This window comes from Stanieria cyanosphaera PCC 7437 (assembly GCF_000317575.1).
In the GTDB taxonomy this organism is placed as follows: domain Bacteria; phylum Cyanobacteriota; class Cyanobacteriia; order Cyanobacteriales; family Xenococcaceae; genus Stanieria; species Stanieria cyanosphaera.
Genome location: NC_019748.1, coordinates 3,831,269 through 4,061,954 on the forward strand (window position 1 = coordinate 3,831,269; position 230,686 = coordinate 4,061,954).

Sequence of the window (230,686 nt, forward strand, 5' to 3'; positions counted from 1 at the left end):
CTCGAAAAAACTGTCAATTTTAGGCTCGATCAACTGTCGAACTTGACTAGGTAAATAACTTTTTTCCTGAAATACTTTTTCTTCAACTAATTCAGTTTCATTATTATTTTCTATGTTTAAATTAAGGCTTTTTTCTGGAATTGACCCAACTGGATTATATAATTCTGATAAAAATAATTCATGATTTTCAAAATTACTTTGAAGTAATTTTTCATGGGCCGCTTGAGAAAAAAGATGTGAAGAGTTTGCCTTGATTTTAACATCAATAACAATGCTACCATAATCAGTAAATTTTACGGCATTACCAACAATATTAATCAAAATTTGTTTTAGTTTTGCAGGGTCTGCATTGACAAAAATTTCTTCTTGCCATTTTGGAGTTTTAAACTTCAATCCTTTTTTTTGAATCGGAACTGTTTGCAGATCTATTACTTCATTAATAATTTTTGCCAAATCTACTTTTTCTAAAGTTACTGATAATTTACCTGCTTCAATTTTAGAAATATCTAAAACATCATTAATAATTCCTAATAAATGTATAGCAGCATCATCAGCTTGTTGTAAAAAATCAATTTCTTCTTCTTGGCTATCACAATAACCCTCTTTAACCAAACGAATACAGTTAATAATTCCATTGAGAGGTGTTCTTAATTCGTGAGAGGTCGTAGCTAAAAATTCACTTTTTAATTGATTAGCATTTTGGGCTTCTTTCCAAGCAGAAACTATTTCTTCTCCCCAAGTTTTTAATCGCGCTACCATTTCATTGAGAGCTAAAGATAATTGATTAAATTCTCTAATTTGAAAGTTTTCAGGAAGGCGATCGCGAGAATGTAAATGTTCTTTATTCAAAGCATAATCTCGCAATTGTTCTAACGGACGAGCTAATTCTCTAGATACATAAAGAGTAGCCAAAGAACTAGCTAAAATTAGACAAAAAGTCATAATAAATAAAACTTGACGAATATCTTTAAGCGGTAATAAAGCAGCGTCTAAAGGAGTAACCGCTAAAATAATCCATTTTTGTTCAAGATCGTGAGTAATCGGACTAGGAATAGAACTATAACCTGCAACTAACTCCACACCGTCTTTTTCTAAATAAAACAAATGAAGAAAATCTGGCTTACCTGCGATCGCATTTCTTAATAAACTTTGGAGGCGATGAGCATCAGGCATTTGTTGAATATTCCGCCCTACTCGTTGAATAAAAGGATGTGCCAAAATAACACCATTTTGATCGATCACTACAGGATAACCATCAAGAGAACCAGGTTCGACTCGTTCTTGATTGAGGATAGCTGCTTTAACACTTAAGGCATAACGCAAATTACCCTGACGATTATAAACTGGCGCAGTTAACCAAAGTTTGAGTTGACTTTGAGGTGGATCTTCAGTAACGCTTTGTGCTTCTCTCCATAAAGAAGTTGAAGGTAGTAAAAGTTTAATATTAATTTGATCGGAAGTGGTTAAAAGTTGTTTTTTTTGTGGTGACCAAGAATTAGGAGCTACTTTCATCCTTTCCGAACAAGTAGTAGCAGTAATTTTATTAGTCTGTAAATCTGTTAGTTGAACGCATAAAATGTTAGTTGGTAAAATTTCGCCTAGTTGAGTAATAAAATCTTGATGATTGGTAGAAAAATTGGATTTGAGAATATCGGTATCACTAGCACTAGCTAGATTAGTTTTTAAAGCATCAATTGATTGTTTAATTATCTCTCCTTTTCTAATGGCGCTTTCAGTTAAATTTTGACGGGCAGTTTCCAAAAAAGCCGAACGAGCTTTTCGATAGGTAACGTATACTCCCATCAATAACACGGGTACACTCAACAGCAAGAGCCTTGAGAGTAAAATTCGACGAAAAGAAGATTGACCGAGTCTCATAAAAGCTGGAGCTTTTGCTGGAGCTACCTTGATTGTTTCTGTTCTTGTTCAATGATATCTATTGCTGCTTCATTTGCCAGCTTATGATTAGATTTAATTTTAATGTGAATTACAATTATAGACCTGAAACCACTGTTATTTTGGCCATGAGCGCTGATGGCAAAATTTCTGATTATCAGCGATCGCCTGCTCGGTTTGGTTCACCACAAGATAAAGTTCATCTAGAAGAACAAGTTGCTTTAGTTGATGCAGTATTATTTGGTGCAGGAACTTTACGCGCTTACGGTACAACTTTACCCGTCACTAATCCTCAATTATTACAACAAAGACAACAACAACATCTTCGGGATCAACCGATCCAAATCGTTGTTTCTGCTTCGGGAAACTTTAGTTCCCAACTGCGTTTTTTTTCTCAACCTATACCTCGTTGGTTGATTACTACTGCTGAAGCAGCAAAATTATGGCAGCAACGGCAACAATTTGAACAGATTTTGGTTACCGATTTGATTCAACTCAATCCGTGGCAAACTATCTTCAAACAATTAAAAAAATTAGGAATCAACCGATTAGCTATTCTAGGTGGAGGAGAATTAGTTGCTTCTTTATTAAAAGAAAATTTAATCGATCAATTGTGGTTGACTGTTTGTCCAGTTATTTTTGGTGGTAAAGACGCACCTACTCCAGTCGAAGGAAAAGGATTTTTAGCTGCACAAGCAACTAACCTAGAATTAATCAGTGTTAAACAAATCGAACAAGAAGTTTTTTTACATTATCGAGTCAAGCGATCGCCTGTAGATTAATCAGTTTAACGAAGCTTAATTTAAAGTAACAATCTGCTACAGCTTCAGAAATAACGTTCCAGAAATTACCTAAAATGAAGTAATCGGTATTAGAGCGTGATTCTTCTGTCCCTTAGCAGATTCAGAATTCAGAACCGATGTTTACGATGACCACCAAAAGTGGTAAAAAACAATCCTAAGTCACGCGCTACACTGCCGTTTAACGGACGGGGCGTACAAGGTGCTGAACTTATTCAGCACACAGCCCCTTCAGTGCCTGCGCTAACTCGTCATTCCACCAGTTAACTTTATTTTCAACTTCAGCATGACCAAAACTGTTGCCGATGTCATGACCTCAAGTCCGATTGTGATAACGCCTCAAACTGCGTTAAAAGAAGCAATCAAAATTCTAGCAGAACACAAAATTAGCGGATTACCAGTAGTCGATGAAGCAGGAAAACTAGTCGGAGTACTCTCTGAAACCGATTTAATGTGGCAAGAAACAGGAGTCGATCCACCACCGTATATTATGCTGCTTGATAGTGTAATTTATTTACAAAATCCTGCTCGTTATGAAAAAGAAATTCATAAAGCTTTAGGACAAACCGTCGCTGAAGTTATGAGCGATCGCCCTATCACAATTAAACCCCATCAATCAGTCAAAGAAGCAGCCCATCTCATGCACGAAAAAAGAATTCGTCGTCTGCCTGTGATTGATGAACACAACCATATCGTAGGTATTATTACTCAAGGCGACATTATTCGGATGATGGCAACTGAATCTTAATTAAAAATTCTACTGAATAATTAACCACAAATAACAAATAAAAATAATAATGAGCATTACACCAGAATCTGTAGGGGAGTTACTCAATTCTGAGGATTTCGGCGATCGCATTCGGGGGATTAATTTATTAAGGCAAATTGAACCAGAGATAGCTTTTGAATTGGTTAAACCAATCGTCAAAGATCAAAATACTCGGGTTCGTTATGCAGCCATTAGTCAATTAGATACAGTCGGGATTCATAATCCTACTGGTGCTTTGGAAATTTTACGCGATCGCTTATTTAATGACCCTGAAGCGGATGTTCAAGCTGCTGCTGCCGATGCTATTGCTGGTTTAAAACTCACAGAAGCTTATGACGATTTAGCCTTACTTTATCACCAAACTTCAGACTGGCTAATTCAGTTTAGTATTGTAGCTGCTTTGGGTGAATTAGGTGAACCTCGTGGTTTTGAGTTATTACAAGAAGCTCTCACCTCCGATAATAATTTATTACAAACTGCTGCTATTGGTGCTTTGGGAGAATTAGGCAATCCTCGTGCTGTGCCATTGTTAATTCCTTTTGTTAATCATGAAGATTGGCAAATTCGTTATCGTTTAGCACAAGCTTTGGGTAGATTAGGAGGTGAAGAAGCTCAACAAGCGATCGCACAATTAAGTCAAGATTCAGTTGAACAAGTTGCTCACGAAGCCAGAATTAATTTAAATCAATAAATATAGCCTTTTTCGCTCTTGGTGAGGTACACGATTACCAGTTACTAATTACTAATTACTAATTACTAATTACTAATTACTAATTACTAATTACTAATTATGAGGGATGAATAATCAACCATTAACATAAGCGAAGCGCACTACCGTAAGTCTCAACTATCAACGCTTAACCAGGAAAATGAACTGTATCTCATTAATCTGAGAACCGCTATATCACTAGGGATAATTCATGAATTATCCCTACTGTCCCAAAAATAATTTATAGACAGGATTTTGACTCTCATCCCAATAACGATAACCAATCGTCTCTAAAAAAGCTTGCCACTCTAACATTTCTTCAGGAGGAACTTGAATACCCATCGCAATCTTGCCGTAATCTGCACCATTGTTGCGATAGTGAAACAAACTAATATTCCAATTAGGATTCATAGAATTGAGAAATCGAATCAATGCGCCTGGACGTTCGGGAAACTCAAACTGATAAAGTAATTCATGCTTGGCTAAAGGCGATCGCCCTCCCACCATGTGGCGCAAGTGTAATTTAGTCAATTCATCGTCAGTTAAATCAATTGTACTAAAGTCAGATTTTTCCAAAGTTGCCTTAATCAGATCTGCATCAGCACGGTTTTGAATTTGAATTCCGACAAAAAAATGAGCTTGCTTGGCATCAGCAATGCGATAGTTAAATTCGGTTAAATTATGTTGCCCCAAACACTGACAAAATCTCCGAAAACTGCCTCTTTCTTCAGGAATAGTTACTGCAAAGATCGCTTCTCTTCTTTCTCCTAATTCTGCTCTTTCTGCCACAAAACGAAGGCGATCAAAGTTCATATTGGCTCCGCAAGCAACCGCAACCAAAGTTTTGTCGACAATTCCTTCTCTTTCTACATAAGCTTTTGCTCCTGCGATCGCTAATGCTCCAGCAGGTTCTAAAATCGATCTAGTATCCTCAAAGACATCCTTAATGGCAGCACAAGTATCATCAGTATTTACCAGAATAATTTCATCAACATATTTTTGACAGAGACGAAAAGTTTCTGCTCCTACTTCCCTTACTGCTACTCCATCAGCAAATAATCCTACTTGTGACAAACGTACTCTTTGACCTGCTTTTAAAGATTGATACATTGCATCAGCATCAACTGGTTCGACACCAATAATCTTGATTTCGGGGCGTAATCTTTTAATATAAGCTGCAATTCCCGAAATTAAACCACCGCCTCCAATCGCTACCAAAATTGCATCAATTGGCTGTTGATATTGTCGTAAAATCTCCATGCCAATTGTTCCCTGTCCCGCAATTACATCAGGATCGTCAAAGGGATGAATAAAAGTTAAGTTTTTTTCTGCTTCTAATTGACGAGCGTAGGCACAAGCATCATCATAAGTATCCCCATGTAAAACTACTTGTCCGCCTCTAGCTGCTACTGCATCGACTTTTACTTGAGGTGTAGTTACAGGCATGACAATAATTGCCGTAGTTCCCAGCTTACTAGCAGCTAAAGCTACTCCTTGAGCATGATTTCCTGCCGAAGCTGCAATTACTCCCTGTGCCAAAATATCTGGAGATAATTGCGCCATTTTATTGTAAGCTCCCCGCAGTTTGAAGGAAAACACCGATTGCATATCTTCCCTTTTAAGTAGAAGTTTGTTTTGCAATCTTGCGGAAAGATTGGGTGCATATTCTAGTGGAGATTCCTGAGCGACATCATAAACGCGAGCAGTTAAAATTTTCTCCAAGTAGTCGGAGTTCATTGGTAGAGCAGGTGAGGATTACAAAATATTAATAGACTGTTATTTTACTATAGATTAATATAATTTTTTACTACTTTTTATTGAATCAAAGCGATCGCGCGCTAAAAAAAACTAAACCCCAATAATAAATATTGAGGTCTACAAATTCAAAGTGAAGGCAAGCTTTCTTTTTTTATTTTTGTCTTAATTATTTTTAGAGCCAAACTTTATACGCCAAAGGATTTCCCACAACCACAAGTTTGTGCTGCATTAGGATTAGTAAATTGAAAACCACCGCCAATCATCGCGTTACTGTAATCAAGTACCAAACCGTAGAGATACAATAAACTTTTAGGATCGCAGACAATTTTAAAGCCTTCGTAGTCAAATACTTCATCATTATCGCGAACTTGATTTGGTTCTTCAAAGTCCATCATGTAAGACATTCCCGAACAACCACCCTGACGTACTCCAACTCGCAAGTAAAGTTCTTTATTGCCTTGTTGTTCCCGCAGCATTTTGATGTGTTTTAGGGCTGTATCGGTTAATTGAATTCCTGTTTGAGGGTTTTGAGTTGCTTGTGTCATTGATGTTGATGTCCTTCTTTAAATCTATGGGTTTTAGAGTCAATTGAGCTAATAAAGTATTGAAGTCTAGTTATTATATTCGCTTAAGTTTTAAGTTTCTTAAAGTATTAAAACAGCGATTTACTTTTTTATTGTAGTTTAAATATCTTAATATCTGTATTCTATAATCTCTTCTTGAGTATTATCATTAATCGAATTAATTTGTAAGATAAATATATTTAGATAACTATTGTCTTCATAAATTCTTGCTGACGATTTAGGGTATGAAGGATATCCTATGTTAGTAAAATAATTATGATATTAAGTAGCAATTTCTTCGTAGATCAATCTAGTTTTAAATGTAACTAATGAAAGATATATTTCAATTAAATTTCTTGAAAAACATTTATATTTAACTTGATGCTCGATAGGATTTAATAGAAAAATATTAAATTCAATAGGTTAAAGAATATTTTTTAAAATTAATCGATACACCACTACCAATTATCGATAAATGGGCAAATTCCAGAAATTAAATTAAACCTGAAATGCAAAATAAATAATAGCTTTTTTCCAGAATCCATTAATGAAAAAATCTAAAAAACGAATTAGTCTATAGGGAGATCGAGATGTTTAAGGGGAAATTCTCAACCTCCCTTGATAAAAATGCTATTGCTCTAAACTATCTATACTCAAAGGTACTAAATCGCCATAAATAGTAAAGCCTAAAAACATTGGTTCTTTTTCTTGAATTAACTTGCCAGTCAAGGCACAACTTTCATCCTTACGTGCAGTGGCTTCTACAGTAGCGCGAATATCGGAACGAACAAATTGTGGTCGATAATCTCCAGATTTTTGATGAACATAGTTCCACAGAATATCTCTGATCAAAGCTTGATAGCCTTGATTTCCAGATAGTTCTTTGAGTTTGTCTTTGAGGGTTTTTTCTAAACGGATGCTGGTAACTTCCATTTCAGTAGTAGATGTACGAGTTAGGGTGCGCATAATTTTTTTCCTCTAAGTACTAGACAGACGGGTAATACAAGTGTAGTATTAAAAAGACCCTTTGAACACTACTGAAAAAAATCTTCGATGTTACTGATGACACTCTCTACTTTAGCACTAACAAATTCTTGCCAGGGCGATCGCTCTGAGGCAGGCAATGGTAGAGTGTGTCAATTTACGATTTTCCATGACAATCAAGCATATTTGCCGAGATTTAGCCCTATAGAAAATTGGGAAGATCATTTTCAGACCAATTATAGTAACAACAAAAGCAATCTAGAGTCACGACTAATTCCAATTAGGGGGAGGTACAGTAATCAGAACACTGTACCAGAATAAGCCAAACAGCTTAATCTTAATGTCATACCCCCGCCCCGATCTAGGAAGCGGGTTTTTTTTTAGATTTAGCTTACTGGGGTCATTTAAATTAAGCATGACTTAACGTCATCTAGGACAATGGAAACTTTAACGCCATCGGTAATAGTCTTCTCCAAAAACTATTTACCTTTAAATCAAATTAATTTAAAAAGAGCTATTACATTATTAGTCACTGGTGGCAGGTACTCGGCTGTTAAACAGCCGAGCCTGCTGCCACTGGTGTTCCCCAGTAAAGCTGAACCTATCGATCTGGTAACGGATGTAATTTGGGAAATCCGTTCTCCCAACTTAATTGTGCAAGTACCAGCCTACATTCGTTTATATAATGCACCAGAAAGAGCGTGGCGAGTACCGAGTGTTTCACGAAAAGAAATCTTCCGACGTGATAGATATCAATGCCAATATTGCTCAAATAAGAAAGATTTAACTATAGACCATATTATTCCTCGTTCTAAAGGAGGAAGAAATACTTGGGACAACTTAGTAACAGCTTGCACAGCTTGTAACTCTCGTAAGGGAGATTGCACTCCTGAACAGGTAGGAATGAAGTTGAAAACCAAGCCTAAACCACCGATGTATCCTTTGCTCACTTTTACAGATAATTTCTGGAAAGAAACAGGATTTGGACTAGGTGCATAAATACTCTTACTGAATTTTTACAGGGAGATAGAAAGCTGATGTTAAAACTTACATATACAGAAAAAGGCTTCTATTTAGAATTATTAACTGATTTATTAGAAGAATGGCTGGCTAACAGAGTGTTGCTTTGTCTGCGTGCAGCTACTAGCATTTATGTTGAACCTAGTACTGCTTCTTTTTTGTTACCTACCAATTCAACTTGTATCAAGGAGTTAAAAGCATTACAACAAGACAACGACGAAATTCTAGAGTTGATTGATAGCGACCGCGATTGTTTAGAAATCAGTCTGCAAGGAACTTGGTTGACTTCTACTGAAGATAGTGAAGAGGGGATTTTTGTCTGTCAACTTACTCCTCGTGCGGAATTATTACTTTCTCAACTTTGGCAAGCAGCTAATTTAGAAGCTTCGGTGTAACTTGGTTCTTCAGTAAGCAATAGCAACCATTGATAAGTGTTTTGTTTGTGTCGGCATCATGAGAGAATATAATCAACTTGTACTTATATAAAGGAAAAATTATTTAGAGGGAATAACAAAATGACCTTTTTGTTTCAGTTAGTATTAACTCTTTTTGTCTTATTTTCCTTCGTGATGGTGATCGGAGTTCCTGTAGCTTATGCTTCTCCCCAAAATTGGGACCAGTCCAAATCCTTGATTTTTCTAGGTTCTGGTCTTTGGGTGATTTTAGTTGTCTTAGTTGCTGTTTTGAACTTTTTCGTTATATAACTCTGGGACAAAACACTTTAATAAGAGCGGTCTTGCTGCGCGAGATCGCCTTTAATTTCAATGTGCGACTATAAATAAAATTTTTTTAAGGATCAATCTCAATCGATCATGGCTGTTTTTGAGGGAACTTTTACACAAGATGCGTCTGCTTGGCAATTTGCGATCGTGATTGGTCGTTTTAATGATTTAATTACCGATAAATTGCTATCTGGTTGTCAAGATTGTCTAAAACGCCACGGAGTTGATGTGAACCCTCACGGTTCTCAAGTTGATTATGTTTGGGTTCCTGGTAGTTTTGAAATCCCGATGATGGCTCGTCAATTGGCTATTTCTGGTCGCTATGACGCGATAATTTGCCTTGGCGCAGTAATTCGCGGACAAACTCCTCATTTTGATTATGTTTCTGCTGAAGCTGCTAAAGGTGTTGCTGCTGCTAGTTTTCAAACGGGTGTGCCTGTTGTCTTTGGTGTTTTAACAGTCGATACGATGCAGCAAGCTTTAGAAAGGGCCGGTGTTAAAAGTAATCTTGGTTGGAATTATGCTTTAAGCGCGTTAGAAATGGCTAGTCTGATGCAGCAAATTCAGGGAATACAACCATCATTAAATAAACAATCTCGTTTAACTCCTAATTCATCGGGGTCTAGTCCTGCTTTACCTGATGTTGCTAATAAGAATGTGGTGGATAATTTGCAGTAAAAAATCAGCGTTAGATTAACATCGCTATTTGATTTTGATCAGATCAATTTCTAGGGCGAACCGCCGTTCGCCCCTATGTTTATGTTTATGCCTCGTTCAGCATTTTTTGAATATAGGTAGGCAAACAAAAGGCAGCTTGATGAATATCGGCATTGTAATAGGTTAGGTTTTGTTCTTGAGCAAAGGTAATAGCGCGATCGCGCTGGAAGTTCTTGAGGGGATGCGCGCCTTGTTTGGAACAATAAGTTAAACTCCACATTCCACTAGGATACATGGGAATAAAAACTAAGTAACAATGTACCTGGTCATTACCAAAAACTTGTTTGAGACATTGATTGAGTTCGACAAAAGCTTTGGGATTGAAAGAAGGCGATTCACTTTGTACTGTGATTAAACCACCAGGACGTAAACAGCGATAGACATCTTGATAAAATGATTTAGTAAATAGTCCTTCTGAAGGCCCAACAGGATCTGAAGAATCGATAATAATTAAATCGTAAGCATGATCAGCAGCTTCTTTAACAAATTTAATGCCATCATCGATTAGTAATTTTAATTTAGGATGATCGAAAGCTGAGGAAATAGTAGGTAAAAATTGTTTAGCAGCGCGTACAACTACTTCATCTATTTCTACCATTGTAATTGTTTCTATATTTTGATAACGAACTAATTCTCGAATTGTGCCACCATCACCAGCACCAATTACCAACACATCTTTGATCTTGAAGTCGGTTAACATTGGGACATGAACTAGCATTTCATGATAGGATGCTTCATCCGCTTCGGTACACATCACCATGCGATCGATAGTCAGCATTTTACCGCGGTCGCAAGTGTCAAAGACTTCTACAGTTTGATAAGGAGATTGTTCACAAAAAAGGCGATCGCCTTTGATCCGAATTGATAATGCAGTGCGATCGTTGTGATCGATTACCCATTCAGCAGGATTAAATTGTTCAGAAGTAGTCATGGTAAATGTCTAGCAGCTTGCCAATGGAACGCCGATTTAGTATACGACTTTCACGTTCTTAGCTCAATAGTTGAGCCAAAATTATCCTAATTATTTTCTCTATGAACTACTAGCTGCTCAACGTAGCGAAGCGAAGTAGCAGCTAGTTTCTGACGCTTCACTTGAGCTAGTTGCTGAAAACCTCCGCAGTGTTTAACTTTGGGATTTTAGTAGAGCTAGACTCATCAGCAGTCTGAAACGAGGACAGTTCCTGCCTTATCACACCCATAACGCCTATAAAGCTTGCTGATTATAAGCTTTAGTGTTGTGAATATTTTATGCAAAGCTAGAGTAGTTAGTCAAATTATATAACGCTAACCATTCTAGCTTGTATAGTCACAAAAAGCTCCGACTGATGGGTCGAATAAAACCTTACAAGTCCCAGTAGCACCATTGCGATTCTTCCCTACAATTACTTCCATCACTCCATTATCCTCAGTGTCCGACTTGTAATATTCATCTCGATAAAGCATTAAAAGAAGATCGCCGTCTTGTTCAATATCTCCACTGTCTTTCAAGGAAGCCATAGCAGGACGCTTATTACTTTGAGATTCAACACCTCGGTTAATTTGAGCTAAGACAACAAATGGTACGTTAAACTGTTTGGCAATATCCTTACAAGCCCCACTATATTTGCCGATAACTTGCGCTCTATTCCCTGCTGCTCTGTCTCCTAGTTTCTGAATGTAGTCCAGTACAACTAATCCTAGTTCTCCTCTTTTCGATTGGATTTTCCTCAACTCAGAACGAATTTTAGCAGGGGTTAATTGTTCGGCTGGAGTGTCATTAATCTCGATGGGTAATTCAGCTAAATTACTCAAACCATTAACTAAAGAATCCATCTCATCTTCATAGATGACATTGTTCATTAATCTTTGAGAGTCAATGCCCGTGTGCATCGCTAGAAATCTCTTAGTCAACTGTTTTCTGGACATTTCAGCAGAAAAGAAGACTACTGGCTTTTTCTCTTTAATAGCAATGTGATTAGCCAGGTAACAAGCAAACCAAGACTTCCCCATACTCGGACGTGCTGCAACAATAATTAAATCCTGTTTAGTTAAACCACCAATTAAAGAATCCAAGTCGGTTAAACCAGTAGAAAAAAGAGGTAATGAACCTTGTTCTAATTCATTGAAGATATCAGCTAGACAGTCATTAATTGGTTCAGTAGTAAACTTATCTTTCTTATCAGTAGTTAGAGCGAAGAGCTTGGATTCAGCGAAGTCAAAGACTGTTTCTAATTCTATTGCTGTATCGTATCCTAAATCGACTATTTCATGACCAGCAGCAATTAAACGACGACGCTGATACTTATCTAAAACCAAGAGACTGTAGCGGTCAATATTAACGGCTGATACAGTACGATTTAACAGTTGTGCTAATTTAGTTGTACCTCCAACTTTTTCCAGTAATTTATGGTCTGATAGCCAAGTAGAAACAGTCATCAAATCTACTTGCTTATCTTTGTGATGTAACAAGAGTGCTGCTTTGTATATCTGTTGATGAGTAGAAATAGAAAAAGCTTCTACTGGTAGAATATCAGCAACAATGGTAATTGCCTTTGGGTCGAGTAATATTCCTCCTAAGATAGCTTCTTCAGCTTCAATGTTAGTGGGAGGTAAATGATTATCATTCATCTTTGTTAAAAATACTGCTTAGTTTCTTAAGTTGAGTCAAACTAACTTGTTCTTTTTGTGGTTTGTCGCCAGCCTTAACTATCTTTTGTTCGGGTTGATTTGGTTGTTGATGAATAGTTTCAGATTTAGTCCAACCTTCTTGAATTGCCTTATTCAACCAACCACCAGCATTAGGAATATCTTGTTTAGTAAGTTGGTCTTTTAAAGCTTCAATCGCATCTAATACTATTTCATCTGAAGCTGTATGAATAGTCTTAGTCAGGGTAGGATTTAACTTAACTCCTACCACTTGTAATTGAGTCAGAATATTGGAGCTAATATCACTCTGTTTTTTCTGATTAATTGGCGTGACTTTGGCATTAGTTAAAGATTGTTCTAACTCTTTTATTCTTGCCTTTAGGCGATTATTTTCTGCTTCTACTTGACGCAGTTCGATAACTTTACCTTGAGCTATTTCAATATGTTTTTTCAAGTCTTCGTTTTCATTACGTAACCGACGATTTTCTTGTCGTAATTTACTAATAATTACCGCTTTAGACTTGTCTGTAGCTGGTTGAAACTGAGGAGTTTTATTTACTATTCCTCCAATAGCTGCTTTTTGTTGGTTGCGTAGTTCGGCAAGACGATTTTTAATCTCAGGATATTTATAGAGGTAGCTAACAGATAATCCTGCTGCTTCTGCTATGGCGTTAAAAGTAATAGTTTCTCCAGAATCTAAGACTTGTTGAATCGCTTTTTCCAGTCTTTCTTCTGCATCTTTTTTCTTAGCTGCTGCTGCTTTGACTAATAGCTCTGGATTGCCTTTAGAGTTGTTACTAGGGCGAGACATTATTCTTTCTCCTCCCATTCATTATGACCAAGACCTCTCATGGTTTTGTGTTTTTCCATTCCAGAGATAATTCTCTTGAGTCTTTCCGCTCTGGGAACGTTCTTTTCTATCTGTCTTTGATAGCCTTTTTGACGAGCATTTTCGATAATTTTTTCTGTCTCTTTTAATTCCTGTTTATGGCTATCTAAGAAGTCTAAAGTTGTTACCCAACTACCACAGCTTTTACAAGGTAAATCTTGATGGGGACAAGTCTGTGTCCAGAGTAAAGTACAGTAACCATTATCTGTAGTTTGTACTCCCATTCCTTTCTTTATCCATTGCATTTCTGCTGTGTCTAAATCAGGATTAACAGGTGCTACTATTTCACCTTCCATGTTGAAGTGGGTATTGTCCCACACTTCTTTCATTTTCTTTTTCTGGTCGTCATTAGTCAGGTGAATATAGTGCATAGACATCGAAGGAGAAGCATGACCGCCACGCTGCATAATGTGAGCGATGCCCATACCTTTTCTAGCTAAATCTGTTAGATGAGTATGACGAAATCTGTGGCACTTCCAAACAGGATATATTTCACCAGAAATATCAGTAATGTTATGTTCGTGAGCCAATTGATGAAGATATCCTCTTATTAAAGGTTGTTTGATAAGTTTTTTAACAGGAATAAAATGAGAAAGTTCTCTTTTTACACTTGCCCTTCTTTTTGGGGTATTAGTATAGGATGCAAACCATCCACTACCTTCTGTGCTGCAAAACAAATAGCTAAAATCTCTTCCTAAGTTATTTTTAATAAACTCTTGCTGTTGTAAAATACTTTGAGCTAATTCTTTACTAATAAATAATCTGTCTTCTTTTTTAAGCTTTATTCTATATAAACTAACCCACCAATCTCCATCTGAATCTTGGCTAATACAATTTAGCTTTAAACTACATACTTCTGATATTCTCATTCCCGTTTCAATAAGAATACTAATTGCTATTTTTATTGGTTTTGGAAGAGAATCAAGATGTTGACGTATCTGTTTAATGACATCAGAAGGAATTTCTTTAATTATTTTTCTTTCAGCTTTAGGATAATCAGATTCAAAAATTAATTGTTTACTGCTAATCTCTATGAGATTGTTAGAATTACAAAATTCAAAAAAATACTTTAATGTAGTGATAAAGATAGATAATGATTTAGATACTTTTAAGTCTTGAGAAGCATAATTAATTGCTTCAATCACTAATAATCTATCTATATCCTGCGGTTTTACTGTCGCTCTTTTTTCGGTTAAATATCGTGAAAAACGTCTAAACTCTGTTAATTTTCTTAAAAGCTCGCTGGTGCTATATTGCGAAGAATTATACCAGATATAATCTTTCACAGTTTTTTTAAACCATTCAGGATTAATCATTGAGAAATTAGCTGTATATAAACCTCCAGTAGTTGCTTCTTTCCCAAAAACTCTTAAGTCCCATATATCATATATTCGCATTTCTTTGGGAGTAATATCCGAAGGTAATATATCTTTAGCAGACTGTAATTTTGGATTTTTATAGAAGAAACGACCACAATCATCACATTTATATTGTTGTCTTGCTTTCGATTTTGCCCAAGTTTTTACTTTTATACTGCAACATCTAGGACAAACTATTTCTTTGTCTTTAGACTTTGATATCGATATTTTTTGCATTTAATCTTCCTCGCACTTAGCTAAATACTGTTTGTAAGCAGCTTTTTGGTCTTTGTTTAACAAATGCACATAAGTATCAATTGTGGTTTGGATACTGGCATGACCTAAGCGTTCTTGAACATAAATTAAATCCATTCCTGCTCTAATTAATTCTGTAGCGTGGGTATGTCTTAATAAATAGTGCTGTGGCTTCAATTCCTGTTTTTCTACTCAACCTTCTAAATAAACTTTGAGCAGTAGAATATCTCATGGGCGAACCGATTTCATTACGCCACATATTGATAAAGACATAATCAGAATCTACATCAGGAAAATCATCATCTAAAACGTAATTTTCATAAGCTTGAATTGTTTGTCTTGGTACGCTAATAATTCTTGTTTCACCATCTTTGACTCTGGCATCATTGAGATTATCATCACGGGGAATTACATGGATTTCATTCAATCCCATTTCACTGTGAATATCACTATGGCGTAACCCCAAAGCTTCCCCAATTCTCATACCTGAGTGATAGAGAAGTACAATTAAAAACTTGTCCCGAAGATTGGCACAATTATCAACTAAAGTTTGGACTTCTTCTTTAGTTAAACACCCAGGAAAAGTTCTAGGTTCTTTGACTTTTAATCTCTTAGTTTTTACCCTCTTATCTTTCTTCATCTCATAGAGAAGTGACTTATACCTTCTCTGGACTGGGTAGCTAGTTTGATACAGTTCTCGGCTTTCTATCCTCTGATTTCGGGCGTGAAACTCGTAAAACTGATAAATCACACTCATCATGATATTGACTGTCTTTTCCGTCCTTTTTGCCGTTTGTGGGGCAATAGAAGGAACACCAGGAATAGAATCGGGTAATTGTAGCCAGAGCATAAATTCCGCTAACTCTTTCTCCCAACATTGTGTCCAGTCGAGACTGTAAGCTTCCAAGTACTCAAAGAATAATTTCAAGTGGTGGGCGTAGTTCTTCAGCGTGTTTGGTGCTTTGCCTAACGCCATCAGGTGTTGCAGATAATCTGTGACTGGTTCGATAGGAAGATAGTCATCACTAAGTAAAACCCAACTGGTTTGACCTCGAATATTGACCTTCTGAACTCTCATTATATGCTTTGTGTAATTATCAAGATTTATATTTACACAAAACGTTAAAAAAGGCAATTATCTTGCCTTTGTTGTTGTTGTTTAATATATTAAATTAATGTTGTATAACCTGCCCCCGCGCCCAAGAGAGACATACTTGGGCTGAGTTAATATCTCGATCTTCGGTATGCCGACAACTTTGATTAGAACAAATATGAAGCCTATCGCTCAAGCTTTTTTTGGTTAATTCCCAACATTTAACGCATCGCTGTGTTGGTTTTAAACTTTGAGTAGGAGCTTCGAGAAATACTCCACCAGCTTCTTTGACTTTATATGCGATGGCATCTCTAAGCATACCTATTCCGATATCAAGCATAGAACGATTAAGACCCGTCTTCTGTCTTTTTCTTTTGCTGCCAGAGGATGCTTTTCTGGTCATATTTTTGATTTGAAGTTTTTCGGTGGCAATGAGGGAATTACTCCGAACAATATCTACTGCCACTTGATGCACCCAGTTTTGACGGCGATTGGCTACTTTTTTCTTGAGTTTAGAAATTTTAGCCTGTATTTTTTTCCATCTGCGAGAGGCTTTATGTTTTTTCTTTTCTGGTTTACGTTTTCTCCTTAGCTGTTTAGATAATCGGTTTACTTGACTTTGGGTACTGGTCAAAAACTTGGGTGGTTCAATCATACTGCCGTTACTCATCGCAACAGCAGTATGACACCCAAAATCCAATCCGATACTACCTTTGCCCGTTTCTCTAACTGGTAAGCATTTAACTGTGATACTGGCGTACCATTTACTATTGCGGTAGACAACCGTACAAGTGGTTGGCTGCCCCCAGGTACGAGCCTGTCCTCTCATTTGAATTTTAAAACCTAAGTCTCTTAATTCCAGATAACCATTCTTGCCACTGCTATGTACTTTAAAACCTTGACGAGCATCAGGGTATGTCCATCCAGAATAAGTTTTAAATGGCTTAAACTTCGGATATTTGCCTAATCCTTGAAAAAAACGAGTAAAGGCAAAGTCTACACGCTTCAACGTCGCTTGCAAAGAACCAGCATTTAACTCTTTATACTCAATCCAAGTTTCTTTGAAACCAGGTAATGATGCCTGTTGCTCAAAGTAATCTACTGAATGAGCAAATTTTTGATATTGAGTTTTGCGGTTAGCTACTGCTGCATTATACAAGTAGGCGTGCATTCTTCTTGCCCAGAACATTTTTTGTTCTTGAGCAGTAGAAGGATAAAGCCTAAATGTAATGCGCCGTGTTAACATATTTACCTAACTGACCTGTAGCTAGTATAACATGAAGCCTAACAAGGGTTCGCATTCGGTTTATTCAATTCACTTACACTTAGTTCTAGTTACTAAATATCGTCGTAAGGTAATTACTTCTGCGATGATTGCTCGAATGACTGAAGTGTTTCAAAACATCTGCAAGAAGAAAAAAAGCTTGATGCTTCAGTTCGATGGAGAGTCAGACCACGTACATCTTTTAATCGATCTTCATCCAGACAATAATATCTCTCAACTGGTAGCTAGCCTAAAAAGTGCATCTAGTAGAATAATCAGAAAAGAATTTGAAAGTGAAGTAAATAAAGCTTATTCCAAACCCGTATTTTGGTCTGGCTCGTACTATATTACTTCCTGTGGTGGCGTAACGATAGAAAGACTGAGGAAATATATCGAGGAGCAAGATACACCATTAGACTAATTCTCAGGCATCGAGCCATCGAATTAGTTCGCTATCCCGAGGGGCTGTGGGCTGAATTCACTTCAGCCCGATAGCAACGCCCTGTTCCCTACCCTACTTCGTTGAGGGTAGGGACCGGGGCGAGAATGTTGTATTTTAGGTTTTTAAATTTATGTAAGGGTTTGGCATTGCTAAACACCTAGATTGTGATGTCATAAATTGACGCGCGATCGCATTATCAAAGTTCGCCTCTACCACTTAATATTACTTGTCTGTATTTGAGCATGACTATGTTTGTGTAAAGGTAATTCATAAATTACCCTTACTGAGAACTATTCCCTACTTATTCTCGATCGCTTTCTAGATTGAAACTGAAATAAATGTGCAGATTAAATTGTCAATACATTAAATTAACCGCTTGAATATAAAGATTTTTTTCCAGAAGAGTTACTAAAATTAAAACTTTTTTAACTGCTCTTGCACTTCTATCCACCACATAACATCTGTATGCTGATGACTAATTTATCAAGAGAAAATTTAGGTGCAAATCCTAGCTTAGAACCACATATAGAAATAGAAGAAGCATTATTGCTTGCTGATAGTTTAGTATTTGCAAAAATTGGTAGACATTTAACTACCCTTCAAGCAGCTATCTTTCGAGGAGCTTGGTTAAGTCAAAAATATGAGCAAGTTGCTCAAGAAAATTTCTGTTCTGATATTCATGTCAAAAGAGTTGGTGCAGAGTTATGGGAATTGTTATCTTTAGGCTTGGAAGAAAGAGTCAGTAAAAAAACTTTTCGGGCTGCTTTAGAACGTCGTTGTCAATTACAATCGCCAAAAAAAATCTTATCGGTCGTTAAAGAACAAAAAGTAACTAATAATTCTGGTAATGTCATTGAATTTCCGAGTGGTTCAGTCTCGCTTCATTCTGCTTTATATATCGAGCGTACTCCTGTAGAAACAAGGACTTATGCTGAAATTGAACAACCAGGCAGTTTAATTCGCATCAAAGCTCCTCATCAAATGGGTAAAACTTCTTTAATGCTGAGAATTCTTGCCCATGCCCAAGAGATAGGAATAAAAACTGTTACTTTAAACCTTCAGCAAGCAGACCGCAAAGTATTTAGTTGTTTGGATAAGTTTTTACGCTGGTTATGCACTAATATCACGCGTCAATTACAATTAGAGCCAAAATTGACTGATTATTGGGATGAAGATCTTGGTAGTAAGGTTAGCTGTACTGCTTATTTGCAAGGCTATTTATTATCGAAAATAGATAATCCTTTAGTGCTGGCATTGGATGAAGTTAATCGAATTTTTGAATATCCTGAAATTGCTAGTGAATTTTTAGCTTTACTTCGTTCTTGGCATGAAGAAGCCAAAGTGATTAATGTCTGGCAGAAGTTACGCTTAATAGTGGTTCATTCCACAGAGGTTTATATTCCTTTAAATATTAATCAATCTCCTTTTAATATTGGCTTGCCAATTGAGTTAACTAACTTTACTAAACAACAGGTACAAGATTTAGCCAAACGTCATCAACTTAATTGGCATGGAGATTCTGAAGTCGAGCAATTGATGGCAATGCTTGATGGACATCCCTATTTAGTTAGAGTTGCGCTTTATCATCTGAGTCGTGGAGAAATTAGCTTACCACAAATGCTAGCAGAAGCTCCTTCTCTCAAAGGTATCTATAGCAATCATCTCCGCCGTCATTTAGTAACTTTACAACAGCACTCTGAACTAAGACTGGCACTGCAACAAGTAATTGAGTCTCAAGAAAGTATCAGATTAAAAGCGACGACAGCTTACAAGTTAGAAAGTATGGGTTTAGTAAAGCTCAAACAAGACTGCGTGACGGTGAGTTGTCAGTTGTATCGGCTTTATTTTCGTTCCCAGCAATGGGAAAACTGTTACCAGTAGAGACGTAACAGGTTACTTCTCTACACCAGTTATCGGTTACTTTTGATTTTTGACTTTTTAAAGATGAACAATTACCACTATCAAGTAGGCGGTTGTCTTACCAGTAATGCTTCTTGTTATGCGATTCGTCAAGCAGACAGAGAATTATATCGAGCTTTAATTAGGGGTCAGTTTTGTTATGTGCTGAACTCTCGGCAGATGGGCAAGTCTAGCTTGCGGGTACAAACTATGTATCGGCTGCAAAGAAAGGGAATGATTTGTGCAGCCATTGATATGACGAGAATTGGCAGTAATAACTTGACTCCGCAACAGTGGTATAAGGGAGTAGTTTTTGAGTTGTTAAGGTGTTTTAATCTTTTAAATAAGGTTAATTTTAAAGCCTGGTGGCAAGAAAAAGAGCATTTGTCTAATAATCAGCGCTTGGTCGAGTTTATTGAAGAAATTATTTTATTTGAGCTTAACGCAGCCAAAATTTTTATTTTTATTGATGAAATTGATAGTGTTTTGGGTTTAAATTTTCCTGTAGATGATTTTTTTGCTTTAATTCGCTATTGTTACAATCAACGAGCAGAAAATCCCAATTATGAGCGTCTTGTCTTTGCTTTATTTGGGGTAGCAACTCCATCAGACTTGATTCAAAACCGCGATCGCACTCCGTTTAATATCGGTCAGGCAATTGAATTACAAGGCTTTCAAATCAATGAAGTTGAGCCGTTAGTAGAGGGTTTAACAGCAACAGTTAGCAATCCCCAAGCAGTGATCAAGGAAATTTTGGTTTGGACTTCGGGACAACCTTTTTTGACACAAAAGCTTTGCGATTTAGTCAGGAAATCTAGTCAAGAAGCGATCAACCAGATTGTGAATATTCCGCCTGGTACGGAAGCATTTTGGATTGAACAGTTAGTTGAAAAACAAATTATTAATAATTGGGAAACACAAGACGAACCAGAACATTTGCGAACAATCCGCGATCGCATCCTTAATAATGAAGAAAAAGCAGGAAGGTTATTAGGTATTTATCAACAAATTCTTCAGGGTGAGACGGTAACCGCAGATGAGAGTCGAGCAAAAATTGAATTATTACTTAGTGGTTTAGTTGTTAAACAAAATGGTAATTTAGTAGTCCGCAATCGGATCTATCAACAGGTTTTCGATCTTGATTGGGTAGATCGAGAGTTATCTGCTTTACGTCCCTATTCCGAGAGTTTTAACATTTGGATTCAGTCTAATTGCCAGGATGAATCGCGTTTATTAAGAGGAAAAGCTTTAATTGATGCTAAAACTTGGTCACAAGGCAAAAGTTTGAGTGACTGGGATTATAAGTTTTTAGCTGCTAGTCAAGAATTAGAACAAAAAGCAGAACGAGAAGCTACTCAAATTTTAACTGAAGCGAATCGAACTCTCGAACAAGCGCAACAACAAGCGAAAAGAACGATTAAAAAAGGATTAGTAGTATTAGGTACTATTTCTACTGTTGCCACAGGACTGTTATTATTATCGGGATTTTTATGGTTACAAATAGAAACTCGTCGTAAGTCCCTTGTTTTGGAAGAAATTAGTAATCTTAGTATCTCTTCTGAATTACAGTTTGCTTCCGAACAGAAATTTGATGCCTTACTTACTGCCTTAAAAGCTAGTCATCAACTCAAACAAGCTGATTGGGCAAAAAATAATCCTCAAATTAAACAACAAGTTACGACTGCCCTGCAACAAGCAGTTTACTGGATTTCTGAAAAAAATACTTTGGTTGGACACAGCGATCGCATTTGGAGTGTAGCATGGTCACCTGATGGTCAAATTATAGCTTCTCCTAGCGAAGATGAAACTGTTAGACTATGGCGCAGAGATGGTAAATTACTTAACATTTTAACTGCTCATCACGATAAGATATCAGGAGCGAGTTTTAGTCCTGATGGTAAGTTTTTGGCTACTTCTAGCGAAGACGGAACTGCCAAACTTTGGACTCGTGACGGTCAATTAATTAAAACTCTAACTGGACATAAAGGACGTTTGTGGGGTGTCGCTTTTAGTCCTGATAGTAAGACTTTAGCTACTGCTAGTGATGATTTTACTATTAAATTATGGACTCTTGAGGGTACAGAAATTCGTACTCTGACTGGACACACTAACGAAGTCAGAAATGTTACTTTCAGTCCCGATGGTAAGACTTTAGCTACTGCTAGTGAAGATAGTACCGTTAAATTATGGCACAGAAATGGTAAATTACTTCATACTTTGATTGGGCATAGCGATCGCGTTTTAAATGTTAAATTTAGTCCCGATAATCAATTGATCGCTACTTCTAGTGGCGATAAAACCATCAAACTTTGGAACAGAAATGGTAAATTACTTCGTACTTTTGTTGGTCATGGAGATGAAGTTAATGCCGTAGCTTTCAGTAAAGAGGGTCAAACCCTTGCCTCGGGGAGTGAAGATGGTACGGTTAAACTCTGGACTCTCGAAGGTATGCTAATTCATACAATTACAGGACATCAAGGAAGAGTTTGGGGAGTTAGTTTTAGTCCTGACGGTCAAATTTTGGCTACTTCTAGCGATGATGGCACAATTAAACTTTGGCAGTGGAATTTTGAACTAACTAAAATCTTGACTGGTCATCAAAATCTTGTTCATACTGTGAGTGTGCGTCCTCAAGGTGATGTAATAGCCACTACTAGCGCAGATAAAACTATCAAACTCTGGAATTTAGCAGGAAAAGAATTAAAAACTCTTTCTGGAGATCACTCTCCTATCTGGGGAGTTGCTTGGTCGCCTGATGGTCAAGTTCTTGTTACTGGTTGTGAACGAGGTATTATTAAACTGTGGGATTTTAACACTAAACAAAATATCCTTACCTGGAAAGGACATCCTCATAAAGTAGCTAGTATTAGTTTTAGTCCTGATGGTCAAAAGATTGCTACTGCTTCCGAAGATGGCACTGTTAAACTTTGGAATCTTCAAGGTCATGAGTTAGCCACTCTTAAAGGACATGACGAAAAAGTAACCAGTGTAAGTTGGTCGCCTGATGGTCAGATTATTGCTGCTGGTAGTGAAAATAAAACGATTAAATTTTGGAATTTAGCAGGTCAAGAATTAGCTACTTTAACTGGTCATAATAGTTCTGTTTTAAGTGTGGCATGGTCACCCGATGGTAAAATGCTGGCTTCTGCTAGTGCCGATAAAACTGTTAAACTTTGGAATCGCCAAGGTGAAGAATTAAAAACTTTTCAAGGTCATCAAGGTCATGTTTGGAGTGTGGCATGGTCACCCGATGGTAAAATGCTAGCTTCTGCTAGTGCTGATAAAACTGTTAAACTCTGGAATCGCCAAGGTAAGCAATTAGCTACTTTTACTGGTTATAATCCTGCCAAACTATTTAGTATTAATTTTACTCCAGACGGTCAAAAGATAGTTGCTGCTAGTGAAGATCATACTGCGATCGCGTGGGATTTAAAAGCGACCAATAATTTAAATGATTTAGAACAAAAAGGCTGTGATTGGATTCAAGATTATCTGGAAAATAATCCTAATTTAAAAACAAGTGATCGGTATATTTGTAATGATATTTAGAACAGTTTTTTGTTCAAATTGAAAATAGTCAAAGCGATCGATAGAAAGGGAATTAAAATTAAATAAGAATGCGTTTTTTTTGCTACAAACTAAATCCTGTTTAGATATAACACTTATAAGCAAGATCAAGGCAGAAGGCAAAAGGATTTAAGCCTGTTTAAAAGTCATAATTTGACCTAATCCAACGGCTAAAGCACGTTGGATTCAAGGCTCAAACAGAGATAGCTGTCTGAGACAGGCTTACATCTCCTAACCTCAGAGTTGAAGTCCCAACTCTTAAAATATTAACCGAGCTATTAGAATCACGTCCGTGTTCTGTCGAGCAACCAGGACAGAGCCAATATCTAGTATCTAACGGCAATTCACCTAAAATGTAGTCGCAAACCGAACAAGTTTTAGTGCTTGGATACCACTGATCGATATAGCTAACAATTTTCCCTTTTTTGTCGGCTACAAATTCTAGTATTTTGAGAAATTCACCCAAGGCCAGATCATTTATTTTTCTTCCCCATAACCGCTGCATCCGTTTAAGATTGAGAGTTTCAAAATAAAGATAATCAAATTTATCTGTTAATTCATGAGCTAACTTCCAAAACCAATCTGTGCGTCGATTGACTATTTTTTCGTGAACTCTAACTAAGTTTTTTCTTGCTTTTTCTCTGTTGTTAGGCTCTTGAAGTTATGTCCGATCATGTCCACGCTTTTCTAAATTGTCCTCCAACAATTGCTCCATACCAAGTCATGCACAAAGTTAAAGGATATACTGCTAAATATTTGAGAGAAGAATTTTCTGAACTATTGAAACTTCCTTCTCTCTGGACTAGAAGCTATTTTTGTTCTACTGCTGGCAATGTCTCATCTGAAACTATCAAAAAATATATTGCCCAACAAAAAACTCGTGGCTAGTCGATATTTTCATCCCACGGAGTCGCGCGCGTGGGCTTTCCTCTGTTGTAAATCGGATTTGGTATCACACAAACAGACGACTAATGACTCAAATAAGCTTATTAATTAAGTTAATTTTTGCGAGAGGTTCACTCACTTTGTTCGCGATCGCAACTAGTTTAATAATTATTATTTCAACACAATTAAATGTAACCGCAACCTTTCCGCCAGAATCTCAATCTTTTGCTCAAAACCAATTACCACCATTAAAAACTCATCCTTTACCTTCTGTTTTAGCAAGTTGGGAAGATCGAGAGCATCAAGGAGATTATTTCAAACAAATCAAAACTACACCTTTAGGATATTTAATTTGGTCAGAATTCCCCATCAAAGTTTTTCTAGAAAAACCTCTTAGAAATCAACATCATACTGCTGATCAAATTCGTTTTGCTCAATGGGTAGAAGCTGTGAGAAAAGCCATTGCAGAATGGAATCTTTATCTTCCTTTATGGGAAGTAGAAAATCCTCAACTAGCAGATATTATCATAAAGCGATCGCAAACAAACAGAGAATTTAAATTAAATCAAGCTACAGGACAATATAATATTCCTCGTGCTAGTACTGCCCAAACTAACTACGAATTTTACTTAAAACCAGCAAATCCAGCTATTGTATCTCATCGTATGACAATTGAAATTAGTCCCAATCTAAGTCAATTATCCACCTTAGCAGCAACTCGTCATGAATTAGGTCATGCTTTAGGAATTTGGGGACATAGCAATCAAGAAACCGACGCATTATATTTTTCTCAAGTCAGAAACTATACTGGCATTTCTGCAAGAGATCTCAACACTTTAAAAAAAATTTATCAACAACCAACAAAATTGGGCTGGTCAATCATTTTAAACCCACAATCTTAACTATTTAAAATCAACCAAATGTAAATTATAAGGATTTTCTCCAATTGCATGGATAAATTCAGGGCTTAAAAAATGTTGATATTTTTCCTCGTTAGTAAGATGAGTTTTAAAAAAGATTAAACTTAACGCCCGATGATAAGCTTCTGCTACCTTTCTTATTTTAATTGCTGATTTGTCTTGCTGTTTGGAACGGGTGATATAAGTGTGAGGCATTCCTGTCGCAATAACTAAATATTGATTAGTTGTTTTTAACTTACTGAAAGATGGAAGTTGTTCTAATAATAAAGGTGTAATAATATCTTGATCGCTTGCTTCCCACAGCACAGGAATATTAATTTGCTTCATTTGAGCTTTACCAAACAAACTATTACTAAAAGGTACAAATAAATAAACTGCTTTGACACGTTTATCTCTTAAAGAAACTTGTTTTCTTGACAGTTCTAAAGCACGACATTGATACAGTAGAGAGATATTAAGCAAGTTAGTTGACGAACTACAATTTTTGGTTAATTGTTCAAAATTAATTTCTGCTCCAGCTAAAGATAAAGCAGTTGCACCACCAAAAGAATATCCAAAAATTCCTACCTGTTTTAAATTAAGTAAATGATTGAATTGGAACTGATTACTTCGCTCTAATTGATCCAAAATAAAACTAATATCTAAAGGTCGGTTAATAAATTCAGCAGCATCAAAATTTTCTCGATATAATCCTTGGAAAAAAGCTAATTGTCTTTCGCGATCGCTTCCTGGATGATCGGGTATAATTACTGCAAAACCATAAGATGTTAAATGTTGAGCTAATTCTTCAAATCGATCTCTTCTCGCTCCTAAACCGTTAGAAATAATAATTACAGGAATTGAAGTTGAAGTTAGTTTGGGTAAATATAAATCTAAGGTAATTGAACGATTTCTTTGCCGATCTTCTAAATAAATAGTTTGCTGTTCAACTTTAAATTTACCTGCTTTCTTTAACTGATAAATTTGATTAGTTTGATGAGCATCTTCTCTAATATTTGTTTCGTCGAGATGAGCCACGAATTGTTCCGTTTGTTGTAGGAGATGATTAACTTGTTTAGCTAGTTTGATCAGTTTAACTAAATTGATTTCGATATCAGTAGGCAAATGATTTAATAATGCGATCGGTGTAATACCTTCTGGATTAGCAGCAGCAAGAATTACGGCAGAACGAAGACTATAAAAACCATTTTCTTTTTGAGGAGTTTGAATTATTTCTCCTAAATTTTGTAGTAATTTAGTTCCGACAGAAGTATAAGCTAAACGAGCAACTGTGACTGGTTTTACTTCATATTTTGCTTGTAAAAAGTTTTGAATTTTTTGTTTTTGTTCAGGTTTGATTTTAGTGAGGAAGAAGTTTAATTCTGGTTCGACTTTACCCGATCGCGCAAAAGTTTCTAAGCTTTTTACTGATAAAGAGAATTTTAGTAATCCCCACGATAAAGTGATCTTTTCTGCTGCTATTGTGGGGGTAGCTGTGAAAAAGTTAAAGGCAATTCCTGGAATTAAAAATAATAAACTAAATAGATAAAATTTCTTTAAGACAGACCAGAATTGGTTTTGTCTATTTTTCAGCATAGATATTTAATCAATAAGTTCAGGAAATTCTATTTTAAGGGATGAATTGTTACACAGCTAAAAATATTGATAAGTAAAATTTGTGTTAAAGCTGTGATTGTATTAAAAATTTATGTCTAAATCTAAATAAAACCTTAAAATTATTATTGAGAATGAAGTTTTTTAATTACGTATTTACGCCATTTCAATAACGTGGTAAATTAGGATAGTTCAAAATCCAAAACCTCATGATATATTGGGTTTTTGTATTAAATTTTTGAAACTTTATATTTTTTTACATTCTTAAACGCAGTCAAATCAAGCTTTCCTAAATTATTAAAAAATTTTGTGTAACATTTCTTGATTATGGCTTATTGACTAAGTATTTATCTAGGCTTGACAAAAAATCTTTTTCTGTTCAATAGCCATCAAATCGATGGAAGCAGAAGGCAGAAGAAAAGAATTAAGGATAGAAAGTTATCACAAATAATTGAAAGATTTAATCTAACTTCAATCAACAATCGACAATTAACTATCAACAAAAACCATCTTTTTTGCTCTCAAATCATTAAGGCTAAAACTTCTATAAATTATATTTTTGCCTTTTATTCGTTACTAAAGAAATAAATCCTGCTTGTTTTCTATATTTGTCCCAAACTGGTTCTGATAAAGCCAATTCCAAAAACTTACGTGGATAAAGATTGATCGCTTTCTCTAAACAATAAATTGCCCAATTATTATTCCAACGAGTATTTTTTAATAAAGAATAACATTCACCTTGATGATACCAAGCCCAATCAAATTCGGGGTCGATTTCCACTGCTCGACTAAAACAAGCGATCGCGTCTTGCCAAAGTTTCAATTGTTGAAAAATAAGGCCTTTTTGATACCAAGTCCAACGGTCTTGAGGTTTAAGTTCTAAAGCTTGCTCATAACTAGCCAAAGCTTCATCTAACTTACCCCACAGTTGTAAAGCTTCACCACGACGATAATAAGCCCAAAAATCGTGGGGGCGTAACTCTAAAGCACGGTTGTAAAATGCTACTGAACGTTCGTATTGAGCCAGTTTACACCAAGCCTCTGCTAATCGATAAACCGACCAATAATCTTGAGGATGAACAATTAACGCTTGTTCAAAAGCTGCGATCGCTTTTTCGTACTCTGCCAATTGTTCTAAATAAAGACAACCACAATCGTACCAAGCCCAATAGTTGTAAGAATTTAATTCGGTTGCCCGTTGATAATCAGCTACAGCTTCAGCATAACGACCCATTTCTTCCAAGACGGAAGCTTTACGATAAGTAGCCCAATAATCATGAGGATGATATTCTAAAGCTTTTTCATAGCAAAATAAAGCTTCTTGATAACAATGCTTTTCTCGTAAAACATTACCTTGTTTGTACCATGCCTGATAGGTATCAGGACGACATTCTAGAGTTTTGTAGATCATTTTCGCGCTCTAATTAATTCCCTATTATGAATTATCAGATAAATTCCTAGATTCTGCGCTTGAAGATTAGTGTTTTAGTTACTTATGTTACCTTCAGAACTCTTAATTTACCGTCAAAATGGGGAAACAGTAGTCCCCAAAAAATTAGCAATTGATGACAGAACTTGTGGATTAGCCACAGAACAAATTGATTGTTTTACAGAATGTCTTGGTAAAACCCAAGGAGAACTTAATCAACAATTATTAGAATTAGAAGGAAATAGTCCCGAATATCGAGTTAAACGAGGATTAGCGCAACTTTTACGCAATCATTTCTCTACTTTTGAAATTATTAGTCCGATTGAACCTCAAATCCTCAGACAAAAAGTATTTGCTCAAGCAGCCAAAAATCATCCCATTCCCCGCCAACGTAACCAAACCTTGGAAGCGATCGCACATCATTTAAGTCAGGAATTAAAACGAAGAGTTACCCTTGAAGAAATTGAAACGGGTTTATATGCTGATTTGCAAGAAAATCGGATCTTAACCCAATTCGATCCACCTATTCCCGAAGCCTTAATTCATCGCTACAATTTAGCTCAAGTGCAAGGGATATTTTATCGCGCCAGTAACATTGTGATTAATGCTCATCGCAACGATCCAGGAGAATATAAACTGCTGTTTCGCTATCTCAAATTGTTTCAGTTGATGGCATATATTGAAGGAGATGCCGATACTGGTTTTACTATAACGATTGATGGCCCCGCTAGTTTATTCAAAGCTAGTACTCGTTATGGATTAGCTCTCGCCAAAATGATACCTGCTTTACTCCACGTCAGTAAATGGAGTTTGCAAGCAAAGCTACAACAACGCGATCCTTATTCAGGTAATACTAGAACAGGCAGATTTAGTTTAAATAGCGATCGCGATCAATTAGTTACCCATTATCCTCCTGGTAAACCCTACGACAGTATGTTAGAGACTTCTTTTGCCAACAGTTGGGCAAAAATGAAAACTGAATGGAGACTAGAAAGGGAAGTAGATTTAGTTCCTTTGCCTGGTAGCGTAATGATTCCTGATTTTCGTTTAGTTCATCCTGATGGTAGAGATTTTTTATTAGAAATAGTTGGTTATTGGCGACCAGAATATTTAAAGAAAAAGTTTTTTCAAGTTCGTCGTGCTGATGCTAATAATTTGATTTTAGCTGTTTCTGAAAGATTGAATTTGGAAAAAGCAGGAGTTAAATTTACTGAATTACCAAATCGATTAATTTGGTTTAAAGATAAGTTATCTCCTAAAGTTGTTTTAGAAATATTGGAGTAAAAAATATAGCGGTTTTCAGATTAATGAGATATATTCAAGACCCTGGTTGAGCGTTAATTGTTAATAGTTGATTGTTAATTGTTTGTCCACAGATGAACACAGATGGAGTTGTTGGTTGGTATGATTTTTTTGTTGATTATTGATGGTTAATTGAAAACTGATAACTGATAACTGGTAACTGAAATGAACGTTTTCCCTATCGAAGAATCTGAATCAATCATTCTTGCAAGTCAGGTTGAAAAATGGTATGACAATAACTTTCACGTGCTGCGAGGAGTCAGTCTGGAAGTTAAAAAGCAAGAAGTAGTAGTGATTATGGGCCCTTCCGGTTCGGGAAAATCAACCTTTATTCGCACCTTTAACGCTCTTGAAACTTATCAAAAAGGTAGTATTATTATTGATGGCATCAAACTTTCCCACGACCTTAAAAATATTGAAGCAATTCGTCGTGAAGTGGGAATGGTATTTCAACAATTTAATCTCTTTCCTCATTTAACCGTCCTGCAAAACGTTACTCTTGCACCAGTTTGGGTACGAAGACGGTCAAAATCTCAAGCCGAAGAAATCGGGATGCAACTACTAGAAAAAGTAGGAATTCTCGAACAAGCACACAAATATCCAGGTCAACTTTCTGGAGGACAACAACAACGTGTTGCGATCGCTCGTGCTTTAGCTATGCAACCTAAAATTATGTTATTTGATGAACCTACTTCGGCACTCGATCCCGAAATGGTTAGGGAAGTATTAGATACGATGCGTAGTTTAGCAAGTTCGGGAATGACGATGGTTTGTGTAACTCATGAAGTAGGATTTGCCAGAGAAGTAGCAGATCGAGTAGTGTTTATGGACGAAGGATTCATTGTTGAGATTGCTACACCCGAAGAATTTTTCAATCATCCTCAACAAGAACGCACTCAAAAGTTTTTAGCTCAGATTCTTTAAACTCAGTAAGCTCAAAGTGCATTTACTTTACTAATATTTTTTCAATCTTTTCTATTCAACAGGACATAATATATATAATTTTTATTTCATGTCATAACCAAATAAATTTGCATCCACTTCTGTTAGACAAATATCTCCTAAACCATATTCAACCCAACGTCTTTCTACCATTGCAGCGACATCAGGATCAGATTCTAAAGGTTCGCCCCATTCGTGATTAGTTTCAGGAGGAATTTTGGTGGTTGCATCAATGCCCATTCTGCCTCCTAAACCAATTTTTTCACTAGCAAAATCTAAAGTATCAAATGGTGTTTCAGGAAGAATAAAAACATCACGGACAGGATCGACTTTAGAACTAATTGCCCAAACTACCTGACGAGGATCGCGGATATTAATATTTTTATCCACCACAATCACAAATTTGGTATAAGTAAACTGAGGTAAAGCACTCCAAAACGCTAAAGCTGCCCTTCTAGCTTGACCAGGATAGGCTTTATCAATCGAAATAATGGCTGCTTTATAACTTAAAGCTTCCATCGGTAAAAAGAAATCGGTAATTTCTGAAACTTGCTGACGTAGAATTGGAGTATAAATCCGATTAAGTGCGATCGCCATCATCGCTTCTTCTTTGGGAGGACGACCACTAAAAGTAGTCAGATAAACAGGATTTTTACGATGAGTTAAGCAGTGAAAACGAATCAAAGGAGAATCTTCAACACCACCGTAGTAGCCCATGTGATCGCCAAAAGGACCATCGGGTAAAACTTCTCCAGGGGTAATCGTTCCTTCCAAAACAAATTCAGAATCAGCGGGGACTTCCAAATCAACTGTTTTACATTTAGCCAGTTTTACGCCACTTCCTCCATACAAACCTGCAAATAACCATTCTGATAAATCGACAGGAATAGGTGTAGCTGCTGCCATAATAATCAGAGGATCGACCCCAAGAGCGATCGCAATTTCTAATTTTTTGCCCGCTTCGGCTGCTTTCCTGAGATGTCTCGCCCCTCCTCTAACCGATAACCAATGCACAGTCATAGTATTTTTAGACTGCAATTGAAGACGATACACCCCTACATTAGGTGTTCCTGTTTCACAATCTTTAGTAATTACCAATCCCAGAGTAATAATTTTTCCTGCATCTCCAGCATAAGGACGAATCATTGGGATAGTATTTAAATCTAAATCTGATTCTTCGATTACTACTTGCTGACAAGGAGGAAACCAATCTTTTCCTGGTTTGGCTTTAACCACATCAAAGAGAACTTTACCAAAATCCACTGCTTGGGCAATTTTCTTTGGCGGTTTGGGTTGTTGTAGCATAGCGAGTTTACGCCCCAAATCTTCCAACTCTTCGGGTTGCTGCATATTCATCGCCCAACAGATTCTTTCTACTGTTCCCATCAAATTTACCGCTACGGGAAAAGGCGAACCTTTAACATTTTCAAACAGTAATCCGGGACCCGCTGCTTGTAGCATCCGATTGGAAATTTCTGCTATTTCTAAATCTGGATCGACTAAAGCTTTAATCCGTCGTAGTTGTCCTCTTTCTTCTAACAGTTTGATAAATCCCCGTAAGTCCCTAGCCATGTTAAATCAAGATTGTGTTTAGAATCAAAACCGAGCGTGCAAAAGTTCCACGCACTCGACTTAAGCAATATCACTCCTTCTGGTAGTGTACCTTGTGATGAGAGAATTGGTGTAGCCAAATTAGATTTTTAACCTGATCTTTTCCACCTTTGCACCTGGAAATTAGGTTATATAGCAGTACAAAGAAAGATTAGGACATTATTGTAAATCGTAGGGGCGATTTGCCAATCGCCCTGACAAGATTTGCGTGTCCTAACCTAAATACGTAGTGTTATAGTTATTCGTTTGTAAAATTACAATTTTCGTCTGTCCAAGGTAACGGGCAAGAGGTAAAAAGAAACTCACGTTTTGTAAATTACTTGGCGATTAACTATTATTTTGCTAAGTTGTATCTTGAGAAGTTATAGCAGTACAAAGAAAGATTAGGACATTATTGTAAATCGTAGGGGCGATTGGCAAATCGCCCTGACAAGATTTGTGTGTCCTAACCTAAATACGTAGTGCCATAGTTGAAAGATTAAGTAAGCAAATACCCTTTGGTTCGACCCCCCCTATTGTCGATTGTTTAATTAACCAAAATATACGGGGTTGTTTACGTCATCAGAAATTTCCCAAAAAAAATAAGGTAGACAACAAATGTCCACCTACTATATTTTTGACGCTCCCGTCACTAAAAGTGAGGGATTCCTGGACTCACCATAGCCCGTTCAAGTTTCCTTTACTATTGGTCTTAGGCGGTGATACCTAGTCTTTCAACTAGCTTCTCAGGCGTTAATTTCCGTCCGCCCGACGGTATGTAGTTAATTATAGCACAAGTTCGCTATCATCTCGTCACGCCTAGGTGAGAGTCTTCCCGCTCACGTAGATAAATTAAATTTTCTGACGTTGGTATTAATCTTTGTCTTCAATCACTTTATCAATGATGCCGTATTCTTTTGCTTCTTCAGCAGACATAAAGTAATCGCGGTCAGTATCTTTCTCAATCTTGGCAAGAGGCTGTCCTGTATTATCTGCCATCATTTGATTAAGTTGGTCGCGGATGCGTAAGATTTCTTTAGCTTCAATTTCGATATCTGTAGCTTGACGACGACCTTGAATACCACCAAGAGGTTGGTGGATCATAATCCGAGAATGAGGTAAAGCTAAACGTTTTCCTTTAGTTCCTCCTGCTAATAAAAATGCTCCCATGGAAGCAGCTAAACCAACACAGATTGTCACGACATCAGACTTAATATGTTTCATCGTGTCGTAAATTGCCAAACCTGCTGTTACTGAGCCACCAGGAGAATTAATGTAGAGATAAATTGGTTTACCAGGATCGTCTGAATCAAGATAAAGCATGATGGCAATAATTTGATTGGCTATACCATCGTTAATACCTCTTCCCAGAAAAATAATCCGTTCGCGGTAAAGACGATCATAAATACTAATCCAGTCGCTATAAGGCTGACCGGGCATTTGATAGGGAACTTTAGGAATACCAATGGGCATGAGATTTTTTCTACCTGATAAAGGTTAACAAAATTTAAGTGAGTGCAGAAACAGGAGTTGGTAATTGTTTAGAGCTTTCTAAGACTTTATCAATAATGCCGTAATTCTTAGCTTCTTCAGGAGTCATATAGAACATACGGTCAGTATCTTTGGTAACTTTTTCGACTGTTTGACCAGTATTTTTAGCAAACAATTCCATCATCATGTGCTTGTTGTGTAGCACTTCTTTAGCACGAATTTGAATGTCTGTAGCCTGACCTTGAGCGCCTTGACGAGCTTGATGCAGAATAATAGTAGCGTGAGGTAAACTAGCACGACAACCTTTTGTTCCTGAGGCAAGAATCATCGCAGCAGTTCCCATTGCCTGACCAATACAAATAGTATGTACTGGAGGTTTAATGTAATTCATCGTATCGCAAATCGCAAAGGCTTCAGTTTCAAAACCAATCGATTCGCCACCATACCAAGACGTACCCGTAGAGTTAATATACATATAAATGGGTTTGTCAGGGTCATCAAATTGCAGAAAGAGTAACTGAGCAATAATTAATTCAGTAACATCAATCCCAATTTGGTCTTTGTATTCGTCAGGAGATACTAAAGGCAATCCCAGATAAATAATCCGTTCTTTAAGTAATAAAGAAGGTAAATCTGGTGGTGGAGTTCGATAATAGGCATCTCCTCGATAGGGAGCTTGAACTGCTTGAATTGGTGAATTCATAGTATTTTTTAGTTATTGGTCTCTAGTTATTATTGTCACTTACTCTCTTAACTAGAGAAAAGTAACCAATAAACTTTAATTATGCGCTGAAACAGGGTTAGTAATGTTGATTTTAACGCATCCAACTTGAGTAAGTGAGTAGATTATAATTAACCAATTAAACTAAGTAATTATATATCTTGTAGTTATTTTCTTATTATTGTTGAAATGTTATGGCGAGAAAGATTGCTTTAATTGCCCACGATCGCAAAAAAGATGATATTGTTGCTTTTGTTAGTCGTCATGCTCCTGTGTTGTCACGTTATCATTTAATCGCTACAGGAACAACTGGAGAAAGGATCGAAACTTCAAGTAATTTAAGTATAGAACGAATGGAATCAGGGCCGATTGGAGGAGATACGCAAATTGCTGCTCAAATCGTTGCTGGTGAAGTAGTAGGTGTCATTTTTTTAATCGATCCTCTTTATGCTCAACCCCATGAACCCGATATTCAAGCTTTATTAAGAGTTTGCAATGTTCATAATGTCGCTTTAGCCACTAATTTAGCAACAGCAGAGGCGTTTGTTGCTAGTTTAGCTAATAGTGTTGTTGCTCATCTTATTTATAATCCTGTTTCGGGACAAGGTGATGGTCAACAAGAGTTAGACTTGATTAAAGAGTTGCTTGAACCTCATTTACATTTAGAAGTTCACTTAACTACTCCAGATCTAAGTCCTCAGCAACTGGCTGAAAATGCCCTTACAGACCGACCTGATTTAATTATTGCTTCTGGTGGTGATGGTACAGTTTCTGCTGTGGCAGGTGCGGTTATTGGTACAGATATTCCTTTAGGCGTTATTCCTAGGGGTACAGCTAATGCTTTCGCAATGGCTTTAGGAATTACTCAGCAACTTAATCAAATTAGAAGAGCTTGTGAAATAATCTTAGCAGGATATACCAGAATCATTGATGCTGCTTTTTGTAATGATTTACCTCTGATTTTATTGGCTGGTGTGGGTTACGAAGCTGAAATTATCGAAAAAGCTGACCGAGAGGCTAAAAATCGCTGGGGTTCTTTAGCTTATATCATGGCAGGTTGGCAGCAGTTGAACGAACATATGTTATTTGATGCAGAAATAGAACTTGAAGGCGAAATTAGACAGTTTCAAGCAGGAGCAATTACTGTGGCTAATGTAGCACCTCCTACTTCAGTTTTAGCTCAAGGAATTGGGGAAGTAATTGTTGATGATGGTTTATTAGATGTGACTATTACTACCGCAGCTACTAAATTACAAGCAGTAACAACTATGTTAGGAATGCTTGGCGGTGCTTTAATTAAAACCAATACAGAATTAGAAAACGTAGTGCATCTTAAAGCCAAAAAACTTAGACTTGCAGCACAGCCTCCTCAAAAAGTGGTGCTTGATGGTGAAATTATTGGGACTACTCCTTTAGAGATTAGATGTATTCCTCAAGGATTAAAAGTATTTGTTCCTAAACCAATTTAATGATCTAGCTAATGCGATCTGCTCCGCAGCCAGCGAAGCTGACCGCGATAAAAATCTTATAATTGAGAAATTAATTGATCAGACTCGGTGTGTAAACCAATCCCAAAACCAAATAACTGTATCTTTGTTTAATTATTTGACTTGAAAGCAATAAATATTCACATAAAAGATAATATCTGACTATATTTTAGAAGTTTGAATTAAATACTTATTCTTTTGTACTGAGCATTTTAATAATATGTTTGGCAAGCTGTTCTTTAATTTCTCGATGCCTTGGAATGGGTTGAGATACTTTTGTATTGGGGTTTTGATACCAGTCATGTTTTCCACCATGACGAATCAAGATACAGCCCATTTCTTCAAGACGCTTAATTAAATCTCGTCTTTTCACAATACCTCAAGTTCTGCTACTCTTCTAACATTAGGAATTTGTCCACTTGTTAATTCTTTGTAGAGATCGACTAAATTTTCTTTTAATTCTGCTTCTGTTTCTGCTTGAGTCCAATAATCAGAAAATTCCTCTAGATAACCAAGCCACATTTCTTCGTCTTGCCAATAAACGTATTTTTTACTTTCCATAGCTAAAAACATTTATAAAATGATCTTTCATCACAATCAGGCTTTAAACCTAAATCAAAGATAATGCTAAACTGATCGCGATTTTGAGAATAGCGTAGGTTAATAGAACACAGACGAAATACAATTGCTGAGAATATTACCAAAGCACATCAAGAATATCAATCTGGAGAGATTTTTCGTGGTTCTGTTGAAGATGTAATTGCAGAGTTAAACAATTGAAAATTAAGGTAAGGTTTTAAATAATGCGATCGCTTTTGAATAATAATAAACTTTTTTAAATAGCGATCGCATTAAAAAATTATTATACCCAATTAGTCGCACCACCTACAGCACCAGTTAGACCAGTAATATTTTGTTCTAATGTAGCCAATCCTGTTTGTTCATTAATTAGTATTTGTTGTCCTTTGGAAGTATAACCAAAAAGATTTCCATCATCGTTAAGAGATAAACCAAATACCTCTTTATAACCTATGTTACCTACTTTGACTGCTGTGCCATCTAAATTAATTTTGTATAAAACATCGCTTGTTGAGCCTTTTGAAGTTGCCCAAAAATATTCATTATCAGGATCAAAAACAAGATCTCCATGACTTAAAAAACTAGAACCCAAATCAGATACTAGATTAGCCTTACCAGTTTTTGTATCAACTTTATAAAATTTAGAACCTCCAGCAGCATACAAAATATTATCAGAAGTAAAACCGAGAGCATTAAAACTACTGCCACCTAAATTGCCGATTAAAGAAAATTGTCCACTAACAGGGTCTATTTTGTACAATTGAGAGAAAGTAATGCCGAAAATTTCGTCTCTGTCTGATGAAGCAATATCAGTCAAATTGACTCCTTCTAAAAATGAAGTAAAAGCACCTGTTAAAGGATCAAACGAACCTACTTTACTATCTCTTGTTGATAACAAAATATTAGCAGTAGAAGAAGGAGTATAGCTTACACTGAGATTGTCGTAAAATACCGAATTAGGAAATTTATCAGTTCCTCCAATAAATTTAAGTGAGTGAATCAGTTTTTCATCAGTAGTAAGGGTCAGTGTTTTAGAAGTAAATTTTATTCCATCAGTAAGTAAAGTTCCTTCAACTTCTCCTATTAATACACCTTGTTCATCAAATGCTTGAATGATGAGATTATCCGAAAAATCGTCTCCGTAATCACCCATCGTAATTGAAACAGTATTTACAGAGAGATTATCATTTAATTCAAGAGTAAAAGGAGTATTACTTGTTGCAAATGCAAATGGATCCAGGCTATGCTGTTCAAATTCTAGTGGTTTTGCTTGCTTCTCTGTATTATTAATAATATCAAAACCAGTTGTTCCACGTTTTAAAACACCAATATCTAACTTTAACTCTGTTAATTTTCCTGTACGAGTAGTGGTGACGGTAGACTCTATATTTTCAAAGTCAACAACGGTAAGTCCAAACATAATTGAAATTTTCCCAGATAAATTTTACTTTACCTTTTTCACAATAATTCTTTATTGATTTATTGATTTATCATATTTTTACATTTGCTTATTATTTAGTTTTCTATTTTCTAGAGTTTTTTTATTGTAATAATTTGTGAATTATTCAAGACTCACTTTGTTGCCTTGTTAACCTTTTTACTCAAAGGTGAAATTAAGGAAATATATCTCAAAAAAATATCCTAATTTCGGAACTATTTCAAAAGCAAATAATATAGTTTTCCTGTACCATTAAGTAAGCCAGCGCGATCGCCTGCCTGTTGACCACTACCTAAAAAGATATCTACTCTGCCTGCACCTTTGATCGCACTACCCGTATCTTGATCTAAGACATAGCGATTGACATTCTGAATGGTTAATGAACCGTTTTGGTTAGGATAGGGAATAGGAGCAACGATCAATCCTAAAGCACCAGGAGGCATAATTGATTTATCCGTAGCAATAGAGCGATCGCCTGTCACAGGTACATTTAAACTTCCTGTTGGTAGTTGTCCATTTGTTTCTCGAAAAAAGATAAAACGATTATTTCTAGGAATATATTTATCTAAAGCTTCGGGATGAGTCTTAAAATAATCAATTAATTTGGGTAAAGTTAATTCTTCTAAAGTAAAAATACCTTCTTTAACTAATTCACCACCAAGACTTTTATAAGGATAATCGGTACTACCATCGTACCCAACTGTGATAGTTCTACCATCAGTAAGTTTTAATTTAGCTGAACCTTGTACTTGAACTAAAAAAGCTTCCATGCGATCGCGTAACCAAACTATTTCTGAACCAGCTAAAATACTTTTATTTCCTAACAAACCATCTTTTCCTTCTAATTGCAAACGACTAGGATGAGGTTGTGACCAATTAGAAAAGTTAGTAGGTTTGCGATAGAGAGGATAACGATATTCTTCTGTAGGAACAGCACTAGCTTGATAAACTGGCTCAAAGTAACCTGTAAAAGCTACTGTACCTTGATTATCATTACCAACAGATTGATAAAAATTAAATTCTGCCATTACTGCTTGTTGTAGTTCGTATGGAGATTTAGCAGTCAGTAGCAGTTGACGAAAACGAGTTAAAGAACGACGAACTCGGTCTACACTAAATTCAGCAACAGAATAATTTTGGTAAGCTTTGACTGCTGCTGGAGTATTAAGATAAGAAAGACTATGGTCAATCGCTTGAAGAAGTGCTTGTAAATCTCCTGGTTTTTCTACACTACTCCATAATTGCTCGTCTATTCCCACAGAAGAAGAATTAATTTCTATTTTTTGTAAAGGTGCTGCTGTGGCAACTAAACTATCCGCAATCAAAACAGAAAGCCCTATAGTTAAAGTGAGGGCTGCAAGTGAGTTTTTCATTTACCAGTTCAATTTATAAATTTCCCAAGCCTAGTGTCTCCTTTTTGAGAGTTTTTGTTTCCAGATCAATTAATAGGATCAGAAATAGTTTTTATTCCCGATCCCTGAAAGTTTTTAGGCTACTTCATGTCCAGTTGCTACGATGATTTGTTTAATTGATTCTTCTGAAGCTTCAGTGTTGACTGTCACTTTTTTGCTAGTAAGATCGATATCGACTTCAGCTTCTGGTTCATGAGTCTTAATTGCTTTAGTAACTGTCTCAACACAGCCTTCACAAACCATACTAGGTACTTTGAGTTCTATCGCCATAAATATAATTTTTCAAGTAATTAAGGTCTATTTCTATCCTAAGAAATTATTGATTCTAAATTCAAATTTTTGCTACCATTTCAACACCGCAGCCTCAATACCTTGTTCGCGACGAATTTTGCCGTCTTTTTCAAACCAGGCAACAATTTGAGTATGGGTTAATTGATCGAGACTAACCCCAGTCTCTTGAGCAATAATTTGTAATAATCTGAAAGAAGAAATAGTTAGACGAGTTAAAAACTTTTCTGAAGAAGAAAGCAATGCCTTATCGACATCGGCTGACTCTTCTGGAGATAAAAAAGCAATCGGAGATGGTTGCGCTTGATTCATGATTTAATGCTCGATCAATTGGATCATCTATTTAGAGATTAGCGATTGAGCAACAAAGATTCAACTTTTTCCAATAACTCTTGTGGTTGAATAGGTTTACCAAGATAACCCGTTGCACCTAAATCCATTGCTTGTTGACGATGGCGATCGCCTGTACGAGAAGTTGCCATAACTACAGGTATTTCTTCCCAAACTGGATGAGAACGGATCTTTTGAAGTAATTCAAATCCATTAACTCTAGGCATTTCAATGTCTGATAAAACTAAATCAATTCTGGTTTGATGCTGATCTAAAACATCCAACGCTTCTTGTCCATCTCGGCAAACGATTACTTGATAGCCAACGGCTGATAAGATTTTTTCTAACATCCTTCTGGTAGCTACCGAATCTTCTGCAATTAAAATTGTACTGCTTTGACTGCTTAAAGTTGGTGATGGAATAGAAACAGGAATATTTGCTACAGCCGATTTAATTTCTAACCCTTGAGGTAAGATCACGGGAATAACTTCTCCTGTACCCAGAATAGTACAACCAGCTAAATAAGCAGGGATCGGAATAGTATCATCAAAAGGTTTAACAATTAATTGATCTTCTCCGAGTAAACTATCTACTAAAATAGCTAATTCTCCCAAAGCAGTCTCTAAGACAATGGCAACTTTAGCTTGTACGGAAACTAAAAGCGATCGCGGACAAGGTAGTAAACTGGCTAATGAAACAATTGAAACTGTTTTTTGATGCCAATTGATCGCTGTTTTTTCTGAAGTAGTCCAATCAAGTTCGGAGTAAAGTAGGGTTTCTTTGACGCTGTTACTAGGAATAGCAAGAATACGATTTTGTACTTGTGTCAGTAACAAAGACATTAAACTCAAGTTGAGGGGTAACTTGATTGTAAAAGTAGTACCTTGACCAAATTGAGTCTGAACTTGCAGATTTCCTCTTAATTTACGGATTTGGGTACGAACAATATCTAAACCCATTCCTCGTCCAGATAAATCGGTGACTTGGGATGCAGTAGAGAAATCTGGTAAAAAAATCCAGTTAATAATTTCTTCTGAACTAAATTGATTAAATTCTCGGTCTGAAGGACAAATTCCTCTTTCTTTGGCTCGTTGATAAACTTTCTCTAAATCAATTCCTCGACCATCATCTTGAATTTTAATAACTAATTGATTGTTATTAACTTTAGCATCTAAAGCAATTGCGGATGTTTCTGATTTATGATGTTTTTGACGTTCTTCTGGTGATTCAATCCCATGATCAAAAGCGTTATTGAGTAAATGAGTCAAGGGTGTCTGTAACTGTTCTAATAATACTTGGTCAACTAAAGTATCTTGTCCTTGAATTTCTAAATGAACTGATTTTTGATAACGTCGATTCAGAGTTTGAATTTGGGGAATAAATCTCTGTGCCAAAATCCGAAAAGGAACTAGACGAGATTCCGTAACTTTGGTATAAAGAGTGCCGAGGTTTTTTTCAACTTGTTCTAAATCTTCCGTAACTTCTTGATTAACTAAGTCTAAGTCAGTACGAGTTTCTTGAATTTGCAGCATCAATTCTTGGAAAGTTTGTAGACTACTATGAAGTTCGGTATAACGGTCTAACTCTAAAGAATCGAATTCAAGATTATTATTACCAAAAGTAGAATTACCACCAGCAATAGATTCAATTGCCAGTTGATTGTAAAGATTTTGAATTTGTTCTCGTAATGGTTCAAACTGACGAGTAAGCGATCGCAAACGTTGATTGGCTTGTTTGAGTTGTGTCTGTTGTAAGAATAATCTTCCTTGAATTAAAATTAATTCTTCAACATTATTGGTAACTCCTTCAAGATTTTGCAGAGGAATCCTAATTTGAGCAAGAGCAGTTTTTTCGACTTGAGGAGTAAGAGTTTCAGTAGCAGCTTGAGGATTGAGATATTGTTCTCGTTTAGTTCTTAATTGCTTAATTACTTCTTGAGCAAAAGATAAAGCTTCTTGAGCTTCTAAATCAACAATTGCCATCGTTAAAGGAGCAACCATTTCGATTAACCAAACTAAATTAAGAGTTTCTCCTAAAAAAGTGCATTCCTCAACAAAATTTTCTAAACACTGTTGAATTAGGATTTCTGGTGCATCTTCAGGTATTTCTTCCACAGTAGTTAAACTACTTTCTAAATCATTAGTTAAAGCGTTAATAACTAAAGTATTTGGTACTGAAGTTGCTACCGCTACTTCACCCTCTGGTTCAAGTTTCTCCGCAACTCTATTTCCTTGTTCTAGAAGATAGCTGTCTCTTTGATTTCTTAAAAGAGAGATTATTTCTTTAGTGAAAAGTAAAGATTCTAAGATCGCTGACTCAGCAAGCACCGAAGATAAAGGTGCAACGTTTTCGACTAACCAAGTTAAATTAAGAGTTTCTCCTAAAAAAGTACATTCATCAATAAAACTTTCCAAACATTGCTTAATTAAAATTTCTGGTGCATCTTCAGGTAGTTCTTCTACATTGACAAAACAAGCTTCTAAATCCTGAGTTAAAGCCTTCTCAAGAAAATTATTATTATCCTGTGATTGTGATGTAATTTGATTAGTCGCAACAGAATTTCCTAAAACCTCTAAAGCAGCAATTAGATTACCATCAGCAACAACATCATCAACTGTCCGCGCTTGAGTCAAAACAAAAGCAATTTCATTAATCGCACTTTCAACTAACGTCCAAGCAGAGTCAATTTCTTCGATCTGATTTTGTTGAATGCCTTGCAGCACATCTTCTAATTTATGTGCCAATTCTTGCAGACTAGGTAAAGCAGCTAGCCCTGCTCCACCTTTAAGAGAATGAGCAGCCCGCAAAATAGAAGTAAAATCAGGAGAGCCGTAACGATTGTCAAATCCTTCGGTTAAAGCTTGCAGATATTCAGGCGCGTCTTCATCGAGAAAGCATTGACGGGCTTCTTGAGTAATAGCTGCGAGAATAGCTGGATCTAGCTGAGAACTCATAACTGGTAACTGGTAATTGGTAACTGGTAACTGAAAATACTAAGACTGCAAGCGGAACTGAGCAACTGAAGACTGTAGAGTTTCAGCTTCTTTTACAAGATTGCGGAGAGATTCCACTACTTCTTTGGCTTCTTGTGAAGTACTCTTAGCAATAGTTGCCACCCCTGCCATTTTTTCGTTAATTAGTTGAGATGTACTAGTTTGAGCTTGGGTATTGGTAGAGATCGATTGAAGATATTGGTCAATTTGTTCGCTAATCTGTGCTAAGACTTGAAGCGTTTGTTTAGTTTTGCGGACTAATTCTGTTCCTGTGACTACTTCGGTCGTACCTACTTCCATTGCTTGAAGTACTTCGGCAGTTTCTTGTTGGATATTACCGACTAACTGTTGAATATCTTTGGTCGCTTCCGTAACTCGGTCAGCTAAACGACGAACTTCATCTGCTACAATTCGGAAACCTTCACCGTGTTCTCCTGCACGAGCAGCCTCGATTGAAGCATTAAACGCCAAAAGGTTGGTTTTTTCGGAAATACTTGAAATAATTTCGACGATTTGAGAAATTTCTTGAGAAGATTCAGCTAATTGTTTGACTTTTTTAGCTGTATTAGCTACCGTATTCCGTATTTTTTCAATACTTTCTACGGTTTTATCCATTGTGGTATCACCTTTGTGAGCTTTATTCAAAGCAACTTTAGCAACTTTAGCTGCTTCTTGAGCCGAATTTGCTACGTCTTGAATGGAGTTGTTAATCTCGGTAATATTCTGTAATGCCTGATTAATTTCATCAGCTTGATTGACAGCAGCCGAAGATAATTGGTTTACCGAACTTTCTCCTGTTTGAGATAGTTCACTAACTTCATTGGATACTTGTTGTACTTGTAATACGAGTCCTCTTAATTTACGAATCGTGGCGTTAAAAGCGTCGGCAATTGATCCTACTGCACCTTCTGTTAATTTAGCCTCAATAGTTAAGTCCCCTTTTTGCGCACCTTCAATATCTAAGAGAAGGTTAATTACTTCTTGTTGTAAGCGTTCTTTTTCTTGCTTTTGTTTCTTGGCTTCAATTTCTTGTTGAGTTAAAAAAGTCTCAAGCTGTTGAGCCATTGTGTTAATATTTGACCCTAATTGAGCTAATTCATCAGTTCCTTGAGTTTCTAGACGAGTATCTAATTTTCCTTCACCCAGTTTTTGAACAGCAGTAGTAAATTTGAGAATCGGAAGAGTACCTTGATAAGCAAGCCAAGTAGAAATCGCTGCTACTAGTAAAACTGTCATACCCGTTCCAATCGTCAAGGCTATAAGTAATTGTCTTTGAGGTGCAAAGGCAACTGCTTCATCAATTCCAATCACAGAACTCCAATTTAGCTCTGGTAATCCTTCCATTGCAGGGAAAGGCGCATAGGAAACCAATTGCTTTGCATTATCTATTTGATCTGTAGCAAAAATAGTACCTACTTGTTTGGAATTAACTAGAGTGTCAATTCCAGGGAAGTCTTCTACTAGCTTACGTCCTACCTGTTCTGATTCTGAAGCAGCAAAAAAAGTACCATTGGCATCAACCAAGTGATATTCTTCTTCATTTGTACCAAAGTTTTTAATGACTTCTTCTACGTTTTCAATCGGCATTCTTGCTCGCACTACGCCAATCATTTCTTTGCTTTCTTTGTCAATAATTGGTGCAGCAACGTGAATTACTGCTTTTCCTGAAGATTGAGAGATGTTCGGTTGGCTAATATAGGGTTTTTTAGTTTTAACTACTTCTTGAAAATAGTCTCGGTCTTTGTGGTTGTCTAGTTTTGGACCTTTAGATTGTACTAGTAGATTGCCATTAAGATCGAAAGCAGCAATGCTGTCATAGTTGGTATAACTAGCTAAATAGTTATTAACAATTGATTCTTTTTCCTGTTGGCTAGTTGAGTTTCTAATAAGTGGATTGATTAAAATACCCTGTTTAGCAATAATCTGAATATCGGTATGTCGCTCTTTCATAAAACGATTAAGTTTATCAGCTATTGCTATAGCAGTAGTTTGTTCTGTTTGAGTAATTTGTTTGTTAAGAGATTGCCATCCTAAATAATATGCAATTGCTCCAACCCCAATTACAGGAACGGTACTAATCGTCAAAGCAAATAAAGTAACTTTCCATCTTAAAGTTAGTTTGTTCCAGAAAAAACTATCCTTGGAAACTTCTGATTTAACTGTTTCTTCTGTAATAGTTGAAGTTTGAGTTTGGGTAAGATTAGCTAAAGCTTTTTGAGCAACCGCACCATAAGTACCATTAGCATCAAGTTCTAATACTTCTTGATATATTGCGATCGCTTTATTGATTTCACCTGCTTTTTCTAAATTATTAGCTTCAAGAATTTTGCCTACTAAATTACTAGAATTATCTACAATAGATTGATTTTGTTGTTGCTCAGACATTCACATTTCCTCTCAAATAATTGATAGTTTAATTAGACTGGAAGCAGTTCGGATTTTTGGGATAATTCTTTAAATAACTGTTGAACATCTAATAAATAAAATAAAATATCGTTTTCTTGAAATTGACTAACAAATGAATTACTAAATTGGGATTTAGTTTGAGTTGATAAGATAGACAAACTATCTAATTTAATTGAAATGACTCCTTCCAATCCTTTTGCTGTAAAAGCTACTTTTTTAGTGATTCCTTCGATTTTAGTGGTTAAGACTACTGCAGTTAATTTTTCTAGAGAATTAACTTGAAAGGAATTTATTTTAAAAAATTCTTCTGTATCTAAAACCCAAAGTAAATTCCCTCGATAATTAGTTACTCCATACCAAAACTGAGCGATTCCAGGAATAATAGCAATTTCTGTAGGTTCAAGCTTAATTACCGTTTCAACATCGGTTAATGGCAAAGCAACTTTCCAAGGTGTTGAAAGACTAACACTGAAATAATTTTGAATCATTAAATTTTGGCTGAAATTTTATAAACAGCAGGACGCATCTTAAATGATTAGTTAATTAAAACCAATCAACATTAAGAATTAACGCCCTACTAAGATAAACAACTGAAATTTTAATGAGCGTGTTGTGTTACCATTTCAATTAGTTGTTGAGGAACATATGGTTTAGTAATGTACTCATTTCCTCCTTGACGTAAAGCCCAGAAACGGTCAAAATCTTCGGACTTAGAACTACAAAATAAAATGGGAATTTGTGCTAACTTTTCTTCAGACCGAATTTTACGACACAAATCTAAACCACTCTCTCCAGGCATAATAATATCGAGCAAAATTAAATTAGGAGGAGCATTACTAGTTAACCAATTCCATCCAGCTTCAGCGTTTTCGGTAACAACTACATTAAATCCTGCGTGAGACAATAAAGCTGAAATCATTTGTCTTTCAGACTGAGTATCTTCTACCACTAATATCGTTTTCATCAAAATCTCTTCCCGAAAATAACTTTACTTTTTCTCAGATATATAGTTCCCTAAACTTGACTTAAAATAACAATAAGCAACTCAATTAAATAGAAGTTGTGGGTAAAGATAATTCTTGAACTAGTGCGATTAACTGATCTGGTTGGAAAGGCTTGGTTAAATAATTAGTTGCACCAACGAATTTTGCTCTCATGCGATCAATAATACCGTCTCTTCCTGTCAACATAATGATAGGAATTTCTTGAAACTTCTGAGAACGACGCAACATACTGCACAAATCATAGCCATTAATATCGGGCATATTAATATCCATTAAGATCAAGACCGGCTGTTGACGAGATAAACCTCTAAGAGCATTAGCAGATTCCGTGATTCCAATTACGTCATAACCTACCGACTCAAGAATCATTTTTACTTGTTTTTGGACAGTGTTACTATCATCAATACAAGCAATTAGTTGACGTTGCGAAGTAGCAACTTCTGATGGTTGTTTTTGATTGATTTGAGGTTCGATTTTTATACTATTTAACTGAGAAGAATTATTGGCATTGTCAGGAGCAACTTTTTCTACTGTTTTAGTTGTTTGCTCTTGCCAGGGTAAGATTTCAATTAATTTCTCTTTAATAAAGGGTTGTAAAAGCTTGATTAAATGTAACGGTTCTATCTCAAGTTTTAAGGACAATTGATAAAGAGAATTCTTCTGTAATAATAAATCAACAATAGTAGATAATTTACCAAAATTAATTAAATGATTTTGTTCGCTATTTTCAGCATTTTTTTTCCAAATTTTATAAAAATTAAATGTACTTTTGTGGTCTAAATAAATACGATTAAAGGGTGAATCACAATAATCAAGTACTTCTTGCCAGCCGAGAATAAATTGTTTAGCTTTGGTCGCTAAGTCTAGCCAAGAAAAATTAGTAATAGCATCGTTAATTAGTTGATTAGCGATAAGTTCAACTTCTGCTTGTTTAAAACTTAAAACGTGAACTAAAGCTTCTTGACTACAATTGAGTAAGAATTGTTGTAATTCTGATTGAGGTAAGTTTTGTTGAGCTAAGTAATTACATACTTGTTGATATTCCGAATTTTTGAGCGTTAATTCAGGTAGATTTAAATTAGGTTGAAATTGCTGCCATAGATAACTTAATCTTTCTGCTTGCCCAGTTGCACTTGTAGCATATTGTAATTCTCCATTATTTAAATAAAGCTGCCAATTAACTGAATGGTCTTTAGGTTGAGAAACTACTAGACAACCAGACCATTGTCTTTCAGAAGCTTTTTTTAAGATCTGAAAAGTATTCGCAAGATTAGAAGTCATGGATGCTTATCAAAATTACTGATTCGATTTATATAATTCCCAAAAACCCGATCAAATTACCTTGAACAAGAAAGTTTTATGACTGTAGTGATAGCTGGCGATCGCTCTGGCGTAGGTAAAACCACAATTACTTTGGCTATGCTTGCTTATTTATCGCAACCAGGAAAAAAAATTCAAGCGTTTAAAGTTGGACCAGATTATATAGATCCAATGTTTCATCAAGCAGTAACAGGTAAACCTTCGCGCAATCTCGATCCGATTTTAACTTCAGAAACCTATGTTCAATCTTGTTTTACTCGTCACTGTCAGGATGCAGATTATGTTGTCGTTGAAGGGGTGATGGGTTTATTTGATGGTATTGCAAGGAAGCAGAGGGGAAATGGGGCAGAGGAGAAATGGAGATTTAATGATTATGGTAGTACTGCACATATCGCGAGATTATTAGATTTACCTATACTATTAGTTTTAGATTGTTCTCGCTTATCAACTTCGATCGCAGCAATTGTGCATGGTTATCGCACTCTCGATCCAAAACTCAAAATTGCAGGAGTAATCTTAAATCGAGTTGCAAGCGATCGCCATTTAGAATTATTGAAACAAGCTTTAACTGCGATCTCCATACCAATTTTAGGAGTTGTCAGAAGACAAGACCAAATTACTATTCCTGATCGACATTTAGGCTTAATTCCCACTGAGGAATTGCAACAACTCAATCAAATCTTTGATCGATTAGCCCATCTTGCTAAAACCAGCTTTAACTGGCATCATTTATTACTTTTACTCTCCCCCTCTGCCTCTGTTCCCCTCCCCTCTTCTCCCCTTCCTCTCTCTCCTAAAGCTAAAATTGCCGTAGCACGCGATCGCGCTTTTAATTTTTATTACCAAGACAATTTTGATATTCTGAGTCAATTAGGTGCAGAATTAATCTTTTGGAGTCCACTAGAAGATGAAAACTTACCGAAAGATATTCAAGGTTTTTATTTTGGTGGAGGTTTTCCTGAAGTCTTTGCCGAACAACTATCAGCCAATCAAATAATTATTCAACAAGTACACCAAGCAATTAAATCTGGACTTCCCACCTATGCTGAATGTGGTGGTTTAATGTATTTATGCCAGCAATTGATTGATTTTGAGCAAAAAGCTTGGCAAATGGTTGGGATAATTCCTAGTCATACAATTATGAGCGATCGCCTTATTCTAGGATATCGTCAAGCTACAGCTTTACAAGATAGTCCTTTAATCTTCAAAAACCAGACTATTGAAGGACATGAATTTCATCGTTCTCAAATTACTTCTTCTGCTGCTGAACCTCTTTGGCATCTTCGAGGCTATCATTCTCAAAACCAAAGAGTAATGGAAGGCTTCAAAATCTTTCAACTTCATGCTTCCTACCTTCATCTACATTTTGGTGAAAATAAATTTTTGGCACAAAATTTTATTCAATGTTGCTCAAATCAAAAGAATTAGCTACGATAAACATCAGTAAGTCATTCATCAACAATTACCGTTTAGGGACAAAAGGAGGTGATGCCCATGATCGATAGTAGTAAGATGATGGGTCTCCTAGTTGAAGATAGCCGGCTGTGTGCCGGGGCTGTTCTCTAGCAGTCGCTTAAATCCTCTACGGAGGTTAATTTATAGCAATGCTGCTGGAGTTCCTTCCGGCAGTCTGGTTTCAACTAGAAGATCCTAGCTAGACCGCTCTCACAATTAGGCATAAAAAGTAATTCAGTTCATTGCTGTTTACTTAAAACTGTCTTCCGTGGGGGCGGATAGTTTTTTTTAGTGACCAGTTATTCAGTTATCAGTAACTAGACGTAACATATTACTTCTGTACACTAGTCATCATTTATTTAATAGGGAATAGCTTTGATCAACCCAATGAAATAGCTTTTTATAGTTAACCTTTTTCAAAAAAGCTGTGATTTGTTCCAGGCTGAAACCAGAAAAATTATTGGCATACAACTACGCTACATAGATTTTTTGTATCTTACAATATAGATAAATAGAACGTTATATGGTAATGAACAACGCTCTATTTAAACATCGACACGAGGTGTGAGAAATAAATGTTAAAACTAAGCGCGTGGTCTTGGTTGGTTAATCCAGCCTATCTTGCTGTTGCTATTTTAATTCCAGCTACTGCGAATGCAACAGAAATTCCTTCAGATCAAGAAAATAAAGTATTAAATCAATTAGAAATCTATTCCCAAGAAGGACAAAGAGACTCTCTTAAACAAGTTACTAACGTCAATCAACTGCGAGATGTTTCTCCTACAGATTGGGCTTATGAAGCACTTCGTTCTTTAGTAGATCGTTATGGCTGTATTGCTGGATATCCTAATCAAACTTTTAGAGGGAATCAAGCCTTATCTCGTTACGAATTTGCTGCCGGTTTAAATAGCTGTTTAAATCAAATTGAACGTTTGATTGCTTCATCTGAATCTGTAGCCAGAGAAGATATTGAAACTCTTTCAAGATTAACCGAAGAATTCCAAACTGAACTCGCTACTTTAGGCGGAAGAGTAGACGATTTAGAAAGTCGCACTGCTTTCTTAGAAGATAATCAATTCTCTACTACTACTAAATTATCAGGAGAAGTAATTTTCGCTATAACTGACTCTTTTGGAGACAATGATGATAATCAAACAGTTTTAGGCGATCGCTTTCGTTTAAACTTTAATACTAGTTTTACTGGTAAAGATAAATTAGTCACTCGTTTAGCTGGAGGTAATTTAGATACTTTATTAGGCCCTACTAGCACTCAGACATTTAACCTTAACAACGACGAAGAGAATTCTAATAATGTCAGTGTTGATTGGTTGGCTTACTACTTCCCAATTGAATTAGGCGAAAAAACTCAATTAGATGTTTATACTGCTGCTTTTGGTGGTATTCACAGCGATTACGTTCCAACCCTCAATCCTTACTTTGAAGACTACGATGGTGGTAATGGTGCTTTATCGACCTTTGCTTCCGAAAGTCCAATTTATAGAATCGGTGCGGGTTCTGGTGCTGGCGTAAGTTTCAAATTTGGTTTGTTAGATAATCTTGTCGGCCCTAGTACCATAACCCTAGGTTACTTAGCAGGAGAAGCAGGAAATCCTTCAGAAGGGGCTGGTTTATTTAACGGTGATTTTGGTGCTTTAGCCCAACTTAATGTTGCTTTGAGTGATTCTATTAACCTTGGTGCTACTTATGTCAGAGGTTATAACGATGGTACACCTACCTTTGGCAATATTGTTGGTACTACCTTAGCTAATTTAGATGGAGTTCAAAAAACTACTAATACCTTTGGCGCACAAGCTACCTGGAAAGTTTCCGATGGAATTAATCTTAGTAGTTACTTTGCCTATCAAGATGTCAACGTTCAGGATGCTGATCTCGATGATGGTGAAGTTTGGACTTGGGGTGCTGGTATTGCTTTACCTGATTTTGGGAAAGAAGGTAATGTTTTGGGACTCTTTGCAGGTACACCACCTTATTTAGGAGATGCTGCTAGTAATAAAACTCCAATTCATGTAGAAGCTTTCTACAAATATCAAATCAACGATAACATCTCGATTACTCCTGGTGTAATTTGGTTACAAAATGCTGACCAAGGAATTAACGATGAAGATGATAGATTTATCGGTACTTTGAGAACTACGTTTACTTTCTAAATTTAAATTTAATTAATTCCTAACCTCGCCTTCTAGGTGGGGTTTTTTTTTTGATTAGGAAACAGAAAACAAATATTGCGATCAAGATAAAGTGAAATTAACAAGTTATTGAGATCTGGTTGTGGAACAATCTTTACTTCAACAAGGCAAAGAAAAAGCTCGTCAACAGAACTATCAAGGTGCGATCGCAGATTTTGATCAAGTGATTCGACTTAATCCCTATTTAGCAGAGGCTTATTTTCGTCGAGGATTGGCTTATGATCGTCTAACTAATTTTCATCAGGCGGTTTTTGATTATACTGAAGCTATTTCACGGGGTTACCGACTGGCAGATGTTTATTATGCTCGTGCTTTAGTTCGTTTTCAGTTACAGAATTTTATAGGGGCAAAAGAGGACGTTGAAGCAGCGATTTTAGCTAATCCTAAGTATGCTTCTGCTTATTTTCTTAAAGGTAAGATTGAGCAGAAAATGGCGATGAAAGAACTGGCAATTACTAGTTTTAAACAAGCTGCTAATTTATATCTGGAAGCTAAGGATGTTAATAATTGTCGGATTTGTTTGGACAAAATTAAGCAATTACAGTCTTCTTCAATTGAACTTTCTGCTTCTCAATCTTCATCGTTGAATGTTTTCCCTTCTCAGGAAGAAATGTTTACTCAGATTTTGCAAAAAGCAGAAGGAAATCCGATGGGTGCGATTGAAGATTTAAATTGGGTGATTAAAGCAGATGCTCAAGATGCTAGAGCTTATTGTTGTCGAGGCATGATCAAAAGTAAAATTGGTGACCGCCAAGGAGCGATCGCTGATCTTAATCAAGCTTTACAAATTGAGCCTCAACAATTAATTGCTCGTCGTCATCGTGGACAATTACGGTATCAATTAGGAGATATTGTTGGTGCGTTAGCTGATTTTGAGCAAGCATTAACAATCAATCCCCAAGATGAAGTTAGTTGTATCGGGCGAGGTAATGTCCGTAGCGCAATGGGTAATTATGAAGCTGCGATCGCAGATTTTGATCGAGCAATCGCAATTAATCCAGACAATCCTCACGTCTATGTGAGTCGCGCTCAAGCTTATGCTCATCAAGAAGAAATAGCCAAAGCGATCGCAGATTGGCAAACAGCAGCTAGTAAATTTGTCCTGAAGGCTGATTGGCAAAATTATCAAAAAACATTAGCTAGTTTGCAGAAATTCAACTCAGGTAGTTCTCAACCTCAGGAAGCAAATTCTTGCAATTTTGCTTTTTTAGAAACTATTGCACCAGAATTACTGACTTTAGCGATTTTAGCCGAACAATACTATCTCAGCGATCCAGTTACTTGTATAATTACTGTCAAACAATTTGCACAATTGCTCGCTCAATCTGTAGTCAGTAAAGTTCAACTGTATTCTCTGGTTAGTGAGTCTCAATTAGAATTACTTAGTCGTTTAGTTTATTCTGGTGTTCTCTCTCAAAAAATCTACTATCTTTTTAGTGAAATTGAACGTACGGGACAACAAACAACTCATCATTACTTGGGCGCTCGCGACCATCGGGAGCGAACCTCTCGCCATAAAGCATTAAAACAACTCCAAGCTGCGCGAGAAATAAGTGTCTGGTTTTATCGTAATTTTGGTGGCGAGCCGCATTTTCAACCAGAACCTTTTATCCCTCCAGATCGTTTCTGATGAGCCTAAAATTAGGATTTTTTATTGGTTAAAGTGACACATCAGGTAATAATGAGAACAGGTTGATTAATAAAGATCAAAGACATGGTACAGACGGACGAAAAATTAGTAGAACAGGAACAAACACCTGTATTTGATGAAGTCGAAGCAGACTCGCGGAGTACCTTCGACCTAAATAGTTATCTGAAACAACAAAAAATTTTGGTTGAACAAGCTTTAGATAGTTCTCTCCCTATTAATCAACCAGCAAAGATTTATGAAGCGATGCGCTATTCCCTTCTAGCTGGCGGTAAGCGGTTGCGTCCTATTCTTTGTTTAGCTACTTGCGAGCTTACTGGAGGTAGTAATGAAATGGCGATTCCTACCGCTTGTGCTTTAGAGATGATTCACACCATGTCTTTGATTCATGATGATTTACCTGCTATGGATAATGACGATTATCGTCGAGGTAAATTGACTAATCATAAAGTTTATGGCGAAGATATTGCGATTCTCGCTGGAGATGGACTGCTTGCTTATGCTTTTGAATACGTAGCTACTCAGACTAAAAACGTACCAGCAGAACGCATTGTCAAAGTAATCGCTCGTTTGGGTAGAACTGTTGGTGCAGAAGGTTTAGTAGGTGGTCAGGTTTTAGACTTAGAATCTGAAGGCAAAAGCGATATTTCCGCCGAGACACTTACCTTTATTCACACTCATAAAACTGGTGCTTTGTTAGAAGCTTCAGTTGTATCTGGAGCAATTTTATCAGGAGCATCAGAAGAAGATTTAGCAAGATTATCTAAGTATGCTCAAAATATTGGGTTAGCCTTTCAAATTATTGATGATATTCTTGATATTACAGCTACAGATGAGCAATTAGGCAAAACTGCTGGTAAAGATTTACAAGCACAAAAAGCAACTTATCCTAGTTTGTGGGGTATCGAAAAATCTCAACATCAAGCTGAAAAATTAATTAATGAAGCCATCGCCCAATTAAAACCTTACGGAAACAAAGCCAAACCTTTAGAAGCGATCGCACGATTTATTGTTACCCGCAACAATTAAAATTACTATTGATTAAGATTACTACTAATGTTGTTGAGGCAATAAGAAACAAATCATGCAGGAAGTGACTGACATTTTTCATAATCAGATTCTTTTGGTTGCTATCCTGGCTTGTTTTACGGCTCAAGGATTTAAACTGATTATTGAATTAATTAGAAATCGTAAAGTCAATTTTCGTTATTTGGTAACGACAGGAGGAATGCCAAGCGCGCATTCTGCTTTGGTCGGGGCTTTGGCAACCAGCATTGGCAAAACAATGGGATGGTCTTCTCCAGAATTTGCGATCGCTTGTCTGTTTGCGGTGATTGTGATGTATGATGCAGCAGGAGTTCGCCAAGCAGCAGGGAAACAAGCAAAACTTCTTAATCAAATTGTGGATGAAATTTTTCAAGAAGGTCACAATGTCAATGAAGAACGGTTAAAAGAACTGCTCGGACATACACCTTTTCAAGTTTTAGTAGGTTTAATTTTAGGAATTAGTATTTCTATACTATCTTTTCGAGGAATGTGATGAAGTTTGAGGATTTTAAAACTGCTTAGAATGAATGATTGAGCCAAATTGAGCTAAATTGTACGAGCAACTTGACAGGCAGAAAGATAGAAAAGTTGCAGATTATCACCGCAATTATTGATTATTTTTTCTTTCAATCCTGTAAATAAATCATTTTTAATCTGGGGTTCTAAATTTAAATAAGGTGACATCGTATTTAGAAGAGTTAAATAATGATCAATGCTGTAATTAGCTTCGCAAGGAAACTGTTGGGTTACTAATTCGCCAAATTTGCCTGAATTAAGGACATGATCGGCAAATATATTTAAATATTTTTGATTTTCTTTGCCTTCATATTTAAACAATAATGGTGCATATTGTTGATAAACTTCTGCTAATAACTGAGAGATTTCCTCAGAAGGTTCAGGATTCATATTCCATAACAAAATTAAATGACCACGATCTTTTAAAGATTGGCTTGCTTTATCGTAGCTAATTTCTGGAGGAAGCCAATGCCAAGAATTAGCTGCTAAAACTGCATCGAATTTTTCAGGTATAAGTTGCCATTCTTCAAGGGAAGTGTTGATAATTTCTACCTGGGGATAATTGTGACAATTTTGTCTTGCTAACTGACAAAAATCTTGATTGGGTTCGAGACATATCATTGAAAAACCTAGTTTAGCAAAGGCTACAGTTGCATTACCAGGTCCACATCCTATTTCTAAAATCTTAGTTGTTTCAGGATTGAGATGAGCTAATTTTATGGCACTAGCAATTATTTCCTGACTATAACCAGGTCTAACTTGATTGTAAGCTTCTGCTACTGATGAATACCAACTTTTTCTTTGTTTAAGGTTTTCTTTGGTAAATTCTAAAAACCAAGGATTTAAATGATTTTCAGTCATTTATTGTTTTTTAAGTATAAATTTTCAAATTTTTTTTACCAGACTAGTAAAAGAGCTTTCAATCTTTAGAAAAAAGGCTCAATCCAGCAAAACAAATTACAATATGGAATGATCTGTAAGAACAGAAAAATATTTCTAGTTTAAGATAGCTTTTTGTTCTCCTGCTTTACAATCCTTATCCTCTACTTAGATAATAGTCAGGCTGCAATAATTAATCTAATTGTAAATCAGTCATGTCTGCTTCAGTTTCAGAGTCAAATTTTGAATGGTTATCGCGGGGGACAAGTGAAATTTTTCCTAATCAACCAAATTCTGAGGATGCGGATGAAAATTTGATTCAACGCATTCTCAAAAGCGATCGCCATTTACGGATTAAACTAGGAATAGATCCGACGGGTACAGATATCCATCTTGGTCACAGTATCCCATTTCGTAAGTTACGCGCGTTTCAAGATGCAGGACATACGGCGGTGGTAATTATTGGGGATTTTACCGCTCAAATTGGCGATCCAACAGGAAAATCTGAGGTACGTCGTCAGCTTACTACGGAAGAAGTGAAACAAAATGCCCAAACTTATTTAGAACAACTACGTCCGATTTTAGATTTTGATACGCCTGATAGATTGGAAATTCGCTACAACTCAGAATGGTTGGGTAAGTTAAATCTTGTTCAAATTCAGGAATTACTAGCTACAATGACTGTAGGACAAATGTTGGCTAAAGAAGGTTTTGCCGAACGTTATAGCCAAGAAAAACCGATTTTCCTGCACGAATTTCTCTATCCTCTGATGCAAGGTTACGACTCTGTAGCGGTAGAAGCAGATGTGGAGTTAGGAGGAACTGATCAAAAGTTTAATATTGCAGTAGGGCGAGATTTACAGAGACATTTTGGTAAAAGAACTCAATTCGGTTTGTTATTGCCAATTTTACTGGGAACTGATGGAACGCAAAAGATGTCCAAGTCTCTGAATAACTATGTGGGATTAAGGGAAGATGCGCTTTCGATGTATTCTAAGTTAGAAAAAACGCCTGATAATCTTTTAAAAGATTACTTTGAATTACTGACCAATTTAGACTTAAATCAATTACCAGACAATCCTAGAGAATGCCAAAAGCTGTTAGCAATTGAAGTAGTATCTCAATTTCATGGGTTAGAAGCAGCTAAAGATGCCCAAAAAACTGCTGAACAGATTGTTTTACAAGGTAATACCACAATAGGCGACAGCGTACCCGAATATTCTCTCTCTCAAGTAGAATTTCCTGCCAAATTGTTTTATATTTTGGGTGCAAGTGGTTTGTGTCAAAGTAGTGGCGAAGGCAGAAGACAAATACAAGGTGGTGCAGTTCGCTTAGAAGGCGATCGCATTTCGGATGTTAATCTGACTTTCAATGCTGCTGAAGAATTAACAGGAAAAGTTTTACAAGTAGGTAAGAAGAAATTTATTCGCTTAATTGATTAACTAATGACTAAAAATAAAATTATTGTTCCTTTAGATGTCTCTAATTTAGCGGACGCGATCGCTCTTGTGGAAAAATTACCCCAGGTTAGCTTTTGGAAAGTTGGCTTAGAACTATTTGTCGCAACGGGTAGTGATATTTTAAAGTTTTTAAAATATCAACAAAAACAAATTTTCCTCGATCTCAAATTCCATGATATTCCCAATACAGTAGCAGGTGCTTGTCGTTCGGCAAGTCAATACGAAGTAGATTTATTAACTCTTCATGCGACTGCTGGCAAAAAAGCTTTACAAGCTGCGGTTGAAGCAATTAATACTGCGGAAAAACCACCGAAATTATTAGCAATTACAGTCTTAACTAGTTTTAGTTCTAGAGAATTAGCTTTTGACCTCAAAATACCTTTAGAATTACCAGAATACGCCTTACAAATGGCGATTTTAGCTCAAGAATCAGGGATTGATGGGGCAGTATGTTCTCCTCAAGAAGTTTCCCAATTGCGAGAAGTTTGTGGCAAGGACTTTTTATTAGTATGTCCTGGAGTACGTCCCAGTTGGGCAAAAGCAGGGGATCAAAGTCGGGTAATGACTCCTTTAGAAGCAATTAAAGCTGGTGCAGATTATTTAGTTATTGGTCGTCCAATTACGGCTGCTGAAAACCCAGTGGAAGCTTGGGAAAGAATTTGCACTGAAATAGAGACGTAATATGTTACTTCTATCCAAAAATTAATCAAACAACCTAGTATTTTAATGCTAAATAATCGATGTTTGGCTATATTTACGCTTGTTTTTACACTATTAATTCCTCATAAATTGGTAAGTAGTCAGTCAATAATAAATACCAATAATAGTTGTCCTGCTGACATTAAAACTCTAACCTCTTTATTATTAAAAGATTTACCTAATTATGCTAATCGGGTTATTCAAACTACTCAAAATTTAAATCAAGCAGCAGGAATTGAAACTTATATTATTACCGCAGGAAAAGCGGAATATGAACCACTAAATTTACCTCAGCTTCAATACGATCCGATTACTTCAGAGTCACCTGAACAAGTCTTTTTTACTGTTTTAGAAAGACAATATTCAAACAATCAAAAATTAGAAAGACAAACATTTCATTGGTTGTTTTTAACTTCTAGTGATGATGGTTGGTATCTAGTGACAATGTATTCTCGTTTTGGTAAATCTGGGCAAGAAAATATTCCCACACCACCCCAAGAAAGTAGTAATGGAATTATTGGTCAAGCGGTAAGTAGGTGGTTACGCGATTGTCGTGCAGGTTTAATTTCTTAGCTAATAAAATTTTTGAATTTTGTACAAACCTAATATATTACGTTTCTACTTTTCATCCTAGGTAGCTTGTTGAAAAACCCACTGAGTCAAACCTGGAAATAAACGATACAATGTTGCAGGAAATTTAGCTGAACCGACAATAATTTCTGCTTGAGGATGTTTAACCGCCTGCCAAATTGCTTTAGCCACATCTTCTGATGAACTTGCCAAAGGACTATTCATGAATTTTTCCATTTGTTCGGCTTGTTGATTGTCTGTATTGCCTTCTTTGTTCTTAAAAACTGCCCGTTCGAGAAAACTAGTTTTAGTAACACTAGGATGAACTCCACAGACATGAATTCCTGAAGGTTCTAATTCTAAACGAAGAGTTTCCGATAATCCCGCGATCGCGTGTTTAGTAGTACAATAGGCACTCATGTTAGGAAGGGGAACTTTACTTCCAAATGAACCTACGTTGATAATTGTTCCTTGTTGACGTGAGAGAAAATGAGGCAGTAAGGTTTTGATAGTATAGATATAACTCCAAAGATTAACATTAATAATTTGTTGCCATTCTTCAATTGTGGTTTGCACCATTGGCGCAGACATACAAATTCCTGCATTATTAACTAAGACATCAATATGATAAAAATTTGCCAAAGCTTGATTCACTAAATTAGTTACTGCATCACGGTCACTAACATCGGTGGGAATAGCTAACACTTTGCGATTTAGTAGACGAATTTCTTCTGCTACTTGAGCTAGTTTTTCCGAATTACGAGCAGCAATAACCACATCGTAGCCTTTTTGAGCAAATAACAAAGCAGTTGCTTTACCAATTCCTTGAGATGCACCAGTAATTAGGACAGTAGAAACCATAGTTGTAATTAAAATTAGTTGATGATTAAAATGTTGGTCAATTTGAGCAGAACTTAGTCAAAAAAAAGCCAAAATTAAACGAAAAAATGCTTATTTTTTCAGCTTTTCATCTATTTTAAATAGATAATTTATTTATGCCATGTTGTACTAGAATTAAAAACTCAATTTTGACAAGATTTTTTCCAGTATCTTGTCAGCCTAAAAAACCTAGATGCTTAATAATTTGATCGAACTAAATAAGTTTAACAAAGTTTATTTTTTTTTCCTATCTCTGGCGATGCCTTAACAAATAATTAAAAGCACAAAACTAAATTTATTATTTTATTTAAAGCTAAAGCGATCGCGTTATAACTATTTTTCTATCTTAATTATTATAAAAATTTAATTCTAAAGCGATCGCTCTTGCTCAACATTGCTAACGTTTATCTTCGATTACATAAACATCAGGGCGACTATAACCAGTTTGATTAGGTTTGTGGATTGAAACAGAAAGGACAGCTATGCGAAATTTTTTGGCGAGCAAAAGACGGTAAGCATTGACACAAGCCGTATCTACGCCAGCTACAAGAGAAGACATTCCCAATATTAAACTGAAAGTTTCGCACTGCTCAATTAATTGCTCAAAGGCTGTGGCTGATTTGGCTGCTGCTAATTTAACATAACAACTTTCTTTAGCTGCTTCTGAACCTGTTCCGTAATGACAAATAGCAAATCCAATTAATCCCGTATCATCCCAGATCAATAATGTATCTCCAAGGAAGCGTTGTTGTACGAGAAGAATTTCCGAACGCCAATCTAATCCTTCATAAATCTGATCTGTTAATTGATACGCAGCATTTAAACTCTCTGCTTGTTGCTCACTAGAAAGTTGAGAATATCTTATGGCTTTTAGTGGTTGTGATTGAATCAATAAAACAGATTTAGTACATAAAGCAATTAAAAATCGAGGTTCAGCACCAAATTTTCCGTAAAAATAGATATGTTTAGGGCTGTTGGCATGGGTACAAAAGATAATCTGCTGGCTTTTCCATTCGTCAAACTTTGACCAAGAGGCAGTGATTAATTGAGAACCAATACCTTGATCCCAATAATCAGGATGGGTAACAATCGGACCAAAGCCTGCACAACTTCCCCAATTAGCCAGCATACAGAAACCAATTAGTTGGTCATCTGCTTTGGCAGCAAATGCTCCTAAAGGCTCTCGATACCAACGAGATGTATATTCTGCTCCATTGCCAAAGTTCATCGGCTCTGAAAGTCCTAAAAAAGTGCCAAAGGAAAGTCGCAAGAGTTTTTCTGCTTTCGGTAACTCGCTTTCTTGCAATAAACTAATTTTGATAGAATTCATCATGAGGCTCTGTTTAAAAGGCTTTTTTTATTATCAAGCTTTGACAAGGCTTAATGGTTTTAGAGTATTTTTAATTGATTTAAAAACAATTATTCTAAAAATAGTTTAGCAATGGAATTTTTTAAATATTTATTGATAATTAGTTGAATAATTATGATCATTATCTTGGGTGGAGCGTTTACTAAAACTAACACTATTCATATAAGCAATGCCACGATAAATAAAATATTTTAGATTAGTTACTGATTTTACTTCTACTTCTGCACAACGTTTAGTTTGATATTCTTGTCCACGATATTTAACTGTGGTTTCAGTTGTAGTGGTTGCCACATTATGATTAGATTGATACCGAATACCACGATAAGTAAGGTGCATAATTTACTCCTCATTGATTGCAAAATTTCTAATTAATATATAGGCAGTAAAACCGAGCGATATGCATTTAAACGGTTTTCAGTTCCATGAATTAAAGCAAACCTCTAGATTTTTATTGGTCGCTCCGCGCGTCATCATCGAGGTTGATTATTCATCCCCCATAATTAGTAACTGGTAACTGCTCCAAGGTGAAGCAACAATCAACTTGTTACAATCAAAACAGTCTTGCCTTGCTCAGATTATGCTCGAATTTACATCTTGTTTGAGGTTACGCGAATGCGGTTTAATAAATGAGTTAGCTGATTCTGTCAAACCCAGATATAGTATCGGTGAGCATTTTGCCTAAAATAGTTGAGCAATATCTGCTATTAGTTATTTAGAGAACTATAAATAATACTATGGATAAAACTAGCGATCTCCACGTTGTTGAAACTAGACCTTTATTAAGCCCTGCATTTATTAAAAGTGAATTTCCTTTGACTGAAAAAGCAGCTAGCTTAGTTACTAAAACTCGCGATCGCATTCGTGATATTTTAACAGGTAAGGATCAAAGAGTATTGGTAGTAGTAGGTCCTTGCTCAATTCATGATATCAAAGCAGCCGAAGAATACGGTGAAAGATTAACTCGCTTGCGAGATGAATTAGAAAATGAACTTGAAATTGTGATGCGGGTTTATTTTGAAAAACCTCGTACTACAGTCGGCTGGAAAGGACTAATCAACGATCCTCATCTTGATAATAGTTACGATATTAATACAGGATTAAGACTGGCTAGACAATTACTACTAGATTTAGCTCATCTGGATTTACCCGCAGCGACAGAATTACTGGATCCTATTACACCTCAGTATATTGCTGATTTAATTTGTTGGACAGCGATCGGTGCCAGAACAACGGAAAGTCAAATTCATCGTCAAATGGCTTCTGGTTTATCGATGCCTGTGGGTTATAAAAATGGTACTGATGGCAGTCTTAATGCAGCAGTTAATGCCATGCTGGCTGCTACTACTCCTCATCATTTCCTAGGAATTAATATGGATGGATTGGCTAGTATTGTTACAACTACTGGTAATCCCGATGGACATTTAGTCTTAAGGGGTGGTGGCAATCGCCCTAATTACTATGTAGAAGATCTAAAATCAGCAGCCCATTCGCTTGAGAAAAAAGGTTTGAATCATCGTCTGATGATTGATTGTAGTCATGGCAATAGTAGTAAAGATTATAGTCGTCAACCTTTAGTCTTAGATGAGATCGCTCAACAAATAGAAGCAGGTTGTTTAGATATTATGGGTGTAATGATTGAAAGTCATTTAGTGGCAGGCAATCAATCTCTGTCTAATAACACTCAGTCTCTGGTTTATGGTCAAAGTATTACTGATGCTTGTGTTGATTGGGAAACTACCAAAAAGATGTTACGTTCTTTCGCAACCTCTATAGCTAAAGGTAGACCGACAATTGCCAAAAATCAAGCGTTTATGACAGTAAAATAACTATTTTAGGATTATTAAACAAATTTTAGTTGTGATTAGGCAGCTTTTAACTGTTTAACTAAATGAATCAACCTGAAGCTCTGAAAATCTTACTAGAAGCAGTTGCATCTGGTCAAATCGAGCCGACTACCGCTTTAGAAAAACTCAAACATTTCAGCTTTGAACCTGTAGGCGAATTTGCTAAAATCGACCACCATCGTCAGTTAAGAACAGGTTTTCCTGAAGTAATTTGGGGTTCGGGCAAAACTACCGAACAAATTGCTGCAATTATTCAAGCGATGCGACAAAAAGCATCTGTGGTTATGGCAACTAGAATTGAACAAGATGTTGCCGAACAATTACAAGCAGAAATTGACGGTTTGGTTTACTATCCTTTGGCTCGAATTTGTGCTTTATCTACCTCAGAAACAATCGTAACCCATCCTGGAATAATTTCTATTCTCACTGCGGGTACGGCAGATCTGCCTGTAGCAGAAGAGGCAGCTATCACAGCACAGCTTTGTGGTTTTAAAGTAAAAAGACTGTGGGATATTGGAGTAGCAGGAATTCATCGTCTGTTGAGTCATCGTCAAGTAATTTATGAAGCTAATGTTTTGATTGTGGTAGCTGGAATGGAGGGCGCATTACCTAGTGTAGTAGCTGGCATGGCAGATTGCCCCGTGATTGGAGTTCCAACTAGCATTGGTTATGGAACAAGTTTTGGCGGTGTTGCGCCTTTATTAACTATGTTGAATTCTTGTGCGACAGGTATTGGGGTAGTCAATATTGATAATGGTTTTGGTGCAGCTATGTTAGCTGGGCAAATTTTACGAACAGCAAGTAAATTAAGTAAGAATTAAATAGTTAATTAATTACTTGAAAGCTTATGGAATCAATTCTGGCTAACACTTTAGATATCTTTAATAAACATAGCGGTTGGATTGTTTGGAACTTATTTTTGGCTTTTATTCCCTTGGTTTTGAGTGTTTGGTTATTTCGTTGGCATAGACATATCAGATCTCGTTCTTTGATTTGGTGGTTGGGTTTTATTTGCTACTTTGCCTTTTTACCTAATGCTCCTTATTTATTAACAGATATTATTCATTTAATTGGAGCAATTCGTGCCAATTATTCGATTTGGATTATTACCCTGGTTTTCTTTCCTCTTCATTTATCTGCGATCGCTTTAGGTGGAGAAGCTTATGTAATTTCTTTAATTAATCAAAGTTATTATCTCAAAAGAATAGGATATAAAAAATACATTTTTTGGACAGAGTTACTAACTCATTTTTTATCTGCGATCGGAATTTATTTAGGAAGATTTTTACGTTTTAATAGTTGGGATATTATCACTCAACCTAATGTTTTATTTACTTCCAGTATCGACAATTTAACTCAACGAGTACCCGTGTTAGTTATCTTTGTCACCTTTGCAATTTTAACTGTATTTTATTTGTTAATGAAACAAGTTACTCTGGGTATAATGTTACGTTTACGTCAAATTATCATTGAAAATGATCATTTTAGATTGAAGGATTAAACGTCGATTTTTAATCTTTAATAAAAATAATAATGAGTGCAATTTTTGCACTCTTTTTACCTAAAATCAGAACTACAAATTATTAATTTTTAATAGATTGTTCTTGATTAACCTGCTGAAATAACTTAGCAACTTCTGCGACTTCAAAAGTATAGTTTCTACGATAAAGACCTTGTTGATGTCGAATTTTAGTTAAATGTTTTTCAATATTATCAACTGTAATTAAATCACCAAAATCTTCAGGTGCATCATCTACTGATTCAGGATAACGTACCACAATATCTAGCAATAAATTACCCAATCTCCGATTGTAATGAGAAGATTCTAAATACCATTGCATTTTGGTTTTATCTCCCCGAGGAGGAATAGCTTCAGTAGTAATATTGTTATAACCACTAAAATCCCAAAACGTAGGTGAAGTCTGATTGAAACGTTCTGCTTCCTCTTTAACTATAGTTACTAAATCTCGTTTCCATTGTTCAAAAGTAGGAAACAGTTCCATAATAGCCATAGCTTCTAAATGTCGTGCATGAACAGGTGAAATAAATAAACGCAGTTCAATCCCATTAGCTAAACAATCAGCCACAATTTCCCGAAACAATTTTAATCGCTGTTGGCTATCAGTATATCCAGCATAAGTTTCTTGATTGGAAAAAAAATTATTTTTTAAAATATTGTCAAAGGCTTGGCGATGCTCTAAATCTTCGCTTTCTTGTTCTATAAAACCACCTATTTCATTTAAAACTTTTCCTTGTTTGTTACTCTGAATTGTTTCAATACTATACTCCAATTTATACAGTGAAATAAACTCTGTTACTTTACTAAATAAATTATTTTTAGACGAAAATCTAGATTTATAAAAATCTCCAGAAACAGTTCTCTTGTTGGAAAAAGCTAAAAAATCAAGTGAAAAAATTACTACATCTAGGTCTTGATTTTGACGGGTATATTGATAAGCTTGGTAAATTTCGTACATATTTGTCCCAGTTAATCCCAAATTGTAAACTTTTCGTTCAGAAAATACTGAATGTTGGGGATTGAGGGCATAAACTGCACGAGATGTACCTAAAATAATCGTGTCATAACTATTATGTCGAATATCATTAGCCTTTTTTCTACGACCACCTTGCCTATAAGCGACCACTTTTTCACTATTAATCCCTTTAATTTCTGCTAGACGGAAATCGCCATAGGGATCGATCGCTAAATTAAAAGTTAATATGGCTATTAATAGTAAACTTGAACAGCCAAAAAATTTGATTAGATAGCTCTTGAATTTTTGGTTAACTCCCATGCTAAATTGATTTTCACAACAGTTATTACTATAAATTGTTTACGGTTAAAGATTGGGTATAATCTTCATTTACGCTTATCTAAATTATTGATGACCGATGAACAAATTAATGATTATTTAACTTGAAAGAATATCAGAGAGAAAGTATGAAATCAGGTTTGCTTAAACAGTTGAATGTAATGATTGATCAGGGGACGCGGAGAGAATTTATGTTAGGTGATTATCAACTATTGAGATGAAAAGTCAAAACTCTTGATTACTATTTTTCACATTAAACTTTAAAATAGCAAAAATAAATTCTCACCTAACTTATAAGAAATAATGACTGAAACTTGCTGGTGTTGTTACTATAAGGCGTGTCATTAGATTTTTCCATGCCATGACCACAACCAGAATTAGATTGTCTCGTCGTTTTCGTCCTAATTTGTCGCTAATTTTAACTTTTGTAGGTTTAATTATTAGCATCGGCTTTATTCTCATCGCTTTGCTTGCCCCGACTTTACAAACTTGGGGCTGGATCCAAGATCCAACAGCATCTCTAATTAATCCGATTCATCAACCACCAGGATCGTCTTATTGGTTTGGGACAACTCGTCAAGGCTATGATGTTTTTGCTAGGACTTTATTTGGTACGCAAGCAGCTTTAAAAGTCGTAATTCTGGCGACTACGATTAGTTTGATTTTGGGTGTTCCTGTAGGTTTAGTTAGTGGTTATTTAGGCGGAAAAGTCGATAAAATCCTGTTATTTTTGATGGATACGATTTATACCCTACCAGGATTGCTTTTATCAGTTACTCTTGCTTTCGTGGTTGGTCAGGGAGTATTTAATGCAGCGATCGCTCTTAGTATTGCTTATATTCCTCAATATTATCGTCTTGTTCGTAATCATACTACTAGCGTTAAGACAGAATTATTTATTGAAGCAGCGCAAGCAATGGGTGCTTCTACCAGTCGAGTTTTATCGCGTTATCTGTTTTGGAATGTAATTCAAAGTGTTCCTGTTTTATTTACCCTCAATGCAGCCGATGCCATTTTAATTTTAGGTGGTTTGGGATTTTTGGGTTTGGGGTTACCTCCAGAAGTACCAGAATGGGGTCACGATCTCAGATTGGCCTTAGATGCTTTACCTACAGGGATTTGGTGGTCAGCTACTTTTCCTGGTTTAGCCATGACTTTGATGGTAACAGGATTGTCTTTAGTAGGAGAAGGTTTGAGTGAGTTTTTGAATCCTAAATCGCGTTAACAGTTATCAGTGACCAGTTAGCAGTTGCTAATTACTAACGAATAAACATTGTTTTTTAGATAGTAAACTTTTAAGATAGCGAATATGTCACATTTGACATAAAATAAATGAATATCAATAAACAAAATCCACCAAACAATCAACCAGTTATCTGGTTTTCAGGTGAGATTAAAACCCCTCCTTTTTCCAGTGAGGCTCGTATTGAAGGGGTTATTTACTGCGATTACTCCAAAAGGGTGAATCCCCGTCATTACCTCAATCTCGTCCGATGCCTAGCATTGGTGCGAGATGCCATGAACTGAGAATTAATGATGAGGATAAGACTTGGCGAATTATTTATCGTATTGATGAAGATGCCATAGTTATTGTAGAGGTGTTTGCTAAGAAGACGAATAAAACTCCTGACGCAGTTATTAAACGATGTCAGAAAAGACTGAAGCATTACGACGCGATTTAGGAATAATAGAGGAAAAGTTAATGGACGCTGAAAAACAAAAACGGCTAGAGGCTGCTGGTTATAAAGTTGGAAATACCAGCGATTTTTTGGGCTTAACTGATGCTGAAACCGAATTGGTGGAAATTAAAACAAGACTGGCTTTATTTGCCAAAGAACAAAGAAAAATAAACAATCTCTCTCAAGAAACCCTAGCTAAGAAAATGGGTTCTTCACAATCGCGGGTGGCTAAAATAGAATCTGGAGATCCATCTGTATCATTAGATTTGATATTTCGTGCGCTTTTAAACACTGGAGTTACTCGTCAAGAATTAGCAAGCATAATCTTGAATTCTGATGATAATGAGACACAAAAACTAATGAGCAATTAATCGCAACAAAATTAAAGCTCAAGCATTTGAGATTATGAAATCATTCATCTCAGTTATTTTGGCTAAAATCTTGTAAGCTATGGAAAAAATCGCTACAGATGTTTTGGTGGTTGGTGGTGGTACAGGAGGAACGGTTGCAGCGATTCAAGCAGCCCGTTGTGGTGTTCAAACTGTTTTGGTTAGTGAGTTTGTTTGGTTGGGTGGAATGCTTACGGCTGCGGGAGTTGCAGCCCCTGATGGTAATGAATTAGCAGCGTGGCAAACGGGAATTTGGGGGGCATTTATAAGAGAGTTACAGCAAAAACAATCAGGAGGTTTGGATCATGCTTGGGTAAGTTTATTTACTTACGATCCTAGAGTTGGGGCAGCAATATTTGCTGATTGGGTGCAACAATTACCCAATTTAACTTGGATTCAGGGACAAACTCCCAAACAAATATTGAAACATCAAAATGCTGTTAAGGGCGTTAGATTTGAGGATTATTTAATTGAAGCAAAAATTACTATAGATGGAACAGAATTAGGGGATTTATTAGCATTAGGGGATCTTCCCCATCGTTGGGGTTGGGAATTACAAGCAGAATTTGATGAACCAAGCGCGCCTGTTGATTTTAATCAATTAACTAATAAATATCCTGTTCAATCTCCTACTTGGGTGTTTTTACTTCAAGACTATGGTGAAGATAATTTAGCCTCTGAAATTATTCCTAATTCTCAACCCACAAATACTTCTTTTCAAGGTGCTTGGGATAACTATGGTACAGAAGAGTTTCTCAACTACGGTAGATTACCCAATAATCTCTTTATGATCAACTGGCCCATTGGTGGCAATGATTATGGACGAGGATTAAATCGATTGATTGAATCTGAAACTGAAGCACAATTTTTACGAGAAGCTTATGATCACAGTTTAGATTTTGCCCATTACATTCAATCTCAATTAGGTAAACGCTACGGTTTAGCTAGTAGTATTTTTCCTGGAAATAATGCTTTTGCACTTCATCCTTACTATCGGGAAAGTAGAAGATTAAGAGGACAGATAACTATTACAGAACACGATATTTTATCAATTGAAAATAGTTCTGTCGCACCCTTACCAAAAACAACTACAGGAGAAATAAACGCGACTACCGAAGGTAGCAGCGAAGCGATCGCAATAGGTAACTATCCTAACGATCATCATTATCCAGGGGAAGAATTTACTTTACAACCTAAATCTATTCATTGGGGTGGAAGATGGACGGGTACACCTTTTACTATTCCTTATGGTGCGCTATTTTCAGAACAGGTAGAGGGTTTTTTAGTCTGTGAAAAAAATATTTCTGTTTCTCACATTGCTAATGGTAGTACCCGTTTACAACCAGTAGTAATGAATATTGGACAAGCTGCGGGAATGGCTGCTGCGCTGTGTGTTCAAACTAATTGTCAACCTTGGGAATTATCAATTAGAAGTCTTCAAGAGGCTTTAATTACGGATCGAGATGCCCCTGCTGCGGTTATTCCTTTATTTAATTTACCGCCAGAACATCCTGAATGGCTCAAGTGGCAAAGATATTATTTAGATCATCCAGAAGATTATCCTGGAGACGGAAATTGTTTTTGTCAAAACTTTTCTGTGGTTAAACCAAGAGGAAATTATTACCAAGGTATTTTTAGTTGTCAGGGCAATAATTATCAGATCAGTTTAATTGAACCGAATCAAATTTGGCAATTAATTACCATTTATCCTGATGTAGAGCAAAAATTACGAGAATATCCCACAGGAAAACTCATTTCTGTAGTAGGAAGAATTAATGCTTCAGGTAACTGGTTACTAATCGAAGCAATTTTGTAGCCCAATAATTAAAAAACTGATAACTGGTAATTGTTACTTGTTACTTTTTACTTAATCTTTGGTAACTGGTAACTGGTAACTGATCACTGATTACTATGGTGTAGTATCAAAGGGAAATTTTGATGGCGGTAGATTCATGGCAAGAACAAAAATTGGGTTGTTATTCGGCGGTTGTTCAGGAGAACATGAAGTTTCTATTAATTCGGCAAAAGCGATCGCATCAGCTTTGGCTCAAGGGGATAATCTTTATCATTACGAAGTGATACCTGTTTACATTGCTAAAAACGGAATTTGGTATGCTGGCGATATCGCTCACAATATCCTCAAGACTAAGCAGCCTTTAGAAGTAGAAACGAATCAAAGTAGATGGCAATTTCCACCTTTAGTTTCGGAAATAGAGGTATGGTTTCCGATTCTGCATGGCCCTAATGGTGAAGATGGCACAGTACAGGGTTTGTTACAACTGATGCAAGTTCCTTACGTTGGCAGTGGTGTATTGGGTTCGGCGATGGGAATAGATAAAATTGCCATGAAAACTGCTTTTGCTGAGGCGGGATTACCTCAAGTAAAATACATGGCAGTAACAAGACCGCAAATTTGGTCTAATCCCTGTGTTTTTCCGAAACTCTGCGATGAAATCGAAGCCACTCTAGATTATCCTTGCTTTGTCAAACCTGCTAACTTGGGTTCTTCGGTTGGCATTGCTAAAGTAAGAAATCGCCAAGAATTAGAAACTGCCCTCGATAATGCTGCTAGTTACGACCGACGTATTATTGTTGAAGCTGGTGTGGTTGCTAGAGAAGTAGAATGTGCCGTTTTGGGTAACGATGATCCTAAAGCTTCTGTAGTAGGAGAAATTAGTTTTAATAGTGATTTTTACGACTACGAAACCAAATATACCGAAGGATTAGCCCAATTACACATTCCTGCCCAGATTCCCGATGCGATCGCAGCGAAAATTCAAGCAATGTCTCTGCAAGCTTTTGCTGCGGTTGATGCTGCTGGTTTAGCAAGGGTAGATTTCTTCTATATCGAAGCAACTGGTGAAGTTTTAATTAACGAAATTAATACTCTACCTGGTTTTACTGCTACCAGTATGTATCCTCAGATGTGGGCAGCTACTAATGTTCCTTTTCCTGAATTGGTTAATCGTTTAATTCAATTTGCCATTGAACGTCATTAAGGTAGTTAAAACCTAACAATAGCGATCGCTTTAGCTTTTAATCTCTTCTAAACATTTCAAAAAAAGAGGCAAAATCTGAGTTAATCTGAAGTTTGTGACAAATTGTAAATTCTCAAGGAGGGTATGATGGAACGCACATTTCTCATGATCAAACCTGATGGGGTACAGCGTAATCTGGTTGGCGAGGTAGTTCGTCGTTTTGAAACGAAGGGCTTTACTTTAGTCGGCTTGAAATTAATGAAAGTCTCCCGTGAATTGGCTGAAAAACATTATGATGTCCACAAAGAAAGACCATTTTTTGGTAGTTTAGTAGATTTTATTACTTCTGCTCCTGTGGTAGCAATGGTTTGGGAAGGAGACGGGGTAGTCGCTGCTGCTAGAAAAATTATTGGTGCTACTAATCCTCTGACTGCTGAACCTGGTACAATTCGGGGTGATTATGGGGTTAGTATCGGTCGAAATTTAATTCATGGTTCCGATGCGATCGAAACTGCCCAAAGAGAGATTAGTTTGTGGTTTAGTGACGAGGAATTAGTTAGTTGGGAACCAACGATGAAGTCTTGGTTATATGAATAATAGCTAGTTCTTTTAATTCTGATTCAATACCTACCTGCTGATGCTGAGGTAGGTTTTTTTAGAAATGTGAGCGAAAATCCCCGTCTCCATTTATGGGACGGGATGGAGCGCGAACTAAACACTAACTGGTTTTCTGCTACAATAATTTATAGCAAATTTAATTTACTCTAATGCTCAAGGTAGTCAAAGTAAGATTATATCCAGATACTCAACAGAAACAGCAGCTAGCAAAAGCTTTTGGTTCTTGTCGTTGGGTGTGGAATTATTTTCTTAACTTGATGAACGAAACCTATCAAGATACAGGTAAAGGTCTTTCTGGTTATGATATCAAAAAGATGTTACCCACTCTTAAGAAGCAAGAAGAAGAGGACAAGCCGTCTGAACTTGGTTCAGACGCTTGATATGTCCGCACAGCTTGGCTGTCTGAGACTTACTCAATGTGCTTACAACAAGTATGTTTGAACTTGGGCATAGCTTTCAATAATTTCTTTGAAAGACGTGCTATGTATCCTAGATTCAAATCTAAACACGGCAAGCAGTCTTTACAATATCCAAGCAACGTCAAGCTTCAAGAAGAGTATCTAATAGTTCCGAAAATAGGTTCGATTGTAGCTAGAGTACATAGACCAATCGAAGGGAAAATTAAAACTGTCACAATCAGTAAAAATCCTTCTGGTCAGTATTATGCTTCTATTTTGTTTGAGGACGGGTTAGAAAAACCTGCTCAATCTTCTGAAGGTAAAGCGATAGGGTTAGACCTTGGTTTAACACATTTTTGCATTACCAGCGAAGGAAGTAAGTTTAATCATCCTGGTTGGTTGAAAAAGCATGAGTTAAATCTTAAACGAAAACAACAACAACTATCTAGAAAACAAAAGGGTTCTAATAACCGCAATAAAGCTAGAATTAAAGTCGCGCGCATTCATAATAAAATATCTCGTTGTAGAGAAGACTTTCACCACAAGCTATCACGCAGGATAGTTAACGAAAATCAAGTTATTGGAGTAGAAAGTCTGGCAGTTAGTAACATGGTAAGAAACCGCAGCTTAGCAAAAGCTATCAGCCAAGTAGGTTGGGGTCAATTTTGTACCATATTGAAGTATAAAGCCGAAAACGAGGGCAAAGTGTATATAGAGGTTGACCGTTTCTTTGCCTCTAGTAAAACTTGCAATAATTGTCTATTTCAAGTAAGCGAGCTGAGTCTTGAAATAAGGTTTTGGGACTGTCCTAGCTGTAATAATAAAAACATAGATAGAGATGTAAATGCAGCTAGAAACATCAGAGATGAAGCACTGCGGATATTAAAGACCTCGGGAAGCGGGGATCAAGCCTGTCGCCAAACAGTAAGACGTAGTAATAGAGGACGAAAGAAATCTACTACTGCGCTTGTTTCTGGGTAGGAAGCCCTTTTGCCTTTAGGCTCAGGGTACTTCACTAGCAGTAAACAGCAAAAACCTCGGCGCACTTACCGAGGTTAAGAGGAGAAATCCATTGTCGATGAGAAATTTTTTAAGAACTAGGCAGATAAGTCAACAATTTGACGACTAACTAACCGCTAGAGAAATCCAAACTACAGCAGTAAGCAATAAACCAGCAGCTATACCTTGAAGCGCATAATTACGTTTTTGTGCTGAAGAAGGTTTTTCTGCTAAATACATTTTTGGTTCTTTGGGAAAGTTATTAATAATTCCGTTTTCGTCAGTTGTTGAATACATAAGGTTTTTTGTTATTTACTTTCTTTTTATGTAAATAAATGTAACAGATATTTAACAGAATGTAAACAGTGCTTGACAAAAAAAATAATTATTTCTGTCGAAAGATAGAGACAAGTCGATAGTTAAGATAATTGTCTCAAAGATAACCCAGATCGGGGGGTAAATTAGACTCCCCAGCAGCAGCTACCGCCAAGCGATCGCATAATTCGTTTTCTGGTATTCCTGCATGACCTTTTACCCAGACAAAATCTACTTGGTGATATTGACATAAATCAAGTAATTGTTGCCAAAGATCGGGGTTTTTGGCTTTTTCTTTTTTATTTCTCATCCAGCCGTTAGCTTGCCATTTTTTAGCCCAACCTAGTTTCATCGCATCGACTAAATATTTAGAATCACTGTGAAGAGTAACAGCACATTTATGTTTGAGAGAAGTCAAAGCTGCGATCGCAGCCATCATTTCCATGCGATTGTTGGTAGTTAAACGATAGCCACCAGAAATTTCTTTACGATGTTGGTTATAAATTAGTATTGCGCCATAACCGCCTGCACCAGGATTTCCTGTACAAGCACCATCGGTGTAAATTATTACTTGCTTTAATTGTTCTGACACTATATCATCGGTCGATAATTTTGTAGCCAATCATGTTAGCAAAAAAAGTGCGTCAAAAAACTATTGGGGTTCAAATTGGGTTGTTGGGATTATCGATGTTGGTGGGATTTGCCTTACGTTTTACCAATCTTGATGCTAAACCGCCTTGGGCTGATGAATGGGCTACTTTAGTTTTTAGTTTGGGTAATAGTTTTCGTACTATTCCTTTAGATCGTTTGATTGACTTGAATACTTTGTTGTTACCTCTGCAACAACATGAAACGATTCAGCCACAGGCAGTTATTAATCATTTGATGGAAGAAAGTACCCATCCTCCTGTTTATTTTGTTTTGACTAATTTATGGTTAGGTTTGTTTTCAGATCAAACTGGTTTGGTTTCTCTCTGGTGGGCGCGGGCTTTAAGTGCTTTACTAGGAGTTGCTGCTATTCCTGCTATGTTTGGTTTGGGTTGGTTACTTAGTCGTTCGCTATTAGTTGCCCAACTTGCAGCAGCTTTAATGGCAGTTTCTCCTTATGGAATTTATTTGGCACAAGAAGCCCGTCACTATACTTTAGTCATCTTGTTGATTATTGCTTCGTTGGCTTGTTTAATTGTGGCGGTTAGAAATATAGAACAAAAAAAATCTCTTAATATTGCTACAGTTTTAACTTGGATTGTAATTAATAGCCTGGGTGTTGCTACCCATTACTTTTTTGGATTAGCTTTAGTATCAGAAATTGTGGTGTTGTTTACTCTTTGGATTCAAGAAGTTAAATTACATTGGCGAAAAAGACTAAATTCCAATACTACTACCAATCTTTCTCCCCCTCTCCCCCTCTCCCCCTCTCTCTTACCTCATTGGTGGCACAGAATAATAATTGCGATCGCAGGTACGATAGTTGGTTGTTCGGGATGGTTGTTTACTTGGCGCGATATTCCCGATCATGAATTAACTGCATGGATTGAACATGGTAATATTTGGGGCGGTGAATTTTTTGAACCAATTGGCAGGTTATTTGGTTGGTTGATAACAATGCTTTACTTACTACCAATTGAAAATACTCCTTTAGTAGTAACAATAATTTCCATTGTAATTGTATTAGGAGTTATTCTTTGGTTGATTGGGCAAATTATTCAATATTTACAATCTCGCCAGCAGTTAAAATTAAAAATTTTTGTTGCTCAAACCGTAGGCAATTTTTGGTTAACATCAATTATTTTAGTACTTATTTTTGCCTATTTTTGGGGTAAAGATTTAACCTTAGCAGCTAGATTCCAATTTTTTTATTTTCCAGCAACTATTTTATTAGTAGCTATTATTTTTACTTTATCTTGGTCACAAATACTAAGTAAAAAATTAAATATTTTATCTGGTAGAAACTTAGCAATTACAACAATAATAATCGGCTTTTTGGGAGGAATAACAGTTATTAATAACTATGGTTATCAAAAACCAGACCGTCCCGATCTCATTCCACCTGTAATGCTTGAAGCGCAACAAATTGCTTATCCCAATGTTCCTGTTTTAGTGGCTACCGTCCATAAAACTCATGAACAAACAGGAGAAATGATGGGTATTGCTTGGGAATGGCACAAACTAACTAAAAATAAATCTATTAAATCACCTCAGTTTTTATTATTACATAAAGACCAAGACGCTAATTTAGTTACACAAAAATTACATCAAATTGTTAATCAATTTTCTCGTCCTCTCAATATTTGGATCGTCAACTTTTCTGCTTCAGCAGGTCTAGAAAGTCAAGGCTGTTATATTGATGAAAAATTTAAACACAAACCGCCTGGATATAGTTATCGTCTTTATCACTGTTTACCTAAGCAAGATTCTTGAATGTCAACCCTTGGATTTAAAGCGATCGCATATAAACAGTGAGAGTCAATCTGGTTTAGCTTGATGTTCTAAATATTCATTGAGGCTGAGGATTGCATAAAAATTAAATTTATTACCTATATTTTATTAGGTAAAATACTAATTCGTCTTTTTAATCAAATTTTTAATCTTATTTTCTCAACCTTTCGACTTTTTACCCAAAAAGTTTAGGCTTGAAATTTCTTAAATTTTTTTTTCTGATTGATTAATTCAATATTGATAGTTCTGCGAACAAATCTATTAACTTAAACAATTTCGTCAACAATGAAAACATTATCTCTAAAATTTGCAGCAGTTTTATCTGTACTTTCTCTTTCTACTGTCAATTACTATCTTAAAGCCAGTGCTGAAGTTTACGATTTTGCAACCCTTAGAACGGCTAGAGTCTGCAATACCATTATGAATATGCAGAATGCTGACCCTCACAATCTTGATCTAATAATGGCACGTAAAGAATGTAACTTACGAAATTATTATGTTCAGGTTTGTGAATCTTCAGGTAAGAGCTTAAAGTTGTGCCAAAGAGATAACTATAATGACTCTAACGAGTATGGTCAACCCCCCAAGTTTACCACTGCACAACTAGAAGACATTATAGAAAAGAATCTGTAAGGGTGATTTTTACACACAAACAGCCATAATTATGAATTAAATATTTTTAAAGTCTTGGTAAAGTTAAATCAAAATATTTTAGTAAATATTTAACAAAAGTAGATGATCGCTTCATTGTAGAAGCATTCATAAAAGCATTTAGTATATTTATTCAGAAGAACAATTTTTAATCGTAATTTAATAATTAATTTTATTTTTGATTTATTAAAATTGACTTGATTTGCCAAACTAAAGTTATTAACTAGTAATTGAAAAAAAATTTGGTGGAACTAATCAGCTAAAATGAAGCCTATTATATTGTTGGTCTTAGAAATAAACAACATATTTAATGAAAAAGTCTTCAATTCATTTATTACTATTGCTAGGTTGGATCGCACTAGGAACAGCACTACGTTTTACTAATTTGGAATCAAAGCCTCCTTGGTCAGATGAATGGGCTACTTTAGTATTTAGTTTAGGTAATAGTTTTCGTACTGTACCTTTAGACCAAGTTATCGAGCTTGAGACTTTATTATCACCTTTACAATTAAATCCTGCTCAACAAACTCAAGATGTTATTCATCATTTACTAACAGAAAGTACTCATCCACCTTTTTATTTTGTAGTTAATCATTGGTGGTTAAAGTTATTTTCACCTGATGTTGGTCTAGTTTCAATTTGGTTAGGTAGAGCTTTAAGTTCTTGCTTAGGAATTGTAGCAATTCCTGTAATGTTTGGTTGTAGTTGGTTATTATTTCGTTCTTTAATAATTTGCCAACTAGCAGCAGCATTAATGGCTATTTCTCCCTACGGAGTTTATTTATCACAAGAAGCACGTCACTATACTTTAGTTATTATCTGGGTTATTTTTTCTTTAACTTTTTTAACCATAGCAGTTCGCCATTTAGGTCAACAGAAATCTATTTCTCTATCCCTAGTTTTGTCTTGGATTGTAGTTAATGGATTAGGAGTTGCAACTCATTATTTTTTTTGCTTAACTTTAGTTACAGAAATTGTAGTTTTATTCGGTTTTTGGTGGCGAGACTTTAGGAAAAATCCTAAAAATATTCTCAACAATTATTGGTCAAAAATTTATTTAGCGATTATAGGAACAATTATTAGTTGTTCGGTTTGGATTCATACTTGGCGTAGTATTCCAGATAATCAACTAACTAGCTGGGTTTTCAATGAAAATCCTTTAGCCCAATTTTTTGAACCAATTTTAAGATTATTAGTCTGGCTCATCACTATGGTATTTCTTTTACCGATAGAAGGTGTTGCAGATTGGGTAAGTATTGCTTCTGGAGCTATAATTTTAGCTTTGTTAATTTGGTTAGTTCCTACTTGGATTAGAAATTTCAAACAGAATCAAAAATTACAATCAATTAATTTATCAACTAGAGTATTATGGCGATTTGTTTTAAGTGCGATCGCTTTAATTTTAGTTATTACTTTTGTTTTCAAAGCAGATTTAACTTTGTCTGCTCGCTTTCAGTTTTTTTATTATCCTGTTATTTTACTTTTATTCAGTGTAATTCTGAGTATTTATTGGCAACAACCTAATCAAAAAAATTATTGGTTTAAACCACAAGGAAAAAAAGTAATTGGCATAACTATTTTGATGGGAATTCTTGGCTCTCTTACTATTACAAATAACTATGCCTTTCAAAAAGTCGAACGTCCTGATTTAGTTGTTCCTGTAATGATTGAAGCTTATCAACAAGTAGCTCCTCAAACACCCGTTATCATTGCTACTCTACATCAAACTCACGGACAAACAGGAGAAATGATGAGTATTGCTTGGCAATTTCAAGAACTAATCAAACAAAATCGATTGGACTTTCAACCCCAGTTTTTATTAATTCATCAACCAGAAAAAGATTTAACCATAGCCAGTTCAATTTTACAACAAGCGATCTCGGCTACGCCGAGCCGCGGAGCGACCGCGGCCATTCCTCGTCCTTTTCAACTTTGGCTAGTTAATGTTTCTGAGCTAAACAACTTAGAACAATTTCAATGTAATGCCGAAACCAATTTCAAACGTAAAACCACAGGATATCGTTATCAGCTATACAATTGTAGGGAGTAACAGTGATCAGTTATCAGTAGGGGCAAGGCAGTGCGAAAGCCCGTACACCAGTTATTAGTTGCTTTTCATTTTCTTTGTTAATTATGTTGTTCTACTTTATGTATAACCTCGATACAAATTGGAAATCTTTTCAAGAATTACATAATTAAAGCCACCTTTACCATTACAATAAGCTACTGCACTGGCAAGTTACCAATCTGGCTAACAAAACCTCCACTTTCTCAAGGTAGAGCCTGGGTAAGAGGATTGAATATCGTTAGTGTTTGCCTATAAATTAAGTTAACTAAGATTTTTAAGTTACACCAAGCGCAAAACCAAGACGAATTACAGACACAAGGAAACAAAAAGATTTCATGACTATGGCAAAGGTTCTTGTATCCGATCCCATCGACCAAGTTGGAATAGACATCCTCTCTCAGGTTGCTCAAGTAGATGTCAAAACTGGTTTACCAGTAGAAGAATTGGTCAAAATCATCGGCGAATATGACGCTTTAATGCTTCGTTCTGGAACAAAAGTTACCCAAGAAGTAATTGAAGCCGGTACTCATTTAAAAATTATTGGACGGGCAGGAGTAGGAGTAGACAATATTGATGTTCCTGCTGCTACTCGTCAAGGTATTGTTGTTGTCAACTCTCCAGAGGGTAATACTATTGCTGCTGCTGAACACGCTCTAGCAATGATGTTATCTTTATCCCGTCAAATTCCTGATGCTAACCAATCTGTGAAGGCTGGGAAATGGGAACGTAAGCGTTTTGTGGGGGCAGAAGTCTACAAAAAAACTTTAGGTGTAGTTGGCTTAGGAAAAATTGGGGCGCACGTAGCTACCGTTGCTAGAGCAATGGGCATGAAAATTTTAGCTTATGACCCCTTTATTTCTACTGAAAGAGCAGAACAGCTTGGTTGTCGTTTAGTCGACTTAGATTTATTGTTCCGAGAAGCAGATTATATTACTCTTCACGTTCCTAAAACTCCAGAGACTGCTAATTTAATCAATTCTGAAACGTTGGCTAAAATGAAGCCTACAGTTCGGATTGTTAATTGCGCTCGTGGTGGCATCATTGATGAAGCAGCGATCGCAGAAGCTGTCAAAGCAGGAAAAATTGCTGGTGCAGCTTTAGACGTATTTGCTAATGAGCCTTTAGGAGAATCTCCTTTAACCGAGTTGGGTACTAATGTCGTACTTACTCCTCATTTAGGAGCATCTACGGCTGAAGCTCAAGTTAATGTTGCGATTGATGTGGCTGAACAAATTCGGGATGTTTTATTAGGGTTACCTGCTCGCTCGGCGGTTAATATTCCTGGACTCAACCCCGATGTGATGGAAAAACTCCGACCCTATCTACAGTTAGCAGAAACTTTGGGTAATATGGTTGGACAACTTGCAGGAGGTAGAATCGAACAATTAAATATCTCTCTCCAAGGCGAACTAGCAACCAAAGATAGTCAACCTCTCATTGTAGGCGCACTTAAAGGTCTTTTATCTCAAGCTCTAAGAGAAAGAGTTAATTACGTCAATGCTAGTATCGAAGCCAAAGAAAGAGGAATCAGAGTTATTGAAACTAGAGACAGTTCTGTAAAAGACTATTCTGGTGGTTCAATTCATTTAGAAGCTCAAGGTTCTAATGGTAAACATTCTGTAACAGGAGCGTTACTCGGAGACGGAGAAATTCGCATTACTGATTTAGATGAATTTCCTATTAATGTTCCTCCTAGTGGATATATGCTATTTACTTTGCACCAAGATATGCCTGGCATTATTGGAAAAATTGGGTCATTATTAGGTAGTTACAATGTCAACATTGCCAGTATGCAAGTTGGTCGAAAGATTGTGCGTGGTGATGCCGTAATGGTTTTAAGCCTCGACGATCCTTTACCAGAAGGAATTTTGGGAGAAGTTATTAAAATAGCTGGCATCACCGATGCTTACACAGTCAAGCTTTCATAGTTGACAGTAAGCAAAAATTCAGGGGTTAATCAACCCCTCAGCCTCCCAAATTGTTCAGTTACACTATTGCAAAAATAATCGATGTCTAATCGCTGGTGGGAAATAAACGTACTCTGTGAGCCAGTTTTAGAAGAATCTGTCTTCTGGCGACTCGAAAATTTTGGCTGTTCGGGAACAGCTACCCAAGTAAAAGAAGACCTTTACTTAATTAGAGCTTATATTCCCGAAATTTCAGCCCAATTAATGGATTTAGCTGCTTTATCTTTATGGTTAAAGCAAGATGCTACTTTAATTGAATCTTCTCTTCCCCAGATCAATTGGAATTTGATTGATGAGGAAGATTGGGCAAGCAGTTGGAAAGAACATTGGCATCCGGCCGAAATTGGCGATCGCATTTTAATCTATCCTGCTTGGTTAGAACTTCCTTCAGAAACTGATCGACTTGTTCTCCGTCTAGATCCAGGGGCAGCTTTTGGTACAGGTACGCATCCCACCACCCAACTGTGTTTAGAATCTTTGGAAATGCGTTTGTCTCAAGGAGCGGAAAATTTAACCATTGCTGATATTGGTTGTGGTTCGGGAATTCTTTCGATTGGGGCAGTTTTGTTGGGAGCAAAACAAGTTTATGCCGTTGACACTGATGCTTTAGCAATTAAAACTTGTCGCAGTAATTGTCAACTCAACAATATTGATCGACAACGTTTACTCGTTCATCACGGTAGTATTGAAAAACTTTTAGAATTAAACCAAACCTTTGATGGGATTGTCTGCAATATTTTAGCAGATACCATCGTAGAACTTTTTCCTCAGTTTGATGCTTTGACCACTAAAAGCAGTTGGGCGATTTTAAGTGGTATTTTAGTCGAACAGGCAGACCGAATTGCCGATGCAGTAGAAGGACAAGGTTGGACTATTGCCGCTTTATGGAAGCGACAAGAGTGGTGTTGTTTTAACGTACGTCGTTCGGAATATTAATCTCTCAGTGTCAGGATTTCTACTCCATCTTCCGTAACTGCGATCGTATGTTCAAACTGGGCAGACAATTTACCATCTTTAGTAATAGCTGTCCAACCATCATCCAGAACTACTGCTTCCCAAGTCCCTTCATTAATCATTGGTTCAATAGTAAATACCATTCCTGGTTTGAGTTTTTTTCCTTTTCCTCTAGTACCGTAGTGAGGAATTTGCGGAGCAGTATGAAAAATATGGCTAATGCCATGTCCAACAAAATCTCTAACTACAGAAAAACCATTAGCTTCGGCGTATTCTTGAATAGCTGCTCCAATATCACCAATTCTCGCCCCTGGTTTAACTGCTTCAATTCCTAATTTCAAACATTTTTCTGTTACTTCTACGAGTCTTTGCGCTTCAGGAGAGGGAGTACCAACCAAAAAAGTTCTGGAACTATCACCATGATAACCATCGAGAATCGGAGTCACATCGATATTGATAATGTCTCCTTCTTGAAGAATTTGTTTGGCATTGGGAATACCGTGACAAATCACTTCATTAATACTGGTACAAATAGATTTGGGAAATCCATGATAACCTAGAGGTGCGCTTTTAGCTCCATGAGCTTGTGTCCATTTTTCGGCTTCATCATTAATTTCTAAGGTGCTTACTCCTGGTTTAACCATTGACGCAAGATGATCTAGAAGTTCGGCAGCTAAACGCCCTGCTTGACGCATTTTCTCAATTTCTCTTTGAGAGAGTAGTGTAATTCTTTCGTTTCCCATAGATTGTTATGTCTGATTGATTGCAATCATTTAAAGTTTTTAGGTGTTAGTACTTGATGAGTTTAACAGTTTTCTCTTAGTTTCTATTTAGTAAATTTTTGGCTTAATTTGTCAAATAATATTTTAATCTTCTTAAATAAGTTTTTTTCTTGATTGTTATATTTTTGAGGAATACGTATTTTTTAGATAGAAGTCAAAGAAAAAATGATTACTTTAATGTCTTTATTTTATGCCGAGATGTAGAGCAGAGTGTTTGTTTGGATGAGTTTGCCGACTTCGTAGTACAAATAGAGTTGAATATCTAGAGCCATGTCTCAATCTATTATGGCATTGAAAATGTTAAGGATTTGGTGCAAAAAATAATAAACTTACAGCAGCTAAACATATTCCCACAATTACTGCACCAATTATGCCAGTTAATGACCAGTTCTGTGTTTTTTGAGGCAATTTAACCTGATTGATTTGAGATTCTAAATTAGCTGTTCTGATTTCTAGTTCTTCTACTTTTATTTTAATAACTTCTAAATCAATTTTTAATTTAATTATTTCTTCTAAAATTTTATCGAGTTTTGTGTCTATTTTTTTGAGTATTTTTTGATTTTCTTTTTTGGTCATTATAGCTAGAGTAATTAATTCAGGAAAATTATACTCTATATCAAATTAATTCTTTTTAAGATTTATAATCTGGTATTTGCCTGATATTTGACATTGAGAATTAGAATCGCCCAAATCACCATCAATAACTAAATAAGCTTGGTCATTCACAATAGCTAATCCCTCAGCAAAAGAAGGAAGAGATTGAATTGTTTTGGGTTCGATCATGGCATTAGCCTGTAGTGATTTAACAGGAAATTGCCACAAGAAAAAATTATCTAAATCATCTTCTGGACCTCCAGCAATTCCCCAAATAAAATTATTTTTGAAAGTTAAGTCTCTAATACCTCTGCCTTGTAAATCTAAGAGAGCTACTGAATCAAATTGAAATTGATTTAAATTAGTTAAATGTAAAAGAATTGTCCAGTTTTTTCCTTGATAATTAACTAAAGGCGATCGCAATCCTAACCAGACATTATTCGTGTTAGGAACAGTTACTGCTCCTTCAAAATTAAAACTATTAATTTGTTGACATTGTTCAAAGTTTCCTTCTGCTAAATCAGCAGCTTGTTCAGCACGATCAATTGCCTGACTCACAGCTTGAATTATTTGATTTTGATTAATTGTTGCTTCAGTAAATAATTGATGAGAATTAATTGGAAAATTGGCTTCAACTTGTTTTATCCGTTTGAGACGATCTCCAACAATTTCAGCTACGACAAAACGTTTCCTTGATTTTTTAACAGAACATTTAGTATTACGACTATGAGAACCAAACAAAATTAATTGATGATTATCTAAAAACGCGATCGCTTCTAAATCTTTGATTTTAAAATGATCAAAAGCTAAAATTTGTTGCGATTCAGAATTAAATTTTTCTGCGTTGATTGGATAAACAAATACAGAATCATCTATCTCATTATCTCCTACAAGCAAACAATTACCATCTTGATTAGGACAATTAATTTCTATCAAGGCCGAAGGTTCACAGAGAGGATAAGTTCCTAATTCTTCTGCTAAAGTTGGATTAAAAAAATTACTACTAAGTCCAAAAATTAAACTGAAACAAAATAAAATTAGACTACCAAGGATTTTTTTCACAATAATTAAGCTGTAGTGTTGAGCTATTTCAATCCTTTTTTATTAAACCAGAACTAAAACCGAACAAGGTAAATAATAAGTTACATAATTACTTACACCACTCAAACCTATTTTATGTAATGAAGAATAACTGTCAGAACCAATCATAATTAAATCAGCTTGCCAGATTTGAGCTAACGTACAAATAATCTGACAAGGACTACCCATCACTTGACTAAATTCAGTTTTTATTCCTGCAATTGTAGCTTTTCGAGTCAGCGATCGCAAAAAATCTAATCCTTCCTGACGATAAATTTGCTGTTTTTTGAGAAATAATTCAAAGTTAAAATCCTCTTCTGACTGACATCTGGCAACAGATAATAACCATTGATAATTGTTTTGTTGAGCAGAAATAACCTGAAGCAACATCAAATGAGCTTGCCTAACTTTAGCTACACATAAAGCTTGCTCAAATAACTTCTTTCCTTGGCAAGAACAATCTATAGCTACCAAAATTTTCCTAAACATTATTCAGAAGTAGATTGAGGAGGTAAAAGCTCTGTATCCCTAACAATTAATACCGAGCAAGGAGCATGATGAGTCACATAATTGCTGACGCTACCCAAAACCATTTCTTTGATTCCAGTTAAACCTCTATTTCCAACAATAATTAAATCTGCATTCCATGTGTAAGCTATCTGGCAGATAGAACGTTCTGGACTTCCAGACATTTGAGTAAATTCGGTAGCAATTCCTGCCTCAGTAGCTTGTTGAGCTAGATTATTCAGTATTTCTATACCTTGTTTTTTATACTCTTCCCATTGTTGTTGATAAATTCTGACAGTTTGATCGTCCCACATCGGATAGTAAGAGTAAGCAGGAAGTTGAGGATAATCTTCTTCGCGGTCTGATAAAACTTGTACTAACATTAAATTTGCACCTGTAGCAGTAGCAAAAGACAGTGCAACTTCAAATACTTTCTTGCTAATCAAAGAGCGATCGATTCCTACTAAAATTTTATTAAACATAAATAGTTCTCCTACTTATAATTTAATGTGATAGTTAGGTAGAAAATTAGTTTTTGTTGGTTGATGTCGATTAATCAAAAAGAATTAAGATCTTTATTTTATAAATTAATAGTTTGAGGAACTTGTGAAGAGTAGTTTTTCATAAAATTCAAGTTCATTATGGTAAAGGTGGAATAAAAGAATTAGTTGAACCATTAACTACATTGGCGACTAAAGCTGCGTCTAAAGCAGAAATAACTCCATCTCCATTGATATCGGCAACTAACAAAGGGTCTACTCCCGAATATGCCGATAGAGAACTATCTAATCCTGCTGCTAAACGAGAAATTGCGACTACATCTGCCGAACTATACTTGCGGTCGCGATTAGCATCACCTAAATAAGCAACTAGATGAGTAGTCTTATCACCAATAACATTAAAACTTCCGCCATTAAGTTGCATTGATTCTATCTTGATCTCGCCAGTTGCACCATAAGTAGCTGTACTAGGAACTTTAGCATTAAGATAAGCTAGATTAGCTACTCCTTGAGCTAAAGCATCTCCTGTTAAATGTACTTTCAATTGACCAGTAATATCTTTGCTCACTGAAACTTTCCAGTCGCCAGTAGGTAAATTACTATCTAAACTCAATCCAGTGATATCAAGTAATTGAGGATTATAAGAAATTGTAAAATCAACTTTAGTAACTCCTTCCCCATTGTTAAGCTGGATCAGAATTTTTTCTGCAACACCAGAACTATTTACATTTTGACCAGGGCCACGAGTAAAATCGGCTATAGTCAAAGAACGTTGATCTTGACCAAAGACGACATAGCTTTCACCAGCATCACGGATTGAATTAGGGTTAGCTTGAGGTGCGCCGACAATTAAATCGTCAATGCCATCACCATTGACATCCCCTGCACTACTAACAGAATTACCAGCTAAATCTCCTGCATTAATACCTTTGAGAATAAAACCTTGACTAGCTTTTAAATTAGCAAGATTGATCCTGGAAGGAAAAGCATTGCTACTGCCAAATAAAACATAGCTTTCTCCTTGAGCAGCATCCGCATTTCTAGAACCGATAATTACATCATTGATCCCATCACCATTGACATCGCCTGCACTACTTACAGAAGTATTAGATAAATTATCAACTTTTAATCCGTTGATGACGAACCCATTTTTACCATTGAGAGTCGATAAATCAAAATTTGATTTAAATTCTGTTTTACTACCAAACAGAAGATATACTTCACCAGTATTAGTTTGTCCATTAGGATCAGCTTGCGGTGCAGCAATAATTAAATCGTCAATGCCATCGCCGTTAAAATCTCCTGCGTGACTAACCGCACTACCAGAACTATCTCCGCTATTAATACCTTTAATCACAAAGCCATTGCTACCATTAAGATTAGCTAGATTTAAAGTTGCGCCAAATCCTTCCTTTTTACCAAAAACAACGTAAGTTTCGCCAGAATTACTGCGACCATGAGCATCAGCGCGGTTTGCACCAATAATCAAGTCCTTAATGCCATCACCATTAAAATCTCCTGCTCCACTTACAGAAATACCGGAGTAATCATCTTGATTAATACCAGCGATCGCAAAACCATTACTACCATTGAGACTAGAAAGATTAAAATTCGCTCCCAATCCTGTCTTTTTACCAAAAACAACGTAACTTCTTCCTGTATTACTAATGCCGTTTGTATCGGCGAAATTAGCACCAATCACTAAATCATCAATGCCATCACCATTAAGATCACCAGCATTACTAACCGCACTACCAGAAAAATCTCCCGAACTAACGCCATTGATCACAAAACCATTAGTACCATTGAGAGTTGATAAATTGAAGCTACTGCTGTAACCAATAGTGTTACCAAAAACTACGTAAGTTTTTCCTGTATTACTAATGCCATTAGCATCTGCGCCATTAGCTCCGATAATTAAATCACTTAAACCATCATTATTGACATCTGCTGACGCGATCGCACTACCAATTTTATCCCCTGCATTAATTCCATTAATGACAAAACCATTTGTACCATTGAGATTAGCTAAAGAAAAACCAGAAAAGCTAGTATTTTTACCGAAGATCACGTAAACTTTTCCAGCATTTTGTTTGCTATTGGGATCGGCATCTTTAGCACCAATAATCAAATCCGATAAACCATCACCATTTAAATCTACTGCGCTACTGACTACATCTGCAAAACGACTATCTTGTTCTAAACCTTTAAGAATAAAGCCATTAATACCATTTAAGCTGGATAAATTGATAATCGAACTAGCCATAGATTTTTATTTACAAATTAATTTAATTAGTTTTTCAGTAATAACATTTATTATTAGTATTTATTACTAAGTAAATTAACGTAAAAATCTTATCTAGGCAGTGATTAAAATCATTTACTTTTCAATGATTTTGCAGTAAAGATAGTAGCCCTTAATTTTGCTCGCACTTAGTTTTTTTGGTTAAAACATCATATTTGTAGTAAGAACAATTCAGGAATTGTCCCTACTTTGGTTGGTTTTTTGTTAATTAAAGTACCTGATGAGTATATTTATGCTGTTTAACATTGTCTTCAGCACGCACGACATTAACTGCATTAAGTACTCTTTTTCGATCTAAAGAAAAGTTTAAATCTTGTTTAATTGTTCCTAAAGGAATATGTTGTTGCGCTTGGGGACGACTTTTGTAAGTACGCGTGGCAGCTATCAATCTTTCGGCAAAGTTTACACAAAATTGAGCTTCTTTGGGAAATTCAGCAGGTATTTGAAAAGTATCTTCAGCCACAATTTCATTTAGAGTTTTAGCGCAAGCTAGTTGATAGGAAGTAGGAATTCCTTGAATAATTGCTTCTAAGGCAGCAGAAGGAATTGGTTCAATGATTTTGACTTCTTGTATTTCTCCTTCTTCTCTAACAAAGCAAGTGGCTAAACCCAAAACACAGTAATCTTCTTTGGCTAAATCCGATGCTTCAGTCCATAAAGTCGCAGTTTTCATAAGTACACCAAAAATGTATCAATTAACTAAGAAATTTTGTCCCTGTTTGAGGAATGTAACTTTAAATATTACTCATGAGCGCAATTGAATAAAGAATTGTTATAAAAACATATATTTTGCATAAAACAAAAGTCAAAAACCTGAGTAGTATTCAAAACATAATCCTAAAGCGAGATTTCTGATTGGTAAGAATTCTCATAAAATCAACCCTAGTTAGTTTTGAATAAATTTCGGGAACTCTACATTATGTATAAGTTCCAAAATAATCGCAAAACAAAGTATCCAAAGTAAATTTAACTAAATCTTTCTTTAGAAAGAAAACAGACCGTGAGACAGTTGAATCAGTGACACACTTGAGTGAGTCAAAACTTTAGACCGAATAGTAAGCTAAGTTTTAAGAAAGGTTTAATTAAAGCCATGAAGACTAACTTTTATGATAAGGACGAATGTAAACTAACTTGGGGTGAATCAGCTTGGTTTTCCTCCTCTGGCTCGGTGGAACAAGTTTTTAATTCCTCTACATCTTTCTCTGCGCCTAATTCGCCAAAATCAGAATATCAATTGCGTGCATCAGTAGAAGAAAAAGTTGCTCAAGGTCATTATGCAGTGGCGATCGCAATTATCAATCAATTAATAGCTCTTCGTCCTAATAGTGCTATTGACTACAATAACCGAGGGCTAATGCATTTTCGCAACAATCAAATCGCAGAAGCCATAGCCGATCTCAGTCAAGCTTTAAAACTCGATCCCAAACTAGATAGAGCCTATAATAATCGGGCAAATTGCTATGCTGCTCAAGGTAATTTGGCAGAAGCGATCGCTGATTATCGAAAAAAATTGGGTTTAAGACCTCGTGCTTCAGCACGGCTTTACAGAATTTGTGATAATATGTAAGCATGACCGAACGTGCTTTCAAATACCGATTTTACCCAACTGCCGAGCAAGAAAATCTCCTGCGACGGACAATGGGTTGTGTTCGTTTGGTCTATAACAAAGCTCTGGCTGCAAGAACCGAAGCTTGGTATAGCAAACAAGAAAGGGTTGACTATAAGCAAACCTCTGGCTTGCTGACTAACTGGAAGAAAACCGAAGACTTGCAGTTTCTTAATGAAGTTAGCAGTGTACCTTTGCAGCAATGTTTGAGACATTTGCAAAAAGCTTTTTCTAACTTTTGGAGTAAAAGAGCTAATTACCCTCGGTTCAAGAAAAAACGTAACGGTGGTTCGGCAGAGTTTACCAAAGCAGCTTTTCGCTACAAGGAAGGTAAGCTTTGGTTAGCTAAATGCGAAGAACCATTGAATATAGTTTGGTCGAGGTATATTCCTCAAGGATGTGAACCTTCGACTGTTACTGTTAAACTCGAACCCTCTGGTAGATGGTTCGTATCTTTGTTGGTTGATGACTATACCGTAGAGGTACTTCCACCAACAGACAAAAAGATTGGGTTGGATGCTGGAGTTACCAGTCTTGTCAGTACCAGCGATGGTGAGAAGATAGTTAACCCAAAACATTTTAATCGGCTGTATAAAAAGCTCAAAGCAGCGCAAAAGGAACTGAGTCGGAAAACCAAAGGCTCTAGAAACCGAGAAAAAGCGCGACTTAAAGTAGCTCGAATACACGCCAAAATAAAAGATGCTCGTACTGATTTTCTGCACAAATTGACTACTCGCTTGGTTCAGTCTAATAGCCTGATAGCTATTGAAGACTTGGCAGTTAGAAACATGGTCAAAAACCGTAAGCTGGCTCGTTCGATTAGCGATGCAGCTTGGGGTGAGATGCGAGCGCAACTGGAATATAAGTGCGAGTGGTACGGACGAAAACTGGTCAAGATTGACCGCTTTTTTCCAAGCAGCAAACGATGTCAATGCGGTTTCGTAATTGAAAAATTGCCTTTGAATGTTCGCAGTTGGGACTGCCCTAGCTGTATGACAATAGGCATTGACAGGGACATCAACGCTGCAAAAAACATACTCGCTGCGGGACTCGCAGTGATCGTCTGTGGAGCGGACATAAGACCTGATAACCATAGTGTTAAAGGAGCGAGTGCGGTCTTGGGGGTTTCCCCCACTCGCCTTTCGCGTGGGCAGTTGCGGAAAACTCGAAAGAGAAAGAAACAGAAACCCAAATAGTGATGTTTGGGAATCACCGCACTTCTAGGGCGGTGAGGATGTCAAGATGTTGCTTTGGATTTAAATCCTGCCAATGTTCGTGCTTGGATCAATCAAGGTGTAACTTTCCGAGAAATGGGTTTATACGATTTAGCCGTAGAAAATTTTGATATTGCTGGGATCATTGGCAACAGTTTACACGAAAGGATTTATGCCGAACGGGGTAGAGCTTATCACCTAAGAGGAGATTGGAATTGTGCGGTAGCAGATTATCAAAATGCTTTAGAGTTGTTAGCTTTACAGCCTAATTTAATTAACTATCAACAAAAAGTACAAAGTTGGCTCGATGAGCTACTTGATCCGTCCAAAAACTTTCTTGATTAAGTAACACATTAATTTTTTTGTGGTTGTTTGGGATCAAGCCAAAAGATTCTGCTTTGATTAGGAGCTAGTTGAGAACTGTATTGCTCCATTAAGCTTCGGGTTTGTTCTGGAGCAAAATTATAATTGAGTTGTTTTCTTAAAGTTGCGACTCTAGCTTCTGTTTCTTCAACTTCAGCACGTAATTCTTTTAATTTAGTTTGTTGAGCAAAATTATAGGGTAACAATTTTCCCAAAGAAGCGATCGCAATCAGAGCTAGAACGCAATTAAAAATCAGCTTGATTCCAGTTTCAATTGTTAATTCTGTGTAAAATTTTTGTCGAGCAGCCGATTTAGGTTGTGGAGAAATCATAGTTAAGCGTGAACAAAACAGGAGTTGGGTCTTTAGACTAGCAATTTTTTTTAACGATCACCAGAGCTTAAATCCACAACTCCCTAGAAAACTCCTGTTGTCCTAAGAAAAAATTACAATTATCGCTACAAATTAAGATTTATAAAGTTCAGTAGAAAGTCGGAGAGCTAGGATTCCGGGAATTAGAGCGATAACTAAAGCAATTAAAACTTGAGTATCTGATAAAGGCATATTGAATTTAACTCCTTACAATCAAAAGATTTATCAACTACTTTGCGTCAAAACTGCCCCCTTACGAAACATCTTGTAACAAGATGCAACATAAATCGCTAGTTCTCAAGTAAACCACAAGTAAAGACTAAGAAGGGTTTAAAATCTTTCTATACCTTAAAATCCTGTGATTTAACTCATATTCCTATTTAGAGAAAAGCTGTTAATGCTAGAACAATTGATCGATTCTTTAGTATCTTCTGGAGCTAAAATTCCTCTAGTACTGTTAATTTTAGTCGCGTTAGAAGCCGTGTTATCAGCCGACAATGCGATCGCCTTGGCTGCCATTGCTCAAAGTTTGGAAAAAGGCGAACAACAACAAAAAGCTCTCAATATTGGCTTATTATTGGCTTATGTTTTAAGAATATCTTTGATTTTGACAGCAACTTGGGTGGTCAAGTTTTGGCAGTTTGAATTATTAGGAGCAGTTTATTTACTATGGTTAGTGTTTAATTATTTTACAACTCCTGAAACTCAAAACGAGCAACATCATCATTTAAGTTTTTCTTCTCTTTGGCAAATTATTCCGCTCATTGCCGTAACAGATTTAGCTTTTTCTCTCGATAGTGTTACTACCGCCATTGCTGTAGCTGAAGATACCTGGTTGATTGTGGTTGGCGGTACTATTGGTGTGATTACTTTAAGATTTTTAGCTGGGTTATTTATTCGTTGGCTAGAAGAATATACTTATTTAGAAGATGCAGGCTTTATTACTGTTGGTTTTGTGGGTTTGCGTTTATTGTTAAAAGTTATTGCACCTGAATTAGTACCGCCAGAATGGGTGATGCTCGCACTGATCTTTGTTTTGTTTGTGTGGGGTTTTTCTAAACGTAATCCCTTAGAAACTTCTGAAGATCAGCAAGAAATTAATTCTTAAATTTTTTGGGTTTCAGCCCAACGATTAGAACCTAAATCGTTACAATAAAGTTAATTAACCCTGATTCAGACCAAGCCTATCGATACTATCTACGGAAACCTCAAAGGACTTAAACCTAGTCAACTCAAGCAGCTACAAAGACTGTATCATCAGAAGCTGCCTGGCGATCGCTTGACAACGGTCGAATTTGCTCAAAGACTAGCAGCAATCAGTACAGAGATTAATCAAGTTGTCTGTGCTTATGTGAACCGTCGTGGACAAGTAATTCGAGTAGGAGTGGGAACTCCCCATCAAACCCAAATTCCTCCTTTAGAATTACCTCGTTACGGTGCAGAACGTCTCTGTGGCATTCGTTGTCTTGCCACCAAACTCAAACAAGAACCACCTAAAGAAGCTAGTCTTACGGCTATGGTACGTCAGAGATTAGATGCATTAGTTATTCTGACCTTGACAGGAACAGGAATGACCAGAAGAGGTGGTGGAGCGACTGGTTACGTCAAAGAAACGTATTTAGCTCATTTAGTGCCTCAATCAGAGTTAAATCTGGACAATCAAAATTATTGGTCAGTATCACCACCCTTAAGTTTAGACCTGCTCAGTAAACAAGACTTTCTTAGTTTGGTTGAAGGCTTAGAAACCGAATTTGAGCGAGAATATTTAGGGCAAGAAGTAGATGCAAATCGCGACCGCGTCGTCATTGTCGGTCTACAAACTGACCGCATTAGTCAAGAACAATTTGAAAATTCTTTACAAGAATTAACTCGTTTGGTGGATACCGCAGGCGGAGAAGTTATCTACACCATTCAGCAAAAACGCCCTCAATCTCATCCTCAAACTGTAGTAGGTGCAGGCAAAGTTGAAGAAATCGCCCTCAAAGTTCAAACTCTAGGAGCTAGTTTAGTCGTATTTGACCGAGATCTTTCTCCTGCTCAAGTACGAAATTTAGAAACCCAATTTGGAGTAAGAGTAGTAGATCGAACTGAGGTAATTTTAGATATTTTTGCTCAACGCGCCCAATCTCGTGCAGGAAAATTACAAGTAGAACTAGCTCAATTGGAATATATGCTACCTCGTCTGATTGGCAGAGGGGAAGCAATGTCTCGTTTAGGAGGTGGAATTGGAACTAGAGGTCCCGGTGAAACTAAACTCGAAACTGAACGCCGTGGGATTCAAAAACGAATTGCTCGTTTACAACAGGATGTCAATCAACTCCAAGCGCATCGTTCGCGTTTACGTCAACAACGTCAAAAACAAGAAATTCCCACAGTCGCGATCGCGGGTTATACTAATGCAGGGAAATCTACCTTAATTAACGCTTTAACCAGTGCTGATGTTTATACAGCAGATCAGTTGTTTGCTACTCTCGATCCGACTACTCGGCGTTTAGTTGTTCCTGATGCTGTTACAGGGGAAGCACGGACGATTTTATTAACCGATACGGTTGGTTTTATTGAAGAATTACCACCTTCTTTAGTTGATGCTTTCCGAGCTACTTTAGAAGAAGTTATCGAAGCAGATGCTTTACTCCACGTAGTCGATTTATCCCATCCTGCTTGGGAAAATCAAATTCGTTCAGTCATGAAAATTTTACAAGAGATGCCCATCGCTCCTGGTCCAATTTTAATTGCTTTTAATAAGTTAGACCAAGTTGATAGTGAGACTTTAGCAAGGGCAAGAGAAGAGTTTCCTCTAGCGGTATTTATTTCTGCTAGTCAGCGATTTGGTTTAGAAACCCTACGGCAAAAATTAGGGGAATTGGTTCATTATGCTGGTGATGGCAGTCGAGCAGCTAAAGAAGAATAAATAAAGTCACAAAGCGATCGCTCTACAACTAATAAGTTACTGATTAAGAAAAGGCGAGACAAGCAAGGCAGCACAGGCAGAAGCTTTAAAAGAATATGCAGCTTTCTATGCACATCAGCTTATACCCAGAGACAAAAATAAATCCGGCTTAAATTCAAGTTGATTTAATTGAGAGCAGATTATCTTAAAGAAGAGATATGTTGTTGAGAAAGATCTTTGAATCAATATGAAAAATTTATCTTTGGACTATACTTCAATTCAATCTCTTCCCGAAATTTGGGCGATCGCAGCAAGCAAGTTTGGTAATACAATTGCTTTAGACGATCCTCATGCTCAACCTGAAGTAAAAATAACCTATCAAGAGTTATCGGTAAAAATTAATCAATTTGCTGCTGGTTTACAAGCATTAGGAGTTCAACCGTTTGCCAAAGTTGCACTATTTGCTGATAATAGTCCTCGTTGGTTTATTGCCGATCAAGGAATTATGATGGCAGGAGCAGCTAATGTAGTACGTTCTGCTAATGCCGAACAACAAGAATTACTGTACATTCTTGAACATAGTGATAGTAGTGCTTTAGTCGTAGAAAATCTTAAAACTTTAAATAAATTAGGTTCTTCTGTTGCAGATTTACCTATCGAATTAATTGTTTTACTTAGTGATGAAACCCCTCAAAGTGAGCTATCGATTCAGATCGTTAACTTTGAGCAATTAATGGAAACAGGGAAAAATCATTCTCTTCAACCAGTACAACAAACCAAAGAAAACTTAGCTACTCTCATTTATACTTCTGGAACAACGGGCAAACCCAAAGGTGCAATGCTTTCCCACGGCAACTTATTGCATCAAGTCAATAATCTCACTTCAATTATTAAAGCAGATGTAGGCGATCGCGTTTTAAGTATTCTTCCTAGTTGGCACGCTTACGAACGTAGCGCAGAATATTTTCTGTTTGCTCAAGGTTGTACTCTTTATTATACTAACCTGCGATCGCTAAAAAGTGATCTGCAAAAATATCAACCTCATTATATGGTTGCCGTTCCCCGTTTATGGGAATCAATTTATGAAGGAGTGCAAAAACAATTTCGCGAACAACCACCCAGCAAACAAAAACTAATCAACTACTTCTTTGAAATTGCTGAAGAATACATTGAAGCAAGGCGAATTGCTGAGGGAATGAGTTTAGAACATCTTAATCTTTCTGTTGGTGCAAGATTATTAGCTAAAACTAAAGCAAGCTTATTATTACCTCTCTACAATTTAGGCGACCGGATCGTCTTTAAAAAAGTTCGTCAAGCAGTAGGCAGTAACGTCAAAACTCTAGTTAACGGTGGTGGTTCTTTAGCAAAACATTTAGATGATTTTTATGAAATAGTTAAAATACCCCTTTTAGTTGGTTATGGACTGACAGAAACCTCTCCTGTGACTAACGCCCGTACTTTAAAACATAATTTTCGAGGTACAGCAGGAAAACCCATTCCTGAAACAGAAATTAAAATAGTTGATCCGCAAACCCGACAGACTCTTCCTCAAGGGCAACAAGGATTAGTTTTAATTCGGGGGCCTCAAGTAATGCAAGGATACTATAAAAATCCTGAAGCAACAGCAAAAGCGATCGATCCTGAAGGTTGGTTTGACAGTGGTGATCTTGGTTGGGTCACACCAGATAACGATCTAATTTTAACAGGAAGAGCAAAAGATACGATTGTCTTAAGTAATGGTGAAAATATTGAACCACAACCGATTGAAGATGCTTGTGTTCGTAGTCCTTATATTGATCAAATCATGTTAGTTGGACAGGATCAGCGTGCATTAGGAGCTTTAATTGTTCCTAATTTAGATGCGCTACAACAATGGGCAACAAATCAAAAACTCAATCTTAATTTACCTGCTCCTAATACTTCTTTAGCAGAAATTAGCCAAAGTGACTTATACAGCAAACCAGTTCAAAACTTATTTCGCCAAGAATTAAATTCCCAAGTTCAAAATCGTCCTGGTTATCGTGCTGATGACCGAATAGGAACATTTCGGTTAATTTTAGAGCCTTTTTCTCAAGAAAACGGGACGATGACCCAAACTCTTAAAATTAAACGTCCTGTAGTGCAACAACGTTATCAACAACTGATAGATAGTATGTTTGCCGATAAATAAGTACCTAGGCACAATTAATAATACTTTCCTATTTTCCCCAACTTTCTCTCAACCATGTAAATTATTTTCCACGACTAGCTAAAAATCAGCAAATCGAAAAATTGAGGTTATAACGTATAAGGTATTGAGGAGGAAAAATCATGGATTATGTAAGCTCTAGTTTGATGCTTAAAAGACCTGTTACGGTCAAAGCAATTGTTACTACCCGTTGGAAAGAAGAAGTACAAGTTCAACTGCAAGGTCAAATTCAACAGCTTGACGAACAGATGCAGCAGATAGATATGCAGGGACAAAGAACTATCGAGGAAATCCAGAAAAAAGGAGCTAGTAACCCGCAAATCGATAATATTAAGTCTCAAGTTAATCAGAAAAAAAGTGAATTGCTCAATAAAAAAAATCAATTGCTACAACAACTTCAACAAGTACAGTTACTAGAATTAGACCAAGAAGTAGTTCAAGCGCAGATGGAAAGTTTCTTCAGAATTGAAAAAGGTGACAATCTTGTTAGAAAACTTAATGTTGAAGTAGTGTTAAGAGATGGCGTAGTTGAAGAAATTCGCGGAGAACTCTAGACTACTAAAATAAATACATTTTAAGAGAAGGAATAATTTGCCTTCTTTTTTTATGTTTGTGGTTTGCCCTAAACTGTAATCTAAAAAAAGTAAGTAAGATGCAACAACTACCGTGACCAATCATCGCCATACTCGCGTTATCTGTTTGGGAGAAATCTTGTTTGATTGTCTAGCTGACCAAATTGGACTTTCTTTACCAGAAGTTACTTCTTGGACAGCTTATCCAGGAGGCGCACCTGCCAATGTCGCTTGTGCTTTAGTTAAATTAGGTATTCCTGCTGCTTTTATTGGTTGTGTGGGGAAAGACTCAGCAGGAGAAGAATTAATTCAGCTTTTAGATGCAGTTGGGGTAAATAGGACAGGCGTACAACGTCATGAAACCGAACCAACTAGACAAGTTTATGTGTTACGTTCTACTACAGGAGATCGTCAATTTGCTGGATTTGGAGACAACCCAGTAGATGGTTTTGCAGATGCTTATCTTCAAGCTGACGAATTACCGATAGAACTTTTTGTTGAAGCAGAATATTTAGTGATTGGGACTTTAGAGTTGGCTTATCCAGAAACTAGAGTTGCTGTTTTTCGAGCTTTAGAATTAGCCGATCAATATCATCTCAAAATAGTTTTAGATGTCAATTGGCGACCAATGTTTTGGGAAGATGAAACAGAAGCTTTACCTTTGATTCAACAGCTTTGGCAATACGTGGATTTTGTTAAATTAGCAGAAGAAGAAGCTCAATGGTTGTTTCAAACAACTGATGCAGCAGCGATCGCACATAAACTTAATTCAGTAGAAGGAGTTTTGGTGAGTGGAGGCGATGCCCAAGTGAGTTATTGCCTCAGCGATAATGCAGGTAGAGTAACTCCTTTTTCGGTTGAGGTTATAGATACGACTGGCGCAGGAGATGCGTTTTTAGCTGGATTTATTGCTCAATTGTGTCAACACAAACTGAGTAGTCTAAGCGAGCCTGAGATTGCCCGCGAAATTGTTACTTATGCTTGTGCGGTTGGAGGTTTAACTACCACTAAACCAGGTGCGATCGCTGCTCAACCGACAACTATGGAAGTAGAAGCTTTTCTTCAGAAACAAAAAAATTCTTCGTAGTCGATGAAAACAGAAAGAGAGCCGACGACTTGCCGTGTTTCGTCTCGACTCTCTAACTGGTTCGCTCCTCACACGCTTGCTATAGTAAATAAGCTTGGTTGATTTGTCAACAGGATTTAAGTTTTTTTATGTAAAGATTTTTTTTGCTTTAAGTAAAGATTAACTAAGTTAATTTACAAGCTGGCTATAGTTCACTCAAGGGGATCACGCCTAATTGTTGTAGTAGTAAAGCTAAAAAATACTGTACTAATGCTACTAATCCCAACCTTGCTTGGGCTAATTGAGGGTTAATTCTGCCAAAAATACGGCAATTAGCTTCAAAATCGAGCATTGTTTGACTTAGATTTTCTGCTAATTTGAAACAATTAAAAGATTGAGAACTAGCAAAAACATCAACCAGATTGACTAGTTCAAGAATCAAAGTGCGATCGCTTTCATCATTGAGGAAAAAATTTCCTTGGCTATTTAACCCAGAAAAAGAACAGGAAGCAAGCAGATTCCAACTACCAACAGCAAAATTACTAGCTTTCAGTTTAATTAAACCTTCTCGTTCTCCTAAACGTAACAAAGAACAACAACGTGCATGAACGTATTGTAAGGAAAACAAATTATTATGATTACATAAATGGTTATTTTCATTGACTGTGGTGGTTGTCTCTAGAAATGCAATCAGTTGACCTAACCAATTGATCAAACTTGATTCTTTTAAAGACAAATCAATCCAACCTGAAGCTATTAATTCAAGCTCAAACTCCAGACTGGTTTCTTGAGAACAATTTTGAATGCTTGTAAAAATTTGAATTAGCTCTTTTGCCAACATAAGAGGTGACAATTGCCACTGACTAGCTAGAGGAAAACAAATGGCGCAACGATACTTAACCTTGTTTGAATTAGTTTTATGGGAACGAGATAAAATAATTTTTTCTGGTATTAAGGTAACTAAAGATTGTGATAGGACATAAAAATTATGTTGTTGTTGATATGAATTAATTGCGTACTCTAGCTGCTGTTGCAGAGAATATTTAATAGCAATGGAATCAAACTTGAGATGTAGTTTAAAAAACTTATCTAAAAAGGTATTTTTTGATACATTGTTATCCATGTAAAATCAAATATGCATCGATATAATCAATTTGCCTCCTCACTATGCACTTCTCCGAAAATTCCGCAGAGGCATCTCGCCCATTTTTAACTTGGCAGAGGATCATCGATTGGGGTCATACCCATTATCGCGATCGCATTTTCAGAAAAGATGAACGTGTTCCGGCTCGTCCTGGATTACTATATTTAGTAAACAAGGGTGCTATTCGTCTAGTAGGTGCTGCTCAAAGTAGCATAGTTAACTTTGATGATGGCGAATCCTCCGAACCTCCATCTGATTTACCAGAAGAGGCTTTTTTAGGATTTGTTGATGCCGGTCAACCCTTTGAAATTGTGGCACAATCTCCTTTTAATCTTCAAGCTTATGCCCATGTAGACCGAACTGAAGTAGTTTGGATGTACTGGCATGACTTAGATAATTGGCCTCATTTTCGTAAAGAGGTTTATGAATCATTTCGTTATCAGCATCAGCGTAAATTGTTATGGCTTAGTGCTTTAGGGCAAAGACGAACCATTGAACGACTGATGAATTTTCTGACTTTATTGATAGAAGAATATGGAGAACCTTGTGAGAACGGCTATTGTCTACCTTATCTTTTGACTCATGCTCAAATTGGTAGTGCGATCGGTTCAACCAGGGTAACTGTTACCCGTTTAATGGGAAAACTACGTCGCCAAGGTTTGATTTCAATTCAAGAGGATAACCTGATTTGTATGCCTCATTGGGAAACAGCCAAAAATTACAAAGAAAAGTAGAATTTTGCCCCACTATCGGGACTTGCTTGCGCCCAAACTTTACCCCCGTGACGATAAATTATCCGTCCCACAGTAGCTAAACCAATACCCGTACCTGGAAATTGGGTTTCTGAATGAAGTCTTTGAAAAGGAATAAACAGCTGATCAACTAGATGAGATTCAAAACCAGCCCCGTTATCTTGGATACAGTAGGCTAAATTACCGTCATTTTGAGGAATAGCTTTAAACTCAATTTTGGCTTTAGCTTGATGAGCAGTATATTTCCAGGCATTATCTAACAGGTTATTTAAGACAATTCGTAATAATCGGGGGTCACCTTTTACTACTAAATTTGGTTCAACGATCGCTTCTAAGTGACGATGAGATTGACGAGCTTTTAATTCGGCAATAATTTCTGTCGCGATCGCACTGAGATCGACACTGACACATTGCATTTGAAAACGAGTAACGCGAGACAATTGTAATAGAGCTTCAATTAATTCAGCCATTCGGTAACTATTGGCTCTAATTCGTTGCAAATAATGTTTACCTTGATCGTCTAGTTGTTCTTGATAACGTTCCCACATTACTTGACTAAACCCATTAATAGCTCTTAAAGGTGCTTGTAAGTCGTGAGATACAGAGTAAGAAAAAGATTCTAATTCTCGGTTAGCAGCTTCGAGTTGAATGGTACGTTTTGATAAAGCTTGTTTGACAGCAATTAAATCTGGTAAGTCACAAGCAAGATAGAGAATGGCATAGATTTCTCCTGTTGGTTTAGTTAAAGGAATTTTATAAGTATCAAATTGATAGAATTCTTCACATAAAATTCTACTTTCTAGTTGATGGATAATTTTACCTGTCCGAAAAACTTGCTCGCTTTCTTGAAGAAATTGTTCTCGATATTCTGAAGAAAAACACTCTTCAATCTTTTTACCTAGTAATTGTTCAGAAGAATCAAAACCAAGACTGGCAGCAAAACTTTGATTGCAATAAGATATCCTTAAATTATCTCGTTTCATCACCAGCAGATAATAAGGTAAAGCATTAAAAATAGTTTTTAATTCATCGAGAGATTGAACTAAATCTTGTTCAAGATAGCGGTCTAATTTTTGGATTTGAGTTTCATTTTGTTTGGCTTGAGTAATATCAATTACGACGCCAATCATTGCCACTACTCGATTGGCAAGATCATTTATGGGTTTGGCAATCGTTTTTACCCAACGAATATTATGATAATTGTCTACTATACGATATTCTATTTCTAAATCCCGTTGAGCTTTAACAGCTTTAATAGCAGCTAAATCAATTGATTGTCTTTCTTCATGATGAATAGTTTGCAAAAAACTAGCATAACTGCCATCAAAATTATGCTCAGATAAAGACAAAATAGTTAAGGCGCGCGAGTCTAGTTTGACTAAGTTAGTTTGAAGATTCCAATGCCAAATTCCACTTTGGCTAGCTCCTAAAACTAATTCTAATCGTCTATTTGTTTCCAACAGTTCGGTTTCGGTAACGATTAAATTAGTAATATCTTTTGCCATAGAAATCATTAATTCAGTGCCATCATTGAGTTGGGCTACAGGAGTAGAAAATAGCTCCCAAAAGCGTTTTTCTCCGTGGCGAGTAGTTACCGTAACTTCGCTACGAGTAGTTACAGTCGTTTCTTCTAATTCAGAATTGAGATCGATTTTGTTGGGTAAATTAAGTAAAGAATTAACGACTCGTTGAAAAGTAGCTTCATGATCGAGATTAGAATTAAGCGATCGCACTATTTCTTGATGTTTGAGATCTGCTCTTCTAATCCATTCGGTAAGAGTAGGAATTTCTTCTAATCCATAACCAGTTGTTTCTTGCCAACTTTTGTTAAGATGCAAAATCTTACCATCAGAGCGATGAATCATCATCGGAAACGGTGCATTAGTAAAGCAGAGACGAAATCTTTCTTGACAAAGATTAGTATGAACGGGAGATTCTTTAAGAAAATTAGAATTTAGCTGACTTTTTTCAAGAGTATTGATAGAAAAAGCTTGGTTTGCCTGAAAATATTCTGCCAATTCAATCTCTTCTAATAATAAGGGAGCTAAATGTAATTGGGCGCGTCGATCCGTTTCATAGGAAACTTGGGGATAGGATTCTACCCACTGATGAATGAAGCTAATATAACTAAGTAACGTAATTAAATAATTATACATTTCCAAGCCCAAAAATTGACGTACGGTTTGACGACAAGTTTTTGCTTGAGATGATTGAACAAACAGTAAAACAGCACAACGCAATAAACTGTGTTCGATTTCCGAGTTAGTTTGCCAAGTGCAATCTTGATTAGCTGGTTGATTTAAATATTCAAAATCTTCGGTTAAGTCGGCTTCGCTTTCAGGCAAAACAGAACGATTTAGTGTTAAGATTTCTCGGGCTGTCATACCCAAACAACGCAAACTACAACTATGACAAATGACAAAATAAGGAACAGAACAATAACGCCCCAGATAAACAAAAAGTTTTTCTTTAAATAAAGTTGGTAAAGGATTTTGATAATAGGCTAACGAAGTTTGCTGCCACAAGCTAGCTAGTATTGATGGTGTAGCCATAGCTGGTTCTAAAAAAGCAGGAAAAAACCCTAATTTTTTCACAATTTCTGCTTTAATTTGACTGTTTGTGGGCATAATTTCAGGTTGATTCCTAAAAATAAAAAGATAGAGTAAGCATCATTAATTTAAGTTATGCCTATTACATTAAGGAAAACTTAAACTTAATCTTGGCGAACAATAATTTAGTTTTTTTTAACAATAGATTCTGTTCAGAAATTAAGTTGAAACTATTACTACAGTGTCTTAAATTTAAATTATCGAACAAGTTGAATAGTTAGATTCAATTTCTAAGATTTAATTTACTAAAACCACTCATTTTACCTGGATTTAATAATCCACAAGGGTCTATTTTGTGCTTAAATTGTACTTTCTGGTGATCGATAGTTTTATTCCCTCCAGCTTCAATAGTGTAAACATGAGGATTGGCAATAAAAGCACCGTTAGCTTCGTGATAATCAATGATTTGATTGAGTCTAGTTGCTGTGGTATAACGAACTAATTGCAAACCTGCGGGAACAGCTTTACCACCAGCTTTCAAAAACTCTAGATGAATTACAACTTCATCGCCAAAATATTGATACATTTGTTCGACTCGTTCTAGAGTGAAATAAAAAGTTTGCAGATAAGTTAAATTAGGGTCAACACTGCGAGCATGAAGCGTGGTATGATTCCAAGCAAATTCTAATAAACTTGTACCTGCGATTTCCTTTGCCTTTTTACAATAAGTGATTTCGCCTTGATATTCTGCAATTAAAGCTTTCATCGCTGCCAAATCGTATTCCGAGATCATTAATAGGGCGCAATGTTTTCCTGAAGGCAAATAATTTTGTAAAGCTGTAAAGTAGGAAGGAATCGGAGCAGCATGAATACTAACTAATTTTTTAACAATCCCATCACTATCACTTAAAGCTTGTCCAAATTTAGCTGCACTCATAAATTGATCGAAAATCACAATCATTTCTGCCCAAGGATAGGCAGGTGCGAGGGGAATTTCTAATTGAGTAATAATACCTGTAGTTCCATAACCATGAATAACTTGTTGAACCTCATCTCCTGATAATTCAATCACTTCTGGTGTTTCAGTCATAGTTACTAACCGCACGCGCTGCAAATTACCTCGTTCTTTGAGTTGTCCGTAAGTAATTGAACCCATCCCCACACTACCACCGCCAATAAAACCACCAATAGTAGCTGTACGATAGGTAGAAGGTGCAATTCGCAGTTCCCAACCAATTTCTCGCGCCTGTTTATCAAAAGCTGCCATTTTAACCCCTGGTTCAACCGCAGCCATACCTGGTTTTAGCCAGTGAATTTGATTCATTTTGGTTGTGTCAAGAATTATTCCTGCTTCTAAGGGAATACATTGTCCGTAGTTACCTGTTCCTGCACCTCGAACTGTCAAGGGAACTTGATGACAATAACACAGTTGAGCAATTTTAATTACTTCGGCTTCATTGCTAGGACGAACTACTAAATCTGCTCGTTTATCTTTGAGTTGTTCGTAGAGAATCGGGCTAAAATGATAATAATCGAGAGATAGCTTAGCAATTTGATTAGATTCAGTAATAATTTCTATACCTTTAAGTTTATCCGCGATCGCTTGCCAAGCATTTAAATGAGTAGTCATTAGTTGTTTCTCTTTGGTTTTTGTGATTGATTTTATTACTATAAAAAAAATTTCTTAAGCTACGGAGAGTTTTTCCCAATAGCGAAACCAAAAGCTCGACAATGATACTAAATCCGATTCTCAAAGTACACTTATCGATTGAGAGTTTAAATTAGCTTAAAAGCCTTCTGCCTCCTGGAGATGCTGTGTGCTGTTCGGGCTTCTTCCATTCGGAGGTTTCCTCAGAATTCAATTCCGCCCACGGTATGAGGATTACTCCCAAAAGCTTTTAGTTAATCATTCACCGTTGTTATCGGTTACTGCGTTATGTTTTACGAGGTTTTCGCTACTTTACTTTTTGTCTAGAGATGCAGACTTTTCGTTTCTAGGGTTCAACTTAGAGAGTCATTCACAACCCTCCCACCGTATATGAAGATTTTACGTCTAAATCCTTAAGTTCGATTGATCCCTTCGGCACAGCAGAGGGTCTATTTTTCACAGAAAGATAAAAAAGTTACAAGGGAATTTGATTAATTTGAGCTTCAACTTCTAGGCTAATACTTCCCCTATCCACATTCATTTCTTGAATGCGAAACTTCGTCCCCTGATAGTTTACATAAGATGAGTTAATTAATTTCTTAAGTATTTCCATAAAGGCAACTAAAATTTCTAAAGAAAGTGCCTGTCCTTCTTCAAAATAAAACTTTTCCATTAACACAGGATGCTCGTGAGTACGCGGATGTATTACACCTGTAAAGCAAACTTGTTGAGTTTTATCTTTTTCGCAGACTTGTAAATTGCTACTAAAAACCACTTTACCTTCACCAGGTAAGCGTAACTCCATTGGTCGGAGAAATTTGAGCAGGACGATTTGACCATCTACATTTAACTCTAAAGGAAGAAGTTTACTAAGAAAATAATCTGAATTCAAATTTTGATTGAGATCTGCTTCTGTCATAACCAATCTTCCCGTAGAATTTATGGGTTGGTTTAGTTCGATTTTGCCGAAAAGAACACTTAAAAGATTAATAGCAATTCCATCTAAATCAAGTTCAATTTTCTGCACATGAAGATCTTGCTGCGTTACCAATCCTTTGCCTGTAATCGAAATCGAATCGACTTCTCCCTGAACTATTTTGATTGGGTTGGTACGAATATCTACATCTAGTTCTTGTGCTTCCTCTACTTGTTCAGATAGTAGGTTTTCCGCTACCTTTGAAATCGCTTGTTCGTCTAGTCTTTGTTCGCTTGACATCGCATTTTGCTACTGTTGAAACACCTGTTTTAGGGATATCAAAAAAATTTAGAAAATGTTTCATCCTAAAGTTAGACTAATTTGAAATAGATTTAGATAGAGTTAAAAAAAAGTCCTCAGCTTCACCAGTACCTACGAGTAAAGTTAATGGCATTTCAAAGTAAATTCGATTGAATACTTACATCTCTTGTATTAGTAGAATGCTAAAGCTAAAAAATCTTTTGATTAACTTATTAATTGTTATCTTAATTGTCTTGGTAAGTGATTTAACGTTCATTACCCAAGCAAAAGCTGTGACGCAAAATTTTCAATGGACTGGTTCAACGGGATATTGCGCCAAAGCAACCTTTACCTATGATGAAACAACCGCCACAAAAATTATTTCTGAACAAGGTGCTGGTCGTACTAATCAGTTAAAGTCTCTCATCGTTACCTTTTATACTCCTGCTGGAGAAACTATTCACCAATACGAAAATGTAGTTAATGGTGAGACTAGAGGAAATTATTTTGAATTCAACTTCGATACAGCAACTCAAAAACTTTTTGGAAATATCGATCTAGGTGGTGAACTGTCTGGAGAATTGTTTTTGAAGGGAACAGTCAATCAACAATTATCCTTAATTGAAATTGAACCATCTGGCGAAGAACATCTGATTGATACCGATGCTGTTGTTAGTTTCGCTGCGGAGAAAAATTAAATACATTCATTTCTCTGGTCTTTGTTAATGGTTAATAATTGGTCGCTACGCGCACCTTCGGTGAGGTTGATTATTCATCCCTCATAATTAGTAATTAGTAATTAGTAACTGATAACTGGTCACCGAAATTTATCCTGCATAAAAAAATTAGTATCGACGTAACTAGAGAGTGAAGACAAACAACAACAAAAAACAAACAAATTTACTTTAGAGGTCTAGAACAATGAAAAAAGCTGCACTAATCATCTCCACTCTCGCTTTAGCTCTTTCTCCTGTAGCTGCATTCGCCGGGCAAGCACAAAGTAATGTTCAAGCTGGTTCTAATACTGCTGTAACTCATGGCATTGGGAATGTTACTAATCAAGCTGTTTCTAACGATTTAACTCAAACTCAATTAGGTTTGGATGGTTACAGTATCGATCCTCAAATTCAACAATCGGTACAAGCTGGACAAAACCAAAGTGCTACTTCAGGTATCGGCAATGTAACTAACCAAGGTGTTTACAACAGTGCTGATCAATTACAATCTGACTTTGATTATCTTCCTTACTAAAAATAAATTTAGCTTTCCTTCAAGCTGAACCCAGGGGCGAAATGCCCCTTTTTTAGTTATTAATATTTTTTAACTCAAAAACTCGCGCATATATTGATTAACTAATTCTGGTCTTTCTTGTTGAACCCAATGACTACAATTAGGAATATATTTAATTTGAAAGTTACTGACATATTCTTCGGTTCCGTAAGTAAGTTCTTTTCCCAAAGCTGTATCGTTTTCACCCCAAATCATTAGGGTTGGGAGATCTAGCATTTTCCACTGCTGTTGGTTATTAGTGAGAAAACTATTATCAAAAATGTTGCGATAGTAATTTAACATCGCTGTTAATGCGCCTCGTTTTGCAGCAGCATCTTTGTAAGCTTCTAAATCTTCTTGACTAAAAGCGGATTTATCAACTGCCATATTGGTAAAAGCAAAACTAATCAGTTCATAATCGTTAGACTGAATAATTAATTCTGGAAGCAATGGTAATTGAAAAAAGAACATATACCAGCTTTTTAGCAATTGTTGAGGAGAGTGCAATCCTTGAGCAAATTTGGCAGGATGGGGTAAATTGAGAACAATTAATTTATCTACCATTTCTGGATGAGCGTAAGCAAACGACCAAGCGATCGCGCCTCCCCAGTCATGTCCAACTAAAATGCAACTTTGATAACCCAATCCTTCAATTACGCCTTCTATATCTTTGGTTAATTCGCTCATTTTATAGGCTTCTACATCTTTGGGTTTGTCACTGTCGTTATAACCTCTTAGATCGATCGCAACTACTTTATAGTCTTGGGCAAATTCGGGAATTTGATGTCGCCAAGAATACCAAAATTCAGGAAAACCGTGTAACATCAGCATTAATCTACCTTCTCCTTGGGTAACGTAATGAAGATTAATACCATTGGTGTGAACGTAGCCTTCTTGCCAACCTTGTTTAAGTAAGGACATAAATTTTTTCTCCTAATATTGGATTGGGAATTACTAAAAAAAGTTACTAAAATCGAAAGAGCGATCGCTTTTTACTAAAGCAGGTTTTATTTTTAAGTGTAAAAAATCTCTGGAAACATCAATAATCCCAGCGTAAATCGTTACACTGATAACTGTACAGACGTAACATGTTACGTCTCTATTGATAACTGATAACTGATTAAGTGAATCTATTCCAAGAAGAACGTCTCTTATTTACTCCTGCTTCTCCTGAAGCTAATGCTATCCCGATTATTTTTGCTTTTCCTAATCAATACACTGTTGGGATTACTAGTTTAGGTTATCAAATTGTTTGGGCTACTTTGGCGATGCGCTCCGATGTCGAGGTAAGCCGTTTATTTACCGATTTACAGGAATATTTATCCAAATTACCTGAATTATTAGGATTTTCTTTTTCTTGGGAACTTGATTACGTTAATATTTTTAATCTCTTAGAATCTCTAGATATTCCTCTGCGGAGTAACCAACGTCAAGATCATCATCCTTTAGTTTTTGGTGGTGGTTCAGTTTTTACTGCTAACCCTGAACCTTTTGCTGATTTCTTTGATGTGATTTTGTTGGGAGATGGAGAAAATTTACTCGATAATTTTATTAATGCTTATCAGGAAATTAGAACAGCTAAACGAGAAGTTAAATTGCGTCATTTAGCCCAAATTCCTGGGATTTATGTTCCTAGTTTGTATCGAGTAGCTTATGATAGTCCCGATGGAACTATTAAATCTATTGAACCAATCGAAAACGATATCCCTGCTTTTGTTACCAAACAAACCTATCGAGGTAATACTCTTTCCGCCTCTACTGTAGTCACCCCAAAAGCTGCTTGGGAAAATATTTTTATGGTGGAAGTAGTTAGAAGTTGTCCAGAAATGTGTCGTTTTTGTTTGGCAAGTTATCTGACTTTACCATTCCGCACTGCTTCTTTAGAAAGTTCTCTCATTCCAGCAATTGAACGGGGATTACAAGTAACTAACCGATTGGGTTTACTAGGTGCTTCGGTTACTCAACATCCAGAATTTGAAACTCTGCTAGATTATTTATCCCAACCAAAATATGATCAGGTTCGTCTTAGTCTGGCTTCAGTACGAACAAATACAGTTACAGAAAAATTAGCCCAAACTCTGGCTAAAAGAGATACTCGTTCAATTACTATTGCCGTCGAAAGTGGTTCGGAAAGACTACGAAAAATTATTAATAAAAAACTCAGCAACGAAGAAATTATTCAAGCTGCCCAAAATGCCCAAGCAGGAGGTTTAAAAGCAATAAAGTTCTATGGAATGGCAGGTGTACCAGGAGAAGAGATTGAAGATATCGAAGCAACTGTGGCAATGATGCAAGCTGTTAAGAAAGCTGCCCCACGTTTACGATTAACTCTTGGTTGTAGTACTTTTGTGCCAAAATCTCATACGCCGTTTCAATGGTTTGGAGTCAATCCCGAAGCGAAAAAAAGATTGAAATTTTTAGAGAAGAAATTAGGTACTTTGGGAATTGATTTTCGTCCAGAAAGTTATAATTGGTCAGTAATTCAAGCCTTGATTTCCAGAGGCGATCGCCGTTTAGCTAATTTACTAGAATTAACTAGAGAATATGGTGATTCTGTAGGTAGTTATAAACGAGCTTTTAAACAACTTAAAGGTCAAATTCCTCCTTTAGATGATTACGTTCACACTAATTGGAAAAGCGATCGCATTTTAGCTTGGCATCATCTCCAAGGTGCTTTACCTCAAACCACTCTGATCAAACATCTTGAAGAGGCAATGAATTATTTTCCTCAATCTTCTCTAGCTTAGAGAGATTCTTTTTGTGATTGCGGAATTTGAATCACTTAACGCTAATTTGTACTGTCAAGCTGCTGCAATGGCGATCTTGCTGTGTGAAAGATAGAGAGTAGTTTTTGGAGGCTTAATATTCATTTTTCAAACGTAATAGAAAGTTCAACATAGGACAATTTCAGATTCAGAAGTAGATGCTATGATTTATGTAAAATATACTGACTAAAACTGTGGCTAAAGTAAATAAAAAAGAAGAAACTAATACGATTACTAACACTAAGAAAAAAATGAGTGTTGAAGATTACATCAAAACTCAATTTGGAAAATATGATGAAGCGATTAAAAAACTTGCCGATGCCTAACATAGAGTGGATTGAATATGATGAAGTCTTAACACTCCATCAAGTTGCAATCTCAAGATATGGAGGTTCTCAAGGCTTAAGAGATAATAACCATTGGTGTCTGGATTGAATAAACCCAGGCATCATTGTTTTTATGAGAATACGACTGATTTATACATCTTAGCTTCTCTTTATGCGGTTGGAATTGCTTGTAATCATCCTTTTATAGATGGAAATAAGAGAACCGCTTTTCAAACTGCAAACTTCTTTCTTTGCAAAAACGGAATTATTAAAAATTACGATAATGAGCGAGTGTACGAAAGAACCTTATCTTTGGCAAACAAAGTAATAAATTATTTAGAGTATGCTGATTTTTTATTAAATGGTTAAAGATGGCAATAGCGCGGTGTGAAAGGTTGAAAGTGATTTTTGAAGAGTGATCACGCAGTGCCTCGCCTTTGGCGAGATCGCATTACCAAAATAAGGATTGTAAAACAATTACGGGAATTTTTTTACAATCAAGATAAGCATATATAAAGAAATTTAAAAAAGCTGGAAATATGAAACGGATCGTCTTGATTGCTGGATTTGAATCATTTAACGCCACCTTGTACCGTCAAGCTGCCCAAATCTCTACATCTCGTTGTAATGAATTAGAAATTGAAGTATTTAGCGATCGCGATATTACCAGTTCCTCGGATAAAATAGAAAATGCGTTACAAGATGCTGATGTTTTCTTTGCTAGTCTGATCTTTGATTACGATCAAGTAATGTGGTTACGGCAACGAGTCGAACATATTGCAATTCGGTTAGTTTTTGAGTCAGCTTTAGAGTTAATGAGTCTGACACGGTTGGGTAAGTTTGTGATTGGTGATAAACCCAAAGGAATGCCGAAACCAGTCCAATTTATCCTGAGTAAGTTTAGTAATAGTCGAGAAGAAGACAAACTTGCAGGTTATCTCAGTTTTTTAAAAACGGGTCCCAAATTACTTAAATATATTCCTGCTAAAAAAGTCCAAGATTTACGTAATTGGTTAATTATTTATGGTTATTGGAATGCAGGTGGCACAGAAAATGTTGCTGCCATGTTTTGGACAATAGCTGAGAAATATTTAGGTTTAAAAGTAGGTGAAATTCCTTCAGTAATTGAAACCCCAAATATGGGTTTATTGCATCCCGATTACCCTGGATATTTTACCTCACCTAAAGATTATTTGGATTGGTATCAAAACCACGTAGGGGCGAACCACCGTTCGTCCTTACCAACAATTGGTATTCTTTTATATCGCAAACACGTTATTACGAAACAACCCTATATTCCGCAATTAATTAGTTATTTTGAAGCTGAAGGATTAATTCCTTTACCTATATTTATTAACGGCGTAGAAGGTCATGTTGCGGTTAGAGATTGGTTGACTACTAATTATGAACAATTACAGCGAGAAAAGGATAATAAAGAAATACTTTCCTTATCAGAAAATGCAGTCAAAGTTGATGCCATAATTTCTACAATTGGTTTTCCTTTAGTTGGCGGCCCCGCAGGTTCAATGGAAGCAGGAAGACAAGTAGAAGTTGCCAAAAGAATTCTTTCTGCTAAAAATATTCCTTATATTGTTGCTGCACCTTTATTAATCCAAGATATTCATTCTTGGACAAGACAGGGTATTGGTGGTTTACAGAGTGTAGTTTTATATTCCTTGCCAGAATTAGATGGTGCGATCGATACTGTACCTTTAGGTGGGTTAGTAGGAGAAGATATTTATTTAATTCCTGAAAGAGTAAAAAGATTGACAGGAAGAATAAAAAACTGGATTAAACTAAAGCAAACTCAACCAAAAGATCGCAAGATTGCAATTATTTTATATGACTTTCCTCCAGGTTATGGTGCAACAGGAACTGCTGCTTTATTAAATGTTCCAAAAAGTTTGCTTAATTTTCTGATCGCTTTAAAAGAACAAGGCTATAATGTGGGAGAATTACCTCAAGATGGCGAAGAAATTATTAATCAAGTCAAGCAAGCAGATACAACCGATTTACATTTATCATTAGAAAATTTTACTGGTAATGGAATTAAAACTGATGGTAAAGGACAAGTAGCTATTAATGTCCGTACTTTAGAAAAATGGTTGGGTTATTTATTAACAACTAGAGTAGAAAAACAGTGGAAATCTTTAACAGATACTGGCATTAAAACCTATGGTGATGATTTTCATCTTGGTGGCATTCAGTTAGGAAATATTTGGATTGGAGTTCAACCACCTTTAGGACTTTCTGGCGACCCTATGCGTTTAATGTTTGAAAAAGATTTAACTCCCCATCCTCAGTATGCTGCTTTTTATAAATGGTTACAAAATGATTTTCAAGCAAATGCCGTTGTTCATTTTGGAATGCACGGAACTGTGGAATGGTTACCTGGTTCACCATTAGGAAATACAGGTTATTCTTGGTCAGATATTTTACTCGGAAATCTGCCTAATCTTTATATTTATGCTGCTAATAATCCCTCGGAATCTCTCTTGGCAAAAAGAAGAGGTTATGGAGTTTTAATTTCCCATAATGTACCTCCTTATGGCAGGGCTGGTTTGTATAAAGAATTAATTTCTTTACGGGATTTAATTACTGAATATCGAGAAAATACTGAAAAAAATTATCTTCTGAAAGATATTATTTGTCAGAAAATCATTGATACTGGTTTAGATGCGGATTGTAAATTTACAGAAGGGGAAAAATTAGGTATTGCTTTTAATGTTGAAAATGCAAAACTGTTTAGTAAAAAAGTAATTAATGAGTATTTTGTTAAAATATATGAGTATCTACAAGTAGTAGAACAAAGATTATTTTCTTCAGGGTTACACGTATTAGGAAACGCACCTAATGATGAAAAACTAAAATCTTATTTGGAAGCTTATTTTGGGGATGATTTATCGGTAGAGTTAATTGAGTTAATAATCGCTCACAAAGACGCGGAGGCACAGAGAATTGTAGAGACGCAACATATTGCGTCTAATCAATTAGAAGAAGCACAAAAAATTAGAGATTTATTAGAACAAAATAGGGATGAATTAACCAATCTTTTGCGAGGATTAAATGGTGAATATATTCCTCCTGCACCTGGAGGAGATTTATTAAGAGATGGTTCTGGAGTTTTACCTACTGGTAGAAATATTCATGCTTTAGATCCTTATCGAATGCCTTCTCCTGCTGCTTATGAAAGAGGAAAAGAAATCGCTAAAAAAATTATTGCCCAACATTTAGAAGAAAAAGGTAATTATCCTGAAACTGTAGCAGTAATGTTATGGGGTTTGGATGCAATTAAAACTAAAGGTGAATCTTTAGGAATTTTATTAGAATTAGTTGGGGCTGAACCTGTTAAGGAGGGAACAGGAAGAATTGTCCGTTATGAATTAAAATCTTTAGCAGAAATTGGACACCCTCGGATTGATGTTTTGGCTAATCTTTCAGGGATTTTCCGAGATACTTTTGTCAATATTATTGAGTTATTAGACGATTTATTACAACGGGCAGCAGAAGCCGATGAATCTCCAGAAGATAATTTTATTCGCAAGCATTATTTAGCTTTAAAATCTCAAGGAATTGAGAATGCTTCTGCGCGACTTTTTTCTAATCCTACGGGAGATTTTGGTTCGCTAGTAAATGACCAAGTTGTTGATGGAAATTGGGAATCTGGAGAAGAACTTGCTAATACTTGGAAAAATCGCAATGTCTTTAGTTACGGACGCAAAGATAAAGGACAGGCACGCCCAGAAATTTTAAATCAATTATTACAAACTAGTGAAAGAATTGTGCAAGAAATCGATTCAGTTGAATACGGTTTAACTGATATTCAAGAATATTATGGCAATACGGGAGGATTAAAATTAGCTGCGGAAAAACAAAGTGGTAAGCAAGTTGAAGCTTCTTTTGTAGAAAGCTTTTCTAAAGATACTAATCCTCGTAAGTTAAAAGATTTATTGCGTCTAGAATACCGCACTAAATTACTCAATCCCAAATGGGCAGAAGCCATGTCTAATCAAGGTTCTGGTGGTGCTTATGAAATTTCTCAACGAATGACGGCTTTAGTTGGTTGGGGTGGTACAGCTAATTTTAGAGATGATTGGGTTTACGATCAAGCAGCAGATACCTATGCGTTGGATGCAGAGATGGCTGCCAAGTTACGGGAAGCTAATCCTGAAGCGTTTCGTAACATTGTCGGCAGAATGATTGAGGCACATGGGCGCGGTTTTTGGGATGCAGATGAAGAGAAGTTGCAGAAATTACGAGAGTTATACAACTTGACAGAAGATGAATTGGAAGGAGTTACAGTATAAAAAATTAGTTTTATCTACTGAATGCCTAAAAAAATTAGAGAGTTAAAAAATATTTTACGGAAGGCAGGTTTTACAGAAACTAGTGGCAAAGGAAGCCATACAAAATGGTCGCATCCCTTATTATCAGGGAAAATAATTTTATCTGGTAAAGATGGAAGTGATGCTAAACCATATCAAGAAAAAGATGTAGAAAAAGCTTTAAAGAGATTAAGAGAAATAAATTGATATGAATCCAAATTATTCCATTATTATTCAATGGTCAGATGAAGATAACTGCTTTGTAGCTAGTCTTCCAGAATGGGGCGAATTTTGCCATACTCATGGTAAAACTTATGCAGAAGCACTTAAGAATGCTGAAGAAGTATTAGAGTTATTAATTGAATCTGCTATAGAAGAAGGCGAAACGTTACCAGAAGTCAAAAAGTTTGTAGTCTCTTAGTTAATTAATTAACATCAAATGTAAATAATTAAATAATATCAGACTCTATCGCTTCAAACACATGGACGATGTTTTTGGGATGCGGATGAAGAGAAATTGCAGAAGTTACAAAAGTTATACAATTTAACATGAAGATGAATTGGAAAGAGTTATAGTTTAGAAACAGCTAAAGTTCATAACAAAACTCCTGCAATGCAGCTTTAGTTTGAGGAAGACCTTGATTTAAAAGTGTGTTTAAGTATTCATTTCGTGTTTTAGGTGGATTTTTAAGTCTAAGTCTCTGCTGTTTTGCTGCCAAGCATACTGCTGCTCGATTTAAATCTACTAAATGCCGAATAAATTCATCTGGATGTTGAGCTTCAATTCTATATGTTGCTAGATAATTATATGGAAAATCACTTAAGTTAAAAGTGACAATCACATCGGCTTTACAACGAATTGCTGCTGCTAGAATATGGCGATCGCCTGGATCGGGTAGTCGCAATCCTGGGATTAGTTCTTCATAACCTATCACGAGACAGTCTCTAACCCTTGCATTCATTAAATCTCTGGTTCTAATAAGTCGTTCCAACGTAAGATCTGGACGATTTTTCAGAAGATTACTAATCCATTCATCATGAATTTGATTTGTCCAACGCGCTTTAAACAAATCTGTAAGCGCAAGCTCCATCAAGAAATCTCTTAATGGAGCAAGGTATAGTACACACGAATCGTAAATAACGGTAAAATTTGACACAACTTGTTAATATCCCATATCTAATTCTTGCGCTTCAGCAACGAGTTCATCAAGAATTTTTCTCCTTTCCGTATCAATTTTATCTTTGTAATCTTTTAAGTCTTGATAACGTACTCGACGACGTGTTCCTACTTTCCGAAAAGGTATTTCTCCTGCTTCGAGTAACCCAACTAAATAAGGACGAGATACATTTAAAATATCAGCAGCTTCTTGAGTAGTTAATTCCGCGTGAATGGGTATTAACGTTACTGCATTTCCCTGAGCCATTTGTGTCAAAATGTCAATCAATAAGCGAAGTGCTTCTGTAGGGATTGCGATCGCTTCACTTTTTTGATTGATATCATCTTGGATAAGAGCAATATTTTGGACAGGAGAGCTTTTAACTAGATAGGAAGCAATTTTTCTACTACTAGCTTTAGCTAATGTAGCTTCTTCTTCTGTCGGTAACATTTTCATTGTCATGGAAATTAACCTTCTCATATTCGATTTATTGGTTTCACCAGTCTAGCAGCTTTGCGAAATAAACGTAATGAGCGAAATGAACGAAATGAAGTTTAAAAAAAAATATTATTCTAAAGGCGATCGCTTTAAACTTACGAAGAAAATTAATTAAATAACTTAATCTAGTTTAACCATCTTGTATTGGGTGACATAGACAAGGTAAGCTCCGTTCAAGAATAAAAAAAGGACTTAGAAACTCAGTGTCAATCACCGAACATAAAATACAAGTAGGGAAACTGGAATGGTTTTATCGATTAGCTGAAGCCAAGAGTGATAACCCTCCCGTGCTGTTGCTACATGGTTTACCTGCCCATAGTTATACTTGGCGCAAAATTATGCCCGAATTATCACAAACAGGATATACTGCGATCGCGCCTGATTGGATTGGTTGTGGTTTTTCGGCTAAACCTGATAAACGAGATTTTGCCTATACTCCCGATGCTTTTATTGATGCCTTGGCAGACTTTATTTCTGCCCTAGAATTGACTTCTTTTCATCTAGTTGTGCAAGGATTTTTAGGTTCAGTCGGCTTACAATATGCTTTACGCCATCCAGAACAAATTGAGCGATTAATTATTTTAAATACTCCTATTGCTACCACTGCCAAATTACCTTGGAAAATGAAACAGTGGGGTTTTCCTTTTATTGGAGACATGGCAACCCAAGATCCCCTTTTAGTCGACCGCACGTTGGAAGGAGGAAGCGGTTTTGTCATCTCTGACAAAGATTTAGATGTCTTACGCAAGCCTTTTTTACAAACTTCATCTGTAGGAAGGGCGTTAGTTGCGATTATTAAGCGAATGGCATTAGAAAAAAGTATGAACGAAATAGCAACGGGTTTGAGTACATGGGAAAAACCTGCTTGTTTGATCTGGGGAATGCTCGATCCTTGGCTAGCTGCACAGGATGCAGAGACTTTAGCTGCTAATTCTTCTATAGAAATTTTGAAACTAGCAGAAGCCAAACACTATCCTCAAGAACATTGGTCATCCGAAATTGCAGAAAAAATCAGCTACTTTTTTCGCCGTGAAGTTTTCTAAATCGACGAATTCTTGAGACAATCAAAATTGTGATAGTAAAGCTAGTTTATTTGAGTTATGAGAATTTTTCGCTCGATTTTGCCTTTGATTTTAGTATTGGTAACTACTTTCTTAGTCAGTTGCGGTAGTCCTACCGTATCTGCACCACCAACTTACACGCCAGCCAAACTACAACAAATCAAGACTTATCGTATTCCTGTAGATGTGGCACAGCAAAGAATGGCTGAATTAGGTCAATATATTCAAGCAAAAGATTGGGTAGATACTGAAAGCTTTATTCATGGGCCATTAGGACTCATCAGAAGAGATATGACTTATTTAGCTAACTCCCTTTTACCTGAAGACAAGGAAAAAGCAACTGAACTTGCTAAAGAAGTTTTTGATGGTCTTGAAGAGCTTGATGCTGCTGCTAAAGAAAAAAGCTATACCTCAGCAATTCAGAAATACGGTCAAGTTGTTCGTAATCTTAACTCTTATCTAGAACTTCTTCCTAAATCAGAAGCTAGTTAATCAAGCAGAGAAGCTAATTAGGAGGATAAACACAGGTTGATCGATCACTTAACAGTCAACAGGCAAAAGAAGGAATATTGCTTTCTCTTCTCTAAAACCTAAAAACTGGTAACTGATGACTGGTCACTGGTCACTGTTTATCTCTCCCTTTCTCCCTTTTTCGTCCTTGATTATTTAATTGCTATAGTTTATGACTAAAGTTGCCATTATTGGATGTGGAGTAATCGGAGCAGCGATCGCTTACGAATTAAGTCGCATTCCTCAATTAAATCTTACTTTAATTGACCAAAACTACCCTGCTTCTGGTTCGACTGGTGCAGCGTTGGGTGTTTTAATGGGTGTCATTAGTCATAAAACTAAAGGTAGAGCTTGGCAACTGCGTCGCGATAGTATTCAACGTTATGAAACCTTGATTCCTGAATTAGAAAGGATTACAGGCAAGGAAATACCTTTTAATCGGCAGGGTATTGTCAAACTACTATTTCCTGAAGATAATCTCGAAAAATGGCATAAATTAGCCGAAACAAGGCGTAATCAAGGTTGGGAATTGAAAATTTGGGATCGAACTCAATTACAACAACATTGCCCTCAGATTGAAAATAATCAGATTATCGCTGCGGTTTATTCTCCTCAAGATCGACAAATCAATCCTACAATTCTTACAGAAACCCTTGTTGCTGCTGCCATTAGTAATGGTGTCGACTGTAAATTTGGAGAAAAAGTAACCAAAATTATACCTCCCGATCAAAATAAAACGGAAAATTATCAAATTGAAACCACCAAGACAACTATTACGGCAGATTGGGTAGTTATCGCTGCTGGTTTGGGTTCTACTCCTTTAACTACCGCGTTACAACAATCCTTAACCCTGCGTCCAGTTTTAGGACAAGCTTTAAAATTCAAATTTGACTCTGATTTAGGTAAAAGCGATTTTCAACCTGTAGTTACAGGAGATGACAAACATATAGTTCCTTTAGGGAACGGTGAATATTGGTTCGGTGCGACTGTCGAATTTCCTCAAAATGGTTCAGAAGTGACCGCTCAACCAGAATTACTCGCTCAACTCCATCAAGATGCGATCGCTTTTTGTCCAGCTTTAGCAGCAGGAAAAATTATTCAAACTTGGATAGGGAAACGCCCTCGTCCCGAAGGACAAGCAGCCCCCGTAATTCAACAACTTCCCAATTACCCCAAAGTTTTACTCGCCACAGGACATTATCGCAATGGTGTTTTGCTTGCCCCTGCTACCGCTCAAGCTATTGCTGCCATAATTGCTAAAACATAATATAAGCTAGATCGAGAGCAATTAAAATTTATCAGATTGAACTATGGCTGGTCATAGTAAATGGGCAAATATTAAGCGACAAAAAGCAAGAGTAGACGCAAAAAAAGGTAAAACTTTTACTCAGTTATCCCGTGCCATCATCGTAGCTGCACGGAATGGTATTCCCGATCCCGCAGGTAATTTTCAACTACGGACGGCAATTGAAAAAGCCAAAGCAGCAGGAATACCTAACGAGAATATCGAAAGAGCGATCGCAAAAGGAGCAGGGACTTATCAGGATGATTCGATCCTCGAAGAAATTCGTTATGAGGGTTATGGCCCTGGTGGAGTAGCAATTTTAATTGAGGCGTTGACAGACAATCGTAACCGCACGGCTGCGGATTTAAGAGCAGCTTTTAGTAAAAATGGCGGAAATTTGGGTGAAACTGGTTGTGTCAGTTGGATGTTTACTCAAAAAGGTGTGGTGATTTTAGAAGGCGCAATTAATGAAGAAAAATTGTTAGAAGTTTCACTGGAAGCAGATGCAGATAGCTATGAAATTGTAGACGATCCAGAAAATCCAGGTGCAGAAATATTCACAGAAATAACTAATTTAGAAAATCTCAATCAAACTCTCCAAGCTGAAGGATTCCCCGTTAAAGAAGTAGAATTGCGTTGGTTACCGAGTAATACAATTGAAGTAAATGATGAAGAACAAGCTCGTTTTTTACTTAGATTAATTGATGCTTTAGAATCTCTTGATGATGTTCAAAACGTCACAGCTAATTTTGAAATGGCTGAAGAATTAATGACTGCTAGTTTAGTTTAAATGCTCTTTCATTTATTCAACTAAAATTCTTCATCTATAGATGTAATCAAGATTTCTCTAGGAGAGGCAGTTAAAATTTTGTTTCATTCTGTTGTCTAACAAATCGCCTTTACTGCAAAAACAAACCAAATAATTTCCCCAAAGTTAACTCAAAAGCCTTACCAAAATTGGGTACGAGTAAAACATCCTTTACTGCTTCAAAAAATGTGGGTTGTTCCGATTGACAACAAGTTTAATACAAACTATTCTTGTTTAGCTTAGAGCGATCGCATTTAACCTGTCTATAATCGATATGCGATCGCGCTTTGGCTCTAGATTATCTGTAAGACTTGCTAGAACTTATTTATGAAACACAATAAAAAATTAAAGCGAGTTGTCTTCATCAACAAGTTGTAAAACTCTATTGTATAAAGGTTCAGCAACCCAAAATCCAGCTTGATCGATCAAAGCATTCAATAAAGGTTTTACCTCGACAATTAAACCCTGACTTTTTGCTTCAACTAAAATCCCCAAAATTCCCGTGTAGCGTAAATTGAGCCTAGCTGCTACTAACCAACCAAGACGTTCATCAATCAACAACCGCTCGGCTTGAATTTCAACTGCCAGGGCAATTGCCTCGACTTCTCCAATATCTAGTTCATTATTTAATGCTTCCACAATGTGCGATCGCGAACAGTACGAATTTGAATCCAATCAAAAGTTTGTACTTCCGTTGCACCTGCAACAGGAAAATTGGGATCGGTTAGTTCTCGATAAACCGCTTCAGGAATAAAAACTGTTTCGTAAAGTTGATGAAGCAGATGAAGTTGGTTAATCGCAGCAAGATTATTGATAGGTGATGTGTCACTGACAACGATCACAATTTGCCCATCTCCCGCAAGTTTTGAATATCCTGCTCAAAATCTTCTACTCTGTAATGCACGGGAATGCGACGACTAGCAAGTAAGTGTTGAAAAGCAACGCGATGCATTCGGGCAAATCGACTGGCTTGAGCGAGGGTGAGTTTCTCTCTCTGAAAAAGCATGACAGCAATTTCTTGACGCATTTCCGTTTCACTCATGCGGGTTGCAGTTAAAATTTCATCAGGAACAATGATACTCATGGCTAAATTCCTCGCTAATATACCTATTTTACGTCTCTTAGCAGTTGAGAAATTTTACTTTTTCTAAGAGAACGCGATCGCTCTTCACTCCAATAACCAACCAAATAATTCCCCCAAAGTTAACTCAAAAGCTTTAGCAAAAAAAATATCTATTGCTGCTTCAACCAATAACGAGTCAATCTAATGTTTAGCCTTCGTAATCAGTATCGATTTCTACCTCAAGAGTGTCTTCATCAACTCGCACGTAGAGAATATTAGGACGACAACATACTTGACAGTCTTCTATATATGATTGTTGTGTTCCTGCACTGATATCGACAAAAGTACAATTGGGTTCGCCACAAAAAGCACAAAAAAAATCAGCCGTAGTTTGCATCAGAGATCGAATATTAAAACGTTTAATTTAATTATCCTAAGTAATTGTTTAAAATAAAACGCGATCGCTCTTTACTCTAATAACCAACCAAATAATTCCCCCAAAGTTAACTCAAAAGCTTTAGCAAAATCGGGTACAGGTAAAACATCCGTTGCAATTTCAAAAAATGCAGGTTGTTGCGATCGCCAATAAACTAAGACAGACTTTTCTTGAGGATCGATTAACCATCCTAATTGTGTACCATTGTCTAAACAATGAAGAATATTTTTTGTCACTCTAGTTTGGCTTTGTTCGGGAGATAAAATTTCAATTGTCCATTCTGGTGCAGCTTGAAACGAATCTGCTATTTCACCATTATCGTCGCGCGGTATCCTGTCCCAAGTAAATACAGTTATATCAGGTACAGTAGAACGTCCATCAAAAGTACATCTTAGTTCTGGAAAAGCCCTGGCAATTTTTTGTGGTTTGAGTGCGTTATTGAGAGCAGTTGTAAGTTCCCCTTGGATCGTGCTGTGTTTTCCTTTTGGCATTGGTTTTTGAATAATTTTCCCATCGATATATTCACTAGCGGGCTTGGTTTCTGGTAATGCTAAAAATTCTTCTAAGGTAATAGGTTTAGAGGTTGTTGTAACCATAGCGTCATTTGCCATTGGATGTTATAGTTACCTAGATCTTATTTTATATATCAATAGAATGAATAATTATTCGTGTGTGTCAAATAGCGATCGCATAAAATAAAATGTGTGTGAGGTTATCTGTAAGAGCGAAACGGTAGATATATTAGCTCAAATTAACCGCTATCTATATGATCTTTTGGTAGAGTTGATAACAAAATGCAAATCGAACCATATCACCCCAGCTACCTTGATGCTGTTATCCGTCTTTCGCTTCGGGCATGGACTCCTGTATTCGATTCGATTCAGAACGCGATGGACACTGATGTTTATCAGGCATTCTATCCCAATGATTGGCGTGTAAGCCAACAAAAAGCTGTTGAAGATGTCTGCGCTGCTGAAGACACAAATGTCTGGGTTGCTATCGATGCGGGTTCTACTGTGGGTTTTATAGCCGTGAAACTACACTCAGAGGATAGCATGGGTGAAATCTACATGGTTGCTGTCGATCCAGACTTTCAAGGTCAGGGTATTGGCACTGCTATGATCAAATTTGCTCTTACTTGGATAAAAGAAGCTGGGATGTCTGTTGCTATGGTTGAGACTGGAGGAGATACTGGTCATGCTTCAGCACGTCACACTTATGAAAAAGCAGGCTTTAGTTTGTTTCCAGTTGCCAGATATTTTAAAAAGCTCTAATTTATAGATATTAGTCTCAAGATCTGCTTAGTTTGTTGTTTTATTAATCGCGATCGCCTTATTCTAATTAGATTAGCTCTTTGGTAAATTCTGACAAGTTATCAAAAGACAACAAGTCCATTGAAATTTTTTTGTTGAAAAAGTTAATTTAAAGCTAGAGCGTTTGTAACCAAATTTTTAACTTGACAATATATGAAATACAGGCTTGGATGCCAACTTGATTACAGTCTTGCTTCTGTCAGCACTTTTATCTTCAACATCTGTGCAGTTGAAAATGAATCTCAAACTATTATTGAGGAAAATCTTCAGATCGAACCTCAATTAGAATACGAAGAATATGTTACTCCTTTTATCAATAATCGTTATCTACGATTAACTGTGCCTGAAGGCAAATTAAAAATTTCTTATCAAGCAACTGTAGACTTAACTTTTACGAAGGAAAATCCTCATGAGATTACTGAAGTACCTCCCTCAAACTTACCATTAGAAACTTTGTATTATCTTTATCCCTCGCGTTATTGTCAGTCTGACAGACTAATGCAACTGGCACAAGACGAGTTTGGCAACTTAGAACCTGGATATTCCAGAGTTCAGGCAATTTGTGACTGGATTTATAATAAAGTTACTTACTTATCTGGTAGTACAGACTCTCACACCTCTGCTTATGATATCGCCGTAGAACGTGTTGGTGTCTGTCGAGATTTTGCTCATTTGGGAATTGCTTTTTGTCGTGCTTTAAATATTCCTGCTAGGTTTGTTGCCGTCTATGCTAATCAATTACAACCACCTGATTTTCACGCTTGTTTTGAAGCTTATTTAGAAAATCGCTGGTACTTATTTGATGCTACCCGTCTTGCACCACGGGAAGGATTTGTGAAAATTGGTACAGGAAAAGATGCAGCAGATGTTTCTTTTGCCACCGTTTTTGGTAATGTTCAAATGGACAATATGAAAGTAGATATCGAACAGGTAGCAGAAGAATTACGTCAACCTGCAACTGGCGCAGATGCCAAAAGAAAGAGCGAATCTCTCGTGTATGTGCCTGATGAAAACTTTTAAATACAACTAATGATCTAAGAAGCTTTAAGAGTAGAAGAGAAAAGTAGCAAAAAAAAATTTGATTTTTTCTTAATCGACAACTAACACCGCTGCTCCATTAATTTTACCTGAGCGTAAAGCTTCTAAAGCTTGATTAGCTTTACTTAGAGCAAAAGGAGTTACTTCGGTATGAATGGGAATCTGAGGGGCTAGAGTGAGAAACTCTTCTCCATCTTGGCGAGTGAGGTTAGCAACTGAGCGTAAAACTCGTTCTGACCATAAAATTTCATAGGGAAAGGAAGGGATATCGCTCATATGGATGCCGGCGCAGACAACCACACCTCCTTTAGCTACTGCGTGTAAGGCTGCTGGTACTAAATTACCAACAGGAGCAAAAATAATGGCTGCATCCAATTCATCAGGTGGTAATTCCTCAGAACTACCAGCCCAAACTGCACCTAAATTAAGAGCAAATTGTTGTCCTTGAGTATCGCCCCGACGAGTAAAAGCATAAACTTGCTTATCTTGATAACAAGCTACCTGGAGCAAAATGTGAGCAGCAGCACCAAAACCATAAAAACCCACACGTTTTGCATCCCCAGTCATTTTGTAGGAGCGATAACCGATTAAACCAGCACATAGTAGAGGGGCTGCTTGTAAATCTGGATAGTCATTGGGAATAAAGAAACAAAAATTTTCGTTAGCTACGACATATTCAGCATAACCACCATCTAGATTGTAGCCTGTGAATTGAGCGCGGTCGCAAAGATTCTCTCTTCCAGATAAACAATAACGACAACAGTTACAGGTAGAACCTAACCAAGGTACACCGACACGGTTGCCAGGAATAAATTTGCTGACTTTTGCTCCTACTTGTTCTACTATTCCAACAATCTGATGTCCTAAAATCAGAGGTAACTTAGGGTGAGGTAATTCGCCATCTACTATATGTAAATCAGTACGACAAACTCCACAAGCTCGAACTTTTAATAAAACTTGTTCTGGTTGAGGAGTAGGCACAGGTAACTCAACTTTTCGTAAAGATTGACCTGGTTCGTTAAGAATCATAGCACGCATGGCTTCTAACCCCAATGCTGTAACAAGATTATAGCGATTAGCTAGTAGAAATTCGATTATTTTTTAGTGGCAAATTTATTTTTGTGTTTGTCAGAGGCGAACGGCTTCCTTCTGTAGTGAACACCGTTTAATTTGGTATCAATTGAAAACTGCTGTAATTGAGAGAAAAGCTTGAACTATTTTGTAGCTAGAAAAGTCTATCTTTAATGGTGATCTGAATTATCTAAATAAATAATTACCATGAAACATTGGGAGGGAACTTTCCCTGGTGCAAATGGACTTAATCTTTACTGCCAAAGTTGGCATCCTCAAACTTTAGCTAAAGCGGTTTTAGTAATTATTCCTGGACACGGTGGACATAGTGGTATTTTTACTAAGATGATCAAATATCTAATTGAACGCGATTATATCGTCTATAGTTTTGATTTGCGAGGAAACGGGCGATCGCCTGGTCAAAGAGGTTATATTAATAATTGGGCAGAATTTCGAGCCGACTTAAAAGCTTTTCTTCATTTAGTTAAAACCAAAGAACCAGAACTTCCATTATTCGTTATTGGTCAAAGTCTTGGAGGAACAATTGCTTTAGACTATGTGTTACGAGAACCATCAAACCAACTAAAAGGATTAATTTTGATAGCACCAGCGTTAGGATTAGGTGTTAATCCCTGGAAAATTCTTATTGGCAAACTATTATCACGTATTTTGCCTCATTTTTCTCTAGATACAGGGATAGACTTCTCCGCTAGTTCTCGCGATCCTGAAGTAGTAGCTGCTTGCGCCCAAGACACTTTACGTCATAGTCAAGGTACTGCCAGATTAGCAACAGAATTGTTAAAAACAATTGATTGGATTTATCTTCATGTGACGGAACTACAGATTCCTCTTTTGATTCTTCATGGTGGCGCGGATCGAGTCACTTTGTCAGAAAGCAGTAGACTTTTTTTTGAACGCTTGACTTTAGCTGATAAAGAAATTCGAGAATATCCTGATAGCTATCACGAACTTCACAACGATTTGAACTATCAAGAAGTACTAACAGATATAAAAGATTGGTTAAACAGAAATTGATAATTTTATTGGCACAATTGCTTTCTAACCCAACTGCGAAAAGCTTTCATTCCTTTATTTCTTCCCTAATTCTATTAACTTCTAAAAGCATAATCTTTTTCTAATGCGATCGCGTTATTAATTAAATTTTTCTACAGAATCTATTTATAACAGTTGCACTAAAGGTTAGCTCTCGTCATACTGATGACACTGTAATGTCATATTTATTCGTCAGAATGTAAATCAAAACACATTAATAACTGACAATATGCACAAAAGATTTCCTTTCAAAACGATTTTGACGAGTTTAATTGGAACAAGTATTGCTAGTAGTTTCATGGCGTTACCCGTTCGAGCTAATCAAGATAATCTCGTTAATGAAGCGATCGCAACTGAAACAATTTTCAATCAAAACACTTATGCTTATAGTAATAGCCCAAGATATAATGAACCCTCAGACAATTTTAAAAATCTTGTTGGTTTAACTGGTTTGGCAATCGGAACGGGTGTGATTGGTTGGCATCTGGTTAATGCTTACAAGCCTTCTTTGGTCAACTCCATACCTGCGATAAATAACAATAATTCTTCTCTACTTGATCGCATTAGCCCCAAGTTGCGTCAGGAACTATTAAGATTAGTACACAATCGACAAACAGCTAACCGTCTTTTATCTGGAACTTTAATTTCTCATCCAGATCGTTCCCCCAATTGGGTAGCAGAAAAAGTGATTTACGATCTTAAACGCGATCGCTGATCTTTAATGCGCCTGCGGAGCAGACCGCGACTGAAAGAAGCGAACCTCTCGCTAATTCACCTAAGTGATAAATAATAAGTTTTTTATTTATAGGAACAGAAAATAATTAGCTTAAATTGATAACTAATAACTGGTGTACAGACGTAACATATTACGTCTCTACTGATAACTGATAACTGATAACTGATAACTGATAACTGAAAAATGGATCACGCCCAACCAAAACTAGATTTTATTCCTCCCACTTTTAATCCTTTTGTTTTACGGATGGTTCATTTGTCTTTGCCAATGTTGCAAAGATTCCGCGTACAACCGTGGTTACCAGCAGGAATTAGCCCAATTGAAACAGTTAATGGAGAAACTTTAGTCGATCTTTACCATCAATTTCAGAATAACAAAATTCGCCTCATCTTAGCCTTTCGTCATTGTGAAGTAGACGATCCACTTAGTGGTTTGTATTTATTTTCCCGTGCAATACCTAAACTTGCTCGTCAACAAGGTATTTCTCTACAATCTCCTATTCACAGTCATTTTATGTATGACAGGGGTATGACAATTTGGGCTGGTAATTGGTTAGGTTGGTTGTTTGCCCAGATAGGAGGTATTCCCGTGCATCGGGGTAAAACTCTAGATTGGCAGGCGATTAAAAAAGCTAGAGAATTATTAGTTAATGGTCGGTTTCCACTCACAGTTGCTCCTGAAGGTGCTACCAATGGTCATAGTGAGGTTGTTAGTCCCCTTGAACCTGGTGTTGCTCAATTAGCTTTTTGGTGTGTTGAAGATTTGGCAAAAGCTAAGCGTGTAGAACAAGTTGTCGTTGTTCCAATTAACATTCAGTATCGTTACATTAATCCTCAGTGGTCAAAGCTAGATTGGTTGTTAAGTAAATTAGAAGCTGATTGTGGTTTAGCTAAATCAATCGAGGTTGCCAGCACAGAAAAACCCGAACAATTTTATTATCAACGTTTACTAAGATTGGGTGAATATTTGCTGACAGAGATGGAACATTTTTATCGTCACTTTTATCATCGCCATTTTCCTGATTTACCTCAATCCCTTAGTCGAGAAGAAAATTTAACTGTCAGACTTCAAAATTTACTAGATCTTTCTTTGCAAGTAGGAGAAGAATATTTTGGTTTAAAACAAAAAGGAAATATTATTGAACGCTGCCGTCGTTTAGAAGAAGCTGGTTGGAATTACATTTATCGCGAAGAACTAAGTAACTTAAAAAGTTTATCTTCTCTCAAACGAGGTTTAGCTGACTTGATCGCAGCAGAAGCTAGTTTACGAATGTTACATATGCGCTTGGTAGAAAGTTTTGTCGCAGTTACAGGTACTTATATTCAGGAAAAACCTTGCTTTGAAAGATTTGCCGAAACCAGTCTCATTCTCTTTGATGCGATCGCCAGAATTAAAGGCACTAGAAATCCTCGTCGTCCCCGCTTAGGCTGGCGTAAATCAAGAGTTACCATCGGAGAACCAATTTCTGTCAATCAAAGAGCGATCGCATACCAACAAAATAGACAAGGGGCTAAACAAGCTGTTGCTCAATTAACTCACGATTTACAGATTGCTTTAGAAAAGATGATTGTTTAAATTACTCAAATACTGTTTGGGAACTGCTTCCTCTAGATGAATTAGGAAAATGTAATCCTAAAAGTATATAAGATAAATTATTTATATTGCGATCGCGACGCAAGGAGCGAACTTCTCGCTTCCCGCCTCGCTCCTGGGCGAGATCGCACGCAATTTTCGGTATATACTTAAAATAAACATAGTATATATAAAATATGCCTATTAAAATAGCTAAATGGGGTAATAGCTTGGGTATTCGTATCCCAAAACACTTAGCTGAACAAGTACAATTGCAAGAAGGAGATGAAATAGAAATATCAACAGCAGAAGACAAACTAATTGTTACTCCTCTCAAGCGCAAGAAATATACTTTAGAGCAATTACTCGAAGGAATGGGAGAAGAGAATTTGCACTCGGAAATAGATTGGGGTGAAGCGACGGGAAAAGAACAATGGTAAAGTATTACATCCCAGATAGAGGAGACATTATCAAACTTTCATTTAGTCCCCAACAAGGCAAAGAACAAGCAGGAATAAGACCAGCATTAGTAATTTCCCCTGTTGCATATAATCGTATCTCTCATTTTATCCTAGCTTGTCCAATTACCAGCCAGGTAAAAGGTTGGCGGTTTGAAGTTGTTTTACCCCAAGGATTAAATACTTATGGTGTTATTTTAGCCGACCAAGTGCGGTTATTAGATTGGCAAATTCGTCAAGCAAAGTTGATCGAAAAAGCACCATCAGAAGTTATTGAAGAAGTATTAGCACGTTTATCTCCTTTAGTGTCATGAAAGAGAATAATAAACTTAATTAAGTGTCGGAAAGACTATACCACAATCTTTTTGGCTAACCCTAGCATCTGAAGTGCTTTAATTGCCCACCAGGTTACATCAATTTCCCACCAACGCTGTCCCGCCTTTGCCACACGAGGATGAGCGTGATGATTATTATGCCAACCCTCTCCATAAGTTAAAATAGCTGCCCACCACAGATTACGAGAATTATCTTCAACTGGGAAATTTTGATATCCATCACGATGACTAGCAGAGTTAATTAACCAGGTGCTGTGCCACAGTAAGACGGCTCTGAGGAAGATACCATAAATCACAAAAGACCAGCCACCTAAACCGTACAAGATTAGTCCTAAAATAACTTGTAGTAAAATAAAATTTTTATTCAACCAACGATAATAGGGATCTCGGTCTAAATCTGGAGCAAACTTTTTATAAGATTCATAAGAAAAAAACTCTTCCCTTGGATACAATAGCCAAAGCATATGACTCCACCAGAATCCCTTTTTAGCAGAATAAGGGTCTTTCTCTTCATCTTCAGTATAGGCATGATGTATTCGATGACCAGCCACCCAAAAAATTGGACCTCCTTGAAGTGCCAGCGAACCTATAGTTGCTAAAATATATTCAAGCCATTGCGGTACTTGAAAACTTCGATGAGTCAACAGGCGATGATATCCTAAACAAATTCCAATGCTACCAAATAGCCAATGAAGGAAAATCATCACACCCAAAGCTGACCAAGAAAAGAACCAAGGGGCTAGCAATGCTAAAGCGTGAATTGTAGAGAATAAAGCCACACTTTTCCATGAGAGAACAAGCTGAGACTTTCTCTCAGGAGAAATTGCCGTTTGTGTCATTATCTAATTTTGTCCTTAAAATACTTTAGATTAGCGAATGTAAGCAACTTCTAGCGGATGATGGCGGAAATACCTTACATCTGTAATGCTTGTCTGTACCTCATTGGGCTACACTAATCTTTTTTTGGGGATTATCTGTAATTTGAAAGAGATATGCAAGTGCTACTTACATTTTGCAGTTTAACAAGTTTTGACTAGCATTGCAAGTGGAACTTACATTTTTTTATTTATGTCTGCCCAAAAAAAATCAACTAAAACCCGTCTCATCGAGGCTGCACTAGATTTGTTTGCAGAAAAAGGAGTTACCGAAACGACAACGAAGGCAGTTGCCGAACGCGCCCAAGTCAATGAAGTTACTTTATTTCGTCATTTTGGTAATAAACATGGGTTACTTTTAGCCGTGATGGAAGATTCTGCGATGTTTGCTCGCTTAGGCAAAGCTTTAGTCGAACAAGCTAATTCAAAGGAAAGTGTTTCTCATGCCCTCAAAGATTATGCCAAGGTTAGTTTACAGGCTCTGGAACGAGTTCCTGAGTTAGTCCGTTCCCTAGTGGGAGAAGCAGGTCAATATCCGGTTGAAAATCGTTTAGCATTAGGACGAGGAGTTGCCCAAGCTAACACTTATATTGCCCAACATTTAGCAAAAGCGATCGCTATTGAAGGATTACAGAGTCGTTTTCCCCCAGAAAAATTAGCCAGTTTACTGAATGGACTTTTGTTGGGTTATTTTGTAATCAATTCAATCAGTGAAGGAGATCCGCTTTGGGAAGGACAAGATGATTTTTTAGAGAGTTTAATGGAGTTATTTTTACAGGGTGCAATTCTGTCTCCAATAGCAACATCTGTGACTACTGCAACAAAGACTTATTCCGCTCAAGTAGCGACAGTGACGGATTTACCAGCTAATTTAGTCCACTCAATCTTCCAACAAGCAAAAAAACAAGGAAGACAAGATTATGCTTTGGTTTATCTTTTGTTTGGAGCAGGTTTATCACCTCAAGAAGTGATAAATTTAAAGCGATCGCATTTAATCAGTGAACCGCAGCAATATCTTTTAGAGATTAATGGTAATCCTATACGACAAGTTCCCCTCAATCAATGGATTATGGGAAAACGCTATGGTTTTTCTCAAAACAATCCCTTAACTCAGTGGTTGAAAAGCCGTAAAGATAACCAATTAACTATGTTTATCAATCAAGAACAACAACCTTTGTCTGAGTCGGAATTACAAGCTTTATGGCAAGATTGGACTGAAGGTTTACTTACGCCTCAAGGTGAATCTCCAAGCATAGAACAAACTCGCCAGACTTGGTGTGTCGAAATGTTGCTCAAAGGAATTGAGTTAGAGGATTTAAGTATTTTGAGCGGTATAGAAGTCGAGGATTTACAACCCTATGCACGAAGAGCTAGAGAAAAGTTGGCAATCGAACAAGCGCATCTTCTTGATCAAAAACCTTAATTTTTGATAATAGTTGATTGTTGATTGTTGAGACCTACGGTAGTGCGCTTCGCTTATGTTAATGGTTAATTATTCATCCCTCATCATTCATAACTTTTTACTTTTTACTTCCTGCTCACTGATAACTGATTTTAAATGTATCGCTCTAACCTGATCGTGGTAAGGATTTTTTCATCCAAATAGCTAAAAAAGTTAGAAAGAATAAGCCCATTATTCCTGCAATTGGATTACCATCAATTCCTGTGATCCAAGTAGGAACTCTATTAGTATAGGTTAACAAATTGCCTACATTAAGAATATAATAAGCCCAAACCAAACCACTATGAAGACCAATACAAATTCCTAGTCTGTTTCGATGTCCCCATTTTGCCCAAACTAAAGTTAAGCCTAAAATAAATAAAGCAGGAAAAGTAATTAAAGTTCTAATTATTTCTGCAATTGGTTTCATAAAATGAGCTAAAGCAAAAACAAAAGCATTGATAAAAACAACTTTCTTTTTCGGATAATCTTGTTCTAGCTCAGTTAAAATCCAACCGCGAAAAACTAATTCTTCAGCTAAAGCAATTCCTAAAGCACTAAGTAAACCTTCTAAAACTATTCGTAAAATAAATTCTGAAGCCCCATTAAACTTTACCCAACCAAAAATTGCTTCTAACCCAAATAAACCCCAACAAAAACAAAAACCGATCGCTAGTCCTTTTAATAAATTCAAACCATTATTTTTTGTCCAAACTAAACCATAATGTTTGAGGAAATTTGGTTGTCGATAAAAATATTTACCCCAAATCCAAGACAGAATTAAAAACTCAATAAATAATAACCCCATTGTGAGAATCGTAACTAAATTGGGGTCATTTTTGAGCAATAAATAAATTGGTGCTGCTAATGGTAACCAGATTAGCAACAAAACTAATAAAAAAACTCCTATTCTCAGTGGTGCTGGATAGGAACTTACTTTTTTAAAATGCGATCGCAATAGCTTAAAACCTTTCTCAAATAGGCAAAAAAACAGTTAACAGTGATTGGTTACCAATTAACCATTAATTATCAACCATTAAGGCTCAACCAGGGAAATAAACTGTATCTGATTAAATGAGAAAAACTATATCTCTTATTCATCAGGCTCAATTGTACTAGTTAAACCGTGATTACAAAGAGTTTCACAATAAAATTCGGCGTGTTCTAAAGTACAAATAATCACCAAACCAACCCCATTAGTATGAGCTTCCATCATAATGTTAACGGCTTGGGGTTGAGTCATTCCTGCAATGGTTTGCATCAGCGTTTCAACGACATACTCCATACTATTGAAGTCATCGTTGTGAAGTAAAACGCGATAACGAGGTGCTGGTTTGCGTACTGTCGAAGTTGAAGATTTTTCAATAATAGACGTTCCAACAGACACGACTCTTCTCCCTAAAAAATTTTCTAAACTGTACTAAAGATGATTCACGAAAAATTTCAATCGGTTTAATTTTATATTATTCCGTCCCCAATCAGGACAATTGAACCTTTGCTCACGGTTCTTAGTTGTCTTTTGTTTTCCAAGAGCGATCGCTTGACTACGACTACTTTTGTCAGGATAACTCAGGTTTAGTTAAACTGTACAGTAAAAAAGTTAATAATATTTAACATCTCTGGAAGTAATGACGAAAACTGTAGTTATTGAACCACCTTCTTTCCCTGGAACTTATTGGCAATGGCGAGGACATTCAATTTATTATGTTCAAGCAGGGGAACAGCAAACAGGAAAACCACCAATCCTTTTGGTACATGGTTTTGGTGCTTCAACTGATCACTGGCGCAAAAATATTGCAGGTTTACAAAAAAATTGGCAAGTTTGGGCAATAGATTTATTGGGTTTTGGGCGTTCGGCTAAACCAAATTTACAGTACAGTGGTGATTTGTGGCGCGATCAACTTGATGATTTTATAACCGAAGTGATTAAACAACCAGCAGTTTTAGCTGGTAACTCTTTAGGTGGTTATGCTTGTTTGTGTGTTGCTGCTCAACGTCCCCAATCAGCAGTAGGTTTAATTTTACTCAATAGTGCTGGGCCATTTTCAGATAGTAATCCCAATCCTAACCCAAATAATAAAGCTTCTTTTCGACAACTAAGGGGTAACATGACTCGTTCGATTCTACTCCAACCTTGGGCTAGTTATTTTCTGTTTCAGTTTATTCGTCGTAAAAGTAAAATTCGCCAAACTTTAGAACAAGTTTATCTTGATCGCAGTGCTGTTACCGACCAACTGGTAGAAGATATTTATCGTCCCTCTTGCGATCCTGGTGCGCTGCAAGTCTTTACCTCTGTTTTCAAAAGTCCCCAAGGAGAAAAAGTCGATCATTTACTTCAACAGATGCAATGTCCTTTGTTAATGTTGTGGGGAGAAGGCGATCCTTGGATCAATTCCAGAGCAAGAGGTGCAAAATTTCGCCAATATTATCCCAATCTAACCGAATACTACCTCAAAGCTGGTCACTGTCCTCACGATGAAATCCCCGATCAAGTAAATAATTTAATAGATTCATGGATTTTATCTGTCAGTGATTCAAATGATTAATTGCTTAGTTCTTAATATTTTGTTACAAATGAAGAGGACTGTCGCTCTATAAGTAGCTTTATGTTTGGTGGCTTTGTTGGCTTTAATAAGGATCGAGGCGGTGATTGGGGAGAAAATCTACTCAATACCGTAGCTAGTAATACCATCCGCCACTTATTTACTCGTAGCGAGTTAGTAGAGGTTGAGGTTCGCTGTCATCCTTCTAGTAAATTGTTACAAGGAACGATTGATAGTTTTAAAATGAGTGGTCGTGGCTTGGTAATTCGTCGTGATTTTCGTACCGAAGAGATGTCTTTTGAAACGGATACAGTTGCACTTGACTTTAGTTCGGTATTACAAGGTAAAATCTCACTAAAACAACCAACTCAAGCGATCGCACAAGTTAAATTAACCGAAACCGATATTAATAAATCATTTAAAGCGGATTTAGTGAGGAAAAGATTAGAAAATCTTGATTTACCTGCTTTAACCGAAATTTCAGGCGGTGAACCTGTATCTTTTACCGATGTAGAAGTACAGTTATTACCCAACAATAGCATCCAACTTTTTGCTAAAGCCTCTTGGAGCGAGCGCAGTATTCCTGTTAGTTTTCGTTGTACTTTAGAAGTTGCCAGAAGAAGAAAAATTATTTTTGGTAATCTTCAGTTTGATCCCGATCCGATTCCCGAGGAGTTACAGGAACTATCCCAAAAACTTACTACTGCTTTGGGAGAAATTCTCAATGAAATGGTAGATCTAGACCGATTTGATTTAGATGGGGTCACTATGCGACTAAATCGCTTAGAAACCGAGGGAAAAAACCTTTTATTTAGTGGTTATGCTCAAATTGAGCGAGTTCCTCAAGTTGGCTAAAGCTAAAAGTTACATAACTTAGCAACTTTTAATTAAAAATAAATTTTGTTACAATTTCTTTGCTCAATCATCTAGGAGTAAAAATACTTTGCCCCATACAATTGTTACTGAAATTTGTGAAGGCGTAGCAGATTGCGTCGATGCTTGCCCCGTTGCTTGTATTCATCCAGGACCAGGAAAAAACGCCAAGGGTACAGAATGGTATTGGATCGATTTTGCTACTTGTATTGATTGTGGTATCTGTTTACAAGTATGTCCTGTAGAAGGTGCGATCGTGGCGGAAGAAAGACCTGATTTACAACAAACACCTTAATCTTAAAAGTTTGAGCGGTCACGCTCGCTTAACTCCAGAATTTCATCGTATTCAAAATTATGAACTAATCTGGTTAGTCTGTCAGCCAAAGCAGAATTATGATGAGAAATCTGCTCAATCAACTGTAGAATTAATTCTCCATCAACTTCAACCGCAGCCTGATGAAGTCGCTCAATCCACTCAACAGGCATATTTTGAATAGATGTAGCGCATGATTTTGTTTGTGTTTGGGTAATTGCACCTTTAAATCTGGGAGCAGATAATACTGTTGGTAAAGAGTTATCCTCACTTAAGAGTACTGGCAAATAAAATTTTAAAATTGTTCCTTCTCCCACAATACTACTAACAGAAATATCTCCTCCTAGTAAACGAATAAATTGGTTACTAATAGCTAATCCTAATCCCGTACCCTCATGCTCTTTAGGAACTTTTTTAGCTTGAGCAAAAGCATCAAAAATTGATTCAAACTCAGAAGCAGCAATACCACAACCAGTATCTTCCACTTCAAAAGTAAGAGTCATTTGTGGTTGATGAGCAGTACCCTGGGTTAAAAAGGTAGAGCTTGCGTTGATACCTTCAATTGTGTTTGATTGAGCTTTGGTACTAAAACTGAAGGCTGCTACTCGTAGAGCGATCGCGCCAACTTGAGTAAATTTAAGAGCATTACTAAGGAGATTAATTAAAACTTGACGTAATTTTTGTTGATCGGTTTGGATAAATTGAGGAATATTCGCATCGCATTCAAAAGAAAGCTGTAAGTTTTTAGCCTCCGCTCTTGGTTTAAACATTACTTCCAAATCATTCAGCATTTGGTAGAGATCAAAGCTTTCTAATTGAAGAGTAACTCGTCCTGCTTGCAGTCTAGACATTTCCAAGACATCATTGATCAAAGTTAATAAATGTTCCCCACTACTGTTAATAATCTCCAGATTCTGTTGATGTTTCGGATTCAAAGAGGAATCTTGTAACAATAATTGAGTAAAACCAAGGATCGCATTGAGAGGAGTTCGCAATTCATGGCTCATATTTGCCAAAAATTCACTTTTTGCCTGATTAGCAGCATCAGCAGCTTGTTTAGCTTGAAGTAAAGCTGCGGTTCTTTGTTCTACTCTTAATTCTAAATCTTGATTAGTTCGGTCTAAATCCACAAAAGCAGCTTTTAACCGATGAGTCATTTCATTAAAAGATTCAGCCAGTACTTCTAATTCTTTAATTCCTTTAACTCTAACAATCGGATATAAATCAGTAGCTGTATTTCTCAAGCGCGCACTTTGAGCAATAATTTTACTAACCTGACTCAAGCGTAAAATAGGTTGAGCAAGAATACGAGAGGTTAAAATACCGACCATACTAGCTAAAACCAAAGCTAGCAAACACAACCAAATGGTCATCCGACCGTTAGCATGAATCCCTCGCATAAAATCTGCTTCTGGGACTACAACCACAATCAGCCAATCTAAACCCAATTGATCTTGATAGGGTAATACCTGTACCAATTGTTTTTTGCCATCGAGTAAAAAATCTACTTGTTCTGCCTGATTGATTCGATTAAGATTTTGAAAATTTTTGGTTAAATATCGAGCCGTATTTTTGAGCACAGGATTGCCACTATCAGTAGCTTTAATGCTTTGCTCCCTTAAATTAGGACCACTATGAATAAAAGGTTCTTCATCGGTAGAAGTAGCAATCAAAAAACCATTTCTATCTACAATAAAAATTTCGCCGTGAGGACTAATCTCAATGTTTCTCAGTACATCGCTAATTAAACTAAGAACTAAATCAACACCAACTACCCCTTGAAAATTTCCTTGTCTGTCATATAAAGGTCCTGAAGCAGTAATTCCTAACTCACCACCAGTGAAAGTATAAACCTCACTCCAATTACGGCGTAAGGTTTGAATAGTTTTAAGATACCAAGGTCTAAGGCGGGGATCATAGCGATCGCTTTCAATTAATTTGCTTCTTTTTCCTTGAGCATCTAACAAATATGCTTGGCGTTGGGGTACTACTTCTACAGGTTTAGCTATTAATGAACCATTGGGTTCTTTTTTTACATAAGCAAATTTCCCCTGTTCATTGCCTAAATAAATTGCATAAACAGAGTTAAACATTTGAATTTGTTGCCAAAGATGTTCTTCTAAAGCGAGAAATTCTGCAAAAGATAATTGTTCTAATTTGACTGCTTGTTGATTGAGTTCAACAATTAATTGGGGTTTTTCTAAATAATTTTGTAGTTGTTGTTCAACACTGACAATTACTTTTTCACGTAATTGAGTGGCTACTTGGTTAACTGTTTGTTGTCCATTACGAAAGGAAAAATAGCCTACTAATCCAACTATGACAAAGATCTGTAGCAAAAAAGGAATAGTAAGAACGTTTTGTAGAGAAATTTGACTAAAAATTGCAGATTTTATCCGCTTTGGCAGCTTGGCTGACATAGTTTGCTAGGCTATTGTTTTGAAGTTTAGTCGCAATTAGGAATTAGTTTTGTAAAATTTAGAAAAGGTTCGATTAATATTGTTGCATAAGACTATTGGTTAACTTTAATAATTTAGTTACTTCTATTATTTCAGTTTAATACCTTTTACTTTGCTTCCCTATTTCTTCCCGATTTCATTAAATTGGCAAAAAATAAATCAGATAAAATCTTAAAATAATATTTAAAATAGCTAGATTGTAATTTGCAATTCTGCTAACAGATCAAAGCTAATCTTTAATCTTAAAAAACTAATTTGAATTTTAGTAAAAATTAAATTGGTTGAACCTAAATTAATTATTGAATAAAAAAATAGGTTGAATTAACATTAACTTAATCCAACCTGAAAAACGGTTTTTAATATTGATACAGCCAATCTGGTAAAAAGTACAATATTTGTCAAGCTTTTTAATTATTAATTATTTAGCATTTTGACGATACCAATCAATTGTATTTTTTAATCCTTGCCTAAATTCTGTTTGAGCTACAAACCCAAATTTTTCTTGCGCTCTAGTCGTATCCAAACAGCGACGAGGTTGACCATTAGGTTGATCTGTTTCCCAAATAATTTCTCCATCAAATTCCATTAATTCACAGATTAATTGAACTAAATCTTTAATGGAAATTTCATAGTTATTTCCTAAATTAACTGGTTCAGATTCGTTATAGTTTTGAGTAGCCATAACGATGCCCAATGCTGCATCTGTAGAATACAAAAACTCACGAGTAGGACTACCATCACCCCAAACGGGTAATTGCTTGTCACCTTTTTGCTGTGCTTCGTAAACCTTACGAATTAAAGCAGGAATAACGTGAGAACTACGGGGGTCAAAATTATCTTCAGGGCCATACAAGTTTACTGGTAAAAGATAAATCCCATTGAACCCATACTGCTGACGATAAGATTGTAATTGTACCAGTAGAGCTTTTTTAGCAATTCCGTAAGGAGCATTAGTTTCTTCGGGATAACCATTCCAAAGATCGTCCTCATGAAAAGGAACGGGAGTAAATTTGGGATAGGCACAAATAGTTCCTACGCAGACAAACTTTTTTACTCCTGCTTGATAAGCAGCATGAATCAACTGCGTTCCCATCATCAGGTTATCGTAAAATAATTCGGCGGGTTTTTCTCGATTTAAACCAATTCCCCCCACATGAGCAGCTAAATGAATAATAATATCTTGGTGTTCGGCTGCTCGTTTACAATTATCAAGGTCACGGAGGTCGCAATCACGCGATCGCGTTACAGTAATTTTATCAGGATTTGCTCCAGCTACTATCAATTGGTTGATAACTTGCTTCCCCAAAAAGCCTGCACCACCAGTAACCAGAATTCTTTGCTCGCTCAAACTTAGCATTATTTTCCCAATCTTTGGTGAATTACTTATGAGTAATCATACATTTAATTAATTTAGTCTACGGTCACTGCAATACCTTGACGAATTGAAGCATTATCAATTTCGCCTTTACTACCACTAGGAGTAGGAAGACCCAAAACAGCTAAATCTGCGTCTACCATTAATTTAACTAAACCTTCAAAAGTCACTGAGGGTTGCCAACCTAACTTCTGCTTGGCTTTGGCAGGATCGCCGATTAGTAAATCTACTTCAGCAGGACGTAAATAACGAGGGTCAAAAGCAACATAATCTTGCCAATCTAAATTGACATAACTAAAAGCAATATCTAAAAACTCGCGAATTGAATGAGTTTCTCCTGTCGCTACTACATAATCATCCGCTTCTTCCTGTTGAAGCATCAGCCACATTGCTTGAACATAATCTTTAGCATAACCCCAATCTCTTTTAGAATCTAAATTACCTAAATAGAGTTTCTTTTGAGTACCAGCGACAATTCTGGCTAAAGCACGAGTAATTTTTCTAGTAACAAAAGTTTCTCCTCGACGAGGGGATTCATGATTAAATAAAATTCCGTTACAAGCAAACAAAGAATAAGATTCACGGTAGTTCACTGTCTGCCAATGAGCATATACTTTCGCACAGGCATAAGGACTGCGAGGATAAAAAGGAGTAGTTTCTTTTTGAGGAACTTCTACCACTTGCCCAAACATTTCCGAAGAACCTGCTTGATAAAATCGAACTTCAATTCCAGTTCTTCTTTGATAGTCTCGAATAGCTTCTAAAATTCTAAGCGTTCCCATCCCAACCGAATCGACTGTATATTCAGGCGAATCAAAACTAACCCGAACATGGGATTGCGCTCCTAAATTATAAATTTCGACAGGCTTAACTTCTTCTAAAATGCGTCTTAGAGTCGTACCATCAGTTAAATCACCATAATGCAAAAATAATCTTGCTTCTGGACTGTGAGGATCGACATAAATATGATCGATTCTATCTGTATTAAAAGTAGAGGTTCTGCGGATAATGCCGTGTACTTCGTAGCCCTTTGCTAATAAAAACTCGCTCAAATAAGAACCATCTTGACCTGTAATACCTGTAATTAGGGCGCGTTTGGGTTCACTCATGCTAGATTTCCAAATGATGTAGTTAAATTCCAGGTTACTGACTGCTGCTGATTTACAGTCAAGAGACTGGCTGATTGTTTTTACTAAATTAACCTAAAAATCTACCGATTACCTCTAGGAAAATTATATTTTTCCTAATCTGTCGATAGATTTGTAAATCAGTTTGGCTAATCTTAGTAGGCACCATTATTACGAGGAAAAATAACGATACCAATAGTTTTAATCACAATCCATAGATCTAGCAACCAATTATGGCTAGTTGCATAGTACACATCTATGTGAACTCTTTTTGGATAAGGAATATCATTTCTACCTGATACCTGCCACAATCCAGTGATTCCTGGTTTGATTGTCAATACGGTATTAATTTTATGACCGTATTTATATATTTCTTCTGGTACTAAAGGTCGGGGTCCCACCACACTCATATCACCAATCAGAACGTTCCAAAACTGAGGAAATTCATCGAGACTGGTAAGACGAAGGAATTTGCCAATTAGCGTTATTCTGGGGTCTTGTTTTAATTTAAAACTCTCTTCAAATTCATCTCGCATTTGAGGTGAATCTGCCATGATCATTTCTAGCATTTCGTCCGCATTATTCACCATAGTTCTAAATTTGATACAACTGAAAGATTTGAAATCTTTACCAATTCTTTTTTGGACGTAAAAAATTGGTCCTGGTGAACTAATCGCAATTAAACCAGCTAAAACAAAATAAATTGGGGAAAAGAAAATTAATACAAATAACGAAAAACAAATATCAAACAAACGTTTAGTAAAATTTCCGTCTAAAGCTATTAAAGACAGGGTTTTTGGTTTTTTTAAGTTAATGAAAGAGTTTAAACCTCTTTTGAAAAACCCTTGTACAAGCTTGACGGAGATGGGTTGGCTGTTAACAGTCATCTCACTCCTTACACATCACATCACACCACACAGTCCCAATCATAAATCCAGAAAGCCAAAAATATGGAGCATCTGGTGACAGAATCTAATTATATTTTGTCAGTTTCAAAACTGAAATTCCCGATAACAGTCATCGACAAACTCCAGATAGGACTTTTTAAAGATTTTCGGGTTAAATTTGTCTGCTTGCAAGCGACAATTTTCTGGATCAATTTGACTTTGTAATTTCTCAAAGGTTTCAACGGTTTCCACAATAGCTTCTGGTGTTTGTTCTCTAAAGAATAAACCAGTTCCTGATTGTGGGTTGTGACGAATATCTTTGACAGTTTCTAAGGCACCACCTCCTCCGTAGGCAATCACAGGCGTACCACAAGCTTGTGCCTCAACTAAAGCAATTCCGAAATCTTCACAAGCAGCATAAACAAAGGCTTTGGCTTTTGCCATGTATTCTGTCACTACTTGAGTAGGCTGAAAACCTAAAATGGTGATATTCGGCTTTGCCAATTGACAAATTTGTTTCAGTTGAGAACCTTCACCAATAATAACTAAAGGTTTTTGTAATTGATTAAATGCTTTGACAATAATCAGTATCTGTTTATAGCTGACTAGACGAGACACTGTTAGATAAAAATCTTCTTTGTCAAATTGTACCGAAAAGCGATCGCTCTCGACGGGAGGATAAATCACTTTTGCCTGTCGACGATAACAACGCCAGATCCTACGAGCAGTATGATTGGAATTGGCTATAAAATAATCGACTCGGTTGGCAGACACAACATCCCATTGACGTAGTTGATGTAAGATATAGCGAGTCAAAATTCCAGGAATGCCTTTTCCTGCTCTACTTTCGTTGAGATAATCAAAGGTTAAATCCCAAGCATAACGCATTGGAGTATGACAGTAACAAATGTGTAATTGATTGGGACTGGTAAGAACTCCTTTGGCTACTGCATGGGACGAGGATAAAATTACATCATATTGTCTTAAATCTAATTGCTCGATCGCCAGTGGTAATAAAGGCAAGTATTTTTGTACGCCGTTACGAGCTAAGGGAAAATGTTGCAGAAAGGTTGTACCAATAGAGCTTTGATATAGGTAGCTTTGGGGATTAACTGATTCAAAATCAATTAAGGCGTAAAGGTCAGCGTCAATATATTTGAGTATTTCTTTGACTACTAACTCTGACCCTCCTGTTGCTTTTGGGGTTAACCATTCATGAATTAGAGCATATTTTAATTCCACAGTTGCTTGGCTACATACTACCTTTTTTAATTAAAAATATAGCTGGTTAATAACTTGGTTTAAGCCAATTAAACTTAGCTAAATCTAAATCTAAAATATCATATATTTTAAGCAAGTAATTATTTTACAAAAAAAATTGGCTGAATAAATAATCTGAAAACTAAAAATAAATTAAACAATCCAATTGTCAACTTTGTAAATTTATTTTGAAGTTAATTTAAATTTTATTTAACCCAGAAGATCAAAGCCAAAGTTTACCTTTTAGTGGCAATCAATCTTAATTAAATCAAGTTTGATTTTATCTTTTAAACTACTAATAGCAATTTGTCGAGCAATTTTTCTTTGTAATTAATTGCCAATGGTCAACTGTGCCTAAAACGTGTCGACCTTCTAAATGAAGTTGTTCACTTAAAGAAGGTTCAATCAAAAAATAAATTGATTGTTCTTGTTGCCAATAATTGATTAATTCTTCATGGGAGGTGGGAATAATAACGCGATCGCTATAAAAATTAAGTGAAGGACGATGATAAGGATAAGAAGTATAAATAATTTGTTGTGATGGAGTTGCTTGTTTAAGCATAGCTGCTATCGGTTTAACTGGATAAGCCTCGGCTAATTCCCAAACCCAATGAAAACCACTAAAAAACAGCAATAAAGCAACGTATAAACCAATAAAAAGTGTCACGATAAATTGTCGAGATTGTCGCAGCAGCATTACCGTAGCAATGGTTAAAGTCAAAGCCATTATTCCTAGAACTAATAATAAATTGTAGTCTGGAGGAGAACTAACTAAACCAAACCAAATACTGGCAAGATAACAAGCTAAACTTAAAATAATAAAAATTATTGCCTGGGGAACGCCAGTCCGTGCCGTCTCGGTCTTTGAAAGGCGGAGTATCTGCGACCAAATAATCGGATATCTCCTGCCAGAATGCCAAATCTTAGCTAAATTAACTCCAATTAATAATGATAAAGCTGGATAAATTGGGAAAATATACCAAGGTAGTTTAGTCGCCATCAAAGAAATTGTCACTAAATAAACCCCACTCCAAACCAGAGCCAACTTTGCCCAACTTGAGGAACGATATGTAAACGCTGTTAAAATGCCCCCAGGCAAAAACAGCAGCCAAGGAAAAGTATATTTAAGAATTTCTAGCAGATAGTACCAAGGCGCACCTTGTCTTTCGTTAACTGACGACCAAATGCGACTAAAGGTTTGATCGCCCAAACTAATACCCAAAAACGCTTGTCCATAGCGTAAATATTGTAAACCGTACCACAATAAAACTGGAATTATTCCTATAATAATGGCTTGCCAAAACCATGAGTTTTTTAGTAGTCTCGGACAATCCCAAGCTAGAAATAAAATTAAAATTGCACCTAGCAGCAAGCCCATCATAATTCCTTTGGTTAGGCAGATTAAACCCAATCCCAAGCCTACTCCTAGTAAATTGCGCAGATGACGACGGGAACGCAACAGACACCAAACAGTCAGGTTTAAAAAACAAACTATTGCCCCATCTAGCATGGCTAGTCTGCCATGACGAGCTACTGGTAATAAGGTTAGATAAACTAAAGTGGAAAAAACAACGGCTTTGGAGTCTGTAAAAATTTCTTTACCAATTCCATAAAGCAGAGGAACTGATAAAGCCGATAACATGGCAGGGACGATTCTCGTGCTAAATTCATTGATACCGAACCAGCTATAAGAACAAGCAATCAACCAATGAACTAAGGGCGGTTTATTCCAATAGGGTTGACCTCCATTAATGGTTGGGTAAAGCCAGTGATTACCGTTTTCGTAAGAACGCCAAATTTCACGAGCTACACTAGCAACAATGCCTTCATCCCAATCTCTGAGGGGAGTTTCTCCTAAGTTCAATCCAAATAAGATTAAGGCAGCAATGCAGATACCGCTCAACCCCAACCATTCCCAATTATGGCTCAAATTGAGCCAAGAGCATCGCGATAAGTTGGGGAGACGAGAGGGTTTAAATTTCACTATCGTTTGAATAAGAACCAACTGCACTAGGATCTGTATCTCGTTTTGATCCTAATAATTCTAAATTAGTGACTCGAATTACTGGTCGAGAACGAGTTGCTCCCGTATTGCGATCGCTCCAGGTATCGATCTTTAAAGTTCCTTGAATTCCAATTAATTTACCTTTACGTACGTAATTGTAGGCAATTTCTGCGGTTTTTCCCCAAATTTCTAAATTAAACCAGTCAGGAGTTTCGTTATTACGGCTACGACGATTAACCGCCAAAGGTAATTTACATAAAGCTCCTCCTTCAGGAAAATAACGAATTTCTGGATCTGCTCCAGCATGACCAACTAAATTAACGAGATTAAGCCCCATAAATCACCTGAATAGTACTAAAATACTAGAATCGTAAATCTTAGTCTAACAAATTATAGTTAGCTTCTGTAATTATTAGTTATCAATTTTACCTGAATAAATATTGATTGATTTCCTCACAAATTAAGGTTTTTTAAAGTGAAGTACCTATTGCCTCTCTTAGTTTAGGGACAGATTTTCTCACGGAAAATAGATAAATTTGAAGATCTGAGTAAAAATCCAGAACAGCAATATTACTATATTGATAGTTGAAGATACTTTAAAAGTTTAACTTAGATGGTGGTGGGCGGTTGTCGCGAGGAAAACTCAATCATTGCTCTGCTTACGCTCTTAGTTTAACCAAAGAGTACCGATGACTGATTTAATCAAAAATACTTAAATGAACTTATTTAATTAACGTTAGTGCGACCTTATAAAATTAACAAAATTGATTTAAATAATGATTATCCCTGTCCTTGTCGGCGACGTGGTCGTTTAAAACCGATTACTTTGACCGAGGCTTTTGGTTGCGATCGCTGCCAACAAATTTTTGTGGTTAAAGAGAATGGTCAGGTTATTGAGCAATTATCCTCTATTTATCATAAACGGGCTTGGCGATGGACAGGCTATCGTTGGACAAGTGTTTATTCTTCTTGGGCGCAAAGCTCTCTGTCTACAGCGTTAGTCGTGATGATGAGCTTGCCAATTTTAATCATCGTTTTACTTCCGTTGATTTTGAGATTATCCTCGACTCAAAGTATTATTTTTTGGGCAATAGTTCTATCAGTTTTGACTATTGTTAGTGCGCTAATGCTGTGGATAGCTTATCGACGTTAATTATTTTACGCTCAAAACCGATAAAACAATGGATAGTTCCTTAAACCTGACTTCAACAACAGTTAAACTTGCTCATCAAGCTTCTCGACAATTAGCTGTTGCGGGTGGATTAGCTCGTCGACAAGGTGTAATGGCGATGGCTCAAGGATTGCAAGCAAATTTTGATGAAATTCTCGAAGCCAACACTTTAGATTTAGAAATGAGTCGAGAAATGGCAGTCCCAGAATTGATGATTGATTGGCTCAAGCTTACTCCAGAAAGATTAGAAACAACTGTAAGTACTTTAAAGCAGTTGGCAAAAATTGCCGATCCTACTAGAAGAGTAATTAATGCACGTTATCAATTAGAACCGGCTCAAACCTATTGTCAGTTGATGCCTTTAGGAACAATTGCTTTAATTTATGAGGCTTTTCCCGAATTAGCTGCGATCGCAGCAGGAATGTGTCTCAAAACTGGAAATAGTCTAATTTTGAGAGGTTGTAGTGCTGCTAGTCATTCCAATATAGTGATCGCGAAAATTTTGCAAAATGCTCTAGAATCAGCCCATTTGCCTCCAGAGTGTTTAGGAATTATTTCTTCGGATTTAGGAGCATCAATTCAAGAATTAGTAACTCAAGACCAATATCTTAATTTAATTGTCCCGTATGGTCGTCCTAGTTTGATTCAGCAAGTTACCGAACAAGCAACCGCCCCAGTGTTAAAGACAGCGATGGGCAATTGTTATTTATATTGGTCAGCAAGTGGGGATTTAGAATTAGTTCGTCATTTGATTAGCGATAGTCATAATAGTGAACCAGATCCAGTTAATGCGATCGAAAAAGTGATTATTCATAGTCAAAAAAAGTCTTCTTCTGTTTTATCTCTGTTTAGTAGTCTCCAAGAACAAGGTTTTCAATTGAGAGGAGATGCTCATTTAATCACAGAATTTCCCGAATATTTGAAACCTGCTCGTGATTCTGAATGGGGACAAGCTTATTTAACCAAAACAGTAACCTTTCGCTACGCTAATAATTTAACAGAAGCGATCGCTTTGATTAATCGTTATAGTAGTGGTCATGCTGACTGTTTAGTGACAGAATCTTACGAAGAAAGTCGTCAATTTGTCCAAGAAGTAGATAGTGCGTTAGTTTATGTCAATGCTTCTCCCAGATTTTCTCGTAATCCCAACCAGGGAGAGAATATTTTCTTTGGAATATCTAATCAGAAAGGATATCGGCAAGGCTTGATTGGATTAGAAACATTTACTACTTTGAAACAAATTGTTCAAGGTTAAGCAATGTTGTTTCTTAAACCACATAGTCCAGCATAACCAATAGCGATCGCGTCAACACTATCATCAATTGGCAAATTTTCTAAACCAAATAGAATTTGTACCATCTCAGCTACTTCTTTTTTATCTGCTTTGCCATTACCTAGATGACATTTCCAACTAGACTGATGTAAATAAACAGGTACAATGTGGGTTTCACGATAGCAAACTAAATTAATAATGCCAAAGGCTTGAAGTACGCCTCCTGCTGCTTTAATACTTCGACCAAAAAAAGGCATTTCAATCGCAATATGTTGAAGTTGAAATTCTTTCATCAACTCAATCATATCTTGTTCAATTTCTAATAATCTTTCTGGTGTGGTCAGTTTTTTATCGGTTTCAATCGTGCCATAATCTAGCAATCGAGCAGTTCCCATCCCAATTTCTTCTAATACCGCCCAACCAACAATCGCTAAACCAGGGTCTATTCCTAACCAAGTTTGGTTCATTGTCAAAATTTTTTGGCTAATTCAATTAAGTTGTAACTGATCATTCGGGCAAAAAACAAAAAATGCTGGCATTATTTCACCTCTAGATGCGAAAATAAAAGGCTACATGAATTGCTTGCGATCTCGATGAGTGTTAACAAAATTACCCGCGCTGAACGCCTTAATGCCTTACCTCCTTACGTTTTTGCTCGTTTAGATGAACTAAAAGCCCGTGCCAGAGAACAAGGTATTGACCTAATCGACTTAGGAATGGGTAATCCTGATGGTGCTGCACCCCAACCAGTAATTGATGCAGCCATAGCAGCTTTATCTCAGCCTCAAAATCATGGCTATCCACCTTTTGAAGGTACTGCTAGTTTTCGTAGTGCCATTACTACATGGTATAAACGTTGTTATGATGTTGACCTTGATCCTGATAGTGAGGCTTTGCCCTTAATTGGTTCTAAAGAAGGATTAACTCATCTTGCCTTAGCTTATATCAATCCAGGGGACTTAATTCTCGTACCTAGTCCTTCTTATCCGCCTCATTTTCGGGGCCCCTTAATTGCAGGGGGAGAAATTTATCCTCTGATGCTGAATGCCCAACAAAATTGGTTGATCGATTTAGCAGCAATTCCTGAAGAAGTGGCACAGAAAGCTAAGATTTTATATTTTAATTATCCCAATAATCCCACCACCGCGACTGCTCCAAGGGAATTTTTTGAAGAAGTAGTTGCTTTTGCTCGCCATTACGGCATCATGCTCGTTCATGATTTATGTTATGCTGAACTGGCTTTTGATGGTTATCAGCCTACTAGTTTATTAGAGATTCCAGGTGCAAAAGAAATTGGCGTAGAGTTTCATACTCTTTCTAAAACCTATAATATGGCTGGTTGGCGAGTTGGATTTGTAGTTGGTAATTCTGATATTATTCAGGGTTTACGGACGCTGAAAACTAATTTGGATTATGGCATTTTTGCAGCAATTCAAAAGGCAGCCGAAACTGCACTACAACTACCAGATCAGTATATTACCGAAGTACAAGACCGTTATCGTCAGCGCAGAGATTTTTTAATTAAAGGTTTAGGCGAATTAGGTTGGGAAATTCCACCCTCTAAAGCAACCATGTATTTGTGGATTCCTACTCCAGTAGGCATGAATTCTACAGATTTTGCTTTGACTGTCTTACAAAATACGGGTGTAGTTCTAACTCCTGGTAATGCTTTTGGTAGTGCAGGAGAAGGCTATGTCAGGATCAGTTTGATTGCCGATTGCGATCGCTTGAGTGAAGCTTTACATCGTTTTCAACAAGCAGGAATTACCTATAATTCTCAAGCCTTAACTTCTTAATTAAATATTTTATTTAAGCGATTTGAGTAACACAAAATTAAAACAGCTAAAAGTTAAATTCAGATTGTCTGCAATACCTAATATAATCACTCTCAGTGCCAAACTAAAGAGGAAGCTAGAAAAAAAGAAATGCGAATTTTATTTGTAGCAGCAGAAGTAGCACCTATTGCTAAAGTAGGTGGCATGGGAGATGTAGTTGGTTCTTTACCAAAGGTATTAAGACAATTAGGACACGATGTTCGCATCTTTTTGCCTTATTATGGCTTCTTGGCAGACAAAATTGAGATTCCCAAAGAGCCTGTTTGGTGGGGATTTGCCATGTTTCAGACTTTTGCTGTCTATGAAACTGTTTTACCTGGAACAGATGTTCCTTTATATTTGTTTGGTCATCCTGCTTTCGATCCTCGTCACATTTATGGCGGAGAAGACGAATTTTGGCGATTTACTTTCTTTTCTAATGGTGCAGCCGAATTTGCTTGGAATTATTGGAAACCTGAAATAATTCATTGTCACGATTGGCATACGGGAATGCTTTCTGTCTGGATGCATCAATCTCCTGATATTAGCACCGTTTTCACCATTCATAATTTAGCTTATCAAGGTCCTTGGCGTGGTTATTTAGAAAAGATTACTTGGTGTCCTTGGTATATGCAGGGGCATAATGTAATGGCAGCAGCAGTACAATATGCTAATAAAGTTACCACCGTTTCTCCTACCTATGCTCAACAAATTCAAACACCTGAATATGGAGAAAAAATTGAAGGTTTGCTTTCTTTTATTAGTGGTAATTTAAGAGGTATTGTTAACGGAATTGATACAGATAGTTATAATCCTGCTACAGATAAATATATTCATCAGACTTTTTCAATTGATACTATCGAAAAAAGAATTACTAACAAAATTGCTTTACAGGAAGAATTAGGTTTAGAAGTTAGTCGTAAAACTCTTTTAATGGGTATTGTCTCTCGTTTGGTAGAACAAAAGGGAATTGATCTACTACTACAAATTCTTGATCGCTTTATTGCATACAATGATGCTCAATTAGTTGTTTTAGGTACAGGCGATCGCTTTTATGAAACTCAGCTTTGGCAATTAGCTTCTCGTTATTCTGGTCGTCTTTCAGTTCAATTACTTTATAATGATGCTTTAGCACGCCGAATCTACAGTGGTTGCGATGTATTTTTGATGCCTTCTAAGTTTGAACCCTGTGGTATCAGTCAAATGCTGGCTATGCGTTATGGCTGTATTCCTATTGTCAGACGAACTGGTGGTTTAGTGGATACAGTTTCTCATCACGATCCTAATAATAATGCTGGCACTGGTTATTGTTTTGACCGTTATGAACCTTTAGATCTTTATACCTGTATGGTAAGGGCTGGCGAAGGTTTTCGTTATCAAGAAAAATGGCAAGAATTGCAAAAACGAGCCATGAGTCAAAATTTCAGTTGGGTTAAATCCGCTCTTGAATACATCAAAATCTACAAAGAGATTACGGGATATTCACCAGAATTATCAGAGCAAGAAAGTCAAAAATTAGCGACTTTAACCTCTATGTAAGATTTTTGGGATGCACGAAAAAAAAGTAATTAATAAGCTTCAAGAGCTAGATCCGAACAGCTTACAAGAGTAGTTTTGTTACAAAGGGGTGACTAAAAACAACATTATAGAGATGAAATGGAATCAACATTTCAAAGACTGGAAAAAAATTGTTAACGTAAAATTATTCCCCTAGCGATCGCAGGTGCGCCAGCAAAACAGCCAATTCCAGTGATACATAAACCCTCGCCTCCACCTTGAGCAGCAGTTCCAGCAATAAACTCCATAATTCCCTGGGCTATTGCTGCGCCATTACCTAATAATCTTCCTAATTCAAAGGCTTGTGACTCATTCAAAATATTGTTGTGATAGATTTCTCTTGATTAATTAGTTTGACATTGCCATTTTCAGAAGTAATATTTTTAGCTGTAACATCGCCAGTTGCATTGGCACAATATTGACAGGCTTTTTGTTCGACATCTGAGGCGACGGGATAATAACCTTGTTGTAAATTATCTTTTACTCGTTCGGTAAAAGCGGATAATTGTTCGGGATTTTTTTTAGCAGAACTAATTTTTTTATAAACATTTTCTTATACTTCCTCAATATTTTGCTGCTATCTCAGATAAATAATCTAATTGATGATAATATTCTGGCGGTTGAAAATATAATAATCTACCTCCATCGGCTTTTATTTGTTCCTCTTTAGTGTATGCTTTGTAATACATTCTTCTCATACCCCAGTAAGAAGATGAATTACCAATATATTGTCGTAAAGCTTGATCAGTTTTGATACCATCACTTGTCATTAGTTTTTCTTCTTCCGCAAAAGTATCAAAAGTGCCTAAGCCCTGTTCTCTTAAGGCTAATAATTCATCTAATCTAGCTTCTTTTCTCTCCCACTCTTCTTCTGAAGTTGGTTCTATTGCTTCGATGATATGAGCGGGCATATCAATTAAATGAAATTTCCAGGCTTCACCATAGTTGATTTTTTCTTGATAGAAAAAATTTCTTTCTCTTTTATCTGTTACATCGTGACATCCAGAAACAAAAATACCGCCTTTTTCATCAACTTCTAGTAAAATTCCAAAGGAACTACTGTAAACACCCCAATGAAATGCTTTGCAATTTATCTTTGTACCCAATTTCGATAATCTGGGTTTTGTACTATTTTTTGGTCTACGACACATAAACTCGTTAGGTTGGGTTTTCATTATCGTCCATCCAGATGCGCCAGGGAATAAACCAATAATCCAAAGCTGTTTTAAAAGTTGTTTAGTTATTTTGCGATAGTTGGCATTAAGTTCATCTATAGAGAAATTTTTGGGCAGTTCGTAAACACGAGTAAAACCTTCTTTTTCTAAGATATTGAGGAGACTAGCTTCTATCAATGACTGATTCTCATTATTAATACAGCTAGTGTAATTCCAATAGTCGTAAAGCATTTTAAATCGCTGTTATTTGTTTATCAAAATTTTTTGTATAGCAACACATATCCGTTAGTGTATTAGATTTGTGGAAGGGCGAGTGATCATTCGCCCTTATGATTCATATTCTCCTAAACAAACTTTATAATACTAAGTCTTTCTAAATTGAGACCAATAAACAATTAGAATTCGGCTTCCTTAGCTTCAATATAGTAAAAATTGACTTGAGGATAGCGTGAAGCGTACAAAATTTGTGCCGCATTTGCTGCTTTTCTCGTATCAAACGATAAAAAGAACTCAAATCCACACTGCTGTGCTATTAGACTTCCTATTGAAAGTTGCCTTTCAAGTGTTCTTATTTGATCTCTTTCATAAGCATTTAGATTTTTGGTATTACCATTTGCTTTTTTAGCTAAATACTCATGCTGAGTTTTTACTTCTGCATATGAACTTATGGGCTGTCCTTTTTGAATGTATGCTTGTCCTAATACGCTTAATTTTCCATCATAAAAAGAGTAATTGCCGTTAGTAGGCTCCATAACTAAATGATCGCTATTGTCTCCTGTCACATAGCTTGCATACTCATCGTGTGGTACGTAACTGCCCAAGCGAAATCCTAGCCTTAAGTAGTAACATCCATCATCATCTACTTTCCCTCTCCGAAAATCCTCTATTTTTAACCTTTCTTGTTTAGGTATTGCTTGGTTGTTAAGAATATCTTTAAATCTTCTTTTCTGATTTGGAGTTAACTGTTTAACAAGCCCAAACTCAGCTTCATCAGCATAAGGATCACCCGTAATCGGATTAATTTCAGCCACATGAGCAGGAGCAGTACCTCCAGCATCTAAGATTCTTTTAAAAATCTCTATATATATTAGTAATGGGTTGGGCGATACAGTTCCTCCTCCTGGTAATGGCGTTGTAGGTGTAGGACTAATAACAGGAGAACTTACTGAAGCTAAAGTACCACTTCCAGTTATACTACCGATGATAAATTCTGCTCTTTTAGTTGCACTTTTACTAAGGTGATGAGCAATACTGATTACGCCGTCGCTTCCAACGTAAATACTATATTCCGTGGCATTAATATCAACTGCTGTAATAACTTTAATATTTTTGGCAGCTTCTAGATAAACATCACCGCCTCTACTTCCTATATCAGTACGAATATATCCTGTTCTAACTAGATCAGTCTTGCTGATGAGAGAAACATCACCACCTCTTGAAATAATGTTTTTTGTATTGATTGTTCCCAAAGCCAATACATAAACATTACCGCCACGACTATTTATAAGACCACCGATAGTTGCTGTACCTTGTTCTGCCTCTACAGTTATATTGCCTCCATAAATACTAATTTTCTTGGTAGAAACACTTTGTTTAGCAGCAAGATTGACACCTAATGCATTATCAATCGGCATATTCATGGTCACAGAGCCTTCTGTACTAGCTAAACCTATTGAACCGAATTCTGATTTAATTTCGTGATTAATTGTTAAACTTTGTGCAGAAGCAACTGTTACATCTTCCATGCTGGAGATTACGCCATTAGCAGCAACAATTCCAGTCGCACTAATTAAAGCAACACTACTATCATTAGAAGTGACTGCACCTACAGTTATATTATTTGCAGCAGCTAGAGAAACATCATCATAGGCTGTGACTGCACCATTAACTGTAACAGCATCTTGACTAGACTTGAGAATCACTGCGTCTTGACTGGATGTAATCTCATTAGTAATAATATTTTGCTTGGCTAAGGCAATGAAACTGTTGTCGCTCTCAACTGTACCGTTAACCTTAATTCCAGCAGTACCGCTAATTAGATCAATAGCACCATTAGTAGCAGTTAATTGACCAACAGCAATGCTATTGAGAGAAATAATATTAATATCTCCATTAGTAGTAACAAGATTTCCTGATGAGAAACTACCATTATTCAAAACTTCTAAGCTTAAAGCATCAATATTTCCTGTAGTGACGTTGCCTGTAGAAGCAAAAGTTTCATCGCCTATTTTACCCAGTGAGATCTCAACTGAACCAGTAGCAGCTAAGTTAGCAGTAGTAATGTTGTTAATAACTTCAAAGCTAAGATTGCCTTCAACTGCTAAGTCCTTATTGATAGTTAAACTACCAGCACCCTCAACACCAATATCGAAGAAAGTACCATTTCCACCAATTACATCCTGAAAGAGAATATTACCTGTTCCAGCTTTCAAAGTGAGATTTTGGCTACCAGCACTCGCAGCATCAACAGTTTTGGTAAAAGTAATATCACCACCAGTAATAGTATTATCTTCATTTACAGAAGAATCAATAGTTAGATTGTTATCAATCTTAGTTTGACCATCAAAGGTTATTTCACCACCATTCGTAGTGATGACATTTCCAAAGAGAGTTATTTCATTACCCTGCAACAGAACAGTATCGCCAAACGTAGAGATGTTGCCGATATTTATATAGTCTTTTAATTTTGGTTCAGCGAATCTGGGATTAAGAAGAAAAGCTTGGTGAGTACGCTTAACATCGCTTTTGAAATAACCAGTAGCTGCTATTTGCCCTTTGTCATTAATTCCTTGTGCTGAACTTAGCCAAATAGCTTTCTCAGAATCGATGATGCTATTAATATTGAGATTTATACTTGTATCATTATCAATGTCGTATAATATAGCTGTCGCACCACTTGAACCCACAGCAATACCATTGTTATTGATATCAATTAAAGAACCTCCCAAGGTTTTTATTTCGCCATCGTTATAGACAAACGCAGTGTAAGTAGTAGATCTTATTGCATTGAATTCACCAATTATCTGACCTTCATTGTTAATATCACGAGCAGAACTGTTTTCTACATTATCTCCTAACAGACTATGTAAATTTATATTTTGACCACCACCATAAACAAATGCTTTAGTAAAACCATCAAAATATAAACCGACTACCTGTCCTGAATCGTTGATTCCATAAGCTTCACTGGTATAGTGCCAGTAATAATCCTCATTAACTTCAATCCCTTCATTGCCAAATAAACCATTCAACTCGTTCTGAAGGTCGGTCATTGAACCTCCATCTAAAATGAATGCGCGCCAACAGAATAGATCGTAACCCCAGCTATATTTAGAGCTAGCTATACCAACTATTTGCCCATTGTTGTTAATTGCTTCAGCATAGCTACGAGCAAAATCGTAAGGTACTTCTACTAAACCAGACTCACTGGGAATTTCATATGTTTCAGCTTCTGGTAAAACTCCCAAATCACTTATCGATCCATTACTGTAAAGAAAAGCGTGCGTATTATTATCAGAACTAATAAAAGATCCTACTATTTGTCCTGAATCATTAATTCCATTAGGAGTAATGCTGTTCTCAGAACCTAAATAATTTATTTTGGCTAAAGTTTAAGTTAACTTTTAGCTGCTGTGCGATCGCAAACAAAACAAGATAGAGTCTGTTAAAAATTTACGTTTCGATTTAATTAGTAATTTTCCGTTCCAAGCGATCGCCTTTGCGACAAACTAAGTCAAATGCACAATATTGACAGGCTTTTTGTTCGATATCTGGGGCGACAGGATAGTAACCGTGTTGTAAATTCAATTGAACTTTTTCGGCAAAAGCTGCTAATTTTTCGGGGTTACGTTTAGCTGAAGATATTTTTTTACGTTTAGTTAAAGAATAATAAATAGCATCAACAACTGGTTCGGAAAAAGTCTGTTCGATAGCTGCTTGATATAAAGGAAGTTGTAAATCTAAACTGGCTTTGCCTTCTTCATTTTTAATTCCTGGAGGAGTGCTACTACTAGTTTTATAATCTATGATGGTTAATCCATTAGTAGTGCGATCAATTCTATCTATTTTTCCTTTAATTTGTAACCCATGCCATTTCAGATTAAATTCAGTTTCACGAGCTACAACTTCTCTTTCTGCGGGTAAAAATTCTGGTGTATTAAGATTAAGATAAAGTAATTCAAGATGTTCTTTTCTTCTGGTTTGCCAAACTGGTAATTCTGACAATTTTAATTCTTGTTCTGCTTGTAAAAAAGCTTGTTTCAATTGTTGTAAATTAAACTCGGCTAAATCAGCAGCAGTTTTTACTTTTTCGAGGGATAATTCTAAACAACGATGATATAAATTACCTCTAGAAATAGTATTTAAATCTAACTCCGCTTCTGGTAATTCTCTTAATTTTAATAACTGATATGCAAACCATTTAAAAGGGCATTGTCCTAATTGAATAAGTTGAGAAGCACTAAAAACTAAATTATTAGTATCAAGAGGAATACCAATCACACCATCGTATTCATCAGCTACTGTAGCAGTTTCTCTCTTTTGTTCTACTTGCCAAGCTTTAATTATTTGTTTAATAGTGAAATCTTTTAATTTTTTCGGTTGATGTAAATAAACTTGACGTGCCTTTTCCAAACTAGCAACAGGTAAATTAGGTAGAGAAGTTGGTTTTAATCCCAAACGAGTCAAATAAGGACTTGGTAATATAGATTCTTGTTTAATTAATTGAGGATAAGAAAAAATAATTTTTGTTTGGGGTACTGCTAATAAACTATAAAAAGCAAGTGCTTCTCGATTAGTTATTGTCACAGCAGTTTCGATCCGAAATCCCTGTTTAACTAATTGCTTGCGTTCAAAAAAATCTAAAATCGAATCATTCGTAATAGTAGTCGGAAAAATTCCTTCTCCTGTACCTAACACAAAAACATAATTATATTTAGCTCCCAATAAAGATAAAGGTGTGTGTAATTCAATCCCACCTCTGCCTGGTTGAGCAGGTACAGTTAATAAAGCAAGAGTATCTCGAATATTTTGAAAAAAATCCGCTTGAGTGAGTATTTCCGCTTCTGGTTGAGCAAGTTGAATTAAAGCCTCTTGAATCTTGTAAAAAGCAACTATTTCCCTAGCCCAACGTTTTCCTTGCTGTCGTACTTGAAATTGTTCGAGGATATTTTGTACAAGTTGTACCCATTCATCTCGACGGTTTCGTTTTGGTAACCGCAACAAAGATAAATCTACTTCTAACTCTTGCCAAGCTGAAAAATTTTGAGGATGTTTTAATTTTGCTTGTTGCCAAATACGATTAGGAAGTTTTCTGGCTAAAGGATGAGAAAGCAATTTAGCTGTCGCTTCAAAGGGAAAATTAGTGTCAATTACTTCTAATAATAGTTTTAACCATGCACCCATGCGGGTATGTTCTAAACCAATAGCATATAAAGCCCGTAGCGGTAAATTGTATTCCCAAGCAATATCTAATAAAGTTGTGCCATATAACTGCTCATCTCTAGCAACTAAAACAATTTCTTTTGCGCTAACTCCTTGATTGAGTAAACTTTTGACTTGAGTTAAAAATCCTCTTACTTCTTCTTCCAAGTTGGGATAAATCTGTAAACTAACGTCTTGAGGTAAAGGTTGTGGATGAAGAAAACACTGTTGTAATTGTTTACCGATTGAATCGTTGTTGATTTGATAGTTGTTGGCTTCAGTGGTTTGGGTGGGTTTTTTGGACGAAATTTGGTTATTTACTCGATTTTTGAAGGTTAAGCTTTTATTTTCTAGTTCTTTGAGCGCAAAATTTATCCCTTTACAATCCCATCCTCTAGCAGTTAAAAACTCAATCCCCTCGCGATTTGAGCTAAAAAGCTCTTCCTCGCCTGTAGGCAAAACCAAAATACTGTCATCTCCTGCCACTGCATCAATTAAAGCTAACTCATCATGAGAAGGATAAAAATAACCGTAAAATAGATAAGATTTTTGATAATTATTAGTTCTAGCAGCTTGCCAAAATAATTCAGCGCAATCAATACATTTTTTTGCTCTTAATTTTTGTTGATAAACTGCGGTGATTGTAGCTAACTGTCTTACTCTAACAGAAGCAGATTGAGCCAAGCTAGTTAAATCTAATTCTTGACTCAATAATTCTTTGATTGCAGGAAAAAATCTTTTAACTGTTCCCTCAAGATCTTTCGGACGAAGAACTTCTTGCAGCGTTTGTCTTAATAACCGATAAGATAATAGAGAAGAAGCAAGCCTGATTCCCTGTTGACGGACAATTGTTTCAGCTAGATTTTCCAAACTAAGATGAGCTACGCCCAAAGTTTTCGCAGTTGTCCGACTTGGGGTAATCACTTGCAGATGAGTAGGAATTGAAAAATTAGCAGGTAAGTTGAATAAGAGGGATTTTTGATTATTCATCCCTCCATTATGCTACTTTTGATTTGCTCTGGTATCTTGTACCGCAGCCCAAAATAAGATTCCTGTTAGAGGAATACTTCCAGCTAGGATTAACCCAGTAGTTAAACCGCCTAAGTCGGGTTCACCAGAAGACAATTCAAATACTGAGCCTACACCTGCGATCGCACTAATACAGCATAAAGCTAAGAAAATACCGCTTTTTACGGTAATTGGTGTCACTTTAGTTTTACTCCTAATTTTTTATTTATCTTTATTATTATTTAACTGGTTTAACGGCACTTACAGCAAAACCTTTCTTTTTCAATTCTTCGGTTAAAGCAATTTCATTTTCTACCCGATCAACAAACATCACTCCATTGAGGTGATCCATTTCGTGTTGAATGGCACGGGCGAGTAAACCAGAAGCTTGTAGTTTACGAGGTTTACCTTGTTCATCTTTAAAAGATACTTCTACCGCTTCCGGTCTAGTTACTTCTAAATATACACCAGGAATACTCAGACAACCTTCTTCAGTAATACACTCTTGACTACTAAAACGAGTAATTTTGGGATTAATCAAAACTAAAGGTGGATGATCAGGATTATCAAGTTCGCAGTCAATCACAATTAACTGCTTATTAACACCTACTTGGGGTGCTGCCAAACCAATGCCATCGGCACTATACATAGTTTGCAGCATTTCTTTAATCAATTGACGGATGCTGTCGTCTACTTTTGCAATCCGTTTAGCTGGCTGACGCAAAACGCGATCGCCTAAATAGTGAATTTCTAAAGGTGGTTGCTTTAACTTTTTCTTTTCTACTGTGACTAAGGTAGTCATGAATCTCTTGATAATAAATATTTTTACCTAACTTAATTTTATCGTTACTTCACCGATGATTAGGAAGTCAACAAATAATTCATCTATCATAGCGAAAATACTAAAATTATTTAAAAAAAATAATTTGATTGATAATTATTTACAACCATAAAAATTTATAATTTTCCCGATCAAGTGAGGCGAATAATTGAGTATTGTTCGAGATTTAAGAGATGAGTTATCGATTAAATTGAAAATAGCTATTTCAGATGCGATCGCTTCTCCATAACTTTCACCCAGATAAAATCCTCTAATACTTTCAAGTATTGGTTTTGAGAGCTACAAAATTAGTAATTAAAGATATTCTCCATGAATTTCCTCTAAGATAGAATTTTTAGCTTATTATATTCCATATCATAAGAAATAATTTCCAAATTTTCTGTCATTCTACTGTTATTTTATTACGGAAAATGTGTGTAAACGTTGTTTAATTCTACTTGACTTTAGGCTAAGTAGTTTTTGCATAAACAAGTATTTTTTTTGATAGCTAGGAATCAATAGCCACTGTTGATAATATTCAGTAACAATATTTTTAAAGAAAAATATCCATTGACTAAGAACCTTTTCAGTAGTAACTTCTTGTTTACGTTTTTGATAATTATTAAGCATTTGACAGTAAAAATCACTATCCGTCTTTAAGCGTCTAACTGCTGCAATTGCCTCATCAATAGAATTGATCGAAAGAAAATCTAGCTCACTTTTTCTAACTGCTACAAATGATGATTCTGGAGTTAAAATTCCTGGTACTCCCGCGTGCCAACAATTTAGTAATTTAATAAATCCTTTATTAATATATTGATTATTCCTAAAACTTCTCGCTGCAACAATAACATCAAGCTTTGTATAATCGTTCCATTGATTAACTTCAAAAATTGGCAGCCATTTACAACCTAAACTAGATAAAGATTCAATCCAATACTGAGATTTTAGTTCTTGAGCTAATTGACTTCTACTACCTATATAAGCAACGTTTTCTACTGTAAATTTACGTTCTTGATTTCGAGGAATAAGATTAGGTATTGGCCAATGAGCTATATAGTAAGGCTTCCAAACAGAATTGTAATTCAATTGATAATCTTGAGGATTATGAACTACGTGAATATGTGCTGAAGGATGATATTCGCGATCGCTCTTGGCACAAATCAACATAGTATTAGTTAAAAACTGAGCATTGTCACCTAATGTATCTCTATCTGCTATTACTATTCCTTGTCGGTCAATAGTATTAGTAATTTCACAAGAAACTCCTGCGTTTTTTAAGTGAAAATAAGTTTGTGCTATCCAAGCTGTAAAATTACTGTGTTCTCCTTCCCAAGAATCCTTATAATTACTTTGTAATAATTTTTTTTTATTTTCAGTAGGAGCGTAAAAATAGATTTTTTCCATGATTATAATAGCTTTTCAAACATTAGAGTAAATCTAATCCTTGCCAGCCAGCTTATTAATTGTTGGAATACAAAATCGTTCGTTATCCTAACACCAGAATCTAATTTTCTTAGAGCTTTGTTTCTAAAATGTTACGTTCCACATACTAAAACTAATCTAAAAACAAAAAACTTAATTTCTATTTATTTAAAGATTGTTGTCTTTGCCTTTGTTTCTCTAGCTGACGAGCTTTTTTTTCTGGAGTTAATTTGTCGTAGCAATGAGGACAAGAAACAATAGGTTCATAATAAGGAGAAGTTTTATCTAATTCTGAAATAGGATGTCCACAAGCATAACAAAGATCGTAACTTCCTGCTTCTAATCCTTGTTTAACTGTAACTCGTTCGTCAAAAACAAAACATTCTCCTTCCCATAAACTTTCTTCAGCAGGAATTTCTTCTAAATATTTCAGTATGCCACCTTTGAGGTGAAAGACTTCTTGAAATCCTTGGGAAAGCAAATAAGATGAAGCTTTTTCACAACGAATTCCCCCTGTACAAAACATAGCTACTTTTTGATGTTTTTGAGGATCAAGATTTTTAGCTACATATTCGGGAAATTCTCGAAAAGATTGCGTTTGAGGATTATTAGCTCGCTTAAAAGAGCCTATTTCTACTTCATAATCGTTTCTAGTATCAATTACGACTACTTCAGTATCTGAAATAATTGTATTCCATTCTTGAGGAGTAACATATGTTCCTACTTTTTGACTAGGAGCTACTTCAGATATACCAAAAGTGACAATTTCTGATTTGATTTTTATTTTCAGTCGTTCAAAAGGAAATACTTCACTATAAGATTCTTTGTGTTCTAAGTCGGCAAAATTAGGCTCGCTACGAAGATAAGCTAAAACGCAATCAATATTTTCTCTACTACCTGCAATTGTGCCATTAATGCCTTCGGTAGCTAAAAGAATAGTTCCTTTTAGATCATGTTTTTGACAAAATTCTCCTAAAGATTGCCTTCTTTCTGCTAAATTTTCAAGAGAAACAAATTTATAAAATGTAGCAATAACTATAGTCATTTTTGTTGCTAATAATTTTAATTGATAATAAATTATAGGTTAATTGTCACGTCAGAAAGAAATGTCGAGCTTTTAGTATAATTATTAATTATTGATTGTTTGTCGACAGCCTTTACACTGATAAACCCAGATAGATTGAGCGGTTGGTAGTGTTTTTTGTTAATTGAATAGTTAGTTTGATTGAATCACAAATTAAAAAGTAATTACACTACGAATAGACTCACCTTTGTGCATCAAATCAAATGCATCATTAATTTTATCTATTGGCATTACATGAGTTACTAAATCATCAAGATTAATTTTCCCTTCCATATACCAGTCAACAATTGTGGGTACGTCAGTACGTCCTCTAGCACCGCCAAAAGCACTACCTTTCCAGACTCTTCCTGTTACTAACTGAAAAGGACGAGTACTAATTTCTTCTCCTGCACCTGCTACTCCTATAATGACAGAAACACCCCAACCTTTATGACAGCATTCTAAAGCTTGACGCATCACTTTAACATTGCCAATACATTCAAAACTATAATCAGCACCACCATCAGTTAACTCTACTAAATGAGCAACTAAATCTCCTTCTATTTCTTGAGGATTGACAAAATGAGTCATGCCGTATTTTTCTGCTAAGGCACGCTTGGCAGGATTGAGATCTACGCCAATAATTTTACTAGCACCTACCATCTTTGCCCCTTGAATCACATTTAAACCAATGCCACCCAAACCAAATACAACTACATTTGCACCAGGTTCAACTTTAGCCGTATTTACGACTGCCCCAATGCCAGTAGTTACGCCACAACCAATCAAACAAACTTTATCAAAAGGAGCATCTGAACGAATCTTAGCGACTGCAATTTCTGGTAAAACTGTATAGTTAGAAAAAGTAGAAGTTCCCATGTAGTGAAAAAGTTTTTGCCCGTCGAGGCTAAAGCGACTTGTTCCATCGGGCATGACTCCTTGTCCCTGAGTTGCTCGAATTGCCTGACAGAGATTCGTTTTCATACTTAAACAATAAGCACATTGACGACATTCGGGAGTATAAAGAGGAATAACGTGATCTCCTGGGGCAACACTTTTAACACCTTCCCCTACTTCAACTAATACTCCTGCTCCTTCGTGTCCCAAAATCGAGGGAAATATTCCTTCTGGATCTGCCCCTGAAAGGGTATAGGCATCGGTGTGACAAACACCAGTAGCTTTAATTTCAACTAAAACTTCTCCAGCTTTTGGTGGTTCTAACTGAACAGTTTCAATGGCAAGGGGTTTACCAACTTCTAAGGCTACTGCTGCTTTAACATCCATAATGAATATTCAAATATTCCTAGATTATATTACTATATATTTTTATTAATATCGTTTCTGCTTTGGTTGGCTTTAATATCACTAAAAAAATAATTGGGAACTTAGCCCAAATTTGACCAAATTCCCAATTAACAACTTGATAGTTGAATTGTGTGTTAGTTGTAAACTTTACCGCCACCCCACATAGTGCCACGAATTTTGGGTTGAATCAAAATGTGACCAGCTACTGCTTTTAGATCTTCATCGGTGAGATTTCTCATCATGGGATAGAGATCTGAGCGAGTAGTATTGGGATGTAATTCATAAATATTAGTTTCCCCGTCATAGGTAGTGGGATTTTTCAAATATTCTACTATTCCCTCAATATTATCTTTAGGAGGTTCGGCATTAGCTAGAGCGTTAAGTCCTAGTCCCACATTAGGATTAGTTTTGGTTGTTCCCGATTTATGACAGTAGCTACAACTATCAACAAAGATACGTTGTCCTCGTTTCACTTCTTGAAGAGAGAGAGTAACTTCATCTCCTGCTTCATTTAATCTGACGGTACGAATAGCATCGTCTAATTCCACCGCAGTTGCACTACTAATAGATTGAAACACAAAGAAAATAGTAACTACAGCAACTAAAAATAATCGCTTCAACATGTTTCTCCTCAAAAACTTTGTCTTAATTATTGGATTTTGTGAGAGGTTGTCGCCTCTTGAAATATACCAATAGGATTGATTTATACCCCTGTAATTAAAATCTACAGATCTGCTTGATCGATTAAACCAAAGACACAGATAGTTGCTAACTATCTTGATCATTTAGGTTTTTGGGTTTACTCGCTAAAATTTCGGAAATAACAGCCTTAGCATCTTCTAATGCTAGACAAGTATGTTGGTTTTTGTAGGCAATTTTAAACCGATCGCATAAATGAAATACTTTCTCTACAGGGAGATGATATTCTGCTGCTATGTCCGCAATTGATAAGTCTGCAAAACCCATATTAATGATTGTGATCTGTTGAATAATTAGGATTAATTAATCCGTCATCATAAATATCATGCCATTCAACCGACCCAATTGCAGAAAATTGGGAAATTAAATCTTTTTGTTAAATTTAGTTGGAGCGATTAAATTTCTTTGACTGTCTGATTTACAGCAGGAACGCTAACAGCTAATTCTGAGTGAAGATTAACTACCCTACCAATAACTGCGATCGCTGGAGCTTCAAATCCTGTCTTTTTGACTTGTTCAACAATTGTCTCTAGAGTTCCAATCAATTCTTCTTGTTCTGGTCGAGTTCCCCACCGAATTAAAGCAATTGGCGTGTGGAGCGATAGCCCTCCTGCTAATAACTCAACAATGATATTACTTAGGTTGTGAACTCCCATATAAATTACAATGGTTTCTGAGCCAAGTGCGATCGCTTTCCAGTTGACGTGTGGACGATATTTTCCTGTCATTTCATGTCCTGTTACAAAAGTTACCGAAGAACTATACCCTCGATGAGTAACAGGAATTCCTGCATAAGCAGGAGCAGCGATACCTGCCGTAATACCTGGCACTACTTCTACTGGTATTCCAGCTTGAATTAAATCTGCCATCTCTTCGCCACCACGTCCGAACACAAAAGGATCTCCGCCTTTAAGTCTGACCACGACCGCATATTCTTGCGCTTTAGTAATTAGAAGCTGAGTTGTTTCTGCTTGTAGTTTAGAATGACGACCCCGCCGTTTACCTGCATTAATTTTTTCAGCTTTGGGGTTAATCATTGCCAAAATTGCAGGACTTACTAATGCGTCATAAATGACTACTTCAGCATTTTCCAGGAGAGTTTTGCCTTTAATTGTCATTAAACCAGGATCGCCTGGTCCTGCCCCAACAAGATAAACTTTACCTGGATAAGATTGTGATTGTGGCTGATTCATTGTACTGCTCCTTCCAGGATTAAATTAGCTAGTTCTACAGTTGCTCCTAAAGGTTGGTCGAGAATCAAATTTACCCCAGGAAAATCTTGTTGTAATTGCTCTACTTGAGTTGCGATCGCATCGGTTATTTTCCCTGGAAACAAAAAATAGGGTAAGATCACCAGGTTTTGTTTACCCTGCTCAACTAATGTCGCGACACTTTCCGCTAGATTTGGTGAACTAGACCAATAAGCAACCGTTGCTTGTAATCGCTCTGCCAAGATTTGACAAGGTTGATTGCCTTTTTGCAGACGACTACCATGAGCTAGTAAAATTTTGCCATCTCTTGCTTGGGAATTAAATTTGTAACGGTCAACCCCGTCAAATTTGTGACGCAAAAGCTCGAACATTTTGACATAACTACCGAGATAAGAACACAAGTTTAAACTAATCTGTCCATTTAAAATCTGTTGAGCTTGATTAACTTGAGTAGGTAAATCGACAGTGACGTGAATTCCTGGTAGCAAAAACAAAGGCAAAAGCATTACTTGTCGATACCCTAACTGCTGGGAACGTCGAGCAAAATTAACAATACTTTCCGCCAAAGATAAAGGAGAAAATTCTAAACAAGCATAATCAACCAGAGGCAATTTCTGCCTTTCTAAAATAACAATTTTTTGCTTCCGTGTTATTACTGAATTAGTCCCTAAGTATTTTCCTCGATCTAAGATAGCATTAGTAGTTAATTGCTGACGTAATAAATCAGTGAGTTTAGTCAATGCTAAATGCTGCCGATGGTCGCGACTACCATGAGCTATTAATAAATAAGACCGATGCCAGGAAATAGTATTCAAAAGTTATTTAACTTTGAGGAAGAAACGATTATCATATCTCAAAAAGTATATCTCAATAAATTTACAGTTTTGTAGCTAATGATATATCTTGCTTTCTTACCGTAAAAATACGAACATAATAGAAAAAATAGGTCAGAAAAAATACATAAAATAATCTTAGTAAAACAAACTCATAACTATGACAAATAATTATCCAGCCAACAACTCCAATAATTACAATTATCCCTCGGAAGTATCATCAGCCTCAAGGGAAGCAATTGATGTAAATATAAGTGGATATTTAATTAAATTACGTCGACGCTGGAAATTAGCTCTAGCTGTATTTTTGCTGACTGCTGGTGTCACTACTGCGTTAAGTTTATTATTACAAAAAACCTATCAAGCCCAAGGAAAATTACTCTTTAAACAAAATTCTACTGCTTCTTTAACAGGAGTAGGAGAAAATGTCGGAGAATTAAAACCTCTGTTAGTCAATCAGAGTCCTTTAAGTACTCAAATTGAGGTGATTACTTCTACTCCCGTGATCCAACAAACTATCGATAAACTTAAATTACAAGACGATCAAGGTAAACCAATTAAACCAAAAGATTTTGAAAAAAAATTAAATATTGAACTCGTTGGTGGAAGTGATGTTGTTGAAATTACTTATGCTCATCCGAATCCCAAAGTTGCTGCCGATGTGGTCAATACATTAATGAATACATACATCAACGAACAAATTAGAGCTAATCAATCTGAACCAGCTTCTGCGCGTGAATTTATTAATAAACAATTACCACAAATAGAATCTCAGGTTAGTCAAGCTGAATCGGAATTACGCAACTTTAAAGAATCAAACCAAGTTGTTAATTTGACCAGGGAAGCAGAAAGTACTGTGGTACAAATGGCTAACCTTAATAGTGAAATAGCTAACGTAGCAGCCCAATTACAGGGAACAATGGCTCAATCAGAAGCCCTACAAAGTCAACTTAATTTAAATCTTAATCAAGCGATCGCAGCTAATCAATTAGGAGCTTCTCCAGTAGTTGACGGTTTATTAAAAGAAATGGCGACTGTAGAATCAGAATTAGCCAAAGAAAGACAGCGTTTTTTAGATAATCATCCCAGCATCAAGAGTTTAGAAGAAAAGAAAGCTTCTCTAAATCAAGAATTAAAAAATTTAATCAGTCAAAATGTTGGTCAAGGAGTAGAAATTTCAGAAGGTTTATTTAACAATGATGGTCTCAAAGAAAATCAATTAGAAAAATTTATTACTTTAGAAATAGATAAAATTAATCAACAAAGACAATTATCTTCTTTATATCAAACTCAACAAAGCTATCTAGAACGCGCTCAAAAATTACCTAGTTTAGAACAAAAAGAAAAAGATTTAATTCGTAAAGTTAAAGCAGCACAAACTACCTACGAAACCTTACTCACCAGTTTACAAGAAGTACAACTAGCTGAAAATCAACAAAATGGTAACGCTCAGATTATTGAGTTAGCTAAATTACCAGAAAAAGGTAGCTCAGGCAGAATCGCGTTCATGCTTGTGGGTATCTTACTAGGATTATTGTTATCTAACTTGTCGGTTATTTTAGTAGAAATGCAAGACCGCAGCCTGAAAACTGTGGCAGAAATCAAAAATAAATTTGGCTACAATGTCTTAGGTTTAGTGCCAAAACACGAGGCTGAAGATAATCAAGGCATTATTGTCCACAAACAGCCCGATTCTTTTGCCAGCGAAGTTTATCGCATGATTCAGGCAAATTTAAAGTTTATGAGCCTTGAACATCCGCCCCAAGTAATTTTAGTAACTAGTTCTGTACCAGAAGAAGGTAAATCTACGGTTTCGGCAAACTTAGCTACTGCGATCGCACAATTAGGCAAGCGAGTATTATTAATTGATGGAGATTTAAGAAAACCTTCTCAGCATCATCTGTGGAATTTAGATAATTTTGTTGGTTTGAAAGATGTTATTTCCGCTCAAAAACCTCTTAGTTTAGCTGTATCCAGACCCTTAGAGCAATTAGACTTATTGACGGCAGGAGAAGTTCAATCTAATCCTCTTGCTTTATTAGATTCAGAAGCTATGAGTGAATTAATTAATCAATCAAGACACAAATACGATTTAATTCTAATTGATGCCCCACCTTTACCAGTAACTGCTGACGTTCTTACTCTCAGTAAATTAGTCGATGGTATTGTATTTATTAGTCGTCCAGGAGTAGTCGAACACGAAAGTGCAGAACTTGCCCAAGAAACTTTAGCTAACAGCAACAAAAAAGTTTTAGGCATGGTAATTAATGGCATTAACTCCAAAGAATTTGACCGTTATTCTTACTACGCTAAATACGCGAAAGGTTATTTCCCTAGCCAAAGCAAGCAAAATAATGCGGTCAATAATAACCACAGTCAAGCTAGAGTCTAACTAGATTAGATAATTATTGGCATTTAACTAAAAAAGTTGAAGTTGAGTAATGAGAAGAAAAAAAGCAGGAATCTTGCCGAAATTCTTCTCATTATTATTTATTGGTAGTTTCTTTTAAAGTAAGATTTTAATTTAAAACTCTGTTTACAACCGAACTTGTACAGTATACTGAAGACCTCTAAACAGGCTATGATCAGGAGGACACGGGTGGCAAATTCGATTCGCCACCGTGAGTTGTTTGTGTCGAAGCTATGCTAGTCAACTAAGACTAAGTTAGCTCGATTTTGCCTCTTAACTTATAGCGATCGCCTTTATGACTTTACAATTGCGAGTTTACGTTCCCGAACACCCTTTAATTAAGCATTGGTTAGCTGTTGCTCGTGATGCTGGAACTCCCTCTGTGTTGTTTAAAACTGCGATGACTGAATTAGGACGTTGGTTAAGTTATGAGGCAACCCGCACTTGGTTACCAACGATGCCAACAACGCTACAAACTCCTTTAGCTCAAGCAGATGGAACTTTGATCGATCCAGAAGTACCAATTGGAGTTGTACCGATTCTGCGTGCAGGTTTAGCATTACTTGATGGAGTACAACATATTCTACCAATTGCTTCAACTTATCATTTAGGTTTAGTTCGTAACGAAGAAACTCTTGAACCAAGTTGCTATCTCAACAAATTACCGCAAAAATTTCATCCTCAGACTAGAATCTTAATTCTTGAACCAATGTTAGCTACTGGCGGTTCAATTATGATGGCAATGGAAATTTTAACCCAACGCGGTATAGATCCTACTCTGGTTAGAATTGTTTCTGTAGTAGCTGCGCCACCAGCTTTAAAAAAATTAAGTGAACATTATCCCAGTCTGAATATTTATACCGCTATTATTGATGAAGGTCTGAATAATCGTGGTTATATTGTCCCTGGTTTAGGAGATGCAGGCGATCGCGCTTTTGGAACTTAACTGAACTAAATAAAGCTATTCTAAAAATAAAAGTTGAAGAGTTTCGTTATTTTAATTACTTACACAACAAAACTATTGAATCTGCGCAAACAAAGAGGTGAGCAAAAATTATGAGTCAAAAAGATAATTTCGGTGGCGGTTTTCTTTTGGGGGCAATTGTTGGTGGTGCGCTTGGTGGTGTACTTGGCACTTTGTTAGCTTCTCGTAGTGAAAATTTTCAAAGAGCTTCAGGAGAAAAAGATGTTTTGGCAGGAAGTAAACAACCCAAATTTACCACTGAAGAAAGCATCGAACAATCTCGGCGTAGTCTAGAAGATAAAATTGCTCAATTAAATTTGGCAATTGATGATGTACGCCATCAATTAGGAGCAGTTAATGGTAACTTTTCTGAAGAATAACAGCATCAGTCAACTAAATTAAATTTGTTTGACATTATTGCTATTATTCAATTCAGCCTGGTTAAATTCTGGGATGAGTTAGCTGCTAGGTCATAGAAATCTATCAGGTTTATTATTTAAGTTTGCTTCAATGCTAATGCTTAAGTCTCCGTATTTGGTAACGCACGTATTTGTTCTGGTAAAGGTTCGGCATTACTACTAAAAGGAGAGTAATAAGCAATCACCAACAAAGGTAAGATCAGGGTCATAACAGCAACAACTGTACCTAATATCCCCGCCCATCTGTGATGAGGAGATTCAGAGTTATTAGGCGCTCGCTCGCTAGCATCCATAAAATAATTTTTTTTAACTGAATTCGATTTCGTAAATAACAAAGAAGATTAGCTAGTCTAAACTCTTTGACTACCATTCTAGCTACTTATTTAATTAATGGTGGTATTTTTTAAAACCAAAACAGATAATTATTTGGATTAATCTTTATTACTCAAGCTGGTTTCCCTTTTTCTGTACTGACAAAAAACCGCTCCAGAAAAGTTGACAGCGTTCAGCAAAAATGATGATAATAATAGTTTGTGTAAACTTTAGCTTAAATAAAACCCTTGGCTAATGTTATAGTAATCGGAGCCCAATGGGGTGACGAAGGAAAAGGAAAAATAACCGATTTATTAAGTCGTTCAGCAGATGTCGTAGTACGTTCTCAAGGAGGTGTCAATGCTGGACACACAGTTGTAGTTCAAGGACAAACCTTCAAACTACATCTGATTCCCTCTGGCATTTTATACCCTAAGACAGAATGTATCATCGGTTCGGGGACAGTAATTGACCCGCAAGTGTTGATCGCTGAAATGGATCAGTTGCAAGCTCTAGGAGTTTCCTTTGACAATCTGTTTATTTCTCAAACTGCTCATGTAACCATGCCTTATCATCGTTTGATTGATTGTGCATCGGAAGAGCGCAGAGGAGAATATCGGATTGGTACAACAGGAAGAGGCATTGGTCCTACTTATGCTGATAAATCAGAACGTACAGGAATTCGAGTTTTAGACTTAATTAATCCAGACCAACTGCGACGACAATTGGAATGGACAATCAATTATAAAAATGTCATTTTAGAAAGACTGTATAATATACCACCTTTAAATCCAGATGAAGTAATTATTGAATATCTTCAATATGCCGAACGGCTTCGTCCTTTTATTATAGATAGTTCTCTCAAAATCTATGAAGCAGTGCAAAAACGCAAAAATATTTTGTTTGAAGGCGCACAAGGAACTTTATTAGATTTAGATCATGGAACTTATCCTTATGTTACCTCTTCCAATCCCATCGCAGGAGGTGCTTGTGTTGGTGCAGGAGTAGGTCCTACCATTATTGATCGAGTTATTGGTGTAGCTAAAGCCTATACTACAAGAGTAGGAGAAGGGCCTTTTCCAACAGAGTTAAATGGTGCAATTGGACAATTATTATGCGATCGCGGTGCTGAATTTGGCACAACTACAGGTCGTCGTCGTCGTTGTGGTTGGTTTGATGCTGTAATTGGTCGTTATGCCGTTCGGATTAATGGTCTAGACTGTTTAGCAATTACGAAGTTGGATGTTCTCGATGAGCTTGACGAAATCAAAGTTTGTGTTGCTTACGAAATTGACGGTACTACTTGCGCTCATTTTCCGACCAATGCCAGCTTATTTGCTCATTGCAAACCGATTTATAAAACTGTACCAGGTTGGAAACAATCAACTACTCATTGTCGGACTTTAGAAGATCTGCCTCAACAAGCATTAGATTATCTAAAATTTTTAGCTGAGTTGATGGAAGTCCCGATTGCGATCGTTTCTCTTGGTGCTAGTCGTGACCAAACAATTATAGTAGAAGATCCAATTCACGGCCCTAAACGCGCTTTACTAGATGCTAATGGGACTCCAGTGACTATTACTTAAATACTTACTGGCAAATGAAGCAAGAGTTTAGAGTTGTTTGAAATCATCAACAATCTTAATTCTTAAAAACTTTATTGGTTAATTTTTTAGTGATTAATTTTGGGTAAAAAAATATGTCAATTACAGTTGAATGTCAAAAAAGACCAGAAGGAAGCAAACCAAATGCTTTACGTCGCGAAGGTTTTATTCCTGCTGCATTATATGGACACAATGGAACTGAATCTGTTTCTCTCACTATAGATGCCAAAGATGCGCAGACTTTATTAAAAAATGCAGCGGTCAATAACACTTTGGTTGACCTAAGTATTCCTGAACTTCCTTGGAATGGTAAGGCTTTAATTAGAGAAGTGCAAGTTCATCCTTGGAAAAAAACACTTCATCATCTAAGTTTTTTCTCTGTTGCTGCTCATGGTACTTTAGAATTAGTTGTTCCCATCAAAATTGTTGGTGAAGCTGCTGGTATCAAACAAGGCGGTATTCTTGAACAAATGATGACTGAGTTGAATATCAGTTGTACTGCTGAAAATATTCCCGAATCGATTGAAATTAATATTTCTCAGTTTGAGATTGGCAGTAATCTCACTGTAGGTGATGTCATTCTTTCCGAAGGCGTAACTGCTTTAGATGAATCTGATCGTATTGTTGTCGCTATAGTTCCTCCTGCTAAAGCTGAACCTACTGCGGAAGAAGAAGCTGCTGTAGAAGCATAAAAAATTGGTTTGATTTACTTTTTAAGTAGGGACTAATTCAGTCCCTTTTTGATTCGATTTAACCATTCCAAGTCTCAAAATTACGTTTAACCCAATCCATTCCTATTTCATTGTTTAACTTAATTTTGTGTGGTGCATCAGCATATATCTTATTTAAAATATTTGTGTCTTGCTCAACAACAGTTTTACTTAGACCTAGAAATTGATTTTTTAATACTTTAGCTAAGGGGTTGTTTGTTTCGCCAAACAATAATATATAAGTTCGAGTTTTAGTTAAAGATTCTGGAACAAAAATATGACATTGGGCTATCCTACCAAAAGGACTACTACCGTGAAAAATCACTAAAGAAGGAAAGTAATTTTCTAAATGAGCTTTAATTACGTCAGGAAGTAAAAATTGGTTGGGTTGTTTGAGCTTTTGCCAAAATGTTTTTGGTGCAGTAGGAGTATTAAAAAAAGCTTCGGAATGATAACCATTGTCGATAAATTTCTCAAATCTTACTTCGGTAATCTCAAATAAATCTCGATGCGTACCATTTTGATGATTGTAATCGTGCATAATTAATAACATCGATCGCAAGTCTGTTTCGACACTGGTATCTGCCGTATAGCCGATAAATTCATATTTTTGGGCAATTTTTTCTAAAATATCGGGTATGGGGATTTTGGGTTCGTAGTCCCCATAAGACCAAATAAAATTGTCTTTAATAATTAATTTTAAAGGCTGCATCTGGGGTAAAGTTTTTTTATCTGTTCCTGGTAAGATAGTGCAACCACGAGCATCAAATTCTAACGCATGAAATGGACACACTACCGTACTCGTTCCATCGCTTTGAGTTTTGCACCATCCCTCAGATAGCATCGCTCCCATGTGAGGACAGACATTAGGTAAAGCGTTAACTTGTCCCGTTTTATCTTGCCAAATTACATAATCTTTGCCATAAAGAGAAATTTTTTGGGGTTTATTTATTTGTAGCATTGATTTATGCGCTAGTAGCCAAGGCGCACCTTCTAACATAGACATAATTGATTCCTCTAAAATTCAATAATTAAAAGAAATTAAATTACAAAAAAGCTATGCAGAGCGTAATCGTTGAGCGAGCATTTGTTTTAATACCTGCAAGACAATACGAAGGTGAAACAATGTTCTCACCGATTTCAACATATGAAATACTTCAGTTAAAACAAGAGTAGTTTGAGAATTTTTGGCAGTTGTGGTTAAGCGAATTACTTGCTCCATATACCAAGCAATAAACTTTTCGGTAATACTAGGAGCTTTAGTAATACCTTTAACACTTTGTAACCCAGGAAAAAGTTCTTCCATAATCTGACGACCCCGTGTCAGTAAAATATGAAGTTGGGTAGATTGAGGAATTCTTTGGCGAGGTTCGGGTTGTTCGGGGAAGCGATCGCGTTCGATTATCGTTACTTGTTTAAAGTAATTGGTTAAAATTCGAGATGTTAATAGTCCCGTAATGCTGCCACCAATAACGATCGCTCGATTTCCTAACATTGAAGACTGCGTGTTCATATAACACTTTTCTAAAGCTATCAATTTAAACACTAAGTTTTCTCGCGACAAGTAAAATCAATAATGTCGCAAGTTTAAAGACTAATGAAAAATAAATCTTTTGAAGATAATAATTGAGCGATCCAAATATATGACGTTTCATTCATATTTGGCAAGATGACTTCCAAAAAGAATCCTTTCCGTCGTCAACCCCAACAACAGCGTAGTCAAGAGCGTGTGGAGAAAATTTTAGATGCAGCAGCCATAGTCTTTGATGAGATAGGTTTTGAAGCTGCTACTACTCATGCGATCGCACTCAGAGCAAATACGGCAGTAGGGACACTCTATCAATTTTTTCCCGATAAGTTAGCAATTTTTAATGCTTTAGAATTACGTCATATTGAACGCGTTTACGTTATTTGGGATCAACTACTTCGTCCCGAAATCATTCAATTGCCATTTGCTGATTTTATTCAGATTATTACTAGCCAATTTCAAAGATTATTTGAGCAACCAACTTCCAGAATTGTTTTTGCACAGTTTTTTACATCTCCTACTATTTTTAAAAATATTGATGCTAGTTTTACCCAAGAAGCAATTCAATTTATGGCAAAGCTGTTCAAAGCTCGTAATCCTGGTTTAACAGATCAAAGAAGTAAATTATTAGCAGAAGTTTGTGTTCATAGTGTGAATACATTAATTTTGCTAGCAATTCGTAGTAGCAAATCCCATCAGCAGGAAATTTTTCAAGAAATTGAAGCCTTGATGAAAGCTTATTTAAAAGCAGAGTTTGATGATGACATCATTAATCATAATTCGATTAAGCCATTAGAACAACTTGCCAAAACGTATCGACTTAACTCCCGTCAAACTTTAATTTTAAAATCTGCTGCTAATTACTCAGAAATAACTATTCAAAGCTGCGAGGCAATGTTTCCCAATGTATCTCGACGTACTCTACAACGAGATTTAAAAGCTATGGTAGAACAAAAATTACTTATTTATATAGGCAACACGGATTTACGTCGTTATCGTCTCAATTACGAATTAGCAAATTTGTGACAACTAATGACAATTTTTTTTGTCACTTCAAAATCAGACTATAACTAAAACATCTAAATTAAAGGTTTGAAGCGATCGCACTGTTTAATAATTGGTAAAATATTGATTTCAGGTTTCTATGTTTGGTAACTTTAACAATACACCTGCAAAAAACCAATAGTAGATTGCTACAGGTTCAATAATTAGCGGATAGTAATAGGTGTTGTAACTGATTAAAAGTATCAATATCCAAAGACAAATACTAATCCGTTTTAACGATAATTCTTTGATTGAACGATAAGCTTGAAAGGTAAAAACTGTGGTCACAGTAACAGCTACTAAAAAAGTTAGAGTGCCTACCCAACCAATTTCATAAAGTAATCTAGGGTAAAAGGTTTCAATTAGTTTAATCTCTCCTAAACGTCTAGCAGCACTCGCAGCTTTACCTAAACCATTTCCTAGTAATTTAACTCCTTCTTGGAGAATCCAATTAAATTGATTAATCACAAACTCTTGTGGTGGAGAATAGTTCCATCGTGCGATCGCACTTGACCAAACTGTACCAAATACCCCAGTAGTGTTGGCAATTAAAATACCAAGGAAAATGGCTATTCCTAATTTAAGAGCGAGTCGTTTGGTTTGTGTTTCTGTGATTAATAATAAAATAAAAAAAATAAAAGGAACAAGTATAATTGCTGTAGTTTGACCAGAAATAATTGCTGCTATCAAAACCATTAGTGCCGAAAAAAAACTAATGATTCGCCACCTTAAAGAGGATTCTCCTACAGTAGCAGCAGTAGTAAAGAAACTACTTGAGATTAAAAACCATGTCCATTGCCAAGGTGCGACAAAAGTTCCTGGTAAACTGATTAATTGTTTGGCAGGATTATAAAGTAAAGAACCACCCACAAAACATCTTGCTTGTAAAGTAGCTCTTGTTGCTGCTGGTTCGATTAAATGAGTATTACCCAGACAAATACCTTTAACTAATAAAAAGTATTGAATTAAACCTAAACCACTACAAATCAAAGCCAGAATGATTTGAAGACGTAGTAAAAATTGCAAATCCTGGCGATCGCGAATTAAATAATAACCACAAACAAGTAAAGGAACATAACCAATCAAAATTTTTAAACCAATGATGCCCATTAATAAGGGTTTTTCTTTAGGTAAAGCTGATAGTTGTTGGGGTAAATTGACCAACAATAACGTCAGAAGACATACTGCTAAAAGTAAGCTCAAGGCAATCAATAAAGGTTTAGCTTGATTTCGTAGTTGCTTTAATCTTTGACTAGATAGCACAATTGCGATTAGCGCAGGAAAGTATAAAGCGTCTTTAGCTAAATGAAATAAGGCATAATCGCCAGAATATGTCACATAACCACCAACTGCTCGATAAATTGAGGCAAAGGAATAGCTAACTGTACCTGTAAAGGGTAAATAAATTAAAAATAACCATAAACCTTGACGAGGATAACGATAAGCGATCGCTAAAGCCACAATCAATACTGCACCAATTAAACTGGTTAGAAGACTACTAAAAATAACCAGCACTACACTAACCAAAAATGCAGTTGTTGCTGTAGAAGCAATAAATATTTCTTGTCGGTTCAGATTCATCAATAAAACATCAATTGGTTTGAGGTAGAAGCGTTGTTTTCACAATAGAAGTCTTCACAGAAACTGATTAAATTTTCAAAAAGAGGGGACATCGCCCCTCTTCAAGATTTTCAATTACTAATTTTTATTGAGCTTTTTAGCAAACGTTGAAAGACTTCATGACGCCTCTACCATTGATAACCGATCTAAACCGAATTAAGCCATTCCTTTAAAGTATCAACTACCTTCTCCAATAGAACTTCTGTCGATTTTTTGGTCTTTCGTTCAACTATTTCTACCTTTCCTTGCTCTAGAGATCGCCCTGTAACGATACGATAAGGAATACCAATTAAATCTGCATCCTTAAACTTCACTCCTGCTCTTTCTGAACGGTCATCTAAGATAGTTTCGATACCAGCCTGATTTAAATGCTGATACAATTGTTCGGCTGCCTGGACTTGATTGTGAGCAGAAGTATTAGGAATAATAACAATTACTTGGTACGGCGCGATCGCTACTGGCCAAATAATTCCATCTTTGTCGTAGGATTGTTCGACAGCAGCTTGAGCTAATCGGGAAACACCAATGCCATAACAACCCATGAATAAAGGAATTTCTTCACCCTGTTCGCTAGTATAGGTAGCACCCATCGCTTGAGAGTATTTTGAACCTAACTGAAAAATATGCCCTACTTCAATACCTCTAGCACTTTTGAGAATTTGACTAGGAGCGTGACTAGCGCGATCGCCTTGTTTAGCTGTTCTAATATCGACAATTAACCGAGGTAGAGTAAATTGTTCACCCCAATTCGCACCCACCACATGATAACCAACCTCATTAGCACCAGTAACAAAATTCTTCAACTCTACTACGGTTTGGTCTACCAAACGAAGAAATTGAGGAGCAACATTTTTATGAGGACTGATATAACTATCTCCTAAATCAGGTGCAAGATAACCCAAAGGTAAAGGTTGAGATGCCCATTTTGTTTGAGCATTTGCATCAGGCACACTTAGAGCCAAAATTGTTTTGGCATTATATTGAGCAGCAAGTTTAACTAATTCATTTTGTAACTTCACCTCATTAACATCTTGATCGCCCCGAATGCTAATCAAAACTAAAACACTCATGCCATTGTCATAAACAGCTTCATAAAGCACATTTTTAACTATGACTGTAGGAGAACACTTGAGATGTTGAGATAAAAGCGCGATCGTTTCTGTTCCAGGTGTTGCTACTTTTTTGTAATCAGTAAAAGGAGAAACTTCAACCTCCAGAGGAAGAGAAATCGCTTTTTCCACATTGGCAGCATACTGTCCATCTTCAGTGTAAAGAATTTCATCCTCACCAGCTTCCGCCAACACCATAAACTCTTGCGAACCAGAACCACCAATTGCTCCAGAATCTGCTTCCACAGGACGAAAAGCCAAACCACAACGTCTTAAAATATTGCGATAGGCTTGATCCATATCTTGATAAGTTTGTTTCAGGCTTTCTTCATCAGTATGAAAGGAATAAGCATCTTTCATAATAAATTCTCTTCCCCGCATCAAACCAAAACGAGGACGAATTTCATCGCGAAATTTAGTTTGAATCTGATATAAATTTAGAGGCAACTGACGATAAGAACGAATCATTTCTCTCGCAACCGCAGTAATTACCTCTTCATGAGTAGGGCCTAAACCCATTTCTCGATTTTGTCGATCAATCAGGGAAAACATAATCCCTTCCGCTTTAGTATAAGTATCCCAACGCCCAGATTCTTGCCACAATGAAGCTGGTTGAAGTTGAGGCAAAAGACATTCCTGCGCTCCAGTAGCGTCCATTTCTTCTCGAACAATTTGAGATACTTTTTTTAAAACTCGCCACATCAAAGGTAAATAGGCATAGATACCACTACCAATTCGGCGAATATAACCTGCACGTAATAAAAGTTTATGACTAGGGATTTCTGCCTCTGCTGGTTCTTCCCGTAGCGTCATGAATAACATTTGAGACAATCGCATGGTTGCTCCTGTTGTCGATCACCGAAGGATTTATTATCTCATCAGTAGGAGCTAGTTAGTTGTCGGTTTATTTTTATCTCAACCTAAAAACCGCTCTTAACTAATTAACTGAACATTAAGAAGCAACTTTTAACCCTTCAATCATTCCTTGCATTTCGATAATTGCTTGATGTTGAATATTACCATTATCTCGAGAATTGACCATCAATTCTTCAATAACTTCTAATTTGTGACGAATATCATTTAAAGTATCTTGCTCTGGTTGAAGGTTTTCTTCGTAAAAATTAAGTTTTGCTTGTAGTTGAGCTAAAAAAATCTGTGCCTGTTGAAAATCTGCACGTTTATTTTGTACTTCCTCTACTTTTACTTGATACTGAGAACTTTGTTGTTCTAAATTATGCTTAAATTGAAAAATATTTTGTTTAATTTGGTCAATTTCTTGTTCGATTTTTTGGATTTTTTCTTGGACTTGTATTTGCTGTTTGCTTAAAGATTGTTTAATTGGTTCAAAATTAATACTATCAAACCCAGATTCTAAATCAACCAATCCTTGACGGCGTTTCAAAACTCTTAAATGTTGAAGTAAAAATTCATGTCTTTCTCGCATTGAACGTCGTTGACCAAATAAAGTTTCATCAAGCATTCTTTTAGCCTCTTTTTCTTCAGCTAATTCTTGTTCTAAAGCCAAGCGTTCAAATTCACTAGCTGTTTTAATTTTTTCTTCTAATTCTTCAACAGCTTGATATTGCCAACCCAATTCTTCTTCTTGCTCATTGACAAATCTTGCTACTTTTTCAAGATCATTTTGTAAATTACTAACAATTTCTTCTAATTTTCCCAAGTGCATATTTTCTAAAGCTTCAATATCAATTTTTTGATTTAAATCAACCTCTCCTGATTCTATACCTAAGCGACTAATTTGCTCTTGTAATTCTTCTTGACTTTGTTGTTGCCAACTTAAAATTTTAATTTGTTCATGTTTACTTTCTAAACATTTTTGTTCAATTTCTAAGCGAATTTTAGCTTCTTCTACAGAAGTTAATAAAGAATTCATTTCTGCTTCAATTTGATTCAATTGAGCTTCATAGTGACCAACTTCTATTTGTTGTTGATTAAAACTATTTTTATGTTGTTCTAGTTGTTGCCAATGTCGATCAAAATATTCTTGTTGATGATTAACCGCAGTAAAAGCAAGACCTAACTGTTCTTGCAGTAATTCGATTGGAATGATTGCTGAAGACAAAGAATCAATCAGTGTTTGGATTTTGACGGTTTGTTGTTCATCGAGAATAAAAGCTTGTTGAATTTGTTCTTCTAAACGTAATTTTTCTCCTCTTAAATGAGCCCAAGCACCCTCTAATTCTTGACTTTTGGTTTCAAATTCAATTCTAATTTTTTCAGATTCTTCTCGAAGAATATTAATTTCCTGACGCTGCTGCTCTAGCTTTTGATACTCTTGCTCCATCAACTCAAGCTGTTCAAGCCGAGTTTCCATCTCAATTTCTCTACGGCTTAACTCTTCACTTTGAATTGTTAAAGATTCTTTCCATTGTTCGATTTCCTCTTCTTGATTTTTAGTTTTTTCTAAAAGACGAGAAAAACCTTGTAAAATACTCACAATTCGCTTAGAAGCTGATTCAAGATTTCCTTGTAATTGGCGATTTGTCCCTAAATTAACTACTATTAAAGCTCCTTCACCAAAACTATTCGCTTCTTCTGCATTAATTAACTCGTTTCCAGGTACAATACTCCAACTTTGATCATTGTGTTGACAAGCTAACAGTTTGAGTTTTGTCTCAGAACCGCCCATAAATCCTATTTTCTGCTTCTGTACTTCTGCCAGATATAGCACTCTTGGAATCCTCTTGATTGTTACTATCTTTACTTAGAAAAACTCGATAAATAAATTTATTTCAAGATTTTGTTTCGGTTTTATTGATATTTTTAAGATTTTTTCTTATAAAACGATACATTGGCATATTATTGTAAACATTTATCAATATAATTTAGTTTGCCTATTTGAGCAGAGCTAATAAATAACTGTTCATCATAGCTTTTCTTTTCTAGTTTGATTAACCCAGTAAGAAAAATATTTTGGCTTATTTAATATAACCAGCATAACTAGCTGAATAAACACTTGCCAAGGTTATTTTGAAATGTTATCAAGTTGATGACTTGAGCGTAAAAATCTTCAATTAAACTTCATTTATATAATTTGAGCAAAAAACAAGATGCAAGGTGACTTACAAGATATAAGTTTTTCTAGTCTCATTAAATTTCTGGAATTGAATCAGCAAACAGGCACACTGTTTGTGGAAACGAGAACTTCTCCCTTTCCCATTAATCAAACTGCTACTAGTAGTTATAGCTATCTTCCTTCAAAATCTTATTTTTCATCTTGTCCATCTCAACTACAGACATGGTTAATCTTTTTTAAAGATGGAAAAATTTTTTATGCTGCCAATAGTCAAGAAAATGCTCTTTTACAACTCAAAGATTATCTTCATTTCAACTTATCAGAAAAAATACTTAATTATTTAGATGCAATTTCAGACTTGTCTGGGGATTATTTAGAATATAGGTATTTATTCTATTTGCTCCAAAAAAAAATCATTTCCCCTCTCAAAGCTCAAAAAATTTTAAAAAATATTTTAAGAGAAAGTTTATTTCAGATTTTAAAATTATCTCAAGGTAAGTTCTTTTTTCAATCTAGTCAAATTCACTTAAATAATTATTTTGAATTTAATCCAGAAGTATTAATGAATGAAGTATTAAAAGAATTGCAATATTGGTATAAATTAACTCCGTATATCCACTCAGAAACTCAATATTTTAGCAATTGTCATCAAGAGCAACTTAAAAAAAAATTAGCTGCTAAGACTTATCAAACAGTAAGCAATTGGATTCAACACAAAACTTCTTTACTGCAAGCATCAAGACAATTAAACTGTTCTGTGGTCGCTTTAGCTAAAACAGTTTATCCTTATCTGACAAAAAGTTGGATTAAGTTGTTAGCTGAGGATTCGCAAGATTATTTAAAAAAATCTATTAATAATAACCAACAAACATCACACATTATTTATATTGATAATGACGTGACGAATGGTAAGAATGTAGAGTATATTCTGAAGCAGAGGAATTATAAATTAACAGTAGTTCAGGATTCGATAGAGGCATTAAGTCTAATTTTAAAAACTCAGCCTGACGCGATTCTGTGTAACGTTGATCTGCCTCAAATTACGGGATATGAATTGTGTAGTATGCTACAAAATTCTCAGATAAGCAGGCAAATTCCAATCATTTTAGTAGCTGAGTGTGAAGATTGTCTAGATTTAGAAAAAGCAAAATTAGTGTGTACTGGAGATTATCTTATTAAACCGTTTATAAATGATGAGTTATTGATTTTATTAGAAAAACATATAAAGGGTACAAAAGAGAAACAATTACATTTAATCAGTTGATGTTGCTAACTCAAAATAAATCAAGTTATTAGCTAGAGCTAAATTATTCAAAAATAATAAATTGAGGAGGAGTCATGCCATGAAGGATAAACAAAGATATATTAAGTTAATCAGTCTGCTTTTAAAAGTAAATTATTAGCTTAGTAAAATTAAGCGTTCGAGTATGCAATGTTGTCAGATAACATATTATGAGTAAAGTTCTGATTGTAGAAGATAGCTTGGCGCAAAGACAAATGATTTCGGATCTACTTAAAGGTAGTGGACTGAAAGTTGTAGTAGCTTGTGATGGGGTTGAGGCATTAGAGCATCTAGAAAAATTTAGTCCAGATCTAGTAGTGATGGATATTGTGATGCCCCGCATGAATGGTTATGAATTGTGTCGAAGGCTAAAAGCTGATCCCAAAACCCAAAATGTTCCTGTGGTAATGTGTTCTTCTAAGGGAGAAGAGTTTGACCGCTATTGGGGCATGAAACAGGGAGCAGATGCTTATATTGCTAAACCTTTTCAACCTGTAGAGTTAATTGGTACAGTCAAACAGCTTTTGAGGGCATAAGATTCATAAGTTTTCAAAAGTATTTAGATAAGATATTTCAGAAAAAACTACATTATTTAATATGGTTAGCAATTCGGAACTACTTATCGGTAACGAGCAAGAATTATCACTAGAAATCAAACCTTTAGATAATCCTGAAGGAGAATTGCATTTGCGGTTCTATTTAGCTTCTGGTGAAGAATTGGCATTACCAGCTACAGGTATTGCTGAAGTTATGCATCCTAGTCCCGATCATATTACACCCATTCCTAACGCCTCGCCGCTTTTATTAGGAACTATTAACTTGCGAGGTAAAATCATTTGGGTGGCTGATTTGGGACAATTTTTAGCTGACTCAGGAATTCTCAATACTGATAGACCAACTCTACCAGTAATAGCAATTGAACATCAAGAACAGATTATTGGCTTAGCAATTGACCGTATTGGCGGAATGGACTGGCTTGATACAGAAAAACTAGAGGTAGCAACTAATTTATCTGATAGTATGGCTCCTTTTATACATAAACAGTGGAAATTAGATAACGATTCTACTCGAATTTTGAGATTACTAGATCAAGTAGATGTTTTGCGTTCTGCCAGATGGGCAGCGTAAAGCGATCGCTGTTATTAAGTTACTTATTATACTAAACTCATCCTAATATACTAACTAAGCTCCTTGAAACTATTAAAAGTTATGCAAAATTTAAGCCAGAAGCAGGGAATCTAGTAAGAGCGACCACAATTAGATTTAATTTGACAGAAAGCAAATGGCATCAGAAACTAACTATTCAAACGAATACGGGCAAGCAGAAAAAGCTTACTTACAAGGAAATTTTAATCAGGCTGCTGAAATTATTGATCGTTTAGCAGAGGATTTTCCTGAAGATCCCCATGTTCTTTTATTAAGGGGTCATATTTATTGCTATGGCTTTCAAAATTATGATTTAGCTCAACAACAATATGAATTAGCATCGGAACTGAGTCAAGATCAGGAGATCTTGGATTATGCCTATCATGGTATTGAACAAGTTAAGCAATTACAGCAACAAGCTTCATCTGAGCAAAATTTTGAGCAGTTTGATGTAGAAGAAGGGGCTTTTTCTCAGGATTTTGAGCTAGCAGAAAACTGGAACGAAACAAGTTTTACTCCTGATTTAGACAGTGATCATAATGACTTTGAGCATGAGAATAATTATGGTTTTCAATTAGATGATCTTGAGTTAGAAGATTTGTCTGAAGTAAATCAGAATGCTGAGAGCTATTTAGAAAAAGAATCGACTTTTACTAATCCTTTTGGGGTAGAAGAAAAGGAAAATTGGGACAGCTTTAACGAAATCGAACCTGCTTCAGCTTTTTCAAAACAGAATACCTTTGACCAAAACTATAGCGAAAACGATCCTTTTGCGCAATTTGAGCCAGAAGAAGTAGAACAGGATTTGTCAGCCCAAGTTGAGTCAAGTTATGAATTTGAAGATTTTGAAGCTTCGGAAGCAAAATTTGACGAGTCAAATGCTAATGCTTCAAGAAATAATGTAAAAACCTTCATGGTTGATGAAGAAGATGAGAATGAATCATTGTATGGTTCTGGATCTCATGCACCAGAAGATACTAATTTTTTGGGAGATACTAACTTTATTGGTGATGAAAACTATAGTTCAGATCTAGACGTAGATACGATTTTAACAGAGTCTTACAGCGATCGCTATAAGAGAAATTTAAACGATCATGCTGAAGAAGATGAATCAGACTATCAGGATGAACTTGAGTTTGATGAAATTGATAGTAGTTTTTTTGATTTAGAAGAATTAGAACAAGGTCTTCCCGATACTGGTTTATTTAACGTGGCTGATAATGCTGGTCACTCTAGTCATCTTAGCCCTAATAATGATGTTTTTCAGGAAAATCGCCTGATTGGCATAGAGGAAAACGAAGCTAGTCAGATTAGTCAAATCAGTCATGTTGCAGATATAGTAATTGAACCGAGTGTTGAAACTCGGCAGGGGTTGTTAGCTGGATTTGTCAATGCTCCTATCCAGAAAAAACAATTGATTACTGCTAGTGTTACTGGAGTGGTGTCACTTTTTGCTGTGTTGACAATTGGATTAGTTGGTACAGCAATCAATAAGGAAGATAATACTGCCTCGGGAGCAAGAAATAGTGCGTTAATGGCTTTAGTTGCTGGGGTTGCTAGCTTTGGGACGGCAATATTCTTTGGTAATCTCACAGCTAAACAAATCGAACAAGCTACTAAAGATTTAGAAAATCAGTTTGATGATGTTTATCAAGGTAACCTCAACGCCAAAGCAACAGTGTACTCGCGCGATGAATTTGGGATGTTAGCGACTCGATTTAATCGAATGACAAAGGTTATTTTAACTACTACCCAAGAAGCGCAACGAAGAGCAGAAGAGACTGAACAGGCAAAAGAAGATTTACAACGTCAAGTAATTCGATTGCTAGATGACGTAGAAGGAGCAGCCCGAGGAGATTTAACCGTACAAGCGACAGTAACGGCTGACGTATTGGGTGCAGTAGCAGATGCTTTTAACTTAACTATTCAAAGTCTTAGAGAAATTGTCCGTCAGGTAAAACAAGCAGCAGAGCAAGTAAATAAAGGTTCTACAGATAGTGAATTATTTGCTCGGAATCAGTCTAGCGAAGCGTTACGAATGGCTGAAGAATTAGCCGTGACTCTTAATTCAGTACAAATGATGACTGAATCAATTGAACGGGTAGCAGAAAATGCTCGTGAAGCTGAAGAAGTTGCTCGTTCATCTTCTGTAACTGCGCTTAAAGGTGGTAAAGCAGTAGACCGTACTGTAGCTGGAATTTTTCAAATTAGAGAAACTGTATCAGAAACAGCCCGTAAAGTAAAACGATTGGCAGAAGCATCTCAAGAAATCTCCAAAATTGTGTTGTTGATTTCGACAATTGCCGAAAGAACTAATCAACTAGCTTTAAATGCTTCGATTCAAGCAGCTAAAGCAGGGGAAGCGGGTAGAGGTTTTGCAGTAGTTGCTGATGAGGTAAGACAATTGGCAGATAGATCTGCTAAATCGTTGAAGGAAATTGAGCAAATTGTTTTGCAAATTCAAAGTGAAACTGGTTCAGTAATGACGGCAATGGAAGAAGGTATCCAGGAGGTAATTGACGTTACTGATAGGGCAGAACAAGCTAAAACGGCTCTGGAAGATATTATTCAGGTATCTAATCGAATTGATACTTTAGTACGCTCAATTACTGCTGATACTGTTGAACAGAGGGAAAATTCTCGGGCAGTGGCGCAAGTTATGCAATCGGTGGAATTAACTGCTCAAGCCACTTCTCAAGAATCTCAACGAGTAGCTGGCGCACTCCAAAATCTGGTAAGTATTGCTCGTGATTTACTGTCTTCAGTAGAACGCTTCCGTATTGACAAAAATGAAGATTAAAAGTTAGTTCATAAGTTGCTAGTTTGATAGATGTTCTAGCTTTTGGTTTGTTAATGAATCTCTCAACTTCTGATTCAATTAATTTAAGAGAAAGATTATCTATTAGTTTGTGGCGCGATACTTGGCTAAAATTCAAGCGCGATCGCACTGCGGTATTAGGTACAATTATTTTAACGGTTATTGTTTTAGCTGTTATTTTTGGTCCAATTATTTATCCTATTCCCATCGATAAAATTGATTTTAGTCAGTCTGCTGCACCTCCTTCTTGGCAACATTGGTTTGGTACAAACGATCTAGGACAAGACCAGTTGGCAAGAGTTTTACAAGGAGGAAGAATTTCATTAACTGTAGGAATTACGGCAATGATTGTAGCAATTTTTTGGGGAACTTTAATTGGGGCGATCGCAGGTTTTTATGGTGGAATAATTGATGGAATTTTAATGCGGATTGCAGATTTATTTTTAGCTTTACCACATTTACCATTATTATTATTAATTGTTTATTTATTTCGAGATTCAATTAAGAAAATTGCGGGACCAGAATTCGGAATTTTTTTGTTAGTTGTTTTGGTAATTGGTGGACTCAATTGGATGTCTGTAGCCAGATTAGTTAGAGCTAATATTTTGACTTTGAAAGAAATGGAATTTGTTAGTGCAGCCCAAGCAATTGGTGCTAAACCATCTCGTTTAATCTGGATTCATCTGTTACCAAATGTTTTAGGAATTATTATTGTTGCTGCAACTTTATCGGTAGGTAATGCTATTATTACCGAATCGACTTTAAGTTTTTTGGGTTTAGGTTTCCCGCCTGATGTTCCAACTTGGGGAAGAATGTTATATGATGCTCAAAATTATCTAACATCTGCTCCTCATATAGCTATCTTTCCAGGTTTAGCCATTTTTTTAACGGTATTAAGTATTAATTATCTTGGTGATGGATTAAGGGATGCTTTCGATCCTAAAACTTAAAATAACAAAAAAAACAGGTCAGATTTTTAAATTAATCTCACCTATTTTATGGCTGATTGTAGCTTCTTATATTTAATTAATCTGCTCCACAAATAAATATTTTTTAGCTATTAACAAAACGCAAATATTAATTCTACTTCCTTCGTCTGAATGTGTAGATTTATAAAATGAATTAATCAGGAAGCGTTACAAAAGCGAGAGTAGTTTCAATGCGAAAATGAGATTCGGTAGTGTGTCTTTCGGCAAAAAAGAAATCAAAATCATAAGTTTTGCCTACTTGTAATCCTAATTGCTGCGCTTTAGCCGTATCTAGAGTTACACTACCAGTGTTTGCGCTATGAACTCCACCAAGATCAACTACTTTTTGTCCATTAATATAAACCCAAACATCATCATCACCAATAAATTTAAAAGTTTCTCCTCCTTGGTAAGTAAATTGAGAATTGATTGCGTAGGTAAAATGATAATTATGAGTACGTCCTTGATTACCAAATAATTGATTATCTATCGGAAAAAAAGAATTATCTTCATAGATATATTTTTTGCTTGAACTATCATAGTTTAAAGTAATTGGATAACTCATACTTTGATTAACTCCTGCTACATCTCGATACCACTGATCGAAATTTGTTTGATTAGTTGTAGAATAACTTCCATCTTTATAAACTGGTTTTTTATCAGAACTAATTGTATTAGTAGTAATATTTGGGTCTAAACCATAGTTAAAAAATTGACCAGCAGGATTTTTATCTGTACCGGGTTTTCTTTCAAAATCAGGATGTCCATTAGGATCGATGTTGCCACTAGTATTACGATAAGCTTTAAAATCTCTAAGTGTTCCTGTTAGGGTCATTTGACTAGGACTAGTTTGAGTTAAACCTATTTGAGGAGTTGCAAGAATAACTAACAAACCAGTTACACTTGCAGCAAAAATTTGCGAATTGAATAACTTCGATTCTTTCATTTTTTATTGATATCTGTTGTAAAAGTTGAGTTAATTTATCATTTTGTTGTTTATGAGTATATCTAGTTACAAAATAATATACATCCGTATTAGTAAGGTTTTTATTTAAGAGATAAAATTAAAATAATATTATTTAAAATAACTATTTGTTTAAAGTACAGAGAAAATAAAAATACTAAAAATTAAATTTATAAAAATATAATAAATTACTGTTGAATTTACGGTAATGTTAATAAAAATAAAAAAACAGGACTATTCTTTTAACTACGATCTGTCTTCAGCAGCAGATCTACGATCGCTTTAAATTAAATGTCCCGTTTATGTTAATAAAAAGTAATCTTTAATTGGCAGTTGTTTCTAATTTAGTCAGACGACTTTTTAGGTCAAGATTTTCTGCTTTGAGTTGTTCGATTTCTTGACGTAATTCTTGAATTGCTTTGTCTCCACCAAGATTTTTTTGAACTTTTTCTACGGCTTCTTCTGCTATTCTTTTGACTCTACCATCAGGACTTTGAGAGGCTAGAGTATGAAGTAAAGCGATCGCACTAGGGGTTTGCATTTGTCCCAAAGCAGAAGCAACCGCTACTTGGGTTAAAAAGAAACTTTCTCCTGATAAAGATTTTAATTGGGCTAAAATTTCTTCAACTTTGTCAGGAGTTTGTCCAGTAGAAATTGTTCCCAAAGCGCGAATGGCTGCTAAACGTAAGGGTTGTGGTACACCCGATTTAGTGTATTCAATGATTGTGTCCGCAGCCACAGGAGAGGTTTTCATTTGACTCAATCCTGCGATCGCGCCTCCGCGAACGACTTCATTCCAACCAGCGCGTTGTTCTAAGATTTGTTGAAGTAAGGTAATTGTTTCGGTTGTTTTGTCTTTAAGATTACCTGTCACCATACTACCTAAACAACGTGCAGAAGTGGCTTCGGTGTAGTAACTAGGATCACCTTGTTCTAAAGCTTGTTTAATGGTGTCGTAAGCTTGAATGGTTTGAAAATTGCTTAAGGCTTCTATGGCTGCCCCTCGTACTCTAGCATCAGAGTCTTGTAAACCAGGGATGAGGGCTTCGGCTGCTTGATGAAGAGTAATTTTACCTAGTTGTTTGGCAACTTCTAATCTAACTCCCCAAAAAGAATCATTAGTCAGAGATTGTTCTAAAGCCTTAATTGCTTCAATTCCACCTTTTTTTCCTAATGCGATCGCAGCAGAGATTCTGGAAATGGGATCGGGGTCATATTGAAGTTGATTTTTGAGTTCGGGCAATGGATACTCTAGAGTAACAGTTTTTAAAAAATTATTACCGACATCGAAACTAACAAAATCGGGTTTTTTCTCCAAAGGAAAATAAAAACTTTGTTCCTGTTGATGAATACGCAGGGTAAAGGTTTGTAAGGAAGATTGATCCTGTAAAGACGTTTCATGTTCCCGAAGGGTGCGAAGCAACGTCTCTACTATGTAACCAAAAGCGACAGGAATTTTTAAATCGAATAAATCCTTACTATTATCTTTTCCTTGGGTTTGGGTAACGGTGAGAGTAGCGAGATTACTATCTCCATCCCAAGAGTAGGCTACTTTATAATCAGGATGACCGCCACGAAAAACATATTGATCGAAAAGAAAGGCTAAATTGTAACCAGTGGCTTGGTCAATTGCCCTTAATAAATCAATCGTTTCTACTGTTTGATGGGCATTATTCTGCACAAAAGTCGCGATCGCGCGGTCAAATAATTCATCGCCTAAAATAGCCCGAATCATATGATAGACACAAGCACCCTTTTCATAAAGATGACGGTCATAAAGTTCGATCGCTTCTCGATAAATATTAGTTACAATGGGGCGACGGTAGCGAGAACTGTCTTCATCTAAATAACTACGGGCTTCACCTAAAAGATAATAGGCAGCATCATCTTTTCCGTATTCGTATTCTGTCCACAACACTTCGGCATAAGAAGCCATCCCTTCTTTGATCCAAGCATGGGACCAATGTTTAATTACTACTAAATCACCAAACCATTGATGGGCGAGTTCATGCAGGACTAAACTTTCTGTCCTCATATTATCTAAACTTGCCCTTTGATCTAGCAAACAACGATCTGTTAATAAAGTAGTAGAAGTATTTTCCATCCCTCCAAAAATAAAATCATCAACACAAACTTGGGCATATTTAGGAAAAGGATAAAGATAACCGTATTTTTGAGTTAAAAATTCCATCATACGGGGAGTTTTCCCCATACTTCGTTGACCATCTGCTTCTCTTTCTTTTTCAACGTAGTAAGTTATGGGAATGCCATTCCATTCATCTTTTAATTCGGCAAAATCTCCTACAGCTAAAGTCATTAAGTAAGTAGGATGAACTTGCTTTTGCTGCCAATGATAAATCTTGTCTTCCCCTACTTCTTCTGTGTTGACTAATTCCCCGTTAGAAATAGCCATAAATTTTTTGGGAACACGAACCCGAATTTCCGAAGTTGCCAATTGACCGGGATAATCGAAACAGGGAAACCAAAAACGAGAATCTTCATCTTCGCCTTGTGTCCACACTTGCGTTGGTTTATTTGGATAATTTTCTGTGGGACTAATAAAGTACAGTCCCCGTTGTGGATGATCGACTTTGTACGCGATCGCAATTTCTAAATTAGCTGTGGTAGTCGCTTCAATTAACTCAATCTTTAGTTGTTCGCCATCATAATCAAAGGGTTGACTAACTCCAGCAATTGCCACCGATTCAATTTGTAAATCTACGGCATCTAAAGTTAACTGCTTAATTCCTGAACGAATTGGCATCAAAGTAATTGTACAAATACCTTGAAAACTTTGATTAGGAAGATCCAACACTAAATCTAAAAAAATATCTTGAACTTGTCCAGGGCGATCGGGATTGTAGTGAGGTTTAGCCCCTGGTAACTCAAATGACTTGCGAGTGGTTTCGGCATCAAAAGCAGAATGTAACATAAGCAACACTTTAAAAATCTTAAACTAACTCAGCCAACGAAGTAATCAATGACATTACATCTTAATTATTATCAGGCTTTTAATTTGATTATTGTCCACTGACTAGTAAATATCGGCGTAACTATTCATACATAACAAATTACTAAGACTCTTTTCCGCGTTACCCTCTTTCTGTAATTTGAATAAAAGCAGGTCTTTTTCTGTCAAGAGAAAAACGAATCAAAACAATTCAATTTTTTAGAGAAGGTGGTATGTCGAGGAGAAAAAAAAAATTTCCTTGCGGGCATAAAGGTTATGGTCAAATTTGCCATTATTGCGCCCAACGCAAATCCGATCTTAATCAAAAACGACAGCATAAATTAGAATGGGAGGCTACTTTTGCCGAAGATCCGATTGATTTAAGAAATTTACCCAAAAATGTTGTGATTAAATCTCGTCGGATTATGACACAATTACAAAATCAACCAGACTATCGCCAATTTCATGGTAAGCGGTTACGTCACGATCGCTTTGTGATTAGTATTCCTGTTACTCGTAACTATCGTCTACTTTGTCGCGATTGTGGTGATCTACTTATTCCTGAAGCTGTCATCTCCCATGAGGACTACAATGTAGTCAAACCAGGAGGCAGATTTTAGTAACTAATAATTTTGTTAAGATACAAACCTGAGATCAATAGAGGACAAGAAGCAACAAGAAAAAAAGGAATACGATCAAGTTAATTATAAATAATTAGACAGACTTGATCTGACAATAAAACTCAAGACTCATCTGAAAATGAGAAAATAAAAAGTAGCTAAAAAATTAAATTTATTCAAATTATTTGTCTTTTATGACTAAATAACTCAAAATCTATGCAAATTTATTTAGACTATAGCGCGACTACTCCCCCCCATCTAGATGTAATGGCTAAAGTACATCAAGTTATGACTCAGCAATGGGGTAATCCTTCCAGTCTTCATACTTGGGGAGGCAGGGCTGCTACAGTCTTAGAAACAGCTAGAATGCAAGTAGCTAGTTTGATTAATGCTGATCATCCTGAATCAATTATTTTTACTTCTGGTGGCACAGAATCTGATAGTCTGGCAATTATGGGCGTAGCCAGAACCTATGCTACTCCTCAACATTTAATTATCTCTAGTGTCGAACACTCCGCGATCGCAGAAGCTGCGAAATTATTAGAACAATGGGGTTGGCAAGTAACTCGTTTACCAGTTAATCGTCAAGGTAGAATCAATCCTCTCGATTTACAAGCAGCTATCCAACCCAATACGATTTTAATTTCAATTATCTATGGACAAAGCGAAATTGGAACGCTACAACCAATTGAGAAATTAGCCCAAATCGCCCACAGTCACGGAATTTTATTTCATACCGATGCCGTACAGGTAGCAGGAAGAATCCCAATTGATGTCCAACAATTAGGAGTAGATTTACTTTCTTTGTCTGCCCACAAAATCTATGGAATTCAAGGGGCTGGTGCTTTATACGTTCGTAATGGTGTTAATTTAGTACCTTTGTTAAATGGTGGTGGACAAGAATTAAAACTGCGTTCAGGTACTCAAGCCTTACCTGCGATCGCAGGGTTTGGAGTCGCAGCGGAATTAGCTGCACAAGAATTAACTTCAGAAGCGATGCGTTTAAGAGGATTACGCGATCGTTTATTCGATCTTTTAGCAGATTATCCTTATTTAATTCCTACAGGCGATCGCTTGTATCGTTTACCTCATCATGTTAGTTTTATTTTGAGTGAGTTTTTTGCTGCTAAAACGCAGAACGTTACAGGAAAAACCATCGTTCGTCAGTTAAATTTAGCAGGCATTGGCATTAGTGCGGGTTCGGCTTGTCACAGTGGGAAACTCAACCCTAGTCCAGTTTTGCTTGCTATGGGTTATAGTGAGGCTGCTGCTAAAAGAGGAATTCGTTTAACTTTAGGCAAAGATACCACTGAAGCTGATATTGATTGGACAGCAATGGTGCTACAACAAGTTTTAGACCGTTTAATGCCTCCGTTAGTTACAATTCAGTAGCTTGGTTAATTGTGAATTGTTGAGGGCTAAGTCGATTACAAGCCTCCTCTTAAAGAGGAAAAAATAAAAAAAATATTTCCTATTGCAAAATACCGATTTATGGCATGGTATTAACTGGTGTAGAGACTTTCCATGGAACGTCTCTACGGATAACTGATAACTGATAACTGAAATGACTCATTCTACTGATGTAAAAGCTTTAGCCCGTCTGATGGCAGCAGATTTTAGCAATCAAGAACAAGCTTTTGAAAATCCACCCTTTTTTGCACACATTCGCGTTTGTATGCGTCCTCTTCCAGATTCCATATTAGATGGAACTAGTCTTTTTTTGGAACAGGCATATGATTATATGTTAAATCGTCCCTATCGTCTGAGGGTATTTAAACTAAGTGTAGTTGAAAACCGTATCGAACTAGAAAACTACAAAGTTAAAGAAGAAGAAAAATTTTATGGGGCTTCTCGCGATCGCGATCGCTTAAAGAATCTAACACCCGATTTAATCGAAAAACTACCAGGTTGCGATATGAATGTAATCTGGAAAAACAACAGTTTTCACGGCGAAATTAAACCAGGTAAAGCTTGTATTGTCGAACGTCAAGGCAAAACAACCTATTTAGACAATAGTTTTATTATCGATCAAGAAACTTTAATTAGTTACGACCGCGGACGAGATCCTGGCACAGATGAGTTAGTTTGGGGTTCTCTAGCTGGCCCATTTCATTTTAAACGTCGTCAAAGTTTTGCTGATGAGGTTGTTAGTCAATAGTACAGACGTGATATATCGCGTCTCTACGTTGGTCATTGGTCATTGGTTATTTCATCACTCAAGATACTAGCCGACAAAGGACAATTAACAATTGATATATTAATAAATGTAAAGGAAATTAATTTTAGTAAAGGATTTTGCTCATTATGGTACTATTTGGTTTTGGCAAAAAAGCAGCGATGCCTTCACCTCAAGAGGCTTTACCAGGAAGGGCAGAAGTTATGCCAGTCCAAGAAAGGCATTATGTCAATAACAATAGAATTAAGCCTCCTTTTCCTGAAGGAATGAAAACGGCATTATTTGGACTTGGTTGTTTTTGGGGTGCAGAAAGAAAATTTTGGCAGCAAGAAGGTGTTTACTCAACTGCGGTAGGTTATGCTGCTGGATATACACCGAATCCTACTTATCACGAAGTATGTACGGGAATGACTGGTCATAACGAAGTGGTTTTGGTTGTGTACGATCCTAACCAGATTAGTTACGAAGATTTACTCAAAGTATTTTGGGAAAGTCATAATCCCACTCAAGGAATGCGCCAAGGAAACGATGTTGGTACTCAGTATCGTTCTGGAATTTATGTTTATGATCAAACGCAAAGAAAACTAGCTGAGGCATCTTTAGAAGCTTATCAAAAGGAATTAACTCAAGCTGGTTATGGCGAAATTACAACTGAAATTTTAGACGCGCCTGAATTTTATTACGCCGAAGAGTATCATCAGCAATATTTGGCGAAGAATCCTAACGGTTATTGTGGTTTAGGCGGAACAAAAGTTTGTTATCCTAGCACTGCTGTTAACTAAATGATTTATAAAGATTGAGTAGGGAGGATGTCAAGAATTCTCCTTATTTACTACTAAACAATTGAGTCGTAATTTGTTGTAAAACTTTTAGCCCTTTGGTCGCACCTTTAATTAATCTCACTGCTGCTTGTGGTTGGGAAATTAAGGTAACGGCTAAAGGTATAGTTTTTAGTTGACCGCGATCGCGATCAAAAGCATAATTAAGATCAGGCAAGTTATAACGACAATCATCACTCACTACCCTAAGGATAGCTACCGAACAATCTGGTAATGCTTGTAAAATTGCTACTCCCTCCATATCGACCACATCAGCTTGATATACTTGAGCTAAAGACAATTTTTCTTCAACCTTAGTAATAATGCGATCGCAACTTACTCCTCGGACTAAGGAAAATTTTGTGGTTAATTGGCAAGTAATTAAATTAGTAAGTGGTACATCAGTCTGATAAATCTGCTTTTCTAAAGATGAACTCTTACTAGCAGCAAGACAATCTTGATATAAAACCACGTCACCAATTTGTTCGTCAGAAGATAAACTACCACACAAACCCAAAATTAAAACTCGATTGCCTGAATGTTGCCAAGATTTATTTTTTAATTGTTGGCAATATTTAGCTACAGCTTTACCACCCATTGGAATCGATAATAGCTTTATATCTGTATTAGTTTGCTTTAATCCTTGTTCTACTGCTTGATATTCTGCACCATGAGGAACAAAGATGATATCTACAGGTAAATTCATCTTAAATTTAAATTAATTGGGCATCAAATAATTATTGCTTGATAGTAATTCTTAACTAGAGTCTGGCTTCGATGATATATTAGTTGGTAATTGTTGAGAACAATTCTTAAAAACTTACATTTCATTTTCTCATCGTAGTTAGACAAATCCATGACCCAATCAGTAATTCTTCAATTAGAAGGTATTGTTAAACAGTTTCCCCACAGTAAAAGTCCAGCAGTAGACGATGTTAGTCTAACTCTAGAACAAGGAGATATTTTAGGATTACTAGGTCCTTCGGGTTGTGGCAAAACTACTCTACTAAGAATTATTGCTGGATTTGAATCAGCTTCTGGAGGAAAAGTCGTTCTCGCAGAACAAATAGTTTGTGGTCAAGGTTGCTGGTTACCACCTGAAAAACGCAATACAGGGATGGTTTTTCAAGACTATGCTTTGTTTCCTCATCTCAACGTCGCTGACAATATTGCTTTTGGTTTAAAAAGTAAAAAAAGTTCTCTACCTCGTCCCCAAATTAAGCAAAGAGTAGCAGAAGTTTTAGCTTTGGTAGGATTGAGTGGTTTGGAGAAACGTTACCCTCATGAACTTTCTGGTGGTCAGCAACAGCGAATTGCATTAGCCAGAGCTTTAGCTCCTCAACCTGCTTTAATTTTACTAGACGAACCTTTAAGTAATTTAGACGTTCAAGTCCGTCATCGACTTAGAGAAGAAATTCGTTCTATTCTCAAAGCAGCAGGAACATCAGCTATCTTTGTTACTCATGACCGAGAAGAAGCTTTAGCTATCTCCGATAAAATTGCCGTTATGCGTCAGGGAAAACTAGAACAAATAGGAACACCAGAAGAAATTTATGTTCAACCAGCTTCTCGATTTGTTGCCGAATTTGTCACTCAGGCTAATTTTTTGCCAGCTAAACGTAGTGGTGAGTTTTGGACTACAGAAATTGGCGAATTAGCAATACCAAATTCTCAATCTAATTATAGTTATGATTGGGGTGAATTGATGTTACCTCAAGAAGATTTAATTTTAACTCCTGATGACAATGCCACAGTAGTAGTAAAAGACAGACAATTTTTAGGTAGAGAATATCGTTATTGTCTGGAAACACCTTCAGGAAAAAGGTTACACGCACGTACGACCGCTCATAAAGCAGTAGCCGTAGGAACTAAAGTTAATTTGTCAGTGATTGGTACAACCTCACAAATTTTTCCTGTTTCTACTTTGAAAGAACCAAGTTTACCTTCAATGAAAGTTTCTGCCTAACCAAAAGTGATGAAATATAAAAGCATTGTTTTTTGTGATTTTGATGGCACAATTACTGCTGTTGAAACTTTTGCAGGGATGTTGAAAGAATTTGCTCCTGATTTATCAGAGCAGATTATGCCTTTAATGTATGCTAAAAAGCTTACTTTAAGAGAAGGTGTAAGGAAAATATTAGAATCAATTCCGACTAGACTTTATCCAGAAATTATTAATTACGCTGTAACTAAACCAATTCGTCCTGGGTTTAAAGAGTTATTAGATTTTTTAAATAGTCAAAATGTTCCTTTGATCGTAATTTCTGGTGGTTTAAGAGATATGGTAAAAACTGTTCTTAGTCGCCCAGAAAATAATCAATTTTTAATTACTAAAGTTACTGATATTTTTGCTGTTGATATTGATACTAGTGGTGAATATTTAACTGTTTATTCAGATTTTGAAGCAGATACAGAATTGGTAGCTAAAGTTAAAGTAATGTCTCAATATAATGCTTTAGAAACTATTGCCATTGGTGATTCTTTGACTGATATTAATATGGCATTAAAAGCTGATTTAGTTTTTGCACGCGATCGCCTTAAAGATTATTTGGATGAAGAAAATAAAGCTTATCTAGCTTGGGACAGTTTTTTTGAGATTAAAAACTATCTTAAGGCTCACTGGCAAATTGATTCTGTTGAAGAACAATAAAATTAAAACTTATTATTGATGAGATGAATCGCGATCGCCTGAAAAATGTTAACCTTGAATAAGGAAAAACTATTTCTATTTTTTAAATAACTAAAAATCAAAAATTTGTCACAATAGTATAGAGAGAAGATCTGTCTCCCTGATTAAAAGTAAATTAAAACAGGAGGACAAAATGATTAAGAAACTTGTACTTGCTTTTGTTTTAGTTATGGCTAGCTCTACTGATGTTGCTCAAGCTAATTCAACTTCACCAACATTAATTGCGGATAATTTAACGTTGGTTACAAACGGTTTATTCACTCCAACAGCAGCGCAAAGATTCTTTGAAGAAGGTAAGCAGCAATTTGAACAAGAAGAACAAAAATTTAAAAACAATTCTGGGTTTTCTACCGAGCAAATTTTGCAACTTCCTGACAACTTTGATTTTACTACCCCACCAAAAGACCGTAAGCGCGAATTTTTATTACAACCACAAGATCTCTCTAAATTATTTTAACTTTAACGCGATCGCGTTCCTCAAGAGCTAACCTCTCGCGCAGCACCTCGCGCTTGAGCGAGATCGCTATTTACAACATAATTAATTAGATAGTTAATCGCCAAGTAACTTAGAAAACTCTGTTTCCTTTCCAAACAAAAATTGTAATTTTAAGATTTAAATTTGCCTTAACTGAGCAACAAATTTTGCTTTTTTTGAAGTTTAGATTAAGTAGAAAAAGATTTAGCAATTTTTATATCAAGATTGGATGAAATCTAAAGGTTTAATCTGGTTATTGTTCAGAAATGCTTTTAAAATTGAAGTTATTCAAAAATAATTTTATTTTTAAAATTATAAATAAATGCTTCAAGAATCCTTACAAATTTATTTAGTTGAGCAAGATAACTTTATTTATAAAAAAGGATATATGTTTGCCCAAGAATGTTGGCAACAAAAACGTTGTTTAATTAATCTGCCAGATCAAAATAATTACGGAATAGTTATTTTTTGGAAAAATGATTTAATTGGCAATATCAATATTCAACTTAAGCAACCTAATACATTATTAACTAGTGAATCATTGTTTGGTGAACAACACTGGCAATCTTATTTTCAGGTAAATAATTTCCAAATTACTGAAATATCTGCTTTGTCTTTATCTAAAAAAGTGCCTATGTCTTTAAGGCAAGGAACAATAATTGCACTTAGTTTAAGTGTAATCACTTTACTAAATATTCTTGGAGTCAATTTTATTACTACGATTCAACATCAATGGTTTTATCAAGCTTTAAATAAGACTTTAAAATTGCCTTTTTTTGAAAATGAAATGATTACAATTAATCACAATAACCTTGATGATAGTTACTATTGGCAAAGCAAAGACTTAATAAAAATATATTATTTAAATTTAGCTGATGCAGAAACAATTAAAACTTATAATTCTTTTTTTTGTTATCTAAATTATCTCGGAATCAATACCAATTTTTTACCTGCTTTTCAATTAACTAATTCAATTGAACATACTTACTCTAATTTTCGTAAATATGTTTGGCAATTAGATAATTATTTAAATTCGCATCAATTTTCAAATAAATTATAAGTTATTTAAATAGACGCTAATCGATCTGCCCAACGAGTTGTTTCTGGTAAACGATATTTAGTGAGACAACCCATTACATAATTAATGGCAGTATTTAAACTAATTTTATGTCCAATTGAAATATAAATAGGTTTGACATTAAAGCGAGATCTTAAGACAACTCCAATCGTTTCTCCTCGATCTATTAAAGGTGTCCAACTACCCTTTTCTGGTGGAACTTCTTGATGTTTTCCGATTAAGATTGATTTAGCTACACCAATCGTTGGGACATCAATCAATACTCCTAAATGAGAAGCTATTCCTAGACGACGAGGATGAGCTATTCCTTGTCCATCACATAAAATTAAATCTGGAGTGATTGTTAATTGTTTTAAAGCTTCAATTATGGCAGGTATTTCTCGAAAAGAAAGAAATCCAGGAATGTAAGGAAAGGTAGTGGGAATAGTAGCTAGGGCTTGTTCAACTAATGTTAATTCAGGATAATTTAAGACTGCTACTGCTGCTTGAGTAATAGTATAGTTATTTTTAAAACCAACATCAACTCCTGCTACATAATTCACTTCGGATAATCGATCTTCTTGAATAACTTTAAATCTTAATTCTTCTTGGATTTTTTTGGCTTCTTCAACAGTTTTTACCCACGCTGGAATTGAATCTAGATTCATAATAACTTTTTCTATATGTTTGATTTTTTCCCAGTTAATAAATAAGTTTTCATCTCACCTTTTCCTTTAACACTAATTACACCTCTAGTTTGAAAATAATATTTATCTTTTAATAATTTATAGGTAGTAGCACTAACTTGAATAGTATCAGGTATTCCTTGAGATTCCATACGACGGGCAATATTAACCGCATCTCCCCATAAATCATAAGTAAATTTTTTAGTACCAATAATTCCCGCTACTACTTCACCAGTATTAATTCCAATTCTTAGACTTAAAGTTTTATCTGTTTCAGCATTAAATTGTGCGATCGCTTTTTGCATAGCTAACGCCATTTCTGCAATAGATTCGGCGTGATTATGAGACAATTGAGGTAATCCTCCTACAACTAAATAAGCATCTCCAATTGTTTTAATTTTTTCTAAACCAAACTGTTCGCTAAGACGATCAAATTCGGAGAAAATTTCGTTGAGAATTTCGACTACTTCTGTTGGTGGTAAAAGATTAAACCATTCAGTAAAGTTCACCAAGTCTGCAAAAAGTACACTAACTGCTACAAAATGATCCGCGATTGTACTTTGTTGAGTTTGAATACGTTTAACAATTAATTCGGGCAAAATATTGCGGAGTAAATTTTCAGTTTGCTGTTGTTGTTGTCGTAAAGCTAATTCTACTTTTTGACGCTGCAAAAATTGACCAATTTGATTACCAATAGTTAAAAACATTTGCTGTAATTCTTCATCTGGTTCAATGGTTTGTTGACAAAGAAAAGTCATTACTCCTAAAACTAAACCATCATTAATAATTGGTACACTACATCCTGTAACTAATCCTATTTCTAAAGCTAGATTTTTTCGTTGTGGTTCAATTACTTCAGTTAGATTATTAAGCCAGTCAAATAATTGATTTTGCCAAACTTGACCAGCTATTCCTTCTCCTATTTGAAGTAAAATTTGTTTAGTAGTTGTTTCAAAATTTTTACTGTTTAATTTAATTAATTCTTGTTGAAACCACGTTGTTTGACAATGTAATAATTGGTCTGTTTCTAGATTGATTAAATTATTTTGCTCTGGTAACCAAAATTCTCCCCACACCCAACCACAATGCTCACAAATTGTTTTAATAATTTTAGGAGCAGCTTGGGCAAAATTATTACTACAAGCCAGAATTTGAGAAATATGATATTGAGTAGTTTGTTTGTCTCGATAGCGTTTTATTTTAGTAATATCTCGACCAAGATAAATAAAATCATAAGAATTTTCTGATTCTATCTTAATAATTGAACAAGCTAGACTAAGAGTTATTAACTGTTTTGATTTGGTATAAAAAGAGACTTCAAAATTTTTTAGATAATCGCCTTGACTGAGAAGGTATTGTTGAATTTCATCTAAAGGTAAATTTGGATCGGCAATGATTTGGGTAATTGAATGATTGATTAATTCTGTTTTACTATAACCCAAGCAATCTAAAGTAGTTTGATTAATAGCTTTAATAATACCTGTTTCACTAGTAACGATTAGAGCATCTGCCATAGCAGTAATAATTTGCTCATAAAAATAATTAGATTTAACTAGTTCATTCCATAAATAAGTTGATTCGTGAATTAAACTATATTCATTAATTTTTTGAGTTAAAATTTGTTCTAAGTTAATCTGTGAAGTAACATCTTCAATAAAAATGATTAAGGCTTGATGTTCGGCTAAATTATATTTTTCAATATATAAATCGTAGTAAATAGTTGACTTGGAATTGATTTGGCGATTAATTGTGCGTAAAGAATAATCTGCTTGTTTATCTTGATAAATTTCGTTTAAAATAGCTTCATAACCCAATAATTCTGGTAAGACTTTTCTAATATCTACTCCTGCTTTTAAAAAATTAGGGTCTTCTAGAAAATCAATAAAGTTTTCAGAATATCCAAGAATGTTCAAATGACAATCTATAATGACGTATTGTATATGTTTGGGCAAACAAATTTTAGCTGAAGTTAATACCATCTGCTTTGATTAGAAAAATTTGTAAATTTCTAATTTTACTATGCCCGATCGCTTGCTTAAAATTAAGATCTTTGAACTAAAAAATTTGTGTAGAGAAAAGTTATCTTCAAGGATTTAGTATAATCTCTACAAGGAACAGAGGTCAAAAGTTAGTAACTAATTTTAAGAATTAATTAGGGTTGAGAATTCTAATACTTAAAACTTCAAAAATTTGATTAACGTAGACTCCAGTTTTAGCAGAAGTTATATAGGTTTTGACTACTTGAGGATAGTTATCAAAATTATATAAACTAGCCAATTTTTGTAACTTTTCTGAAGCAATCAAATCAGATTTGTTTAAAGCGATAATAGCAATTCCTTGAGGATTAATTTGCAGAAAAAGCTCAAGATGAGTTTTGATTCGGTCTAAAGTTTCTTTGCGAGTTACGTCACCCACAATAATTGAACCGCTTGCACCTGTAAGATAGTTAGTAGTAATAGATTTGAATTTGGTGTGACCTTCAACGTCCCAAATAATTAAATTGAGTTGTTGATACTTTTGTTCTGATGATAATGAAATTGATTTACGAGAAATTTTAACTCCGACAGTAGATAAATAATCATCGCTAAATTTGTCCTCCACAAAACGACGAATCAAGCTAGTTTTGCCTACACTAAAATCTCCTACTAAGCATATTTTTTTAGCAATTTCTGGCATAGTTTCAGAGTTTATTAAATTAATGAGCAAGCTTCTCGTAATACTTTCAATAATAAATTAAAAGTTAAAAATAAAGCTTCGTTTGGCGATATATCTCGAACTTTTTGTTCAACGATAATATATAAGATACCGATGAATTATGTATTTTTTTTCGGGATCAAAGGGTCAAACTGCACACATCGACTCAACCAGATTGGATCAGCTTGAGTTACGTTAGGAGGGTAGTCTAAACTAAAAGTGACTTCTAAGCGTTTAGGGTTTACTCCTTGAGCAACTAATGCAGCTTTGACATTATTAGCACGCTCTTGGCTAATTTGTTGATTCTTACTTCTCGAACCTAAGCGATCGCTATAACCAGTCAATCGCAAATTTAATTGTGGATATTGCTCAAGAAAATTCTTAACATTTTTAATCTTACTATAACTATCGGCATTTAATTGACTTACGCCAAGTTCAAAGTACAAAGCGGTGTTGATTGTCGGTAACTCTTTACTAGTATTAATCACTACAGTATCAACTCCTGGTATCTGCTGAAATGCGATGGGAAGAAGCGGTAATTGACGCTCATCAAGGACAAATCCTGACACGGTAACAGTTGTCGCCTCATAACGACTTTGAACAGCTACTTCTGGTAGTTGATTAATTAAAGTTGTTACTCGTTGAACCTCTTGAGCAGTAAAACCAGGATTTGGTGGTAGATTGACCGCAATAATTTGATTGTTTAGTTGTAAATTAGCCTCTTGAGCAATTTTACCCGCGATCGCTCCTGCTTGAGTACGAAGTTGATCATTAGGTACTCTTCCTACTAAAGTCAATTTACCTTTGGCAACAGTAGGAATTAAACGATAAACCGATAACTCTGGCGCTGCATCTAAAGCGATCGCAGTTTTTTCTTCCAGACGTTGAGATACATGACTACGGTATTGAATTGTTCCCCAAGGAATTAAAATACCGCCTAGTAAAATCGCTATTAACCATAGTAAAGTTTTTGGAGAGCGGGATTTGTTCGATTTTTCGTTGACTTCGATTAGTTGTTGAAGTGAACTGTCGACTGAATCAGGAATAGTCTGGGGATCGCCATTATATTCTCGAATTTCATCGCTATATTGCAGCACAATTAAACTAAGAATGTTGCGAATCTTTTCTCGATATTGCTTGGAGGGATTTCCTTTAATTACTATGGCTAAATAACAGTATCCTGCTACTTCAATAGCTATTTGAAAGTTGCCATAATTGATTAAATCTAATTCCGAATCCGATGCCATACAATCATTAGCAAAACTTCGGATCGCTGTTAGCATTCCTGCAACTAAATCTGCTTCTAAATGATATTCAGTATTGGGTTGAACTTCACGAATAATTAAGCCGCTAGCTTTATGAATTAAAAAAATAGCTTGAATTTGACAGTCAATTGCTTCAGAGAGAATTAATTCTGCTTCGGATACTCCTCGAAGTTTGGCACGAATTTTGCGCTTAATTCCGTCAATACTAAGAGCATTCTCAACCTTTTCATTGATTGATTTGATGACCTCTACCATATACTTAGAGATGGTATCGCCAATCACGGGATAAAGCGCATCTACCATAGCATCTTTTTCTAGTTCAATCTGACTTTTAATCGCTCTACCCATTTCTGAACCCAAAGCTTTTGAAATTGCATTGCGATCAAGACGAATTTGTTCTGTGATTGAATGAGCTATTTCTGGAGCGATCGCTTTAGCAATGGTTTGAGGTTCAATTTTGATTTTTTGGGTAATGGCATTGGGTAAAATTTCTGCGATCGCTTCTGCCATACTTTGGGGATCTTTACTTGAGCGCTGTTTAATGACACGATCTATAACAGGAACGAGTGCTTCTAAAATCGAATCTTGAGAGTTTTTGAGTTGGAAACGTAGTAATTCACTAATTAACGGTAACAAAGAATTAACTGAATCAGCGATCTCTTTGACTTCAGATTGATTGTTGATTAGTTGTTGTTCTAATTTAACAATCGATTGCTGTATTTCTGTTTCTTTAAAGGAATTGACACTACGAACAAAAGGTTTTTTAGAAATCGAATTAGAAAGTTTTTTTGATGATTGAGGAGTGGAAGCAGAAAAAGAAATAGAAGTAGCATCCACATTTGGTTGAGGTGAATGCTGTTGAGAAGAAACTATTTTTTTTTTATCTTGATCAGGAGAAGAAAAATTAAGATTTAATTCAGCAGCACTATTGTAATTAGGCTGTTTGTTTTGCTTCTCTACTTCGGATATTTGAGTAGATTCAGTTTCTTTTAACTCGGACAATAAATCTAGTAATTTGCCTAAAGATTCTATTGCTTGAGGATTAGATTGACTAGAATCATGGGTCATTGGTTAATAAATGATAATTAAAGATTGTTTTCATGCCTCTTGAGATTATTATCTGCTTCTTCCGGAAGAATAAAATCGGCTTTAACCTGATTTTCTACCGCTTCTTTAAGATCAGGGACAAATTCTGAGCCTTTGACTTTCAAACATAATTCAAATAATACCTCAGCTAAATCCGCACGAGACACTTTTGCGTCTGTTAAATCCGATAAACTTTTTTCGATTTTTTCAAAAACTTGTTGTCTGAGACTTTTAATGTTTTCTTCGGCTGTTTCCCTAGTTTGAGTTAATTCATGTTTGAGATAATAACTTTCTTGATTCAAATTTTTTCTTAACAAAGCAATATTTTCCGAACTAAGTTTAGCTGTCGCTTGAATTTCTTGCCGAAGTTGATTAATTTCTTCGTGACTAGTTAAGCTTAAATATTTTAATTTTTTTTCTAAAGAAGAAACCGAAGCATCCATTTTTTTGGTTAAAGAATTTTGTAAATCTATCAAGCGATCGCCTACATTAACCTGAAATTGCTTTAATTGTAATTCAAGTTGATTTAATCGTTGAGCTAGCTGTTCAAATTGATTTTCATAAGTTTCAATTTTATCTCCAAATAACAAATCTTGAAGATGACTAATATTTCCTAATCTTTGACGCATTTCTTCTTTACTAAGCTCATTCATGGTTGACACCTCTCGTTTTTAAAAGTTATTAAGTTTGACTTAATTAAATTTTCATAAATCTCTTTCCCTTAACATGATTGATGATTAACGGGCAAAATAACAGTAATTATTGTTCCCAATCCTAGTTTACTATTTAATTCGATCTTACCTCCATGTAAATCAACCGCTTTTTTTACAATTGATAATCCTAGACCAGTTCCTGGAATATCTCCAACATTGTTAGCTCGATAAAAAGAATCAAATAAGTGTTTTCTAGCTTCAACGGGAATACCAATTCCGTAATCTTGAATTATTATTTGAACTATTTCTTGCTCGGCAAAATATAATATTTTAAATTCAATATTTTCTTCTTGAGGAGAATATTTTATAGCATTAGAAAGCAAATTGTTTATAATTAATTTTAAAATTTTTTCATCTGACCAAATTACCAAATGTTCTACATTTGTCGAAAATAAAATATTTTTTTTATTAGCTGTAATTTCTAATTCTTTGATAAGTCGCTGACAAAATTTATTCAAATTAAGCAAACCAGGATTAAAAGTTAATTTTCCTTCTTCTGTTTTGCTGATTACTAAAATATCTTCAACCAAAGATTGCATATTTTGAGCAGCAGTATTAATAGTTTTTAAATAAAAATCCCAATCTTCTTGAGAAATATTATTTTTATTCTCAGCCAAAAAATTAGCTGCAATTAAAATACTACTTAAAGGATTACGAAACTCATGGGAAGCCAAAGAAATAAACCGTGATTTAATTTCTCTAAGTTCTTTTTCTTTTTGTAAAGCTTGAAGTATTTCTGTTTCTGCTTGTTTACGAGCAGTAATATCTCTGCCAATATAAACGCAATTAAAAAATTCTTTAATTTCTGTTTGTACTATTGAACAACTAAATTCAATTTCTCTTAATTCGCCTGATTTTGTCTGGCAGATAGCATCTATTTTTTGAACTTTGTTACGATTTTTGAGTAAATAATTATAAACTTTTTCGTGGTCAAAGTTTTCATTTTTTACAATAAAGTCGATTGTTTTTGCTACTAATTCGTTTTGATTGTAACCAAACACTTTTTTAGCTGCCTGATTTATTTGTTCAATTTCCCCCGATGGTGTAGTTATAAACAAAACATCACCCATTGAGGTCAAAATCTTTTTCGTACAGTCTTCAAATCTTTTTAAAGTACTTACTAATACTTCAGCTTCATTAATTTGTTGTACCAAAGATTGCTTGAGTAATATTATTTCAGTGGTATCTTCTAGAAAAATAATTAAATTGTTTCCAAGTTTTTTGATTAATAAATTAAAATATAAATTAGTTTTATTATTAACGTGGCGAGCAATAGTTTCAAGAGAAAAGAATTCTTGTTCTTGATTAAGAATCTGAGTCAAAACATTTTCTAAACCAATTAATTCTGGAAAACTCAGTCGAATATCTTGCCCAGGAACAAGAGTTTGAGGAGATTCAGCAAACTTTTGTGCTGTCGTCGATCTCTGCAAAACAATTAAATTTTGATTAATTATTACATACTCTCTTTGATCGAAAATTAGTAACTGATTCACTGGAGCTTTCCTTCTTTTAATCCCAATTAAACTAGCTAAATTTAAATCATTGTTTGTGAACTCTGCTTTTGGCAACTAATTTGAGTAAATCTTATTTAAGCAAAAAAATATCAAATAATAGTAAATAATACATCCGTCTTAGACTTAAGTTCGATAAAAAAATCATTATCGTAATTATTCATATATTTATATATCTTTAAGCTATCTTTGATTTTTTACTGTTAAAGATTTCGATGAATCAGTCTCCTAATAACTTTAATTTTGATGATCATGGCTTGAATTTTTCTGATTTAGAAGGAAAAGCTGCCAAAGAACTCCAGGAAATCGAAAATTTATCCCCCGAAAGCAGAGAAAGACTATCTATCCATAAAAAGCAGCTTGAACGCTTAATTATTTATCTAGCTGGTTTTGGTTTTGGTGTAGGTTTATTACTGGCAATTGTCTTAACTATTGTTTTGAACAAGCTGGGATTGACGAAAAAACCTAATCAATTACCACCGCCAGAAAGTGAAAAACTCGAACAAATTAAATATCATCCTAACCAGTCTTTTCAAGAGCTTAATTTTTTATGAAATCAACCAAGTGAATAATGTCATGATTTTTTGACTTATCTGCTGGCTAAATTTCTATTGAGAATACTATGTCATGATTTCTTGACATAACGATCCCCGAAATACTGATAAATTCGTTTTTGGGTCATTCTTTTCCTCAGAAAGACTTGATCCCAACCCCAATATTTTTGTTACATATAGTTAAGCGTTGTATTGCATACTCAATAAAACAAACCAAAGATAATAAGACAACACAGATAGGGAATATGCCCTACCGATTGAGTCTAAAAATGCTGCCAACAGCTAATTGCCGTCTTAATTAAATCGGAGGCTGTAGATAAATGGCAAGAGAACGTCCCCCTATAGATGAAATGACTTTACGGCAACTGAGAAGAGTTGCTAGCGAACTGGGTATTTCCCGTTATAGTAGGATGCGAAAATCGCAGCTACTAGCAGAAGTCAAACAAGCAATTCAAGAATTAGAACAAAGAAGATTTTCTCAAAATCCTTTAATTCAAACCCAGGAGGAGCAACAAGTGGAAGCAACTAAATTTGACATAGGTCAAGACGATCGCGTTGGTGGTCCCTTATCATCAGTTGATGAAGATTTAGGCGAACTTCCAGGCGGTTATGGAGAAAGCCGAATCGTCCTCATGCCAAGAGATCCTCAATGGGCTTATACTTATTGGGATGTTCCCAATGACCACAAAGAAGAGTTACGCCGTCAAGGCGGCCAACAAATCGCGCTACGTTTGTATGACGTAACTGATATCAGTTTAGAATATCAAGCTCCTCACAGTGTTCAAGAGTATCTTTGTGATGAATTAGCACGGGAATGGTATTTACCTCTACCCGTTAGCGATCGCGATTATGTCATTGATATTGGTTATCGTTGTGCGGATGGACGCTGGTTAGTTTTAGCTCGTTCTGTACCAGTTCGCGTTCCTCCTGTCTATCCTTCTGACTGGATCGAAGATGTTTTTGTCACAGTTAACTGGGAAGAAGAGTTAGAAGGTAAAACTGTTTATGAACTTGTACCTCCTAGCAAGAAACAATCTGCTGTTACTGCTACTGGTGAAGGCACAAACGGTATTTACGAACAAATCTTTGGTATGACAAAATCTGCTGAAGCAATGCGCGTAGCAGGTTCTCTGTTTGGTTCGATGCAGCAAGTACCAGAACAAGCAGTTAGCTCTTATATTTTCCCCTCTGGTGTTGGTATGTGGGCATTACCTACCGCATCTGGAATAAATATGTCTGGTGTAGGTATGTCTGGAGTTGGTTTTTCTGCTTCTGCACCTCCAATTCGTCCTCGCAAATTCTGGTTAATTGCTGATGCGGAACTGATTGTTTACGGTGCAACCGAACCTGATGCAACTGTTACTATAGGTGGTCGTCCAATTAAACTCAATCCCGATGGCACATTCCGCTTCCAGATGTCTTTCCAAGATGGTTTAATCGATTATCCGATTGTAGCAGTAGCTGCTGATGGCGAACAAAATCGCTCCATCCACATGAAGTTTAACCGCGAAACTCCTTCTCGTCATACTAATACTAAAGAAGAAGCGATCGAAGAATGGTTTGTCTAGATTAACTTTCTTTAAAAATTAATCTAACTAAGATTAAGACCTCTAACAATTAAAGTTAGAGGTTTGTTTTTTTGCTTTTTTGTAATATCAAGTTCGGTTTAATACTTACATTAAAGATGAAATCAAATAATAGTAATAAGTAATAAATTGTTTCTTCGCTTAAAATAATCCTTAAATTTCAACACTCTTATCCGTAATTGGTATAAAAAAGATTTCAACAAAAGTTTGAATTAGATAAGGGCGATTATAGAATCGCCACTACGTAAAATATTTTGAGGTTGACTTAAAATCAAAAATCGTCTTTCATAGAGTTTTGAGTAAGTATGATAACTTTCTATACAACTCTCTCTAGTTTTCGTTTTGCAACCCCTAGTTCAATTTCTTTCCGTACTGAGTAAATTAACTTCTTACTCAAATTAAACAAACGCCCCTTTAAGAAAATTCGGTCTATGCGTTTGATTACTCCTTTTAAATCTTTCTCGTGATATCTATTGAGAATAATATTAATTCCATCTACTAAATCATAACGCTTGATTTGAGCAAGAAGAGGAATTAGCTCCCTATAGGAAGATTCTCCAAAAGTATCGTTAAAATGGGCTGTTTTAATTAACAATTTTTTAGAAACATCTTTCTCTTTAAAAGTAGTAACTTCTTCCAACAATCCTAGTCCCAACAGTGCAGTCATGGTTCGGACACATTTTTCACACTTGCCACAGTTGTAGTTGCCTTCACGATAGCTATCCTTTTCATTACATACTCGCAAATGTCTCAAAGCTACATCCCATTGGGCAACCAATTTAGTTTTTGCCAGTCTCGATAAAGCTGCATCTTCATGACGAATATGTAGATTGCTACTGCTGAAATGGTGATCGATTAAAGGATGAGAACCCCAGGGAGCTAAATGAGCTAGATCGTAAGTAGAAGCCATCGAAACTGTTGTCAATCTGCGTGAAAGACTATGAGCAACAGCAGCCAAAAATGAACCTTGAAATTCTAGTTTCCAAAACAGAAAATCTGGATCTAAATCTCTAATATGGGCATAGGCATTTGTATAAATAGGAATGAGATTGATCTCGGCATCGTTAGCGATTGACGATACAGCATCAAGAACGTATTGAAAAGAAGGCTCTTCTTCATCCTCCCCATTAAGTATGCCGTAGACAAAAATACCGTCTTTAATCGAGCGAGAATGTTCTGGGGCAAAATTAAAACGATTATTACGTACCATCGCTAAAGAATCTATACCACCAGAGAAAAAGCAACCCGCTCTTGGTTTTGCCATAACATAATCTGTGTCGGATGCCAGAGGTGCTTCAATTGGTATGACACGGCGATCGCCTTTATGCCAATGAACCAAACAATGCATGATGTTAGTTAAACCATCTTTGAGTGCGGGACAGATCGGTGCATCGAGTGTAATTCTTCTTTCTCCATAGCGCATTGCTGGTATGACACAAGCAGCAAGAAAAGCATTGGGATTACACCAAATATCGCTAGCAAATTCGTTGGTTGTCTCGAAATAAATATCTTGACTAGGGCGATCGCGATCTTCCCAAGTAACTGTTGCTATTGCTCTGATTCGGTCTCGGTAACTTTCTGTTCTTAAATTATCAATCTTCACAAATTTTTGCTTAACAATTCTTAACAGTTGAGGTATCAATTAAGTATAAAGTATTTTTTTCGTTTTCAGCTATATGCTACATCCCTACTGAGTTCTAGATATAGACAAAGTCTTATGTGAAGGTTAAAGAGCTAGTTTCTTTCACCAAAAATAATCTGACCTAAACGAATCATAGTAGCCCCTGCTTGAATTGCGAATAAATAATCTCCAGACATTCCCATCGATAGTTGAGACATAGATAAATGAGCAAAATTTTCTTGTTTGATTTGGTCGGCTAATTCCTGGGTTTTTTTAAAAGCAGCTAAAGTTTCTAAATCAGATAACCCTAGGGGTAAAATTGTCATTAAACCTTGAATATTTAGATTTTCTAATTGATTGAGTTGAGATAAATCTGTTAACAACTCTTCAATTTGCCAACCATATTTATTAGGATCTGGAAGAACTTTGACTTGTAAAAAAACTTTCGGATGAATCGCTAATTCTCCTGAAATTTTATTTAAAACCTGAGCCAGTTTGAGACTATCTACTGAATGAATCCAATCAAAGTTTTCTAAAACTTTTTTGGCTTTATTTGTTTGTAGATGACCAATAAAATGCCAAGTAATATCTGATAAATCTTGTAATTGTTGTTGTTTAGCTAGGGCTTCTTGAAGACGATTCTCGCCAAAATCCCTGATTCCTGCTTGATAAGCAGCCCGCATTTTTTCTATACTTACTTGTTTAGTAATAGCAATTAAACGAACATCAGCAGGAATTTGCGCGTTAATTTCTGTAATTTTTTGGGCGATTAAATCTGTCATTCGATTCAATTTCTTAAAAAGTAGGGAATTACTCGCTCACCAATGTTAAATTAGCCTACACCTTTTGTACTTGCCAAGTAAAGCTAAAGAGTTGCCACGAGATGCACTTGAGACGAATAATCATCTCTTCTAAGATTAAAACCCAAAAAACAATTTTTAGCGATAACTTGGCTAGAAAAAGTGGTTTTCAAAGATATTTTAAGCAATAGCAAAAACATGAATCATTTAAATCAATATCCTTATTCTTCTCAACGTCGTATCATTTTAGGTAAAAAAGGTGCAGTAGCTACTAGTCAACCATTAGCTACTTTAGCTGGAATGGAAATGTTATGGGCTGGTGGTAATGCCGTAGATGCAGCCGTAGCAATGGCGATCGCTTTAACGGTAGTCGAACCGACTTCTAATGGTATTGGTGGAGATGCTTTTGCTTTAGTCTGGGATGGCAAATTACATGGTTTGAATGGTTCGGGAAAAAGTTCTCAAAATTGTAGTTTGGATTGTTTTACTTCAATAAATCGCATTCCAGAATTGGGTTGGTTGACTGTAACTGTACCAGGGGCAGTATCTGCTTGGCGTAGTCTTTGGGAAAGATGGGGCAAGTTACCGTTCACACAATTATTTGAACCAGCCATACGTTATGCGACAGAAGGATTTCCCGTTTCCCCTGTAACTGCCCAAGCATGGCAAAGAGCAGAAAAGATATTTTTACCACTGACTGCTCCGGAATACCAACCTTTTAAACAAGTCTTTTTTCCTAATCACCGCGCCCCTATCACTGGAGAAGTGTGGGGAAGTTTAGCTCATGCCAATACTTTAAGAAAAATTGCTGTTTCTGGAGGAGAAAGTTTTTATCGAGGCAAGTTGGCTGAAGCAATAGTTAATTTTGCTGCCGATACAGGGGGTTTATTGACTCAACAAGATTTGGCTAATCATCAAGCTGATTGGGTACAACCAATCTCAACCGACTATCATAATGTACAGATTTGGGAAATCCCTCCTAATACTCAGGGTATAGCTGCTTTAATTGCATTGAACATTGTTGAAGGTTTGAATCTTTCCCAGTATCCTCGCGACTCAGGAACAAGTTTTCACTATCAAATCGAAGCGATGAAGCTTGCTTTTGCCGACTTGCATCAGTATGTAGGCGATTCTCAGTATATGGAGGTAACCACAGCACAACTATTAGATAAAAATTATGCAGCAACCAGAAGAGAATTAATTCATTCTCAAGCAATTTCTTTAGCAACCCCAGGTTTACCTCAAGGAGGCACAGTTTATTTAGCTGCTGCGGATTCAGACTTGATGGTATCTTTGATCCAATCTAATTATGAAGGTTTCGGTAGTGGAATTTTGATTCCCGAGACAGGTATTGCTCTACATAATCGCGGTTTAGGTTTTACATTAGAAATAGGGCATCCCAACCAAATTGCAGCCAATAAACGTCCTTTTCATACCATTATCCCTGGTTTTCTTACTCAAGATGGTCATCCTTTAGGTGCTTTTGGGGTGATGGGTGCGCCCATGCAACCGCAGGGGCATTTACAAGTAATTGCTAACCTAGTTGATTATGGTATGAATCCCCAAGCAGCTTTGGATGCACCTCGTTGGCGATTTATTGAAAAGGATGTGGTGTTGTTAGAAACGAGTGTTGCTCATCCCGTCGTTTTAGATTTAATTGAACGAGGACATAATATTAAAATTGCTCCTTCCAGAATGTTTGGTAAAGGACAAATTATTTTAAATCAAAATAACATTTTTGTTGCTGCTTCCGAACCAAGAGCGGATGGATTAGCATTAGCTTGGTAGAAGAAAATTGAATAGGGCTGTTCGCCAACTGGGTAGTTTAGTTTTATGAATATAACCCAGAAAAACATCAAAGGCGGTCGCATCGTTACTTTACATAACAGTTAAATAATCTGCAAGAACAGGATTTAGTATGATGTCTCTTGCCAATTAAAGTGGTTTAGTTCGCGAAGGACAAAGATGAGCTAATTCACAAATATGACATTGAGGATTGCGAGCTTTACAAACTGCTCTACCATGATAAATAATTCTAATCGAAAAATTTTCCCAGTCTGCTTGAGGTAAAAGCTTCATCAAATCTTGTTCAATTTTAATTGGGTCTTGGTTTTTAGTTAATCCCAGACGGTTGCTAAGACGTTTAACGTGAGTATCTACAGTGACTCCCTGATTAATCCCAAAACCATGAGCCAGAACCACATTAGCAGTTTTACGAGCTACACCTGGAAGTGTTAAAAGTTGTTCCATTTGTTGAGGAACTTGTCCATTAAATTCCTCGACAATTTTTTGACAAGCACCCTGAATATTTTTGGCTTTGTTGCGATAGAAACCTGTAGAACGAATTAAAGTTTCCAATTCTGCTCGATTAGCAGCAGCAAAAGCAGAAGCATCAGGAAATTTAGCAAATAAAGCAGGTGTAACTTGATTAACTCGTTCGTCAGTACATTGAGCAGAAAGAATCGTAGCCACTAATAGCTGTAAAGTAGTTTGATAGTTAAGACTACAAGTGGCATCAGGATAAAGACGTTTTAAAAACCGTAAGATTTCTTGACTGCGTTGTTTTTTACTAGGCAACTTAGAAGTGATGCTTGTCATTTTAATTGTTTACTGAAAAAGCTGCTGAAATACAGTTAAATTGACTGTATCGCGCACGATTAAAAATACGCCCAAACCTAGTAGTAAAACTAAACCAGTTTGCATAATGCCATCTTGGATTTTACCCGGAACAGGTTTTCCTCTGACTCCTTCAATTGCCAGAAAGGTTAATTGACCGCCATCTAAAGCAGGAAGAGGCAAAATGTTAATAATCGCTAAGTTAATACTAATTAAGGCTCCAAATTGAAATAAATTACTTAAATCGTTGCGAGCAAGTTCCGCTCCTACTGCTACAATTGCTACTGGTCCAGCTACTTGGTCAGCAGTTTCCCCAAAATTGCTAATCAATTTCCAAAAACCTTGAGCAGTTAATTGAGCAATTCTTTGATACTCATTAGCAGCAGCACTAAAGGCAGTTAAGATATTATCGGCGCGACGACGAACTACTTCACCGTTAGGTGCAAGCATTACGCCAATTTTACCTTTGCCATCTTGGTCTAATTCGGGTGTAACCGTTAAAGGAATAGTTTGATTCTTTCTTTGAACTGTTAATTTTAAAGACTGATTAGGAGAATCTTGGATCGTTTGTCTTAAGCTTTTTAAAGCTTCTGAAGAAGCTCCTAAAGTTTCACCTTCTACCGCTACAATTACATCACCTGCTTGAATTCCCGCTCTTTTAGCTGCGGAATCATTTTCTGTAACTACTTGAGGAACTAAGACTCCCGCCTGATAATTAATTTCTTGAAAGCCAACTGTTATTCCTTGTCCGACTAATAGAAAATACGCAAAAATTAAATTAGCGATCACTCCAGCACTGATCACGACCGCTCTGTCTAAAACTGGACGATTACGTAGTAAATTAGGATCGTCAGCAGGTATAGAGCTATCTGGATCATCATCGGGAAAACCCACATATCCTCCTAACGGAAAAGCTCTAATAGCGTATTCTGTTTCTGAACCTTGGTACTTTAATAATGCAGGACCAAAACCAATCGAAAAACGATTTACATGAATTCCTTGAAACCTTGCTGCTGCAAAGTGTCCCAATTCATGAACTACGATTAATAACGCCAAAACTGCGATCGCTGCCAAAACAGACATAATTTGTATTTAAATGTAATTTTTTTGTGTTTTTGTACGATTTACTATTTTAAAACATTCCTCAAATTCTCTTCGCTCATCATGACTAATACTACAATCTGGCAACAAAATAGCAGCGGTCCTCACAATGCAGATAATTTAGCTGCGATCGCTCAATGGTGGCATAATTTACAAGGTAAAGAAATTATTTGGCAACAAAGATTAATTCCTGAATCTAATCAATTTTCTAAAATTAGTTGGGAGGCACAAAGATTTGACGAAAATTTTGTAATTCATAATGCACAATTGAAAGGTATTACAGTTTATTGGCAGAAAGATACCTCAGCAGAAGTTAGAAATATTACGGCTAAAAAATTAGAACTAGATCAATTTAATCAAAAACTATATATCTATCCTCAAACTCAATCCCAAGTTGTTATTTGTGTAACTTTACCCCAAATAGTTTATCGCACAATTGAATTAGATCATCCTCAAGTAGCTGGTAATAATAAAGGGGAGGATTATTTATTGTTGTTACGAGATGGAGAGAAAAAATTGGAAGTAAAAATAACTTTAAATAAACAAAAATTAAAACAAATTTTCGAAAAAATGTAAGCTATTAATTGTAAAATATAAACTTGAACTAAACCATAATTACTAAACAATAAATAAAAAACTTTGAGCGTATCAAAAGATTATTTGGAGGGGCAAAATAATGAGTAATAATCAATTTGATTTAACCGATGATTTATCTTGGACAGCAGAAGCTAAAGCTAAACTCAAACAAATTCCTTTTTTTGTTCGTTCTCAAGCTCGTCACCGTATTGAAGAATTAGCTCGTGCTGCTGAAGTTGAAGAAGTTACAGCCGAAATTGTCGAGCAAGCTAGAGCAGAATTTGGACAGTAGAAAAGCAATAAACCTCTTGCAAAAATAGCGCAAACGCTTTACTTTTAGATCATTAATTAATCTTGAAGAGCATACGAATATACTAACAGGCTAGCAACAGTATAATTCAGTATATATTTACTAATACTGCTACCGTAACAAAACCTTAATGACTCCCTCAATTTGGGACTATAATCTTTAAGTCCGCGCAAAACGTAAGACTTTAAAACTACTCAAAGCTCGATTCTATTTTCTACGGGACTGACGGGGCTCGAACCCGCGACCTCCTGCGTGACAGGCAGGCATTCTAACCAACTGAACTACAGTCCCAAATTTACGATAAAACAGTTTAAAACTAGACTTAACTTCGGTTTAACCCTGTTTTAGCCACGGATTCTATACTAACATACTCTGGAGAAAAAGCAATACTAAAATTAAATATTTGGTTACAAACTGATTTTGACGCAAAACAACCTTGCTAAAATTGGTTGAACGGGAAATCAGCCCGCATTCTCAGTCTTCGCGAAGCAAGGCTGAGAATGCGGGCGCAAGCGTGGCGAAGCTCCCTAATCCTCAAAACCCTGATTTTCTATATATCTAATCAGAATTTCTATTGGCGCACCTCCCGACGAAGTGTAGCCATAACCCTGTTTCCAGAATTTAGGTTTCCAGTAATAAGGTTTTAGTTGTTGTGCAAACTCTTTTCTAATTTCTCTACTGCTTATAGTTTTTAGTATATTGCACAGTTTTCCTAAAGATATCTTAGGAGCAAGGTCTACTAAAAGATGTATGTGGTCACGCTTCCCTAAATCCGCCTTACACTCCAGCATCTCACAATCCTGAGTTTCACACAGTCGAGCAAACATTTCGGTTAATCTTTTCACAACCGCATCAGTTATCACTGGATGACGATATTTAGTAACAAACACTATATGGACTACATTGTACCCAAAGCTATGATTATGGGGTTTTGGTTTGACCATAAACTCAAACACTATGCTAAAATACTTTCATGGTAAAACACAACATCAGAACAGACAAATGGCAAATTGTAGCGAGTGAAATCACCGAGTCTCCTGCACGGGAACCAAGTTCCCGCGCCCGACTCGCTCAAGAGCAAAAAGAGTTGTTGCACAAAACTGTTTGTGAATTCAGATGTTTAGTTCGTTGTTTGGTAGGAGTAATCTACACTCATTGGTCAGCAATCGGAGTATTAGACGCTAAAGCACAAATACCTGCCGTAGAAAAACTGATACATCAAACAGCCAAAAATCCTAACTCAAAATATCAATACTTTAATTCTCGTTTTCACAAATTCCCCAGCTACTACCGACGTGGAGCAATTCAGTTTGCAGTTGGTCAAGTGTCTAGTTTTGTGACTAGATACAGAATGTGGCAATCGGGAATTAGAAACAGAAAAGATACACTACCACCAAGACTAAATGCTGATTGTGGGGCATACCCACCCTTGTATAAAGGTCAATGTATTAAGTTTGCAGAAGACTTAAATACAGCAGCGATTAAAGTATATACGGGAACAGATTGGGTTTGGATAACTGTCGGGCTGATGGGTCATAGACAAAGACATCTAGACTTGGCTAATAAGCGTAAATCGCCATATTTGATTGTCAATAAAAAAGGTAGTCATTTATCTGTTCCTTTTCAGTGCCAAAAATCCAAGCTGCCTGAAGGTGAAATCACTGCCTCTCCTGCGCGGGAATTCATTTCCCGCGCCCGAGGCACTCAATCTGTTTTATCTGTAGACTTGGGCATCAATACCACTGCTACAGTTTCAGTTGTTAACTATGACGGTACTGTAAGCCATCGCGAATTTATTCACCATGGCAGAGACATAGACCGCAGAGATAAAAGACTGAAGCGCATAAGTACCAAAGCTAGTCGGACAGGCAAATTACAAAAAGGGTTTTGTCGTGGCTTGTATCGTAAAGCTAACAATATCAACCGTGAGATAGGACAAAAGATATCGTCTCGTTTGGTCAAGATAGCCAAGCAATTTGGAGTCAAATATATAGTATTCGAGCATCTAAAAGGCTGGCGACCAAAGGGAGGTAAAAAGCGTTCAACTCTAAGACAACGCTTTCATGGATGGTTGCACCGTCGGATAGTTAATCTAACTCAAATGAAGTGGTCGGAGATTGGTGGTAGTGTTAGTTTTGTTAACCCACGCGGTACCAGCAGCTACGCTTATGATGACAGTGGCAAACTCAAGCGAGATAAAAGTAATTACGCAATAGCCATATTTGCTAGCGGAAAACAATATAACTGTGATTTGTCCGCCAGCTACAATATTGGCGCAAGATTTATTTATAGACTGATGAGCAGAAATGGCTCACAGGACAAGAAAGGTCAAAATTCCTGCTTGTCACCCAGAAGTCGGGTAACGCTTTCGATATTATGGTCACAACCCATATCTATTGTAGAGCAAGATACTCAGTCCTCGCGCAAGCAGGGCTGAGAGGCTTCATCCAACCAATCAAGTTATTAAAAAATAAAAGTAATGCTGTTAATGCAATTTATGTAAATGCACAACAGCTTATGAGAATAGAACTTACAGAAATAAGCATTTATTTCCAAGCAGCCAGATGCCTGGACGATTTGCTTCTACTTCCCAAGAATCGTAAAGTTTTTCGCTGTCGGTTTTATAGTTAACAGGTCGCACAAAAGGTATATCATCCCAATCCTCGTTATTTGAAGCAGTTGAAGTATTAACTGGTGCTTTACTTGATTTTTTGGCAGCAGAAATCGGCTCGTCAACTTCCATTAGCTTCGATTGTTCAACGGGAGATTGATAAGAAGGAGTGGAAGCAGCAAAATTATCTTGCTGATTGAATGAAGTTGTTTGAGAAGAAAAGTTTTGAGATGTTTGTGCTGTTCCTTCTAATTGACCATGCACAGGATAAATATGAGAAGCAATTAATTCGGCTCGTTTTTCTTTATAACCTTCTGGAAGCTCAACTACATTCATGGACAAACGCCCTTCAATGATTATTTGATCGCCTTGTCCATATTTTTGTTTAATTTCTGTGGCTAAATTTCCCCATCCCACTACCCTAATTCTAGCTGGTGGATCTTCGGCCTTTAATCCCTCAAATTCAACCATCATATAAGATACGGCGAGATTATCTTGGGTTGAACGTAATTCTGGGTCGCTGACTACTTGAGCCATTAAAATACAGCTATTCATTATTGCAACACTCCTATCGTAAATTGTGAAGGACACGCTCCCCGAACTTGGTTGAGAGCTTAAAAAAATGTCTAGAGCGATTTGTCATCGATTGAACTGGCTTCAAAATGAGACTAAATAGGTATAGAACGATTGTACCAATCTAGTAGCCTAAAATGAGAATTATCACTCTTTTCTTTAACTGTTATAAGCTATCTCTGACTAAGCCTTGTTCTCGATCAATAAATTTTTGAATTCGTTGGCGATATTCGGTTAGAGAATCGTCTACCCATTGACGGTCTTCACTATTAGCATAAATATGTACTAAAGGTTCTCCTGCATCAGGTAGAATTAACAACCAATTATCATTGTGAGGATTAATAATTTTTACACCATCAATTAATTCCAAATTGCTGGTTGGATGAGTTTCGACTAAATAACGCATTAATGCACCTTTAACCTTCCAAGGGCAACGAACGGTGTAGTATTTATGACAGACACGAGGTAGTTCACTGCGAATTTGGACTAGCGATCGCTCTTGAATGGTGAGCATTTCGATTAATTTGGCAATGCCAAACATCGCATCAAAACCTGGATGAAGTTGAGGAAAGATAAAGCCCATATCTCCACTTCCACCTAAGACGACATTGGGATTAGTTTGTGAGGCTTCCATTAAAGCAGTAGGATTAGCTTTAGTCCGAATCACTTTACCATCATGGCGACGAGCAATTTGTTCGACAGCACTAGAGGCATGAACTGGCACTACTACTGTACTCCGAGGATGAGCGGTCAAAATTGTGTTAACCATTAAAGCGGTTAAAGCTTCACCTCTAATCGTTAAGCCAGATTCATCTACTAAAATGAATTGTTCCCCATTGGCCGAAACTTGAACACCTAGATTTGCTTTGAGAGCTTCAACTACTTGCCCAAGTTGATTGAGCAAAACTTCTTTTTCTGTAGTAAACAGGGCTGATTGTTTGAGACTAGCATTAAGTACTACTGCATCACAACCAAATTTGGCTAGTAGCTGGGGTAAAATTGCTCCTGAGACAGCATAAACATAATCTATGACTACTCTTGAAGCACTATGACGAATCGCTTCAATATTGAGATGTCTCTCAAAACTACGGCTATAAGTTTCTATTACTTGATCTGGATAAGCAACATTACCAATCTCCTGAATCGATGCTCTACGCAAATCTTCCTTAAAATAAGCACCTTCAATTTTCTTTTCTTTTGATTTGGAAAGATTAATTCCGTATTTGTCAAAAAATTCGATCAAAATATAATCAGGACGGTCAGGATCGAGACGAACATGGATGCCACCAGATACAGCCAGAATAGTAGTCATAGTTCGAGAAATTGGAATCGCGGTGGCTTCTAAATTTTGGACGTTAATTCCTGCCGACATTAATCCTGCAATCAAAGCACGACTTACCATTCGGGAAACACTACGCTGATCCCGAGAAACTAACACGGTTGAACCTAGTTTAAGGGTAGAACCATAGGAAGAACCCAGTTTAACCGTAAATTCGGGCGTAATATCAATATTAGCAAGTCCAGAAACTCCTCTTTGTCCAAACAGATTTCTCTGCGCTGTATTTCCCCAAATCAAATTAATATTCAGAATCGCTCCTGACTCAATTCGTTTACTAGGCCAAACTCTAACATTAGGAGCAATTTGAGCTTCTTCACCTACAGTAGAAAGGGGCCCTACAACCGCACCTTCTAGAACTTGAGCGCGTCGGTCTACTCTAGTACCTCTAGCGATTACACAAGCTCTTAAATTAGCTTCATCGCCAATAGTTACTCCATTCCAAAGAATCGGACGTTTTAGGTCTGCATCCGCTCCTACAGTAACATTGTCGCCAATGATTGTTCCAGCCTCGATTTCAACTCTTGGTCCAATACGACAATTGTTACCAATAACAACAGGGGTTTGGATTTTAGCAGAAGAGTCGATGTAGGTGTTAGTTCCCACCCACAAACCAGGAGACTTTTCCTGGTAAGCAAATTCTAGAGCAACTTTTCCCTCAAGAGCGTCATATTGAGCTTCTCGATAGGCATCTAAATGACCAACATCGCACCAATAACCTTCTGCAATGTAACCATAAATTGGTTCTCCTTTATCTAATAACAGGGGAAATAAATCTTTTGAAAAATCGCTTTCTTCATTTTCAGGTAAATAATTAAGAACTTCTGGTTCGAGAATGTATGTACCAGTATTAACCGTATCGGAAAAAATTTCACTTAGAGAGGGTTTTTCTAAAAAACGACGAATATGACCAGTTTCATCGGTAATGACAACTCCAAATTCAACAGGATTAGGTACACGGGTTAGAATTAAAGTAGCTTTTGATTTTTTCTGACGATGAAAAGCGATCGCAGCTTGTAAATCAAAGTCAGTAATTCCATCTCCACTAATTACTAAAAAAGTGTCATCTAACCATTGCTGAATATTTTTGACACAACCAGCAGTACCTAAAGGTTGTTCTTCTTCGACTGCATAGGTCATTTCTACCCCAAAATCACTGCCGTCTTGAAAGTAATCTCTCATGACATCAGGAAGATAATGAAGGGTAGCAATAATTTCGTTAATTTTATGCCTTTTTAATAAATTGATAATGTGTTCCGCTATCGGACGGTTTAGAATGGGAACCATTGGTTTAGGCAGATCGCAGGTTAGAGGTCTTAATCTAGTTCCTGAACCTCCGGCCATAAGCACTGCACGCATAATTCCTCCTTGCCTGTTGGTTAACTTCGATCTGTTTGATTTGAACTTGGTCTGAATGCTCTTGTTTTTATGTTCTCGTATTTTGTTGTAATTAAGTTGTTGCCAATGTGATTAATTGCAACGAAGAGCGATCGCAAAACCAATTATTTTAAGATTTAACTTAACTGAGAGGAGTTGGAGAGGTCTAGATTTAGAGATTAGTTAAAATTGATCTTGTAAATCTTAATTTTTAAACTCATTAATCGATTAAAGATTCTTCAGATTATGTCTCAATTAATAGTTTTGATTTTATCAATCGTTTATTTTGGTGGAGTCTGGAAATTTTGGCAAGGATTTAGAAGAACCAATTTTAATCCTAGTTTGTCAAATAAATTAGTGTTAGCGGTCTTCTGGCCTGCTCTATGCCTGACTAATAAATCCTATCGCAAGAATTTTCAGAAAGCTCTTAAGGGTTAAACAGTTATCAGTTACCAGTAGAGACGTAACATCTTACGTCTGTACACCAGTTACTAATTTTTCTGGTCAAATTTCTTGTATAAAAAGAATTGTGGCTTTTGGTCACTAGGTTAATTTGTTGAAAAAATTTGCGTTAGGAAAAAAATTAACATTATGTCTGAAGCAATTACTCCTGCTATTAGCGATCGCATTTGTCGACACATGAACGAAGATCATGCGGATGCGATAGTTTTATATGCCAAAGCTTTTGGTAATGCTCCTGAGACGGAAAAGGCTCAAATGATGTCTATCGATCCTTCGGGAATGAATTTAGCTGCCACAATTGCAGGAGAAACTGTTCCTGTTCGGATTGAGTTTGAGCGTACTTTAAATGACGCTGAAGATGCTCATCATACTTTAATTGAAATGGTTAAACAAGCCAGAAAAATGCAAGGATAATTTTAATTCAGTTATCAGTTATCAGTTACTAATTACTAATTACTAATTATGAGGGATGAATAATCAATCATTAACTAGGAACAATTAACAATTAACAATCAACAGTGACCAGTGATGGCTGTTCAGGGCTTCGCTGCGCTCGTCTAATTCTGCGTCCCCTTGCCTCGTCCTTCTGCCTTCCTTCGCCAATAAAGATCGATAATTTGCTGAGTGACTTGTTCGATAGTTAAACCATCGGTAATTATTTCAATCGCATCATCAGCTTTTTTCAAAGGTGCGATCACTCTATTACTATCTTGTTCGTCTCTTTTTTGAATTTCTTGGGCTAATTGTTCGATATCGACTGATTGATGTCCTAAATTCTTTAAGTCTTGCGTTCTTCTTCTGGCTCTTTCTGCCACGGTAGCTGTTAAAAAAATCTTTAATTCGGCATCAGGAAAAACATTAGTGCCAATATCTCTTCCTTCCGCAATTACTCCTCCTCTAGCTCCGAAATATTTTTGTAATCTTACTAATTCTTGTCTTACTGCTGCTTGGGCTGCGATCGCAGAAACTTGAGAGGTTACTTCTGGGGTACGAATTGCTTGAGTGACATCTTGACCATTAATTAATACTTTGGTGGGAAGTTCGGGAGAATCAGCAGGAATCAAATCTAATTGAACTTCTTTAATGAGATCGCCAATTTTCGCTTGATCCTCAATAGGTATCTTGGCTTGCATCACTAACCAAGTGACAGCCCGATACATCGCCCCTGTATCCAGATATAATAAACCTAACTGTTCTGCTACGCGACGGGTAACAGTTGATTTTCCAGCCCCAGCAGGGCCATCAATCGCAATAATGGGTTGATGTTGGTTTAGCACAATATTATCAATTAAACGAGTAGAACCTAAATAAGCAGCAACTGCTAACAATCCCTTTTCTTTTACTCGATCTAAAGGTTGCAAAGTTTGGGGATCGACTAATTCTACATATTGAATTTTAATCGGAGGGACAGTAGCTAATTCTTGTTTAACTAAATCGATTAAAGCCTCAACCCGATTTTCCCGTTGTTTAAAAGCTCTAGCTGCTTGTTGTAAACTACGATAGATAACTGCTGCTTGTTGCTTTTCTGTCGCAGATAAATATTGATTGCGAGAACTTAACGCTAAACCCGATTTTTCCCTCACAATGGGACAGCCTACAATCTCAACAGCAAGATTTAAATCAGCTACTAAACGGCGAATAATTGCTAACTGTTGTGCATCTTTTTGCCCAAAATAAGCCCGATGAGGTTGTACAATCTGGAGAAGTTTTGTAACAATTGTCGCTACGCCAATAAAATGCCCAGGGCGAAATCTTCCACATAATCCTGAAGTCATGGTTACTGGAGGTACAACCGTAGTAGTTACTGACTGAGACTCAGTATCTCCAATAATGCCCATTTCCTCAACAGTTGGAGTGAAGATTACTTCCACTCCTAATTGTTCACATAGTCGCAAATCCTGTTGTAGCTGACGGGGATATTTTTGTAAATCTTCGGTTGGGGTAAATTGAAGTGGATTAACAAAAATACTAACAACTACAGTATCGGTTTGCGCGATCGCTGCTTGAATCAAACTAACATGGCCGCAATGTAAAGCACCCATTGTTGGTACTAAACCAATTTGTGATTTAAACCGTTTGGATGCCAAATAGGAACGTAACTCGGTAATTTGTTCAAACAGAAGCACTTTGTTTCAGCCAACAGTTAACATTTAACAGTTTAAAGGACTGAGTCGTAAAATTAACGTCCCAAAATTTCTAACTGTACTGGTGCAACTCCACTAGTAATAACCCCCAAGATTCTAGCTGCTGCTGCGGAAAGATCGATGATTCTTCCTCCTGCATAAGGCCCGCGATCGTTAATTCTTACTACGACAGAACGACCATTGTTCATGTTAGTTACTTTGACCTTTGTGCCAAAAGGCAAATTGGGATGAGCAGCAGTTAGTTCATTTTGATTAAAAACTTCCCCGTTTGCAGTAGTTCGACCATTAAACCCAGGGCCATACCAAGAAGCTTCGCCACTAGCAACTGCTTGAGCAATTTGAATAGTTGAACTAGGTTTAGGCAAATTCAAATTAGTTTTGTTGGTCAAAGAAAAAATATTTTTTGAAAATTTAGGTTTATGATTTGATTTAAAAAGATTTTTGTTAGAACGAGATTTAAGATGAGATGATAGTTTTCTATCAACAATTGCCTGGGAAACGTTTTGTTTGCTATTTAAACTTTTTCTTAAATTTGCTGCTGTAGCTCTAGGCGTAAAATAGCTAAATAAAGATGTAGTTCCTAGAGCAACTAAAGTTGTAATTAAGCCAAGTGAATTTTTTTTCATCATAAAATAAATCTACAAATCAACAGTTAAATTGACTGAAAATCAATCAAATCAACCGATTTGACTCCTCACAAAAGTACTTGTAATACTTTTATCGCGACTTAAGTTATCAATGAATTGTAAAATTACCGATAATTAGCTCAGAATAATAAATCATTTATTAATTAATCGAACTAAATTTTTAATTAATCGTTTGGGGTAAAATAAGTATAAATACTCTTGATTTATCTAAGACTTATACTGGTAAAAAACTCGATAATTTGGGCAAAATCTAGCTATTAAGCATTATTAAGACGCGATAATATGAAACAAAACTCCGTTATTAGTTAACAGAGATAGTGTTTTGTACAGTTACTATTGTTTAAACAGGATTACAGATGGACTACAAAGACGCTGGTGTTGATATCGAAGCAGGAAGAACTTTCGTTGAACAAATTCGTCAAGATGTACAAAGCACTTATCGTCCTGAAGTGATTGGAGGATTAGGTGGTTTTGGGGGATATTTTCAGTTACCAGCAGGTTATCGAGAACCAGTGTTAGTTTCTGGTACGGATGGAGTAGGAACCAAACTCAAAATTGCTCAAGAAGTAAATCATCATACTAGTGTTGGGATCGATTTAGTCGCGATGTGTGTCAATGATATTTTGACTTCTGGGGCTGAACCGCTATTTTTTCTTGATTATTTGGCTACTGGCAAATTAAATCCCCAACAATTAGCAGAAGTAGTCCAGGGTATCGCTGAAGGCTGTCGGATCAGTGGTTGTGCCTTATTGGGAGGAGAAACTGCCGAAATGCCAGGTTTTTATCAGTTGGGAGAATATGATTTGGCTGGTTTTTGTGTCGGTGTAGTTGAAAAAAGTAAACTGCTAGATGGTTCGCAAGTACAGATAGGAGATATTGCGATTGGTTTAGCAAGTTCTGGAGTTCATAGTAATGGTTTTAGTTTGGCAAGAAAAATTGTTGAAACTAATGACTTAAAATGGTCTGATTCACCAGCAATCTTAGCCCCTCATAGCCTGGGACAAGTTTTACTGACACCAACACGCATCTATGTTCAACCTGTTTTAGCAGCCCTAAACTCAGGCATAGAAATTCATAGCATGGCACATATTACTGGCGGTGGTTTACCTGAAAATTTACCTCGGTGTTTGAATCAAAATCAAGCGATCGCAATTAATCTAGACAGTTGGGACATTCCGCCAATTTTTCAATGGTTAGCCGAGGCTGGCAATGTTTCACAAGCAGCCATGTTAGATACTTTTAATCTGGGAATTGGTTTTGTGGTGATTGTACCACCTCAACAAGCTCAGTCGACTTTAGATTGGTTTATGGCTCAAGGAATTGATAGTTATCAAATTGGTCAGGTAGTTGCAGGAAAGCGAGAATTAATTTTGGAAAAGAGCTAATATTATTTAACTATTTAATATCGCTTCAATATAAGCAATTAATTTAGTCAGGCGATCGCGAATTGAAGTTAACCGTTCCTGTTTGGTAACCGTTTGACGAGAGGTACGCAAAAATAGTAAATCGGTAGTTAATAATTTAAATTCGCGATAAATTTCTGTATAAAGTGATTTTACTTGCCTCAGCGAATCATTTAAATCTTCCTGAGTTAATGCCAAAATTCGTTGACTAAATACTTTTTGTAAAGTAGAAAACTTTTGATTGAGATCTAAAGTGTCAACTTCTATATTGAGATTATCGAAATAAATCTGAAACTTTTGCAGTAAGACTAAAAATTCTTGATATGCTTGACTATGTGACGCAGGTAACATATTTTTTAAAATAAGATAAAATTTTATTAACTAACCTTGATTTTTTAGGTAGAAACTGGTCAAGGCTTACTTTTTTTAAAGCTTCTATTTTTCAATAGTAATAAAAACAATCGGAGAATTACTATTCACAATCAACTCCAATTGAATTTATAAATTTAGATTAAAAATTTACTTCATTAGCTAGAGCCTAAGAAGTAGATAAAATCTATAAAATCACCAGACGATTGCTACTAATTCTCCTTTCCCTGAACTTTATCAACCAGCCAAACCATGACCGCCATCACCATTGCCGAACAACCTACTTACGAACTCGAACTTCCCCACTGGTTAAAAGATTGTTTAATCGAAAACCAGTCTCAAAAATCTGACGAACAGACCAATCTAATTTGTCGCGCATTCAATTTTGCCTATCAATTACACGAAGGTCAATATCGTAAGTCAGGAGAACCTTACATTGCCCATCCTGTTGCAGTGGCTGGGCTTTTACGAGATTTGGGGGGAGATAGCGTTACCATTGCTGCGGGGTTTCTGCACGACGTAGTTGAGGATACAGAGGTTACGCCAGAAGAAATCGAAGAACGATTTGGTACTGATGTGCGTCAGTTAGTTGAAGGAGTCACCAAATTATCAAAATTTAACTTCTCTAGTAAAACTGAGCGTCAAGCTGAAAATTTTCGTCGTATGTTTTTATCAATGGCAAAGGATATCCGTGTCATTGTAGTTAAACTCGCGGATCGTTTGCACAATATGCGAACTTTAGAGCATCTTAAGCCAGAAAAACAGCAACGCATTGCTTTAGAAACTAGAGAAATCTTTGCTCCTTTGGCAAATCGGTTAGGGATTGGGAGATTTAAGTGGGAATTAGAAGATTTAAGCTTTAAATATCTTGAACCAGAAGCTTATCGAGAAATTCAAGCTTTAGTTGCCGAAAGAAGAACTGACCGAGAAACCAGAATTGATAAAGTAACCGAAATTATTCGCTCGCGTCTGCAGAAATTAGGTGTTAATGTTTTTGAACTCAAAGGCAGACCAAAACATCTCTACGGCATCTATCAAAAAATGCAGCGACAGCAAAAAGAATTTCACGAAATTTTTGATATTGCTGCGGTCAGAATTATTGTTGAAACTAATGAAGAATGTTACCGTTCATTAGCGGTAGTTCATGATGCTTTTAAACCGATCCCCGGACGCTTTAAAGATTATATTGGACTACCTAAACCCAACCGCTATCAATCTCTTCATACCACAGTAGTTGGTCTTAATGGTCGTCCTTTAGAAATCCAAATCCGCACTCTAGAGATGCATCATATCGCGGAATACGGGATTGCAGCCCACTGGAAATATAAAGAAACGGGTTCTAGTAATACCAGACTTAATTCCGATGACGAAAAATTTACCTGGTTAAGACAATTACTAGAGTGGCAAAACGACCTTAAAGACGCTCAAGAATACATCGATAGTCTTAAAGATAATCTGTTTGAAGATGATGTCTATGTTTTTACACCCGATGGTGATGTGATTGCTTTAGCTCATGGTTCAACACCTGTAGATTTTGCCTATCGCATCCACACGGAAGTAGGAAATCATATGAAAGGAGCAAGGGTTAATGGTCGTTGGTCAGTTTTAGACCGTTCCTTACAAAACGGAGATATCGTAGAAATTATTACTCAGAAAAATAGTCATCCTAGTTTAGATTGGCTCAATTTTGTTGTTACTCCAACTGCTCGCAATCGGATTCGTCAATGGTACAAACGTTCTCACAGAGATGAAAATCTCCTGCGTGGTCGAGGACTATTAGAAAAAGAACTAGGTAAAAGTGGTTTAGATGCTTTGCTCAAATCGGAACGAATGCAAATTACAGCACAACGTTGTAATTATCAAACAGTAGAAGATTTACTAGCAGCTTTAGGCTACGGTGAAATTACTTTAAATCAGGTAGTTAATCGACTACGAGATGTAGTTAAGGAACAGCAACCAGTAGAAGAAGTTGTACCTAAATTAGAACTACCCTCTCCCTCAGTCCATGAAGTATCTAAATCTACTGGTAGTAAATCGCCTATTGCGGGAGTTGAAGGTTTACTTTATCATTTGGCTGGTTGTTGTAAGCCTTTACCAGGGGAATCAATTATTGGTGTAGTAACTCGTAGTTCTCGTGGGATTTCGATTCATCGTCAAGGTTGTCATAATGTTGATAATATTCCAGGAGAACGTTTAGTTCCTGTTAGTTGGAATCGCATTGATGAACAAGGTAGACCATTAACTTATCCCGTAGACATTCAAATTGAAGCAATTGACCGAGTTGGAGTTCTTAAAGATATTTTGGCAAAAGTCAGCGACCAAAATGTGAATGTTCGCAATGCAGGAGTTAAAACTAGTCCCAATCAACCAGCTATAATTTCTCTTAGTATTGATATACGCGATCGCAATCAATTTGAATATTTACTTAACCGAATTAAGAAAATGAGCGATATCTTAAATATTCGTCGTGTTAATCAAGCAGAGAATTAATTTCAACGAATAACTGTCATGTTTGTCCAAGAAAGAGCAAGATTAAATTAGTCTTTGCTCATTTTTTTGTTCATATAGCAATCTTATTTAAGTCATAAAAATTGTTCAAGAAGAAAGGAAGCAGAAGTTATTTTCACAAATGATTTAGTATCGCTATATAGCCTTTCTCGCTCTTGGTGAGATACACCATTACCAGTTACTAATTAGTAATTATGAAGGATGAATAATCAACCATTAACATAAGCGAAGCGCACTACCGTAGGTCTCAACTCCGATGATGACGCGTCATCATCAGCTGAAGGCGCGCTGCGCCACCAACGCTCAACCAGGGAAATAAACTGTATCTCATTAATCTGAGAGATGCTATATAATCTAAGTTTTTTCCTTTTTTTACTTTACTTTAAAGAGTATTGATTTTAATGTTTTTTTAAGCTCAAATTTCTGTTTAATTAATTTTAAAAAACTGTTAGATTGTTAACTTTTTATTTAAATCTATAAACTTAAAATATTAAGTCTATACATCTCCTGACTTATTAAGTTTAATTTAATTAACTTTTAGGATTTAAAATTCTAGAAGATTGATTTAAAAATTATCTATCTTATGATACAGATATTCTTAATAATTTTTTTTTAAAATAATAAGCTAAATACTTAAAACTCTAAATAATAATTGTTAATTATGACTCTAAAAAAACTACCAAAAGTTCCATCTGCAATTTATTTGCTATTTAATAATATTACAAACGCCGTTAAAAAATTATTAATTTTTTTGATTATTCCTAAACCACAATTACCTTGGTGGGTCAAAATAGAAACTACTATACCCCGTTGTACTTACTTTTTTGGTCCTTTTGATAATCTTTTAGAAGCAAAGTTGTTTCAACCTGGTTATGTTCAAGATTTAGAAGAAGAACAAGCCCAGGGAATTACAGTTAAAATTGAACAACGTAACGTAACACAATTAACAATTATAGAGGAAGAGGAAGAATACTTTTAAGTCCGTTTAATAGTCAATTAATTTATTAAAAACTAGCGTAACAATAGACTAAATTTTAGTTACTGAATCAGTTTATTTAATAAAAACAGAGTGGTAATCTGTGAAACAGACGTAGATTAAACAACTTAAAATATATTCAAGGTAATCATTTATTAGATGAAAGACAAAACTGCAAATACGATCAAGCTCTAGCTTAATAATTTTCTTCGCAATTGATCGAGAGCATTACAACTACTTAGATAACGAATTAAATTTCTGCTTCTTTCTGCGCCAAAACGGTAAGTATAACTCATTACTTCACCTTCTGGAGTAGCTATTCCTACGTAAACCAAACCAACGGGTTTAGTATTTGTACCTCCTCCGGGACCAGCAATACCTGTAATTCCTATACCCCAACTACTACCAAGACGTTGCTTAACTCCTAAAGCCATTTGTTGGGCAACTTGACCGCTTACTGCACCGAATTGTTCTAAATCGGCAAGCTTGACATCTAATAAAGCCACTTTAACTTCATTACTATAGGCAATAACTCCTCCTAAAAAATAATCCGAACTGTTTGGAAGATCGGTTAACATTGATCCCAACCCTCCACCAGTACAAGATTCAGCTACACTAAGAGTTTCTCCTCGCTTTCGTAATAAATTACCAACCACACTAGCTAGGGTATCCTCATCAGCACCAAAATAATCTAATCCCGCAATCTCTTGAATTTGTTGAGCCACAGGTGCAATTAAAGCGATCGCATCTGGTTCTGATTTAGCTTTAGCAGATACTCTTAAACGTACCTCTCCATCAGAGGCATAGGGCGCTACTGTGGGATTAGTAAGTTTAAACAAAGAAGCAACCTTTTCTGCTAGTGCCGATTCTCCAATTCCACGAAAACGTAACATTCGACTATAAATAATTTCTTTTCCCCAACCCTGACTTTTGAGGAAAGGAACTGCCGTTGCTTGCCACATTTTGTGCATCTCTTCAGGTACGCCAGGAAAAGTCAGAATGGTTAAACCGTTTTGGGGTTGCCAAATAATTCCTGGTGCAGTTCCAATTGGATTGGGTAATATTTTTGCTCCTGCGGGAATTAAAGCTTGTTTACGATTGCTGGCGGTCATAATTCGCCCTCTTTGGGCAAATTTTTCTTCGATATCTTGAATAATTTCCGAACGTTCTACTAAAGGTGTAGCAAAAAAAGCAGCAATTCCTTCTGTAGTTAGATCATCTGGAGTTGGCCCTAAACCTCCTGTAAAAATTAAAATAGAAGCACGACGAATCGCAATTGCGATCGCTTTTTGAAGTCGATTTAAATTATCTCCAACTACGGTTTGATAATAATGGGGAATACCCAAACTAGCTAACTGTTGAGCTAAATATTGACAGTTAGTGTTGAGGATATCCCCTAGTAAAATTTCTGTACCGACACAAATTATTTCTGCATTCATTGATTTTGTGGTTTTGGTTGAAGTTTACGATTGTTTTTTAGTATTTCGCCAAACCTGCCAACCAATATAAGCAAGTAACAAAGTTGCCCCCACAGCATATCCCCAACCACTAGGTATATTAGAAAAGCCCATTGCCAAACTACCAACCCACAGAGTTAAAGCATAGATAAATAACACTGTGAGACGTTGAGAAATGCCAGCTTTAAGTAACCAGTGATGAAGATGACTTTTATCGGCAACAAAAGGAGATTTGCCTTTGCTAAGTCGGGAAAAAATGACGGCTGACATATCAAGAATTGGTACTGCCAAAATCAGATAGGGTAATAAAACTGCTGTGACGGCGGTGCTTTTTACTAAACCAATTACACCCACTCCTGCTAAAGTAAAACCCATAAAATACGCTCCACCATCTCCCATAAAAATCTGGGCAGGATTAAAGTTGTAACGGAGAAAACCCAAAGCACTACCAGCTAACGCAGCAGCAATTAAAGCAGCAGCGGGTTGATCCATAAATAAAGTTACAACTAACATCACGACGGCAGCAATTCCAGATACTCCAGCAGCTAAACCATCAACTCCATCAATCCAATTAATCGCATTAGCCATCCCGACTAACCAAATGACGGTGATAGGGAGACTTAGCCAGCCAATTTGAATCAAACCATCTAAGGGAACAGAAAGAAACTCAATTCTGACACCCATCCACCAACAGCCGGCAGCTACCGTAATCTGCATCAATAAGCGAGAAATTGGACTGAGATTAAATAAATCATCAGCCAAACCAATTACGAAATACAAGATACTTCCCAAAACTAAACCCCAGAGTTCTCCTTCACTGTGGGGAGAAATTTGGGAAAATCCACCTAATCGCCAAACAATTAAGAGGGCAACAATCGTGCCGATAAAGATAGAAACCCCGCCGACTCGAACAACAGGGCTTTGATGAATTTTTCTGGCGTTAGGTCGATCTACTATGCCAAATTTCAATCCAACTGTCTTGACGTCAGGAATAGTCCACAAGACAACTGTTACAGAAAGAAGAAAGGCAATCAGATGGTACAATTCTACAGGCATCTGAAGTAAATAAGTATGGATTAATCTAGAGATTTGCCCTCATCTCTAGACAGTTACGGGGAAAGGAATTTTGAGATGAGGGTATAGGGGAAAGCGGTTGCATAAAGTAGCTACTCTATGTAGACAATCGCTTTTAATTGCTTCATCTTGAGGATTCAGCAGTCTGTCTGCAACAATGTTAGCAATCTCAGTAAAATCTGTCGCCCCTAATCCTCTAGTTGTCATGGCAGGAGAACCTAAACGTAAACCACTGGTAACAAAAGGAGATTCTGGATCGAAAGGAACAGTGTTTTTATTGGCTGTTATGTTGATGTCACTTACCAAACGATCAGCTTCTTTGCCTGTCATACCAATCGAACGTAAATCAACCAAAATTAAATGATTGTCTGTGCCATCGGATACGAGTTTAAAACCGCGTTGTTTTAAGCCTTCTCCTAAAGCTTGGGCGTTGGCTATTACTTGAGCGGAATAGGTTTTAAATTCTGGTTTGAGTACCTCACCAAAGGCAACTGCTTTCGCAGCAATGACGTGTTCTAAAGGTCCTCCTTGAGTGCCTGGAAAAACTGCTTTATTAAATTTTTTCCCTAGTTCCACATCTTTAGTGAGGATTAATCCGCCTCTAGGACCGCGTAAAGTTTTGTGAGTGGTAGTAGTAACAACATCACAATAGGGAATTGGGTTGGGATGATGTCCTGTGGCTACTAAACCAGCAATATGGGCAATATCAGCCATTAAATATGCCCCAATTTCATCTGCGATCGCTTTAAATTTGTCAAATTCGATGGTACGGGGATAAGCAGAATAACCACAAATAATTAGTTTGGGACGTTCTTTGAGTGCTAATTCTCGAATTAAGTCGAAGTCTAATCTTTCTGTGTCGCGATTGACTCCGTATTGAACTACTTTAAACCATTTTCCTGAAACATTGACTGGTGAACCGTGGGTTAAGTGTCCACCGTGAGATAAATCCATCCCCATAATGGTATCCCCTGGTTCAAGTAAAGCCAAAAATACTGCAAAATTGGCTTGTGCGCCTGAGTGGGGTTGAACATTGGCTGCTGCTGCACCGAATATTTGTTTAGCACGATCAATCGCTAGTTGTTCAGCACGGTCAACATATTCACAACCACCATAGTAACGTTTGGCTGGTAGACCTTCAGCATATTTATTGGTCAAGACTGAACCCTGTGCTGCCAAAACCGCAGGCGATGTAAAGTTTTCGCTGGCAATTAATTCTAGATGATCTCGTTGACGTTGTAATTCTAGATTAA

Annotated in this window: 205 protein-coding genes, 1 tRNA gene and 7 pseudogenes (2 of these 213 cut by a window edge); 103 read left to right on the forward strand and 110 right to left on the reverse strand. The window is 36.2% G+C overall.

Going from position 1 to position 230,686, the window contains the following annotated elements; all coding sequences use genetic code 11:
- On the reverse strand, positions 1-1,878 hold the 5' portion of the coding sequence (locus STA7437_RS16625; RefSeq protein WP_015194554.1) for a sensor histidine kinase. Its footprint begins 300 nt before the window's first position; 1,878 of the gene's 2,178 nt are visible here — the first part of the coding sequence; it begins with the start codon at positions 1,876-1,878; its stop codon lies off the left edge, out of view.
- 83 nt (positions 1,879-1,961) lie between these two features.
- On the opposite strand from STA7437_RS16625, the gene STA7437_RS16630 reads away from it, so the two are divergent.
- The 3 genes from STA7437_RS16630 (at position 1,962) to nblB (ending at position 4,156) form a co-directional block, all read left to right on the forward strand.
- Positions 1,962-2,678, forward strand: coding sequence for a RibD family protein (locus STA7437_RS16630; protein WP_015194555.1), 717 nt, complete (start codon positions 1,962-1,964; stop codon positions 2,676-2,678).
- Between the two features lie 304 nt (positions 2,679-2,982).
- Entirely contained in the window at positions 2,983-3,444 is a 462-nt protein-coding gene (locus tag STA7437_RS16635) for a CBS domain-containing protein (protein WP_015194556.1), read from the forward strand.
- Between the two features lie 49 nt (positions 3,445-3,493).
- Positions 3,494-4,156, forward strand: a complete 663-nt coding sequence (nblB, locus tag STA7437_RS16640) for a phycobilisome degradation protein NblB (protein ID WP_015194557.1) — start codon at positions 3,494-3,496, stop codon at positions 4,154-4,156.
- Between the two features lie 240 nt (positions 4,157-4,396).
- Here the strand turns inward: nblB and ilvA are convergent, their stop codons facing one another.
- From ilvA to STA7437_RS16655, 3 genes are all read right to left on the reverse strand, one after another.
- A complete protein-coding gene (ilvA, locus tag STA7437_RS16645) occupies positions 4,397-5,911 on the reverse strand; it encodes a threonine ammonia-lyase, biosynthetic (RefSeq protein WP_015194558.1) in 1,515 nt (504 codons plus the stop codon).
- 206 nt (positions 5,912-6,117) lie between these two features.
- The gene (locus STA7437_RS16650) at positions 6,118-6,477 is read right to left on the reverse strand and encodes a HesB/IscA family protein (protein ID WP_015194559.1); all 360 of its coding nucleotides are present in this window, start codon (positions 6,475-6,477) and stop codon (positions 6,118-6,120) included.
- Between the two features lie 648 nt (positions 6,478-7,125).
- Positions 7,126-7,461, reverse strand: coding sequence for a hypothetical protein (locus tag STA7437_RS16655; protein ID WP_015194560.1), 336 nt, complete (start codon positions 7,459-7,461; stop codon positions 7,126-7,128).
- A gap of 456 nt (positions 7,462-7,917) precedes the next feature.
- Between STA7437_RS16655 and STA7437_RS16660 the strand changes: the two genes are divergently transcribed.
- The 4 genes from STA7437_RS16660 (at position 7,918) to ribH (ending at position 9,899) form a co-directional block, all read left to right on the forward strand.
- Positions 7,918-8,478 carry an HNH endonuclease gene (locus STA7437_RS16660; RefSeq protein ID WP_015194561.1) on the forward strand — a complete coding sequence of 187 codons (561 nt, stop codon included), beginning with the start codon at positions 7,918-7,920 and terminating at the stop codon, positions 8,476-8,478.
- A gap of 38 nt (positions 8,479-8,516) precedes the next feature.
- Positions 8,517-8,894, forward strand: coding sequence for an alr0857 family protein (locus STA7437_RS16665; RefSeq protein WP_015194562.1), 378 nt, complete (start codon positions 8,517-8,519; stop codon positions 8,892-8,894).
- A gap of 120 nt (positions 8,895-9,014) precedes the next feature.
- Positions 9,015-9,203: a photosystem II reaction center protein PsbZ gene (gene psbZ / locus STA7437_RS16670; RefSeq protein ID WP_015194563.1), complete on the forward strand. Its 189-nt coding sequence runs from the start codon at positions 9,015-9,017 to the stop codon at positions 9,201-9,203.
- Between the two features lie 108 nt (positions 9,204-9,311).
- A complete protein-coding gene (gene ribH / locus STA7437_RS16675; RefSeq protein WP_015194564.1) occupies positions 9,312-9,899 on the forward strand; it encodes a 6,7-dimethyl-8-ribityllumazine synthase in 588 nt (195 codons plus the stop codon).
- 85 nt (positions 9,900-9,984) lie between these two features.
- Here the strand turns inward: ribH and speE are convergent, their stop codons facing one another.
- The 7 genes from speE to STA7437_RS16705 form a co-directional block, all read right to left on the reverse strand.
- Complete coding sequence (gene speE, locus STA7437_RS16680; protein ID WP_015194565.1) at positions 9,985-10,869, reverse strand: polyamine aminopropyltransferase; 885 nt, start codon at positions 10,867-10,869, stop codon at positions 9,985-9,987.
- A 362-nt stretch (positions 10,870-11,231) separates the two neighbouring features.
- A complete protein-coding gene (gene dnaB, locus STA7437_RS16685; RefSeq protein WP_015194566.1) occupies positions 11,232-12,545 on the reverse strand; it encodes a replicative DNA helicase in 1,314 nt (437 codons plus the stop codon).
- Complete coding sequence (locus STA7437_RS16690) at positions 12,538-13,374, reverse strand: DUF6262 family protein (RefSeq protein WP_015194567.1); 837 nt, start codon at positions 13,372-13,374, stop codon at positions 12,538-12,540. The genes dnaB and STA7437_RS16690 overlap by 8 nt, the downstream gene beginning before the upstream one ends.
- Positions 13,374-15,047: a tyrosine-type recombinase/integrase gene (locus STA7437_RS16695; protein ID WP_015194568.1), complete on the reverse strand. Its 1,674-nt coding sequence runs from the start codon at positions 15,045-15,047 to the stop codon at positions 13,374-13,376. The genes STA7437_RS16690 and STA7437_RS16695 overlap by 1 nt, the downstream gene beginning before the upstream one ends.
- The gene (locus STA7437_RS27440; protein ID WP_281169224.1) at positions 15,048-15,182 is read right to left on the reverse strand and encodes a hypothetical protein; all 135 of its coding nucleotides are present in this window, start codon (positions 15,180-15,182) and stop codon (positions 15,048-15,050) included.
- A 7-nt stretch (positions 15,183-15,189) separates the two neighbouring features.
- Complete coding sequence (locus STA7437_RS16700) at positions 15,190-16,143, reverse strand: tyrosine-type recombinase/integrase (protein ID WP_281169225.1); 954 nt, start codon at positions 16,141-16,143, stop codon at positions 15,190-15,192.
- Between the two features lie 94 nt (positions 16,144-16,237).
- Positions 16,238-17,404, reverse strand: coding sequence for an RNA-guided endonuclease InsQ/TnpB family protein (locus STA7437_RS16705; RefSeq protein WP_015194569.1), 1,167 nt, complete (start codon positions 17,402-17,404; stop codon positions 16,238-16,240).
- 31 nt (positions 17,405-17,435) lie between these two features.
- On the opposite strand from STA7437_RS16705, the gene tnpA (STA7437_RS16710) reads away from it, so the two are divergent.
- The 3 genes from tnpA (STA7437_RS16710) (at position 17,436) to STA7437_RS16720 (ending at position 23,312) form a co-directional block, all read left to right on the forward strand.
- The gene (gene tnpA, locus STA7437_RS16710) at positions 17,436-17,843 is read left to right on the forward strand and encodes an IS200/IS605 family transposase (protein WP_015194570.1); all 408 of its coding nucleotides are present in this window, start codon (positions 17,436-17,438) and stop codon (positions 17,841-17,843) included.
- A 492-nt stretch (positions 17,844-18,335) separates the two neighbouring features.
- Positions 18,336-19,745 (forward strand): AAA-like domain-containing protein, encoded by a 1,410-nt coding sequence (locus STA7437_RS16715; protein WP_015194571.1) that lies wholly within the window; start codon positions 18,336-18,338, stop codon positions 19,743-19,745.
- Between the two features lie 63 nt (positions 19,746-19,808).
- Positions 19,809-23,312, forward strand: coding sequence for a WD40 domain-containing protein (locus STA7437_RS16720; protein WP_015194572.1), 3,504 nt, complete (start codon positions 19,809-19,811; stop codon positions 23,310-23,312).
- Between the two features lie 211 nt (positions 23,313-23,523).
- On the opposite strand, the pseudogene STA7437_RS16725 reads toward STA7437_RS16720, so the two are convergent.
- Positions 23,524-23,979 (reverse strand): annotated as a pseudogene (locus tag STA7437_RS16725) (RNA-guided endonuclease InsQ/TnpB family protein); the annotation flags it as partial.
- A gap of 5 nt (positions 23,980-23,984) precedes the next feature.
- On the opposite strand from STA7437_RS16725, the pseudogene tnpA (STA7437_RS16730) reads away from it, so the two are divergent.
- Positions 23,985-24,218: pseudogene (tnpA, locus tag STA7437_RS16730) on the forward strand (IS200/IS605 family transposase); the annotation flags it as partial.
- Between the two features lie 83 nt (positions 24,219-24,301).
- Positions 24,302-25,117 carry a peptidase gene (locus tag STA7437_RS16735; RefSeq protein WP_015194573.1) on the forward strand — a complete coding sequence of 272 codons (816 nt, stop codon included), beginning with the start codon at positions 24,302-24,304 and terminating at the stop codon, positions 25,115-25,117.
- Here STA7437_RS16735 and STA7437_RS16740 read toward each other — a convergent pair whose 3' ends face one another.
- Together STA7437_RS16740 and STA7437_RS16745 are read right to left on the reverse strand one after the other, a co-directional pair.
- Complete coding sequence (locus STA7437_RS16740; RefSeq protein ID WP_015194574.1) at positions 25,118-26,710, reverse strand: alpha/beta hydrolase; 1,593 nt, start codon at positions 26,708-26,710, stop codon at positions 25,118-25,120.
- Between the two features lie 562 nt (positions 26,711-27,272).
- Positions 27,273-28,139 (reverse strand): tetratricopeptide repeat protein, encoded by an 867-nt coding sequence (locus STA7437_RS16745; RefSeq protein ID WP_015194575.1) that lies wholly within the window; start codon positions 28,137-28,139, stop codon positions 27,273-27,275.
- 84 nt (positions 28,140-28,223) lie between these two features.
- Between STA7437_RS16745 and STA7437_RS16750 the strand changes: the two genes are divergently transcribed.
- Both STA7437_RS16750 and STA7437_RS16755 read left to right on the forward strand, forming a co-directional pair.
- Positions 28,224-29,441, forward strand: a complete 1,218-nt coding sequence (locus STA7437_RS16750; protein WP_015194576.1) for a DUF790 family protein — start codon at positions 28,224-28,226, stop codon at positions 29,439-29,441.
- Between the two features lie 183 nt (positions 29,442-29,624).
- Positions 29,625-30,383 carry an amino acid ABC transporter ATP-binding protein gene (locus STA7437_RS16755; RefSeq protein ID WP_015194577.1) on the forward strand — a complete coding sequence of 253 codons (759 nt, stop codon included), beginning with the start codon at positions 29,625-29,627 and terminating at the stop codon, positions 30,381-30,383.
- An 81-nt stretch (positions 30,384-30,464) separates the two neighbouring features.
- Here the strand turns inward: STA7437_RS16755 and STA7437_RS16760 are convergent, their stop codons facing one another.
- The 3 genes from STA7437_RS16760 to STA7437_RS16770 form a co-directional block, all read right to left on the reverse strand.
- A complete protein-coding gene (locus STA7437_RS16760; protein ID WP_015194578.1) occupies positions 30,465-31,973 on the reverse strand; it encodes a UbiD family decarboxylase in 1,509 nt (502 codons plus the stop codon).
- A gap of 891 nt (positions 31,974-32,864) precedes the next feature.
- Positions 32,865-33,464: an ATP-dependent Clp protease proteolytic subunit gene (locus tag STA7437_RS16765; protein ID WP_015194579.1), complete on the reverse strand. Its 600-nt coding sequence runs from the start codon at positions 33,462-33,464 to the stop codon at positions 32,865-32,867.
- A gap of 34 nt (positions 33,465-33,498) precedes the next feature.
- Positions 33,499-34,185 carry an ATP-dependent Clp protease proteolytic subunit gene (locus tag STA7437_RS16770; RefSeq protein WP_015194580.1) on the reverse strand — a complete coding sequence of 229 codons (687 nt, stop codon included), beginning with the start codon at positions 34,183-34,185 and terminating at the stop codon, positions 33,499-33,501.
- 212 nt (positions 34,186-34,397) lie between these two features.
- On the opposite strand from STA7437_RS16770, the gene mgsA reads away from it, so the two are divergent.
- Complete coding sequence (gene mgsA, locus STA7437_RS16775; protein WP_015194581.1) at positions 34,398-35,672, forward strand: methylglyoxal synthase; 1,275 nt, start codon at positions 34,398-34,400, stop codon at positions 35,670-35,672.
- A gap of 208 nt (positions 35,673-35,880) precedes the next feature.
- Here mgsA and STA7437_RS16780 read toward each other — a convergent pair whose 3' ends face one another.
- From STA7437_RS16780 to STA7437_RS16830, 11 genes are all read right to left on the reverse strand, one after another.
- On the reverse strand, positions 35,881-36,063 hold the full coding sequence (locus STA7437_RS16780; RefSeq protein WP_015194582.1) for a type II toxin-antitoxin system HicA family toxin: 183 nt from the start codon (positions 36,061-36,063) through the stop codon (positions 35,881-35,883).
- A complete protein-coding gene (locus STA7437_RS16785) occupies positions 36,060-36,263 on the reverse strand; it encodes a hypothetical protein (protein WP_015194583.1) in 204 nt (67 codons plus the stop codon). Before STA7437_RS16785 ends, STA7437_RS16780 begins: the two co-directional genes overlap by 4 nt.
- Before the next feature lie 289 nt (positions 36,264-36,552).
- Positions 36,553-37,689, reverse strand: coding sequence for an NHL repeat-containing protein (locus tag STA7437_RS16790; RefSeq protein ID WP_015194584.1), 1,137 nt, complete (start codon positions 37,687-37,689; stop codon positions 36,553-36,555).
- A gap of 233 nt (positions 37,690-37,922) precedes the next feature.
- A complete protein-coding gene (gene mltA, locus STA7437_RS16795; protein ID WP_015194585.1) occupies positions 37,923-39,080 on the reverse strand; it encodes a murein transglycosylase A in 1,158 nt (385 codons plus the stop codon).
- Positions 39,081-39,194: 114 nt separating this feature from the next.
- Positions 39,195-39,389, reverse strand: a complete 195-nt coding sequence (locus STA7437_RS16800) for a heavy-metal-associated domain-containing protein (protein WP_015194586.1) — start codon at positions 39,387-39,389, stop codon at positions 39,195-39,197.
- Positions 39,390-39,461: 72 nt separating this feature from the next.
- Complete coding sequence (locus tag STA7437_RS16805) at positions 39,462-39,719, reverse strand: hypothetical protein (protein ID WP_015194587.1); 258 nt, start codon at positions 39,717-39,719, stop codon at positions 39,462-39,464.
- Positions 39,720-39,757: 38 nt separating this feature from the next.
- Positions 39,758-42,691 (reverse strand): response regulator, encoded by a 2,934-nt coding sequence (locus tag STA7437_RS16810; protein WP_015194588.1) that lies wholly within the window; start codon positions 42,689-42,691, stop codon positions 39,758-39,760.
- A gap of 39 nt (positions 42,692-42,730) precedes the next feature.
- Complete coding sequence (locus tag STA7437_RS26635; RefSeq protein ID WP_015194589.1) at positions 42,731-45,115, reverse strand: methyl-accepting chemotaxis protein; 2,385 nt, start codon at positions 45,113-45,115, stop codon at positions 42,731-42,733.
- Between the two features lie 32 nt (positions 45,116-45,147).
- Complete coding sequence (locus tag STA7437_RS16820) at positions 45,148-45,624, reverse strand: chemotaxis protein CheW (RefSeq protein WP_015194590.1); 477 nt, start codon at positions 45,622-45,624, stop codon at positions 45,148-45,150.
- Positions 45,625-45,734: 110 nt separating this feature from the next.
- On the reverse strand, positions 45,735-46,100 hold the full coding sequence (locus STA7437_RS16825; RefSeq protein ID WP_015194591.1) for a response regulator: 366 nt from the start codon (positions 46,098-46,100) through the stop codon (positions 45,735-45,737).
- An 85-nt stretch (positions 46,101-46,185) separates the two neighbouring features.
- On the reverse strand, positions 46,186-47,421 hold the full coding sequence (locus tag STA7437_RS16830; RefSeq protein WP_015194592.1) for a response regulator: 1,236 nt from the start codon (positions 47,419-47,421) through the stop codon (positions 46,186-46,188).
- A gap of 78 nt (positions 47,422-47,499) precedes the next feature.
- Between STA7437_RS16830 and STA7437_RS16835 the strand changes: the two genes are divergently transcribed.
- The 5 genes from STA7437_RS16835 to STA7437_RS16855 all read left to right on the forward strand — a co-directional run bounded on the left by STA7437_RS16835 (position 47,500) and on the right by STA7437_RS16855 (position 54,310).
- Positions 47,500-48,888 carry a cobyrinate a,c-diamide synthase gene (locus tag STA7437_RS16835; RefSeq protein WP_015194593.1) on the forward strand — a complete coding sequence of 463 codons (1,389 nt, stop codon included), beginning with the start codon at positions 47,500-47,502 and terminating at the stop codon, positions 48,886-48,888.
- 602 nt (positions 48,889-49,490) lie between these two features.
- Complete coding sequence (locus tag STA7437_RS16840) at positions 49,491-51,083, forward strand: iron uptake porin (RefSeq protein ID WP_015194594.1); 1,593 nt, start codon at positions 49,491-49,493, stop codon at positions 51,081-51,083.
- A gap of 121 nt (positions 51,084-51,204) precedes the next feature.
- Complete coding sequence (locus STA7437_RS16845; RefSeq protein WP_015194595.1) at positions 51,205-52,752, forward strand: tetratricopeptide repeat protein; 1,548 nt, start codon at positions 51,205-51,207, stop codon at positions 52,750-52,752.
- A gap of 84 nt (positions 52,753-52,836) precedes the next feature.
- On the forward strand, positions 52,837-53,799 hold the full coding sequence (gene crtE / locus STA7437_RS16850) for a geranylgeranyl diphosphate synthase CrtE (RefSeq protein WP_015194596.1): 963 nt from the start codon (positions 52,837-52,839) through the stop codon (positions 53,797-53,799).
- 55 nt (positions 53,800-53,854) lie between these two features.
- Positions 53,855-54,310: a divergent PAP2 family protein gene (locus STA7437_RS16855; RefSeq protein WP_015194597.1), complete on the forward strand. Its 456-nt coding sequence runs from the start codon at positions 53,855-53,857 to the stop codon at positions 54,308-54,310.
- Between the two features lie 53 nt (positions 54,311-54,363).
- Here the strand turns inward: STA7437_RS16855 and STA7437_RS16860 are convergent, their stop codons facing one another.
- On the reverse strand, positions 54,364-55,194 hold the full coding sequence (locus STA7437_RS16860; protein WP_015194598.1) for a class I SAM-dependent methyltransferase: 831 nt from the start codon (positions 55,192-55,194) through the stop codon (positions 54,364-54,366).
- 233 nt (positions 55,195-55,427) lie between these two features.
- Between STA7437_RS16860 and tyrS the strand changes: the two genes are divergently transcribed.
- Genes tyrS through STA7437_RS16875 form a run of 3 tightly spaced genes read left to right on the forward strand, consistent with a single transcriptional unit; the run spans position 55,428 to position 57,944 of the window.
- Positions 55,428-56,654, forward strand: a complete 1,227-nt coding sequence (tyrS, locus tag STA7437_RS16865; protein ID WP_015194599.1) for a tyrosine--tRNA ligase — start codon at positions 55,428-55,430, stop codon at positions 56,652-56,654.
- A 3-nt stretch (positions 56,655-56,657) separates the two neighbouring features.
- Positions 56,658-57,353, forward strand: a complete 696-nt coding sequence (gene pyrF / locus STA7437_RS16870) for an orotidine-5'-phosphate decarboxylase (protein ID WP_015194600.1) — start codon at positions 56,658-56,660, stop codon at positions 57,351-57,353.
- 45 nt (positions 57,354-57,398) lie between these two features.
- Complete coding sequence (locus STA7437_RS16875; RefSeq protein WP_015194601.1) at positions 57,399-57,944, forward strand: hypothetical protein; 546 nt, start codon at positions 57,399-57,401, stop codon at positions 57,942-57,944.
- 57 nt (positions 57,945-58,001) lie between these two features.
- Here STA7437_RS16875 and STA7437_RS16880 read toward each other — a convergent pair whose 3' ends face one another.
- From STA7437_RS16880 to STA7437_RS16890, 3 genes are all read right to left on the reverse strand, one after another.
- On the reverse strand, positions 58,002-58,802 hold the full coding sequence (locus tag STA7437_RS16880) for an SDR family NAD(P)-dependent oxidoreductase (RefSeq protein WP_015194602.1): 801 nt from the start codon (positions 58,800-58,802) through the stop codon (positions 58,002-58,004).
- A gap of 415 nt (positions 58,803-59,217) precedes the next feature.
- A complete protein-coding gene (locus STA7437_RS16885) occupies positions 59,218-60,153 on the reverse strand; it encodes a GNAT family N-acetyltransferase (protein WP_245562043.1) in 936 nt (311 codons plus the stop codon).
- A gap of 126 nt (positions 60,154-60,279) precedes the next feature.
- Positions 60,280-60,525 (reverse strand): DUF4278 domain-containing protein, encoded by a 246-nt coding sequence (locus tag STA7437_RS16890; RefSeq protein WP_015194604.1) that lies wholly within the window; start codon positions 60,523-60,525, stop codon positions 60,280-60,282.
- A gap of 398 nt (positions 60,526-60,923) precedes the next feature.
- Here STA7437_RS16890 and STA7437_RS16895 point away from each other — a divergent pair, with 398 nt between their 5' ends.
- From STA7437_RS16895 to STA7437_RS16905, 3 genes are all read left to right on the forward strand, one after another.
- On the forward strand, positions 60,924-62,015 hold the full coding sequence (locus STA7437_RS16895; RefSeq protein ID WP_015194605.1) for a 3-deoxy-7-phosphoheptulonate synthase: 1,092 nt from the start codon (positions 60,924-60,926) through the stop codon (positions 62,013-62,015).
- Positions 62,016-62,077: 62 nt separating this feature from the next.
- Positions 62,078-62,854, forward strand: a complete 777-nt coding sequence (gene larB / locus STA7437_RS16900) for a nickel pincer cofactor biosynthesis protein LarB (protein WP_015194606.1) — start codon at positions 62,078-62,080, stop codon at positions 62,852-62,854.
- Between the two features lie 26 nt (positions 62,855-62,880).
- Entirely contained in the window at positions 62,881-63,534 is a 654-nt protein-coding gene (locus STA7437_RS16905) for a DUF1361 domain-containing protein (RefSeq protein ID WP_015194607.1), read from the forward strand.
- 82 nt (positions 63,535-63,616) lie between these two features.
- On the opposite strand, the gene STA7437_RS16910 is transcribed toward STA7437_RS16905, so the two are convergent.
- Positions 63,617-64,828, reverse strand: coding sequence for a hypothetical protein (locus tag STA7437_RS16910; protein ID WP_015194608.1), 1,212 nt, complete (start codon positions 64,826-64,828; stop codon positions 63,617-63,619).
- 379 nt (positions 64,829-65,207) lie between these two features.
- Between STA7437_RS16910 and STA7437_RS16915 the strand changes: the two genes are divergently transcribed.
- The 7 genes and pseudogenes from STA7437_RS16915 to STA7437_RS16945 all read left to right on the forward strand — a co-directional run bounded on the left by STA7437_RS16915 (position 65,208) and on the right by STA7437_RS16945 (position 71,889).
- Positions 65,208-66,071 carry an ABC transporter permease gene (locus STA7437_RS16915; RefSeq protein WP_015194609.1) on the forward strand — a complete coding sequence of 288 codons (864 nt, stop codon included), beginning with the start codon at positions 65,208-65,210 and terminating at the stop codon, positions 66,069-66,071.
- Positions 66,072-66,178: 107 nt separating this feature from the next.
- A pseudogene (locus tag STA7437_RS27715) lies at positions 66,179-66,528 on the forward strand (type II toxin-antitoxin system RelE/ParE family toxin).
- Entirely contained in the window at positions 66,492-66,896 is a 405-nt protein-coding gene (locus STA7437_RS16925) for a helix-turn-helix domain-containing protein (RefSeq protein WP_015194610.1), read from the forward strand. The pseudogene STA7437_RS27715 and the gene STA7437_RS16925 overlap by 37 nt, the downstream one beginning before the upstream one ends.
- A gap of 79 nt (positions 66,897-66,975) precedes the next feature.
- On the forward strand, positions 66,976-68,730 hold the full coding sequence (locus STA7437_RS16930) for an FAD-dependent oxidoreductase (RefSeq protein ID WP_015194611.1): 1,755 nt from the start codon (positions 66,976-66,978) through the stop codon (positions 68,728-68,730).
- Positions 68,731-68,866: 136 nt separating this feature from the next.
- Complete coding sequence (locus STA7437_RS16935; protein ID WP_015194612.1) at positions 68,867-69,913, forward strand: D-alanine--D-alanine ligase family protein; 1,047 nt, start codon at positions 68,867-68,869, stop codon at positions 69,911-69,913.
- A gap of 126 nt (positions 69,914-70,039) precedes the next feature.
- Positions 70,040-70,489: a nucleoside-diphosphate kinase gene (ndk, locus tag STA7437_RS16940; RefSeq protein WP_015194613.1), complete on the forward strand. Its 450-nt coding sequence runs from the start codon at positions 70,040-70,042 to the stop codon at positions 70,487-70,489.
- A 170-nt stretch (positions 70,490-70,659) separates the two neighbouring features.
- Positions 70,660-71,889 (forward strand): annotated as a pseudogene (locus STA7437_RS16945) (RNA-guided endonuclease InsQ/TnpB family protein).
- Positions 71,890-72,033: 144 nt separating this feature from the next.
- Here STA7437_RS16945 and psb34 read toward each other — a convergent pair.
- Together psb34 and rnhA are read right to left on the reverse strand one after the other, a co-directional pair.
- Positions 72,034-72,204: a photosystem II assembly protein Psb34 gene (gene psb34, locus STA7437_RS26245; RefSeq protein WP_015194614.1), complete on the reverse strand. Its 171-nt coding sequence runs from the start codon at positions 72,202-72,204 to the stop codon at positions 72,034-72,036.
- 136 nt (positions 72,205-72,340) lie between these two features.
- Positions 72,341-72,814 (reverse strand): ribonuclease HI, encoded by a 474-nt coding sequence (gene rnhA / locus STA7437_RS16955; RefSeq protein ID WP_015194615.1) that lies wholly within the window; start codon positions 72,812-72,814, stop codon positions 72,341-72,343.
- A gap of 32 nt (positions 72,815-72,846) precedes the next feature.
- On the opposite strand from rnhA, the gene STA7437_RS16960 reads away from it, so the two are divergent.
- The 5 genes from STA7437_RS16960 to prmA all read left to right on the forward strand — a co-directional run bounded on the left by STA7437_RS16960 (position 72,847) and on the right by prmA (position 80,283).
- Positions 72,847-74,643: a glycosyltransferase family 39 protein gene (locus STA7437_RS16960; RefSeq protein WP_015194616.1), complete on the forward strand. Its 1,797-nt coding sequence runs from the start codon at positions 72,847-72,849 to the stop codon at positions 74,641-74,643.
- A gap of 303 nt (positions 74,644-74,946) precedes the next feature.
- Entirely contained in the window at positions 74,947-75,294 is a 348-nt protein-coding gene (locus tag STA7437_RS16965; RefSeq protein ID WP_015194617.1) for a hypothetical protein, read from the forward strand.
- A 328-nt stretch (positions 75,295-75,622) separates the two neighbouring features.
- On the forward strand, positions 75,623-77,362 hold the full coding sequence (locus tag STA7437_RS16970) for a glycosyltransferase family 39 protein (protein WP_015194618.1): 1,740 nt from the start codon (positions 75,623-75,625) through the stop codon (positions 77,360-77,362).
- Positions 77,363-77,721: 359 nt separating this feature from the next.
- Entirely contained in the window at positions 77,722-79,308 is a 1,587-nt protein-coding gene (gene serA, locus STA7437_RS16975; protein ID WP_041619508.1) for a phosphoglycerate dehydrogenase, read from the forward strand.
- 81 nt (positions 79,309-79,389) lie between these two features.
- Positions 79,390-80,283, forward strand: a complete 894-nt coding sequence (gene prmA / locus STA7437_RS16980; protein ID WP_015194620.1) for a 50S ribosomal protein L11 methyltransferase — start codon at positions 79,390-79,392, stop codon at positions 80,281-80,283.
- Here the strand turns inward: prmA and map are convergent.
- The 7 genes from map to STA7437_RS17015 all read right to left on the reverse strand — a co-directional run bounded on the left by map (position 80,280) and on the right by STA7437_RS17015 (position 86,742).
- Positions 80,280-81,044, reverse strand: a complete 765-nt coding sequence (gene map / locus STA7437_RS16985; RefSeq protein ID WP_015194621.1) for a type I methionyl aminopeptidase — start codon at positions 81,042-81,044, stop codon at positions 80,280-80,282. The genes prmA and map overlap by 4 nt on opposite strands.
- A 339-nt stretch (positions 81,045-81,383) precedes the next feature.
- A complete protein-coding gene (locus STA7437_RS16990) occupies positions 81,384-81,659 on the reverse strand; it encodes a hypothetical protein (protein WP_015194622.1) in 276 nt (91 codons plus the stop codon).
- A 45-nt stretch (positions 81,660-81,704) separates the two neighbouring features.
- Positions 81,705-82,739, reverse strand: a complete 1,035-nt coding sequence (locus STA7437_RS16995; RefSeq protein WP_015194623.1) for a DUF3616 domain-containing protein — start codon at positions 82,737-82,739, stop codon at positions 81,705-81,707.
- Between the two features lie 42 nt (positions 82,740-82,781).
- Positions 82,782-83,246 (reverse strand): universal stress protein, encoded by a 465-nt coding sequence (locus STA7437_RS17000; protein ID WP_015194624.1) that lies wholly within the window; start codon positions 83,244-83,246, stop codon positions 82,782-82,784.
- Positions 83,246-83,746, reverse strand: coding sequence for a universal stress protein (locus STA7437_RS17005; RefSeq protein WP_015194625.1), 501 nt, complete (start codon positions 83,744-83,746; stop codon positions 83,246-83,248). Before STA7437_RS17005 ends, STA7437_RS17000 begins: the two co-directional genes overlap by 1 nt.
- 157 nt (positions 83,747-83,903) lie before the next feature.
- Complete coding sequence (locus STA7437_RS17010; protein WP_015194626.1) at positions 83,904-86,030, reverse strand: dockerin type I domain-containing protein; 2,127 nt, start codon at positions 86,028-86,030, stop codon at positions 83,904-83,906.
- Between the two features lie 247 nt (positions 86,031-86,277).
- Entirely contained in the window at positions 86,278-86,742 is a 465-nt protein-coding gene (locus tag STA7437_RS17015) for a hypothetical protein (protein ID WP_015194627.1), read from the reverse strand.
- Between the two features lie 417 nt (positions 86,743-87,159).
- Here STA7437_RS17015 and STA7437_RS25000 point away from each other — a divergent pair, with 417 nt between their 5' ends.
- Genes STA7437_RS25000 through STA7437_RS17030 form a run of 3 tightly spaced genes read left to right on the forward strand, consistent with a single transcriptional unit; the run spans position 87,160 to position 89,234 of the window.
- On the forward strand, positions 87,160-87,636 hold the full coding sequence (locus tag STA7437_RS25000) for a tetratricopeptide repeat protein (protein WP_015194628.1): 477 nt from the start codon (positions 87,160-87,162) through the stop codon (positions 87,634-87,636).
- A gap of 2 nt (positions 87,637-87,638) precedes the next feature.
- Positions 87,639-88,871: an RNA-guided endonuclease InsQ/TnpB family protein gene (locus STA7437_RS17025; RefSeq protein WP_015194629.1), complete on the forward strand. Its 1,233-nt coding sequence runs from the start codon at positions 87,639-87,641 to the stop codon at positions 88,869-88,871.
- Between the two features lie 54 nt (positions 88,872-88,925).
- Positions 88,926-89,234 (forward strand): tetratricopeptide repeat protein, encoded by a 309-nt coding sequence (locus tag STA7437_RS17030; RefSeq protein WP_015194630.1) that lies wholly within the window; start codon positions 88,926-88,928, stop codon positions 89,232-89,234.
- A gap of 8 nt (positions 89,235-89,242) precedes the next feature.
- Here the strand turns inward: STA7437_RS17030 and STA7437_RS17035 are convergent, their stop codons facing one another.
- Both STA7437_RS17035 and psaM read right to left on the reverse strand, forming a co-directional pair.
- Complete coding sequence (locus STA7437_RS17035) at positions 89,243-89,584, reverse strand: slr1601 family putative cell division protein (RefSeq protein WP_015194631.1); 342 nt, start codon at positions 89,582-89,584, stop codon at positions 89,243-89,245.
- 132 nt (positions 89,585-89,716) lie between these two features.
- Positions 89,717-89,815, reverse strand: coding sequence for a photosystem I reaction center subunit XII (psaM, locus tag STA7437_RS17040; protein WP_015194632.1), 99 nt, complete (start codon positions 89,813-89,815; stop codon positions 89,717-89,719).
- Positions 89,816-90,020: 205 nt separating this feature from the next.
- On the opposite strand from psaM, the gene STA7437_RS17045 reads away from it, so the two are divergent.
- From STA7437_RS17045 to STA7437_RS17065, 5 genes are all read left to right on the forward strand, one after another.
- Positions 90,021-90,731: a TerC family protein gene (locus tag STA7437_RS17045; protein WP_015194633.1), complete on the forward strand. Its 711-nt coding sequence runs from the start codon at positions 90,021-90,023 to the stop codon at positions 90,729-90,731.
- 78 nt (positions 90,732-90,809) lie between these two features.
- Complete coding sequence (gene hflX, locus STA7437_RS17050; RefSeq protein ID WP_041619511.1) at positions 90,810-92,534, forward strand: GTPase HflX; 1,725 nt, start codon at positions 90,810-90,812, stop codon at positions 92,532-92,534.
- A gap of 226 nt (positions 92,535-92,760) precedes the next feature.
- The gene (locus STA7437_RS17055) at positions 92,761-94,683 is read left to right on the forward strand and encodes an AMP-dependent synthetase/ligase (protein ID WP_015194635.1); all 1,923 of its coding nucleotides are present in this window, start codon (positions 92,761-92,763) and stop codon (positions 94,681-94,683) included.
- 140 nt (positions 94,684-94,823) lie between these two features.
- Positions 94,824-95,255 carry a YlqD family protein gene (locus tag STA7437_RS17060; protein ID WP_015194636.1) on the forward strand — a complete coding sequence of 144 codons (432 nt, stop codon included), beginning with the start codon at positions 94,824-94,826 and terminating at the stop codon, positions 95,253-95,255.
- Between the two features lie 112 nt (positions 95,256-95,367).
- On the forward strand, positions 95,368-96,360 hold the full coding sequence (locus STA7437_RS17065) for a carbohydrate kinase family protein (RefSeq protein ID WP_015194637.1): 993 nt from the start codon (positions 95,368-95,370) through the stop codon (positions 96,358-96,360).
- A 184-nt stretch (positions 96,361-96,544) separates the two neighbouring features.
- On the opposite strand, the gene STA7437_RS25005 is transcribed toward STA7437_RS17065, so the two are convergent.
- Positions 96,545-97,462, reverse strand: a complete 918-nt coding sequence (locus STA7437_RS25005; RefSeq protein WP_015194638.1) for a DALR anticodon-binding domain-containing protein — start codon at positions 97,460-97,462, stop codon at positions 96,545-96,547.
- 44 nt (positions 97,463-97,506) lie between these two features.
- Between STA7437_RS25005 and STA7437_RS17075 the strand changes: the two genes are divergently transcribed.
- A complete protein-coding gene (locus STA7437_RS17075) occupies positions 97,507-98,217 on the forward strand; it encodes a Crp/Fnr family transcriptional regulator (RefSeq protein ID WP_015194639.1) in 711 nt (236 codons plus the stop codon).
- Here STA7437_RS17075 and STA7437_RS25010 read toward each other — a convergent pair.
- The 3 genes from STA7437_RS25010 to STA7437_RS17090 all read right to left on the reverse strand — a co-directional run bounded on the left by STA7437_RS25010 (position 98,202) and on the right by STA7437_RS17090 (position 103,648).
- Positions 98,202-100,862, reverse strand: a complete 2,661-nt coding sequence (locus tag STA7437_RS25010; RefSeq protein ID WP_015194640.1) for a PAS domain-containing sensor histidine kinase — start codon at positions 100,860-100,862, stop codon at positions 98,202-98,204. The genes STA7437_RS17075 and STA7437_RS25010 overlap by 16 nt on opposite strands.
- A gap of 205 nt (positions 100,863-101,067) precedes the next feature.
- On the reverse strand, positions 101,068-102,414 hold the full coding sequence (locus tag STA7437_RS17085) for an FAD-binding oxidoreductase (RefSeq protein ID WP_015194641.1): 1,347 nt from the start codon (positions 102,412-102,414) through the stop codon (positions 101,068-101,070).
- Between the two features lie 493 nt (positions 102,415-102,907).
- Positions 102,908-103,648 carry an LmeA family phospholipid-binding protein gene (locus tag STA7437_RS17090; protein WP_015194642.1) on the reverse strand — a complete coding sequence of 247 codons (741 nt, stop codon included), beginning with the start codon at positions 103,646-103,648 and terminating at the stop codon, positions 102,908-102,910.
- A gap of 293 nt (positions 103,649-103,941) precedes the next feature.
- Here STA7437_RS17090 and STA7437_RS17095 point away from each other — a divergent pair, with 293 nt between their 5' ends.
- Together STA7437_RS17095 and STA7437_RS17100 are read left to right on the forward strand one after the other, a co-directional pair.
- Complete coding sequence (locus STA7437_RS17095; protein ID WP_245562046.1) at positions 103,942-104,346, forward strand: hypothetical protein; 405 nt, start codon at positions 103,942-103,944, stop codon at positions 104,344-104,346.
- Positions 104,347-104,569: 223 nt separating this feature from the next.
- A complete protein-coding gene (locus STA7437_RS17100) occupies positions 104,570-104,899 on the forward strand; it encodes a hypothetical protein (RefSeq protein WP_015194644.1) in 330 nt (109 codons plus the stop codon).
- 69 nt (positions 104,900-104,968) lie between these two features.
- On the opposite strand, the gene STA7437_RS17105 is transcribed toward STA7437_RS17100, so the two are convergent.
- Positions 104,969-105,838 (reverse strand): alpha/beta fold hydrolase, encoded by an 870-nt coding sequence (locus tag STA7437_RS17105; protein ID WP_015194645.1) that lies wholly within the window; start codon positions 105,836-105,838, stop codon positions 104,969-104,971.
- A gap of 203 nt (positions 105,839-106,041) precedes the next feature.
- Between STA7437_RS17105 and STA7437_RS17110 the strand changes: the two genes are divergently transcribed.
- The 6 genes from STA7437_RS17110 (at position 106,042) to STA7437_RS17135 (ending at position 112,754) form a co-directional block, all read left to right on the forward strand.
- Positions 106,042-107,664 (forward strand): B12-binding domain-containing radical SAM protein, encoded by a 1,623-nt coding sequence (locus STA7437_RS17110; protein ID WP_015194646.1) that lies wholly within the window; start codon positions 106,042-106,044, stop codon positions 107,662-107,664.
- 212 nt (positions 107,665-107,876) lie between these two features.
- Positions 107,877-108,008, forward strand: a complete 132-nt coding sequence (locus tag STA7437_RS27445) for a hypothetical protein (protein WP_015194647.1) — start codon at positions 107,877-107,879, stop codon at positions 108,006-108,008.
- 96 nt (positions 108,009-108,104) lie between these two features.
- Positions 108,105-108,377 (forward strand): type II toxin-antitoxin system death-on-curing family toxin, encoded by a 273-nt coding sequence (locus STA7437_RS17120; protein ID WP_051036070.1) that lies wholly within the window; start codon positions 108,105-108,107, stop codon positions 108,375-108,377.
- Between the two features lie 170 nt (positions 108,378-108,547).
- Complete coding sequence (gene bchH, locus STA7437_RS17125; RefSeq protein WP_015194648.1) at positions 108,548-112,315, forward strand: magnesium chelatase subunit H; 3,768 nt, start codon at positions 108,548-108,550, stop codon at positions 112,313-112,315.
- A gap of 21 nt (positions 112,316-112,336) precedes the next feature.
- On the forward strand, positions 112,337-112,540 hold the full coding sequence (locus STA7437_RS17130; protein ID WP_015194649.1) for a type II toxin-antitoxin system HicA family toxin: 204 nt from the start codon (positions 112,337-112,339) through the stop codon (positions 112,538-112,540).
- Between the two features lies 1 nt (position 112,541).
- Complete coding sequence (locus tag STA7437_RS17135) at positions 112,542-112,754, forward strand: type II toxin-antitoxin system HicB family antitoxin (RefSeq protein WP_015194650.1); 213 nt, start codon at positions 112,542-112,544, stop codon at positions 112,752-112,754.
- A gap of 166 nt (positions 112,755-112,920) precedes the next feature.
- On the opposite strand, the gene STA7437_RS17140 is transcribed toward STA7437_RS17135, so the two are convergent.
- On the reverse strand, positions 112,921-113,490 hold the full coding sequence (locus STA7437_RS17140; RefSeq protein ID WP_015194651.1) for a PIN domain-containing protein: 570 nt from the start codon (positions 113,488-113,490) through the stop codon (positions 112,921-112,923).
- A gap of 6 nt (positions 113,491-113,496) precedes the next feature.
- Complete coding sequence (locus STA7437_RS17145; RefSeq protein ID WP_015194652.1) at positions 113,497-113,952, reverse strand: helix-turn-helix domain-containing protein; 456 nt, start codon at positions 113,950-113,952, stop codon at positions 113,497-113,499.
- A gap of 239 nt (positions 113,953-114,191) precedes the next feature.
- Between STA7437_RS17145 and STA7437_RS17150 the strand changes: the two genes are divergently transcribed.
- From STA7437_RS17150 to STA7437_RS17165, 4 genes are all read left to right on the forward strand, one after another.
- Complete coding sequence (locus tag STA7437_RS17150; protein ID WP_015194653.1) at positions 114,192-115,031, forward strand: alpha/beta fold hydrolase; 840 nt, start codon at positions 114,192-114,194, stop codon at positions 115,029-115,031.
- A 57-nt stretch (positions 115,032-115,088) separates the two neighbouring features.
- The gene (psbQ, locus tag STA7437_RS17155; protein ID WP_015194654.1) at positions 115,089-115,541 is read left to right on the forward strand and encodes a photosystem II protein PsbQ; all 453 of its coding nucleotides are present in this window, start codon (positions 115,089-115,091) and stop codon (positions 115,539-115,541) included.
- Positions 115,542-115,731: 190 nt separating this feature from the next.
- Positions 115,732-116,826 (forward strand): NAD(P)/FAD-dependent oxidoreductase, encoded by a 1,095-nt coding sequence (locus STA7437_RS17160; RefSeq protein ID WP_015194655.1) that lies wholly within the window; start codon positions 115,732-115,734, stop codon positions 116,824-116,826.
- Between the two features lie 43 nt (positions 116,827-116,869).
- A complete protein-coding gene (locus STA7437_RS17165) occupies positions 116,870-117,634 on the forward strand; it encodes a YebC/PmpR family DNA-binding transcriptional regulator (protein ID WP_015194656.1) in 765 nt (254 codons plus the stop codon).
- Positions 117,635-117,997: 363 nt separating this feature from the next.
- Here the strand turns inward: STA7437_RS17165 and STA7437_RS27720 are convergent.
- The 4 genes and pseudogenes from STA7437_RS27720 to STA7437_RS17185 form a co-directional block, all read right to left on the reverse strand.
- Positions 117,998-118,494 (reverse strand): annotated as a pseudogene (locus STA7437_RS27720) (DUF3368 domain-containing protein).
- Positions 118,491-118,736 (reverse strand): UPF0175 family protein, encoded by a 246-nt coding sequence (locus tag STA7437_RS17175; protein WP_015194657.1) that lies wholly within the window; start codon positions 118,734-118,736, stop codon positions 118,491-118,493. Before STA7437_RS17175 ends, STA7437_RS27720 begins: the two are co-directional and overlap by 4 nt.
- 187 nt (positions 118,737-118,923) lie before the next feature.
- Complete coding sequence (locus STA7437_RS17180) at positions 118,924-119,112, reverse strand: CPXCG motif-containing cysteine-rich protein (protein WP_015194658.1); 189 nt, start codon at positions 119,110-119,112, stop codon at positions 118,924-118,926.
- A gap of 71 nt (positions 119,113-119,183) precedes the next feature.
- The gene (locus STA7437_RS17185; protein WP_041620129.1) at positions 119,184-119,747 is read right to left on the reverse strand and encodes a Uma2 family endonuclease; all 564 of its coding nucleotides are present in this window, start codon (positions 119,745-119,747) and stop codon (positions 119,184-119,186) included.
- Between the two features lie 198 nt (positions 119,748-119,945).
- Between STA7437_RS17185 and STA7437_RS17190 the strand changes: the two genes are divergently transcribed.
- Both STA7437_RS17190 and STA7437_RS17195 read left to right on the forward strand, forming a co-directional pair.
- The gene (locus STA7437_RS17190) at positions 119,946-120,425 is read left to right on the forward strand and encodes a GNAT family N-acetyltransferase (RefSeq protein WP_015194660.1); all 480 of its coding nucleotides are present in this window, start codon (positions 119,946-119,948) and stop codon (positions 120,423-120,425) included.
- 192 nt (positions 120,426-120,617) lie between these two features.
- Positions 120,618-121,484 carry a transglutaminase-like domain-containing protein gene (locus STA7437_RS17195; protein ID WP_015194661.1) on the forward strand — a complete coding sequence of 289 codons (867 nt, stop codon included), beginning with the start codon at positions 120,618-120,620 and terminating at the stop codon, positions 121,482-121,484.
- A 69-nt stretch (positions 121,485-121,553) separates the two neighbouring features.
- Here the strand turns inward: STA7437_RS17195 and STA7437_RS17200 are convergent, their stop codons facing one another.
- The gene (locus tag STA7437_RS17200) at positions 121,554-122,540 is read right to left on the reverse strand and encodes a zinc-dependent alcohol dehydrogenase family protein (protein WP_015194662.1); all 987 of its coding nucleotides are present in this window, start codon (positions 122,538-122,540) and stop codon (positions 121,554-121,556) included.
- Positions 122,541-122,780: 240 nt separating this feature from the next.
- Between STA7437_RS17200 and STA7437_RS17205 the strand changes: the two genes are divergently transcribed.
- The 5 genes from STA7437_RS17205 (at position 122,781) to STA7437_RS17225 (ending at position 126,706) form a co-directional block, all read left to right on the forward strand.
- Positions 122,781-123,608, forward strand: a complete 828-nt coding sequence (locus STA7437_RS17205) for an alpha/beta hydrolase (RefSeq protein WP_015194663.1) — start codon at positions 122,781-122,783, stop codon at positions 123,606-123,608.
- A gap of 247 nt (positions 123,609-123,855) precedes the next feature.
- Positions 123,856-124,341 carry a hypothetical protein gene (locus tag STA7437_RS17210; protein ID WP_015194664.1) on the forward strand — a complete coding sequence of 162 codons (486 nt, stop codon included), beginning with the start codon at positions 123,856-123,858 and terminating at the stop codon, positions 124,339-124,341.
- A 204-nt stretch (positions 124,342-124,545) separates the two neighbouring features.
- Positions 124,546-125,937 (forward strand): 1-acyl-sn-glycerol-3-phosphate acyltransferase, encoded by a 1,392-nt coding sequence (locus STA7437_RS17215; protein ID WP_015194665.1) that lies wholly within the window; start codon positions 124,546-124,548, stop codon positions 125,935-125,937.
- A 194-nt stretch (positions 125,938-126,131) separates the two neighbouring features.
- Positions 126,132-126,374: an AbrB/MazE/SpoVT family DNA-binding domain-containing protein gene (locus STA7437_RS17220; protein WP_015194666.1), complete on the forward strand. Its 243-nt coding sequence runs from the start codon at positions 126,132-126,134 to the stop codon at positions 126,372-126,374.
- Positions 126,368-126,706 carry a type II toxin-antitoxin system PemK/MazF family toxin gene (locus tag STA7437_RS17225; RefSeq protein ID WP_015194667.1) on the forward strand — a complete coding sequence of 113 codons (339 nt, stop codon included), beginning with the start codon at positions 126,368-126,370 and terminating at the stop codon, positions 126,704-126,706. Before STA7437_RS17220 ends, STA7437_RS17225 begins: the two co-directional genes overlap by 7 nt.
- Before the next feature lie 35 nt (positions 126,707-126,741).
- Here STA7437_RS17225 and STA7437_RS17230 read toward each other — a convergent pair whose 3' ends face one another.
- Entirely contained in the window at positions 126,742-127,566 is an 825-nt protein-coding gene (locus STA7437_RS17230) for an acyl-CoA desaturase (RefSeq protein WP_015194668.1), read from the reverse strand.
- A 229-nt stretch (positions 127,567-127,795) separates the two neighbouring features.
- On the opposite strand from STA7437_RS17230, the gene STA7437_RS17235 reads away from it, so the two are divergent.
- Positions 127,796-129,025: a TetR family transcriptional regulator gene (locus STA7437_RS17235; protein ID WP_015194669.1), complete on the forward strand. Its 1,230-nt coding sequence runs from the start codon at positions 127,796-127,798 to the stop codon at positions 129,023-129,025.
- A gap of 145 nt (positions 129,026-129,170) precedes the next feature.
- Here STA7437_RS17235 and STA7437_RS17240 read toward each other — a convergent pair whose 3' ends face one another.
- The gene (locus STA7437_RS17240; protein ID WP_015194670.1) at positions 129,171-130,001 is read right to left on the reverse strand and encodes a CPBP family intramembrane glutamic endopeptidase; all 831 of its coding nucleotides are present in this window, start codon (positions 129,999-130,001) and stop codon (positions 129,171-129,173) included.
- Positions 130,002-130,136: 135 nt separating this feature from the next.
- Positions 130,137-130,430: an ATP-dependent Clp protease adapter ClpS gene (clpS, locus tag STA7437_RS17245; RefSeq protein WP_015194671.1), complete on the reverse strand. Its 294-nt coding sequence runs from the start codon at positions 130,428-130,430 to the stop codon at positions 130,137-130,139.
- Between the two features lie 241 nt (positions 130,431-130,671).
- Between clpS and STA7437_RS17250 the strand changes: the two genes are divergently transcribed.
- The 3 genes from STA7437_RS17250 (at position 130,672) to STA7437_RS17260 (ending at position 132,754) form a co-directional block, all read left to right on the forward strand.
- On the forward strand, positions 130,672-131,589 hold the full coding sequence (locus tag STA7437_RS17250; RefSeq protein ID WP_015194672.1) for an alpha/beta fold hydrolase: 918 nt from the start codon (positions 130,672-130,674) through the stop codon (positions 131,587-131,589).
- A 60-nt stretch (positions 131,590-131,649) separates the two neighbouring features.
- Positions 131,650-132,441 (forward strand): LmeA family phospholipid-binding protein, encoded by a 792-nt coding sequence (locus STA7437_RS17255; protein WP_015194673.1) that lies wholly within the window; start codon positions 131,650-131,652, stop codon positions 132,439-132,441.
- Positions 132,442-132,529: 88 nt separating this feature from the next.
- Entirely contained in the window at positions 132,530-132,754 is a 225-nt protein-coding gene (locus STA7437_RS17260) for an indolepyruvate ferredoxin oxidoreductase subunit alpha (RefSeq protein WP_015194674.1), read from the forward strand.
- 2 nt (positions 132,755-132,756) lie between these two features.
- Here STA7437_RS17260 and STA7437_RS17265 read toward each other — a convergent pair whose 3' ends face one another.
- The 7 genes from STA7437_RS17265 to STA7437_RS17295 all read right to left on the reverse strand — a co-directional run bounded on the left by STA7437_RS17265 (position 132,757) and on the right by STA7437_RS17295 (position 142,222).
- The gene (locus STA7437_RS17265; RefSeq protein WP_015194675.1) at positions 132,757-135,192 is read right to left on the reverse strand and encodes a sensor histidine kinase; all 2,436 of its coding nucleotides are present in this window, start codon (positions 135,190-135,192) and stop codon (positions 132,757-132,759) included.
- Positions 135,193-135,649: 457 nt separating this feature from the next.
- Positions 135,650-136,588 carry a GDP-L-fucose synthase family protein gene (locus tag STA7437_RS17270; protein WP_015194676.1) on the reverse strand — a complete coding sequence of 313 codons (939 nt, stop codon included), beginning with the start codon at positions 136,586-136,588 and terminating at the stop codon, positions 135,650-135,652.
- Positions 136,589-136,641: 53 nt separating this feature from the next.
- Positions 136,642-137,715: a GDP-mannose 4,6-dehydratase gene (gene gmd / locus STA7437_RS17275; RefSeq protein ID WP_015194677.1), complete on the reverse strand. Its 1,074-nt coding sequence runs from the start codon at positions 137,713-137,715 to the stop codon at positions 136,642-136,644.
- A gap of 173 nt (positions 137,716-137,888) precedes the next feature.
- Positions 137,889-138,620, reverse strand: coding sequence for a sugar transferase (locus STA7437_RS17280; RefSeq protein WP_015194678.1), 732 nt, complete (start codon positions 138,618-138,620; stop codon positions 137,889-137,891).
- A 105-nt stretch (positions 138,621-138,725) separates the two neighbouring features.
- Complete coding sequence (locus tag STA7437_RS17285) at positions 138,726-139,862, reverse strand: glycosyltransferase (protein WP_015194679.1); 1,137 nt, start codon at positions 139,860-139,862, stop codon at positions 138,726-138,728.
- Positions 139,863-140,175: 313 nt separating this feature from the next.
- Entirely contained in the window at positions 140,176-141,864 is a 1,689-nt protein-coding gene (locus tag STA7437_RS17290) for an ArnT family glycosyltransferase (protein ID WP_216087057.1), read from the reverse strand.
- Positions 141,854-142,222: a single-stranded DNA-binding protein gene (locus STA7437_RS17295; RefSeq protein WP_015194681.1), complete on the reverse strand. Its 369-nt coding sequence runs from the start codon at positions 142,220-142,222 to the stop codon at positions 141,854-141,856. Before STA7437_RS17295 ends, STA7437_RS17290 begins: the two co-directional genes overlap by 11 nt.
- 402 nt (positions 142,223-142,624) lie before the next feature.
- Here STA7437_RS17295 and STA7437_RS17300 point away from each other — a divergent pair, with 402 nt between their 5' ends.
- A complete protein-coding gene (locus STA7437_RS17300; RefSeq protein WP_015194682.1) occupies positions 142,625-143,038 on the forward strand; it encodes a hypothetical protein in 414 nt (137 codons plus the stop codon).
- 28 nt (positions 143,039-143,066) lie between these two features.
- Positions 143,067-144,311 (forward strand): glutamate-5-semialdehyde dehydrogenase, encoded by a 1,245-nt coding sequence (locus STA7437_RS17305; protein WP_015194683.1) that lies wholly within the window; start codon positions 143,067-143,069, stop codon positions 144,309-144,311.
- Here the strand turns inward: STA7437_RS17305 and STA7437_RS17310 are convergent.
- Positions 144,308-144,796 carry a crossover junction endodeoxyribonuclease RuvC gene (locus tag STA7437_RS17310; RefSeq protein ID WP_015194684.1) on the reverse strand — a complete coding sequence of 163 codons (489 nt, stop codon included), beginning with the start codon at positions 144,794-144,796 and terminating at the stop codon, positions 144,308-144,310. The genes STA7437_RS17305 and STA7437_RS17310 overlap by 4 nt on opposite strands.
- A gap of 126 nt (positions 144,797-144,922) precedes the next feature.
- Between STA7437_RS17310 and STA7437_RS17315 the strand changes: the two genes are divergently transcribed.
- Together STA7437_RS17315 and glgA are read left to right on the forward strand one after the other, a co-directional pair.
- Positions 144,923-146,125 carry an aspartate aminotransferase gene (locus STA7437_RS17315; protein WP_015194685.1) on the forward strand — a complete coding sequence of 401 codons (1,203 nt, stop codon included), beginning with the start codon at positions 144,923-144,925 and terminating at the stop codon, positions 146,123-146,125.
- 129 nt (positions 146,126-146,254) lie between these two features.
- Positions 146,255-147,682, forward strand: coding sequence for a glycogen synthase GlgA (glgA, locus tag STA7437_RS17320; protein WP_015194686.1), 1,428 nt, complete (start codon positions 146,255-146,257; stop codon positions 147,680-147,682).
- Positions 147,683-147,834: 152 nt separating this feature from the next.
- Here the strand turns inward: glgA and STA7437_RS17325 are convergent, their stop codons facing one another.
- The 14 genes and pseudogenes from STA7437_RS17325 to STA7437_RS17385 form a co-directional block, all read right to left on the reverse strand.
- Positions 147,835-148,017: a hypothetical protein gene (locus tag STA7437_RS17325; protein WP_015194687.1), complete on the reverse strand. Its 183-nt coding sequence runs from the start codon at positions 148,015-148,017 to the stop codon at positions 147,835-147,837.
- A gap of 246 nt (positions 148,018-148,263) precedes the next feature.
- Positions 148,264-149,106 carry a hypothetical protein gene (locus STA7437_RS17330; RefSeq protein ID WP_015194688.1) on the reverse strand — a complete coding sequence of 281 codons (843 nt, stop codon included), beginning with the start codon at positions 149,104-149,106 and terminating at the stop codon, positions 148,264-148,266.
- Positions 149,107-149,270: 164 nt separating this feature from the next.
- Positions 149,271-152,342 carry a DUF3466 family protein gene (locus STA7437_RS17335; protein ID WP_015194689.1) on the reverse strand — a complete coding sequence of 1,024 codons (3,072 nt, stop codon included), beginning with the start codon at positions 152,340-152,342 and terminating at the stop codon, positions 149,271-149,273.
- Positions 152,343-152,474, reverse strand: a pseudogene (locus STA7437_RS27725) (DUF3466 family protein); the annotation flags it as partial.
- Positions 152,475-152,559: 85 nt separating this feature from the next.
- A complete protein-coding gene (locus STA7437_RS17340) occupies positions 152,560-155,286 on the reverse strand; it encodes a PD-(D/E)XK nuclease family protein (RefSeq protein WP_015194690.1) in 2,727 nt (908 codons plus the stop codon).
- Between the two features lie 12 nt (positions 155,287-155,298).
- Positions 155,299-155,496 (reverse strand): hypothetical protein, encoded by a 198-nt coding sequence (locus STA7437_RS17345; protein ID WP_041620131.1) that lies wholly within the window; start codon positions 155,494-155,496, stop codon positions 155,299-155,301.
- Between the two features lie 46 nt (positions 155,497-155,542).
- Positions 155,543-156,106, reverse strand: a complete 564-nt coding sequence (gene def / locus STA7437_RS17350) for a peptide deformylase (protein WP_015194692.1) — start codon at positions 156,104-156,106, stop codon at positions 155,543-155,545.
- A gap of 432 nt (positions 156,107-156,538) precedes the next feature.
- Positions 156,539-157,531 carry a hypothetical protein gene (locus tag STA7437_RS17355; protein ID WP_015194693.1) on the reverse strand — a complete coding sequence of 331 codons (993 nt, stop codon included), beginning with the start codon at positions 157,529-157,531 and terminating at the stop codon, positions 156,539-156,541.
- 178 nt (positions 157,532-157,709) lie between these two features.
- Entirely contained in the window at positions 157,710-158,594 is an 885-nt protein-coding gene (gene trhO / locus STA7437_RS17360) for an oxygen-dependent tRNA uridine(34) hydroxylase TrhO (RefSeq protein WP_015194694.1), read from the reverse strand.
- 192 nt (positions 158,595-158,786) lie between these two features.
- Positions 158,787-159,896 carry an S-(hydroxymethyl)glutathione dehydrogenase/class III alcohol dehydrogenase gene (locus tag STA7437_RS17365; RefSeq protein WP_015194695.1) on the reverse strand — a complete coding sequence of 370 codons (1,110 nt, stop codon included), beginning with the start codon at positions 159,894-159,896 and terminating at the stop codon, positions 158,787-158,789.
- Positions 159,897-160,051: 155 nt separating this feature from the next.
- Complete coding sequence (gene psbV, locus STA7437_RS17370; RefSeq protein WP_015194696.1) at positions 160,052-160,540, reverse strand: photosystem II cytochrome c-550; 489 nt, start codon at positions 160,538-160,540, stop codon at positions 160,052-160,054.
- 145 nt (positions 160,541-160,685) lie between these two features.
- Positions 160,686-160,883 carry a hypothetical protein gene (locus tag STA7437_RS17375; protein ID WP_015194697.1) on the reverse strand — a complete coding sequence of 66 codons (198 nt, stop codon included), beginning with the start codon at positions 160,881-160,883 and terminating at the stop codon, positions 160,686-160,688.
- 128 nt (positions 160,884-161,011) lie between these two features.
- The gene (gene cobA / locus STA7437_RS17380; protein WP_015194698.1) at positions 161,012-161,809 is read right to left on the reverse strand and encodes a uroporphyrinogen-III C-methyltransferase; all 798 of its coding nucleotides are present in this window, start codon (positions 161,807-161,809) and stop codon (positions 161,012-161,014) included.
- On the reverse strand, positions 161,806-162,642 hold the full coding sequence (locus tag STA7437_RS17385; RefSeq protein ID WP_015194699.1) for a sirohydrochlorin chelatase: 837 nt from the start codon (positions 162,640-162,642) through the stop codon (positions 161,806-161,808). Before STA7437_RS17385 ends, cobA begins: the two co-directional genes overlap by 4 nt.
- Before the next feature lie 178 nt (positions 162,643-162,820).
- Here STA7437_RS17385 and STA7437_RS17390 point away from each other — a divergent pair, with 178 nt between their 5' ends.
- From STA7437_RS17390 to STA7437_RS17400, 3 genes are all read left to right on the forward strand, one after another.
- The gene (locus tag STA7437_RS17390) at positions 162,821-165,052 is read left to right on the forward strand and encodes a GumC family protein (protein ID WP_015194700.1); all 2,232 of its coding nucleotides are present in this window, start codon (positions 162,821-162,823) and stop codon (positions 165,050-165,052) included.
- A 313-nt stretch (positions 165,053-165,365) separates the two neighbouring features.
- Positions 165,366-166,016: a uracil phosphoribosyltransferase gene (gene upp, locus STA7437_RS17395; RefSeq protein ID WP_015194701.1), complete on the forward strand. Its 651-nt coding sequence runs from the start codon at positions 165,366-165,368 to the stop codon at positions 166,014-166,016.
- Positions 166,017-166,126: 110 nt separating this feature from the next.
- Positions 166,127-166,414 carry a hypothetical protein gene (locus STA7437_RS17400; RefSeq protein WP_015194702.1) on the forward strand — a complete coding sequence of 96 codons (288 nt, stop codon included), beginning with the start codon at positions 166,127-166,129 and terminating at the stop codon, positions 166,412-166,414.
- Between the two features lie 140 nt (positions 166,415-166,554).
- Here the strand turns inward: STA7437_RS17400 and STA7437_RS17405 are convergent, their stop codons facing one another.
- Positions 166,555-166,746, reverse strand: coding sequence for a hypothetical protein (locus STA7437_RS17405; protein ID WP_015194703.1), 192 nt, complete (start codon positions 166,744-166,746; stop codon positions 166,555-166,557).
- Positions 166,747-167,013: 267 nt separating this feature from the next.
- On the opposite strand from STA7437_RS17405, the gene STA7437_RS17410 reads away from it, so the two are divergent.
- Together STA7437_RS17410 and STA7437_RS17415 are read left to right on the forward strand one after the other, a co-directional pair.
- Positions 167,014-168,351 carry an adenylosuccinate synthase gene (locus tag STA7437_RS17410; protein ID WP_015194704.1) on the forward strand — a complete coding sequence of 446 codons (1,338 nt, stop codon included), beginning with the start codon at positions 167,014-167,016 and terminating at the stop codon, positions 168,349-168,351.
- Positions 168,352-168,464: 113 nt separating this feature from the next.
- Positions 168,465-169,061 carry a 50S ribosomal protein L25/general stress protein Ctc gene (locus STA7437_RS17415; RefSeq protein WP_015194705.1) on the forward strand — a complete coding sequence of 199 codons (597 nt, stop codon included), beginning with the start codon at positions 168,465-168,467 and terminating at the stop codon, positions 169,059-169,061.
- 58 nt (positions 169,062-169,119) lie between these two features.
- Here the strand turns inward: STA7437_RS17415 and STA7437_RS17420 are convergent, their stop codons facing one another.
- Together STA7437_RS17420 and STA7437_RS25015 are read right to left on the reverse strand one after the other, a co-directional pair.
- Entirely contained in the window at positions 169,120-170,085 is a 966-nt protein-coding gene (locus tag STA7437_RS17420; RefSeq protein WP_015194706.1) for a Rieske 2Fe-2S domain-containing protein, read from the reverse strand.
- A 51-nt stretch (positions 170,086-170,136) separates the two neighbouring features.
- Positions 170,137-170,592 (reverse strand): hypothetical protein, encoded by a 456-nt coding sequence (locus tag STA7437_RS25015; RefSeq protein WP_150109088.1) that lies wholly within the window; start codon positions 170,590-170,592, stop codon positions 170,137-170,139.
- Positions 170,593-170,748: 156 nt separating this feature from the next.
- Here STA7437_RS25015 and STA7437_RS17430 point away from each other — a divergent pair, with 156 nt between their 5' ends.
- Positions 170,749-171,633, forward strand: a complete 885-nt coding sequence (locus tag STA7437_RS17430) for a TetR/AcrR family transcriptional regulator (protein ID WP_015194708.1) — start codon at positions 170,749-170,751, stop codon at positions 171,631-171,633.
- A gap of 108 nt (positions 171,634-171,741) precedes the next feature.
- Here the strand turns inward: STA7437_RS17430 and STA7437_RS17435 are convergent, their stop codons facing one another.
- The 3 genes from STA7437_RS17435 to hmpF form a co-directional block, all read right to left on the reverse strand.
- A complete protein-coding gene (locus STA7437_RS17435) occupies positions 171,742-173,232 on the reverse strand; it encodes a hypothetical protein (RefSeq protein WP_015194709.1) in 1,491 nt (496 codons plus the stop codon).
- 185 nt (positions 173,233-173,417) lie between these two features.
- Positions 173,418-175,217 carry a proline--tRNA ligase gene (locus STA7437_RS17440; protein WP_015194710.1) on the reverse strand — a complete coding sequence of 600 codons (1,800 nt, stop codon included), beginning with the start codon at positions 175,215-175,217 and terminating at the stop codon, positions 173,418-173,420.
- Between the two features lie 115 nt (positions 175,218-175,332).
- On the reverse strand, positions 175,333-177,069 hold the full coding sequence (gene hmpF, locus STA7437_RS17445; RefSeq protein ID WP_015194711.1) for a pilus motility taxis protein HmpF: 1,737 nt from the start codon (positions 177,067-177,069) through the stop codon (positions 175,333-175,335).
- A 379-nt stretch (positions 177,070-177,448) separates the two neighbouring features.
- Here hmpF and STA7437_RS17450 point away from each other — a divergent pair, with 379 nt between their 5' ends.
- The 5 genes from STA7437_RS17450 (at position 177,449) to STA7437_RS17470 (ending at position 183,610) form a co-directional block, all read left to right on the forward strand.
- Entirely contained in the window at positions 177,449-178,678 is a 1,230-nt protein-coding gene (locus STA7437_RS17450; RefSeq protein ID WP_015194712.1) for a response regulator, read from the forward strand.
- A 188-nt stretch (positions 178,679-178,866) separates the two neighbouring features.
- On the forward strand, positions 178,867-179,232 hold the full coding sequence (locus STA7437_RS17455) for a response regulator (protein ID WP_015194713.1): 366 nt from the start codon (positions 178,867-178,869) through the stop codon (positions 179,230-179,232).
- A 61-nt stretch (positions 179,233-179,293) separates the two neighbouring features.
- On the forward strand, positions 179,294-179,824 hold the full coding sequence (locus STA7437_RS17460) for a chemotaxis protein CheW (RefSeq protein WP_015194714.1): 531 nt from the start codon (positions 179,294-179,296) through the stop codon (positions 179,822-179,824).
- A 154-nt stretch (positions 179,825-179,978) separates the two neighbouring features.
- Complete coding sequence (locus STA7437_RS17465; RefSeq protein WP_015194715.1) at positions 179,979-182,642, forward strand: methyl-accepting chemotaxis protein; 2,664 nt, start codon at positions 179,979-179,981, stop codon at positions 182,640-182,642.
- A gap of 53 nt (positions 182,643-182,695) precedes the next feature.
- Complete coding sequence (locus STA7437_RS17470; protein ID WP_015194716.1) at positions 182,696-183,610, forward strand: ABC transporter permease; 915 nt, start codon at positions 182,696-182,698, stop codon at positions 183,608-183,610.
- 172 nt (positions 183,611-183,782) lie between these two features.
- Here STA7437_RS17470 and STA7437_RS17475 read toward each other — a convergent pair whose 3' ends face one another.
- A complete protein-coding gene (locus tag STA7437_RS17475; protein ID WP_015194717.1) occupies positions 183,783-184,574 on the reverse strand; it encodes a fibro-slime domain-containing protein in 792 nt (263 codons plus the stop codon).
- A gap of 340 nt (positions 184,575-184,914) precedes the next feature.
- A complete protein-coding gene (locus STA7437_RS17480; RefSeq protein WP_015194718.1) occupies positions 184,915-187,524 on the reverse strand; it encodes a M1 family metallopeptidase in 2,610 nt (869 codons plus the stop codon).
- A gap of 251 nt (positions 187,525-187,775) precedes the next feature.
- Between STA7437_RS17480 and STA7437_RS17485 the strand changes: the two genes are divergently transcribed.
- The 4 genes from STA7437_RS17485 to msrA all read left to right on the forward strand — a co-directional run bounded on the left by STA7437_RS17485 (position 187,776) and on the right by msrA (position 191,120).
- Positions 187,776-188,162 carry a DUF7682 family zinc-binding protein gene (locus tag STA7437_RS17485; RefSeq protein ID WP_015194719.1) on the forward strand — a complete coding sequence of 129 codons (387 nt, stop codon included), beginning with the start codon at positions 187,776-187,778 and terminating at the stop codon, positions 188,160-188,162.
- A 216-nt stretch (positions 188,163-188,378) separates the two neighbouring features.
- Positions 188,379-189,554, forward strand: coding sequence for a cysteine desulfurase family protein (locus STA7437_RS17490; RefSeq protein WP_015194720.1), 1,176 nt, complete (start codon positions 188,379-188,381; stop codon positions 189,552-189,554).
- 172 nt (positions 189,555-189,726) lie between these two features.
- Entirely contained in the window at positions 189,727-190,320 is a 594-nt protein-coding gene (locus STA7437_RS17495) for a chromophore lyase CpcT/CpeT (RefSeq protein WP_015194721.1), read from the forward strand.
- 146 nt (positions 190,321-190,466) lie between these two features.
- Positions 190,467-191,120, forward strand: coding sequence for a peptide-methionine (S)-S-oxide reductase MsrA (msrA, locus tag STA7437_RS17500; RefSeq protein ID WP_015194722.1), 654 nt, complete (start codon positions 190,467-190,469; stop codon positions 191,118-191,120).
- 43 nt (positions 191,121-191,163) lie between these two features.
- Here the strand turns inward: msrA and STA7437_RS17505 are convergent, their stop codons facing one another.
- Positions 191,164-191,862 carry a 5'-methylthioadenosine/S-adenosylhomocysteine nucleosidase family protein gene (locus STA7437_RS17505; protein WP_015194723.1) on the reverse strand — a complete coding sequence of 233 codons (699 nt, stop codon included), beginning with the start codon at positions 191,860-191,862 and terminating at the stop codon, positions 191,164-191,166.
- Positions 191,863-192,012: 150 nt separating this feature from the next.
- On the opposite strand from STA7437_RS17505, the gene STA7437_RS17510 reads away from it, so the two are divergent.
- From STA7437_RS17510 to STA7437_RS17525, 4 genes are all read left to right on the forward strand, one after another.
- Positions 192,013-193,122, forward strand: coding sequence for an ABC transporter ATP-binding protein (locus STA7437_RS17510; RefSeq protein WP_015194724.1), 1,110 nt, complete (start codon positions 192,013-192,015; stop codon positions 193,120-193,122).
- A gap of 9 nt (positions 193,123-193,131) precedes the next feature.
- Complete coding sequence (locus STA7437_RS17515; RefSeq protein WP_015194725.1) at positions 193,132-193,806, forward strand: HAD-IB family phosphatase; 675 nt, start codon at positions 193,132-193,134, stop codon at positions 193,804-193,806.
- 172 nt (positions 193,807-193,978) lie between these two features.
- The gene (locus STA7437_RS17520; RefSeq protein ID WP_015194726.1) at positions 193,979-194,302 is read left to right on the forward strand and encodes a hypothetical protein; all 324 of its coding nucleotides are present in this window, start codon (positions 193,979-193,981) and stop codon (positions 194,300-194,302) included.
- 340 nt (positions 194,303-194,642) lie between these two features.
- Positions 194,643-195,380 (forward strand): hypothetical protein, encoded by a 738-nt coding sequence (locus STA7437_RS17525; RefSeq protein WP_015194727.1) that lies wholly within the window; start codon positions 194,643-194,645, stop codon positions 195,378-195,380.
- A 5-nt stretch (positions 195,381-195,385) separates the two neighbouring features.
- On the opposite strand, the gene nfi is transcribed toward STA7437_RS17525, so the two are convergent.
- The 6 genes from nfi to STA7437_RS17555 form a co-directional block, all read right to left on the reverse strand.
- Positions 195,386-196,045, reverse strand: coding sequence for a deoxyribonuclease V (nfi, locus tag STA7437_RS17530; RefSeq protein WP_015194728.1), 660 nt, complete (start codon positions 196,043-196,045; stop codon positions 195,386-195,388).
- Between the two features lie 11 nt (positions 196,046-196,056).
- Positions 196,057-198,042: an adenylate/guanylate cyclase domain-containing protein gene (locus STA7437_RS17535; protein WP_015194729.1), complete on the reverse strand. Its 1,986-nt coding sequence runs from the start codon at positions 198,040-198,042 to the stop codon at positions 196,057-196,059.
- Positions 198,043-198,211: 169 nt separating this feature from the next.
- Positions 198,212-198,739: a Rab family GTPase gene (locus STA7437_RS17540; protein WP_015194730.1), complete on the reverse strand. Its 528-nt coding sequence runs from the start codon at positions 198,737-198,739 to the stop codon at positions 198,212-198,214.
- A 137-nt stretch (positions 198,740-198,876) separates the two neighbouring features.
- A complete protein-coding gene (locus STA7437_RS17545; protein ID WP_015194731.1) occupies positions 198,877-201,090 on the reverse strand; it encodes an OmpA family protein in 2,214 nt (737 codons plus the stop codon).
- Between the two features lie 17 nt (positions 201,091-201,107).
- Positions 201,108-201,761, reverse strand: coding sequence for an acetate and sugar kinases/Hsc70/actin family protein (locus STA7437_RS17550; protein WP_015194732.1), 654 nt, complete (start codon positions 201,759-201,761; stop codon positions 201,108-201,110).
- 68 nt (positions 201,762-201,829) lie between these two features.
- On the reverse strand, positions 201,830-203,314 hold the full coding sequence (locus tag STA7437_RS17555) for a sensor histidine kinase (RefSeq protein ID WP_015194733.1): 1,485 nt from the start codon (positions 203,312-203,314) through the stop codon (positions 201,830-201,832).
- A 233-nt stretch (positions 203,315-203,547) separates the two neighbouring features.
- On the opposite strand from STA7437_RS17555, the gene STA7437_RS17560 reads away from it, so the two are divergent.
- Both STA7437_RS17560 and STA7437_RS17565 read left to right on the forward strand, forming a co-directional pair.
- Positions 203,548-203,886, forward strand: coding sequence for a hypothetical protein (locus STA7437_RS17560; RefSeq protein WP_015194734.1), 339 nt, complete (start codon positions 203,548-203,550; stop codon positions 203,884-203,886).
- A 320-nt stretch (positions 203,887-204,206) separates the two neighbouring features.
- Complete coding sequence (locus STA7437_RS17565) at positions 204,207-205,454, forward strand: DUF4912 domain-containing protein (RefSeq protein ID WP_015194735.1); 1,248 nt, start codon at positions 204,207-204,209, stop codon at positions 205,452-205,454.
- Positions 205,455-205,788: 334 nt separating this feature from the next.
- Here the strand turns inward: STA7437_RS17565 and STA7437_RS25020 are convergent, their stop codons facing one another.
- Together STA7437_RS25020 and STA7437_RS17575 are read right to left on the reverse strand one after the other, a co-directional pair.
- Positions 205,789-207,075, reverse strand: a complete 1,287-nt coding sequence (locus STA7437_RS25020) for a hypothetical protein (protein ID WP_015194736.1) — start codon at positions 207,073-207,075, stop codon at positions 205,789-205,791.
- Positions 207,076-207,206: 131 nt separating this feature from the next.
- Positions 207,207-207,875: a YggS family pyridoxal phosphate-dependent enzyme gene (locus STA7437_RS17575; protein ID WP_015194737.1), complete on the reverse strand. Its 669-nt coding sequence runs from the start codon at positions 207,873-207,875 to the stop codon at positions 207,207-207,209.
- Positions 207,876-208,091: 216 nt separating this feature from the next.
- Between STA7437_RS17575 and STA7437_RS17580 the strand changes: the two genes are divergently transcribed.
- Entirely contained in the window at positions 208,092-209,681 is a 1,590-nt protein-coding gene (locus tag STA7437_RS17580) for a gamma-glutamyltransferase family protein (RefSeq protein WP_015194738.1), read from the forward strand.
- Positions 209,682-209,828: 147 nt separating this feature from the next.
- On the opposite strand, the gene nth is transcribed toward STA7437_RS17580, so the two are convergent.
- Both nth and rseP read right to left on the reverse strand, forming a co-directional pair.
- Positions 209,829-210,491 (reverse strand): endonuclease III, encoded by a 663-nt coding sequence (gene nth, locus STA7437_RS17585; protein WP_015194739.1) that lies wholly within the window; start codon positions 210,489-210,491, stop codon positions 209,829-209,831.
- Between the two features lie 9 nt (positions 210,492-210,500).
- Positions 210,501-211,592, reverse strand: coding sequence for an RIP metalloprotease RseP (gene rseP, locus STA7437_RS17590; RefSeq protein WP_015194740.1), 1,092 nt, complete (start codon positions 211,590-211,592; stop codon positions 210,501-210,503).
- Positions 211,593-211,673: 81 nt separating this feature from the next.
- Here rseP and STA7437_RS17595 point away from each other — a divergent pair, with 81 nt between their 5' ends.
- A complete protein-coding gene (locus STA7437_RS17595; protein ID WP_015194741.1) occupies positions 211,674-212,186 on the forward strand; it encodes a hypothetical protein in 513 nt (170 codons plus the stop codon).
- A 100-nt stretch (positions 212,187-212,286) separates the two neighbouring features.
- Positions 212,287-212,478: a PCP reductase family protein gene (locus tag STA7437_RS17600; RefSeq protein WP_015194742.1), complete on the forward strand. Its 192-nt coding sequence runs from the start codon at positions 212,287-212,289 to the stop codon at positions 212,476-212,478.
- A 235-nt stretch (positions 212,479-212,713) separates the two neighbouring features.
- Here the strand turns inward: STA7437_RS17600 and STA7437_RS17605 are convergent.
- Both STA7437_RS17605 and tnpA (STA7437_RS17610) read right to left on the reverse strand, forming a co-directional pair.
- Positions 212,714-212,787: transfer RNA gene (locus STA7437_RS17605), tRNA-Asp, on the reverse strand.
- Between the two features lie 236 nt (positions 212,788-213,023).
- Positions 213,024-213,440, reverse strand: a complete 417-nt coding sequence (gene tnpA / locus STA7437_RS17610; protein ID WP_015194743.1) for an IS200/IS605 family transposase — start codon at positions 213,438-213,440, stop codon at positions 213,024-213,026.
- A 29-nt stretch (positions 213,441-213,469) separates the two neighbouring features.
- Here tnpA (STA7437_RS17610) and STA7437_RS17615 point away from each other — a divergent pair, with 29 nt between their 5' ends.
- A complete protein-coding gene (locus STA7437_RS17615; protein WP_015194744.1) occupies positions 213,470-214,933 on the forward strand; it encodes an IS200/IS605 family accessory protein TnpB-related protein in 1,464 nt (487 codons plus the stop codon).
- A gap of 93 nt (positions 214,934-215,026) precedes the next feature.
- Here the strand turns inward: STA7437_RS17615 and STA7437_RS17620 are convergent, their stop codons facing one another.
- Positions 215,027-215,662 carry a single-stranded DNA-binding protein gene (locus STA7437_RS17620; protein ID WP_015194745.1) on the reverse strand — a complete coding sequence of 212 codons (636 nt, stop codon included), beginning with the start codon at positions 215,660-215,662 and terminating at the stop codon, positions 215,027-215,029.
- 184 nt (positions 215,663-215,846) lie between these two features.
- Positions 215,847-218,375 (reverse strand): mannose-1-phosphate guanyltransferase, encoded by a 2,529-nt coding sequence (locus STA7437_RS17625; RefSeq protein WP_015194746.1) that lies wholly within the window; start codon positions 218,373-218,375, stop codon positions 215,847-215,849.
- A gap of 609 nt (positions 218,376-218,984) precedes the next feature.
- Between STA7437_RS17625 and STA7437_RS17635 the strand changes: the two genes are divergently transcribed.
- Entirely contained in the window at positions 218,985-219,269 is a 285-nt protein-coding gene (locus tag STA7437_RS17635) for a DUF2470 domain-containing protein (protein ID WP_015194748.1), read from the forward strand.
- A 143-nt stretch (positions 219,270-219,412) separates the two neighbouring features.
- Here STA7437_RS17635 and STA7437_RS17640 read toward each other — a convergent pair whose 3' ends face one another.
- Together STA7437_RS17640 and STA7437_RS27730 are read right to left on the reverse strand one after the other, a co-directional pair.
- Positions 219,413-220,981 (reverse strand): bifunctional pantoate--beta-alanine ligase/(d)CMP kinase, encoded by a 1,569-nt coding sequence (locus STA7437_RS17640; protein ID WP_015194749.1) that lies wholly within the window; start codon positions 220,979-220,981, stop codon positions 219,413-219,415.
- Between the two features lie 53 nt (positions 220,982-221,034).
- Positions 221,035-221,316 (reverse strand): annotated as a pseudogene (locus tag STA7437_RS27730) (septal ring lytic transglycosylase RlpA family protein); the annotation flags it as partial.
- Between the two features lie 686 nt (positions 221,317-222,002).
- Between STA7437_RS27730 and purM the strand changes: the two are divergent.
- Positions 222,003-223,031, forward strand: coding sequence for a phosphoribosylformylglycinamidine cyclo-ligase (gene purM, locus STA7437_RS17650; protein WP_015194751.1), 1,029 nt, complete (start codon positions 222,003-222,005; stop codon positions 223,029-223,031).
- 6 nt (positions 223,032-223,037) lie between these two features.
- Here the strand turns inward: purM and patD are convergent, their stop codons facing one another.
- Positions 223,038-223,400 carry a heterocyst frequency control protein PatD gene (gene patD / locus STA7437_RS17655; RefSeq protein ID WP_015194752.1) on the reverse strand — a complete coding sequence of 121 codons (363 nt, stop codon included), beginning with the start codon at positions 223,398-223,400 and terminating at the stop codon, positions 223,038-223,040.
- A gap of 270 nt (positions 223,401-223,670) precedes the next feature.
- Between patD and STA7437_RS17660 the strand changes: the two genes are divergently transcribed.
- Both STA7437_RS17660 and STA7437_RS17665 read left to right on the forward strand, forming a co-directional pair.
- Positions 223,671-225,908 (forward strand): RelA/SpoT family protein, encoded by a 2,238-nt coding sequence (locus STA7437_RS17660; protein ID WP_015194753.1) that lies wholly within the window; start codon positions 223,671-223,673, stop codon positions 225,906-225,908.
- A gap of 679 nt (positions 225,909-226,587) precedes the next feature.
- Complete coding sequence (locus tag STA7437_RS17665; RefSeq protein ID WP_015194754.1) at positions 226,588-226,905, forward strand: DUF1816 domain-containing protein; 318 nt, start codon at positions 226,588-226,590, stop codon at positions 226,903-226,905.
- Positions 226,906-227,093: 188 nt separating this feature from the next.
- Here STA7437_RS17665 and STA7437_RS17670 read toward each other — a convergent pair whose 3' ends face one another.
- The 3 genes in view from STA7437_RS17670 to glyA are tightly spaced (at most 45 nt apart) and all read right to left on the reverse strand, a layout consistent with a single transcriptional unit that may run on beyond the window.
- Positions 227,094-228,341, reverse strand: a complete 1,248-nt coding sequence (locus tag STA7437_RS17670) for a competence/damage-inducible protein A (protein ID WP_015194755.1) — start codon at positions 228,339-228,341, stop codon at positions 227,094-227,096.
- A gap of 24 nt (positions 228,342-228,365) precedes the next feature.
- Positions 228,366-229,415, reverse strand: a complete 1,050-nt coding sequence (locus STA7437_RS17675) for a glycosyltransferase family 4 protein (RefSeq protein ID WP_015194756.1) — start codon at positions 229,413-229,415, stop codon at positions 228,366-228,368.
- A 45-nt stretch (positions 229,416-229,460) separates the two neighbouring features.
- Positions 229,461-230,686 carry the 3' portion of a serine hydroxymethyltransferase gene (glyA, locus tag STA7437_RS17680; RefSeq protein WP_015194757.1) on the reverse strand. Its footprint extends 58 nt past the window's final position, so only the last 1,226 of its 1,284 coding nucleotides appear in the window; the start codon falls outside the window, past its right edge — the gene reads right to left on this strand; its stop codon occupies positions 229,461-229,463.

Coding starts and splice junctions, on each gene's coding strand:
- psbV (WP_015194696.1), bottom strand. CDS start 160,540: ATGTTGAAGCGATTATTTTTAGTTGCTGTAGTTACTATTTTCTTTGTG.
- STA7437_RS16715 (WP_015194571.1), top strand. CDS start 18,336: ATGACTAATTTATCAAGAGAAAATTTAGGTGCAAATCCTAGCTTAGAA.
- STA7437_RS17165 (WP_015194656.1), top strand. CDS start 116,870: ATGGCTGGTCATAGTAAATGGGCAAATATTAAGCGACAAAAAGCAAGA.
- STA7437_RS16935 (WP_015194612.1), top strand. CDS start 68,867: ATGGCAAGAACAAAAATTGGGTTGTTATTCGGCGGTTGTTCAGGAGAA.
- STA7437_RS17180 (WP_015194658.1), bottom strand. CDS start 119,112: ATGCAAACTACGGCTGATTTTTTTTGTGCTTTTTGTGGCGAACCCAAT.
- STA7437_RS17340 (WP_015194690.1), bottom strand. CDS start 155,286: ATGAATAATCAAAAATCCCTCTTATTCAACTTACCTGCTAATTTTTCA.
- STA7437_RS25015 (WP_150109088.1), bottom strand. CDS start 170,592: ATGAACACGCAGTCTTCAATGTTAGGAAATCGAGCGATCGTTATTGGT.
- STA7437_RS16790 (WP_015194584.1), bottom strand. CDS start 37,689: ATGTTTGGACTTACCGTTGTTGACTTTGAAAATATAGAGTCTACCGTC.
- STA7437_RS16700 (WP_281169225.1), bottom strand. CDS start 16,143: ATGAGAGTTCAGAAGGTCAATATTCGAGGTCAAACCAGTTGGGTTTTA.
- dnaB (WP_015194566.1), bottom strand. CDS start 12,545: ATGAATGATAATCATTTACCTCCCACTAACATTGAAGCTGAAGAAGCT.
- glgA (WP_015194686.1), top strand. CDS start 146,255: ATGCGAATTTTATTTGTAGCAGCAGAAGTAGCACCTATTGCTAAAGTA.
- STA7437_RS16910 (WP_015194608.1), bottom strand. CDS start 64,828: ATGGGAGTTAACCAAAAATTCAAGAGCTATCTAATCAAATTTTTTGGC.
- STA7437_RS17615 (WP_015194744.1), top strand. CDS start 213,470: ATGGTAAAACACAACATCAGAACAGACAAATGGCAAATTGTAGCGAGT.
- STA7437_RS16860 (WP_015194598.1), bottom strand. CDS start 55,194: ATGACTGAAAATCATTTAAATCCTTGGTTTTTAGAATTTACCAAAGAA.
- STA7437_RS17255 (WP_015194673.1), top strand. CDS start 131,650: ATGTTTGGTGGCTTTGTTGGCTTTAATAAGGATCGAGGCGGTGATTGG.
- STA7437_RS17515 (WP_015194725.1), top strand. CDS start 193,132: ATGAAATATAAAAGCATTGTTTTTTGTGATTTTGATGGCACAATTACT.
- psbZ (WP_015194563.1), top strand. CDS start 9,015: ATGACCTTTTTGTTTCAGTTAGTATTAACTCTTTTTGTCTTATTTTCC.
- STA7437_RS17490 (WP_015194720.1), top strand. CDS start 188,379: ATGCAAATTTATTTAGACTATAGCGCGACTACTCCCCCCCATCTAGAT.
- STA7437_RS17090 (WP_015194642.1), bottom strand. CDS start 103,648: ATGTCAAGCGAACAAAGACTAGACGAACAAGCGATTTCAAAGGTAGCG.
- STA7437_RS17455 (WP_015194713.1), top strand. CDS start 178,867: ATGAGTAAAGTTCTGATTGTAGAAGATAGCTTGGCGCAAAGACAAATG.
- nth (WP_015194739.1), bottom strand. CDS start 210,491: ATGACAAGCATCACTTCTAAGTTGCCTAGTAAAAAACAACGCAGTCAA.
- STA7437_RS17035 (WP_015194631.1), bottom strand. CDS start 89,584: ATGATTTCTCCACAACCTAAATCGGCTGCTCGACAAAAATTTTACACA.
- STA7437_RS17465 (WP_015194715.1), top strand. CDS start 179,979: ATGGCATCAGAAACTAACTATTCAAACGAATACGGGCAAGCAGAAAAA.
- upp (WP_015194701.1), top strand. CDS start 165,366: ATGACTTTACAATTGCGAGTTTACGTTCCCGAACACCCTTTAATTAAG.
- STA7437_RS17205 (WP_015194663.1), top strand. CDS start 122,781: ATGAAACATTGGGAGGGAACTTTCCCTGGTGCAAATGGACTTAATCTT.
- STA7437_RS17510 (WP_015194724.1), top strand. CDS start 192,013: ATGACCCAATCAGTAATTCTTCAATTAGAAGGTATTGTTAAACAGTTT.
- STA7437_RS17265 (WP_015194675.1), bottom strand. CDS start 135,192: ATGTCAGCCAAGCTGCCAAAGCGGATAAAATCTGCAATTTTTAGTCAA.
- cobA (WP_015194698.1), bottom strand. CDS start 161,809: ATGAATCAGCCACAATCACAATCTTATCCAGGTAAAGTTTATCTTGTT.
- STA7437_RS17670 (WP_015194755.1), bottom strand. CDS start 228,341: ATGAATGCAGAAATAATTTGTGTCGGTACAGAAATTTTACTAGGGGAT.
- ndk (WP_015194613.1), top strand. CDS start 70,040: ATGGAACGCACATTTCTCATGATCAAACCTGATGGGGTACAGCGTAAT.
- STA7437_RS17195 (WP_015194661.1), top strand. CDS start 120,618: ATGAAATACAGGCTTGGATGCCAACTTGATTACAGTCTTGCTTCTGTC.
- STA7437_RS17000 (WP_015194624.1), bottom strand. CDS start 83,246: ATGTTTAGGAAAATTTTGGTAGCTATAGATTGTTCTTGCCAAGGAAAG.
- STA7437_RS17160 (WP_015194655.1), top strand. CDS start 115,732: ATGACTAAAGTTGCCATTATTGGATGTGGAGTAATCGGAGCAGCGATC.
- STA7437_RS17025 (WP_015194629.1), top strand. CDS start 87,639: ATGACCGAACGTGCTTTCAAATACCGATTTTACCCAACTGCCGAGCAA.
- STA7437_RS16820 (WP_015194590.1), bottom strand. CDS start 45,624: ATGATTCAAAATTATTTCAGTGTTAGTCTTTCAACACCTTGGAAAGTT.
- crtE (WP_015194596.1), top strand. CDS start 52,837: ATGGTACAGACGGACGAAAAATTAGTAGAACAGGAACAAACACCTGTA.
- STA7437_RS17480 (WP_015194718.1), bottom strand. CDS start 187,524: ATGTTACATTCTGCTTTTGATGCCGAAACCACTCGCAAGTCATTTGAG.
- STA7437_RS17190 (WP_015194660.1), top strand. CDS start 119,946: ATGCAAATCGAACCATATCACCCCAGCTACCTTGATGCTGTTATCCGT.
- STA7437_RS17540 (WP_015194730.1), bottom strand. CDS start 198,739: ATGCCAGAAATTGCTAAAAAAATATGCTTAGTAGGAGATTTTAGTGTA.
- STA7437_RS17575 (WP_015194737.1), bottom strand. CDS start 207,875: ATGACAGATTTAATCGCCCAAAAAATTACAGAAATTAACGCGCAAATT.
- STA7437_RS17620 (WP_015194745.1), bottom strand. CDS start 215,662: ATGAATAGCTGTATTTTAATGGCTCAAGTAGTCAGCGACCCAGAATTA.
- STA7437_RS16885 (WP_245562043.1), bottom strand. CDS start 60,153: ATGATGAATTCTATCAAAATTAGTTTATTGCAAGAAAGCGAGTTACCG.
- STA7437_RS16970 (WP_015194618.1), top strand. CDS start 75,623: ATGAAAAAGTCTTCAATTCATTTATTACTATTGCTAGGTTGGATCGCA.
- tnpA (WP_015194743.1), bottom strand. CDS start 213,440: ATGGTCAAACCAAAACCCCATAATCATAGCTTTGGGTACAATGTAGTC.
- nfi (WP_015194728.1), bottom strand. CDS start 196,045: ATGAATCTAGATTCAATTCCAGCGTGGGTAAAAACTGTTGAAGAAGCC.
- STA7437_RS16960 (WP_015194616.1), top strand. CDS start 72,847: ATGTTAGCAAAAAAAGTGCGTCAAAAAACTATTGGGGTTCAAATTGGG.
- def (WP_015194692.1), bottom strand. CDS start 156,106: ATGACTACCTTAGTCACAGTAGAAAAGAAAAAGTTAAAGCAACCACCT.
- STA7437_RS16690 (WP_015194567.1), bottom strand. CDS start 13,374: ATGTCTCGCCCTAGTAACAACTCTAAAGGCAATCCAGAGCTATTAGTC.
- STA7437_RS16855 (WP_015194597.1), top strand. CDS start 53,855: ATGCAGGAAGTGACTGACATTTTTCATAATCAGATTCTTTTGGTTGCT.
- STA7437_RS16770 (WP_015194580.1), bottom strand. CDS start 34,185: ATGAATTCACCAATTCAAGCAGTTCAAGCTCCCTATCGAGGAGATGCC.
- trhO (WP_015194694.1), bottom strand. CDS start 158,594: ATGACTATAGTTATTGCTACATTTTATAAATTTGTTTCTCTTGAAAAT.
- tyrS (WP_015194599.1), top strand. CDS start 55,428: ATGTCTGCTTCAGTTTCAGAGTCAAATTTTGAATGGTTATCGCGGGGG.
- STA7437_RS17675 (WP_015194756.1), bottom strand. CDS start 229,415: ATGCCTGTAGAATTGTACCATCTGATTGCCTTTCTTCTTTCTGTAACA.
- STA7437_RS17310 (WP_015194684.1), bottom strand. CDS start 144,796: ATGAACCAAACTTGGTTAGGAATAGACCCTGGTTTAGCGATTGTTGGT.
- STA7437_RS16880 (WP_015194602.1), bottom strand. CDS start 58,802: ATGGTTTCTACTGTCCTAATTACTGGTGCATCTCAAGGAATTGGTAAA.
- STA7437_RS16990 (WP_015194622.1), bottom strand. CDS start 81,659: ATGACCAAAAAAGAAAATCAAAAAATACTCAAAAAAATAGACACAAAA.
- STA7437_RS16630 (WP_015194555.1), top strand. CDS start 1,962: ATGATTAGATTTAATTTTAATGTGAATTACAATTATAGACCTGAAACC.
- mltA (WP_015194585.1), bottom strand. CDS start 39,080: ATGAAAAACTCACTTGCAGCCCTCACTTTAACTATAGGGCTTTCTGTT.
- gmd (WP_015194677.1), bottom strand. CDS start 137,715: ATGAGTGAACCCAAACGCGCCCTAATTACAGGTATTACAGGTCAAGAT.
- STA7437_RS17225 (WP_015194667.1), top strand. CDS start 126,368: ATGGTAAAGTATTACATCCCAGATAGAGGAGACATTATCAAACTTTCA.
- STA7437_RS16660 (WP_015194561.1), top strand. CDS start 7,918: ATGGAAACTTTAACGCCATCGGTAATAGTCTTCTCCAAAAACTATTTA.
- STA7437_RS17435 (WP_015194709.1), bottom strand. CDS start 173,232: ATGAATCTGAACCGACAAGAAATATTTATTGCTTCTACAGCAACAACT.
- purM (WP_015194751.1), top strand. CDS start 222,003: ATGGACTACAAAGACGCTGGTGTTGATATCGAAGCAGGAAGAACTTTC.
- speE (WP_015194565.1), bottom strand. CDS start 10,869: ATGACTACTTCTGAACAATTTAATCCTGCTGAATGGGTAATCGATCAC.
- psaM (WP_015194632.1), bottom strand. CDS start 89,815: ATGCCTTTATCAGATACTCAAGTTTTAATTGCTTTAGTTATCGCTCTA.
- patD (WP_015194752.1), bottom strand. CDS start 223,400: ATGTTACCTGCGTCACATAGTCAAGCATATCAAGAATTTTTAGTCTTA.
- STA7437_RS16915 (WP_015194609.1), top strand. CDS start 65,208: ATGACCACAACCAGAATTAGATTGTCTCGTCGTTTTCGTCCTAATTTG.
- STA7437_RS17010 (WP_015194626.1), bottom strand. CDS start 86,030: ATGGCTAGTTCGATTATCAATTTATCCAGCTTAAATGGTATTAATGGC.
- bchH (WP_015194648.1), top strand. CDS start 108,548: ATGAAACGGATCGTCTTGATTGCTGGATTTGAATCATTTAACGCCACC.
- STA7437_RS17550 (WP_015194732.1), bottom strand. CDS start 201,761: ATGAATGAGCTTAGTAAAGAAGAAATGCGTCAAAGATTAGGAAATATT.
- STA7437_RS17545 (WP_015194731.1), bottom strand. CDS start 201,090: ATGACCCATGATTCTAGTCAATCTAATCCTCAAGCAATAGAATCTTTA.
- STA7437_RS16930 (WP_015194611.1), top strand. CDS start 66,976: ATGGAAAAAATCGCTACAGATGTTTTGGTGGTTGGTGGTGGTACAGGA.
- STA7437_RS17635 (WP_015194748.1), top strand. CDS start 218,985: ATGTCTGAAGCAATTACTCCTGCTATTAGCGATCGCATTTGTCGACAC.
- STA7437_RS16750 (WP_015194576.1), top strand. CDS start 28,224: ATGTTACCTTCAGAACTCTTAATTTACCGTCAAAATGGGGAAACAGTA.
- STA7437_RS17595 (WP_015194741.1), top strand. CDS start 211,674: ATGACTAATACTACAATCTGGCAACAAAATAGCAGCGGTCCTCACAAT.
- STA7437_RS16905 (WP_015194607.1), top strand. CDS start 62,881: ATGGAATCAATTCTGGCTAACACTTTAGATATCTTTAATAAACATAGC.
- STA7437_RS16655 (WP_015194560.1), bottom strand. CDS start 7,461: ATGCGCACCCTAACTCGTACATCTACTACTGAAATGGAAGTTACCAGC.
- STA7437_RS17450 (WP_015194712.1), top strand. CDS start 177,449: ATGCAAGGTGACTTACAAGATATAAGTTTTTCTAGTCTCATTAAATTT.
- STA7437_RS17085 (WP_015194641.1), bottom strand. CDS start 102,414: ATGACTACTCATTTAAATGCTTGGCAAGCGATCGCGGATAAACTTAAA.
- STA7437_RS17565 (WP_015194735.1), top strand. CDS start 204,207: ATGGCAAGAGAACGTCCCCCTATAGATGAAATGACTTTACGGCAACTG.
- STA7437_RS17060 (WP_015194636.1), top strand. CDS start 94,824: ATGGATTATGTAAGCTCTAGTTTGATGCTTAAAAGACCTGTTACGGTC.
- larB (WP_015194606.1), top strand. CDS start 62,078: ATGAATCAACCTGAAGCTCTGAAAATCTTACTAGAAGCAGTTGCATCT.
- STA7437_RS17365 (WP_015194695.1), bottom strand. CDS start 159,896: ATGGATGTTAAAGCAGCAGTAGCCTTAGAAGTTGGTAAACCCCTTGCC.
- STA7437_RS26635 (WP_015194589.1), bottom strand. CDS start 45,115: ATGTCTGAGCAACAACAAAATCAATCTATTGTAGATAATTCTAGTAAT.
- STA7437_RS17305 (WP_015194683.1), top strand. CDS start 143,067: ATGGATAGTTCCTTAAACCTGACTTCAACAACAGTTAAACTTGCTCAT.
- STA7437_RS17475 (WP_015194717.1), bottom strand. CDS start 184,574: ATGAAAGAATCGAAGTTATTCAATTCGCAAATTTTTGCTGCAAGTGTA.
- STA7437_RS16810 (WP_015194588.1), bottom strand. CDS start 42,691: ATGAGTTCTCAGCTAGATCCAGCTATTCTCGCAGCTATTACTCAAGAA.
- STA7437_RS17055 (WP_015194635.1), top strand. CDS start 92,761: ATGAAAAATTTATCTTTGGACTATACTTCAATTCAATCTCTTCCCGAA.
- map (WP_015194621.1), bottom strand. CDS start 81,044: ATGGGAAACGAAAGAATTACACTACTCTCTCAAAGAGAAATTGAGAAA.
- STA7437_RS17215 (WP_015194665.1), top strand. CDS start 124,546: ATGGATCACGCCCAACCAAAACTAGATTTTATTCCTCCCACTTTTAAT.
- nblB (WP_015194557.1), top strand. CDS start 3,494: ATGAGCATTACACCAGAATCTGTAGGGGAGTTACTCAATTCTGAGGAT.
- STA7437_RS16650 (WP_015194559.1), bottom strand. CDS start 6,477: ATGACACAAGCAACTCAAAACCCTCAAACAGGAATTCAATTAACCGAT.
- STA7437_RS17015 (WP_015194627.1), bottom strand. CDS start 86,742: ATGAAAACTGCGACTTTATGGACTGAAGCATCGGATTTAGCCAAAGAA.
- STA7437_RS17355 (WP_015194693.1), bottom strand. CDS start 157,531: ATGGAAAAAATCTATTTTTACGCTCCTACTGAAAATAAAAAAAAATTA.
- STA7437_RS16965 (WP_015194617.1), top strand. CDS start 74,947: ATGAAAACATTATCTCTAAAATTTGCAGCAGTTTTATCTGTACTTTCT.
- STA7437_RS17405 (WP_015194703.1), bottom strand. CDS start 166,746: ATGGATGCTAGCGAGCGAGCGCCTAATAACTCTGAATCTCCTCATCAC.
- STA7437_RS17235 (WP_015194669.1), top strand. CDS start 127,796: ATGTCTGCCCAAAAAAAATCAACTAAAACCCGTCTCATCGAGGCTGCA.
- STA7437_RS16765 (WP_015194579.1), bottom strand. CDS start 33,464: ATGCCCATTGGTATTCCTAAAGTTCCCTATCAAATGCCCGGTCAGCCT.
- STA7437_RS17145 (WP_015194652.1), bottom strand. CDS start 113,952: ATGACAATGAAAATGTTACCGACAGAAGAAGAAGCTACATTAGCTAAA.
- STA7437_RS17485 (WP_015194719.1), top strand. CDS start 187,776: ATGTCGAGGAGAAAAAAAAAATTTCCTTGCGGGCATAAAGGTTATGGT.
- STA7437_RS17280 (WP_015194678.1), bottom strand. CDS start 138,620: ATGACTGTTAACAGCCAACCCATCTCCGTCAAGCTTGTACAAGGGTTT.
- STA7437_RS16720 (WP_015194572.1), top strand. CDS start 19,809: ATGAACAATTACCACTATCAAGTAGGCGGTTGTCTTACCAGTAATGCT.
- STA7437_RS17665 (WP_015194754.1), top strand. CDS start 226,588: ATGACTCTAAAAAAACTACCAAAAGTTCCATCTGCAATTTATTTGCTA.
- STA7437_RS16785 (WP_015194583.1), bottom strand. CDS start 36,263: ATGTTTTTAGCTATGGAAAGTAAAAAATACGTTTATTGGCAAGACGAA.
- STA7437_RS17200 (WP_015194662.1), bottom strand. CDS start 122,540: ATGCGTGCTATGATTCTTAACGAACCAGGTCAATCTTTACGAAAAGTT.
- STA7437_RS17005 (WP_015194625.1), bottom strand. CDS start 83,746: ATGTTTAATAAAATTTTAGTAGGAATCGATCGCTCTTTGATTAGCAAG.
- STA7437_RS17250 (WP_015194672.1), top strand. CDS start 130,672: ATGACGAAAACTGTAGTTATTGAACCACCTTCTTTCCCTGGAACTTAT.
- STA7437_RS16735 (WP_015194573.1), top strand. CDS start 24,302: ATGACTCAAATAAGCTTATTAATTAAGTTAATTTTTGCGAGAGGTTCA.
- STA7437_RS25010 (WP_015194640.1), bottom strand. CDS start 100,862: ATGCCCACAAACAGTCAAATTAAAGCAGAAATTGTGAAAAAATTAGGG.
- STA7437_RS17270 (WP_015194676.1), bottom strand. CDS start 136,588: ATGCTAAGTTTGAGCGAGCAAAGAATTCTGGTTACTGGTGGTGCAGGC.
- psb34 (WP_015194614.1), bottom strand. CDS start 72,204: ATGTATTCAACAACTGACGAAAACGGAATTATTAATAACTTTCCCAAA.
- STA7437_RS27440 (WP_281169224.1), bottom strand. CDS start 15,182: ATGGATTTAATTTATGTTCAAGAACGCTTAGGTCATGCCAGTATCCAA.
- STA7437_RS16800 (WP_015194586.1), bottom strand. CDS start 39,389: ATGGCGATAGAACTCAAAGTACCTAGTATGGTTTGTGAAGGCTGTGTT.
- STA7437_RS16755 (WP_015194577.1), top strand. CDS start 29,625: ATGAACGTTTTCCCTATCGAAGAATCTGAATCAATCATTCTTGCAAGT.
- STA7437_RS17220 (WP_015194666.1), top strand. CDS start 126,132: ATGCCTATTAAAATAGCTAAATGGGGTAATAGCTTGGGTATTCGTATC.
- STA7437_RS16925 (WP_015194610.1), top strand. CDS start 66,492: ATGTCAGAAAAGACTGAAGCATTACGACGCGATTTAGGAATAATAGAG.
- tnpA (WP_015194570.1), top strand. CDS start 17,436: ATGAAGCCTAACAAGGGTTCGCATTCGGTTTATTCAATTCACTTACAC.
- STA7437_RS16875 (WP_015194601.1), top strand. CDS start 57,399: ATGCTAAATAATCGATGTTTGGCTATATTTACGCTTGTTTTTACACTA.
- STA7437_RS17135 (WP_015194650.1), top strand. CDS start 112,542: ATGAATCCAAATTATTCCATTATTATTCAATGGTCAGATGAAGATAAC.
- STA7437_RS17580 (WP_015194738.1), top strand. CDS start 208,092: ATGAATCATTTAAATCAATATCCTTATTCTTCTCAACGTCGTATCATT.
- STA7437_RS17210 (WP_015194664.1), top strand. CDS start 123,856: ATGCACAAAAGATTTCCTTTCAAAACGATTTTGACGAGTTTAATTGGA.
- STA7437_RS16825 (WP_015194591.1), bottom strand. CDS start 46,100: ATGAAAACGATATTAGTGGTAGAAGATACTCAGTCTGAAAGACAAATG.
- STA7437_RS17230 (WP_015194668.1), bottom strand. CDS start 127,566: ATGACACAAACGGCAATTTCTCCTGAGAGAAAGTCTCAGCTTGTTCTC.
- STA7437_RS17440 (WP_015194710.1), bottom strand. CDS start 175,217: ATGCGATTGTCTCAAATGTTATTCATGACGCTACGGGAAGAACCAGCA.
- STA7437_RS16840 (WP_015194594.1), top strand. CDS start 49,491: ATGTTAAAACTAAGCGCGTGGTCTTGGTTGGTTAATCCAGCCTATCTT.
- STA7437_RS17470 (WP_015194716.1), top strand. CDS start 182,696: ATGAATCTCTCAACTTCTGATTCAATTAATTTAAGAGAAAGATTATCT.
- ilvA (WP_015194558.1), bottom strand. CDS start 5,911: ATGAACTCCGACTACTTGGAGAAAATTTTAACTGCTCGCGTTTATGAT.
- STA7437_RS17525 (WP_015194727.1), top strand. CDS start 194,643: ATGCTTCAAGAATCCTTACAAATTTATTTAGTTGAGCAAGATAACTTT.
- STA7437_RS16695 (WP_015194568.1), bottom strand. CDS start 15,047: ATGCAAAAAATATCGATATCAAAGTCTAAAGACAAAGAAATAGTTTGT.
- STA7437_RS17560 (WP_015194734.1), top strand. CDS start 203,548: ATGAATCAGTCTCCTAATAACTTTAATTTTGATGATCATGGCTTGAAT.
- STA7437_RS16665 (WP_015194562.1), top strand. CDS start 8,517: ATGTTAAAACTTACATATACAGAAAAAGGCTTCTATTTAGAATTATTA.
- STA7437_RS16895 (WP_015194605.1), top strand. CDS start 60,924: ATGGATAAAACTAGCGATCTCCACGTTGTTGAAACTAGACCTTTATTA.
- STA7437_RS17460 (WP_015194714.1), top strand. CDS start 179,294: ATGGTTAGCAATTCGGAACTACTTATCGGTAACGAGCAAGAATTATCA.
- STA7437_RS17660 (WP_015194753.1), top strand. CDS start 223,671: ATGACCGCCATCACCATTGCCGAACAACCTACTTACGAACTCGAACTT.
- serA (WP_041619508.1), top strand. CDS start 77,722: ATGGCAAAGGTTCTTGTATCCGATCCCATCGACCAAGTTGGAATAGAC.
- STA7437_RS17625 (WP_015194746.1), bottom strand. CDS start 218,375: ATGCGTGCAGTGCTTATGGCCGGAGGTTCAGGAACTAGATTAAGACCT.
- psbQ (WP_015194654.1), top strand. CDS start 115,089: ATGAGAATTTTTCGCTCGATTTTGCCTTTGATTTTAGTATTGGTAACT.
- STA7437_RS17420 (WP_015194706.1), bottom strand. CDS start 170,085: ATGTCTATGTTAGAAGGTGCGCCTTGGCTACTAGCGCATAAATCAATG.
- STA7437_RS17130 (WP_015194649.1), top strand. CDS start 112,337: ATGCCTAAAAAAATTAGAGAGTTAAAAAATATTTTACGGAAGGCAGGT.
- STA7437_RS17535 (WP_015194729.1), bottom strand. CDS start 198,042: ATGGTATTAACTTCAGCTAAAATTTGTTTGCCCAAACATATACAATAC.
- STA7437_RS17100 (WP_015194644.1), top strand. CDS start 104,570: ATGAAAAAAGCTGCACTAATCATCTCCACTCTCGCTTTAGCTCTTTCT.
- STA7437_RS16635 (WP_015194556.1), top strand. CDS start 2,983: ATGACCAAAACTGTTGCCGATGTCATGACCTCAAGTCCGATTGTGATA.
- STA7437_RS17330 (WP_015194688.1), bottom strand. CDS start 149,106: ATGCTTTACGACTATTGGAATTACACTAGCTGTATTAATAATGAGAAT.
- STA7437_RS16760 (WP_015194578.1), bottom strand. CDS start 31,973: ATGGCTAGGGACTTACGGGGATTTATCAAACTGTTAGAAGAAAGAGGA.
- STA7437_RS16745 (WP_015194575.1), bottom strand. CDS start 28,139: ATGATCTACAAAACTCTAGAATGTCGTCCTGATACCTATCAGGCATGG.
- STA7437_RS25000 (WP_015194628.1), top strand. CDS start 87,160: ATGAAGACTAACTTTTATGATAAGGACGAATGTAAACTAACTTGGGGT.
- STA7437_RS17430 (WP_015194708.1), top strand. CDS start 170,749: ATGACTTCCAAAAAGAATCCTTTCCGTCGTCAACCCCAACAACAGCGT.
- STA7437_RS17315 (WP_015194685.1), top strand. CDS start 144,923: ATGAGTGTTAACAAAATTACCCGCGCTGAACGCCTTAATGCCTTACCT.
- STA7437_RS17075 (WP_015194639.1), top strand. CDS start 97,507: ATGCACTTCTCCGAAAATTCCGCAGAGGCATCTCGCCCATTTTTAACT.
- STA7437_RS17175 (WP_015194657.1), bottom strand. CDS start 118,736: ATGAGTATCATTGTTCCTGATGAAATTTTAACTGCAACCCGCATGAGT.
- STA7437_RS16740 (WP_015194574.1), bottom strand. CDS start 26,710: ATGCTGAAAAATAGACAAAACCAATTCTGGTCTGTCTTAAAGAAATTT.
- STA7437_RS16705 (WP_015194569.1), bottom strand. CDS start 17,404: ATGTTAACACGGCGCATTACATTTAGGCTTTATCCTTCTACTGCTCAA.
- STA7437_RS17375 (WP_015194697.1), bottom strand. CDS start 160,883: ATGGGTTTTGCAGACTTATCAATTGCGGACATAGCAGCAGAATATCAT.
- msrA (WP_015194722.1), top strand. CDS start 190,467: ATGGTACTATTTGGTTTTGGCAAAAAAGCAGCGATGCCTTCACCTCAA.
- STA7437_RS17105 (WP_015194645.1), bottom strand. CDS start 105,838: ATGTCCTTACTTAAACAAGGTTGGCAAGAAGGCTACGTTCACACCAAT.
- pyrF (WP_015194600.1), top strand. CDS start 56,658: ATGACTAAAAATAAAATTATTGTTCCTTTAGATGTCTCTAATTTAGCG.
- STA7437_RS17520 (WP_015194726.1), top strand. CDS start 193,979: ATGATTAAGAAACTTGTACTTGCTTTTGTTTTAGTTATGGCTAGCTCT.
- STA7437_RS17185 (WP_041620129.1), bottom strand. CDS start 119,747: ATGGTTACAACAACCTCTAAACCTATTACCTTAGAAGAATTTTTAGCA.
- ribH (WP_015194564.1), top strand. CDS start 9,312: ATGGCTGTTTTTGAGGGAACTTTTACACAAGATGCGTCTGCTTGGCAA.
- STA7437_RS16835 (WP_015194593.1), top strand. CDS start 47,500: ATGACTGTAGTGATAGCTGGCGATCGCTCTGGCGTAGGTAAAACCACA.
- STA7437_RS17495 (WP_015194721.1), top strand. CDS start 189,727: ATGACTCATTCTACTGATGTAAAAGCTTTAGCCCGTCTGATGGCAGCA.
- prmA (WP_015194620.1), top strand. CDS start 79,390: ATGTCTAATCGCTGGTGGGAAATAAACGTACTCTGTGAGCCAGTTTTA.
- STA7437_RS17505 (WP_015194723.1), bottom strand. CDS start 191,862: ATGAATTTACCTGTAGATATCATCTTTGTTCCTCATGGTGCAGAATAT.
- STA7437_RS17400 (WP_015194702.1), top strand. CDS start 166,127: ATGAGTCAAAAAGATAATTTCGGTGGCGGTTTTCTTTTGGGGGCAATT.
- STA7437_RS17295 (WP_015194681.1), bottom strand. CDS start 142,222: ATGGGGCTTAATCTCGTTAATTTAGTTGGTCATGCTGGAGCAGATCCA.
- STA7437_RS17045 (WP_015194633.1), top strand. CDS start 90,021: ATGCTAGAACAATTGATCGATTCTTTAGTATCTTCTGGAGCTAAAATT.
- rseP (WP_015194740.1), bottom strand. CDS start 211,592: ATGTCTGTTTTGGCAGCGATCGCAGTTTTGGCGTTATTAATCGTAGTT.
- STA7437_RS25005 (WP_015194638.1), bottom strand. CDS start 97,462: ATGGATAACAATGTATCAAAAAATACCTTTTTAGATAAGTTTTTTAAA.
- STA7437_RS17600 (WP_015194742.1), top strand. CDS start 212,287: ATGAGTAATAATCAATTTGATTTAACCGATGATTTATCTTGGACAGCA.
- STA7437_RS16890 (WP_015194604.1), bottom strand. CDS start 60,525: ATGCACCTTACTTATCGTGGTATTCGGTATCAATCTAATCATAATGTG.
- STA7437_RS16830 (WP_015194592.1), bottom strand. CDS start 47,421: ATGACTTCTAATCTTGCGAATACTTTTCAGATCTTAAAAAAAGCTTCT.
- mgsA (WP_015194581.1), top strand. CDS start 34,398: ATGGCGAGAAAGATTGCTTTAATTGCCCACGATCGCAAAAAAGATGAT.
- STA7437_RS16805 (WP_015194587.1), bottom strand. CDS start 39,719: ATGAATCAAGCGCAACCATCTCCGATTGCTTTTTTATCTCCAGAAGAG.
- STA7437_RS17415 (WP_015194705.1), top strand. CDS start 168,465: ATGTCAATTACAGTTGAATGTCAAAAAAGACCAGAAGGAAGCAAACCA.
- STA7437_RS17390 (WP_015194700.1), top strand. CDS start 162,821: ATGACAAATAATTATCCAGCCAACAACTCCAATAATTACAATTATCCC.